This is a genomic window from Microbacterium sp. SYP-A9085 (assembly GCF_009649635.1).
GTDB lineage: Bacteria > Actinomycetota > Actinomycetes > Actinomycetales > Microbacteriaceae > Microbacterium.
In genome coordinates, this window is record NZ_WJII01000001.1 from 1 (window position 1) to 224,239 (window position 224,239).

Below are 224,239 nucleotides of genomic sequence, written 5' to 3' on the forward strand. Positions count from 1 at the left end.
CACGGTGAGCTGCCCGGCGACGATCTTCAACACCACGACACGATGCTTCGACATGCATCGCACTGTGACCTATGTCCCGACTCATCAGCGACCTATCACCTGTGACCTATGTCGTGAACCTAGACACCCCATCCTCCGCTCTTGTTCTGAGCCGCGGCACAGACGACATCTGAGTCGCGGCATGGCGACTTTCATGAACGAGACCCCGGCCGTCGGCCAGGCTCTCGCTGTGTGTCGAGGTCACCTCAGGGGTGCGCGGGGATCAACTCGGCGAGCAGCCGCTCGACGCGACTGCGGATCTCGTCGCGGATCGGCCGGACGACCTCAATCGGCTGGCCCGCCGGGTCGTCAAGCACCCAGTCCTCGTAGCGCTTGCCGGGGAAGATCGGGCAGGCATCGCCGCATCCCATCGTGATCACGACGTCCGATTCGCGGACGGCGTCCACCGTCAGGATCGTGGGCGTGTTCCCGGCGATGTCGATGCCCTCCTCGGCCATGGCCTGGATCGCGACGGGGTTGATCGCGTCCTTGGGCTCGGAGCCCGCGGAGAGCACCTCGACGCGGTCGCCGGCGAGTGCACGCAGGAAGCCGGCGGCCATCTGCGAGCGCCCGGCATTATGCACGCAGACGAACAGGACGGTGGGCTTGTCGGTCATTCGTGGAGTCCCTTCGAGTCAGAGCGGGGATGTCAGGCGCGGGGCGAGCTTGTCGATCCGGCCGGAGATCTCGGCGAACGCGGCGTCGAATGCGGCATCCGACCCGTCGCGGACCGGGTCGGGGATCGACCAGTGCACCTGCCCCGGCTCGGCCATCTCTTCGTGTGCGGTGTCGCACACGGTCACGATGAAGTCGTCGGCCTGGATCACCTCGTCGAGGCGGCGCGGCCGGGCGACGGCGAGTGTGAGGTTATGCCGCTGCGCGGCCGCGATCGCACCAGGTTCGATCCGCTCTGCGGGATGGGTCCCGGCCGACGCGGCCGGGATGTTGCTCGCCTCATGCCAGAGCGCGGCGGCGAGTTGGGATCGAGCGGAGTTGCCGGTGCAGACGAAGACGACCCGGCGCGCCGCCATCCGGGGGGCGGGGAGCAGGTCATCGAACGCGGCGTCACCGAGCCGGACGTAGGTGCGGCGCCGGTCGGCCTCAGACCGCGCACGCAGCGCCATCCCCTCGCGCTCGAGCACCGCGAGATGATGCGCGAGCAGGCTCGACGAGATCCCGAGCTGTCCCTGCAGTTCGAGCGGGGAGACGTCCCCGACCGTCAAGAGGTCGACGATGCGCAGACGCACGGGGTCGGCGAGGGCCGCGTACCGGCTGACCCGCCCATCGAGGCTCATTCGCTCATCACTCATTGACTCAATCTTGACTCAGCTATCGGATGTCGTCAAGGATGGAGGCGATGAACACCACACCGCTCTGGCGCGCCGTCGCCGCCGAGTTCCTCGGGACGGGACTCCTGGTCGCCGTCGTCGTCGGCTCGGGGATCGCCGCGCAACGCCTCTCCCCTGCCGATGCCGGACTCCAGCTCCTCGAGAACTCGACCGCCACCGCGTTCGGCCTAGCCGTGCTGATCCTCATCTTCCAGACCGTCTCGGGGTCGCACTTCAATCCGGTCGTGACGCTCGCCGATCGCGCGCTTGGTGCGGAGTCGCGAGCGATCGGGATCGTCACGTTCATCGCCGCCCAGATCCTCGGCGGCATAGGGGGCGCCATCCTCGCGAACCTGATGTTCGCCGTCCCGACCACGCTCTCCACGAAGGACCGACTCTCCGTGGGGCAGCTGCTTGGGGAGGTCGTCGCGACCGCGGGGCTACTGCTGCTGATCTTCGCGCTGGTGCGCACGCAGCGGACAGGTCTTGTCGGGCCCGCGGTCGGCGCATACATCGGAGCGGCCTACTGGTTCACCTCGTCGACGTCCTTCGCGAACCCGGCCGTGACGATCGGCCGCGTCTTCACCGATACCTTCGCCGGCATCGCCCCGCTGTCTGCGCTCGCGTATCTGGGTGCACAGCTCGTCGGGGCGGCGGTGGGCGTCGGACTCGTCCTCGCGTTCTTCCCAGCGGCGAGGAAGGCATTCGCCTGACGCGAGGCCCTCGAGCGGACCGGGTGGCCGGCATCGACCAGGCAATTTCGTCCGATCTTGCAGCCACGTCGCGCGACCGACGAGACTTGCCACAAAGGGATCGCCACCCTGGCGGCAACGGAAGAGGGAGTCAGCATGGCGGGCAGCGGAACCGAGTCGGATCCCTGGGTTCTGCGTACGCCGCCGGGGAGCTCGGAATACACGATGTACCGGGACGGCGACCAGATCGTCTGCATGGTGGGCAGCACACGCCTGACTTACCAGGCGCGCGCCATCGACGATCTTCACGAGTGGCTGCGTCAGCAGGGCGGCTGGGTGCTGCTCGGGGCGGCCGACGAGCAGAAGCCGGCGACCGAGGGCACCGTCGAAGCCTGGGGGCGTTCCGAGTCCAACCCCGTGGGTGGCTGGTACGGAACGCGGAAGGGGTACCGGGGACGGTTCGGGATGTATCTCCCACCGCTGCTGGAGGAGCTCGGCATGGTCGAGCTCGAGCACAATCCTCGGAACAACCGGGTGCGGGCCCTTGCTCAGGCGTAGGACCCGCTGAACGCCGGCCTCACCATCCGCTTCGCGTGGGCGTGTGGCCGTCGCGCGCATCGTCGGGCATCGCCATCTCGGCGCGCACGCCGAGCAGCCGCAGCGGACGGTCGGGCTCGATCTTCTCGACGAGCTTCATCGTCTCCGCGAGGACGGTGTCTCGGTCGAACGTCGCCGGGATCCTGTGCACGAGGGTCTTCGTCGAGAACGGCGCATAGCGCACCTTCAGGCCCACGCCGACCACCGGTCGCCCTTCGGCTGCGATATCCTCGAGCACTTGCGCGACGAGATCGCGGGCGGCCTGTTCGATCTCGGCGCGCTTGACGAGATCCTGCTGGAACGTGGTCTCCCGGCCGTGCCCGCGGGCCACCCACGGGGTGTCGTCCACCACCGACGAACCGTCGCCGCGGGCCAACTGGCGGTACCAGAGCCCCATCCTCGGCCCGAACTCCGCGATCAGCACGGCCTCGTCCGCGTGCGCGAGCTGCGCGACGGTGAGGATGTCGTGCGCGGCAAGCCGCTTCGAGATCTTCGACCCGACGCCCCACAGCTCCATCGTCGGCCGATCTCCCATCACCCCCAGCCAGTTCACCTCGGTGAGGCGGAACGTTCCTCGTGGCTTGCCGAAGCCGGTCGCGTTCTTGGCACGGACGAGGGTGTCGCCGATGCCGACGCTGCAGTGCAGGCGCGTCCGCGCGAGCACGGCCGCCTGCACGTGCCGCGCATACGCTTCCGGATCCTCGGTGCGCACTCCGAGGAAGGCCTCGTCCCACCCGAGCACCTGCACGATGGCGCCGGGCTGCTCGCGAAGGGTCGCCATGACCTCCGCGGATGCGGCGGTGTAGGCCGGAGCGTCGACGGGCAGGATGACGGCGTCCGGCGCCTTTCGCGCGGCGATGCGCAGCGGCATCCCCGACCCCACCCCGAACTCGCGTGCCTCGTACGACGCTGTCGAGACCACGGCCCGTTCGGTGGGATCCCCTCGGCCGCCGACGATCACCGGCTTGCCCGCGAGCTCGGGCCTGCGCAGCACCTCGACGGCCGCGATGAACTGGTCGAGATCGACATGCAGCACCCACGCGGGTGCGTGACCGGTCATGGGTCCAGTCTGACGGACCGCTAGATTCAGCACCATGACGCTCGACGACGGCCGCGACGAAAAGAGGATGCGACTGCGATACCCGGGCACGTGCCGGATCTGCGGCGCTGTGTTGCGCGCCGGCAGCGAGGCGGTTTACGAGCGCAACACAAAGACGGTGCGCTGCGTCGAATGTCCGTCGGCTGCACAGGAGTCGGCGGCCGACGACGCGGCAGCGAGCCCGGTGCCGGGCCCGCCGGAGGCGGACACCGCCGGGGCCTCCGCTCGTCGCGAGTACGAGCGTCGGGCGACGAGCCGCGAGCAGCGGGTCAGGACCGCACATCCGCGGATCGGCGGGCTCATCCTCGCGCTCTCTGACGAACCGCAGAGCACCCAGGCGTGGCAGCGGGGCGCAGTCGGCGAAGAGATCATGGCCAAACGGCTCAAGGACCTGCCCGATACCTGGCGCATGCTGCACGATCGGCGGATCCCCGGCTCGCACGCGAACATCGACCACATCGCCGTCGGGCCCACGGGAGTGTGGGTGATCGACGCGAAGCGGTACAAGGGCAAGCGTCCGGCGCTGCACCTCGAAGGCGGGATCATCCGCCCCCGCGTCGAGTCGCTGCGGATCGGCGGCCGGGATGGCACTCGGCTCGTCGCGGGCGTACAGGGTCAGGTGAAGAAGGTCGCGTCCGCGTTGGATGCCACGGCGCCGGCCATCACCATCACCGGCGTGCTCTGCTTCGTCGAGGCCGACTGGCCGCTCATCGGCGGATCGTTCACCGTGAACGGCATCCACGTGGTGTGGCCTCGGCTGCTCATCACGCGCATGATCCAAGCCCCCGACACGCCGATCGACGTGGCGGCGACCCACGCCCGCCTGGCTTCGCACTTTCCATCGGCATGATCCCGGGATAATGGCCGGATGAGCACGATCAAGACCCATCCGACCACCGCGGACGTGACGGCGTTCCTCGAGGCCGCGACGCCGCGGCGGCGACGCGAGGACGGCATCGCCCTGGCCCGCATCTTCACCGAGGTCACCGGCGTAGAGCCGGTGCTCTGGGGCCCGTCGATCGTCGGCTACGGCAGCTACCGGTACGTGTCGCCGTCCGACCCGAAGCGGCAGGGCGACTGGCCGAAGGCCGGGTTCTCGCCGCGCAAGGCGCAGCTGTCGCTGTACGGACTGAAGGATCTGCCCGACGGGGTCGTCCTGCTGCCGTCGCTCGGCACCTACACCGAGGGCGCCGGCTGCGTCTACGTGAAGACGCTCGACGACATCGACCTCGACATCCTGCGCAAGCTCATCGCCATCGCGTGGACGCGCGGCGACGATCCCGTGCCCTGACCCCGGTTCGGGGCGGATTCCTGCAGAATCGACCGCAGGATGCCGCCCCAAACGCAGGAACGCGCCCCAAACCAGGGCTGGCCGGCGCGATCAGCCCTGCGCGTCGGCCTTGCGGCTGCCCGCCTCGAGCACGTCGCCGGTGGGCAGCTCCTTGTGCCCGCCGAACTGCAGTCGCATTGCCGACAGCAGCTGGTTCGCGTACTGGTCCTCGTCGCGCGAGGCGAAGCGCTCGAACAGGGATGCCGCGAGCACCGGCGCGGGGACCCCGACATCCACCGCGGCCTTGACGGTCCACCGTCCCTCACCGGAGTCCGAGACGCGGCCGGCGAGCCCGGTCAGCTCGTGGTTGTCCTCGAGCGCGGCCGCCGTCAGATCCAGCAGCCACGACGAGATCACCGAACCGCGCCGCCACAGCTCGGCCACCTTCGGGGTGTCGATCGTGAACTTGTAGAACTCCGGCTCCTCCAGCGGCGCTATCTCGGCGGAATGCTCGGCCTCGCGGGTGCCGGCATCCGCGTTCTTGAGGATGTTCAGCCCCTCGGCGAGCGCCGCCATCACGCCGTACTCGATGCCGTTGTGCACCATCTTCACGAAGTGCCCGGCACCGCTGGGCCCGCAATGCAGGTATCCCTGCTCCTCGGGGGCGAACCTCCCCGATCGGCCGGGGGTGCGCTCGATGTCGCCGGGTCCGGGCGCGATGGTGCGGAAGATCGGCTCCAGGCGCGCCACCGCGTCATCCGGCCCCCCGATCATCAGGCAGTATCCGCGCTCGAGCCCGAACACGCCGCCGGACGTGCCCGCGTCGATGTAGTCGATACCGCGCTTCTCCAGTGCCGCGGCGCGCCGCACGTCGTCGCGGTAGTTGGAATTTCCGCCGTCGATGATGGCATCCCCCTGGGCGAACGCGTCGGCGAGCTCGTCGACGACCTTCCCGGTAATGGATGCCGGGACCATGACCCACGCGGCCCGCGGCGCCTGCAGCCTGGCGGCCAGGTCGGCCATGCTGTCGGCTGCGGTCGCGCCCTCGTCCACGAGCGCCTTCACCGCGTCGGGGTTCGTGTCGAAGACCACGCATTCGTGTCCGTCGCGCATCAGCCGGCGCACGATGTTGGCGCCCATCCGTCCGAGGCCGATCATTCCCAGTTGCATATGCTCTCCCGTGGCGACTCGTCCGTTCGCGTACCGTCGGCAGTCTAGGCCCGCCGCCCCTGCGAGCCCGGGGCGTTGACAGACGGGAGCTATCCCAGGGGTATTCCCAGCCACTGGGCGAGATCGTCGATCTCGGCGCGGACCATGTCCATCTCCTCGGGCTCGAAGGGGATCAGCTCGTGCACGGCGTTGACGTGCAGCACCCCCTCCTTCTTGTCGATCTCGGCATCCAGCAGCCCGACGAAACGGTCGCCCATGAGGATCGGATGCGCGAAGTAGCCGTAGACGCGCTGCGCCTTCGGCTTGAACTGCTCGAGGACGTAGTCGAAGTCGAACACTTCACGCAGCCGCGGACGGTCGAACAGCATCCCGTCGTACGGGTTGAGGAACGCGACACGGCCGTCCACCTCCTCGTCCACCCGCGCGAGCGCCTCGGGGTCGACGCGCCACTTCCACTTCGACCCCTCGACCCGCGCCGGCTCCCCGGCCTCGCGCACGGGAGTCCACGGCGAGTTCTGCTTCGCGATGCCGGCCGCCTGCAGGCGGCGCTCCGCCAGCATGCGCACCGCCTCGTCCTCCGGGTACTCCGGCAGACTCTGCGGGAACACGCGCTCGGCGATGTCCCACACACGGGTGCGCCCGGAGCGGCCGGCCACGGCAACGACACCCTGCCGCGCGAGCACCTCGAGCATCCGCGGCACCTGGTTCGGCCCGTACCAGCCGTCCGCGGAGTCGGCCACGACGGCGGCGGTGTCGGGGATGCCGTCGGCGGTCATCGGACCTTCCGCCCGCAGCCGGGCGAGGACGTCCTTCCGGAATGCGTCGTTGGCCTCGAGCCACTGCCGTGTCTTCTCGTGCCGGGGCCCCCGCCGCATCGCCGGCAGCATCAGCGGCAGCAGGCTCGTCGGGCGGAACGTGCCGTCGTACTCGAACAGCAGGCGGTCGTCCTCGACGCTCTTGTGCAGCTGCCCGGGCTCGTACGACCAGCCGATCCGGGTCCACAGCGTCGTGTGCTCGCACGGCGCTATCACCGCCGTCGGGTCGATCTTGATGTAGCCGAGCTGCTCGGCCACCTCGACGACATCCCCGGGCCGGTCGGCGTCCAGCAGCTGGGCGCGCACGACGATGCGCCGCGCCTGGTCGCGGGTCAGCTCATGCACCACCCGCCCGACAGTACCGTGCGCCGGCGACACCGGAAAGAACCGGCGCCGCCGGCGCGGGGACGGGATGCCGAGCTCAGCCCTTGGAGACCGTGACGCTGACGGGCGTGGGGTTGGCGAAAAGGTCGAATACCGGGCAGTTCGCGTCGACGGCCGCGCGCAGCTGCTCGTACCGCTCCAGCGACTCGGGCCCGGTGAGCTGCACGTGCAGCCGGATGTCGCCGAACCCGGGCCGGACTTCGGGGTCCTTGCCGAGCAGCCGCGCCGCGTCGAGGTCGCCCTCGGCGCGGACGCGGATGTCGTCCACCTGGATGCCGAGGACCTGCGCGTACAGCCGGTACACCACGACCTGACAGCCGATCAGTGCGCCGAGGGCGTATTCGACCGGGCTGGCCGCGTCGTCGTCGCCGGCGAGGGCGGCGGGCTCGTCGATGAAGAACTCGTGGCGCCCTGCGGTCACGCGGGTGGCGACGGCGCCTTCGGCGACGCCCTCCACCCGGTAGGTCAGGTGCGCGGACGTGCGGTCGGCGTCGATGCGCGCGCCCCAGTCGCCGCCCGCGGCGATCAGGCGTTCGGCGCGCTCGGCGGCGGTGATGTCGGTGTCGGTGAGGGTGGGTGAGAGTGAGGTCATGTCCGGGACGGTACTGGGACGCTCAGGACCGTGTCACGCGGCCTCGACACACGCGGTCACCGACCGACACACGCGGTCACCGCGCGACCTACGCGGTCACCGACCGACATCCGGTGTCACACGACGGCGGGTGCGAGGTCCTTCATCGACTCCAGCGTGACGTCCACGCGCGGGGGCAGCACGGCCGGGTGCGTGCCCGCCATCTCCTCGATGACGCGGACCACCTGGCAGCTGTAGCCGAACTCGTTGTCGTACCAGACGTAGACGATGACGTTGTCGTCGTCCGCGATAGTGGCCAGGCCGTCGACGATGCCGGCGCGGTGCGAGCCGACGAAGTCCGTGGAGACCACTTCGGGCGACTCGATGTAGTCCACCTGCTGGCGCAGCTTCGAGTGCAGCGACACCGCGCGCAGGTAGCCGTTCAGCTCGTCGCGGGCGGCGGGGCGCTGCAGCGTGAGGCTCAGGATCGCGAGCGACACGTCGGGGGTGGGGACGCGGATAGCGCTGCCGGTGAGCTTGCCGGCCAGCTGCGGCAGCGCCTTGGCGACGGCCTTCGCGGCGCCGGTCTCGGTGATCACCATGTTCAGCGCCGCAGAGCGTCCGCGGCGGCTGCCCTTGTGGAAGTTGTCGATGAGGTTCTGGTCGTTCGTGTACGAGTGCACGGTCTCGACGTGCCCGCGGACTATCCCGTAGGCTTCATCGATCGCCGCGAGCACCGGCGTGATGGCGTTCGTCGTGCAGGATGCCGCGGACAGCACGCGGTCGGTCGCAGCGATGTCGCCGTGGTTGATCCCGTGCACGATGTTCTTCACGTCGCCCTTGCCGGGTGCGGTCAGCAGCACGCGCGCGACGCCCTTCGAGCGCAGGTGCTGCTCGAGACCCTCGCGGTCGCGCCAGCGGCCGGTGTTGTCGACGACGATCGCGTTGTGGATGCCATACGCGGTGTAGTCGACGGTGGCGGGGTCGTTCGAGTAGATCACCTGGATCAGCGTGCCGTTGGCGAGGATCGTGTTGTTCTCGGTGTCCACGGTGAGCGTGCCCGCGAACGGGCCGTGCACGGAGTCGCGCCGCAGCAGGCTCGCGCGCTTCACGAGGTCGTCCTCACTGCCCTGCCGGACGACGATGGCGCGCAGCCGCAGCCCCGACTCGCTGCCGGCGTGCGAGATGAGCAGCCGTGCCAGCAGACGCCCGATCCGGCCGAAGCCGTACAGCACGACATCCTTCGGCTCCGGCTCTCCGTCGTCCTCCACGAGGATCTCGGCCACCTCGCCGCGCAGGAACTCGACGAGGTCGCCGCCCTGCCCGCGTGCGACGTACGCGGCGTGCAGCCGCGCGATGTCCAGCGACGCGGGCCCCGGGTGCAGCGCGGTGAGCGCCTCGAGCACGGCCGTCGAGGCATCCAGGCTCAGCTCGTCGGCACCGGCCTGCCGGGCGAACTTGTGCGCCTTGATGAGGTCGATCGAGTTGAGCCCGATCAGGCGCCGGCCGTGGATGGAGGTCACCACCCCGCGATTGCGGTACAGGCCGCCCACGAGCGGGATCAGGCGCTCGGCCTGCTCCTCGCGGGCGATCCAGGTGCGGCGGTGGATGTCGACCGGGCTGTTCACGGCGCTCCTTCGTGTGCCGTACCGGACGTCTCGGGCCGACGGCATCGTTGCGGGTTCCAGGCACGCCGATGCGTGCGGAACAAGGGGATCACCGGCCATTCTACCCGGGCCGCAACTGGGTACCCGCCCTGAGAGAATGGGGGGATGTCGCGCATCGCCTGGTCCTTCGTCGCCGACGCGGCCCTCGTCGTCGTGTTCGCCGTCGTCGGCCGTGCGAGCCACCACGAGACAGTGGACCTGCCGGGCCTGGCGAGCACGGCCTGGCCGTTCCTCGCCGGGCTGGCGATCGGGTGGCTGGTCACCCTCGCCTGGCGCGCGCCCACCCGGCCGTGGCGCACGGGCCTGGGCGTCTGGGCGGTGACCCTGGTGGCCGGGATGCTGCTGCGCGCGGCCGTCGGGCAGGGGACGGCACTGCCGTTCGTCATCGTCGCGGCGGCGTTCCTCCTGGTCGCACTGGTGGGCTGGCGGCTGATCGCGACGGTCGTCGGCCGGCGGCGCGCGCGCGGCGCGCCGGCCGACAGCATCCATTCACCGGAATAGGCCAACGGGGCGTACGGTTGCAACCACCATGCAGCGATTCGGAACCCTCTCGTTCGGGCACTACGGACCCCTCGGCGGCGGGCGCCAGCTCACGGCCGCCGACTCGATGCTGCAGGCCATCGACCTCGCCCAGGGGATGGACGAGCTGGGCGTGGACGGCACGTACTTCCGCGTCCATCACTTCGCGCGACAGCAGTCCTCGCCGATGCCGCTGATGGCGGCCATAGCGGCGCGGACGCAGCGGATAGAGGTGGGCACCGGCGTCATCGACATGCGGTACGAGAACCCGCTGCACCTCGCCGAGGAGGCCGCGGCGCTCGACCTGATCAGCGGCGGCCGGCTCGCGCTCGGGGTGAGCCGCGGGTCACCCGAGACCGTGGTGCGCGGGTACGAGGTGTTCGGGTACACCGGATCGACCGATCCGCGCGCCGCCGATATCGCCCGCGACCATTTCGCGCTGTTCATGCGCGCCGTGGACGGCGAGGGGCTCGCCGAGCGCGACGCGTCCAGCCCGTTCGGGGGCGGAACGGGGATGCAGCGGGTCGAGCCGTACTCGCCGACGCTGCGCTCGCACGTGTGGTGGGGCGCCGGGTCCCGCGAGACCGCCCAGTGGGCGGGACGGGTCGGGGTGAACCTGATGTCGTCGACGCTGCTCACGGAGGATCGCGGCATCCCGTTCGACCAGTTGCAGGCCGAGCAGCTGGAGGCGTTCCACGCCGCGTGGCATGAGGCGGGGCACGCGGGCACGCCGCGCACGTCGGTGAGCCGGTCGGTGTTCCCGCTCGTGACGGCGGAGGACCACCTCTACTTCGGGCACAGCCGGGAGGGCGAGGGCGTCGGCTACATCGACGGGTTCCGCTCGACGTTCGGCCGCACGTACGCGGCGGAGCCGGACGTGCTCGTCGAGCAGCTGACGCAGGATGCCGCGGTGCAGGCCGCCGACACGCTGATGCTCACGATCCCGAGCCAGCTCGGCGTGGAGTTCAACCTGCGGATTGTGGAGTCGTTCGCCAAGCACGTGGCGCCCGCCCTCGGCTGGACCCCCACGACGGAGCGCTCCCTTCCTGCGTGAGGTGACGCGTTCGGCGGGAATTCTCTCGCTCTAAGCCGCCATTCGCGTCCCCTCACGCCGGGGCGGGATGTCTCAGGCCGACGCGGCCTGGGCGCGGAGGCGGCGCCGCAGGTCATCGAGGTGCTCGATCACGATGCGGCGCAGCGCGTGCGGAGCGTCGGCCCGGGCGGTGAGCCACCCCTGCGCCGCGCGCACGTCGGGATGCGTGTGCTCGTCGCCGTCGGCGAGCTCGGTGTCGGACGGGAAAAGGCCCGCGACCACGCGGGTCGCCTGCCCCTGGCTCTGCGCGGTCCACACGTCCTCGATGCGCCGCCAGTACTCCGCGCCGTGCCCGGCGCCCGCACCGGTCGGGTCCACAGCGAGGCCGTCGATCGTCGCCTGCAGGTGGTCGTTGGAGAGCACCGCACCGGCGGCATCCCGCCCGGTGTAGGCGGCCTCGCGCGCGGCATCCTTCACCTCTGCGTCCGGACGGGCAGCCAGCGCGCGGGTCAGTCCGGTTGCCGACACCGCCGTCGGAGCGTGCTCGTGCGCGGCGCGCAGCGCATCTGCGTCCACGCGCCCGTGCGCGCTGAGCACGACCAGGGCGCCCCACGTGAGCTCCTCGCCGAGCGCGACGTCCGCATCATCCAGCCAGGAGCGCACGACATCGAGCAGCGGCGCCACCGGGTCCTGAAGGTCCCCGAGCGTCGCGAACAAAGTCCGCAGCAGCACGGTGCGCCGGTCCGAGGGCGCTGGGTCGTCGACGACGGCATCGACGAGGAACGTGGCCCAGCGCGACAGCAGCCGCTGCCGCTGGGCGGCGGTCGTGTACGACGCGAGCCCCGCGGATGCCTGCAGCAGCACCTGCGCGAGCACTCCGGAGTCCTCGATGAGGTGCTGGTTCGCGACGACACCGTCGGCGAAGCGCTCCACGGGCAGTTCGGCGTCGCGCACCATGTTCCACGCCCCGGCGAGTGCGGTCGCGCGCGCGAGCTCGTCGTCGAGACCGGCATCCAGCACGACCTGCAGGGAGTGCGGATCCTGCACGACCTTGGCGTACGTGAGATCGCCGTCGTTCGGCAGAAGCACACGGTCCGCGGGGGTGCCGACAAGCTCCGGCAGCGGCGTCGCGGCGCCCTCCACGCGCACCGGGTGCGCGGTCTCGAACCGTGCCGGGCCGTCGCCGTCCGGCGCGTACACGCCGATCCGGGCGACGTGCGGCCGCAGCACCTCCTCGCCGGTGCGCGGGTCGACGCCGTCCTGGTGCAGCACCGCAGCTGCGATTGTCCCGTCCGCCACCGTCGTCTCGATCCGCAGCCGGTTCACTCCGGCCGTCGTCAGCCACGCCTGCGCCCAGCCGCGCATGTCGCGGCCGGACGCCTCATGCAGGGCGCCCAGGAAGTCGTCGAGCGTCGTGTTTCCCCACGCGTGCTGCGCGAAGTACGCGCGGGCTGCGGCGAGGAACGTGTCCGGTCCGACGAACGCCGAGAGCTGCTTGAGCACGGACGCGCCCTTCGCGTACGTGATCCCGTCGAAGTTCTGATCGGCCGCCTCGAGGTCGACGATGTCCGCGACGATCGGGTGGGTCGTGGGGTACTGGTCCTGCCGGTATGCCCACGCCTTGCGCCGTGACGCGAACGTCGTCCACGCCGTCGTGAAGTCGGTCGCCTCGTCGACGGCCAGAGTGCCCACATAGTCCGCGAACGACTCCTTGAGCCACAGGTCGTCCCACCAGGTCATCGTCACGAGGTCGCCGAACCACATGTGGCACATCTCGTGCAGGATCGTGTTCGCCCGCTGCTCGTGCTGCGCCTGCGTGGCCGGCGAGGTGAACACGTACCGCTCGGTGAAAGTGACCAGTCCCGGGTTCTCCATCGCGCCGAGGTTGTACTCCGGCACGAACACCTGGTCGTACTTGCCCCACGGGTAGGCGACGTCGAAGTGTCGGTGGAACCAGTCCAGCCCGCGCTTGGTGATCTCGAACACCGCGTCGGGATCCATGCTGTCGGCCAGCGACGCGCGGGTCGCGATGCCGAGGGGGATCGCGACCTCGACACCGGATGCCGTGCGCCCGGCGTACTGGTCGTGCCACTGCGTGTAGGGCCCGGCCAGGAACGTCGTGATGTACGTCGACATCGGCTCGGTCACCGCGAACACCCGGGTGCTCGTGCCGTCGCCGGCGGGATGGTGCGACTGGAGCGCCCCGTTCGCGGCGACATGCCAGGAGTCGTCGGCCGTGATCGTCACCCGGAACCGCGCCTTCAGATCGGGCTGGTCGAAGCACGGATAGATCCGGCGGCAGTCCACGGGCTCGTTCTGCGAGTACAGGTACGTCGCCCCGTCAGCCGGGTCGACGAACCGGTGGACACCTTCCCCCGACCGCGAGTAGATCGACTCCGACGCTATGACGACCTCGTTGTGCGCGGCGAGCGGGCCGAGCACGATGCGGGCACCGTCGACGGCGGCGGCGACATCCTGCTCCACCCCGTTCAGGACGATGGATGCCACGTGGGCGCCGAGGTAGTCGAGGAACGTGGACGCCCCGGGCTCCGCATCGAAGCTCACCCGGGTGCGCACCGGGTAGGTGTCGACGGCGGTATCCGCGGCACGCGAGAAGTCGACGTCGACGGTGTAGTCGTGCGTGCGCACGGTGCGGGCGCGGGCGGCCGCCTCGTCACGGGTGAGGTTCTCGTTGTCGGGACGGGGAATGTCGGTCATTCCCCCAGTCAATCACCGTGCGAAAAGAGGAGAGAACACTCATCTTTCCGAGCCGCTCGCTCTCTTTCGCGCGCTTTCAGGCGGGTCTAATGTGACGCACGGCGGATTGCCATTTGCAGACCGAAAGCGAGTCGAAGATGATGCGTCCACGCCGCCTGGCGGCCGTTTCTGTCACCGCCGCACTGACCCTGGCCCTGAGCGCGGTGGGTGCCGTCTCGGCCCAGGCGCTCTCCCCGGGGCACTCCCCCACGTCGTCCGCGTCGCAGACGCTCACCCCGCGCACGCACTTCACGATGGCCGCGGACGGGTCGAGCGGTCTCACCCAGGGCGGCGAGGGCATCCCGAACATCGACATCGTGAAGAAGACGATAGCGACCTATTATGGCGACCCGGGGACCGGCATCGCGAACAAGACCGCCTCGCCGTACATCTCCGAGATGGACCGCATCGTCGCGGCCCTGAAGAAGCGGCTGCCCCACTACCTCGCGCAGTCGCGGCGCTCCGGCAAAACCCCCGCGATCGTCGTGGACACCGACGACACGATGCTGTTCACGTACGACATGGAAGTCGGCGACATGCACTTCGTGTTCGATCCCGCCGAGCAGAACGCGTGGGTGCAGGATCAGCGGTTCCCGGCGACCCCGGGCATGGTCGACCTGGTCACCACCGCCCGCGCGCTGGGCTTCGCGGTGATCGGGATCACCGGTCGCAGCGACGCGCAGAAGGCGGCATCCATCCAGAACGTCACGAACGTGGGATACCCGGGCTTCACCGCCGCGAACTACTACACGAAGTGGCCCACCGGCGCGCAGCCGTCCTACATCGCGTGCGTGACGACGTCATGCACCACAGTCGAGTTCAAGGCCGGCACGCGCCGGCACCTGGAGCAGGACCTCGGCTACGACATCGCGGTGAACATCGGCGACCAGTGGTCGGACCTGCAGGGCGGCTACGCCGACCACGTGCAGAAGCTGCCGAACCCGACGTACTACCTGCCCTCCCCCGACCTGCCGGGCCTGCACGAGCCGCGCCTCGCGCCGCGCACGCACTTCACGATGGCCGCGGACGGGTCGAGCGGCGCGACGCAGGGCGGCGAAGGCATCCCGAACATCGACGTCGTGAAGAAGACGATCGCCGCCTATTACGGCGACCCGGGGACGGGGATCGCGAGCACGACGGCCTCGCCGTACATCAGCGAGTTGCGCACGCTGCTGCGCCACCGGCTGCCGGCGATCGCCGCGCAGTGCCGCAACGCCGACCGCCGTCACGAGAACCCGGCGGTCATCCTCGACGCCGACGACACCACGCTGTGGACGTACGACATGGAGGTGGCCGACATGCACTTCGTGTTCAACCCCGCCGAGCAGGATGTCTGGGTGCAGGCCGAGCGGTTCCCGGCGACGCCCGGGATGGTCAGCGCCACGGCGATGCTGCAGCGGGCCGGGTGCACGCTGATCGGGCTCACCGGCCGCAACGACGGGCAGAAGGCCGCGACGCTCGGCAACCTCGCGAAGGTCGGCTACACCGGGCTCACCGCCGCGAATTACTACACGAAGTGGACCGGCGTCGGCACCTCGCAGCAGCCGTCGTACATCACGTGCGCGACGGCGAAGTGCACGACGATCGAGTACAAGTCCCAGACGCGGGCGCACGTGGAGAGCGCGCCCGGCGGCGGATACCGGATCGTCGCGAACTTCGGCGACCAGTTCAGTGACCTGATCGGCGGGTACGCCGACCGCGTCGTGAAGCTGCCGAACCCGACGTATTACCTGCCCTAGGGGAATGGGGACGGATGCCGCGGGCCGGCCGGCTCGCGGCATCCGTCATGCCCGGGCGGCGACTGCCGACATCGCTCAACTCGCAGGAAAACCTGCGTCCCGGCCCGCCGGACCCGGCGTGTCGTGCGGCCGCGCACAGAATCTCCTGCGACCTGGACACGGCCGCGCCCGGCCGCGTCAGGCGTAGAAGCCGTCGCGCAGGTGGATGCCGTGCTCGACCCACATCTTCAGCGCGGCGAGCATGCCGGTCCAGCCTTCGCAGTTGCCGAACGCGCTGCGGGCGCCGTCCGGCGAGACCTGCCACGACGACTCGGTGATCGTGACGAGCGTGCGCGCACCGTCGTCGATCGACTCGAACTCGAACGTGGCGGTGGTCGTGCCGTCGGCGGCGGTCGTCGCGGTCCCGCCCCAGCGGATCACAATCCGGGTCGGCGACTGCGCCTCCACCACCTCGACCGGGAACCGGCCCGGGTAGTCGTGGAAGTCCCACGTCACCTCGTTCCCGGGTTCGAGTCGCCCGCGTGCACCGGCGGTCGTGAAGTAGTGCGACAGCTGCTCGGGATCGGCCACGGCGTCGTACACCTCGGCGATCGGGCGCGCGACACGTCCCGACACGGTGAACGTCAGCTCGCTCAGTTCGGTAGACATGTTGTATTTTTACAACATGTCTACCGCATCGCGCAAGACCCCGGTCGACGACAATCGCGTGTTCAAGGCGCTGGCGTCGCCCGTGCGTCGGCGCATCCTGGACGCGCTGAAGGCGGAGCCGCGGACGACCGGCGCCGTCTGCGACCTGTTCGCCGAGCTCGATCGCACCACGGTGCTGCAGCATCTGCGGGTGCTCGAGGCGGCCGAGCTGGTCACCGGGCGGCGTGTCGGGCGCGAGCGGCATCTGTCGCTCGCGCCGCTGCCGATCAAGCGCATCCACGACCGCTGGATCGACGGGTACACCCGCGCGGCCGTCGAACTGCTCGCGCGGCTCGACGAAGGGTGAGCGTCATCCACTACCGCAGCGGCAGCGGGCCGAGGGCCGCCTCGACGTCGCGCGCGGCGGCGAGCGCCGCGGCTTCGCCGTGCATCGGTCCGATCAGCTGTACCGCGGTGGGCAGGCTGTCGCCGCCGAGCCCGGTGGGTACGGTGACGGCGGGAAGGCCGAGGAAGTTGACGGCGACCGTGAGCCGGAGCGCGCGCCAGGCGGCATCCGCCTCCTGCTGTCCGCCGAGATCGAAGTCCGGCCGCGGCAGCGGATCGGTGAAGACCGGCCCGAGCACGACGGGGTGCTCGACCTGCAGGCGGCGCCACTCGGCCTCGACCACCGCACGACGAGCCCACGCCCGCGCGTAGTCCGCGGCGGAGTCGAACGGCCGCGCAGCGGCGGTGCTGTCGCGCAGGAACCGGGTCGCGGACCGGCCCAGCGGCATCGGCAGCCGCGACGGGTCGAGGCTCCACAGCATGTCGGTGCAGGCGAGCTGCCGCCACAGGACCGCCGCCTCCTCGAGCAGTGGGAGCTCGGCATCCACGAGAACCCAACCCGCGGTTCGCAGGGCGGCAGCGGCGCGGTTGATGCCAGCCGCGACATCCGGGGCGACACCCCACCCCAGCGGATCGCGGACGACGATCGCGCGCCGCGGGCCATCGTAGCCGGACACCGGCGCGAGATCCTCGGAGACGGGGTCGTCGGCATCCCACCCCGCGATGATGTCGAGGGTCCGCTCGAGGTCGTCGACGCGGCGGGCGAGGACTCCGCTGGAGGCGAAGCGCTGCAGCGTGAGCGCGGGGCCCGGGTCACGCACGGCGCCGCGAGGCACGCGGCCGGTCGAGGGCCGCAGCCCGCAGATGCCGAGAGCGGCGGCGGGAAGGCGGATCGATCCGCCGAAGTCATTGCCGAGGCCGAGAGCGCTCATCCCGGTCGCCACCGCGACGGCGTCGCCGCCGCTGGAGCCGAACGTTGTGCGGCTCGGGTTCCAGGGGTTGACGGTGCGGCCGAACAGGTCGTTGTCGGTGTCCCACCGCATCCCGAAATCCGGCATGTTGCCGCGGCCGATCGGGATCGCGCCGGCGGCGCGTATCCGGGCCACGACCGTCGCGTCGCGGTCGGGCACCGCGTCCGCGAGGCCCCGCCATCCCTCTGTCGTCGCGGACCAGCTGAGGTCGATGTTCTCCTTGACCGAGATCGGCACGCCGCCGAGCGGCCCGGGGTCGCCGCCGGCCGCGATAGTGCGGTCGACGTCGTCCGCGGCCCGCCGCGCCCGGTCGGCGAACACGACGGGGAGGGCGTTCAGCCCCGCGTTGAGCGCGTCGATGCGCGCGAGGTGCGCGTCGACGACCTCTGCCGCCGACGCCCGGCGAGCGCGGATGTCGGCGGCCAGGGCGAACGCGCCGGGCAGGGGGGATGTCGTGCTCATCGCCTCCATCACAGCACAGCGCGAGGCCGTGCACGGCGGCGTGATGGTCCGCCCACCGGTTCAGTCGTCACGAAACGCGGGTTCGGGAGCATCTGGGTCGCACTTCGCGACGACCGAACGGGATGGTGGAATGCCTGGACTCGATTCAGTCGTCACGAAACGCGACATCGCGGGCGCCCAAGTCGCACTTTGCGACGACCGAACATGTACATCGACGACCGAACCGCGGGTGAGAGGGATGCTGCGACTCAGCGCGCGGCGGGGTCGAGCGCGGCGGAGTCGAGCGGCGCCGGCTGCGCGATCCGCACCCGGTCCGTCCGCGTGTAGACGTTCATCGTGGTGCCGCGGACGAAACCGACGAGGGTGATGCCGGATGCTTCGGCGAGGTCGACCGCGAGCGACGACGGCGCCGACACGGCCGACAGCATCGGGATGCCTGCCATGGCGGCCTTCTGCACAAGCTCGAAGCTGGCCCGGCCCGACACCTGCAGCACCGTGCCGCGTGCGGGGAGCCGGTCGTTCAACACCGCCCAGCCGACGACCTTGTCGACGGCGTTGTGCCGTCCGACATCCTCGCGCAGCACCAGCATCCGCCCCGTCTGCGCATCGAACAGCGCGGCGGCGTGCAGTCCTCCGGTCTTCTCGAACACGTCCTGGTGGGCGCGCAGCGCGTCCGGCAGCGACGAGATGAACGCGGCATCCACCGCCATCGGGTCGGCGGCCGCGTCGAACGACGACGTGAGCGACACCTGGTCGATCGAGGCGACGCCGCAGACTCCGCAGGCGCTCGTGGTGACCGAACGGCGGGCGCGCGCCGCGTCCGGCGGCGGTGTCCCCGGTGCAAGGGTGACGTCGAGCACGTTGTAGGTGTTGCCGTCGGTCTGTGCCAGCAGCGGGCGCGGCCCGGTCTCGACGATGCGGCCGCCGGTCCCGGGGCCGCCGCAGTGGATCGCAGACCCGAACTGCTCGGAACGGGTGATGACGCCCTCGGCCACGAGATAACCCGCGGCGAGCTCGACATCGTGCCCCGGCGTGCGCATCGTGACGGTGAGCGCCTCGCCGCCGATCCGGATCTCCAGCGGCTCCTCGACCGCGAGCGTGTCGGAGCGCCGCGCTGTGTGGTCGCCGTCGTCCGTGCCGACGGTGACGCGCAGAATCGGCTTGTGCACGGTGATGCGTCCCACGTCGCCTCCTTCGCACCTCAGGCCGTGGATCGTCGACGATCCCTTCCTCTCGAGGGTACTCGCGGGGGCGGCCGGCGGCGCCGTGCCGTCCATCGTGTGGAAACGGGCGGTGCGCGCCGGTAGCGTCGAAGGATGGTCCTCTCGGTGCGGCCGGCGACGGATGCCGATGCCCGCGCTATCGCCACGATCCGTGTCCGCTCGTGGAAGGCGGCATACGCGGGACTCATCCCGGACGTGCTGCTCGAGCACCTGGATGCTGAGTACGAGGCCGAGCGCCGTGCGCAGCACTGGGCCGAACATCACGCCGATCCGCGCAGTGCGGAGTTCATCGCGTTGCGCGACGGGCTGGCCGTCGGGTGGGCGTCCGCCGGACCGTGCCGCGACGACGACGGTCCCACCCGCGGCGAGCTGTATGCGCTGTACGTCCTGCCCGACCACTGGTCGACGGGGGCGGGGCACGCCCTGATCACGCAGGCCGAGGAGAGCCTGCGGGGGTCGGGCTTCCGCGTCGCGTCGCTGTGGGTACTCGACGGGAATGACAGAGCAGCGCGGTTCTATGAGCGGCACGGATGGCGCGAGGACGGCACCGTCAAGGACGACGAGCGGATCGTGCGCAACACCGGGGTCCCTGCACTGCGCGAGCGGCGCCGCGTCCGCGATCTCGACGAGGCGGGGCGCGAGTAGATCCCGGCGTCCCGGGTCGTGTGCGCTGTGGACTTCCGCACGTGCGCCACACTTCGACATCCGCGCCCGTTCACCGGCTGCGGGATCGCACGCGCTGCACTTTCCGACATCCGCGCCAGCGAATCCCTGGCGCGGACGCGGAATCGTGCAGCGCGAGCGCGGAGCGACTGCCACGCACGGCATCGCGCGCAACGAATCCGCATCCGCGCTACTCCGCGACATCCGCGCCTCTTCTGGCAGGCCGCGGATCGCACGCGCTGCACTTTTCGACATCCGCGCCAGCGAATTCGTGACGCGAACGCGGATTCGTGCAGCGCGAACGCGGAGCGACTGCCACGCACGGCATCGCGCGCCACGAATCCGCATCCGCGCTACTCCGCGACATCCGCGCCTCTTCTGGCAGGCCGCGGATCGCACGCGCTGCACTTTTCGACATCCGCGCCAGCGAATTCGTGACGCGAACGCGGATTCGTGCAGCGCGAACGCGGAATCGTGCAGCGCGAACGCGGAATCGTGCAGCGCGAACGCGGAATCGTGCACCGCGAACGCGGAGGACCGCCGCGCGCGCGGCGCGACCGCCGGATGCCGCGCCTCAGCCGCCGATGTAGGACATCTCGACGTGCTCGGCGGGCGCCGTCGCCTGGGCGCGCAGCTCCGAGTATCGGTCGTCGCGCACCGCCCACAGGCCGGCCAGAGCGTCGCGGACCGCGTCGTCGTCCGCGCCCGAGCGCAACAGCGCCCGCAGGTCGTGGCCGCGCGCCGCGAACAGGCACGTGAACAGCTTCCCGTCGGCCGAGATCCGCGCGCGCGTGCACGCTCCGCAGAACGGCGCGGTCACGCTCGAGATGGCGCCGACCTCGCCGGCCCCGTCGAGGTACCGCCAGCGCGTCGCCGTCTCGCCCGGGTAGGCGGGCGGCACCGGCTCAAGCGGATGTACGGCACAGATCCGCTCGATCACCTCGGCCGAAGGGACGACCTCGGCGAGGTTCCAGCCGTTCGTGGTTCCGACATCCATGAACTCGATGAACCGCACCGTGACACCGGTGCCGCGGAAATGCTCCGCCACCGAGAGGATGTCGTGGTCGTTCACGCCGCGCTTGACGACGGTGTTGACCTTGACCGGTAGACCCTGCTCGCGGGCGACGCGGATGCCGTCGAGGACCCGATCGACGGGGAAGTCGATGTCGTTCATGGCCCGGAAGGTGGCGTCGTCCAGCGAATCCAGCGACACCGTGACGCGGCTCAAACCCGCTGCCCGCAGCGCGGGCGCCTTGTGCGCGAGCGCGGAGCCGTTCGTGGTCAGGGCTATATCCAGCGGCGTCCCGTCCGGGGTGGGCAGGGCCGCCAGCATCCGGACCAGCTCCTCGAGGTCGCGGCGCAGCAGCGGCTCGCCGCCGGTGAGCCGGAGCTTGCGCACGCCGAGCTCGATGCCGGCGCGCGCGACGCGGGTGATCTCCTCGAATGTGAGCAGCAGCTCCCTCGGCAGGAACGCGTAGTCGCGCCCGAAGATCTCCTTCGGCATGCAGTACACGCAGCGGAAATTGCACCGGTCGGTCACCGAGATGCGCAGATCCTGGAGTGCACGACCACGCGTATCGCGCACGGGACGCCCCGGGTCGGGGATGCGCACAGGGACGCTGCGCCGTCCCGTGGTGCGCACCCGGCCGGGCGCGGGTGCGAGCGACCCGTCGGGCAGCGTGCTCGTCACCGGTGTCCCTCCTAGATCGACTGGCGGTATCCGAAGAACTCGTGGTCCTGGTTATATCCACCGTAGCCGCCGCCCAGGGCGGTGAAGTCCTCCACGAACTCGATGCCGCGGATCCACTTGACCAGCTTGAACCCGAGCTGCACCTCGTTGCGCAGACGCAGCGGAGCACCGTGGCCGTAGGAGAGCGGCTCGTCGTTCATGTCGTACGCCAGCATCGTGAGCGGATAGTTCATCTGCTCGATGGGATGCGCGTCATAGTACGTGCCGCCGTCGGGCCCGTCGCCCAAGGAGTAGAAGACGACCCACTTCGCCTTCGGGTCGGGCTGGACGAGCTCGAGGATCGTCGACATCGACACGCCCGCCCACTTCGCCACTCCCGACCATCCCTGGATGCAGAAGTGCTGGGTGATCTGCTCGTGGTGCGGAAGCTCCCGCAGCTCGGCGATGCCGAGTTCGACCGGGTTGGCCACGAGTCCCCCGATCCTCAGCCGGTAGTCGGCGAAGTTGTTCTCGAACAGGGCGCGGTACTCGTCCGTCTCGGGGTACTTGCCGTTGTGCCACAGGTACGGCGAGATGTCCTTCTCGGTGTACTGACCGGGTTTCGCGTCCACGTGCTCGAACAGGCGCTGCGCGGGCCCGATCAGGGCGTACCCGACGCGCTGGATGAGCCGGGGCTTGCGCAGGGTCAACGGCGACGCGCCCACCCAGCCGACGATGACCACCACCATCGACGCCGCGAAGATCCAGAAGCCGACCCAGGTTCCGTCGTTGCGGCCCGCGTACATGTGGTTGAGGTTGTGCAGGGCGCCGGTCGTGAACACGAGCGTGACGTGCACCACGATGAACAGGAGGAACCAGCACAGCACCAGGAAATGCAGCGAGCGGGCGACTTGGATGCTGAACCGCGAACTGATCCAGCGCATGCGTGTGGACAGGGCCGGCGACATCCCCAGACCGGTGATCACGGCCAGCGGAGCGGCGATGAAGATCGTGATGAAGTAGGCCAGCAGCTGGAGGCTGTTGTATGCGTACCAGCCGTTCTCCAGCGGCCAGTCGAGGGACGCGTACTGGATCGCGACGGACAGCGCGTTGGGGAAGACGTCCCAGCTCGTGGGCACCAGTCGCGTCCAGTGTCCGGTCACGAACAGGAGGATGACGAACACCAGGCCGTTCAGCAGCCAGAGGGTGTCGACGCCGAGGTGCCACCAGCGCGCCAGACCGATGGAGTGCCGGAGCCCCGGAAGGCCGATCCAGCCCGGCACGTTGACGGAGTCCTGCTTCGCGGTCCACAGCGGGTCCTCCGGAACCGGCTTCTGGAAGCGGAACCACTCACGTCCTGGGGTGGAATGCCGTGTCCAGTACAGCCGCGGGTGGTCGGTGAGGATCTGCACGCCCGACCGGATGATGAAGATCATCAGGAACAGGTTGAGGAAGTGCTGCCAGCTCACCCACGCCGGGAAGCCGGCGAACGCCGCGGCATCGGGGCGCAGCACCGTTCCCGGGTAGCGAGCGATGAAGTCCTTCACGCCGGGCAACTCGCGCAGGCCCTGCGCGATCGCGATCATCGCAACCAGCGCGACGAACCCCAGGGGGATCAGCCACAGCAGGTTGAACCACTTGTCGCGCCCCACGCGCAGGTGCGGCGCGGTGCCCCGCGCATCCGGGACCGAGCCCGCCCAGGTGCGCGGATCGATGGTGTCCTCGGGCTGCTTCAGCCGTAGCCGGAATTCGCGGACCGTGTCCGGTGTGATTGCCGGATCGGCGGGCGCGGGAAGGTCCGATCGACCGGTGGGGTCAGGGGTCGGCGCGAGCTCGTTGCTGTCCACGCTCTCAGGTTAGGGGGCGTCCCCGGGTTTCCACAACGTTTCTCCAGCGCACCGTGATGATCGCACCCCGCGTCACCCCGGCGTCGGGCGGCATCCGCAGCTCGACGTCCTCGCCGGCGCGGGTGCGCGCACGCACGACGACGTGACCGTCCGCCACCTGCACGCCGTCGACCCGCGCGGACCAGCCCTCCCGGCCGGGCAGCGTCGCCGCCACCGCCGCCACGAACACGGTGGCCGGGGCATCCAGCACCGCCCGCACGTCGCCCTGCTGCGTGATCCGACCCCCCTCCAGCACGACGAGCCGTCCGGCGAGGGACTCCGCGTCCACGGCATCGTGCGTGGCGACGAGCGCGGTCGTCCCGGTCTCGCTCAGCTGAGCGCGCAGCAGGCTGCGGATGCCGGCGGCTGTCTCCGGGTCGAGGGAGGTGAGCGGCTCGTCCAGCAGGAGCAGGCGCGGCGCGGTGGCGAGCGCCCGCGCGAGCGCCACCCGCTGCTGCTGCCCGCCGGACAGCTGCGCAGGCCGGCGGTCGCCCATCCCGACCAGCCCCACCCGTTCCAGCCAGACGTCTGCCTCCGCCCGGGCGACCGCGCGTGCGGTGCCCCGGGCCCGTGGCCCGAATGCTATGTTCTCGCGGGCCGACAAATGCGGGAACAGTCGCGGCTCCTGCCCGAGCAGCACGATCCCGCGCCGCTGCGGGGCGACGCGGGGGCCGGATGCCGCATCCACCGTGCGCTCGTCGAGGAACACCTGCCCCGCCGTCAGCGGCACGAACCCGGCGATCGCGTCGAACAGCGTGGACTTGCCGGCTCCGGACGGCCCCATCACCGCGACGATCTCCCCCGCACCCGCCTGCAGTTCCACGTCGAGCGCGTACGCGCCGCGCTGCACGCGGACGCGGGCGTCGAGGGCCGCCCCGGTCATCGCACGCCCCCGGCAACCGGGCCGGCGCTCGGTCGCCACGCCCGCACGAGCAGCAGCACGAGGACCGCGGTGACCAGCAGCAGCAGCGACAGTGCGACCGCCGACCCCTGCGTGACGCCCGCGCCGTTGAACGCTGTATAGATCGCGAGCGGCATGGTCTGCGTGGTGCCCGGTGCGTTCCCCGCGAACAGCGCCGTGGCGCCGAACTCGCCGATCGCCCGCGCGAAGCACAGGATGACGCCGGACAGCAGCCCCGGCGCCGCCAGCGGCAGCGTCACCCGCCGCAGGATCGTCCAGCGCCCGGCTCCGAGCGCGGCGGCGGTCCGCTCGTAGTCCACGCCGGACGTGCGCAGCGACCCCTCCAGGGCCAGCACGAGGAACGGCAGCGCCACGAACGTCTGCGCGAGGATGACGGCGGTCGTGGTGAACGGGATCTGCCACCCGGTGCCGGCGAGCCAGCCGGCGCGGCCGAACAAGAACAGCAGCGCGAGGCCGCCCACCATCGGCGGGAGCACGAGCGGCACCGTGACGAGGGCGCGCAGCACGGAGGCCAGCCGGGCACCGGCGCGGGCGATCAGCAGTGCCAGCGGCACTCCGACCAGCACGCACAGCGCCGTCGCGACCAGGCCCGTCGTCACCGAGAGCCGCAGCGCGTCCAGCGCCTCGGTCGAGGTGATGTCCGCCCACAGCGTCGACCACTGCACTCGTCCGACGAGCGCGGCCAGCGGCAGCACCAGGAACGCGAGGCCGACCACGGCCGGGATGGCGAGGATCGGCGGTGCATACCCGCGGCGGATCACGGCGCCCCGAATCCGAACGAGGCGAGGATCCGCCGGCCGTCCGCGCCGGTGACGAAGTCGACGAACGCGCGCGCCGCGGCGGGGTTCGGCGCATCGTCGAGCACGACGATCGGGTAGGAGTTGACGACTGCGCCGGCGCCCTCCGGCACGATGGTCTCCACCTGGTCGGTCGCGGTGGCGGCATCCGTTCTGTACACGAGGCCCGCGTCGGCCTCGCCGGTGCGCACCTTGGTGAGGACCGCGGTGACGTTCTGCTCCTGGCTGGCGGGCGTCACCGTCACGCCGGCGTTGTGCAGCAGGGTCCGGGATGCCGCGCCGCACGGCGCCTCGGGCGCGCACAGCACCGTCGTCACGCCGTGCTTGGCGAGGTCGGCGAGGCCGCGGATGCGGGCGGGGTTGCCCTTCGGCACGACGATCACGAGCGTGTTGCGGGCGAAGACGACGGGGTGAGATGCCAGGCCGGGTCCGGTGACTCGCTCCATGTTCTTCTGGTCGGCGGACGCGTACACGTCGACGTTCGCGCCGGCGAGGATCTGCGTGGCGAGGGTGCTCGAGCCGTCATAGCTTGCGGTGACGTGCACGTACGGGTGCCCGGCGGTGAACTCCGCGATGGCCGTGTCGAACGCGCCCTTCAGCGACGCAGCGGCCGAGACGGCGACGTCCCCGCCGATCCCGGCGGCGGACCGGCTCGGCGCGCCGGCGCCGGCGCCCGCGCAGCCGGCGAGGACGAGGGCGAGGGATGCCGCGGCGAGGACGGCCGTGCCGCGCAGGTGCGTGCGGAGCATGGCGTCAGGTCCGCGGTGTCTCGACGATGACGGTGGTGGCCTTGACCACGGCGACCGCCAGCGAGCCGACCTCGAGGCCGAGTTCGCGCACGGCCTCGGCCGTCATCAGCGACACGACCCGGTGGGGGCCCGCCTGGATGTCGACCTGGGCGGCGACCCCGTCGACGGTGACGGCCGTGACGAGCCCGGTGAAGCGGTTGCGGGCGCTGGAGAGGACGTCGGTGGGGTCGGCCGCCGCCGTGGAGAGCTCGACGGCGCGGCGTGCGAGCGCGTCGCCGGGGATCTCGGCCGGCGACGCGTCGGTGACCGGAAGCAGACCCTGCTCCACCCAGCGGCGGATCGTGTCGTCGCTGACCCCGAGCAGACGCCCGGCCTGCGAAATCTTGTAGCTTGCGGACATCCGGTCACAATATCACCGCATCTGCGGGTATCGCCGTGATTTCCTCCGCGTGGATGCTGCCGGCGTCGGCGTGACGCGGCCCGAGCCGCTGTGCATGCGCGTGGGTACGCTGAAGACATGCCGCTGCCGCTGGTCGATCCCGCCCCCGCGCTGAGCGACGCCGAGCAGGCGCGCACCGCGCGCCACCAGCGACTGGCCGGTCTCGGACCCGTCGGACAGCGCCGGATCGCCGCCGCGCGCGTGGGCGTGATCGGCGCGGGCGGGCTGGGATCGCCGGTCGTGCTCGCGCTCGCCGCCGCCGGCGTCGGGGAGCTCGTCGTGTTCGACGACGACGACGTCGACGCGTCGAACCTGCAGCGCCAGGTGATCCACCGCCGACAGGACGTGGGGCGGCCGAAGACCGACAGTGCCGAGCGCGTGGCATCCGACCTCTCCGCGACGCGGGTGCGCGCCGTGCGCACTCGCCTGACGCAAGAGAACGCCGCGGGGCTCCTGGACAGCGTGGACCTCGTGCTGGACGGCACGGACTCGTTCGAGAGCCGCGAGATAGTGGCCGCCGCGTGTGAACGGCTCGGCCTGCCGCTGGTGTGGGGGACGGTGCAGGAGTTCGCCGGCATGGTAACGGTGTTCTGGACCGACCCGCCGACCGGATACGCGCCGGTTCGGCTGCACGACCTGTACCCCGCCGGCAGCGAGGCGCCCGCATGCTCCGCGGTGGGGGTGTTCGGCCCGCTGTGCCTGCAGGTGGGCTCGCTGATGGCCGCCGAAGCGCTCAAGCTCATCACCGGGATCGGGCGTCCGCTGATCGGCCGTGTCGCGCTGATCGACGCGCTGGCGGGCACGCAGCGCGAGGCGCCGCTGCGGGGGGTGGACGCCGCGCCGGCGCAGACGCCCGCGCCGCCACGGCCGGTTCCCGAGGTCGACGAGCCGGGCGACGCGGTGGTGATCGACGTGCGCGAGGCGTATGAACTGGAGGCGGGCACCGTGCCGGGCGCGCGGCACCGCCCGCTGGACGCGCTGCTGGCCGACGTCGACGCCATCACGCGGGAGGTCGCCGGCGCGCCGGTGGTGGTCGTGTGCCAGGTGGGTGCGCGGGCGCAGGTGGCGGCGCGCGCGCTGCGCTCAGCGGGAGTTACGGCATCCGTGCTCCGTGGGGGCATGGACGGATGGACCAGCAGACGGGGGACGCAGGCGTGATCACGGTCGAGCAGCACAGAGAGCGGGTTCTCGCGGCGGTGCGGCCGCTGGAGTCGGCGACGATGCCCGTGGATGCCGCCCTCGGCCGGGTGCTGCGCGCGCCGGTGCGATCCGCGGTCGATCTGCCGCTGTTCGACAACTCCGCGATGGACGGGTTCGCCGTGCTGTTCGCGGATGTCGCGGGCGCGTCCGCCGAGTCCCCGGTCGTGCTGGATGTCGTCGCCGACCTGCCCGCCGGGACGTCGCGCAACCCCGTGCTGGCCCCCGGGCAGGCCGCCCGGATCATGACGGGCGCGCCCTTCCCGTCGGCGGCCGACACCGTCGTGCCGTTCGAAGACACCGCGGGCGGGCTCGCAGATTCCCTGCGCCGCGTGACCGTCGTGGCCGCGCCGCGCGCGCAGGGCGCGCACATCCGTCCCCGCGCGGAGGAGTGCCGTGCCGGGGACGAGATCCTGCCCGCCGGCACGCGGCTCGGCGGGCGCCAGCTGGCGGCGGCGGCCGCCGCGGGTGTCACCGAGGTGACGGTGTCGCGGATGCCGCGGGTCGCGGTGATCTCCACCGGCGACGAGTTGCAGCCCCCCGGGGCGCCCTTGCGGCACGGCCAGATCCCCGAGTCGAACAGCGCGCTGCTGGCGGGCCTGTGCGGCGAGAACGGGGCGGAGGTGGTGCTGCGCACGTGGGTCGGCGACGACGGTGACGGGCTGCGCGCGGCGCTGGCGGACGCGACCGCCCTCGGTGCGGATGTCGTGATCACGTCCGGCGGGGTCAGTGCCGGAGCATACGAGGTGGTCAAGAACGCGGCCCCGATGCGGTTCGACAAGGTGGCGATGCAGCCGGGAAAGCCACAGGGGTTCGGCGACGGGACGCCGCTGATGTTCGGTCTGCCCGGCAATCCGGTGAGCGTCGCGGTATCGTTCGAGGTATTCGTGCGGCCGGCGCTGCTGGCGATGCAGGGCGCGATGGTGTTGGACCGGCTGATCCTGCCGATGCGCGTGCACGAGGCATGGCGAACCCCCGCCGGGCGCCGCCAGTACCGGCCCGTCGTGATCGAGCGCGACGGGGTCCGTCCGGCGTCGTCGGGCGGCTCACACCTGGCCGCGAGCCTCGGACGCGCCGACGCGTACGCTATCGTCCCCGTCGAGGTCGACTCGGTCGCCGTGGGCGACATCGTGGATGTCATGCTGGTCTCATGAGCTTCACCCATCTGGACGCCGCGGGCCACGCCCGCATGGTGGATGTCACCGAGAAGCAGCCCACCGTGCGCGCGGCGACGGCACGGGGATTCGTACGCTGCGCGCCGGCGGTCGTCGCGGCGCTGCGCGACGGGTCCGTCCCGAAGGGGGACGTGCTCGCCGTGGCGCGGATCGCCGGAATCGCCGCCGCCAAGCGCACGCCGGAGCTGCTGCCGCTGGCCCATGTCATCGGCGTGCACGGCGCCGTGGTCGACCTCACCATCGTCGACGAGGGCGTGCAGATCGAGGCGACCGTACGCACGGCCGACCGCACCGGCGTGGAGATGGAGGCCCTCACCGCCGTCTCGGTGGCCGCGCTGACCGTCGTCGACATGGTGAAGGGCATGGACAAGTCCACGTCGATCGGCGACGTGCGGTTGATTGCGAAGACCGGCGGCAAGTCCGGCTCGTGGTCGCGGCCAGACGAGCCCGCCCACCCGTGACCGGTTCCGCCGCCACGTTCGGCGCGATCCTCCTCGCCGGCGGCCGCGCGTCGCGGATGGGCGGCATCGACAAACCCGGCCTCCTCGTCGACGGCGTGAGCCTGCTCGACCGCGCCATCGCCGCCGCGCGCGCGATCGGCGCGGATCCGCTCGTCGCCGTCGGTCCCCCGACGGCCGCCGACGCGTCCGTGCACTGGGTGCGCGAGGATCCGCCGTTCACCGGTCCCGCGGCCGCGATCGTCGCAGCGCTCACCGCGATGCCGGCGGCCCCCGGCCCGACCTGGACGCTGGTTCTGGCATGCGATCTCCCTCACGTGGACGCCGCCGTCCTGCAACTTGTGGACGACATCCTGCTCCTGCCCTCCGACGTCGACGGGGCGTGCCTGGCCGACGCGTCCAGCCGCCCGCAGTGGCTCACCGCGGTGTACCGGACCGCGGTGTTGCGGCGGGCCGCGGCATCCATCCCCGACGAGGGACGGGATCAGTCGATGCGCGCCCTGCTGGCCGATCTGGCGATAGCGGCGCTGCCGGACCGGACCGACAGCACCGGTGACATCGACACGTGGGAGGATTACAGCAGGTTCACGAAGGAGTCCCCATGAGCGAGCACCTGCCCCCGGAAGCACTGGACCGTTGGGCCGAGGCCCTGCGCGAGCGGTTCGATCTCGCCCCCGAGGACGTGCCGATCTCGCTGATCCTTACGCTGGCGAAGGATGTCGCGAACAGCGTGGCGCGCCCCGCAGCCCCGTTCAGCGCGTTCGTGGCCGGCCTTGTTGCCGGGCGCGCCGGCGGCACCCCCGAGCAGGTGCGCGAAACCGCCGCGGCCGTCTCGGAGCTCGCCGGCACCTGGGAGGCGTGATGGCCCTCGTCCGGTTCTTCGCGGCCGCGGAGGAGGCCGCCGGTGCCACCCAGCTCACCATCGCCGCACCGCACCTGGCGGCGCTGCGCGAGACGCTGCGCGCCCGGCACCCCGCGCTGGCCACGATCCTGCCGAAGTGCGCGGTGCTCGTGGACGGCGCCCGCCTCGACGACGCCGCGCCGCTGCCGGACCAGGCCGTGGTCGACGTGCTGCCGCCCTTCGCCGGCGGCTGATCCACGCCGCGCGACCCGCATCGCGCATCGCCGTGACCGCGAGAGTGCATCTGGCGGACGAGGGAGCGGTAACTTCCCACCCTCTCGTCCGCCAGATGCACTCTCGCGGACGCGGGCGGGGCAGACCGCGCCGGGCCGGATCAGCCGCCCAGGCCCTTCCAGGTGGTGGAGCCGTCGGCCTCGATCTGGCGCTTCCAGATCGGCAGACTGTGCTTGATCGCCTCGATCAGGGCCCGGCTGACTTCGTAGGCCTCGCCGCGGTGAGCCGCGGCGACCGCGACGATCACGGCGGCGTCGCCGACCTCGAGCCGGCCGATCCGGTGGCTGGCCGCGACGATCGCACCGGTGTCGCCGATCGCCGCGACGGCGAGTGCGTGCAGCGCCTTCTCGGCGTCGGGATGCGATGTGTACTCCAGGGCGACCACGCCGGACGCGGCGTCCGGATCATGATCGCGCACGCGCCCCACGAACGTGATCTCGGCGCCCATCCGGGGATCCTCGACGGCCTGCAGGTGCGCCGCCAGATCCAGCGGCTCGGCGCTGATCCGCGCGAGCCGGACGGTCATCGGTGATCGTCTCCGTGCAGCTGTCCGAGCACGTGGGCGGCGACGCTGACGACCACCGGCATGCCGGCCTCGACGGCGGCCGGCGACCCGGGCAGGTTCACGACGAACGCGCCCTCGACGATCCCGGCGACCCCGCGCGAGAGCATGCCCGCGGGCTTCTCGGCGGTCGCACGGCGCCGCAGTTCCTCGGCGACGCCCGGGATCCGGCGCGTGAGCAGGCGCTGAGTGCCCTCGGGGGTCTCGTCCCGCGGCCCTACCCCGGTCCCGCCGGTGGTCACGATGATCCGGATGCCGTCGGTCAGCGCATCGCGGATCGCGGCCTCGACTTCGTCGGCGCCGTCCGGGATGATGACCGGGTCCTCGCAGACGAAGCCGGCTTCGCGCAACGCGGCGACCGCGATCGGTCCGCTCAGATCATCCCGCTCGCCTCGCGACGAGCGATCCGACACAGTGATGACGACTGCGGCATACGACATTGCTCCAGCCTATGCCGCGCGGCGTTCCAGCCGGACTATCACCGACTTCGACGTCGGCGTGCCGCTGACGTCGGCGACCGAGTCCAACGGCACCAGCACGTTCGTCTCCGGGAAGTATGCGGCCGCGTTCCCGCGGGGCGTGCTGTACGCGACCAGCCGGAACGCGTCGGCGCGGCGTTCCTGCACGTCCCCGTCCGGGGCGTGCCACTCCGAGACCAGGTCGACGATCTCGCCGTCGGTGAACCCGAGATCGCGGATGTCATCGGCATGCACGAACACGACGCGTCGCCCGCCCGTGATGCCGCGGTACCGGTCGTCCTTGCCGTAGATCGTGGTGTTGTACTGGTCGTGCGAGCGCAGCGTCTGCAGCAACAGCCGTCCCTCGGGGATGTGCGGGTACTCGAGCTCGTTGGCCGTGAACCGCGCCTTGCCGTCAGCCGTGTCGAAGCTGCGGGAGTCGCGCGGCCCGTTCGGCAGGTGCAGCGTGCCGCCCTTCGCGACGCGCTTCTCGTAGTCGTCGAACCCCGGCACCACGGCCTCGATGTGCGCGCGGATGAGGGCATAGTCGTGCTCGAGCGCGGCCCAGTCCGCCTGCGGGACGTTGCGCGCGCCATCCGCACCGCCGAACAGCCGATCGCTGAGCCGCGTCACGATGGCGACCTCGCTGAGCAGATCGTCGGACGGCGGCGCGAGGCGCCCGCGCGAGGCGTGCACCGCGCCCATCGAGTCCTCCACGGTGATCCGCTGGTCGCGGCCGCCGCGGCGGTCGCGGTCGGTGCGGCCGAGCGTGGGCAGGATGATGGCACGGCGCCCGGTGACGGCGTGCGACCGGTTCAGCTTCGTCGACACATGCACGATCAGCCCGCAGCGGCGCAGCCCGTCCTCGACGACGGCGGTGTCGGGCGTCGCCGACACGAAGTTGCCGCCCATGCCCATGAACACGCGCACCTTTCCGTCGCGCATGGCGCGGATGGCGTTGACCGTGTCGTAGCCGTGCTCGCGCGGCGCGCGGAACGCGAACTCGTCGTCCAGTGCGGCCAGGAACGCCTCGGCCGGCTTCTCGTAGATGCCGACGGTGCGGTCGCCCTGCACGTTGGAGTGGCCGCGCACCGGGCACACGCCGGCGCCGGGGCGCCCGATGTTGCCCTGCAGCAGCAGCACGTTCACGACATCGCGCAGCGTGGGCACGGAGTGCTTGTGCTGCGTGAGGCCCATCGCCCAGCAGACGATCGTGGACGGCGACTCGCGCACGGCCTCGCCGATCTCGTGCAGCTCGTCGACCGTGATCCCTGTGGCGGTCGCCAGCTCGTGCCAGTCGACGGCGGCGATCGCAGCCCGGTACGCGTCGAACCCGGAGGTGTGGGCGTCGATGAACGCGTGGTCGAGCACCCCGCCGTCGTGCTCCTCGGCTTCGAGCAGGTGCTTGCCGATCGCCTGGAACAGGGCCTGGTCGCCGCCGAGCCGGATCTGCACGAACCGGTCGGCGAGCGCCGTCCCGCCCAGGATCATGCCGCGCACTGTCTGCGGGTTCTCGAAGCGCATCAGCCCGGCCTCGGGCAGCGGGTTCACGGCGATGATCTTCGCGCCGCGCTGTTTGGCCTTCTCGAGCGCGCTGAGCATCCGCGGGTGGTTCGTGCCCGGGTTCTGCCCGGCGATGATCAGCAGGGACGCGTCGTGCATGTCCTCGATCGTCACGGTGCCCTTGCCGATGCCGATCGTCTCGCCGAGCGCCGATCCGGACGACTCGTGGCACATGTTCGAGCAGTCCGGGAGGTTGTTGGTCCCGACGCCGCGTACGAGCAGCTGGTACAGGAACGCCGCCTCGTTCGAGGTGCGTCCGGATGTGTAGAACACGGCCTCGTCGGGGTCGTCGATCTCGCGCAGCGCCTGCGCTATCACGTCGAGGGCGTCGTCCCACGAGATGGGCCGATAGTGCGTGGCCCCCTCGTCGAGGATCATCGGATGCGTCAACCGGCCCTGCTGGCCGAGCCACCAGTCGTCGTGCCCGGCGAGGTCGTCGACGGAGTGGGCGGCGAAGAACTCGGGCTCCACGCGCCGCAGCGTCGCCTCCTCGGCGACGGCCTTCGCGCCGTTCTCGCAGAACTCCGCGACGTGGCGGCGGTCGGTCTCCGGCCACGCGCAGCCGGGGCAGTCGTAACCGTGCTTCTGGTTCACCCGCAGCAGCGTGCGGGCGCTGCGCAGCACGCCCATCTGCTGCTGCGAGATCTGCAGGGCATGCAGGACGGCGGGCACGCCGACGGCCACGTTCTTGGGCGGCGCGACCCGCATCTTCGTCTCATCGATATCGTCCACTGGGGGCTTCGTCGCCATGCCGTCCAGGCTATCGTCCGGGCGAGAGGCACCCGAACCGCGTTCCATTCAGCGGATACGGCCGACCTGGGCGGCTCAGCGGCGCCGGCCGGTGCCGAAGATCCCGCGGATGACGCCGCCGATGATCGTCTGCGTCGCCTTCGAGTCGAGGATGTCGTCCAGCGGCGAGGCCGAGGACCGCCGCGGGGTGCGCGTGGTGGCCGAGGTTTTCCGCATCAAGCGGTCGTACTCGGCCTGAGCCTTCTTCGCGGCGGCGGCATCGGCCTTCTCGGCGGCGGCCTGCTGTTTGGCCTGCTCCGCGGCGGCGGCGGCCTTCGCGGCGGCGGCCTCGTCGGCGGCCGCGGCCTGCTGGGCGGCGTTCAGCTTCGCGGTGAGGATCTCCCGCGCGGACTCCGGGTCGATCGCCGTGCCGTACGCGGCCAGAAGCGGCGACGCCTTCACAGCCGCGACGATCTGCGGGGCGGCCGTGGGCGACATCAGGCCCTGCGGGGCGCGCAGCCGGGTCCACGCGACGGGCGTCGGCGCGCCCTTCTCGCTCATCACCGTCACGATGGCCTCACCGGTGCCCAGTTCCTGCAGCACCCGCTCGAGGTCGTAGCCGGACCGGGGGTATGTCCCGACCGTCGCCTTCAGCGCCTTCGCGTCGTCGGGGGTGAACGCGCGCAGCGCGTGCTGCACGCGCGAGCCGAGCTGCCCGAGCACGTCCGAGGGCACGTCCTTCGGGGTCTGCGTCACGAAGAACACGCCGACGCCCTTCGAGCGGATCAGGCGCACTGTCTGCGTGATCGAGGCCAGGAAGTCCTTCGAGGCGTCCCGGAACAGCAAGTGCGCCTCGTCGAAGAAGAACACGAGCTTCGGCTTGTCGGCATCCCCCACCTCGGGCAGGATCTCGAACAGCTCCGCCAGCAGGTACATCAGGAACGTCGAGAACAGTGCGGGCTTGTCGATCACGCCGGACACCTCGAGCAGGCTGACGATCCCGCGCCCGTCGGCCGTCGTGCGCAGGAAGTCCGCGACGTCGAACTCCGGTTCGCCGAAGAACACGTCGGCCCCGGCATCCGCGAACGTGATCAGCTCGCGCAGGATGACGCCGGCGGTCGCCGCCGACAGGCCGCCGATGCCCTTCAGCTCGTCCTTGCCCGCGTCGCTCGTGAGATATGTGAGCACGGCGCGCAGGTCGGACAGGTCGACGAGGGCGAGCCCGGCCTGGTCGGCGTAGTGGAAGACGAGGCCGAGGCTCGACTCCTGCGTCTGGTTCAGCCCCAACACCTTGCTCAGCAGCAGCGGCCCGAAGCCGGACACCGTCGCGCGCACCGGCACGCCGGTGCCGACGCCGCCGAGGGCGAAGAACTCGGTGGGCGAGGCGGCGGGCGTCCCGTCCTGGCCGATCGCCTGCGTGCGGGCCAGCAGCTTGTCATTCGGCTCCCCCGGTGTCGCCATGCCCGACAGGTCGCCCTTGATGTCGGCGGCGAACACCGGCACGCCGTTCGCGGCGAGCTGCTCCGCGAGCCCCTGCAGGGTGCGGGTCTTGCCGGTGCCGGTGGCCCCGGCGACGAGCCCGTGCCGGTTCAGCATGGCCAGCGGGATGCGGATCTGCGCGGCCGGAACCGGTTGCGTGTTCATCAGGGCGCCGAGCTCGAGCGCGGCCGCGTCGAACGCGTAGCCCGCGACCACGGCCTGCAACTGCGCGTCGTCCAGCGGCCCGGACGTGGACGCAGGGGCGGATGCCGCGGGTGCCGCCGCCGTGGCCGGCACAGACCCCGGCGCGGGCGGCGCATCGCCTCCGCCCCCGGCTCTCGCCTTCGCCGCCTGGGCCTCGGCGGCGGCGAGCGCGGCCTTCGCCTGCGCGGCTCGCAAGGCCGCGTCGGCGGCCTCCGATTCGGCGCGCAGTCGCGCAAGTTCGGCATCGGTGACGGCGGCATCGTCGGACGCGGTCATGCGCACAGCCTAGCCACGTGCTCCCCGCGGGGACATGGGGCACAATGGCGGCATGCTCGGGATCCGGCAGGCCGTCCGCCACGCTGTCGCGCCCCTCACCCAGACGGCCGCGTTCCGGCGCGTCGGCCGGCGGCTGATGCCGGTGCTGGAGTCCGGGTTTCGGGTCCTCAGCGGTGGGCGGATGCCGATCAGCGGCCTGCTCGTCCCGTCGCTGAGGCTGCGCACGGTGGGGGCGAAGTCGGGGCAGGTGCGGGATGCCGAACTGATGTACACGCCGGACGGCAGCGGGTGCGCGCTGGTCGCGGGGACGAACTTCGCCGGGGCGCGGCATCCGGCCTGGACCTCGAACCTGCTCGCACATCCCGACGCCGAGATCGTCGTGCGCGGCAGGCGCCTGGCCGTGGTGGCCGAGCTGATCGAGGCCGCGGACCGGGAGGCGGCGTGGCGCCGGATCGAGGCGCAGTGGCCGAACTACCGCTCGTATGAGCGGGAGTCCGGTCGCACGGTGCGGCTGTTCCGGCTGCGTCCGGTGCGCGAGCTCGGCCGGATCTGATCAGCCCTTCGTGGCCCCCGCGAGCAGTCCTCGCACGAAGAACCGCTGCAGCGCGAAGAACACGAGCAGCGGGACCACGATCGAGATGAACGTGCCCGCCGATTGCAGATACCATCGGTCGCCCCACGTGCCCGACAGCGAGTTCAGTGTCTGTGTCAACGGCAGCGACGCGCTCGGGGCGAAGATCGTCGCGACGAGCAGATCGTTCCACACCCACAGGAACTGGAAGATGGCGAACGAGGCTATCGCCGGCATCGCCAGCGGGATGATCATCCGGAAGAAGATCTGCCCGTGCCCGGCTCCGTCCACACGGGCCGCCTCGATGAGCTCATTCGGGATCTCGGCGATGAAGTTGTGCAGCAGGAAGATCGCCAGCGGCATCGCGAAGATCGCGTGCGCTATCCATACCGTCGCGAAGCTGTGGTCCACGTCGCGCAGCGAGAATCCCGGGAAGATCCCGACACCCGCGATCGTCAGCCCCCGTGAGAAGAGGCTCAGCAGCGGCACCAGCGCCATCTGGATCGGCACAATCTGCAGCGCGAACACGAACACGAACAGCACGCCCCGTCCCTTGAACGGGATCCACGCGAACGCGTACGCCGCGAGTGCGGCGATCGAGATGGGGATGAGCGTGGCCGGGATCGCTATCGCCAGCGAGTTCAGGAACGACTCGCCCAGGGTCAGCGCCGTCCCGCCCGACGTCAGCGCGTCGAAGTAATTCTGCAGCGTGAACGCCGGATTGACGAAGACCGTCCACCAGCCGGTGGTGTTGGAGTCGGCGCCGGGGCGGAACGACGTCACGAACAGGCCGAACGTCGGGATCGTCCAGAAGATCGCGATGATCACCGCGGCCAGGGTCGCCCCGCGCGAGGTGAGCTTGCGCCTCGCGTCCCGCTCCTCGCGGCGCGGGGCGCGCCCCACCGTGCGTGCCGCCCGCGTGTCGACGGGCGCGTCGACGTCGATCGTGGCCATCAGCGGATCTCCTTCTGCTTGCGCATCTGCAGCACGTTGTAGATGATCAGCGGCAGAACGAACAGGAACAGCACGACCGCCAGCGCGGACGAGTGCCCGTAGCTCTGGAACCGCTGCTGCTGGTTGACCATCTCGAAGCCGAGCACCGAGGTGTTCGCGCGGCCGCCGGTCATCACCGCGACGATGTCGTACACCTTCAGCGCCGCGATGGTGATCGTAGTGAGCACGACGATCAACGCGCTGCGGATACCGGGAACCGTGACGTTGAAGAACCGCTGCAGCGCGTTCGCGCCGTCCAGCTGCGCGGCCTCGTGCTGGTCGGCGGGCACCGCCTTGATCGACGCCGACAGGATCACCATCGCGAACCCGGTCTGACTCCAGATGAACACCGTGAGCAGGCAGATGGTGTTCAGCAGCGGCTGCGCATCGAGCCAGCCGACGGGCTCGCCGCCGAACCAGGTGACGATCGCGTTGAGCAGTCCCACCTGCTGGCCCTGCCGGTAGTCGTACACGAACTTCCAGATGATGCCCGCGCCGACGAACGAGATCGCCACCGGCATGAACACCCACAGCTTCAGGATCTTCTCGCCGCGCGCCCGGTCGACGAACGCCGCGTAGACGAGGCCTATTCCGGTCGCGACGATCGGGGCTATCAGCGCCCAGATGACGGTGTTGATCACGGACCAGAACCCGTACGGGTTGGTGAACGTCCAGACGTAGTTGTCGAACCCGACGAAGTTCGCGCCGGTCTTGTCGAAGAACGACTGGACGAGCGTCGATATCGCCGGATACACGAGTCCGGTCAGCAGCAGGATCGCCGCAGGGGCGAGGAAGACGATGAGCTGGAAGACGTACCCGGCGCCGCCCCGCGCCCGGTAGTCCGCGAAGAACAGGACCACGCCGGCCAGCAGCGCGATCCCGACGACGTAGACCACGGAGTTCTGATACGGCCGCAGCACCATGAACGCGATGACCGGGATGACGAAGCAGGCCGCCGCGCGCAGCCAGAAATAACCGGGTCCCGGCCGCGGAGCGTACTCGATCAGCAGCAGGATCACGCCGACGATGATGGCGAAGATCACGACCACGATGGGGATCTGCAGCAGCGGATGCAGCCCGCCGATCCAGACGAAGAAGCTGTTCAGCGAGAATCCGAGCGTCGTCGGGGCGGCGCCCTCGCTCGGTCCTCCCATCAGCATGAACAGGAACGCCGCCACGGCGAAGACCGCGGCGACGAGGATGATGATGCCGGTGACTGTGCGCGACAGCCGTCGCGGTACTGCCCTCTGCTCGGTGACGGTCGCCATTGTCCTGCCTTTCTGAGCATCCCGTCCGGGGAAGGCGGGGCGGGGCGGCTGCCCGTCCAGGCAGCCGCCCCGCCGCCGTCGGGACTAGTTCTGGTAGCCGGCTTGGATGGCGGTGAGCACGTCCTTCGTCGGCATCCCGTCGATCCAGCTGACCATGCCCTTCCAGAACGAGCCCGAGCCCACTGTCGCCGGCATCAGGTCGGACGCGTCGAACCGGAAGACCGTGTTCTTGTCCTGCACGAGCTTCATGGCCTCCTGCAGGAACTGGCTGGACGCGAGCGTCGGGTCGGCGCCGCTGTTGGCGGAGATGACGCCGCCGAGCTTGACGCGGGCGTTCGCGAAGTCCGGGGTCGTCATGTACTCCTGGACCTTCTGCACGGCCGGCTCGTTCGAGAACGCCGCGACGAACTCGCCGCCGCCCTCGATCGAGGGGGCATCCCCCTCGTTGATGCTCGGCAGCACGAACGCGTACACGTCGCCGTCGGGGGCCACGGTGGGCGTCTTGCCGTCCTTCGTCTTGGCCTCCAGGAAGTTCGCGGACAGGAACGACGCCTGGTGGGTCAGCGCGCAGGTGCCGTCGGCGACCTTCGCCGCGACGTCGCCGAACGCGGTCGGGTTGATGCTCTTCACATTGCCGAAGCCGGCGTTCACGTAGTCGGGGTTCAGCAGGATCTGGCCGACCGCGTCGAACGCCTTCTTGATCTGCGGATCCGTGAACTTCACGTCACCCGCGACCCACTGGTCGTACACGTCGGGGCCGGACTGGCGCAGCACCAGGTCCTCGACCCAGTCCGTCCCGGGCCAGCCGGAGGCGGCATCCGAGAAGAAGCCCGCACACCACGGCGGCTTGCCGGTCTTCGAGCGGATCGTGTTCGTGAGGTCGATCAGGCCCTGCCACGAGGTCGGGACTTTGACGCCCCACTTCGTGAAGTCGGCCGGGGAGTACCAGACGTACCCCTTGACGTTGGCGAGCATCGGCGCCGCGTAGAACGTGCCGTCGGCCGAGCCGTAGGACTTCCAATCGGCGGACCAGTACTTGTCGACATTGTCGGAGACGGTCTGTGACGGCTTGACGACCTGGCCTGTTCCGATCAGGGTCTGCAGCAGGCCGGGCTGCGGCACTATCGCGATGTCGGGGGCGGAGCCTCCGTTGACCTTCGTGACGATGTTGCCCTCGAAGCTCTTGTCGCCGGTGTAGACGACCTTGATGCCGGTGTCCTTCGTGAACTGGTCGAACGTCTTGTTCAGGGCGTCGGCTTCGCCGCCCGTGATGCCACCGGCGATGTTCACGGTCTTGCCGGACAGATCGCTGCTGCCGTTGCCTCCGCCGCCCGCTGTTTCGGCGCAGCCGGAGAGCACGATCCCCGCGACACCGAGCAGTGCAAGCGGGAGTATCACCGACCGTCGACTGGACATTTTCATGTGGTCCTCCTCGTTCAGGTGCAGGACGCACACGCCGCAAGTTCCCCATCGGCGCAAGCGCTTACAGTGAAACGTACAGTCGGCTCAGACGCATATCAACAGGTCGGCGTAACGGGTTGATAACTGGTGGGAGCGTTCCCACGACCGGGTGCCACGACGCGTTTTTCCGGCAGTCGTGCGACGGCACCCGACGCGCGGTCAGGGGGTCAGCTGGGGCACCGTGCGGGGACGGACGACCAGCCACAGCGCGACCAGTCCCAGGATCGAGCATCCGATCATCACGACCGCCATCGTCGTGGCGGTGATGCCCGCCTCATGGGCGATAAGGCCGACGATCGGCGAAATCAGACCGGCCACGGCGTTGTTGGAGAACCCGATCAGGGATGCCGCGGTGCCGGCGGCCTTGCCGTGGCGATCCAGCGACAGAACCTGCACGCACGGGAACGTGAACCCGCACGCCGTCATGAACACGAACAGCGGGATGACGGTTCCCCACAGCCCCGCGCCGAGCTGGTCGCACACGGCGATCGCGGCGCTGGCGAGCACGAGGACGGCGGTCGAGAACGCGAGCACCCACTGCGGGCCGAATCGGGCGGCCAGCCGCGCGGCGATCTGCACGCCGATCACCAGGCCGACCGAGTTGGCGGCGAACAGGAGCCCGTACTCCTGCGCGTTGAAGCCGTACGACTCCTGGAACAGGAAGGACGAGCTCGACAGGTAGGAGAACAGTCCGCTGAAGGTCATGGCGCCGATCAGGAGCACGCCGATGAAGATGCGGTCGCGGAGGACGCCGGCGTAGCGCTGCAGGACGGTGGTGGACCCGCGGTCCCGGCGCCGGGCTCTGGGCAGGGTCTCGGGCAGCACGAACACGGCGCAGACGAGCATCACGACGCCGTACCCGGCGAGGACCGCGAAAATGCCGCGCCAGTCGATGACCGACAGCAGTGCGGAGCCGATCAGCGGCGCAATCACCGGGGCGGCTCCGGTCACCAGCGCGAGCCGGCTGAGCATCACGACGAGCCGGCGCCCGCCGAACAGATCGCGGACCATCGCCATGGCCACCACGCCGCCCGCGGCGGCGCCGATGCCCTGGACGACCCGCGCCGCCCCGAGCAGCTCGAGCGTGGGCGCGATGGCGGCGGCCACGCTCGCGAGCACGTGCAGGCACGTGACGATCAGCAGCGGGATGCGGCGGCCGAACTTGTCGCTGAGCGGGCCGACGATCAGCTGGCCCAGGCCGAACCCGATCATCGTGCCGGTGAGAGTGAGCTGGACGGCGGCGGCAGTGGTCTGGAAGTTCTGCTCGAGGACCGGGAAGGCGGGCAGGTACAGGTCCACGGTGAACGGGCCGAGGGCGGTGAGAGCGCCCAGCAGCACGATGTAGACGACGCGGCGCGCGGTGGAGATGGCATCGCCGGGGTGCAGCATGACCGGCGCTGTGGCCGGGTCCGTGCCGATCGTGCGGATCGCTGCGGTGGCGGAGGGCAGCCGGATCGAGCCGGTCGCGGTGCGGATAGATCCGGTCGCGGTGCGCGACTCGCCGGGACCGAGCGCGGTCTCGTCCGAGCGTGCGTCTGGCGGGGTGTCGTCGGCGGGGACGGTGGGGTGGGGCGCGGTGTCGGTGGTCACGTGACTTCCGGTCGAGGGCTGCCTCGAATCGATTCGAGGGGTCTATCCTACTCGGCGCGAGGGTCCCGACCGTGTCGTGACACCGCCTGCGCGGCGGGATGCGCGAAGGCCCCGGGCGCAGTGCCCGGGGCCTTCGCGGAAGAAGCTGTGCTTACTTCAGGGTGACGGTCGCGCCGGCCTCTTCGAGAGCGGCCTTCGCCTTGTCGGCGGCGTCCTTGTTGGCGCCCTCCAGGACGGCCTTGGGGGCACCGTCGACGACGGCCTTCGCGTCGCCGAGGCCGAGCGAGGTGAGCTCGCGGACGACCTTGATGACCTGGATCTTCTTGTCGCCGACCGACTCGAGGATGACGTCGAACGAGTCCTTCTCCTCGGCCTCTTCGGCGGGGGCGCCACCGGCGGGGGCGCCGGCAGCGGCGACCGCGACCGGAGCGGCGGCGGTGACGTCGAACGTCTCCTCGAACGCCTTGACGAACTCGCTGAGCTCGATGAGCGTGAGCTCCTTGAAGGCGTCGAGCAGCTCCTCAGTGCTGAGCTTTGCCATGATGATTCTCCTTGATTGGGGTTGTGCTACGCCGGGGCCCGATCTCAGGCCGCGGACTCCTGCTTCTCGCGCAGCGCGTCGACCGTGCGAACGGCCTTCGACGGAAGCGCAGTGAAGACGAACGCCGCCTTGGTCATCGTGGCCTTCATCGCACCGGCGAGCTTCGCCAGCAGGACTTCACGGCTCTCGAGATCGGCGAGCTTGTTCACCTCGTCGGGCGACAAGGGGGCACCGTCGAAGTAGCCGCCCTTGATCACCAGAAGAGGGTGTGCCTTGGCGAAGGCGCGCAGACCCTTCGCGACGGTGACCGGGTCACCGTGCACGAAGGCGATGGCCGACGGGCCCTTGAGCTCGTCATCCAGCGCCGAGATCCCCGCCTTGTTGGCGGCGATCTTGGTCAGCGTGTTCTTCACCACGGCGTACTCCGCGTCCTGACGGATGCTGTTGCGGAGCTCCTTGAGCTCGGCAACCGTCAGACCGCGGTACTCAGTGAGCAGAACGGCAGTCGAGTCAGCGAAGTTCTTCGTGAGCTCGGCGACCGCCTGGTCCTTCTGCGCCATGGCCACTCCTTGTCTGTGTTCCACGTCCCGCGATGGCGGGTCGTGGCGTCGGATCCCCGGCCGCACGCAAACAAAAACGCTCCGGCGCAAGCGCACGGAGCGAGAGAATCGTTCGGTGTCACCTGCGCGGGCCCCTGCTGTGCAGTGCTTCGATCCGTGCGCTTGCGCGTGCGGATGACCGGCGGTCTTCGGCATCCATGAGTCTACGGGATGCCGCGGGCCCGGCAAAATCGCGGAGTCCGCCGCCGTGCGGCGTGCCCGCCGCAGTAGATCGCTGTTGACACGCCGAGACCCGTGCCAGGCTGCCGGCGCGGCGGGCACGATCTCCGACGCTCGGCACATCCAGAAGAGGCCGCGGCGTCGTAGCGAGCGTCAGCCGGCCTCGATGCCGAGCTCGCGCGCGGCGCGGGAGATCTCCGCGGCGAGGTCGGCATCCTTCCGAGTGAGCCCACCGGCGTCGTGCGAGACGAGGTGCACGCGCACGCGCGGGTACGTGACCTCCACGTCGGGGTGGTGGTTCATCCCCTCCGCGAGCGCCGCGATCGACGCGAAAAGCCGCGCGCCGGTCGCGAAGTCGCCGGTGCGGAACTGCACCGCGGCGCCGTCGCCGTCGGGCTGCCAATCCGCCACATCACCCGACGCGCGGAACTGATCGAAGCTGATGGTGTCCATGTGCTCGACCATGCCACGATCCGGCCCGCGCGCAACCCCTCCCCGCGACCGCGTGGCAGGTGGGCGGCGCCCCTCGCCGGGGCTACCCTCGAGGGGTGACCCCCGATCTGGCCGAGCGCATCGTCGCGGACTCCCGCGACCGGGTCGCCTGGCTGCGTGCGCGATCGCGCGGGATCACCGCGACGGATGTCGCCGCCCTCACCAGCGAACGCGCCATCTCGCGCGCGGCGCTGACCAAGCTGCGCGGCAGCGGGTTCACCGGCAACGCATATACCGACCATGGCCGCCGCCGCGAGCCCGCGATCGCCGCCTGGATCGCCGCGACCCATGGCATCCAGCCCTCCAGCGCGCTGTTCCGCGCGGTCGTCGAGCCGCGGCACCTTGCGACGCCCGATGGACTGATGCAGGATGCCGCCGGCCGCATCACGCTCGCGGAGATCAAGACCACGAACAAGTCCTGGCGATCGATCCCGCGCTCATACCTGCGGCAGGTGTGGTGGCAGCAGCACGTCATCGGCGCCGAGCGGACCCTCGTCGCATGGGAGCAGCACGACGGATTCGTGCCCGTCGGCGACGAGCCGCGCTGCGCGTGGGTCGACCGCGACGAGGCCGAGATAGCACGGCTCGTCCGACTCGCCACCACGCTGATCGACGAGCTGCACCGACGGACGCATCCGGCGCCGGCTCGCGAGGCATACCGGGCGCTGGCACTCGCCGACTGAGCGGAACAGTTGACACTGATCAACCGTTCGCTATATCGTTGACACTTCTCAACGGTTGACTCAGCTCAACCGATCGCGCGCGTCGCGAGTGCCCCATTCCCTCTGAAAGAGCCGCATGTCGATCACCCCCTCCCCGGCCATGACCCACCGACAGGTGCTGGAAGCCCTGTCCGGCCTGATCCTGGGCATGTTCGTGTCGATGCTCGCCTCGACCGTCGTCTCCAGTTCGCTCCCCGTGATCGTGCACGACCTGAACGGCGACCAGACCGCGTTCACGTGGGTGGTCACCGCCACGCTGCTGACCACGGCCATCTCCACGCCGATCTGGGGCAAGCTGGCCGACCTCGTCGACCGCAAGCTGCTGTTCCAGCTCGCGATCGTCCTGTTCGTGCTGGCGACCGCCGCCGCGGGCTTCTCGCAGAACCCCGGGATGCTCATATCGTTCCGCGCGGTCCAGGGCCTCGGCGCGGGCGGCCTCGCCGCCCTCAGCCAGGTCATCATGGCCGACATCCTCAGCCCACGCGAGCGCGGCAAGTACATGGGGCTGTTCGGCGCCGTGATGGCGGTGTCCACGGTCGGCGGCCCGCTGCTCGGCGGGGTCATCACGGACGCCTGGGGCTGGCGCTGGAACTTCTACGTCGCGCTCCCGGTCGCGATCCTCGCGCTGATCATCGTGCAGAAGACGCTGCACCTGTCCCCCGCCGTGCGCCGCAAGGTCAGCATCGACTACATAGGAATAGTGCTGCTGGCGGCGGCATCCTCGCTGCTGCTGATCTGGGTCTCGATCGCCGGCACCGCCTCCGGGTTCCCGTGGAACAGCTGGCAGACCTACCTCATGGTCGGCGGCGCGATCCTGGCCACGGTCCTTTTCATCGTCGTCGAGCTGCGCTCCGCGGAGCCGCTGGTCCCGCTGTCGCTGTTCCGCAACCGGACGTTCACACTGTCCGTCGTGGCATCGATAGCGACCGGGCTCGCGATGTTCGGTGCCTCCGTGTTCCTCAGCCAGTACATGCAGCTTGCGCGCGGCGCGACACCCACGCAGGCCGGACTCATGACGATCCCGATGATCGCCGGCCTCCTCGTGGCATCCGTCGTCATCGGCATGCTGATCTCGCGGTACGGCCACTGGAAGCCCTACCTCGTGCTGGGCGGGGTGCTCCTGGTCGCCGGCTCCTACACGCTGTCGACGATCCACTACGACACCAACTTCGCCGTCGTCTCGCTGTACATGTTCCTGCTCGGCGCGGGCGTCGGGATGACGATGCAGAACCTCGTCCTGATCGTGCAGAACACGTGCAAGCCCCACGAGCTGGGCGTCGCCAGCTCGGGCGTCACGTTCTTCCGGAGCCTGGGCGGCACGATCGGCGTCTCGGTGATGGGCGCCGCGCTCGCCTCGAAGCTCGTCGCGCTGTTCGTCGACCGGCAGGCGGATGTCGCGAAGGCCATCGCGGGTCTCGGCGACAAGGCGCAGTTCTGGGGCCAGCAGCTGGCCAGCGGCACGATGCCCGAGGTCTCCACAATGCCGCACGCACTGCGCGTCATCGTGGAGGACATCTACGCCCAGGCCATCTCGCACTCGTTCCTGATCGCCGTCCCGTTCGCGGTCGTGAGCCTGGCCGCGATCCTGTTCATCCCGAACACGCCGCTGACCCGGATGACGAACTCGGAGCGGGCACGGGCGAGCGAAGCGGACCTGGCGACGGTGTCTGTGCCGGAGGGCATGGACGTGCTCGCGGCCACCGGCAGCATCCCCGTTCCCGGCGATGCGGGACGGGACGATCGATGAACGCCCGCGTCGCCCCGATCCCGGGGCCGGATGCCGCGGCGCCGGCGGACGGGCGCCGCGAAGCGGTGCGGCAGCTGGAGAGCGCTTTCTCGCTGCTGTTCACCCAACTGCGCCGCGCGTACGCGCAGGCGGCACAGGCGGTGAGCCCGGGGATGCTGCCGGGAACGTTCAAGGTGCTCACCGTGATCGACCACATCGGCCCGGTCAGCGCGTCGACGCTGGCCGAGCGGATGGAGCAGGACAAGGGGCTGATCAGCCGCGCCGTCACCGAGCTCGAGGGTCTCGGGCTCATCGAGCGCACGCCGGACCCCGCCGACGGCCGGATCCGCCTCATCACGCTGTCGCCGTTCGGGCACGAGCGGTACGACGCCGTGCGCTTTCCCTTCGTCGACCGGCTCGAGAGCGCGATGGACGAATGGCCGCTCGCCTCGATCGAACGCCTCACCGGCCTCCTCGAGGCGCTGGCATCCGGGGTCACGCCTGCCGAGTGAGTCGGCCCGCGTCGTCGTGTGACGTCGTGTGACCGGCCGCCGGATTCGGGTTCCGGCACCGGAATAGTGTCGAAAACCGTGACAGACATCGACACGAAGACCCCGCTGCTGGTCCGCACCGCGCAGGACGTGCGCGCGCTGCTGGCCGAGCGCGGCGGGCAGGGCACCCGCACGCGAGCGATCATCCTGCTGGCACTTGGCGGCATCTTCATGGACGCGTACGACTTCTCCTCGATAGCGTTCGGGATCACCGCGATCAAGCAGCAGTTCGGCCTCGACGCTTTCACGACCGGCTTCGTGAACGCGGCGATCATGGTCGGCGCGGTCGTCGGGGCACTTGTGGGCGGCGTGCTGGTCGACCGGTTCGGCCGCTACAAGCTGTTCATGGCCGACATGGTGTTCTTCGTGGTCGCCGCGCTCGGCTGCGCGTTCGCGCCGAACGAGTGGGTGCTCGTAGCGTTCCGCTTCGTGATGGGGATCGGCGTCGGACTCGACCTGCCGGTCGCAATGGCGTTCCTCGCGGAGTTCTCGAAGCTGACCGGCTCCGGCAGCCGCGCGCAGCGGGTGAACGCGTGGTCGCCGGCATGGTACATCGCCACCGGGTTCGGATACCTGGTCGTCCTGGTCGTGTTCCTGCTGCTGCCGTACGAGCAGCACGCCATCCTCTGGCGCGTCGTCGTGGGGTTCGGCGCCGTGCCCGCCCTGATTGTGCTCATCGTGCGCCGCCGCTACCTGGCCGAGTCGCCGCACTGGCTCGCCGAGCAGGGCGATCTGCGCGGCGCGGTCGACGTGATGCGCAGCCACTACGGGCTCGACGTGCAGCTCGCCCCCGGCGCGCAGGCCCCCTCCCGCGCCGCCCGCACCGGGCACTGGCGCAACATCGGCGAGCTGTTCTCGCGCCGCTACCGCCTGCGCACCCTCGCCGCGCTCAGCGTCTCGGTGTTCTCGACGATCGGCTACAACGCCGTCGCGTACGGGACGCCGCTGATCATCTCGCTGCTGTTCCTGCAGAGCGAGATGGTGACGATTGTGTCGGCGCTCGTGATAAACCTCGTGTTCGGCGCGGTGGGCGGCATCGTCAGCGTCACCAGCGTCAACCGCGCCGGTGCACGCCGGCTCACCCTGATCGGCTTCGCCGTGCAGGCGGCATCCCTGTTCGTCCTGGCCGCCGTGGGCGTGCCGAGCGGGGCGCTCGTGATCGTCGCCCTGGCGATGCTCGCCGCGTTCGTCTTCGCGCAGGCGTTCGGGCCGGGCGCCAACCTCATGAGCTACGCCACGCTGTCGTACCCGACCCGGCTGCGCGGGGTCGGCGTCGGGTTCAACCAGGCCGTGCAGCGCAGCTTCTCGATCCTGTCGCTGCTGCTGTTCCCGGTGCTCGCGGCGGCGGTGTCGACGAACGTGTTCTGGATCCTCGCGCTCGCGCCCCTGATCGGCGCGATAGCGATAGCGCTCGTGAAATGGGATCCCACCGGCAAGGACGTGGATCAGGAGGATGCCGCGGCCTGACACGGCTCGAGCACGCGACGGGCCTCGCCCACGATCTCGTCGGCGATCAGCTCCAGCAGCGGCGAGCGCAGGTTCCACTGCTGCCAGTACAGCGGCACGTCGACCGGGCCCCCACCAAGCGGCACGAGCGTGCCGCCGTGCAGGCCCGCCGCCGACTGGAACCGCGGCAGCAGGCCCCATCCCATCCCTAGCTGGACGGCGCGGGCGAAATCGCTCGACGCCGGCACGTAGTGACGCGGCGGCGCGGCATCCACTCCCTGCCGGTGCAGCCATACCGACTGCAGGTCGTCGCGGCGGTCGAAGTCCACGAGCGGCGCGGCCGCCAGCGCGGCGGCGGTGGGGCCTTCCGACAGCCACGTCGCAACGTACTCCGGGGTGGCGACGGCCTCGTAGCGCATGGTCCCCAGCGGCACCACGCGGCAGCCGGCGACCGGCTGCGCCCGCGACGTGACAGCGCCGAGCACCGTGCCGGATTCGAGCAGGCCCGCGGTGAAGTCCTGGTCGTCGCGGTGGAGGTCGAAGACGAGGGGATGATGTCGGCTCACCCGCGCGAGGGGCGCGAGGAACCAGGTGGCGAGCGAGTCGGCGTTCACGGCGAGGGCGACGCTCATCCGCACCGCACCGCGCGCGCCGATCTCGCCGAGCGCATCCTGCTCGAGCAGCGCGAGCTGCCGCGCGTAGCGCACGACGGCGGCGCCGGCATCCGTCGCACGGGCAGGCTTCGCGCGCACGAGGACGACCTGCCCGAGCCGCTCCTCCAGCGCCTTGATCCGCTGGCTGACGGCGGACGGCGTCACGTGCAGCCGGCGGGCCGCAGCATCCAGCGTCCCCTCGTCGACGACGACAGCGAGGGTCTCGGCCAGTTCGAACGGGATGCGCATCGTAAGCAATGCTAATTCTCGGTCAGGATGATGAGTTGGACTTCCGATCCGAGTCCGGCGTAGCGTCGAGGAGTGCTCACCTCCGCTCTCGCCGGGCTCGGCCTCGGCCTGTCGCTGATCGTCGCGATCGGGGCGCAGAACCTCTTCGTGCTGCGCCAGGGGCTGCGCCGCGAGCACGTGCTGGTGGTCGCGGTGATCTGCACCGTGTCGGATGTCGTGCTCATCCTGCTCGGTGTGTCCGGGGTGGGGCTGGCGCTGCAAGCGCTGCCGTGGCTCGTGACGATGGTGCGCTGGGTGGGCGCGGCGTTCCTGCTGGGGTACGGGGTGCTCGCGTTCCGGCGAGCGCTGCGGCCGACGGGCGAAGCGATGCGGATCGCCGAGGGCGAGGTCGCCGGCGGCGAACCCGGTGACACCGCGGTCGCGGTCCGGACCGCGGCGGCGCCGACCGTGCTCGCGTGTCTCGCGCTGACGTGGCTGAACCCGCATGTCTACCTCGATACCGTGTTCCTGCTCGGCTCGGTGGCCAGCACGCACGGTGCCGACCGCTGGTGGTTCGCGCTCGGTGCGGCGCTCGCGAGCACGCTGTGGTTCTTCGCACTGGCATTCGGGGCGCGGCTGCTGGGGCGGTGGCTGTCGACGGCGCGCGCCTGGCGCATCCTGGACGTCGTGATCGGGACGATCATGGTGGTCCTGGCCGCGCACCTGGCGTTCTCCGGCTGATGGGTCGCGGGCGCCGGACCCGCGCGCCACGATGGAGGGCATGCGACGCGTGCACGTGGTGGTCACCGGGGACGTGCAGGGCGTCGGCTACCGGTACACGATGCGGCTCGAGGCGCGCGCCGTCGGCGCCGCGGGCTGGGTCCGCAACCGCCGGGACGGCAGCGTGGAGGCCGAGATCGAGGGCACCGCCGAGCAGGTCGACGCACTGCTGGCGTGGATGGCGCAGGGTCCACCGGGCGCGTCCGTCGCGGACGCCCGTGTCACGGAGCTGCACCCCACCGGGGCCACCGGGTTCGAGGTGCGCCCGACGGGGTGAGCGGGATGCCGCGGCCGTCCCTCACGGGTTCATTGCTATGTACTTCTCCTCGAGGTAGTCGAGGATCCCCTCCGAGCCGCCCTCGCGGCCGATGCCGCTCTCCTTGGTACCGCCGAACGGGGCCGCGGGGTCGCTGAGCACCCCCCGGTTGACGGCCACCATGCCCGTGTCCAGGCGCAACGCGACGCGCAGGGCGTCGTGCTCGGGGCCGAGCACGTACGCGACGAGGCCGAACTCCGTGTCGTTGGCCATCCGCACCGCGTCGTCGACATCGTCGTACGCGACGACGGCGGTCACGGGGCCGAAGATCTCCCGGCGGGTGATCGTCGAGCCGTGCGTGACGCCGTCCAGCAGTGTCGGCGCGTAGAACGCACCCGGAGGAAGAGCCGCACCCCCGACGACCACGCGCGCTCCCTCATCCACCGCGGTGCTCACGAGGGCTGCGACCTTGTCGCGCTCGACCTCGGAGACCAGCGCACCGAGTTGATTCTCGCGTTCCAGTCCTGCCCCGGTGCGTACGGCGGACAGTTCGTCGGCCATGCGGCGCACGAACGCGTCGTGCAGGCTCGCATGGACGTAGAAGCGGTTCGCGGCCGTGCAGGCGGAGCCGCCATTGCGCATCTTCGCCTGGAGGGCGGCGCTCACCGCGTCGTCGAGGTCCGCACCGGGCAGCACTATCACGGGGGCGTTGCCGCCCAGTTCCATCGACGTGTCCACAATCGAGTCCGCGCAGGCGTGCAGCAGTTCCCGACCCACCTCGGTGGACCCCGTGAACGACAGCTTCCGCACGGCGGGGTCGGCGATCATCCCGGCCACGAGCGGGCCGGTGGGAACCGGGGTGACCAGGTTCACCACTCCGGCCGGCGCGCCGACGCGGTCCAGGACGCCGACGATGTAGGCGGCGGTCAGCGGTGTCTCCCGCGCGGGCTTGAGTACGGTGGTGCAGCCGGCGGCCAGCGCCGGGCCGAGCTTGCGCGTGGCCATGGCGGCGGGGAAGTTCCACGGAGTGATCAGCAGGGCCACGCCGATAGCGTGCCGGGAGACGACGATGCGTTTGTCGCCGGCCGGCGAGAGGCGGAAGTCCCCGGGGATCCGCACGGCCTCCTCGGCGAACCACCGCAGGAACTCGGTGGCGTAGTCCGCCTCCGCGAGCGCGTCGGCCCACGCCTTCCCGTTCTCGCGCACGATGATCTCGGCGAGCGTCTCACGCTCCGCGCGCAGCGTGTGGAATGCCCGGTACAGCAGCTCCGAGCGCTCGCGCGGCGATGTCTGCGACCATGCGGGAAACGCCCGCTCCGCGGCGCGCACGGCCGCCTCGCAGTCGCTCGCCGTGGCCGCCGGAAAGCGCGCTATCGTCTCACCGGTCGCGGGGTCCAGCACCGGGAAGTCGCCGGCGTCCCCACCGTCTCGCCATTGGCCGTCGATGAACAGTCGCGCCTGGAGCGCAGAGGATGCCGATGTCATGCGTTGTCTTCCGGTCGTGGGGATGAGGCCGGCGGTGACGCGGCCAACAGGGTGCGGTCCCCGGCCAGCGCGGCGTCCACGATGGCCCCGACGATGGTCTCGTCGGCGGGAACCGGGGCGATGCCGACGAGCCGCCGGGCCTGCAGCGACAGCCGGATGATCCGGTCGCGTTCCGGCGCGATGTCGCCGAGCTCGGCCAGCGAGCGCGGCAGTCCGATCCGCGCGCACAGGTCGGCTATGGCATCCACGGCCGCCTGGGCCCTGCTCTGCACGTCCCCGTCGGACGCGACGCCCAATGCGGAACCGAGACGGGCCAGCCGGTCGGGGATGGCGGGCACGCACGCCTGCAGGACGTAGGGCAGCAGCGTTCCGGTTCCGAGCCCGTGCGGCGTGTGGGTGAGGGCACCCACCGGGTACTGGATCGCATGACTCAGGTGCGTGCCGGCCGAACCGAACGCCATGCCGGCCAGCAGGCTCGCACGGGCCATGTCCTCGCGCGCCTGCCGATCGGCGGGATCCTCCAGCGCCCGGGGCAGTGCGCGGAAGATCAGGGCGGCCGCCTCCAGCGACAGCGTGTCCGTGAGGATGTCGCGGCCGACGAACACGGGCAGATCCGATTGGGCGCCGACATCGAGCGGGGCCGCGGTGAAGGACTCCACAGCGTGCACGAACGCGTCGATGCCGGCATGGGCGGTCACCGACGGCGGGGCGCCGATCGTCAGCTCGGGATCCACGACCGCGATCGCCGGAATGAGGCGGGGACTGGAGATCCCGACCTTGACCTCGCGCGAGCCGTCCGAGACAACGGCGACGGGGGTGACCTCGCTTCCGGTGCCCGCGGTCGTCGGCACCGCGATCAGCGGAACGACGGGGCCGGGCACCTGGTTCTCCCCGTAATAGCGCGAGGCGGGTCCCGGGTGTGAGATCAGGAGGGCCACCAGCTTGGCGGCATCCAGCGCACTCCCGCCGCCCACGCCGACGATCACATCCGGTGCGAATGCCCGGACGCGCTCGGCACAGGCGCTGACCGCATCCACGGGCAGCTCCGGGGGGACGTCCGTCACCACGAGCGTCTGAGCGCCGTGCTCGCCGGTGGTTGCGAGGATCTGCGCGAAAGCATCGGTCTGCGCGAGGAAGGGATCCACGACGAACGCCACGCGCGTTCCGTAGCACGCCGCCAGCGCTGGGACCGCGTGCCGCGTGCCCCAGCCGAAGCGGATCTCTCCGGGAAGCCGGAGGAGTCCGAAACCGCTCATGCGCTGTGCCCCGCTTCCGCTCGGGCGGAATCGGCCGTCTCGGCCAGCTCCGTCACGGCCGTCCACACGTCGTCGATGACGTCGAAACCCGATTGCACCGTCCGTGCTCGCGCTTCGCGCGACCGGTCGCCCGGCACGAATACGCGCCCGCCGTCACGGCCGCTGGCCCGGATGAGGTCCAGATACGCGGCCAGCTCGGGCGAGCCGGCCGGCTGCCCGAACGCCTCGATCCGGATCGCGGCGATGACGTCGCCCTTGGACACCTCGTGTGTGTCGTCGAGCGTGCCGCGCACCTCCGGGCCGTACGCGGTCCCGGTCAACGCGCCCACTATCGCGCCCAGTGTGAGGCCCAGCGCGAATCCCTTCGGGCCCCCGAACGGGGAGATGGCACCCCGCGTCGCGGCGTCTGCATCGATCGTCGACGCCCCGTGCGCGTCGACGGCCCATCCGGACGGCAACGGCATCCCGCGCTCTGCGAAGTCGAGGATCTTGCCCGCCGAGACCGCACCGGTGGACATGTCCAAGATGAGGTCCCCCGCGGGAGAGGGGACGACCGCACCGATCGGGTTGGTGCCCACCAGCGGGCCCACCCCGCCCCACGGGTGCACAAGCCCCTCGGTGGACGAGAATACGAGACCGATGCAGCCGGCCCGGCCGATCCGTTCGACATACGGCGCGAGCATCCCGAGATGATGCGTGCGGTGCAGCGCAGCGACGGCGACGCCGGTGCGCATCGAGCGCTCCAGGAGCTCGTCGATCGCGGAATACGCCACCACCGGACCGAAGCCGAGATTGCCGTCGACGACGAGAGCGGCATCCGCTCTCCACGTGATCTCGGGTCGGGCGTCGGCCCGCAGCAGGCCGGCACGCATTCTGCCGGCAAGCGTCGGGATCCGACGAAGACCATGGGAGGGGTGGCCGCGCAGTTCCGCTTCCACAAGGTGCTCGGCCTGCAGTCTGGCCGGCGACGCGCCCGCCCCCGCGCCGACCAGTGCGGCCGTCGCAGTCTCGACGGCGGTCGCGGCGTACACATGTCGTGTGCGCGTGTCCGAGCCCATGGATCTCCCTTCCGCACCCCGCACCCGCGATCGCCGCGGTGGGGCCCGGCCATTCTGTCCACACGGCGGCGACGGATCGAAGCGGGGGTTCCGGCATGCAGGACGGCGCCGCGCATGCGTACGGCGTCCGCCCATCCGCGTGGGCCATAATGATCGACGACCCGAAAGGATCACGCGCGATGTCCGATCCCGAACAGCGCGAGGGCGAATCCTCGCTGGCACGCGGCCTCAGCCTGCTCGAGCTCTTCTCGCCAGACGAGATCGAGCTGTCGATCAGCGAGATGGCCCGGCGCAGCGGCATGCCCAAGTCGACGACGCACCGTCTGGTCGGCGACCTCTTGCGGTGGGGCGCGCTGGAGAAGGGCCGTGCGGGGGTGCGGCTCGGGGTCCGCCTGTTCGAACTGGGCCATCTCGTCCCCGATCACAGCCGGCTGCGCGAGCTCGCGATCCCGTTTGCCCACTCCCTCGGGGCCATCACCAACCTGACCTCGAACCTGGCCGTGCGCGAGGGCAGCGAGATCATCTACATCGAGAAGATCAACAGCCGGGACCTCCGCGTGCCGCACTCGCGGATCGGGGGCCGCCTGCCAATGCACTGCACCGCCCTCGGCAAGGCGATCCTCTCCTATAGCGGGGCCGCCTTCGTGGACACGGTGCTCGAGGGTCCGCTCACGGCCCTGACATCCAAGACGATCACCGATCCCGACGCCCTCCGCCGCGAACTGGCGGGTGTGCGTCAGTCGCGCGTCGCCTACGACTTCGAAGAGTCGCAGCCAGGGCTGTTCTGCGTGGCTGCCCCGATCTTCGCGCGCACCGGCCGGGTCGTGGGAGCCCTGTCCGTCACCGGGGCGACCTCACGCGATCAGGCGCGCAGCTTCTCCGGGGTCGTCCTCGCCTCCGCGCAGGCGCTCTCCCACGCACTGGGCGCGCCCGGTGCCGGTCGCATCTGACGCGTCCGCGCGCGAACCGATCCCGCACAGCGGGACATGGACTTGGCTCGGGCCTCCCGATCCGGCGACGATGGCAGGATGGCGACACAGCTCATCCAGTCCGTGACGATCCGCAAGCTCCAGTGGGAGGCACGCGGCAGACGTCAGGAGGCGGGGTTCTACCCGACGGCGTATGACGGCGGCGTGACGCCGCAGACCGGCTTCGTGCTGGAGATCCGCACCGACGCCGGCATCGTCGGCGAGTACACGTGGACCACCGGGATCAACGGGCATGCCGCCGATCACATCCGGTCGGTGGCGCCCTGGCTGATCGGGCAGAACGCGCTGGAGCGGGAGAGGATCTGGAACGAGCTGCGCCGGGTTTGGCGCAAGTACGACCAGCTTGGTCTCGGGCCGCTCGACTGTGCACTCTGGGATGCTGCCGGCAAGACGTACGGCGCTCCGCTGTGGGAGCTGCTCGGCGGGTATCGCACGCGGCTTCCCGCCTATGCGTCGACCCTTTTCGGAGACGACGCTGGCATAGGACCGCTCGGCACGCCGGCGAAGTATGCGGAGTTCGCGAAGCACTGCGTCTCGCTCGGATACCGAGCGATCAAGATCCACGGCTGGAACGACGGCGACATCCGCCGCGAGATCGACCTCGTCTTCGCGGTGCGCGAGGCCGTGGGGCCGGATGTCGCGCTCATGCTGGACCCCTCGGGCGCCTATCGGACGTTCGGGGACATCCTCAGTGTGGGCCGGGCGCTCGACGAGGCGCACTTCTACTGGTACGAGGACCCGGGCATGGAAGGCGGCACGTCGGCGTTCGCGTACCGCAAGCTGCGTGAGATGCTGGCGACTCCGTTCCTGCAGGGTGAGCACATCCGCGGGCTGCAGGCGCACATGGACAACGTCCTGGACGGCGGCACCGACTTCATGCGCGCGGACGCGGGCCTGGACGGCGGGGTCACCGGGGTGCTGAAGATCGCCCACGCCGCGGAATCCCTCGGCATCGACGTTGAACTGCATGCGACGAGCCCGGTCCACCGCCATCTGATGTCGTCACTGCGCAACTCCAATCTCTACGAGATGGGTCTGGTGGCGCCGAGCCTCGACGCTATAACGCCCCCGTTCTTCGCCGAGTACGCGGACAGGCTCGACGAGATCGACGCGGACGGCACCGTCGGCGTGCCGGACGGACCCGGCCTGGGCACGCCCCTGGACCAGGAGTGGATCGCCGCGCACGAAGTCGACGTGTTCGTCGCGGACTGAGATTCGTCGCGGACTGAGAGCCGCGCGGTCCGCTCGAGCGGCAGGTTTTCGCTGACGCTGCAGGGATTTCCTGGCGCGTCAGCGAAAACCTGCCGCGTCAGCGAATTCCTGCCGCGTCACGACCGGAATGCTACGCGCGACGCACGCGGGGCCAGGGCGATCCGGTCTCGCCCGGGAACTGCGCGGCCAGGCGCCCCTCGTCCACGCTCACCCCGAGGCCCGGATCGTCGCCGAGTCGCGCGCGGCCGTCGGCCACGGTCACTCCTCCGGATATCACGTCCGTGCGGAACGGGTTGACCGGCGTCGGGTCCGCTTCGAAGAAGTCCTGTGACCCGACGGCGGACATCGCGGTCAGCGTCGCCGCGTGGTTGAGGGCGGTGTGCGAGATGTGCGGCACGAAGCGGATGCCGTGCGCCTGCGCTATGTGCGCGACCCGGACCGCCTCGGTGATCCCGCCGACGCGGCTGACGTCGGGCTGCGCCACCTGGATCGCGCCGGAGGAGATCCAGTCGGCGAACGCATCCGCGCCGAAGATGTTCTCCCCCGCGGCCAGCGGGACGCGCCGCAGCGCGGCCAGTGCACGGTACTGTGCGGGACGGCCGGGGGGATACGGCTCTTCGAGCCACTGTGCACCCGTGTCGGCGAGGACCCCCGCCAGCCGCGTGATGTCGTAGTTGAGCCCCAGGTTCGCATCCGTCATCAGCTGGAAGTCGTCGCCGAGGGCGTCGCGCGCGGCGACCAGTCGTGACGCGTCGGCGGCGAAGCCGTCGCCCACCCGCACCTTCGCGGCCGCGTATCCGCGTGCCGCGAGCGCGCTCAAGTCGTCCACGAGCAGCTGCGGCGTGGAGTACCCGAGCGTGAAGCCGCCCGCGTAGGCGGGCGCATCGGGCCGCGTCCCGCCCAGCAGCCGCCACGACGGGACACCCGAGGACTTGCCGTACGCATCCCACATCGCGATGTCGATGCCGCTGAGGGCGAAGACGAAGCCGCCCATTCCGCTGCCGAGCAGGAAGCGCTCCCGCGTCTCCTCGCGCACGCCCAGCACGTCGTGCGCGGCACGCCCCAGGACGACGTCCTGCATCGTGGTGTTCACGATCTCCGCGACCGCCGACCCCGCATGCCCGTGGAACGCCTCACCGTAGCCGACGGTGCCGTCGGCAAGCTCGACGCGCACGAGCACGAAGTCGCGCCGCAGGATGCTGCCGGTGCCTATCTCCCGCGGGCGGTCACCGAAGCGCCAGGTGTGTACGTGTGCGGTCAGCGCGACGATCTCGGATGTCATGGTCGTCCTCTCACACCGGGACTGCCGGCGGGTGCGCACGGATCGCGTCCTCGTTCACCTCGCAGCCCCACCCCGGGGCCGTCGACAGCACCAGCTCCCCGTTCTCGATCACCGGAGGCGTGACGAGCTCGTCGCGCCATGGCACGCCGTCCACATCCACCTCGAGGATCGAGAAGTTGGACAGCGCTGCCCCGAACTGCGCGCTCATGTGCGTCATGAGATGGCTCATCGGGTTGTGCGGCGACACATTGAGGTCGTATCCCGCGGCCAGGTCGGCGATCCGCTTCGACTCCGGCATCCCGTTCCAGGCGACATCCACCATGACGATGTCCATTGCGCGCCGGTCGAAGAAGCGGCGGTACTCGCGGACGCCGGACAGCGCCTCGCCCGAGACGATCTTAAGTCGCCCGTTGCCGCGTGCGGCCAGCAGCTGCTCGGGGTCATGCGTGTCGGCCTCGAGCCACGTGAGCGGGGTCTGCGCAAGGCGTCGGGCAAGCCGCCCGATGGCCTCGCCCTTCACGCACCAGACGGTGTCCAGGAGGATCTGCACGCCGTCTCCGGCGCCGGCATGGAAGGCGTCGATGAGGTCGACGACGCCCTCGATCGTGCTGTCCTCCAACTCGAGCGACGTCTCCCCCAGCCCGCTCCACAGCGGCAGGTACAGCCGGGCCGCGCCATCCTCGAACAGGATGACGTTCGTCTTCAGCGCACGGAATCCTCGCTCGCGCACCTCGGCGCCCAGATCGCTGATCTCCTCCAGCGACGCGATCGGCGCACGCACGCCGGCCTGCGCCATCCGGATCCGTCCGAGGCCGCAGTGCGACCAGTAGACGGGCAGGCGATCGCGCAGCACGCCGCCCAGGAGTGCGGCCACCGGCACACCCATTGCCTTCGCGCGGATGTCGAGGCTCGCGTTCAGGATGGCGCCGACGGCACGGCGGTTCAGTCCCTCCGCCGCCTCGTGGGTCGCCGAGAAAAGGACGGCCTCGAGGCGGTTCGTGTTCAGGGCGTCCAGGCCCACGACGAGCTTCGCGTAGCGGGCGATGACCTCGGCGCTGCCGCGGGACGAGTAGGCGCCGTCCGTGAACTCGGCCCAGCCCACGATGCCCTCGTCGGTGGTGAGCTTCAGGTACGCCCAGACCCGTGTTCCCGCTGCCGCATGGAGCACGTCGGCGCCGGTGATGCGCACCGGCACGTCAGGCCTGCGCCCTGACGAAGTGGACGTCGCGGGCGCGCACGCCCACCGGCACCGTGGCCCCTTCCGTGACGGGTGTGTCGATGGGGACTTCGGCGCGGACGATACCGGAGGGCAGTCGCAGCGTGACGTCGAGGTGGCGCCCGAGGAACATGAGGCGCTCCACGACGGCATCCCAGCGATTCTCGAGCATGGCCGCGTCGGGACCGACGACGACGTTCTCCGAGCGGAACACCGCCAGGACGTCCGTGCCCTCGCCGCGGTACGGGTCTTCGGTGGTCACCGTGAGGCCGGCCGCCTGTGCGCGGGTCTTTTCGCCGGTGAGGCTCCCCCGGATGAGGTTCGCCCGGCCGATGAACGTCGCGGCGAACTCGGATGCCGGACGCCGGTAGATCTCGCGGGGGACGTCCAGCTGTTCGATCTGCCCGTCGCGCATCAGCACGACGCGGTCGGACATCGACATCGCCTCGGTCTGATCGTGGGTGACGTACACGCTGGTGATGCCGACGGTGCGCTGCAGCTGCAGCAGCTCGACGCGCATCTGCTCGCGCAGGCCGGCATCCAGGTTCGACAGCGGCTCGTCGAACAGGAGGATCTTCGGTCGGGTGACGATGGCGCGGGCGAGGGCGACGCGCTGCTGCTGCCCACCGGAGAGCTCGGTGCCGTAGCGCTTGGCGTACGGGGCAAGGCCGACCAGCTCGAGCACCTCCTCGACGCGAGCGGCGATCTCGGACTTCGAGCTGCCCTTCAATCCGTACCCGACGTTCTTGGCGACCGTCATGTGCGGCCACACCGCGTACGACTGGAACACCATGTTGATGCCGCGCTTCTCGGGCTGAACGTGCTTTCCCGGTCCGGCGACGACGGCGCCATCGATCGCAATCGTGCCGCCCGACGCCGGCTCGAGGCCGGCGATGCAGCGCAGCGTGGTCGTCTTGCCGCATCCGGAAGGGCCCAGGAGCGTCAGGAACTCGCCCGGTTGGATCGCGAACGAGATGCCCTTGACGGCCTCCGTTTCGCCGTACTTGATGCGCAGGTCGGTGACTTCGAGGGCGGCGCCCCGGTTCCTGCGGGTGGACGCGGTCGACGGGTCTGCGGTGGTCTGACTCACGGGTGGATCCTTCTCTGCTACAGGTTGGAGGAGTCGAGCTTCGCGCGGAGCACGACACGGGCGAACAGGATGCCCACGGCCATCACGACGGTGAGGAACAGTCCGACCACGGCGGCCTGCTGCAGCGATCCCTGCTCGACGTAGTTCCAGGCCAGCACCGACAGCGGCCGGGACTTCGGTCCGGACAGGATGACGGCCTCGTTGACCTCGCGCGTCGCGAACACGAACAGGAGCGTCCACGCCGACAGGAGGGAGGGACGCAGCAGCGGGAACGTCACGGTGAACAGCATCCTCAGCTTGCTCGCCCCATTCATCCGCGCCGCCTCCTCGAGGGAGCGGTCGATCTGGATGAGACCGGCGCTCGCGAAGCGGGCCCCGTGCGGCATGTAGGCGCCGATCAGCGCTATCGTCACCACGAACACGGTGGCGTACACGGGGGTGCGCACGTACAGCCACAGCACGCCGGTGGCGAACACGATGCCGGGGACGGCGATCGGGAACGTCCCGAGGTAGTCGATGAGCGCGCCCAGGCGCCCCCGCTCGCGGACCACGACGTACGCCACGCCGAGCCCGATGAGCACGACCACTGTCGGCACGACGATGCCGAGCACCAGCGTGTTTCCGAACGCGGTGGCGACATCCGGCCGTGTCCAGACCTGGGTGATGCCGCTCAGCGACAGCTTGATGTTCCGCAGGTCGGTGATGGCGAACGGGGTGAGGCTCATCAGGATGAGGGTGAGGTAGGGCAGGACCGCGGCGAGCAGCGCGTACACCGCGAAGAAGGCCGCGGCCACCCAGCGGCCCACCGGCAGCGCGACCGCCCGGGGGCGGGTGGCTCGGGCGCTGAGCGTGACGTAACGGTTCGCGTTGCGCACGGACCGCCGGTACAGGTACACGCCGACGAGCGTGAACCAGAACAGGAGGGTGCCCAGCGCCGCGGCGGTGGGCGGATTCGACGGGAACACCGTCATCGCCCGGTAGACCTCGACGGCCAGCGGGGAGAACGACGTGTTCAGTCCCAGCACGGCGGGGATCACGAACACGCCGGTGGCGAGGACCGCCACGAAGAAGAACGACGCCACGATGGCGGGGCGCATCATCGGCAGCGTCACGCGCATGGCGGTGGCGAACGTGCCGCGCCCGTTCATGCTGCTGGCCTCCTCGAGCGAGGGGTCCATATTGCGCAGCGCGGAGGAGATGAACAGGTACGCGTAAGGGACGTAGAACAGCAGCATCACGAACACGACACCGGGCAGCGTCATGATGTTCACGAGGACGGTGTCGTCGTCCAGCCCCAGCATCCAGCGCAGGTTGACGTTGATGATGCCCGAGTTGGGCGCAGCCAGCAGCAGCCAGGCGAGCGCGCCCACGAACGGCGACAGGAACAGCGGCAGGATGAGGCCGAATTCCCAGAGGCGGCGCAGCGGGACGGCGACGCGCGTGAGGAACCACGCCGCGATGCCACCGAAGACGACGGACAGCGCCGCCGTGGCGATGGCCATGCCCAGTGTGCCCAGCAGCGACCCGTAGAAATCGCCGCTGAAGTACACGCGGAACACGGCGTCCCACGAGAAGTGGTTGTTCGGCAGTCCGGGCGCCTCGCTCTGCACCGCGCCGACGAACACCATGAGCACGGGCCCCGCCACCAGTCCCAGCAGCAGCAGGAGGATGACGATGGCCAGGGCGGATGGCGCGCGCAGCCGCGTGCGGCGGGCACCGCCCGGGGGCAGCGCGACGATTTCCGTCGCGCTGCCCCCGGGCTCACCCGGAGCGACGCCCGGTCGGTCCAGCAGTGTCATCCGTTGTACCCGAACACGCCGTTCCACTTCTTCAGGAAGTCGCCCTTCGCGTCGGATGCCTTCAGGAACGCGTCGTCGTTGATGAAGTCGAACCACACCTTGGCCGTGTCCGGTGCGGTGTACCAGTCCTGGCTCATGATGTCGCGCTCGTCCTTGACCTTGGAGTTCACGGGCGCGGTGCCGGTGATCTGGGTGTAGAGCTGGTTAGCTTCGACCGAGGTCGCCCACTCCATGAACAGCTTGGCGGCGTTCGGATGCGGTGCGCTCTTGACGATCGCGTCCGAGAAGTATCCGCCGACGGTCGGGGCGGGGTAGACGAACTGGATCGGCGCGCCCTGCGCGACGTAGGAGAACTCGAGCGAGTCGGTGATGCCGACGGCGATCGAGACCTCGCCCTGGACGAGGCTCTGCACGAGCGTCGCCGAGCTCTGGATGAGCGGCTTGTTCGCCGCCACCGCCTTCAGCGCGTCCCAGCCGTACGTGCCGGCGCCGTCGCCCTCGGACCAGCCGTAGTACAGCGCGGCGATCTGCTGCGAGGACTGCGGCATGTTCACGCCGACCTTGCCCTTGAACTTCGGGTCGGCAGCGGCCTTGAGCGGGTCGGCCTGGATCTTCGCGATGTCCTCGGCCGAGACCTTCGACGTGTTGTAGGCGATCGTCTGGAAGTACCCGTTCTGCAGCGGGTAGTAGTAGCCGGCCTTCGACTGCTCGGCCGGGTAGTTTCCGGCGTCGGCGGGCGTGTACTCGGTGATGTACCCGGCCGTGACCATCTTCTCCATCGACACGCGGTCGGCGATGCTGAAGATGTCGGCCTGCGCCTGTCCGGCCGCCTGCTCCTGCTGGAAGCGCTGCGCGAGCTCGCTGCCGGGCATGCGCAGGACGTTGACCGGGATGCCGTACTCGTCGGTGAACCCCTGGGTCCACTTCTGCAGTGAGGTCTCGTTCGCGTCGCCGTAGAACGTCAGCTCGCCCTCGGCCTTGGCGGCCGCGATCAGCGCGGCCATCGGGTCGGATCCGGTCTTCTGGTCGGTCGGGGCGGTGTCGGCGGCGCAGCCCGCGGCTGCCCACAGTACGGCGGCGCCCAGGGCGAGGGTCGCAACCTTGCGGAAGTTGTTCACAACAGCTCCTTTGCCATTCATCTCGGTGCTCGGGTGGTGAGTACGCTCCGCCAGGCGGATCCGGAGCGGGGGCCAGTGGAGAGTCCCTCTATTCCACGGATGTGGCGCGCGACGGGCAACGACCCGTCCCGCATAGGGGAACGTTCGGCATCGAATGGCGCGGCGGTCAGAACCCTTCCGGCAGTCGAGGCGCGTACGGCGCCTCCAGACGCGCAAGCTCGTCGTCCGACAGCGTCAGCTCCGTCGCGGCCAGCGCGTCCTCGAGATGACCGGGCCGGGTGGCGCCCACGATGGGCGCCGACACCGCGGGCTGCGCCATCACCCAGGCCAGAGCGACCTGCGCACGCGAGATCCCCCGCTCGGCGGCGATCTCGCCCACCGCCTGAACGACGGCCTGGTCGGCGGCCTCCTGCTGGTGGTAGAGCGTCTTGCCGTACTCGTCGGTCTCGGTCCGCGCCGTCTGCACGCCCCATTCGCGTGCCAGCCGGCCGCGTGCGAGCGGGCTCCACGGGATCACGCCGACGCCCTGATCCACGCACAGCGGATGCATCTCCCGCTCCTCCTCCCGCATCAGGAGGCTGTACTGGTCCTGCATCGAGACGAATCGCGTCCATCCGCCGAGGTCTGCCGCGTGCTGCAGTTTCGCGAACTCCCACGCGTACATCGAGGATGCGCCGAGGTACCGGACCTTGCCGGAGCGCACGACGTCGTCGAGGGCCTGCATGATCTCCTCCATCGGCACCTGCCGGTCCAGGCGATGGATCTGATAGAGGTCGATGTAGTCGGTGCCGAGTCGCCGCAGGGAGGCGTCGACCTGCGCGAGGATGGCCGCGCGCGAAAGCCCGCTGTCCTTGGGGCCCGGGCCCATCCGCATCGCGACCTTCGTCGCGATGACGACCTGGTCGCGGGAGGAGAACTCGCGCAGCAGGGTGCCGGTGATCTCCTCGCTGGAGCCCAGCGAGTACACGTTCGCGGTGTCGAACGTGGTGACACCGGCTTCGATGGCCCGGCGGAAGAAGGGCCGTGCCTGGTCGATGCCCATCGACCACTCGTGGCTTCCCGTGTGCGGGTCCCCGTAGCTCATGCAGCCGAGGATGATCTTCGAGATGCGCAGGCCGGAGCCGCCCAGTCGCGTGTAGTCCATGCGTCCACGATCCCACGGGCGCTGCGCAGACGGAAAACGTGGGGACGCCAACGGGGTTCCGCCCGCAGGCGGAACCCCGTTGTGAGTGTGCAGCTCAGATGGCGTTGACGTCCAGCGGGATGCCGGGGCCGAACGTGGTCGACACCGCGCCCTTCTGGATGTAGCGGCCCTTCGAGCTGGCCGGCTTCAGGCGCACGATCTCCTCGAGCGCCGTCTTCAGGTTCTCGTCGAGCTGCTCGGCCGTGAACGAGGCCTTGCCGACGATGAAGTGCACGTTGGCGTGCTTGTCGACGCGGAACTCGATCTTGCCGCCCTTGATCTCCTCCACGGCCTTGGCCGGGTTGGGGGTGACCGTGCCGGTCTTCGGGTTCGGCATCAGGCCGCGCGGGCCCAGCACCTTGCCGAGACGGCCGACCTGGCCCATGAGCTCGGGGGTTGCCACGGCCGAGTCGAAGTCGGTCCAGCCGGCGGCCACCTTCTCGATCAGCTCAGAGCCACCGACCTCGTCCGCACCGGCGGCGATGGCGGCCTCAGCGGCCGGGCCGGTCGCGAACACGATGACGCGCGCGGTCTTGCCGGTGCCGTGCGGGAGGATGACGGTGCCGCGCACCATCTGGTCCGCCTTGCGCGGGTCGACCGACAGCTTGAGGGCGACCTCGACGGTCGAGTCGAACTTCTTCGACCCGGTCTGCTTGGCGAGCGCCACAGCCTCGGTGGGGGTGAAGAAGGTGTCCGCCGCGATCTTGTCGGAAGCGGCGCGGTAAGCCTTGGACTTGGTAGCCATGTTCGTTCTCCCCTCAGCCCTCGACCGTGATGCCCATGGAACGCGCGGTGCCGGCGATGATCTTCGCCGCGGCCTCCAGGTCGTTCGCGTTGAGGTCGGGCTGCTTGGTCTCGGCGATCTGACGCACCTGCTCCTGCGTGAGCTTGCCGACCTTGTCGGTGTGCGGGGTCTTCGAACCCTTCGCCACGCCGGCGGCCTTCTTGATCAGCTCGGCGGCCGGGGGCGTCTTCAAGATGAAGGTGAAGCTGCGGTCCTCGTAGACGGTGATCTCCACGGGGATGACGTTGCCGCGCTGCGACTCCGTCGCGGCGTTGTACGCCTTGCAGAACTCCATGATGTTCACGCCATGCTGACCGAGCGCGGGCCCGATCGGCGGCGCCGGGTTTGCGGCGCCGGCCTTGATCTGAAGCTTGATCAGGCCGGTCACCTTCTTCTTCGGTGCCATTCCTGTTTCCTTTCAGCGAATCGGATGCCATGCGGCATCCGCTCTCCCGCAGGCCCGGCGGTTCCGGGGTGCGGTGTCTGTCAGACGCGTCTTGCGCGTCAGAGCATCTTGGTGACCTGGTCGAACGACAGCTCGACCGGGGTCTCCCGCTCGAACAGCGAGACGAGGACCGTGAGCTTGCCGCTCTCGGGCTTGATCTCGCTGATGGTGCCGGGAAGACCCGCGAACGAGCCCTCCTTGATCGTGATGGTCTCGCCGACCTCGAAGTCGACCTCGGCGGGGATGACGCGGGCGGAGGCCGGGGCGCCCTTCGCGGAGCCGCCCTTCGCGGTGGCGACCTCCTTGACCTCGACGAGCGACTTCAGCATCGTGAAGGCCTCCTCGAAGCGCAGCGGCGTCGGGTTGTGCGCGTTGCCGACGAACCCGGTCACGCCGGGTGTGTGGCGCACCACCGACCAGGTGTCCTCGTTGAGTTCCATGCGCACGAGCACGTAGCCCGGGATCCGGACGCGCGTGACCATCTTGCGCTGCCCGTTCTTGATCTCCACGACGTCCTCCATCGGGACCTCGACCTGGTAAATGTCCTCCTCCACCTCCAGCGTCGACTTGCGCTGTTCGATGTTGGCCTTCACCTTGCGCTCGAACCCGGCGTACGAGTGGATCACGTACCACTTGCCCGGCTGCGACCGCAGCTCGGTGCGAAACGCGTCGTACGGGTCCTCGTCCGCGGCGTCCTCGTCGACGGCGTCCTCGTCGAGGACGAGCCGGTCCTCGTCGCCGTTCACGTCGGGACCCTCGTAGGGGGTGACGTCGGCGGCGGCCTCGGCGGCGCGCTCTGCGGCCTCGTCGGCCGCGTCGTCGGTCAGGACCTCCGCCGCGGCCTCGGCCTCGGCGGTGGCGTCGATGTGCAGTGCGTCGTTCACGATCGCATCCGCCTCCGGATCTTCGATGTCGTATGTCTCTTCGTCCACGTCGCTCTCTTCGTCCTCGACGTGCAGCGCGCGGTGCTCCGCAGCCTCGACCGACCGCTCCTCGGCCTCGAGCACGCCGCCCTCCTGGGCCTCGTCGGCCTCGCTGGACTGCTCGGCGGCGGTGGCCCAATCGGCATCGTCGGGGAATCTGTCAGACACTTGGTTCTCTTCCGTTCGTATGGACCGGTGCGCGCGCGTCAGACGCGCGTCACGCTCCCGGTGAGCCGAACACCCACGCCGTCATCCAGGAGAACAGCACGTCCAACCCGTAGACGATCGCCATCACCACGACCACGAACACGATCGAGACGATCGTGTACCTGATCAGCTCCTGCCGGTTCGGGACGGCGACCTTGCGCATTTCGGCGAAGACCTGGCGGATGAAGATGGCGATGCGCTGGAAGAAGCCGGCCTTCTTCTCACGCGTCCGGTCGCTCGCGGCGACGATCTCGCCGTTCGGCTCGTCCTGGACCATCGACCCCACCTGAAATCGTCTTCTGTGAATCAGCATGCGCTGACGCGCAGGGCGGACAGGAATCGAACCTGCAACCTGCGGTTTTGGAGACCGCTGCTCTGCCAATTGAGCTACCGCCCTAGAGGCCGCACCGGCCCCGGGACGCCCGCACTCCTGCGCCGCGTCCGATGATCTGGGGAACGTGCCCCTTGCCCGCGGGCACAGCGAAAGAATGCAGACAAGACTGCTTCTCCAGTGTAGAGCATGCCCTCCGCGGTCGCGAACCGGGCGGGATGCCTGCGCTCAGTAGGGCTGGATGCCGTAGCGATCCGGCTCGGGGGCACGGGTGAACGCGCGGCCCGACACCGCGGTGGGCGTCACGCGCACGTAGTTGTACTTCAGCGTCGGGATCCACGGCGCGAGCCCCAGCGTGTCGGCGCGCGCCACGTCGGCGCTCGACTCCAGCCGGCTCGCCCGACCGCGCACGACGACGCTCCAGGCGTCGGTATCGGTGTGGTCGTCCACCTCGAAGAGCACACGATCGTCGACGGTGAGTTCGAACAGCTTGCTGCCCTCCGCGGTGCGGAACAGGATCGACTGCTCGTCCACGACGAAGTTGACCGGGAAGATGTCGATGGCGTCCCCGACCCTGGTCACGATGCGTCCGAGCTGCTGCCCGCCCAGACGCTCCCAGCACGCGCTCTCGTCGAGCGCGACCACGCCGCCCGTCTCGTCCATGCCCCCATCTTCGCACGCGGGACGCCGTCACGGGCGGCCCGGTGCGCGGCGTCGGCCGGGTCCGGCGACGCGCGGCTACGCCCCGATGCGGACCAGCTTCTTGTTCACGAACTCGTCGGCCGCCAGCAGCCCCAGCTCCCGCGAGGTGCCGCTGCGCTTGACCCCGCCGAACGGCAGCTCCGGGCTGTCGGCGAGGACGAGGTTCACGTACACCATGCCGGCCTGGATGGCATCGGCCACCCGCTGCGCCTGCGCGGCGTCGGTCGTGAACACGTACGAGCCCAGACCGAACGACGTGTCGTTCGCGAGCCGCACCGCGGCATCCTCGTCCGTCACCCGGTACACGACGGCGGCGGGGCCGAACAGCTCCTCGCGGTAGACGTCCATCTCCGGCGTGACGTCGGCCAGCACGGTCGGGGCGAAGAACGTGCCCTCCCGGGTGCCGCCGGCCAGCACCGTCGCGCCCTGCGCGACGGCCGTGTCGATCTGCTGCTGCAGCCGCGCCGCGGCCGCCTCCGACGACAGCGGCCCGAGGATGGTGTCCTCCGAGGTGGGGTCGGATGCCGCCACCGCGGCCATCGCCGCGGTGAACCGCGAGACGAAGTCGTCGTACAGGTCGTCGACGACGATGAAGCGCTTGGCGCCGTTGCAGGACTGGCCGTTGTTGTCCAGCCGCGCGTCCACGGCGGCCTGCACGGTGGCGTCCAGGTCGTCGGTGGACAGCAGGATGAACGGGTCGGATCCGCCGAGCTCCAGCGCGACCTTCTTCAGATGGCGTCCCGCGACCTCGGCGACGGCGGCGCCGGCGCGCTCGGAGCCGGTGACCGACACGCCCTGCACGCGCGGGTCGGCGATCGTCGCGGCGGCCTGCTCGTTCGTCAGGTACACGTTGACGTAGGCGCCGTCCGGAAGGCCGGCCTCCTCGTAGATGCGCTCCAGCAGCGCCGCGGACTCGGGGCACTGCGGGGCGTGCTTGAGCAGGATGGTGTTGCCCAGCACGAGGTTCGGCGCCGCGAATCGGGCCACCTGGTAGGCGGGGAAGTTCCACGGCATGATCCCCAGGAGCACGCCCAGCGGTGCACGGCGCACGACGGCGCTGCCCTCGCCGAGGATGTCGATCGGGCGGTCGGCGGTGACCTGCTCGGCGTGGTCGGCGTAGAACTCGATGATGTCGGCGGCGAAGTCGACCTCGCCGAGCGCGGCGGCGATCGGCTTGCCCATCTCGCGGACGATGATCGCGGCGAGTTCGTCGCGTCGCGCACGGTGCCCGTCGGCGATCCGCCGCACGACCGCCGCACGGTCGGCGACGGATGTGCGCGACCAGGTGCCGAACGCCGCCGCCGCGGCGGCGATGGCATCCTGGGCCTGCGCGTCGGTGAAAGTGTCGTAGGTGGCCACGGTCTGCCCGGTGGCGGGGTTGACGACGGCGTAGTCGGTCATCTCCGGTCCTCTTCTCAATCGACGGGGATCAGCGTGTACTTCGTGGACAGATATTCGTGGATGCCCTCGAGACCGCCCTCGCGGCCCATCCCGGACTGCTTGACGCCGCCGAAGGGAGCGGCCGCGTTCGAGACGACGCCCACGTTCAGACCCATCATGCCCGTCTCGAGCCGGTCGATCATCCGGTGCCCGCGCGCGAGGCTCTCCGTGAACACGTAGGAGACCAGGCCGAATTCGGTCGCGTTCGCGAGGCGGACGGCCTCGTCCTCGTCATGGAACGGGGCTATCGCCAGGACCGGGCCGAAGATCTCCTCGCGGAGGATGTCGGCTCCGGCCGGAACGTCGCTGATGACGGTGGGCTCGAAGAACGTGCCCTCGGACGCGACGGCCGCGCCGCCCGTGCGCACGGTGGCGCCGCGGGTCACGGCGTCGTCCACCAGTGCGCGTGCCTTGGCGACGGCATCCTCGTCGATGAGCGGGCCGATCGTGACGCCGTCGTCGGTGCCGCGGCCGATGGTCATCTCCTGCACGCGCGCGGTGACGCGGTCCGCGAACTCGGCCGCGATCGACTCGTGCACGATGAACCGGTTGGCGGCGGTGCACGCCTGCCCGATGTTGCGGAACTTCGCGATCATCGCGCCGTCGACGGCCTTGTCCAGGTCGGCGTCCTCGAACACGACGAACGGCGCGTTCCCGCCCAGCTCCATCGACACGCGCAGGATGCCGTCGGCGGCCTGGGCGATGAGCTTGCGGCCGACCTCGGTGGACCCGGTGAACGACAGCTTGCGCAGCCGCGGGTCGGCGATGATCGGGCCGGCGACCTTGCCGGACGTGGTGGTGGACACGACGTTGACAACACCGGCGGGCAGGCCCGCCTCCGCCAGCAGCGCGGCGAAGAACAGGGTCGTCAGCGGGGTGAGCGCGGCGGGCTTGACGACCACGGTGCAGCCGGCGGCCAGGGCCGGTGCGATCTTGCGCGTGGCCATCGCGAACGGGAAGTTCCACGGCGTGATGAAGAACGACGGACCGACCGGGCGCTGCGAGACGACCATGCGGCCCGTCCCCTCGGGGTTCAGCCCGTACCGGCCGTTGATGCGCACCGCCTCCTCGCTGAACCAGCGCAGGAACTCGGCTCCGTAGACGACCTCGCCGCGTGACTCGGCGAGGGGCTTGCCCATCTCCAGCGTCATCAGCAGCGCAAGGTCCTCCTTGTGCTGCTGGACCAGCTCGAACGCGCGGCGCAGGATATCGCTGCGCGTGCGCGGCGCGGTGGCCGCCCAGTCGTCCTGTGCCGCCACCGCGGCGTCCAGGGCACGGATGCCGTCGGCCGGTGAGCCGTCGGCGATCGAGCGGATGACGGCGTTCGTGCTGGGGTCGTGCACGTCGAACGTCGCGCCGCCCTCGGCATCCACCCATTCGCCGCCGATGAACAGACCGGTGGGGACGCGGTCCAGCAGTTCGGCTTCCTGTTGCGCGGTCATGTGCACTCCTTGGGGATCAGTCAGTGGGCGGCGAGCGCGGACGCGACCACGTCCAGGCCCTCGTTCAGCAGGTCATCGCCGATCGACAGCGGCGGCAGGAAGCGGATCACGTTGCCGTACGTGCCGCAGGTGAGGACGACGACGCCCTCGGCGATGCACTGCTTCGCTATCGCGGAGGTCAGCGCGGCATCCGGCTCCCCCGTCGTCGGGTCGACGAACTCGGCGGCGACCATGGCGCCGCGGCCGCGGACCTCCCCGACCCGCGGGTCGGCCGCCTGCAGCGCGTGCAGCCGCTCCTGCAGGATGACGCCGATAGCGCGGGCCCGCTCGATCAGTCCGTCGTTCTCGAACACCTCGATCGCGGCGACGGCGGCCGCGCACGCGACGGGGTTGCCGCCATACGTGCCGCCCAGGCCCCCCGCGTGCGCGGCGTCCATGATCTCGGCGCGACCGGTGACCGCCGCCAGCGGCAGGCCGCCGGCGATGCCCTTGGCGGTCGTGATCAGGTCGGGCACGATGCCGAACACCTCCGAGGCGAACATGGCGCCGGTGCGGGCGAACCCGGTCTGCACCTCGTCGGCGATGAACACCACATCATTCGCGTGGCACCAGTCCAAGAGGGCGGGCAGGAATCCGTCGGCCGGCACGATGAAGCCGCCCTCACCCTGGATCGGCTCGATGATGATGGCGGCGAGGTTCTCGGCGCCGATCTGCTTCGTCATCATCGCTATTGCCCGCTTCGCCGCCTCGGGCCCGGTGAGGCCGTCGTGGAAGGGGTACGACATCGGGGCGCGGTAGACCTCCGACGCGAACGGGCCGAACCCGCTCTTGTACGGCATCGCCTTCGCGGTCAGCGCCATTGTGAGGTTCGTGCGGCCGTGGTAGCCGTGGTCGAACGCGACGACGGCCTGCTTGCGCGTGTACTTGCGCGCGATCTTCACGGCGTTCTCGACGGCCTCGGCCCCGGAATTGAACAGGGCGCTCTTCTTTGCGAACGCGCCGGGTGTGATCCGGTTCAAGGCCTCGGCGACGGCCACGTACGACTCGTAGGGGGACACCATGAAGCACGTGTGCGTGAACTGCGCGACCTGCTGCTGGACGGCCTCGACGACCTTGGGGTGCGCGTTGCCGACGGAGGTGACGGCGATGCCGCTGCCGAGGTCGATCAGGGAGTTGCCGTCCGCGTCGAGGATCACGCCGCCGCCGGCGGCGACCGCGGCGATCGGGGCCGTGTGCCCGACGCCCGCCGCGACGGCGGCCGCCTTGCGCTCCAGCAGCTCCTGGGACCGGGGGCCGGGGATGGCGGTGACGAGGCGTCGCTCCTGGGGAAGGGAGGGTCCGCCGACGGGGGTGATGACAGCCGCGTTGCTCATACTCGCGAGCGTAGGCGCGCGAGCGCACGCGGTGCACTCGCCGTCGAGTACATTCTTCCCGCGCTGATGTACATTGCGTACAGGAAGGAGCGCCGATGGAGCAGACCGACACGACGACGGTGCGTGCCCTGCTGGGGCGGCGGGATCTGCATCTGCGACTCGCGCTGGACGAGGATGACCTGGACCCGGCGGCACTGCAGCGCGCGGTGCGGTGGGTGCACAGTTCGGACCTCGCCGATCCCACGCCGTTCCTGTCGGACGATCTCGTGCTGATGACGACCGGAACGCAGTTCCCGGACTCCGCGGATGCCGCCGTGTTCGAGGCGTACGTGCGCAGGCTCGGGGAGCGCGGCGTGTGCGCGCTCGGCTTCGGAACCGACGTGGTGCGCGCCGGCATCCCGGACCTGCTGGTGCAGGCGTGCCGGGCGCAGCGGATGCCGTTGTTCGAGGTGCCGTACCGGACGCCGTTCCTCGCGATAGCGCGGGCGCACGCGGAGGCGATAGCGGCGCAGGCGTATGCGCGGCGCAGCTGGGCGCTCGCCGCGCAGCGCGCGATAGCGCTCGCGGCGCTGCGCCCGGACGGGCTGACCGCGACGCTGGCCGAGCTGGCGCGTCAGCTGGATGCCTGGGTGGGGCTGTTCGATGCCGCCGGCGCCCTCGCCCGCGAGCATCCGGTGGGAGCATTGGACGCCGCGACGACCCGGGCGCTGGGCGACGAGGTCGCGACGGTGCTCGGCCGGGGCGCGCGCGCCGGGTCGGCGCTGCGGATCGGCGCAACGCGGTTCACGCTGCAGACGCTGGGACGCGGCGGGCATCTGCGCGGGGTCATAGCGATCGCGGCCGGCGACCTCGACCAGGAGGGGCGCGGCGTCGTGACGTCCGTCATCGCAATGGCGGGGCTGGCCCTCGAGCAGAACGAGGGGCTGGCGCGGGCCCGGTCGCTGCTGCGGGCGGGGACGCTGCAGTCGCTGCTGTCGGACGATCCGACCCTGGCCCGGCGGGTCGCGCGGGACATGTGGGGCGGGCTGCCGACGGCGCCGGTGCTGGTGGCGATGACGGATGCCGGTGGCGAAGCCGTCACGGAGTGGCTCGAGCTGCGCGCGCACGAGCGCCCCGGCCGGCTGTTCTTCGGCCGGGACGAGGAGGGCCTGGCGATCGTCGTGCCGGCGCGCCCGGAGTCGGCCGTGGAGGACCTCGCCGCACTCGCCGACCGGTTCGGGGTGCGGATCGGCGTGTCCGAGCCCGCGGGCTACGCGGAGTTCTCGCGGGCGGCGGGCCAGGCGGCCGTCGCGCTGCGACGCGGGGCGGGGCCGGTGTCGCGGTTCGCGGAGGTGGCCTCGTCGGGGGTGCTGTCGGCCCTGGACACCGAGGCGGGCCGCGCGCTGGCGCGCTCCGCGATAGCGCCGCTGGTGGAGCACGACCAGGCCGAGGGCACGACGCTGGTGGACGCCGTGCGGACGTGGCTGGAGCACGACGCCCGCATCGACGCGGCCGCCGATGCCCTCGGCATCCACCGCCACACCATGCGCGCGCGCATCGGCCTCGCCCAGCAGCTGCTGGGCGTGGACCTGGGCGGCTTCGCCGCCCGTGCCGAGCTGTGGGCGGCGCTGCGCACGCTCGGATGAGGTGAGGGCGGGCCTACCGGGGGCCCGAGAACGCCGTGATCGATCGATGCCGACATCGACCGTGGGCTCGAAAGCCCGAGTTCGAGCAGAACCCTGCGGATAGCAACCACCCGCGCGCCACGCGCTCCTTCTCCAGAGGGCCGTACCGAGTGCCCGCAACGGCTTTGACAAGACTGTGACCGATGACTAGTGTTCACTTGTGAACTAACATCCACCAGCGTGCAAGTGCCCGCACTCGTGCGACCGGCGAAGGAGTATACGCAGATGCCGCTTTTCCCCGGCGTGAAAGAAGGACGCGTCGCTGTCGACGACGTCGATGTGCCGTATTACGACAGCGGCACGATCGCGCACCATGCCGAGCCGGTGCTGCTTGTGCACGGCACCGCGGGCAACGCCGCGACGAGCTTTTCAACGATCTTTCCGCTGTTCGCCATGCAGCGTCGGGTGGTGGCCCTCGATCTGCAGGTGCCCCTCGGCGATGGGCCGGTCACCGTCGAGGGATATGCCCGGCAGGTCGTGGCCGTCGCGTCGGGTCTGGAAGGGGCGACCGGCGTCCACCTCGTGGGGCACTCGCTCGGCGCAGTGGTCGCTGCGGCCGCGGCCGCGGAGCTCGGGAGCCGCATCCTCACGGTGACGCTGGTCTCCGGATGGATGAAGACGAATCGGAGTCAGCTTCTACGCAACACGGCGTGGGACGCGCTCGCTCGCAGCGGGCTGCCACAGATCGCGGAGTTCACCGTCTTCACCGGCTACAGCCCCGGCTACCTCGATTCACTGCCGCAGGCCGACTTCGACGCATGGATCGAGCGAGCCCGCGGCATCTGGACCGACCCGGCACTCCCCCGGATCATGGACCTGAACCGCCGCGTCGACATCACAGCGTCCGTCAGCAGGATCACGGCGCCGTCGCTCGTGATCGCCTGCAAGCAGGATGTCATGGTGCCGCCACTGCACAGCAAGCAGCTGTTCGGAGCGATCGAGAACGCTCGGTACAGCGAGATCGACGGCGGCCACGCCATCGTGCAGGAACGCCCCGTCGAGCTCTACTTCATGATCGACGAGTTCATCAACGATGTGAACGCGACGTCCGCCGGAGAAGTGCTTCGCGCCGGGGAGACCGACATCCTGCGCGCACGGTGAGGCCCGCAGTGCCATCAAGGAAGAACAAGGAGAGCAGACAATGAGCCAAGAGACGAAGGACACGTCGCCGCGGAGTCTTCCCGAACCCACGCGTGTGGCGACGCTGATCGTCGGCAGCGGCTTCGCCGGCATTGCCATGGGTCGCCAGCTCCTCGTCGATGGCGACGACGACTTCCTCATCCTCGAACGCGCCTCTGGCATCGGCGGCACCTGGCGGGACAACATCTACCCGGGATGCGCGTGCGATGTCCCCTCGCACCTCTACTCGTATTCCTTCGCGCTGAACCCAGAGTGGTCTCGGGTGCATGCGACGCAACCGGAGATCCTGGCCTACATGGAGCGCGTGGCCGAAGAGTCCGGTGTCATCGGCCATGTCCGTCTGAACGCCGACGTCCTGGCGGCCGCATGGGATGACGACGCCGAGGAGTGGCTCGTCGACACCACACGCGGTCGTTTCGTCGCCCGCAACCTCATCACGGCATCGGGCCATCTGTCCGATCCGAAGCTGCCGGAGCTCGAAGGTCTCGCCACGTTCCGCGGCGAACTGTTCCACTCCGCGCGCTGGAATCCCGACGCCGACTTCAAGGGCAAGCGGATCGGCGTCGTGGGCACCGGCGCGTCCGCAGTGCAGATTGTGCCCGAGATCGCGAAGGTGGCGTCGCAGCTGACCGTCTTCCAGCGGTCCGCCCCGTGGATCCGGCCCCGGGCGGAACGCGAATACACGGTTGCCGAGCGCCGGATGTTCGCCCGCGCCCCGGAGACCCTCCTCCAAATCCGAGCCGATATGTACTGGGGGGCGGAAGCACTGTTCCTCGAGAAGCGACTCGATCTGTCGCTCATCGATACCGCAGAGCAGACGGCGCTCGCGCACCTGGCCGATCAGATCCACGATCCGGAGCTCCTCGAGAAGCTGACGCCGGACTATCGCTTCGGCTGCAAGCGCACCCTGAGAAGCAACGACTATTACCCCGCCTTCCTCCGCCCCAACGTTTCTCTGGTCACGGACGCAATCACGCGGGTGACGGAGGTGGGGTTGACCACCATGGACGGCTCGCTGCACGAGCTCGACGTCATCATCTTCGCGACCGGCTTCGAGGCTGCCGACATGCCTATCGCGCACCGAATCCGCGGGCGCGGCGGTGAGCTCCTCGCCGATCACTGGAGTGGTGGCGAGCAGGCACTGGCCGGGCTCAGCGTTCACGGGTTCCCCAACATGTTCGTCCTGAACGGACCGAACTCGAGCATCGTGGCCTCGATCATCTTCATGATCGAGTGTCAGGTCTCGTATGCATCCGGCGCCCTCCGATACGCCCGGGAACATGGCGTGCGGTGGATGGAAGCGACCCAGGAGGCGGAGGACGCGTTCGGCGCAGACATCGACCGGCGTGCCGAGTCGACTGTGTGGCTGAAGGGGGACTGCGACAACTGGTACGTGGACGAGCGCAGCGGCCGACTGACCGCGTTGTGGCCTGACTTCGCCCGGCGGTTTCTGATCGAGAATTCCCATTTCTCCCCGCACGGCTACGAGGTGTCCCACCGCTCCGTCGAACGGGTCTGACGCATGCGTATCATGGGCGCGGCGAGCCCGGGCGGGCCCGAGGTTCTGCGGCCGTTCGAGGCGCCTGAACCGCACGCCGGCCCGGGGGAGATCCGGGTCCGGGTACACTTCGCGAGCGTCAACCCGGCCGACCTCAGCGTCCGGTCGGGAGCGGGGCGGGGCGCGGGCATCATCGCCGAGAGGACGCCGCCGCAGATCCCGGGCATGGAGGCCGCCGGCATCGTGGACGAGGTCGGCCCGGGAGCAGATCGCTTCGCCGAGGGCGACGAGGCCATGGTGATCGTCCTGCCCAGCAGACCCGCCGGCGGTGCATACGCCGAGTTCGTCGCCGTACCCACCGCTTCTGCCGCCCACGTTCCGCGAGGCGTTCCCCTCTCCCGCGCGGCGACGATTCCAATGAACGGGCTGACCGCCTGGCGGGCGCTCGACCTCCTCGCGCTGGCTCCGGGCGAGAGCCTCCTGGTCACGGGGGCCGCCGGGGCTCTCGGCGGATACGTGCTGCAGTTGGCGCGCGACCGCGGCATCCTCCCGATCGCGGTGGCCGAAGACCGCGACGCCGGCCGGCTGCGGACCCTCGGCGCCCACGCGGTCATCGGACGCCACGATCTTCACGCTCGCCTGCGTGCTATCGCGCCGCGCGGTGTGGACGGGGTCATCGACGGCGCCGTGATGAATGAGCACGTCCTCCCGTTCGTGCGCGACGGCGGGGCGATGGCGTCGGTGCGCCGGTGGGACGCGACCGCGCCGCGCGGCATCCGCCTGCTCGAGGTCCGAGTTTCGGACTACGCACACCGCACCGATCTGCTTGATACGCTTCGCGGCCGTGCGGAGGATGGCCTGCTCGTTCCGTGCGAAGCCGAGGAGGTGCCGGCTGAGGACGCCGCAGACGCCCATCGCCGGATGGAGACCGGCGGTGTCCGGGGCAGGCTGGTGCTCGCGTTCTGATCCGCAGCGGCCTCACGGGCTCTCCCCCAGCTCGACCGCCGCCGGTACAATCTGCAAGGACCTCTGGAGGAACATGACACGCGCAACCCTCACGCCGCCGCCGCGTGCCACCACCGAAGAGGCCGAACGGCTGGGGCTGAGCACGACGGTGCTGCCCAACGCCATCGATCGGGATGAGCACACCCCCGCGATCGTGAACCTCCTCGCGAACACCTTGACCTGGGGCCAGTCGAAGGTCTTCCGTCAGCTTTTCGGTCTCGGGACCAACGAATGGCGGGTCCTGAGCGCGCTCACCAAGTATCCGGGGGCCACGGCGAGCCAGTTGTGCGCGGTCTCTGCGATGAACAAGTCCGTGGTCTCCAAGGCGGTCGGGGTGCTGTTGGATCGGGGCCTGATCGGTCAGCTGGAGGGCACGCGACGCTCGCAATATCTCTACCTGACGCACGACGGCGTGCTCATGCATGACGAAATGGCCACGGTCGCGCTGGAGATGCAGGCCATCGTGCACAGCACTCTCACTCCCGAGGAGATCGTCCAGGTGAACAAGCTCATGCTGAAGATGCTCTCGTCAACCTCCCGACTGCACAGCTACGAGCAGAATCGCGAAGCGGAGAGCAGCCGTTCAAGCGCCTAGGGCGCCGGGACGGTGACGTGCTCATCCGCCGGCGAGCAGTCGGCGCGGTTGGTCCAGTTCGTGTGCTTCGCCTCCTGGATCAGCTGGTATATCCGTGTGCGATGCGCGGTGAAGCGCGGGTCCGACCGCGTCGTGAGTTGATCGCGCACGTCGGGGAGGTCGATTTCCACCTCCGCGAGCATGAAGGTGGGCGCGGAAGACAGCACGAGCACGCGCTGTGCGAGGTAGACCGACTCGTCGATGTCGTGGGTGACGAAGAGCACCGTGATATCGAACCTGCTCCAAAGGTCACGGACCAGATCCTCCAGATCGGCCCGCGTCTGCGCATCGACCGCGGCAAACGGTTCGTCCATAATGAGCAGCCGAGGCTCGTACGCGATCGCGCGCGCGATGGCCACACGCTGCTGCATTCCCCCCGAAAGCTGCCAGGGATACGCCGCGGCCGAAGATGCCAGACCCACAGCCTCGAGCGCCTCGGACACGAGTGCGCTGCGGCGGGAGCGGCCGAGCTTCTTCTCGAGCAAGGGGAACTCGACGTTCTGGGCGACGGTCATCCACGGATACAGGCTGCGACCGTACTCCTGGAAGACGACGGCCATATCCTTCGGGGGGCCGTCGATCGCGACGCCGTCGAGCTCGATGTCGCCAGACGTCGCCGTCAACAGGCCCGCCACGCATCTCAGGAAGGTCGTCTTACCCGCCCCCGAGGGCCCCACGATGCAGACCAGCTCACCGCTCTTCACGCGAAAACTCAGGTCTCCGATCGCGTGCACAGCGGCCGAGCCGCTTCCATACACCTTGCGCAGCGATGAGACCTTGAGGATGTCCGGGTTCTTCGACATGGTTATCTCTCCGTTTCCTGCATGCCGTAGAACCACGGCAGGACCATGTGACGCTCGACGATGCGGAAGATCAGGTTCAGAACGATCCCCATGACGCCGAGGATGAGCATCCCGGTCCACATCTCCGGTATCGCGAACGTGTTCTGGAACTGGATGATGTTGAACCCAATGCCGTTGCTCGCTGCGAACATCTCGCTGATGACCGACATGATGATGCCGATCGACAGCGCTTGCCTGGCCCCGGCGACGATCTTGGGTGTCGCGGCCGGAAGGATGACGCGACCGGTGACGCGCCACCGCGACACGCGGTATGTCCGCGCCGTGTCGCGCTGCACCTCGTCGACACCCCGCACGCCTTCGATGCCGTTGAGAAGCACGGCCCAGAAGCAACCCCAGAAGATCACGATGACCTTCATGAGGTCGCCGATACCGGCGAAGATGATCATGATCGGGACGAGGGTGGTGGGGGGCACCGCACGCAGGAGGTCGCGCACCGGCTCGAGCAAGAGGTTCAGCCGGCGCGAGAGCCCGATCGCAATGCTCAGCGGGATGCCGATCCCCAGAGCCGCGAGATACCCGATGCTCAGGCGGAGCAGGGTCGGCACCACATCTCCGAGCATCCTGTCGTGGAACCAGGTCTCGGGGAACACGAGCGCGATTGTGATCGGCGACGGCCAGAACGAATTTGGCGCGACCGACGCCACCACGATCCAGACGAGGATGAGCGCCACCGGGACGGCGAGGGCGACGGCGAGCCGCCGGAGCAGGATCAGAGGCTGCACGGTCACATCACCTCGCCACGGATCGAGGCATGCCAGAACATCGACTTGTTCTCCAGGTAGCGCGAGCCCAGCCCGACCAGCACGCCCAGCAGGGCGGCGATCCACACGAGCGAGTACATCGTTGAGAAGGCGCCGGACTGCGACGCAACAGTGATCAGCTTCCCGAGGCCGGGAGACCCGATCACGAGCTCTCCGGTGATCTCCAGAAGCAGAGCGATCGTGGCGGACAGCCGAATGCCGACGAAAAGATAGGAGAGGATGCCCGGCCAGATGACCCGTCGCAGGATCCGGAGAGTGCCGATGCGATAGGTCCGTGCGGTATCGGTGGCCACCGTGTCGATCGCCTGCACGCCGTAGATCACCTGGATGAGGATCGGCCAGAGGCTGGCGTAGACCACAATCACGAGAGTTGCCGCGCCGGTGGTCCCGAACAGGAGCACCGCGAGCGGAATGAGCGCCACGGAAGGGATGGGCCTGAGGAACTCGATCGTCGATGTCAGAAGCGTGTGCAGCACAGGGACGGTCGCGATCAGCACTCCCAGCACGGTTCCCGCGACGATCGCGATCAGCAGGCCCGTAAGCCAGCCGACTATCGTCGATCCCATCGCAGCCCAGAAATCCAGCGTGCTCACCAGTCGCGTGCTCTCGTCGAGGACGACGGACAACGGCGGGAAGTAGCGGGCGTCCGCGATGCCGAGTGCCGGCAGCAACTCCAGGAGGGCTCCCAGAGCGAGCAGCCCGGCCAGCCCGAGGACCAACGGCTCGAGTCGCGCGTACCGAAAGCGGGGCGTGCTCCCGTGGGTCAGGGTAAGTAACACAGCATCCTCCCAGATGCTCCTCGCGCTCCGACTCGTCGCCAGACGCGTCCGTTGCCATCCCGGCGTACGGGTGGGGTCCGGGCTCGGTGCGCCGGGAGAGTTCGGGTCTCACGGCACGATGAAGGCACCGCCATGGACGGCGGCGTGCTCCGGAGCAGGGTCCGTGCGGTCCTGCCCCGGAGGACCGCTTCGCTACGGCATGACCGGGGCGATGAGTTTCTCGATGGACTCCGCGTTCTTGATCGCGCCGACGCTCATGACATCCTTCCCGTAGTGCCGGATGCCGGCCGCCTGGCCTTCCCACTTGTCCTTCGAGATGGCCATCTCCTTGAGCACGGCGGGCTCGATCTTCGTGATCGATCCCGCGGCCGCACGGAAGGCCTCCGGGTGCTCCGCGTTGTGTGCATATGCCTTGCGCAGGCCGTTGAGGAACTTCTCCACGAGCGCCGGCTTGTCGTCCAGGGTCTTCTGCATCACGTAGAACGCACTCGTGCAGATGTCCGGGTTCCACGCGTTCGGCGTGCTCTCCACGATCTTGAACCCGCCCTGCTGAAGCGCCGAGGTGAGGAACGGCTCGGGAATCGTCACGGCGTCCACCTGCTTCATCTCCAACGACTGAAGCATGTTCGGGATGGGGATCTCGACGTACTGGACCGTGGCCACATCCACGCCCCGCTTGCTGAGCAGAACGTCGTTCTGCACTTGGTGCGGGCCATTGATGGCATTGACCGCGAGCTTCTTGCCGCCGAGGTCCGCGCCGGAATTCACGGGGCTGTCGGCGCGCGCCAGAATCGCCGAGAGGTCATGACCGGCCACGCCGGTGCTGCAACTGGTAGTGGCAATCGCGCGGAGCTGGATGCCCTTGTCGACGGCCTGCAGGCCCGTGAGCAGTCCACCCCAGATCACGTCGTACTGGCCGTTGAGAAGAGCTGGGACGAGGGCCGCGGAGCCTCCCGCGTAGCCGAGCTCGACATCCAGCCCGGCCTCCTTGAAGAAGCCGCGCTCCTGGCCGACGACGATGTGGGCGAGGACGTCTACCGGGACGCCTCCGACCTTCACCGGGACGATGGCCTCCTTGGCGCCGGAGTCCACAGGGCCCGAGCCCGCCGCGGCGCATCCCGCAGTGGCGGCGACCAGCGCGATCGCCGCGGCAACCACGACTCCCCTTGACCGCATGGTTTGGATGAACTTCATTGGTGCTCCAATTCCTGTGCTTGTGTTTCGTCCGTCGGACTCACCGACCGAGCCTGTTCATGACGTCCTGCGCACGCGTGATGTGTCGCCACCACGGTTGCTCGGGCGGTGTGGGTTCCTCCACGTTGCCCGGCCTCGAGCCCGTCCCCCACTGCGTATTGGGATGCCGGTCCGACCCGCGAGTACCTCTGGTGTGGACGTCGATCTTCTGCCGTGCATCGCTGCACACGAACAGTCTCAACTACGTCTGTTCACTTGTCAACTCTGACTCGATCGTCACTCCGCGGACTCGCCGCGCCGGTCCCGCGGCGGCGAGTCGCACACCACGCCAACCCGCGGACGGGAAGGTGGGAGATGTGAGGGCCCGCCGTCACTCCGGCGCGTGCGCCTCCAGGAACTCGTACATGTCCGTCGTGTCCACCCCGGGGAACGCCCCGGTGGGCAACGTCGCCAGCAGAGTCCGGGGCGTCTTCACGTTCGGCCACGCGTTATCGCGCCAGGCCTCCTCGAGGCCGGCGGGCGCGCGCCTGCAGCACACCTCGGTGGCGTGCTTGGACACCGCGCGATGGGGCGTGTCCCGCCCTAGGAACCACTTCGTGTCGTCGAAGCGGACGCCCACGCTCACCGAGTGCGCGCCTTCGCTGGAGGTCTGGACGCGCGCCGTGCACCAGTACGTCCCGGCGCTGGTGTCGGTGTACTGGTAGTACGGATTGAAGTGGTCGTCGACGTCGAACACGACGCGGCTGGTCCACGTGCGGCAGCACAACTGCCCCTCGATAGCGCCCAGCCGGTCGGCGGGGAAGTCGACATCGTCGTTCTCGTAGGCCTTCGTGATGGTGCCCGACTCGTGCACCTTCAGGAAGTGGACCCGGATACCGAGGTGCCGCGTGGCCAGGTTCGTGAACCGGTGCGCGGCCGTCTCGTACGACACCGAGTACGCGTCGCGGAGATCCTCGATCGAGATCGCGCGGTCCTTCTTGGCATCCTGCAGGAACGGCACCGCGTGACCCTCCGGGATCAGCAGCGCCCCGGTCAGATAGTTCGTCTCCACGCGCTGCCGCAGGAACTGGGCATAGCCGGTGGGCTCGCCATGTCCGAGGATCCGGCTGCACAGCGCCTGCAGCACCGCCGTGCGCGGGTCGCCCTTCGCGGTGAGCCGGTTGGACAGGTACAGCCGCCCGTTCTTGAGATCCGCGACGCTGCGGGTGGTCTGCGGGAGATCGGCGACGTAGTGCAGCGTGAAGCCGAGGTACGCGGCGATGTCCGACGCGGTGCGCTGCGTCAGCGGCCCGCCCGGGTGATTCACCGCCGTCAGGATGCGGCGCGCCTGCTCCTCCAGATCGGGGAAGTAGTTGTCCTGGGTGCGCATCAGCCGCCGCAGCGCCAGATTCGCCCGACGCGCCTCCTCCGGCGTCGCCGCCCGCTCATCCTTGAGCCGCTCGATCTCTCCGTGCAGTGACAGCAGCGCATCCAGCACGTCATCCGGGATCGACCGGGGAATCCGGAACGGCGAGATCCCCAGGGTCCGGAACGTCTGACCCCGCATCGCCCGCTCCAATGCCACTTCGCGCTGCGCCCGTTCATCCAGAGGCTCGGATGCCAACAGGGCCTCGAGCGTCGTGCTGAGGGCCCGGGCGATCGCCTGCAGCAGCGTGAGCTTCGGTTCGCGCCGCCCGTTCTCGATCATCGACAGCTGGCTCGGCGCGCGCCCCACCGCGGCCGCGAGCTCCTCGAGCCGCAGACCCTGCGCCGCGCGCACCTGGCGGATGCGGCGTCCGATCGTCAGTGCGTCCACCGTCTCATCGTCACCCGCGGCCACCGCCGTTTCCCGGTCCATTGCATCGTGCATCTCGCGATGGTCTCACAGAAACAGAAGTTCCCGATAATTTCTCCCCAGATCTGGTCGTAGAGCGGGTTGAAGTTCCCGCAGAGTTGTCCCACACGGCCCGTCCCGACACGAAGGAGCACACCATGACCATCTCCCCCAGCACCGGTCCCCTCCGCGTGGGCGACCAGGTCCAGACCGCCGCCGAGCTTCAGGAAGCCTGGGACGCGGACCCGCGGTGGGACGGCATCCGTCGCACCTACACCGCCGAGGACGTCGTCCGCCTGCGCGGCACCGTCCGCGAGGAGAGCACGCTCGCGCGCCGCGGAGCGGAGAACCTGTGGAACCTGATCCACACGCAGGATTACGTCCGCGCGCTGGGCGCCTACACCGGCGGCCAGGCCGTCCAGCAGGTGCGTGCCGGACTGAAGGCGATCTACCTGTCTGGCTGGCAGGTCGCCGCCGACGCCAACCTCGCCGGTCAGACCTACCCGGACCAGTCGCTGTACCCCGCCAACTCGGTCCCCCAGGTCGTGCGCCGCATCAACAACGCGCTGCTGCGGCAGGACCAGCTCGAGCACGCCGAGGGCGCCGTCACCCAGGACTGGCTGGCCCCGATCGTCGCGGATGCCGAGGCCGGCTTCGGCGGACCGCTGAACGCGTACGAGCTGGCCCATGCCATGATCCAGGCCGGCGCCGCCGGCATCCACTGGGAGGACCAGCTCGCCAGCGAGAAGAAGTGCGGCCACCTCGGAGGGAAGGTGCTCGTCCCGACCCAGCAGCACATCCGCACTCTGAACGCCGCCCGACTGGCCGCGGATGTCGCGGGCGTGCCGACGGTCATGATCGCCCGCACGGACGCCCTCGCCGCAGACCTGATCACGAGCGACGTGGACGACCGCGACCGCCCGTTCCTCACCGGCGAGCGCACCGCCGAGGGCTTCCACCGGGTGCGTCCCGGCATCGATCCGGTGATCGCCCGCGGCCTCGCGTTCGCCCCGCACGCGGACCTGCTCTGGGTCGAGACCGGAGAGCCGGATGTCGACCTCGCCCGCGAGTTCGCGAACGCGATCCACGCCGAGTTCCCGGGCAAGAAGCTCGCCTACAACTGCTCGCCGAGCTTCAACTGGAAGCGGTATCTGGACGACGCTCAGATAGCCACGTTCCAGGCCGAGCTGGCCGAGCTGGGCTACGCGTTCCAGTTCATCACGCTGGCAGGCTTCCACGCCCTGAACCATTCGATGTTCGACCTCGCCCGCGGGTATGCGCAGCGCGCCATGAGCGCCTACGTCGACCTGCAAGAAGCGGAATTCGCCGCCGAAGCCGACGGGTACACCGCCACGCGCCACCAGCGCGAGGCGGGCACCGGCTACTTCGACGCGGTCTCACAGGCGCTCAACCCCGACAGCGCCACACTCGCGCTCGCCGGCTCCACCGAGGCCGCCCAGTTCCACTAGACCGACCGGGGCACACCGACACCACGACAAGGACCGATCATGAGCATCACCACGACGGGCGCCCCGCCCACGACGAACCCCATCCCCACCATGACGCACACACCGCAGATCGACGTCACCGGTCCGACCCGCGACCGATACGAGACGATCCTCACCCCCGAGGCGCTGTCATTCCTGTCCGCGCTGCACGACCGCTTCGGCGGGCGGCGCCATGACCGGCTTGCCGAGCGGATGCGCCGCCGGTTCGAGATCGGCAGCGGGCACGACCCGCAGTTCCGCGCCGACACCGCCCACATCCGCGAGGACCCGCACTGGCGGGTGGCCGGCACCGCGCCGGGCCTGGAGGACCGCCGCGTGGAGATCACCGGGCCCACCGACCCGAAGATGACGATCAACGCGCTGAACTCCGGTGCCTGGGTATGGCTGGCCGACCAGGAGGACGCGACGAGCCCGACGTGGCGCAACGTGATCGAGGGCCAGCTCTCGCTGTTCGACGCGATCCGCGGATGCCTTCAGTACACGAGCCCGGACGGCAGGGCGTACCGCGTCACCGCCGAGCGCACCCCGACGATAGTGATGCGACCTAGGGGCTGGCATCTGTCCGAGGAGCACATCCGCGTCACCGACCGCGCGGGACGCCGGATGGCGGCATCCGGGTCCCTGGTGGACTTCGGGCTGTACTTCTTCCACAACGCGGCCGCGCTGATCGCCGGCGGCACCGGGCCGTACTTCTACCTGCCGAAGCTCGAGAGCGCGGAGGAGGCGACGCTGTGGGACGATGTGTTCGCCTTCAGCGAGCGGTACCTCGGCATCCCGCACGGCACGATCCGTGCCACCGTGCTGATCGAGACGCTGCCGGCGGCGTTCGAGATGGAGGAGATCCTGTTCGCGCTGCGCGACCACTGCGCGGGCCTGAACGCGGGTCGCTGGGACTACATCTTCTCGATCATCAAGAATTATCGCGGCCGCGGCCCCCGGTTCGTGCTCCCCGATCGCAGCGAGGTCACGATGACGGTGCCCTTCATGCGCGCGTACACGGAGTTGCTCGTGAAGACGTGCCACCGCCGCGGGGCGTTCGCGATCGGCGGGATGAGCGCGTTCATCCCGAACCGGCACGACCCGGAGGTGACCGCGCAGGCGCTGCAGAAAGTCACCGCCGACAAGGAGCGCGAAGCCGGCGACGGGTTCGACGGCACCTGGGTGGCGCACCCCGACCTGATCCCCGCCGCGCAGGCCGCGTTCGACGCGGTGCTCGGCGACCGGCCGCACCAGATCGACCGGCAGCGCGACGACGTCGACGTGTCGGCGGCGCAGCTGATCGACCTGCGCGTCGGCCGTCCGATCACCGAGGCCGGCGTGCAGGGCAACGTGTCGGTCGCCATCCGCTACATCGAGGCCTGGCTGCGCGGGACCGGTGCCGTCGCCATCGACAATCTGATGGAGGATGCCGCGACCGCCGAGATCTCGCGCTCCCAGATCTGGCAGTGGATCCACCAGGATTGCGTGACCGCCGAGGGCACGGCGATCACCCGCGAGTGGGTGTCGCAGCTCGTGGACGAGGCGCTCGCTTCGGTCCCGCGGTTCGACGGCGACCGGTTCGAGGATGCCGTGGAGGTGTTCCGCGAGGTCGCGCTGCGCGAGGAGTTCCCGGCGTTTCTCACCCAGGGCGCGTACGCGCGGTTCCTCGTCGAGGAGTGAAGCCGGGGCGCGACTTCCCGTCCCGTGGTGTCGCTTCGTGGCAGCGATGCGGCATCGCGGGACGGGGATTTGGATGTCTGTGGTCGCCGGGCGAGCGCGCTAGCCGCCCAGCAGCGCGAGGAGCGCGGCGGGGGCGACGTAGGCGCGGTGGGCGCGGTCGATGAGGCGCCGGCATCCGTCGAGCTCGACGATCACCGTCGCGCCGTCGGCCGCGGCGCGCGGGACGAGGACGACGTAGCGGGATGCCGCGTTGCTGCAGGCCGCCGGCGCAGCCAGGGCACCCGCGGCATCCCGGAGCGCCGCGACCGCCCTCGCATCGAGCGCCGTCGAACCCGCGAACACGGGCGAGGACACCGCCGCGTCCGGAGCATCGGATGCCGGCAGGTCAGCCTCGTAGCGGCACAGCGTGATCTGCTCGCCGTCGGGCAGGTCGGGTACGGCGCCGGCGGAATGTCCGAGCCGCACGAGCGGGCTCGCCGTCGTCGGGCAGCCGTCGCGGCGCGCGGCGGCCGAGTCCACCAGCTGGGCGGGTTCGAAGTGCTCGTCGACGACGGTGAGCGCATCCAACGCGGCGAACACGGCGTCGGTGCGCGGCATCCCGCAACCGGTTGCCGGGTACGCCGCGTGCACGAACCGGCCGCCGGCGTCCCCGAGCCACAGCAGCGGACCGGCGAACCCGATCGCAGGACACGCGCCGCCGAATGCCGGCTCGTCCGGCTCGGCCAACGCCGCCAGCAGCGGCCCCAGGTCGCCCTCGTAGCGGGTCAGCCGGGACCCCGACCAGGTGCCCTGCGCATCGTCCTGCATCGCGTACGGGTCGCAGAGGTAGGCCGCGACGGGCGCGAACGCGGCAGGGACCGCCCCCGCCGGTGTTCCGGGATCCGGGACCCCGCACCCGAACGCCTCCACCGGCGTCGCGTCGGGACGCGGCGTCACCGCGCCGGGCACACCGGCACAGCCGGCCAGCAGCAGGACGAACACGCCGATCAGGCTCGCCGCGAGTCTGCGCATGCCTCTCCTCCGCACGGTTGCCAGGAGTGTAGCCCGCCGCGCGCGTGCGGCCTGCTTTCGTCACCGAATCGTTCTCAGGCCCCTGGCGCCCGGCCGCCCGGGATCAGGCGATCTCGCCCGCCGCGACTGTCTCGGCGAGCATGTGCACGCGCGGCAGGTGATGCGCGCCGTAGAAGTCCGCGGCCGTCAGGCGCGCGGCATCCTCCGCCGACGCCTCGTCGTGGGCAAGCACCGCGACGACGGCGAGCGCGTGCATCCAGCCGCCGGCGAGCGTGCCCAGGAGCATGAGGTACGGCACGCTCACCGCGAACGGGTCCCGGGGCGCCGTGAATTCGAGCAGTGCCGAGGTGGCGCGGCGGGATGCCGCGACCGCCCGGGTGAGCCGCTCGGCGGTGCGCTGCGCGATCGGGTGATCGCCCAGTTGCGCGATGGTCTGCTCGATCCGGCCGAACAGCTCCTCGGCCAGCGCGCCGCCGTCGCGAACGATCTTGCGGCCGACGAGGTCGTTGGACTGGATCGCCGTGGTGCCCTCGTAGATCGGCATGATCCGGGCGTCGCGATAGTGCTGCGCGACGCCGGTCTCCTCGATGAATCCCATGCCGCCGTGCACCTGGATCGCGTCGGAGGTCACCGTCACGGCATCCTCGGTCGTCCATCCCTTCAGGATCGGGACGAAGAACTCGGCGAGGCCGTCGCCCCGGTCGAACAGGTCGGCGGTGTACACGCCGAGCGCGCGCATAGCGAAGATCGAGCTCGACATCGACAGCAGCAGCCGGCGCACGTCGGGGTGCTCGGCGATCGGCGCGTCGGCGGGCCGGCCGACGACGGCGCCCTGTCGGCGCTGCGCGGCGTACGCGGCGGCCTGCTGGTACGCGCGGTCGGCGATGCCCGTCGCCTGGAACCCCATCCCGGTGCGGGCGGAGTTCATCATCACGAACATGCCGGCCAGTCCCCCGCCGACCTCGCCGACGAGGTACCCGGTGGCATCCTCGTACGACAGCACGCACGTGGGGCTGCCGTGGATGCCCAGCTTGTGCTCGATCGCCACCGTGGTGATCGCGTTGCGCGCGCCGAGCGTGCCGTCGGGGTTGACGAGGAGCCGCGGCGCGACGAACAGCGACAGCCCCTTCGCGCCCGCCGGTGCATCCGGCGTCCGCGCGAGGACCAGGTGCACGATGTTCTCCGCGATGTCGTGGTCGCCCCAGGTGATGAAGATCTTCTGTCCGCGGATTGCCCACGTGCCGTCGCGGCGGGGCGTCGCCGTCGTGCGGATAGCGCCCAGGTCGGTGCCGGCATCCGGCTCGGTGAGGTTCATCGTGCCGGTCCACCGGCCCTGAACGAGCTTCGTGAGGAACGTCTCGCGGATCTCGTCGGATGCCGCGGCATCCAGTGCGTGGATCTGCCCGGCGGTGAGCAGCCAGCACAGCGCGAACGCGGCGTTCGAGGCGTTCCAGATCTCGCCGAGCCCGGCGCGGACGCTGCCGGGCAGGCCGTCTCCCCCGGCGGAGACCGGCGCCTCGGCGGTGATCCAGCCCGCCTCCACCATCGCGCCGTACGCCTGAGCGTACCCGTCCGGCAGCCGCACATCGCCGTCGACCAGCCGCGCGCCGACCCGGTCGCCCACGGTCTGCAGCGGTGCGAGCACCGAGGCGGCGAACGCGCCGGCCGCGCCGACGATCTCGGTGGCGTCGGTGGCGGTGAGCGCGCCGTCGGTCGCCCGGGCGGGCAGGTCGAGGCCGAACGCCTCCCGGTACAGGAACGCGTAATCGGCGACGGGCGGGATGTAGGACGATTCGGCGGCCATCGGGTTCTCCTCACGCGTTGGGACTGAGAACCATTCTACGCGATACTCAGTGTCAATGACGGGGCCGACGGCGCCGGAACCGCCGCACTGCGGTGACCGCGCGCGGGATACCCTGAAGGGGTGACCGAACGCGCACCCCTGTCCCGCAAACTGTCCGCGATCGCCGAGTCGGCGACTCTCAAGGTCGACGCGAAGGCGAAGGCCCTGAAGGCCCAGGGCAAGCCCGTCATCTCGTACGCCGCCGGCGAGCCGGACTTCGCCACGCCGCAGTTCGTCGTGGATGCCGCGGCCGAGGCCCTGCGCGACCAGAAGAACTTCCGCTACACGCCGGCGGCCGGCCTGCCCGAACTGCGGCAGGCGATCGCCGCGAAGACGCTGCGCGACTCGGGCCTTGACGTGGACCCGGCCCAGGTCATCGTGACCAACGGCGGCAAGCAGGCCGTGTACCAGGCATTCCAGGCGATCGTGAACCCCGGCGACGAAGTGCTGCTGCCGGCGCCGTACTGGACCACCTACCCCGAGGCGATCCGGCTCGCCGACGGCACGCCGGTCGAGGTGTTCGCCGGCGCCGACCAGGACTACAAGGTCACCGTCGACCAGCTCGAGGCCGCCCGCACCACCAAGACCACGGCGCTCGTGTTCGTGTCGCCCTCGAACCCCACCGGTTCGGTGTACACGCCCGAGGAGACCGCCGCTATCGGCCGGTGGGCACTCGAGCACGGGATCTGGGTCATCTCCGACGAGATCTACCAGAACCTCGTCTACGACGGCGTGAAGGCCACCTCGATCGTGGAGGCGGTCCCGGATGTCGCGGGCCAGACGATCCTCGTCAACGGCGTCGCCAAGACGTACGCGATGACCGGGTGGCGCCTGGGGTGGATGGTCGGGCCTCGCGACGCCATCGGCCTGGCCGCGAACCTGCAGTCGCACCTGTGCAGCAATGTCAACAACATCGCGCAGCGGGCCGCCATCGCCGCGCTGAACGGGCCGCAGGACGAGGCGGAGGGGTTCCGCCAGGCGTTCGACCGGCGGCGCCGGCTCGTCGTTGCGGAGCTGTCGAAGATCGACGGCGTCACTGTGCCCACCCCGCACGGCGCCTTCTATGTCTACCCCGACGTGCGGGAACTGCTCGGCCGCACCTGGGCCGGGCACACGCCCACCACATCGCTGGAGCTGGCCGATCTCATCCTGGACCGCGCCGAGGTCGCCGTCGTGCCCGGTGAGGCGTTCGGGCCGAGCGGCTATCTGCGGCTGTCGTACGCGCTCGGGGACGACCAGCTGTTGGAGGGCGTGCGGCGCCTCCAGCGCCTGTTCGCGTAGCGCGGCCGCAGCTCCTGCTCTTACTGTCGCGGCATCCCGCGTCCGGTACACGCTCGAACCCGCGGCATCCGCTGTCCGGCTCGCAGGACAAACCTGTGCCGGCCCGCCGCGTCCCCGGCGTGTCGCGGATGCTGCGCCGCATCGTCCTGCGACCTGAACACGCCACGCGACACGACACGACCGGCGGGCGAGCGTTCCCGTGCGCACGAACCGGGGCCGCGCCCTTGACGGATCGCCGCCGGTGCTGGATAGTGTTCAGAACATCAATGGCACTGGATGCCATTGAAGCGTCGGACACGGCGCGAGGCCGCTTCAGAGAGGATGTCGCCATGGACACCACCACCACGCAGACGGACGCCGCCGAGGTCGAGGCCGAGTCGCTCGTCGAAGAGGTCTCGATCGACGGCATGTGCGGCGTCTACTGAGCCGACATCCATGTCCGAGCTCACTCTGGAGAGCTCGCTGCGCCTGCACCCCCGCGTCTCCGTGCGGCCCGAGCCGTTCGGCGCGCTGCTGTACCACTTCGGCACGCGTCAGCTCTCCTTCCTGAAATCCCCCCAACTGCTGGCCGTCGTCGAGCAGATGACCGCGGCATCCACCGTGGACCAGGCCCTGCACGCCGCCGGCGTGCCCGAGGCCGACTTCCCCCAGTACCTGCGCGCACTGCAGACCCTGTGCGCATCGGACATGCTCGTCGAGGAGGCCGCATGACCCTCATCGCCCCGCCGCCGAGGCCTATGCGCCTTGTCGACCACTTCGAGACCGGGCTGAACTCGCCGATCTGCCTCACGTGGGAGCTGACGTACGCATGCAACCTGTCGTGCGTGCACTGCCTGTCCGCATCCGGGCGACGCGATCCGCGGGAGCTGAGCACCGAGGAGTGCAAGGCCGTGATCGACGAGCTGCAGCGGATGAAGGTGTTCTACGTGAACATCGGCGGCGGCGAGCCGACGGTGCGGGCCGACTTCTGGGAGATCGTCGACTACGCCACCAGCCACGACGTCGGCGTGAAGTTCTCCACGAACGGCGTGCGCATCACCGACGAGATCGCTGCCCGGCTCGCGCAGAACGACTACGTCGACATCCAGATCTCGCTCGACGGCGCCACCGCGGAGGTCAACGACGCCATCCGCGGGCCGGGCTCGTTCGACCTTGCGATCCGCGCCCTGGAGCGGCTCTTTTCGGCCGGGATGACGCGGCTGAAGCTGTCCGTGGTGTGCACGCGCACGAACATCGGCCAGCTCGACGAGTTCAAGGCCATCGCCGACCGCTACGGCGCGCAGCTGCGCCTGACCCGGCTGCGGCCGGCCGGGCGCGGCGCCGACGTGTGGAACGAGCTGCACCCGACCCAGGATCAGCAGCGCGAGCTCTACGAGTGGCTGGTGCGGCACGCCGACGAAGTGCTCACCGGCGACTCGTTCTTCCATCTGTCCGCGCTCGGCGAATCTCTGCCCGGGCTGAACCTGTGCGGCGCGGGCCGCGTGGTCTGCCTGATCGACCCGATCGGCGACGTGTACGCCTGCCCGTTCGCGATCCACGAGGAGTTCCTCGCGGGGTCGATCCGCGACGGCGGGTTCGGCACGGTATGGCGCGACTCCGCCCTGTTCGCGAAGCTGCGCGCCCCACAGTCCGGCGGCGCATGCCGCAGCTGCCAGTTCTTCGACACATGCAAGGGCGGATGCATGGCGGCGAAGTTCTTCACCGGCCTGCCGCTGGACGGCCCCGACCCGGAGTGCGTGCGCGGCTTCGGCGAAGAGGCGCTCGCCCGCACCGACCGCACGCGTCCGAAGCCGAGCGTGGACCGCTCGCACCGGACCTCCCCGCCGCGGCCCCGCGGCGGGTCGCGGCCGGTGCCCGTGACGCTGCAGCGGATGCGGCCGGCCGCCCCGCCCGTGTCGGCGTGCGAGGAGAGCCCCGTCGCCGAGTACATCGCCGGCCTGAAGGGAACACACTGACGTGGCACGGAATGCCTGGTTCGAGACCGTCGCCGAGGCCCAGCGACGTGCGCAGCGGCGCCTCCCGGCGTCGGTCTACTCCGCGCTGCTCGCGGGATCCGAGAAGGGCGTCACCTACGCCGACAACACCGCCGCCTTCAGCGAGCTCGGGATGTCGCCGCACGTGGCCGGGCTCCCCGCGCAGCGGGACCTGACCACAACGGTCCTCGGCGTCGACCAGTCCTTCCCGGTCGTGATAAGCCCCACCGGCGTCCAGGCGGTCGACCCCGACGGCGAGGTCGCCGTGGCCCGCGCGGCGGCGGCCCGCGGCATAGCGATGTCGCTGAGCTCGTTCGCGAGCAAGTCCGTCGAGGAGGTGGCCGCCGCCGGCGCCCCGCTGCACTACCAGGTGTACTGGCAGGGCGGTCGCGACATCATCGCGAAGCGCCTCGAGCGCGCCCGCGCCGCCGGCGCGAGGGCGATCATCCTCACCCTGGACTGGTCGTTCTCGCACGGCCGCGACTGGGGGAGCCCGCACATCCCCGAGCGCGTGTCGCTGAAGACGCTGCTCGGCTACGTGCCCACCGCCATCGCGCGGCCCGGCTGGGCGCTCCGGTTCGTGCGGCGCGGCATCCCGGACCTGTCCGTCCCGAACCTCGTCGTCGGCGACGAGCCGGCCCCGACGTTCTTCGGCGCGTACGGCGAGTGGATGTCGACGCCGCCGCCCACGTGGGAGGACCTCGCATGGGTGCGTGGCCTGTGGGACGGCCCGATGATGCTGAAGGGCATCTCGCGCCTCGATGACGCCCGCCGGGCGGTGGATGTCGGGATGACCGCTATCTCGGTGTCGAACCACGGCGGCAACAACCTCGACTCCACGCCCGCGTCGATCCGGCTGCTGCCGGACATCGCCGCGGCCGTGGGCGACGAGGTCGAGGTGCTCCTGGACGGCGGGATCCGCCGCGGCGGGGATGTCGCGAAGGCGCTCGCGCTGGGCGCGAAGGCCGTGCTGATCGGCCGCGCGTACCTGTGGGGGCTGGCGGCGAACGGCCAGGCGGGTGTGGAGAACGTGCTCGACATCCTGCGCGGTGGCCTCGACTCCGCGCTGTACGGCCTCGGCCGCGGGAGCGTCCACGATCTGCGGCCGGAGGACCTGTGGATCCCGCCCGGGTTCACCCGGCGGCTCGGCGTTCCGCGCACGGAGGACGTCCCCGCGGTGTCCGCCTAGCGCGGGTTCACTCCGCGGCCATCAGCTCGGCGATCCGCTCGCCGATCAGGACCGCCGCGAGCGCCGTGCCGCGCGAGGGGACGTGCGGCAGCAGGGACGCGTCCGCGATCCGCAGATTCTCGGTGTCGTGGACGCGTCCGTGCGCGTCGGCGACGGCGTCCGGGTCCTCCGCGGCCCCCATCCGCGCAGTGCCGCACGAGTGCAGCGCAGTGCCCAGCGGCCCCGGCTCGGGTGCCACCCACGCGACGAGGTCGGCCATCTCGCTCGAGCGGAGGATGCCGTCGGCGGCCCGGACCGCGGCGCGCAGCGCGGCGCGCTCGATGTCGTGCGACAGGTAGCCGTACCGCACCATGGACGCGGGGCCGAGCGTCACCGCGCCGCGCGACAGCGGCTCGGCGAGGGTGACCCGCAGGTCGAGCGCGCCGGTCGCGGTCGCGTCGCCGGTGAGAATCGCCGCCGTCGGCAGCACCGCGAGGAGCATCTCGACACCGAGCCCGGCCACGGTCCCCGCGGGCGCGTTCCACGCCGCGGTCCACGCCGCGCCGAGCGCGGGCGGCGTGCCCCGCAGCCGCCACGACACGTCGATCGCGGCGTGGTCGGAGAGGTTGCGGCCCACGCCGCGGCGCGCGAGGACGTGCGCGGCCGCGGGATCGCAGGCGGCGGCATCCCCCACTCCGGATCGCAGCAGCAGCCGCGGCGTCTCAATGGCGCCTGCGCACAGCACGACCTCGTCTGCGGCCACGAACTCGTGGATGCCGTCGACCACGACGTCGACGCCCACCGCGCGGCGCCCCTGGAAGCGGATGCGCTGCGCGGTCGCGCCGGGCCGGACCTCCACGGACGCCGCGGCCAGCAGCGGCGCGTAGGCGCGGTCGACGCTCCACCGGTCCGCGCCGACCGCGTTGCGCGGGACGAGCCCGACTCCGGAAGGCCCGCCGCCGTTCTTGTCCGCCTCGCGGACCGCGCCGGCGGCGACGACGGCCGCGAGGAACGCACGGGTGAGCGGGTCGTCGGCGCCGGTGCGCTGCACGGGGACGGGGCCGCTGCGCCCGTGCACGGGTGCGTCCGGGAAATCGCGGTCGGACTCGAGCCGCCGCAGCGCGGGAAGGCACGCCTCGTACGACCACGGCGCGCCGGCTGTCGCCGCCCAGGAGGCGAAGTCGTCGGGGTGCGGACGCTGGAACACGGCACCGTTGACCGCCGTGCTGCCGCCCGGCATCCGCCCCCGGGCGATGCGCCACGGACGGCCGGGCACGAGCTCGGCGTCGTACGTCCACGTCGAGGGCAGGTCGGGCATTCCCCCGCGGACGGTCCATGCCGCGTCCGGCATGTGCGCCGTGCCGGCCTCGAGGAGCACGACGTGGTCCCCCTGGGCGCCCAGGCGCGCGGCGAGCGGGATGCCGGAGGCGCCCGCCCCGACGATGACGACGCGGCGGGAGGTCACCGGCGCGGCCCGCCGTCCCATGCGACGTCCGAGAACACTTCGCGCAGCCCGCGGAACGCGGCGTCGATCACGGCGAGCAGGTCGGCTTCGGGCGCCATCAGCCACTGCTCGTAGGCCGACAGCGAGATGCCCAGGCACGCCCAGGCCACCGCCTGCGGCAGCGCCTCGTGGGCGGGCACGCCGCGGCGGCGGGCGACGAAGTCGGCGATGACGGCGCGCCAGGCGGCGTAGCGGACCGTGGAGTGCGCGACGAGACCGGGGGTGCCGAGCAGGATCTGCATGCGATGCCGGTGGCGGTCCCGTTCGTCGGCAGGCACGTCGTTGAAGCGGTGCACGGCGTCGCGGATCGCCTCGATCATCGGCTGGTCGTCCGGGGCCGCAGCCAGGCGGGCGCGGAACTCGTCCAGCAGCGCGCCGAAGTCGCCCCAGGCGAGGTCGTTCTTCGAGGGGAAGTACCGGAAGAACGTGCGGCGCCCGATACCGGCGGCGGCGGCGACATCCTCCACCGTGACCGCGTCGAATCCGCGGGCGATGAAGAGGTCCAGTCCGATCCGGGCGAGCTCGGCCCGCGTCGTCGAGGGCGCGCGGCCGCGGCGCGTGCCGATGGCGTACGGAGCGGACACCGTCGTCCCTTCTGTCTGTGCGGGATGCCGCGACCGGCCGGCTCTGGCACCGGATGGCCGGGATGTGGCACCGGATGCCAGTAAGCTACCCCGCAACGACCCCCGACGGCCACCTCGGACGACGACAGGACACCGATGCACCAGGATCCGGCACTGGCGGATGCGCCGTGGCCCACGATCCCGGAGGGCCTCACGGTGCTGATCCCGGTGGGCTCGACCGAGCAGCACGGCCCGCACCTGCCCCTCGACGTCGACACCGTGATCGCCGTCGCCGTCAGCACCGCCGCCGCGGATCGGTGCGGGCCGTCGGTGCGGGTGGCCCCGGCCGTGGCGTTCGGGGCGAGCGGGGAGCACCAGCACTTCCCCGGAACGATCTCGATCGGCACCGAGGCGCTCGCACACACCCTGACCGAGCTGGGCCGCTCGGTGCGCACGTGGGCGGCCCGGGTCGTGTTCGTCAACGGCCACGGCGGCAATATCGAGGCGCTGGAGCGGGCCGTCGCGGTGCTGACGGCAGAGGGCGCGGATGTCGGGTGGCTGCCGTGCCGCCACGGCGACGCGCACGCCGGCCGGCCGGAGACGAGCCTGATGCTCCACCTCGCGCCGCACCGGGTCGATATGTCGGCCGCGGCGCCCGGCGAGACGGCGTCGATGTCCGACCTGATGCCGCGGCTGCGCGCGTCCGGAGTCCGGGCGGTGTCGCCGAACGGCATCCTCGGCGATCCGCGCCAGGCGTCGGCGGCGGAGGGCGCGGCGCTGCTCGCGCGCATGACCGGCGAAGTGGCCGCCGCGATCGTGGCCGGGGCGGCACGCGCCGGGTCACTGCCAGGCGCCGACGGGGCGAACGCATGACCGGCGTGCCGGCCGGGACCGTGCTCAGGCTGGGCACCGACGTGTGGCGATACGCGGACGGCCGGATCCTCGTGGGCGGCGCCCCCACGCGGGTGATGCGGCTGCGTCCCGCGGCGGCCCGACTCGTCGCGGACGGCACGCTGACGGCATCCGACCCCGCGTCCGCACGGCTCGCGGACCGACTGCTGGACGCCGGCATCGCGCATCCCGACCCGGACACCCTGCCGCGGATCCCGCTGGGCGACCTCACGGTCGTCGTCCCCGTGCACGGCCGGCCGACAGAGCTGGAGCGGCTGCTGGCAGGTCTCCGCGAGCTCAGCGTGCTCGTCGTGGACGACGGCACGCCGGAGCCGGTCGCATCCGCCCTCCGTGCCGTCGTCGCGGCGGGGGGCGCGCGGCTGTTGCGCACCGAACGCAACGCGGGGCCGGCGAGCGCGCGCAACCACGGGCTGCGTCACGTGCAGACGCCGTTCGTCGCGTTCGTCGACTCGGATGTGGTGCTCGACGTCGAGGCATTGGCGCGGATGCTGCGCCACTTCGCCGATCCCGGGCTCGCCCTCGTGGGCCCGCGGATCGTCGGCACCGGCCCGGGCCGCACGTGGGTGGAGCGGTACGAGAACGCCCGGTCCTCCGTGGACCTGGGGCGCCGAGCGGCGCTCGTGCGCCCCCGGTCCCCGGTCGCGTGGATCTCCAGCACCTGCCTGGTCGCGCGCGTCGACGCGCTGGAGGGTGGGTTCACCGACGGGATGCGCGTCGCGGAGGACGTCGACCTCGTCTGGCGCCTGGACGAGGCCGGATGGCGGGTGCGGTACGACCCGGCCGTCACGGTCGCACACGAGCATCGGCGCGACATGCGTCGGTGGTTCGGCCGCAAGTTCTTCTACGGCACCGGTGCTGCGGCGCTGGCCGACCGGCATCCTGCCGCTATCCCGCCGGCGATCCTGCGTCCGTGGTCCGCCGTGGTCGTGGTCGCCCTGTGCAGCGTGCGCTGGTGGTCGATCCCCGTGGCGGGCGCGGTCGCCGCCGGCGCCGCGTGGCGGCTCGGGCGGCGACTGGGCACCGGAGCCGACGCGCGCGTCCTGCCGTGGCGGCTCGTGGGCGGCGGGGTGCTGTCGGCGCTGACACAGGTGTCCGCGCTGGCCCTGCGGCACTGGTGGCCGGTCGGGGCGGCGGCCGCCGTCGTGTCGCGACGGGCACGGTGGCTCATCGGCGTCGCGGCGCTCGTCGACGGCGTCATCGAGCACCGGCGGCTGCGCGCGGACCTGGATCTGCCGCGGTTCATCCTCGCGCGGCGGCTGGACGACATGGCGTACGGTGCGGGCGTGTGGTGGGGGTGCCTGCGGCGCGGGAGTTTCCGTGCGCTGCGCATCGAGCTGCGCCCGCCACGCCGGTAGCGGCGGGTCAGAGTTCGACGTTCACCAGGACCGGCTCCGGCTGCAGCAGCAGGCCGAACTCGCTGTGCACGCGGCTGCGGATGAACCGGGCCAGCTCCGCGATCTCGGCCGCGGACGCGCCGCCCCGGTTCGTGAGGGCGAGGGCGTGCTTCGTGGACAGCCCCGCGCGTGAGCGCGGCATCCGGAACCCCTTCCCGAACCCGGAGTGCTCGATCAGCCACGCCGAGCTGACCTTGACGCCCGGCTCGGGCGGGGTCGCCACGGGTGCGACGCCCACGTACTCCTCGAGGGGGATGATCCGCACAGGGTCCCGGTCCGGCGCGACCGGCCACCGCGGGCACTGTGCGGGAAGGGTGCGGGCGACGGATGCCGAGACCACCGCGTTCTGGAAGAACGAGCCGGCGCTGTAGGTGTCCGGGTCGGCGTCGTCGAGCACCATCCCCTTTCCCGCGCGCACGGCGATGATCCGCCGCCGGATTTCGGCCAGCGTGATGGGCTCGTCGGGCTCGAGCGCCAGGGCGGTGCGCAGTTGCGCGCCCGGTACCGGGAGCGCGGCGTCGCCCTGCACGCGCAGTTCGAGCGTGAGCGACACGATCACGGCGGAGCGCTGCGGCTCGGAGCCGTAGTGGTGCTTGAGCACGGAGGTGCGGAAGCCCAGGCCGAGCTCGGCCGCGGGGACCGTGCTGATCTGGCCGGTGTCCTCGTCGAGCAGTTCCACCTCGGCGAGTGTCTGGATGATCTCCTGCCCGTACGCGCCGATGTTCTGCACGGGGGCGGCGCCGGCGGTGCCCGGGATGCCCGACAGCGCCTCGATGCCGGCGAGGCCCCTGCCCACGGCGTACGCGACGACGCCGTCCCAGCTGTGCCCGGCCTGCACGCGCAGCCGAACGTACCCGTCGCGGGCGCCGTCGACGTCGTCGATGCCGGTCGTGAGGATCCGCACGACGGTGCCCTCGAACGGCTCGTCGCCCACGAGCAGGTTCGATCCGCCGCCGAGGACGAACCAGTCGTCGCCGTCGTCCCAGACTCGGTGCAGCGCGTCGACGAGCTCCGCGGTGGTGCGTGCGTCCATCATCCGCGCCGGTGCGGCGCCGGTGCGCAGGGTCGTCAGCCGCGACAGCGGCACGGAGGGCACCTCGGGCATGTCAGTGGAGCCGCACCCGCACCTGGGCCTTGCCGAGCACCGTGGTGTCGGCGTGCGTGACGGTGAGGTCGATGCGCGCCGTCTCGTCGTCGAGGACGCCGACCTTCGCGACGACCGTGACATCGGCCCCGGTCTCCGCGTCGACGAGGACCGGCCGGGTGAACCGGACGCCGTACTCGAGGATGCGTCCGGCGTCGCCGAGCCAGGCGACGACGACCGAGGAGGCCAGGCCCATCGTCAGCATCCCGTGCGCGAGGACCCCGGGCAGTCCGACGCGGGCGGCGACGTCGTCGCGGTAGTGGATGGGGTTGAAGTCGCCCGAGGCGCCCGCGTAACGGACGAGCGATTCGCGGTCGAGGTGGACGGTGCGCTCGGCGACGACATCGCCGACGGAGAGCCCGGTCATTCGTCGCCCCCGATCAGGAGAATGGATGTCGCGGTGACGACGTGCGCGCCCGCGGCATCCGTGATCTCGGCCTCGCTCGTGACCATCGCGCCGGCGCCGACCGCGCGCACGCCGGTGATCGACAGCTGCGCGACGAGCTCGTCGCCGGCCACGATCGGGCGGGTGTAGCGGAAGCGCTGCTCGGCGTGGATGGTGCGCTCCAGCGCGATGCCCGCGTCGGGCTCGGCGAGGAGCTGCTGCAGCGTGAGGTCCTGGATCACCATCGCGAAGGTGGGCGGGGCGACCACGTCGGCATAGCCGAGAGCGCGGGCGGCGGCGGGGTCGGTGTGCTGCGGATCGGTGGCGAACACGGCGCGCGCGAACTCGCGCACCTTCTCGCGTCCGACCAGGTACGGCGCGGTCGGCGCGAACGCGCGACCGACGAGATCGGGGTTCACTGGCACCCGGCCATCCTACCGGGCGGGCGGTCCGGGCCGTCCGGGGCGGCGTCTCCTGGCGGCTACCGCCCGCGTCCGGGAATGTCGCACAACCGGCGGCATCCCTCGAACATCCAGAGCTTCTGTAACACGTACGACGAGACGTCACACAACACGCGGCTTCAGAGCCCCCGCACCCGCAGCTTCTGCGACACGGTCGGCGGGATGTCATAGAACTTGCGGCCTTAGAGCCCCGGCACCCGCATCTTCTGAGACACGCACGCGGAGTCGGTCAGGCGCGCGACCCGCGGCCCCCGCGGACGGCCTTCAGCGCCATCTGCACGGCGATGAACACGACGAAGGCGGCGAACAGGATGTTGCCGAGCATCGGATCGATCAGCGCCGCGAGCCATGCGCCCAGCGCAGTGGTCGTGCACGCGGAGACGCCGATCAGCGCCGCGGCCACCATGTCGACGTTGCCGCGGCGGAGGTTCCCGACGGTGCCCGACAGGGCCGTGGGGATCATCATCAGCAGCGACGTGCCCTTCGCGATGAGGTCGCTCGCGCCGAAGCCCAGCATCAGCGCCGGCACGATGATGATGCCGCCGCCCACGCCCAGAAGCCCCGAGAGGATGCCGGTGACGAGGCCCGTCCCGATGAGGGCCAGCACGCTCAGCACCGTCAGCTCGATCTGCGCGTCACGTGACGGGACCACGAGGAACAGGCCGACGATCACCACGACGAGGAACCCGACGAACGCCCACCGCAGCGCCGTCACCGGCAGCCGCGCGAGCAGCCACGTGCCCAGCTGCGCCCCGACGACCGCCGCGGCGGCGAGGATGAGCGCCGGGATCCACGCCACCGCGTCGTGCACCGCGTACGAGATCACGCCGACCGCGGCGATCGGCACTATCGCCGCGAGCGAGGTACCGGCCGCGCGGCGGTGCTCGAACCCGGCGAGGATCGTCAGCATCGGGACGATGACGGTGCCGCCGCCGACGCCGAACAGCCCGGACAGGAGTCCGGACCCCAGGCCGATCGCGATGAACAGCAGGACCGATCGGGGGGTGCGGTCACTGGTGCTCATCGAGCATCGAGCCTACCGTTGCGGCTGGGTGCACGTGACCTGGGCGGCCGTGGTGCCCGAAATGCCGGCGGGCAGGTCGACAGCGCCGAGATCGGCCGGGGCTGTGGCGGTCGGTCCGGGCGTCCCGGTGGGGCTGGGGGTCGCGCCGACCTCGCCGGTCACTTCGACGCCGCTACCCGAACTGGCCTTGCCGGTCAGACGCAGGGGCTTGTTCTCCTTGAGTGCGGTGAACAGCACCTCGGCCTGACTGCGCACCGGCAGCACCCGGTTGTCGTTGGCCGCATCGTACTGCGTCGGGTACTGCAGGAACACGATGTCCTTGTACGGCACGGACTTCATCGCCATCGCTATCTGCACCATCCGGGTCGGGTTGGCGAGGTTCTGGTCCAGCACCAGCTGCTTCTCGGACACCTGCTGCACGGCCGTGGTCGCCAGACTGAACAGCTTCGTCGGGTCGGACAGCACCCCGCCGGACTGCAGCTTGCGCACGAGCGACGACATGAACTGCTGCTGGTTCGAGATGCGGCCGAGGTCGGACCCGTCGCCGATGCCGTGGCGGATGCGCAGGAACTGCAGCGCCTGCGCGCCGACGAGGGTGTGCTCGCCCTTCTTCAGGTGCAGTCCGGTGTTGCGGTCGTTGATGTCGCCGGCCACGCACACGTCGACGCCGCCGATGGCATCGGACATGTGGATGACGCCGGTCCAGCGGATCGCGGCGGCGAACTGGATGTCCACCCCGGTCAGCTCCTGGATCGTGAGGGCCGTGCACGCCAGGCCCCCATAGCTGTACGAGACGTTCAGCATCTGCGCGCTCATCGCCGAGTAGCGGCCGCCACCGGGCGCCGGACACGATGGGATCGGCACGATCATGTCGCGCGGGAACGACACCACGGTCACCCGGCGCGGGTTGTCGCCGATGTGGACGAGCATCGTGACGTCGTTGCGCTCGCCGCCGTCGTCGTGCCGGCAGCGCGGGAACAGCTTCAGATCCTGCCCCTGGCAGGAGTCGGTGCCCACCAGCAGCAGGTTCACGCCGCCCTCGATCTCGCCGATCGACGGCGGGAGGGGCTTGGCGGACTCGAGCGTGACCGCGTTGTCGGCCACCGTGCTGGCGGTGCTCCACAGCGCGAAGGCGGCCGTGCCCGCCAGGCCCAGGACGACCACGCCCAGCACGACGCCGACGATGGTGGCGATCTGCGCGATCGGGCGCGGCGACCGGAGGTGCCCGTGGCGCGCGAGGGGGGCGCTCCCGGTCTTCCGGCTCATGCTGCGTCCTCTCCGGCCAGTGCCCCGCATCGAACACGGGATGCCGCGCTGTGATCCGCCCCTCGCGGGCATCGAGATTCTACGGCGTGACCCTTCGCGCGGACCCAGGCCGCTCCCAGAATCCGCGTCAGGCGTGGGTTGTGCGCTCGTACCGGCGCACGTGCTCGGACACCCCCGCGAACCGGAACGGCCCCGGCGTCTCGACGGCGGTGGCGTAGTCCTCGCCGGCGACGGCGTCGACATCCTGGTGCAGCCGACGGTACCGAGGGAACCCGATCGGTGCGCGGTCGTCGAGCGCGCGGGCGTCCGCGTCCACACGCAGCACGGCCCGGTAGCCCGGCTGCACGACCCCGGTGAAGAACTCGGACACGCTGCCGGACCCGTAGCTGAAGAAGCCGATGCGACGGCCGGCGAGGTCGGCGTCGTCGTGCTCGAGCAGCGACAGCAGGCCCACGTAGATCGACGCCGTGTAGCTGTTGCCGGTGCGGCGGTTCATCTCCAGGCTCGCGTCGAGCTGCGCGCGTCGCGCCTCGCGATCGAGGCCCGCCCCGGCGATCGTCACGAGCCGGTCGTGCGCCTTGACCGCCATCTTCGTGAACGGCTGGTGGTAGCAGAACCGGTCGATCTGATCGAACCCGACCCCGCCGCGGTCGCGGTACTCCGACCACGCGCCCTCGAGCGAGCGCAGGTAGGCGGCGAGGGAGAACTTGCCGTCCACGAGCGCGGTGGACAGGTAGTTGGGCCGCCAGAAGTCGGCGATGTCGTCGGTGTACAGGCCCGTGACCGGCTCGATCTCGACGAGCGCGGGGTCGGCGGTGACCAGGAACGCGACCGCGGCGGCGCCCTGCGTGGGCTCTCCGCTGGAGTCCAGTGCGTACCGGGCGACGTCGCTGGCGATCACGAGCACCTTCTCGCGCGGATCCCGCGCCACGATCCCGAGCGCGAACTGGAGCGCCGCGGTCGCGGAGTAGCACGCCTGCTTGAGCTCCACGACCCGGCAATTCTCGCCCATGCCGAGCAGGGAATGCACGAACACACCGGCGGACTTGGACTGGTCGATCCCGGACTCGGTGGCGAACAGGAGAGTGCGGATGCCGTCGGCCCCGTGCCGCTCGAGGATCTGCGCGGCGGCCTGGGCGCCCATCGTGACGATGTCCTCGTCCGCGGCCGGGACGCTCATCTCGGTCTGGCCGATGCCGATGTAGTACTTGTTCGCATCCACGCCGTTGTGCTCGGCGAGCGCGCCCAGGTCGAGCACCTGGTGGGCGGTCGCGAACGCGAGGTCGTGGATGCCGACGCGCAGGGCGGAACCCGTCATCGCGCCTTCCTCTCGATCGTCAGGTGGGCGGCCATCAGCTCGCCCGGGTTGGTCTGCGCGGCCATCAGCGACAGCTCGCCGCACAGCACGGTCGCCGCGCACAGCACTGCCAGGCGCCGTGCGTTCTCGCCGGGCGCGCGGTCATCGGCGACGCAGTCCAGCCGCGCGAGATTCTCGCCGACGAACGGCAGGTCCTTGCCGTTGCCGACGGTGCCGACGATGAGGTTCGGCAGCGTGCAGGAGAAGTACAGGTCGCCGCCCCGCACCTCGGCGTGCGTGATGCCCTGCGACCCTTCGACGATGTTCGCGGCATCCTGCCCGGTGGCCAGGTAGAACGCGAGCAGCATGTTCGCGTAGTGCGCGTTCGCGCTGCGCAGGCCCCCTGCGGTGATGGTGCCGATGAGGTTCTTGCGCACGTTCAGCTCGGCGATCGCCTCCGGGCTGGTGTGCAGCCGCCGGGTGACCACCTCGCGCGGGATGAGCAGCTCGGTGACGATGTTCTTGCCGCGGCCGAGAATGCCGTTGACGGCGGTGGCCTTCTTGTCGGAGCAGTAGTTGCCCGAGATCGACCCGTACCGCAGCCCGGGGACCGTGGACAGGATGTGGTCCATCAGCCGATCGCTGGCCAGGGTCACCATGTTGTGGCCCGAGGCATCCCCGGTCGTCAGCTCGAACCGGACGAACAGCAGGTTTCCGACGATCTGGTGGTGGATGTCGACGAGCCGGGCGAATCTGCTGGCGCCGGCGACGACCTGCTGCAGCTCGTCACGGCGGGCGTTCAGGGCCTGCATCGCCGCGACCGCGGTGCCGGCGTCGTCGGCCTCGAACAGGACCGACCGCGCCATCCGCTCGTCCACGAGGGTCGCGACGATCCCGCGCTCGGTGAGCGTGGAGACCTTCGCGCCGCGGCCCACCGAGGGCCACAGCGGCGTCTCGTAGGTGGCCAGCGGCACCTCCTGCAGCCCGGTCATCACGTTGCCGGAGACGGAGATGGGCCCGACCCACTTCAGCGGGACCGGTGCGGTGTGGATCGTGTCGTCCCTCATCGGTACTTCCTCGTCTGGGCGCTGCGCGCGCTGTAGGCGGCCGCGTCGATGCCTCGCAGCGCGCAGAACTCCCGCACGTCGCCGCGCAGCAGCAGGTCGGTCGTGGTCAGCGCCGCGGGCGCGGATGCCCCGAGCAGCGCGTGCAGCTGCGCGAGCTGCTCGAGCCAGGCCCGGATGAGTCCGATCAGGGCGTCCTCGCCACCGCGGAGCACGGCCTGCAGGAACACGCCGGACACCCCGACGGCGCGGGCGCCGAGCGCGAGCGCGCGCATCACATCCAGTGGGGTGCGCACCCCGCCGGAGGCCAGCAGCACCGGCATCCGGACGCCGTCGGCGGGCGTCGCGGCATCCAGGAGGCAGCACGCGGCGGACTGCCCCCAGCCGGCCATGAACGCATAGTCCGCGACCGCGCGCCGCGAGTTCTCGATGCGCGCGAAGTCGGTGCCGCCGGATCCGCTGACGTCGGCCAGGCGCACACCGAGGTCGGCCAGCAGCGCGAGGGTCGGCCGGCTCAGGCCGAAGCCGACCTCCTTGACGACGACGGGCACGTCGACGGCCCGGACGATCGCCTCGATCGCGGCCGGCCAGGCGGAGAACCCCCGGCTGCCCTCGGGCATGACGGTCTCCTGCACGCTGTTGACGTGCAGCTGCAGCGCGTCGGCCCCGAGCAGGTCGACGGCGCGGCGGGCGTCGTCGGGGTCGGCGTCCGCGCTGAGGTTCGCCATCACGAAGCCGTCCGGGTTCTCGTCGCGCAGCACGCGGAACGAGGGGATCGTGTCGGGTTCGCGCAGGGCGATGCTCATCGACCCGGAGGCTATCGCGACACCGGTCTCGCGGGCGGCGACAGCGAGGGCCCGGTTTATCTCGCCGGTGCGGGCGCTGCCGCCGGTCATGCCGTTGATGTAGAGCGGGGCGATCCAGCCGGCGTCGGCGACATCCGTGGCCAGGCTCACGCCGGCACGGTCGATGCCGGCCAGCGCATGGTGGACGAAGTGGATGTCGTCGAAGTCGTTGCGCGGCGGTCGGTCGGCCTGCTGTGCGGCGGCGAGGTCGACGTGCTGGTCTTTGCGTTGGCTACTCATGGATGGTCCCGTTCGTCTCCTGGACGTGCAGGTCCAGGTGACGGATGTCGTTCAGCTCCCACTCTGTCAGCATCCGGTGGATGTCGGCGTCGGGCGGGGCCAGGACGATGCCGCAGTCGCCGCCGCCGGCGCCGGACGACTTGGCCGCGGCGCCCGCAGCGTCGGCGATCTCGCACAGCGCGGTCAGGGCCGGCGTCTCGATCTGCAGCCCGGCATGGCGGGCGAGGTCGCCGAGGGCCGCGCGCGCGCGGCGGATGGCGGTCAGGGTGGCGTCGGCATCCTGGCCCTGCAGCGCGGCGATCAGCTGCTGCACGGCGGCGCGGCTGTCGGTGAGGAACTCACGGTAGCGGCTGTCGCCGGCGGACTTGCGGTGCTGCACGCTGCCGACCAGTCGCTCGGTGGAGGCGGGCTGGCCGGTCCACCCCACGAGCAGGCGGAGCCCCGCCGGCGCGGGCAGCCGCCGCACCGACAGACCAGGCCACGGCCGGTCCAGGAGCGTCTGCACCCCGGTGGACGCGAGCTCGCCGCGCAGCTGCTCGCGGTCGGGGGCGCTGTAGGCAATCCACCCGCCGAACGTTGAGGCCGCGACATCCCCGCCGGACGCGGACGGCGACACCTGGATTGTCGCGAGCAGCGCGAGCCGGAACAGCGCCAGCGGGTCCAGGTTCAGACCGTACAGCCGGTCCAGGGCGCGCACGGTCGCGACGGTCACGGCTGCGGACGAGCCGAGCCCGAACTTGCGGCCGGACACGTCGTCGAGGCGGCTGGAGATGCGGATGTCGCAGAACAGGGGCGGGATGCCGCGCTCGGCGGCGAGCTGCTCGACGACGCCGATCGCCGACAGTACGTAGTCGTACGGGGCGTGGTCCTGGTCGAGCACGACGACCCCGTCGTCGCGGCTCCACAGCAGCGGCGCACGACCGTACTGGGCGGATGCGATGGTGCCGTGCCCGTCGGCGGGCTCGACCTCGACGGCGATGTGCCGGTCGACGGCCACCAGGACGGACGGCTCCCCCGGCTCGACGACGGCGTACTCCCCCGCGATGAACAGCTTTCCGGGCGCCTGCTCGCGGATCATGCCGACGCCTCCACGAGGTGGGCGCCGGGACCCGCATGCGCGGCGATGAGCCGGCCGGTGGCGATGTCGGCGGTCAGGGCGTCGCGGACGATGTCGACGTCCGCGGCCGCGCACACGAACACGACGTTGGGTCCGGCGTCGGCGGTGGCGTATGCCTCGAGCCCGTGTGCGCGCAGCCGCGCGGCGGCATCGAACAGGGCCACGCTCGTCGGGGCGAGGTAGCGGATCGGCGGCCGCGAGCCCATGATCGCGGCGTGCATGCGCAGCGCGTTCGACTCGGTGAGCTCGCCGATCCCGGCGACGTCACCGGCGGCGAACGCCGCCTGCATCGCGACGAGGTCGGCGGCGGCCGCGCGCTCCCACGCGTCGGCGTACGGGGAGGTCTCGCGGGTGCGGCGCATGGCCTCGCGGCTGGAGACGGCCTTGGCGCCGGCATCCACCACGGCGATCACCATGCCCAGGTCGGGACCGGCGATCGGCTCCGCGAACGAGGTCGCGTCGTCGGTGCCGGCGTGCCAGATCGCAGTGCCGCCGATGATCGACCGGCAGGCCGAGCCGGAGCCGCGGCGGGCGAGGCGGCTGAGCGCACGCTCGTCGAGGGCGAGGCCGTACGCGTCGGCGGCCGCGACCGCGAGCGCCGCGAATCCCGACGCGGACGATGCGAGCCCCGCGCCGGTGGGGACGGAGTTGCGGGTGTCGACCCGGGCGCGGTGGGACGAGCCGGCGAGAGCGCGGACGAGGTCGAGGAACGCGGTGATCCGGGCCGCGGCGGTGCCGGTGGCCGGCACTCCGTCGAAGAGGATCTCGTCGGCGTCGGCGGACCCGTCGAGGTCGACGACGGTGGTGGTGGGGAAGACGTCGAGCGTGAGCGACAGGCTGCCGGTGGCGGGGATGATGAGGGCGTCGTCGCGCTTTCCCCAGTATTTGACGAGGGCGATGTTGGGATGGGCGACGGCGGTGCTCATGCGGTGATGTCTCCGGGGCGCAGCGTCCAGGTGCGCTCGGCACCCTGCTCGCGCATCGCGGCGGCGACGGCATCCGCCTCGGCCGGGGTGCCGGACAGGGCGAGCACGCAGCCGCCGCGGCCGCCGCCGGTGAGCTTCGCGCCGAGGGCGCCCGCAGACAGGGCCGCGGCGACCAGACGGTCCAGCAGCGGGCTGCTCACGGTGAGCTCGCGCAGCAGGTCGTGCGTGTCGGTCATCCGCTGCCCGAGGCGGGCGCGTTCGTCGGCGGCGAGGTCGTCTGCCGCGCGTTCGGTGTGCTCCTGGATCCGAGCGAGGATGCCGGCGACCCGGGCCGGTTCGGCGGCCTTCAGCGCGGCGACGGCGGTGACGGCCTCGCGGGTGCGGCCGTGCTCCCCGGTGTCGGCGATCACGAAGACGCCGTCGAACGCGGACGGCAGCGCCCGCATCCGGCCGGCGCGGAACCACAGCGGCGCGTCGGCGACGACCGACCGCGCGTCAAGTCCACTCGGGGTGCCGTGCGCCACGCGCTCGGCGGCCTGGGTGAGCTCGAACAGCTCCTGCGCGCCGAGCTCCGCCCCGTAGTGGCCGGCGATCGCGGCGGCGATCGCGGCGGCGACGGCGGCGCTGGAGCCGAGGCCCCGCTCGGCCGGGATCTCGCCGTCGATGCGGACCGCCAGTCCACTCCCGTGCCGGCCCGGCGTGGCATCCTTCCCGAGGAACCGGAGCGTCTCGGTGAGAGCGGTGACCGGCGCGGCGAGCAGGTCGGGGGCGGCGGCCACGGGCCCCCGATACAGCACCGAGTCGATCCACAGCGGCCGGTCGGTGGCGGTGACGGATGCCGTGAGAGTGAGGCTGTGCACGGGCAGCGCTATCGCGGGTGCACCGTGCACGACGGCGTGCTCGCCCAGGAGGATCACCTTGGCATGCGCGGTGGCGGTGCCGGCGGGCGCCTTCCCCGCGGTGCGGCGGGTCCCCGGGTCCCAGAGGCGACCTGTCACGCCGGCCATGTGTCTCCTGGGGTGTCGGGAAGCGGGATGCCGCGGCGGGGCGCGGGCGTGCGGCGCACGCGGCGGGTCTGGCCGTCCATCCTCGCGGGTGCGCCGTTGCGCACGCCATCCGTCGATTTTATCCGCAGTGGGCCGGGCGCTGGCTGGGACCGAGCCGAACGCGGGGCTACTGTGGCGACATGACGGGTTACCAGGTTCTCGAGATCGGTGCGCCGGAGCGCTGGCGCGACTACTACGGCGGGTTCAGTGCGGCCTCTTCGCGCGACGGCCGGCGCGTGGTCGACCACGAGCTGACGATGCAATACATCGGGATGACGGCGAACGCGTACGAGCCCGGCGAATCCGTCGACTACTGGCACCGGCACGACCGGATCGAGGAGCTGTACGTGTTCCTGGCCGGGAAAGGCCAGATGGGGCTGGACGACGAGGTCGTGGACGTCGCCGCCGGCACCGTCGTGCGCGTGGGCCAGGGGGTGTGGCGCTCGTGGCGGTGCGTTCCCGACAGCCCGACCCAGCTGCGCTGGCTGTGCATCCGCGCGGGCGACGAGCAGCTGCCGCACCTGCCCGACGACGGCATGCGCGACACCGCGCGCCCGATGCTCTGGGACTGACGACTTCGCGTCACGAGCGGTCGGCGGGACCTCCGGCGAGGAACCGCTGCACGAGCTCGTCCGGCAGCGGCGCGCTCTTGAGCCCTCGTTCGTCGTCATGCACCGTCCACACCCGGGTCTCGAACCCCTCAACGCAGACGACATCCCCGCGCCGGAGGGTGTGCCGGATGTCGAAGCTGCGCTGCTTCACCTCGGCGATCTCGCTCGTGATGGCGACGTCGTCCCCGTACCGGCACGGGGCGCGGAACGAGGCACGGGTCTCGACGAGCGGGCAGCCGAGGGCGCCGAAGCGCGCGAGCATTTCCTGCTTGGGCCAGCCGGCAGCCTCGTACAGCATCGCCGTGCCGTGGTCGAACCAGCGGAAGAACTGCGGGTTGAAGACGATGCCGGCGGGGTCGCAGTCGCCCCATTCCACCCGCCGGGTCAGCGTGTTCGCGAGCATTCAGCCCTTGCCTCTCTCGTCGAAGACGCGCTTGGCCTTCATCTCGGCCTTGGGCAGCGTCCCCGGCGCGACGATCTCGACGGTGCAGCGCACCTCGCAGCGAGACCGGATCTCCGACTCGAGCGCGGCGGCGGCGGCCGAATCGGTGTGCTCGGCCACGACGGTCATCACGTCCAGTCCGTCCGGGCGCGTGCTGAGCCGGATCTGGAACTCGTCGCCGGCGTCCGGCAGCGCGCGCACGGCCTCCTCGATCTGCACGGGGAAGAACTTGATGCCGCGCAGGTTGATGAGGTCGTCTGCGCGGCCGGTCAGACATCCCATGCCGCGGACGTGGTTGCGTCCGCATGCGCACGGCTCGTGCGACAGGCGCGTGTAGTCCCCGACGAGGAAGCGCAGCTGCGGGGAGCTCTCGGAGTCGAGGCTGCTGCACACCGTCACGCCACGTTCGCCCTCCGCCACCGGCTGCAGCGTGTCGGGGTCGACGGTCTCCCACACCTGGATGTCCTCCATCAGGTGGATGAACGTCTCGTCGCCGGTCTGCGACTCGGGGCAGGAGTATCCGCCGCAGTGCGGGGACACCTCGGTGCAGCCGTAGAACTCGACGGTCTGCGCGCCCCACAGCCCCTGGATCCGCTCGAGCGTGCCGGGGATGCCGGAGAACGGCTCACCGCCCTGCACTATCCACTTGATCGAGCTGGCGGCGGGATCCAGTCCCATATCCTGCATCGTGCGGGCCAGGTACAGCGCGTACGACGGCGTGCACACGAGCACCTGCGGGGTGAACCGGTCGATGATGCCGGCCCGGGCCTTGGCATCCAGTCCGCCGCCGGGGATCACCGGCAGGCCCATCTTCGCGAGCGCGTACTGCACGCCCCAGGCGAACACGTGCGGCCCGAAGCCGACCATGGGGAACGCGGCATCCCCGGTGCGCAGCCCGCCCGAGTGCAGGGCGCGGGCGTTGGCCTGCTCCCAGTGCCGGCGGTCGTAGTGGGTGTAGCGGAACACCCGGGGCACGCCGGTGGATCCGGATGACGAGAACAGCATCCATCCGCGGTCGTGCCACTGCTCCGGACCGCACGTCGAATACGTGCCGTATGGCGGGTGGGCAAGGGCGTCCGCCATCATCTCCTGCTTCGTGACGACGGGCCAGTTCGCGAGCATCGAGTCCACGGACGACACGTCGGTGGGCGCGACCCCGAGCCGGTCGAACCGGGCGCGGTAGAACGCGCTGTTCTCGTACAGGAACGGCGCGAGCACGGCGATCTTCTCGTCCTGCACCTCGCGGATCCGCTCGCGCGACCAGGTGTCCTTCGCGGACCAGTAGTCGGCCGAGTGCGGCCGCTCGCGGTCCTCGTGGTACTTGTCCAGCACCGTCATCCACTCGGCGCGCGTCTGCTCTGCTCTGGTCCCTGCTGCCGTCATCGTGTCCTCCTCGACACCGGATCTCGTGCTCGCTCCGCTGTGGGCGTTTCGTCTGTCGACCCCGTGAGCTATAGTGAGTTCTAATTCAGAACTTACCACAGGAGGGCTCATGGGCGAGCAGAATCTTCAGGCGATGATGGACGGCGAGACCAGCATCGTCGACCGCTTCTACCGCAACCACCCGAAGACGGCGCTGAACATCTTCGGGGTGATGATGCCGGTGGACGCCGTGCGCGCGGAGTTCACGACGTGGCGCGATGAGCAGCAGTCGTGGCGCAAGGGCGTCGCCCTGCACGACCAGAGCTACCACATGCACAATCTGCGGGTGCGCGGCAAGGACGCCCTGGCGCTGTTCTCGCACCTGGGAGTGAACTCGTTCGCCACGTTCCGCCCGGGGGCGGCGAAGCAGTTCGTGGCGTGCTCCCCGGAGGGGTACGTGATCGGCGACGCGATCCTGTACTACCTGGACGATGAGGACTTCCTGCTCGTGGGCAACCCCGCCTCGACGGACTGGGTCCAATACCATGCCGAGACCGGCGACTTCGACGTGCAGGCGGACCTCGATCCGGTGTGGGCGCTGAACAAGGACAAGCGCCGCCTCGTCTACCGCTACCAGGTGGAGGGTCCGAACGCTTACACACTGCTGGAGGAGCTGAACGGCGGTCCGCTGCCGGAGATCAAGTTCTTCCGCTCGGCGACGATCTCAATCGCGGGCCACGAGGTGCACGCCATGCGGCACAGCATGGGCGGCGTGCCGGGCCTGGAGCTGTCCGGTCCGTGGGACGAGCGCCGCGATGTCAAGACCGCGCTCGTGCAGGCCGGCAAGAAGCACGGCCTGCGGCAGATCGGGTCGCTGGGCTACTTCAGCACCGTGATCGAGTCGGGCTGGTGGGCAGTGCCCTTCTCGGCCGTCTACACAAGCCCACAACTGCGCGGGTACCGCGAGTGGCTGAGCGATCGCAGCGCGTCGGCGCGGATGTCGCTCGGCGGCAGCTTCTACTCCCCCGACCCCGAGGACTACTACGCCACCCCGTGGGACCTCAACTACGGCCACATCGTGAAGTTCGACCACGATTTCATCGGCCGCGCCGCCCTCGAGAAGCTGGCCGACCAGCCGCACCGCAAGAAGGTCACCCTGCTGTGGCATCCGGACGACTTCGTGCAGGTGTTCCAGCGGCTCGTGCAGGACGGACCCACCGCCTTGCACATCGACCTGCCGGTGGCGGCGACCGGCCGCCTCCACTACGACAAGGTGCTGGACGGCGACGGCAACCACGTCGGATTCGGCACGTATCCTGCGTACAGCTACAACGAGCGGGCGATGATGTCGCTCGGGTCGATCGACGAGGCGCTGGCGGTGCCGGGCACGGAGCTCACCCTGATCTGGGGCGAGGACGGCGGCGGCACCCGCAGCGGCGGGATCGTCGAACCGCACGAACAGATCAGCATCCGGGTCACTGTGGCCCCGAGCCCGATCAGCGACACTGCCCGCGAGTACCGGGCGAGGTCGACGGCCGAGCTCACCGGTGAGCCGATGGCCTGAGGGGCGGATCATGCCGCAAGCACCGACGATCACCTCCGTCCAGCGCACCGGGTCCCTGCTCCAGCAGGGGGCGGCGTCGCTCGTGCTGCGCGAAGCGTTCTTCCGGGTGCGCCGGTTCGACGACTTCCAGCGGGTGCTGGAGATCTCGCGGTCGGTGCTCGCGCGGACGCTGAAGGCACTCGTCGCCGACGGCATCCTGGAACGCCGGCTGTACCAGAGCCGTCCCGACCGCTATGAGTACGTGCTCACCCCTGCCGGGCGTGCGCTGTATCCCGTGTTCCTCGCGATGAAGGACTGGGGCGACACGTGGCTGGGCGGCGACGGGACCGACGTCGTGCTCACGCACCGCACATGCGGGAACATCTGCCGGCCGGCGATGCGCTGCGACCGGTGCGGCGAGGTGATCTCGGCGACGGACATGACGTACGAGGTCCGCGAGCGGGGCGAGGCGGACGCCGCGGCGACGTAGCGCCGAGCGAGACAGCACCGGATCAGCGATCGGGCACGGGCCGTTCGTCGCCGGCGTCCGCCGCGAGCCGGGAGCCCACACGCCGGGAGGCGCGGAACGCCCACCACGCGAGCGGGTGGTGGCTCCCCTTGCGGTAGACCCGGTGCGGCAGGTGCACGTCCACCGGCAGGGGGTACCCGGCCGCGACGCGCAGGCTCGGCAGGATCACGGCGGCGGCGGCCGCGTAGCCGAGGTCGGACGGGTGCAGGCGGTCGTGCGCGGAGAACATGTCCTCGGGCTCGCGCCGGAACAGCGGTCCGAGGGTGTCCGCGAGGGACACCGAGCGACCGCCGGCGCGGAGCACGACGATGGCCTGCCCCGTGGCGAGCACGCGGCTGTACCAGTGCGCGAAGAACCGCAGCGGTTGCGTGAACGGGTGGATGGTGCCGAGATCCGGGCAGGTCGCGACGACGACGCGGGTGCCGTCGTGACGGAGCTTGCCCACCACCGCCGACAGCGACCACAGCGCGTCGGTCAGGCGCTTGAGGTGCATCACGTCGTTGGCGCCGATCACGATGACCACGACATCCGGCACCCCGGCGGTGCGCAGCTTCGCGAGCTGAGGGACCAGCGCGACGGACTCCGCGCCGATGTCGGCGACGTTCGTGAGCACCACGGAGCGGCCGGATGCTTCGACGAGACCCTTCGCGAGGAGGACGCCCGGGGTGCTGTCGGGGTCTTCCGACCCGTAGCCGACCGCGAGCGAGTCGCCCATCATCCCGAACGCTATCGGAGGTCTCTCGTCGTCGCCGAACCGGCCGGTGCGCACGGGAAGCGATTCGTCGCGGGTGGGCAGGAGCCGCGCACGGGCGAGGACTCCCTCCGCCGTCGTGACGACCACGAGCGCCGTGACGAAGCCGACGATGGCGCCGAGAGCGGATCCGACGGCGCGCAGCAGCCGCAGGCCGCGAGACGGCGGCATCCGTCGCTCACTGCCTCGTGCGCCCATTGCCGCTCCCGAGGCCAGGCTATTCCTTCGCGCCCGCGTGTGGCACGCGGTGTCTACGGAGCGAACCGGCGCTGCAGGTCGGCGTAGCCGAGCGCGCCGTCGAGGAAGCCGAGGGTGCCGGACTCGCGCAGCTCGCGGCCCGCCCGTTCGAGCGCGCTGAACGCGGCGCGGGCGAGACTGCCGCCCACGCTGACGCGCGTGACACCGAGGGCGAACAGCGTCGGCGCGGACAGGACGTTCGCGGTGAGCCCGGCGACGACGTTCAACGGTGCCGGGATCTCGGCGGCGAGCCGCCGGATCGTGTCCTCGTCGTTGACACCGGGCACGAAGATGCAGTCGGCGCCCGCGTCGAGGTAGTGGCGCGCCCGCCGGATCGTCTCGGCGAACGGGTCGCCGTCGGTGCCGACGAAGTAGGCGTCGGTGCGCGCGTTCAGCACGAACGTGCCGCGCGGCGCGGCGGCGCGGGCGGCGGCGATCCGGGCGGCGGCGTCGTCGATGGGGAGCAGGCCGCCGTGGATCGTGTCTTCGAGGTTGGCGCCGGCGACGCCGATCTCGGCGGCGCGGTGCACGGTGCGGCCGACGGCGTCGGGCGTGTCACCGTAGCCTGCCTCGAGGTCGGCGGTCACCGGGACGTGCACGGCGGCGACGATGTCGGCGACCCGTGCGAGCATCGTCTCCGCCTCGATGGTGCCGCCGTCGGCGATGCCGCATGCCCAGGCGATGCCCGCGCTCGTGGTGGCGATCGCGGGGAAGCCGAGCTGCTCGAGGATCCGCGCGGATCCCGCATCCCAGGCGTTCGGGAGCACGAACCCGGGGCCGGAGTGCTGCGCGAGGAAGGCCGTGGCGCGGTCCGTGGACACCGGTCAGCCCTTGAGCGCGGAGAGGACGTTGCCGGCGGGGTCACGGAACCAGGCGATGTCCGGCCCCCGCCCGTTGCCGCGGGCGATGCCCTTCTCGTCCGTCCCGAAGTCGGGGTCGCGGTATATCTTCGTGACGACGCCGCGGGCGTTCAGGTCGTCGACGGCGGCCTCGACGTCGTCCACGGCGAAGTTCAGGACCGTGAACCCGGCGGGTTCGTGGTCGGGCTTCGCGTAGACGAACACGTGCGCGCCGGAGCCGAGGGTGAGGTCGAGGGCTCCCATCGCGTTCTGCGCGATGTCGAGCCCGAGTGTGTCGCGGTAGAAGGTCTCCGCCGTGGCGATGTCGTCGACGCTGAAGCCGCTGAAGGCGTTGCGGGGTGTGAAGCCTGTCATGGCTCAAGCATCGGCCGTCCGCGACGCGGCGTCCAGGCCGGTTCCGCACGGGGTGAGCAGGGCGTCGGCGAGGTCCGGCGTGATGCCGGGGACCTGATCGATGGGAACAGCGAGGGCGAGCAGGGCTCGGCTGAAGTAGTTGCGGACGGCGGCGGCGAGCGTGATGTCGACGATCTGGCGGTCGCTGAAGCCGACCTCGCGCAGCGCCCGGGTGTCGTCGTCGGTCATCGCGGCGGGGTCCGTGGAGAGGCGTTCCGCGTAGGTCATGACGGCGATGTCGGCGTCGGAGAGCCCTGCGTCCTCGTAGTCGCGTCCGACGCGGGCCAGCTGCTCCTCCCCCATGCCGCCGGCGCGGAGCATCTTCCGTCCGTGGGCAAGGAGGCAGTGTGGGGACGGGATGGCGCGGGCGGCGCCGAGGGTGGCGAGCTCGAAGGTGCGGATCCCGATGGAGGGGACGACCGCGCGCATGAGGGCCTGGAACGCGGCGTGGGCGTCGGGGTTGATGGCCATCGCCTGGGTGTACTGGTAGACGAACCCGTCGGCGTTCAGGTCGTCGGCGTACATCTGGGCGGCATGTCCTTCGACCTCGTCCGCTGTGGGCGGATGGACGATCATGACTCCTCCAAGGGTCCGGGCGCGGTCGGTGCCGGATGAGGCGTCGGCGGACGCGAGGAATGCGGCCGGGATCGGCCGGCACTCTCAGTGTGAACCTTCGCCGTTGGCGAGTCGATACTCGGTCGCGCGCCGTCACGCGTCGGTCACGGTATTTCGACGGCGGGTAATGTGGAGACACCGGGAGAGGTACTTCCTCTTCACCCGACCCGGTCATGCTGATTCAGCAGCGCTGCCCCGCGCACGGCTCGTTGGTGACGGGTGCGTGGGGCGGCGCGGGCCTGTCCGCCATGCGGGTGGGCAAGGCCCCGCTGACAGAAGAACGAAGCGCCCCCGCTCAAGCATCCCCCGACGCGAGCGGGGGCGCTTCTCGGCGCCCCGGTAAGGGACGACGATAACAGCGCCGGGGGCCCCTGCAACTCACCCCGGAAGGTGAAAGGTGGGTTTCGTTGTGCCTGGGGCCCGACGAAGACATGACAAAACCCCCGGGTGGAGCCGGGGGTTCTGCGTAGCAGGAGCGGGGCTTGAACCCGCGACCTCACGATTATGAGTCGTGCGCTCTCACCAACTGAGCTACCCTGCCGCGAGGCATCCCGAACCTTGTCCGTGATGCGTGCGAGCCCCGAGTCAGGATTGAACTGACGACCCCTTCCTTACCATGGAAGTGCTCTGCCACTGAGCTATCGGGGCGTGCCCGGACGTCCGGGCAACCAGATCAGAATATCAGAGCGGCCAACGATTCCCGAACCGTGACGGCTGTGCTCAGCACTGGTTGTGTGCCCGCAGCCACGGGAGCGGGTCGATCGGCGTGACGCCGTCCTGCCGGATCTCGAAGTGCGTGTGCGCACCGAACGAGAAGCCGGTGTTTCCAGTCCGGCCGAGGTACTGGCCCACGGTGACCTTCTGCCCGGCGCGCACCTGAAGCGACCCGTACTGCATGTGCCCGTACAGGCTGGCCCAGTGCTGGCCGTTGATCTCGTGGTCGATGACAACGGCCACGCCGTACCCCTGGTAGCCCTGCTGCGCGACCCGGACGGTGCCGTCGGCGATCGCCTGCACGTGCGCACCCGATCCCGGCGTGAAGTCGACACCGGTGTGGAACTCACCCGGTCGCCAGCCGAACCCGTACGTGATCGGCACGCCGACCGCGAACGGCCACTGCACCGCGCACGCGGGGTTGTTCGTGAAGAAGCTGCTCGTCGCGTGCGAGATGCCCGTGGTGCCCGCCATCTCGGACAGCGTCGCGGTCGTGTAGTTCGCCGACCGGTCGAGCTCGGTGCCGGTGGAGGCGTCTTGCGGCGCCACATACGCCTGGATTTCGCCGCTGCCGGCAGGTGCGACATCCCCCGCGGGGTGCACGTGCGACGTACCCGCGAGCTTCGTGTCGGGCGACGCCACCGCATCGGCGGGCAGCGTCATGCCGACGGTGAGCAGCCCCACGGCCACGATCGCGCCGACGGATGCCGACGCCGTCGCCATCCGCTTGATCGAGGTCTGCCCGGCGCGCCGACGCCCGGTGGTGCGCTTCTTCTTCGTCGGCGTCGCGGTGTCCGCGGGGACGTCCTCGGTGTCGGCCGCTTCGGCCTCGACGGCGGCATCCGGCTGCACCGTCGTCTCGCCGGTGAACGAGAACAGGCGTACCGCGGCCTCGAACTCGTCGACGGCCGGCGCCGTCTTCACCGGCGCGGTGGCGGTGGGGATCGGCGCTGTCAGCGCGGCCGGCTCGACGGGCGGCGCGCTCAGGAAGGCGGGCTCGACGGACGGCACGACGGGCCCCGCCGGCGTGACGACGGAGGTCTCGCGCAGCGCCATCCACTCGGCGACGGTCGGAGAGACCGGCTCGACGACGGTGGCGGCGCTCAGCCGCCGTGCGCGGCGCGGGTGAATGGATGCCGACGGGGATGCCGTCGGCGCCGCTTCCACGGTCGACGCCACCTGAGGCGACGGAGCGATGTCCTGGCCGGCGCCGGCCGTGGTGGTCAGCGGCTCCTCCGCCGGCATGGGCGATGTCTGCGGACGCCGGCGTGCGCGACGCCGCGTCATCGGCTCCGGTCGTGCCGGCGGCGTGGATGCCGCGGGCTCCGAGACCTCGACGAGTTCGACGGATACGGGCTTCGGCGCCGTGGTGCTCGCCGGCGCCTCTTCCACCAGGACGTCGGGGGCCGTGGATGCCTCAACCGACGCGACGACCGACGTATCGGCAACCGACGTATCGGCGACCGACGCGGGAGCCGTCTGGACCGACTCGTCTGCGGGTGCATCCGTCGCGGCGGTCAACACGGCGGCAGCCGGAAGGGACCACACCGTCGTCGCGGATTCACGCTGCGCGGCAAGCCGACGGGCCTCCGCCCGCGTCATCACGGAATGCGCCTTCGCCGCGGCCACCTCGACCTTGTCCTTCGCGTCGACATCCGCCGCCTGGGCAGGCGCGGATGAGGTGCGGGCGGAGCGCCGCGTGCGCGCGGGTTCAGCCATAGACGCGTCAAAGGGCAAGGGGCATGCTCTCGGATCGGGTCGCTCAGAGGGGCAACGGTCGGACGTCAGAATCTGATCACTTGCGCCATGCGGGGGTTCGGCGAAAGTAACGAATGGGTAAACACTACCTCGATAGGGCTGGGAATGCCATGTACTCAGCCGATATATCGTCAGCGGCCGCCGATCGCGGCATCCAGCGCCGCGAACAGCTCTGGACCGGCCGCGATCGTGAGGTTTTTCCCCGGCCGGCCCCCGGGGATTCCGCCCACGCGCCCGCCGGCCTCCTCGACGAGCAGGGCGCCCGCCGCGTGGTCCCAGGGGTTGAGTCCGCGCTCGAAGTACCCGTCGAGCCGGCCGGCCGCGACGTAGGCGAGATCCAGGGCCGCGGAGCCGATGCGCCGCAGGTCGCGGGCCAGCGGCATCGCGCGCTCCACGCGGGCCAGGTCGCCGGCGTGCGTGGCCGGGTCGTAGCCGAACCCGGTCGCCAGCAGCGCGCCGACGTCGACCGGCATCGGGTTCACCTGCAGTCGGGTCGGGCCGGCCGCGGTATGCACCCACGCTCCCCCGCCGCGGACGGCCGTGAACAGCTCGTCGATGGCGGCGCCGTAGACGGCGGCGGCGAGCGCGGTCCAGGTCGTCGGATCCGGCGGACCCTCGACGGCGGCGATGCTGACGGCGTACGCCGGGATACCGTACGCATAGTTGACGGTGCCGTCGATCGGGTCGACGACCCACGTGATGCCGGAGGTTCCGACATCCGCCCCCGACTCCTCGCCGAGGAACCCGTCGCCCGGGCGCGCGTCCGCGAGCCGGCGACGGATCAGCGCCTCGACCTCACGGTCGGCCGCTGTCACGATGTCGGCCACGCCGGACTTCGTCGCCGCGATGTGCACGCCTTCGGCGCGGCGCCTACGGGCGAGTGCGCCGGCTTCGCGGGCGATGCCGGCGGCCAGCTGGGCGAGATCGTCGGAGAGAGCCATCCCTCCACGCTAGCCCGACAGCAGATACCGACGACCGAATCCCCGGATGCGGCCGTCGACGATCGTCATCGCTGCGGGGGCGCAGGCGGCGGCGGGAACCCTTCGTACCCCGGCGCGGCGGGCGGTTGCGTCCCGCCGGGGGTCGACGGCTGCGGGGCGTCCGCAGCCGGCGCCGGGGCGGGATGCTGCGGTGCTGCGTTCTGCTCGTGCGCCGGCGGGAGCGGCGCCGGCCAGTCCGGTGCCGGCCACGACGGGGCAGGCCACGCGGCCTGCGCCGGCTCGGGCGCGACCGCGGGAGCCGGCTCGGGCGCCGCCCATGCCTGCTGGGCCGGAAGCGCCTGCGGCGCGGTGGGGCGACCGGTGTAATACGCGTTCCAGTCAGGCTGCCCGTCGGCGAGCACCGGCAGCGGCGTCACCCCGTCCGCGTAGGTCGGCCATCCGCCGGCCTGGGCCTGCGCGCGCGGCGCGCGGGGCGCGAACAGCGCGTTCACGAGGGGGATCAGCGCGGTGCCCACCGCAGCGAGGATCGCGACAGCGACGGTGAGCCGCCAGTACAGGTCGTGGAAACGGACGAACTCACGCAGCACGAGCGGGGCGACCAGCATGATCACCAGGAGCCCGACGAGCACGATCGTGGTCCAGGCCACGATGCTGGTGAACACCGTGCTGTACCGCGCCCACGCCTTGACGAACAGGCGCACGTGCAGCACGGCCAGCTGCAGGATGAGCACGATCAGCAGGAACGACGTGAACCGCCCCGCGCCCCCGCCGAACGACTCCGATAGGGCGCGCAGCGGCAACCAGATCATGACGGCGCCGATCAGCAGCGTCACGATCCACACCCCCATGCTGGTCAGCGCGAACCACACCGGGCGGCGCGGTGCGAGGTACGTGTCCATCAGGGCCACGCCGGCGAACGCCACCATCAGCACGATCGTCAGGAACGCGCGCGGCACGATGCCGTTCGCCGTGCCCACCAGCACCATCACGACGCAGACGACCGCGGCGGCGATCAGGGCACCGATGGCGACCCAGATCGCCGCACGGAGGATCTTCGAGTTCGCGGCATCCGCTCGCGGAGGCGTCGCACTGGGCACGGTCATGGATGTCCTCTCGTCGGCGGGCGCGGACCCGCCTCCCCATCCTGACACGACGGCCGCACGCTCGTCAGGATGTCCGGGCGGCCCCTTTCCGATGAGCTCGCTATGGAAACGGCGAGGATGCCGGAATCTTGGCCTGATCTCAGAATCCGCCGTCGACCATGGGGACATGACCTCCACGACCCCTCGTGTCGCGACCGGCGCGGCCGCGGGGACCGCCGTGCCGGGCGGTCGGCATCCCCAGGCCTGGAATGCCGTCGCCACCATCGTGATCTGGCTCACCAGCCTGTTCGTCGTCGCCCTGTGGGTCTCGGGCGCGGGCATCCAGTCGCTGTTCGCGATGAACGCCGAGACGCTGAACACGATCGGCCGCCTCACCGGTCTGGTCTCGGCGAACCTGTTGCTGTACCAAGTTCTGCTGATGGCGCGCGTCCCGCTGTTCGAGCGCGGGTTCGGACGCGACGCGATGATCCGTCTGCACCGCCTGGCGGGATTCTGGTCGTTCTGGCTCCTGATGCTGCACATCGTGTTCCTCGTCGCGGGATACGCCGCACAGGCGGGGATGAATCCGCTGGCGCAGGCGTGGCAGTTCGTGTGGGCCTACCCGGGGATGCTGCTGGCCACGGCCGGAACAGCACTGATGATCCTCGTGGTGGTGACCTCGATGCGGCGGTCACGACGACGGCTGCGGTACGAGTCCTGGCATCTGCTGCACCTGTACGGGTATCTGGGCGTCGGGCTCGCGATCCCGCACATGCTGTGGACCGGCGCCGACTTCATCACGCACCCCGCCGCGGCCGCGTACTGGTGGGCGCTGTGGGCCCTGGCCGCCGCTTGCGTGCTCGTCTTCCGTCTGGCAGCCCCGCTGTGGCGCTCGCTGCGCCACGACATCCGGGTGGCCTCGGTCACCCCGGACGGTCAGCGCGGCGTCGTCGTGCGGATGCGCGGACGAGGCCTGCACCGGCTGCACGCCCGTGCCGGCCAGTACTTCGTGTGGCGCTTCCTCGACGGTGCGGGGTGGAGCGCCGGCCACCCGTTCTCACTCGCGGCCGCTCCCGACGGCGACGAGTTCGTCATCGCCGCACGGCTGGTGGGCGACGGGTCGCAGCGGCTGACGCGACTGTCGCCGGGGACGCGCGTGCTCGTCGAGGGCCCGTACGGGCACATGACCGGCGAGCGACGTACCGGCGGCAAGCTGTTGATGCTCGCCGCCGGCGCGGGCATCGCACCCCTGGTCGCCTTGCTGGAATCCGAGCCGTACCGTCCCGGCGACGCGGTGCTCGTGACCCGCGACCGGGACGAGCTCGATCGCATGCGCGCCACAGAGATCGACCGGCTCACGCTCACACGCGGAGTGCGGCACGTCACGCTGAACGGGCCGCGCGGAGATGAGCCCCGGTGGTTCCCGGCAAGGTATGCCGCCTGGGACGGCGCGGAGCTGATCCGCCGCATCGCGCCGGACCTGGACGAATGCGACGTGTATGTGTGCGGGCCGGCCGCTTGGATGGCGGCCGTGCGTGCCGACCTGGCGCGTGCCGGCGTCCCCGCCGAGCGCATCCACAGCGAAGCGTTCGCGGTGTGAAGAGAAGGGGCAGACCATGAAGAAGATCGTCTACGGCGCACTCGCCACACTGAGCGGGCTCGTGCTCCTGTTCAGCTACCGGACCTCGCTCGGCGAAAACCTGGTGCCCACCCCGACGACAGGCGCCCCCGGCGGGGCCGCGACCGCGCCAACCGGGCCGACGGATGCGACGACCGGCGGCGCCTCGTCGGCAGGTGCCGGCGGTTCGAGCACGGCGGGCACTTCGCTGCAGGACGGCACCTACACCGGCGGCGTGGCGCAGACCCCTTACGGTGCGGTGCAGGTGCGGGTCACGGTCTCGGGCGGCCGGCTCACCGCGGTCGATGTGCCCCAATACCCGAACGGGACACCCCGGGACGCGCAGATCAATCAGTATGCGGTCCCGCAGCTGGTCTCTGAGACGACGTCGGCGCAGAACGCACAGATCGACATGGTTTCGGGGGCGACCTTCACCAGTGAGGGCTACCTGCAGTCGCTACAGTCCGCGCTCGACCAGGCGGCGCCGTGACCGCCGCGTGGGCCCGGCGGGTCTGGGTCGAGAACCTGATGGGCACCACCGTCAGCATCCACGTCATCGGCACCGCCGACGACACCACGCGTGATGCGGTAGCGGCGAGCATCGAGGAGCTGCGCGACCTCGAGCGCGTGTTCTCGCCGTTCCTGCCCGACTCCGACGTCAGCCGCATCCGGCGGGGTGAGGCCGCGATCGCGTCGGCCGATCCTCGGATCGCGCAGGTGGCGCAAGGCTGCGTTGAGGCCGCCCAGGCGACCGGCGGCCTCTTCGACGCCTGGTGGCAGGGCTGGTTCGATCCGACCGGTTACGTGAAGGGGTGGGCCGTGGACGCCGTTGCCCGTCGGCACCTTGCACCGCTGATCCGACGTCCGGGAATCGTCGCCATCGGCATCGGCGCGGGCGGGGATCTGCGGCTGCACACCGCGCCGGGCGCCGACTGGACCTGGCACATCGGGATTGCCGACCCCGAGCGGCCCGGCGCGGTCCTGGCAACGGTGGACGTGCGCGAGGGCGCGGTGGCGACGTCCGGGACGGCGGAGCGCGGAGCCCACATCGTTGACCCGCGCACCGGCGCGCCTGCCACCGCCGTGCGCAGCGCGACGGTCGTGGCTCCTGACCTTGTGACGGCGGATGTCTGGGCGACCGCCGCTGTCGTCGCCGGCGACCTGGGCTGGATCGGCCGCGCGCCGTCCACGACGGGGATGCTCGTGCGCGACGACGGATCGACACGGCGGTGGACCCGCGGCGTCGAGATTTCCCTCGCAGCGGCGTCCTGACCTACGCCGTCGGCAGAGTGAGCAGGAACACCGTGCCCGCCGGTGAGGTCGACTCGATCCGCACGCTGCCCGAGTACCGTGTGACCGCCTCGCGCACGAGCGCGAGGCCGAGCCCGAAGCCGCGCCGGCGCCCGGATTCTCCGGCGCGGGCGAAGCGCTCGAAGATGCGCACGGCGTCCTCCGGGGCGATGCCGGGGCCGGCATCGGCGACGCGGATCTCGACCGTGGACCCTGTTGAGATGGCCCTCACTGTCACCGTGGAGCCGGCCGGCGCGTGTCCGATCGCGTTGTCAATGAGCGCGACGCACAGCCGGGTCAGGGTGACCGCGGGCATCCGCGCGGTGATTCCGTCGTCGCTGCTCCAGTGGAGGGCGACCCCACTCTCCTCGGCAAGCGGCTCCATCGTCTGCTGCGCGGTCCGCAGGCAGTCCGCGACATCCGCCCGCCCGTCCTCGGCGCTGCCGCCCTCCGCCGTCAGCAACATGTCGGCGAGGACGTCGTCGAGCATCGCGGCGTCGCGGCGCAACTCGACGACCGTGGCGTCGACCGGCTGCCGACGGGTGAGACGCCGCTGCAGGATCTGGATGCGGCTGGTCAGCGCGGTGAGGGGTGTGCGCAGCTCGTGGCCGGCGTCCGAGACGAACTCGCGCTGCAGCCGCAGGGCGTCGGAGAGCGGGGCGACCGCCCATCGCGCGGCGAGCCAGGCCACAGCGCCCAGGACGAGGACGCCGACGATCCCGAGCACGATCACCCATGGCAGGACGCGATCGACGTCGACGACGATGTGGTCGACGTCTTGCGGGCTGGTCACCGACCCGTGCGGGCGGTCAGGGCGGGCCGTGGACAGGATGATGACGACGAGGATCACCACGCCGGCGGCGACGACGATCGCGGATGCCGCTCCCACCAGCATCCCCACACGCAGCGCGGAGCGCTGCACGCGCCGCCGGTCGGCATCCTGGCTCATGATGGTGACCCGGCACGGTATCCGCGGCCGCGGACGGTCTCGATGATTTCGGGCGCAGTCTTGCGGCGGATGTAGTGAACGTATGTGTCTACGGAGCTGAGCGCATCGTCCGACGCGAATACCGCGTGCATGAGCTCGTCGCGGGAGAAGACGTGGTCCGGGCTCTCCGTGAGGACCCTCAGCATCCGCGTCTCCGTCGCCGTCAGGGCCACCCGTTCGCCATACGGGCCGTAGATGAGCGCGGACTCGGGGACGAAGCTCCATTCGCCGATCACTCGGCGGTGGCCCTGTGCGCGATGGCCGCGGATGAGGGCGCGCAGCCGTGCGAGGAGCTCGTCGAAGTCGAACGGTTTCACGAGATAGTCATTGGCACCGGCATCCAGCCCATCCACCCGGTCTGCCACCGTACCCAGCGCGGTCAGCATCAGCACGGGTGTGGTGATCCGCGCGGTGCGGATCGCGTCCACAAGCTCGGCGCCGCTCAGCCCGGGAAGGCGCCGATCGATCACGAACACGTCGAAGCGGTCGCCGAGCGCCCGCTGGAGCGCGGTACGGCCGTCGACGACATGTTCGACGTCGTAGATCTCGGACAGCACCGCGACGGTCATCTCCGCGATCGTACGGTCGTCCTCGACATAGAGCAGCCGTGGCCGCCGCCCTGTCCGCTCACCCGACACTGCGCCTCCCCGTTCCGGTGATTCAAGCAGACGCGCGCCACGATGTCGTCACGAGGCGACGGGCGTTCCCGCCAGCATGTCCTTCACCATGGGGACGACCTTCTCGCCGTACAACGTGATCGACCGCAGCTGGTCGGCGTGCTGCACGGGCTGGTCGTACTTGAGGTCGAACCTGTCGACCTTCAGGGTGCGCAGGGTGCGGGCGAGCTTGGCGGCGACCGTCTCCGGGGAGCCGACGTAGAAGGAGCCTGTGTCGATCTCGCGGTCGAAATCGCCGGGCGAGGGCGTCGGCCACCCGCGTTCGCGGCCCATCCGCTCGCGCATCGCGAACCAACCGTCACGGACGAGCGCGCGCGCCTGCTCGTCGGTGTTGGCCACCAGCCCCGGAGAGTGCACGGCGACCGGCCGGTGCGGTATCCCCAGCTCGTCCCGCGCGCGTTCGAACAGGTCGATGTAGGGGGCGAAGCGCGCCGGCGCGCCGCCGATGATGGCCAGGAACAGGCCGAATCCGTGGCGGGCCGTGCGCACCACCGATTCGGGGCTGCCGCCGACGCCGACCCAGGCGCGCAGGCCCTTGGATGTCGTGGGGTAGACCCGCTGGTCGGTCAGCGAGGCACGGGTGGTGCCCTCCCAGGTCACCGGCTCCTCCTTCAGGAGGGCGGCCAGCAGGCCGAGCTTCTCCTCGAAGAGGATCTCGTAGTCCCGCAGGTCGTAGCCGAACAGCGGGAAGGACTCGATGAACGAGCCGCGCCCGGCGACGATCTCGGCACGCCCGTTCGACACCGCGTCGAGGGTGGCGAACCGCTCGAACACGCGCACCGGGTCGTCGGAGCTCAGCACCGTCACCGCGGAGCCCAGCCGAATCCGCTCGGTGCGGGATGCTATCGCCGCCAGCACCATCTCGGGACTGGAGACGGCGAAGTCCGGCCGATGGTGCTCACCCACGCCGAAGAAGTCCAGCCCGAGCTGGTCGGCCACGACGGCATCCTCGACGAGGTCGCGGATGACCTGAGGGTGCGGCAGCGGGCGGCCCTGGACGTCGCTGGTCACTCCGCCGAACGTGTCCAGCCCGAATTCGATCTCGCTCACGCCCGCAACAACCCGGACCCAGCCGCCGACATTCCCTGGGACCCCATGGGTGCCTGCCCGACGCGCAACGGACGTTACATCGATTGCTGTCGCCCTTCGGATGCCGACGCGATCCGTGCCGCCCGCCGCCGCCTGTGCAGTCGGTATTCGCGAACCGTGAGGACGACGATGAAGATGTCGAACAGGGTCAGCAGGAGCAGGCCGACGCTGAACTGGGCGATCAGCACGAAGCCCTGATAGCCGATGAAGGCGACAAGGAATCCGATGAGCCACGGATACGCCCAGAGCTTGCCCCGCAGGACCGCGACGACGAGGACGACCTTCACGATTCCATGGGCGAGCAGGTACACCGCCCCGAAGACCGTGGCCGAGACGCCGAGAGAGCTGGTGTAGTCGATCAGCCAGTTCGCGATCAGGTCGTGCGGATCCTCGCTGAGTTCATGGCGGGTCAGGGCGCGCACGAGAGCACTGATCTGCGCCGGTGTGATGAGCAGGAGTGCGATCCCGCCCACCAGTTCCACGACGCCGTCGAGGCCCTTCAAGATCAGGCCGATGAAGAAGGTCCGGTCCAGGAGCTTGTGCGCACCGTCGATCCTCATGTGACGGAGGTTACACACGGTGGGGCGGCGAGTGGGAAGACGGGTGCCCGGCAGCCGGCAACCCTCCATTTTTTGTGCGGCGTCACGAACGCACCGACATCCTTGAGAACAGCGGAATATCGGGACTCAAACAATTGCGGTTCCGGTGGGATTTGGACTATTCAGGTCTGTTCGAGAACCCGTCTTTGGTCTCGCAGCAGTAGAACTTGCTCTCCTCGTGCGGCACTCCATGCCGATCTCGCCGTAGAGTCAGTGCTTGAACCAATCAACATACTCGGCGGCGGTGATCAGCAATGTCATTGCCCCGGCTCCCTTTACCATCCCTCCAGAAAGGCATTCACGTGCGCAAATCCCTCGTAGGCAGCTTCGCCACGGTTCTCGCGGCCGGCGCCCTCGCGCTCGGCGCGGCCCTCCCTGCTCAGGCGGCGTCGCCAGGAGAGATGACTGTCTCCACTGCCAAGGTCGCTTCGGGCGGAAGCATCACCGTCAGTGGGACCGGCTGTGTGGCGAATGGTAAGCCTGCGTCAGTCGACGTGGGAGTCTCCGGCGGGCAGTGGGGCGATTACCTCGCGACAGCCACACCCAAGGCCGACGGAACGTGGAGCACTACGGCGAGCCTGAGCAAGTACGATGACGGCCCGCTGGCGATCGTCGCGACGTGCGACGTGTACACGAGCAGTTTCCGCTACGACGCGAAGAGCATCTTCCTCGGCGACTCTTCGAAGTGGTACGACACAAAGTCGGTATTCTCCAAGGCGCAGCTCGACGCGTTCTTCGCCAAGGCGAAGAGCGACGCTGGCCTCGCTCTGAGCACCTCGACGGTGAAGCCCGGCGAATCTCTGACCGTGAGTGTGCCGGATGACGCCGGTTATTTCGGTGGCGAGTCGGTTGAAGTGTGGGCTCACTCGACCCCTGTTCTGCTCGGCACCCTGACGGCGGCAGCCAACGGTTCTGTCTCGGGCACCGTCGCAATCCCCTCGACGCTTCCGGCCGGAAGCCACACTGTTTATCTCATCGGCGTGATGAGCGGCACGAGCACGTCTGTCCCGCTCGCCGTGAGCGGAAGCGTGCCTGGTGCCGCGACTGATCTCGTCGCGGAAGCATCGCCCAACAGTGGGCTGTTCATCGCCGGTATCGCAGCGGGCGTTGCAGGCCTCGGCCTGCTCGCAGCAGCCGGCGTGCAGTTTGCCCGTCGTCGCCGTGAGCAGCCCAGCCTCTAAAGGGCTCGTCGCCGGGGGCGTCGCGCTCGTCCTCGTCTCGGCAGTTCTCTTCGGCCTCGCCGCCCTCACCCAGGGCGGTGAGGCCGAAGCCGCGCCGCCCGTGATGCCGACGACGACCCCAACCCTTCCCCCGACCGAGCCGACCCCGCGTGACGTGCCCGCCGCCGCTCCCACTCGACTGACGATTCCGTCGATCGGCGTCGATGCCCCCGTGAGTTTGTACACCGTCGCACAGGCGGAGGCCGGCAGCGATGGAGTGACGGGGCGAAGCTGCATCGACGGCGGCGTCATCACGTGTATCGATCCACCCGATGGCACCACGGTTTCGTGGCAGAAGGCCGCTGTCGGCGGCATAGCCTTTGGTGCAGAGCCGGGCACCGATTCTGACGGAACGGTCTACCTCTTCGGGCACAGCTCGGCTGCGCCGGGCACCGTTTTTGATTCCCTCTACAAGCTAAAAACCGGCGCCTCGGCGCTCGTCACGACATCCGCGGGAGTGCTCACGTACGACGTCGAGCGCGTCGTGAAGCCGGAGAAGGGCGACTACACGTCGACGCCCGAGGCGATCGACCAGGTTCCGGGCCGTCTTCTACTGATCAGCTGCTACCACGGCCCCGGAGCCAAGACAGTGAACGGTGGCTACTCAACTCAGAACGTCGTGGCAGTGCTGCAGTTGCGAGGCGGGACACCGAACACCGGGCAGTGATGACCAACACCGCAATCGTGGGCCGGCGCGGCCGAAGGCGTAAGGCCCTCGCCAGTGCCGGGTGCGCAGTTCTCGCCTTATTCCTCGCAGTATGCGTCGCGATTCCAGTCGACTACTTTGTCCTCAATTCCCGCATCAACCGTATGGACTTCCCGCTGTCCGACGGGCCGGGCGAGACGTGGGTCATCATCGGATCCGACTCCCGCGACGATCTTCCTGATGGCCGCAACGTCTATGGCACAACCGCTGATACCCCTGGGCAACGAGCCGACGTCATTCTCGTCGTTCACAAGCAGGCCGGAAAGACCAGCGTGCTCTCCCTCCCCCGCGACCTCGTCACCTACAACGCTGACACCCACGGGCTGGAGCGGCTCGCTCTGAGCTGGCACAACGGGCCAGCCGAGTTCGGGAGCAGCCTCTGCGACTCGCTCGGCGTGAACGTGTCACATCTGGTCGTCGTTTCGATGGCGGGTTTCGCATCGATCGTCGACGCCGTCGGAGGGGTTGAGGTAACCACCCAGCATCCCGTCATAGACCTCAAGGCCGGTCTCGCACTTCCCCACGCAGGCCGCCAGCTGCTCGACGGAGAGACAGCCCTCGCGCTCGTTCGATCGCGCCACCCGGTTCAGAAGATCAACGGGACCTGGAGAGAGTCATCCATCAACGCCGGGGCGTCCGACCGGACCGAGTGGGCCGGAAGGATCTTCGCCGCGACGATGCGCAAGGCCAAGTCGCAGATCGTCAATCCACTCGCCACCCAGAGACTCGCGCTGGCAGTCACCGACCACATCACGACGGACCGCGACACCTCGCTGGCAGACCTGATCCGGGCTTGGCCGGATTCCGCGACTGTTGTCGATGTTCCCGCTCAGTCGACCTCTGGCGTGCTTCCGGTGCAGATCAATCAGGAGACCGTGGAGACTCTGGAAACTGCCGGGTTCAAGCGGGGACAGTGCCAGCGAAATCGCTGAGACTCGCGCCCGTCACCCAGTAGCATCCTCGGCAGCTCACGGCAGAACAAGCAGCTGGTGGGTGGCTTCGAGACCACGGCGGGTTCTGACACCGTCCCTGAGCATGCTCCCGAGCACAGACACCCTATCCTGGAACGACGAATCCCCCCGGTTTCCTCGGGGGGATTCGTTTTCGGGCCATTTCCCTGGATTCCCTTCGCGAGAACCCTGTACAACCTTTGGTGGCGAGTGAGGGATTCGAACCCCCGAAGTCGTAGACAGCTGATTTACAGTCAGATCCCTTTGGCCGCTTGGGTAACTCGCCAGGTGCGGCCTCCACCCGGCTTGTGCAGTCGATCGGAGGCGCGATCAACAATGTTACCCGGTCGGCGGCCGTGCCACGTACGTACGTGGCGAGCGCAGTGGTCGGGATTCCACGGGATGCCGCCATGCGGCGTGAAATCACGTCCACTCCGTGGGCGATGTCGCGCCGTCTCGTCGCGGCGCTCCTCGCTGAGCGGGCTGGTCGAGACGCCGACGGTGGCGTCACGTGCCGAGGCGGTCCAGCTCCATCGCCTCGAGGCTCTCGGGCAGCCGTAGCAGTGCGCCCTCGAACCGCACCGTGGCCGCGGCGACCCGCATGGCGCGCTCCAGCGCGTCCTCCCACGCCGCCGCATCCGCGGGACCATCCTGCACGATCGAGGCCACGATCGACGCGAGCACGGCGTCCCCCGCTCCCATCGTGTCCACGACATCGCCCGGCAACGACACCACCGGCATTGTGACCTGAACGCCGTCGGCATCCAGCACCACCCCGGCGGCACCGGCGGTCGCCAGCACGGTCTCCGCACCTGCGGCGACCAGCTGCCCCCGCAGCGTGTCGACGGACGTCGAATACAGCAGCCGCGCGTCGTCCTCCCCCACCTTCACGAGCCGACAGCGCGGCACGAGCGACCGGAAGCCCCGGACGAACTCGGCACGGTCGCGCAGCATCCCGGCGCGCGGATTCGGGTCGATCGCGAGCGGGCCCCCGCCCACCGCGTCGGCGAGGGCCTGCACCTGAGCGGGGTCGTCGAACGGGAAGCAACTGACCACCGTGAGCGGCGCGGCGGTGATCGCGGCGCGCTCGGCGTCGCCGAAGACGATGTGACGTGCACGCGCGGCCTCGTTGAACTCATACACCGGCTCGCCGCCGGTGCGCGTCGACACCGCACGAGAGGAGCCCCGCGGCGACGTGGTCTGCAACAGCTCGACGCCGTAGTCGTGCAGGTACGCGCGGATGTGGTCCCCGGCCTCGTCATCGCCGACCATCGCGATCAGCGTCGCAGGCACGCCGAGCCGCACGAGCCCCACCGCGACGTTCAGCGCCGCACCGCCTACGAGTTCCTTGACGGAGGCGCCGTCGTGCAGCTCGTCGATCAGCGCGTCGCCGATCACGACCACACGGGGCTCGGCATCCAGTTCCATGCCGGTCAGTCTAGAGAGCGCCTCGGACGGGATGTCGCGACGTCGCCGATACGCCGTGAACGCGGGCTGGATAGACTCGGGGTATGGCCGACTCATCCTTCGACATCGTCTCCAAGGTGGATCATCAGGAGGCGGACAACGCCCTGAACCAGGCACGCAAAGAGGTCGAGCAGCGCTACGACTTCAAGGGCACCGGCGCGTCGATCGAGTGGAGCGGCGAGCAGATCCTGATCAAGGCGAGCACCGAGGAGCGTGCGAAGGCCGTCCTGGATGTCTTCCAGTCGAAGCTGATCAAGCGCGGCATCTCGCTGAAGAGCCTGGAGACCGGCGATCCGGTGCCCAGCGGCAAGGAGTGCCGCATCTCCGCGAGCCTGAAGGACGGCATCTCGCAGGAGAACGCGAAGAAGATCAGCAAGCTGATCCGCGACGAAGCGCCGCGCTCGGTGAAGTCGCAGATCCAGGGCGACGAACTGCGCGTGCAGTCCAAGAGCCGCGACGACCTGCAGGAGGTCATCCGCCTACTCAAGGCCGCCGACCTCGACGTGGACCTGCAGTTCATCAACTACCGGTAAGGCGGCTGGATGACCCGGGGACCGCGTCGACCTCTGCAGGGGCCGGCTCACGGATGAGGCGGAGACCGCCGGGCGAGTTCGCCGTGTAGGCCAGAGCTTCCAGCCACGCCCGATTCAGGGCGATCGACCAGGTCCCTTGGTACGTGAACGCGATCGCCGCAGCCGGATTCATCCACACCGTGGTGCGTCCGCCCTCCCGTCTGGGATCGTTCGACCACGTGAACAGGAAGGCCTCCCGCCGCCGGAGCTTGTCGGAGATGACGACCTGCACATGCATCAGCAGGCGATCCTCGATGTCGGCCTTGACGGTTCCTTCGTACGTGAATTGGCCCAAGGTGGAGCCTCCTCGAGACTCCCGCTCTGGTCGGCGTCGAATGCGGTCGAGAAGCGGAGGTGGTTGCTCGTACCGCTGACGTCAGGATTCATATCCCATGGCCACGCTACTGCATGGCCATTCCCCGCGACGTGTCACGCAAGCAGCGCGGATCGCAGGAACCGGTAGAGGAGGTCGGCGTAGTCCTGCGGCATCCAGCCGGCGCGGTCGACGAACGCCGGGTAGAGCTCGGCGGTCGCGAACATGAGGATGTCGCGCGCCTGCTCTGCAGAAAGGCCCGGGCGCAGGTGACCGCCGTCGACGAGATACGCAGCGTTGTGGGTCATCCGCGCGGCGCGTGCGGCCTCGATCCGCTCGAGGAGCCGGGCCGCCGGCGGGTCGGTGACTGCCGCCGTGCGCACGAGCTGGTGCACCGGGGCAGCGAGCGCGGCTACCTCGACGGCCATCCGGCTCCAGTGGCGCAGGATGTCCTCGGGGCTCGCGGCATCCCTCGCCCCCTCGTCGGACCGCGACTCGGCCGGGCGATCTCCCTCCCCCGCGAGCGCAGCATTCCAGATGGCTTCGACAAGGCCTGCGCGACTGCCGAACGCCTTATAGATGGTCGCCGGGGCGACGCCGGCGTCCGCGGCGATCTCGGCGATGGTCGTCGCGTGGTAACCCTCTGCGAGGAACCGCATCCGCGCCGCGTCGATGATGCGGGTGCGCCGGTCCTCGGCGGCCGCCCGACGCCCGCTCGCGTCATATCGTCGCTTGACTTCCCGCGTCGTCACGCGCACCATCGTAATCAATATAGATTCCTGTATCCAATACGGGAGGTCGCGATGGACGATGTCATCGACCGGATCTGCGCGGCGACGAACGCGCACGATCTGGATGCGCTCGTGGACTGCTTCGCCGACGACTACCGCCTCCGGATGCCCGTGCACCCTGGCCGCGATTTCCGCGGCAGTACGCAGGTGCGCACGAACTGGGCGCAGATCTTCGCCGGGGTGCCCGACGTCCGCGCCGAGGTCGTCTCACGAGCAAGCGACGGCCCGATGCGGTGGACCGAATGGCGGATGTGGGGCACCCGCCGCGATGGGGCGTCGCACGACATGCGGGGCGTGGCGATCTTCGAGGTCGCGCACGTCGACGGCCGCGAGCGGGCGCGGGCATGCCGCTTCTACCTCGAGCAGGTCGACGACGGCCGCGACACCGTCGACGAAGACATCCGCCGCCGGGTCGGGCCGTGATCACCGTCGTCGGCGGGACCGGGCGGCTGGGGCGGCTGGTCGCCGCGCAGCTCATGGACCTGGGCAACGAGGTCCGGATCGTCGCGCGTCATGCCGGTGACCTGCCCGCGGGGGCGGAGTTCGTCGCCGCGGACATGCGGGATGCGTCGACCATCGCGCCGGCGCTGCGCGGTTCGGCCACGGTGATCTCCGCGATCAACGGACTCGATCCGGCCGGCGGCCAGTCTCCCGCCGAGGTCGATCGCGATGGGAACCTCCGCCTCATCGCCGCCGCGCGCGACACCGGCGCACACGTCGTGCTCATGTCGATCATCGGCGCCCGCACGGACAGTCCCATCGAGATAGCGCGAATGAAGGCAGTCGCCGAGCAGGCGCTCCGCGACGCGCACGGGCTCGAGTGGACGATCGTCCGCGCGGCGCTATTCGCCGAGCTCTGGCGTGACCTCCTGCGTCAGACCGCGGGACGCTCGGGACGGCCGATCGTGTTCGGTCGCGGCGAGAACCCCATCAACGTCGTCTCGGTCGCGGATGTCGCGCAGGCCGTCGCCCGGGCAGCCGTCGATCCCTCCCTCCGCGGTCGGGTCATCGACGTGGGCGGGCCGCGGAACGTCACGATGAACGAGCTCGCGGCATGGGCGACGGGCTCCGCCAAGCCGCGGCACGTTTCGCGCGGGATGCTACGGGTCGGCGCCGTCGCGGCGACGCCGGTGCGACCCGCGATCGCCCGGCTCATGCGGCAGGCGCTCGCCATGGATACGGCAGACCTGACGTTCGATCCCTCCTTCGCGCACACCGAGTATCCATGGCTCGCCAGCCGCGACATCGTCGGCTCACCCGGCTGACGGCGGAGTGGTGGTGTCGGACGTCGCCGATCTGCCGGCGGCGTGCGACAGCTCATGGCGCTCGCCTGCGCTCACCGTCGGCTCCTCCGGCTCGGGAACGAGGTGCAGTCCCATCGGCGAGTTCGCCGCATAGGCCAGCGCCTCCAGCCAGCGGCGGTTCAGCACAGCCGGCCGCATCGTGGTGTACGTGAATGCGATGGACGCGCCCGGATGCATCCAGACGGCGATCCGTCCGCCGCCGATGTCGGCATCCTCCCGCCACGTGAAGAGGAAGCACTCGTGTCGGCGCAGCTTGCCCGCGATCACCGTCTGCAGATGCAGCAGGATCCGGTCCTCGAACTCCGCCTTGACGCTTCCCTCGTAGGTGAATCTCCCCATGATGGGGCTCCCCAGTACTCCCGCCCGACCGACGCAACCTCAGTCCGGAGGCGGGGGCCCAAGCCCGCACAGCTGGACCCTACTGCGACCGACTCTGGACCCCGCTCCGCTCCCCAGGATCCGCCTCTTCTCGTCGATGCGCAAGACCGTGGCGCACCCACGCCGAGGGTGTATCGGGACGACGCAGGATGAGGCACCCGTCGTCGAATTCACTGAATATCTGTTTTCTGTCCCCCATACGGTGGACAAAACGGCGCTATGCCCGGTAGCGTAGGTGCCACTCGAAGCACTGGGGCGAGCATCACACGGGGTCTTGATATCGACCGACGACTGGGGAATCGGATCCGAGCAGACACCGGTGGTTGTGATGCGCGAGAGCAGAAAGGGAGGGGTGCCGCGAGCAATCGTCTTGGGGATCGAAGACTCGCGGCACCCACAGCGGTTGTCTCACCGAACGGCAGTCCCGTCTGGGGAACGGGCACACCGCCGAGCTGGGGACTCAACGTGCCGTCGACTCGAGCAACCGCTTCAACCGTAGTTGGCCGACGTGGCCGTGTCGAGGCGCATGCCCGGCGCGTCGGACCGTGCCGCCCGCGGCATCCCGCTACTCGCCGCGGGAAACCCGCACCATCACGTCGCGCGGGACGACCTTGATGCGGGCGCGCTCGTGGGGCTCGCCCAGCGCAATCTCGTGCGCATCGAGCCGGTGCCAGCCGTCCAGGTCGGTCCACTGCACGCCGCGCGCGGCCAGCAGCGCCGGGATCGCGGCGTCCTCGGGGTGGGAGGGATGCCACCAGGAGGCCTGGTCGTTGATCAGGTGCCGCACCGTTTCCATCGCGTCGGACTTGGTGTGGCCGATCAGGCCGACCGGCCCGCGCTTGACCCAGCCGGTCGTGTAGACCCCGGCCACCCGGTCGTTCGAGTTCTTCTGCAGAACCTGGCCCTCCCGGTTCGGGAGGATGCCGTGCCGCTTGTCGAACGGGATGCCCGGAAGCGGCGTGCCGAAGTAGCCGATAGCGCGGTACAGGCCCTGGATCGGCACCTCGCGCAGTTCGCCGGTGCCCACCACGCCCCCCTGGCCGTCGGGCCGGGTCCGCTCGTACACGAATCCGCTGATGCGGCCCGCGGCATCCCGTTTCACCTCGACGGGCTTCGCGTAGAAGTGCAGGTGCAGGCGGCGGGATGCCGCTCCCACCCCGTCGCGCTTGCGCCACGACTGCAGGATGCGGTCGATCACCATGACCTGCTTGTTGCTGGCCACCGCCTGCTTCGACGCCTCGTCGTAGTCGAAGTCCTCGTCGTACAGCACCATGTCCACGTCGCGCAGCTCGCCGAGCTCGCGCAGTTCGAGCGGGGTGAACTTCACCTGCGCAGGGCCGCGGCGGCCGAAGATGTGCACGTCGGTGACCTGCGACGCAGCCAGCCCGTCGTGCACGTTCGGCGGGATTTCGGTGGGCACCAGATCCTCGACGTGCTTGGCGAGCATGCGGGCGACATCCAGCGCCACGTTGCCGTTGCCGACGACGGCGACCGACGGCGTGTCCAGGGGCCACTGGCGGGGAACGTCGGGGTGCCCGTCGTACCAGCTGACGTACTCGGCCGCGCCGTACGAGCCGGGCCCGTCGATGCCGGGGATCTCCAGGGGCGCGTCGCGGACGGCGCCGGTGGCGAAGATGGCGGCGTTGTAGTGCTCGCGCAGATCGTCGAGTGTGATGTCGGTGCCGTATTCGACATTGCCGAACAGGCGGATGTCGCCGCGGTCGAGCACGTCGCGCAGGGCCGTGATGATGCCCTTGATGCGCGGGTGGTCGGGTGCCACGCCGTAGCGGACGAGCCCATACGGCGCCGGCAGCTTCTCGAACAGGTCGATCGAGACGTCGAACTTGCGCTCCGCCTTCAGCAGGTTGTCGGCGGCGTAGATGCCGGCTGGGCCGGCGCCGATGATGGCAAGCCTGAGCTTGGTCATATGGTCCTTCGGGTTGGGGAGCGGTCAGCTGCTGCGGTCGGCGACCGCGACCGCGAAGCGGGTGAGCGCCTCGCGCACGTCGCCGGCGGGCAGCGCCTCCAGCGCCGCGATCGCCTCCTGCGACCAGTCGCGGGCGAGCCGCCGGGTCTGCGCGGTGGCGGGATGGTCGCGCAGCGCGGCGAGAGCGTCGTCGAGGACGGCGGGGTCGGCGCCGGCGGCGATCTCATCGACGCCCGCGTCGATGCGCTCGTGGAGGGCGGCGGAGGCGGCATCCTCGCCCCGTCCGAGGAGCAGGTACGGCATCGTCGGCACGCCGGCGCGCAGGTCGGTGCCCGGGACCTTGCCGGTCTCGCCGGGGTCGTCGGACAGGTCGATGACGTCGTCGAGCAGCTGGAATGCGACGCCGGCCTTCTCGCCGAACACCACGAGCGGCTGCTCGTACTCTGTCGGCCCGCCGCTGAACAGGCATCCCGCCTGTGCGGCTGCGGCGATCAGCGACCCGGTCTTGTCGGAGAGGACCTGCAGGTAGAACGCCACCGGGTCGTCGCCGGACTGCGGGCCGATCGTCTCATGCATCTGGCCGAGGACCAGACGCTCGAACGTGTCGGCCTGCAACTGGATGGCCCGTTCGCCGTTGCGGGCCATGATCTGGCTGGCGCGCGAGAACAACAGGTCGCCGGCGAGGATCGCTATGTTGTTCCCCCACACCGAGTGCGCCGACGGGACGCCGCGACGCACGTCCGCGTCATCCATCACGTCGTCGTGGTACAGCGAGCCGAGGTGGGTGAGCTCGAGCGCCATCGCTGCGTCGATCACCGCGTCCGTGACACCGTTGCCCAGCTGACTGGTCAGCAGCACGAGCATCGGGCGGACCCGCTTTCCGCCGGCCTCGTACAGGTAGCGGATCGTCGTGTCCACGAGCGGATCGGTCATCCGCAGCTCGGCCGCGAGGCTCTCTTCGACGCGCGCGAGACCGTCTTCGACGATGCGCGTGAGCTTGCGGGACCTGGCGCCGGCGAAGACCCGTTCGGTGAGGCCGAGGCGGCGCGCCGCGCGCGAGCCCGGCACGGATGGGCTCGGAGTCACATGTTCCAGCCTACCCGGCCGCGCTCACGCCGCCGCACGCGTGACCGAGGGTTGAGTCAGGACGCTGCGGGCCGGGGCTTGGTCGCGCGGTGCAGGGCAACGATGCCGAACGAGAGGTCGCGGTGCGCGACCTGGCTCCAGCCGGCCTCGCGGATCCAGGCGGCCAGCGTCCGCTGGTCGGGCCAGTCCCGGATCGACTCGTTGAGGTAGTCGTACGCGTCGGCGTTCGTACTGACCAGGCGCGCTGCCACCGGCAGCACACGGTTGTTGTAGAACGTGTAGAGGCCCCCGAACAGTCGCGAGCGCGGGTGCGAGAACTCGCAGATGACGAGCCGCCCGCCGGGCTTGGCCACGCGGAGCATCTCGCTCAGCGCCTTCTTCGGATCGTTCACGTTGCGCAGTCCGAACGAGATGGTGACGGCATCGAAAGCGTCATCGGCGAACGGCAGGGCCGTGGCATCCGCCTGCTCGAACGTGAGGTTCGCGACATCCGCGTGCCGGCGACGGCCCTCGGCGATCATGCCCTGCGAGAAGTCGGCGGCCACGACCTCGGCGCCGCGGCGGGCGAGCGAAACCGAGCTGGCGCCGGTGCCGGCGGCGATGTCGAGGATGCGCTGCCCGGGGCGCGGGGCGACCGCGCGGGTGACGGCGACGCGCCACAGGCGGTCGTTGCCCAGGCTCAGCACGGCGTTCGTGCGGTCGTAGCCGGCGGCGACCTGGTCGAACATGCCGCTCACGCGCTGCGGATCCTTGCCGAGGTCGGCGCGGTTGGGCTCGGTGCTCACTTCTCGAGTCTAGGCCGCACGCTCTGTGCGGCGAGGCGGCCGAGCCAGCGCTGGGCGGTCTCGTCGTCGAACGGCGGGGTGGATGCCGTCACCCGGCGCTTCAGGTCCGCGGCGAGTCGCTCGAGCTGGTCGACGACCTCGGCGGGGTAGCCGTACTGTGCGCGGTGCTGCGCCCATTCGTCCTCGTCGTCGATGTAGATGCCGCGCTCGTCGTCGCAGCGGACGACATCCAGGTCCATGTCGATCGCCGTCGGCTCGGCGCCGGTCCAGGACAGCTCCCACGCCACGTCGATGTAGATGCGCACGTGACGCGGATGCGCGTCGCCATAGCACGTCGCGGCCCAGGTCCCGGCCGGCGGGAGCAGCGTGACGTTGGGCGACTCCGCGACGAACTCGCGGCCGGGACGGCGGCTGCGCCATCCCGTGGGCTGGCCGACCCAGTCGCCCCACGCGTCGGCGCCGAGGTACACGCAGTCGTGCGCCCAGTGCGCGCCGCCGTCCCACTTGCGCCAGCGGAAGACGAGCGGCGTGCCCGGGGCGGGCCGCGGAGCGTGGTGCGGATGCGGGGCGTCGTGCGGATGCGGGGCGTCGTGCGGATGCGGGGCGTCGCTCACGGGGCGAGTCTAGGCCTGGCCGGCCCCGCGGAGGGGGTGCCGGGCCGTTGGCATGGGGGTCGCGGCGGCGGCCGCGCCGGGCGCCGTAGGCTGGGATCGTGACCGGTTCCGCTCCCCTGCGTCTGCTCGTGCGCACCAGCGAGATCGATCCGTCGGGCGACCTCGTCCAGCACGCGGATCCGCACCGTCCACTGGTATGGCTGCGCCGTGGCGAGGGCATGGTGGGTGCCGGCGAGGTGGCGCGGCTGGACGTGAACGCGTCGGCGCACGAGCCGCGCGCGCTCGCGCTGTCGCGCGCGTGGGCGCAGTTGTGCGCGGATGCGACGGTGGAGGATGCCGTGGGACTGCCCGGCACCGGGATGATCGGCTTCGGCGCGCTGACGTTCGACGAGCGCTCCGCCGCCTCGAGCTCGATAGTCGTGCCCGCCCGCGTGATCGGCCGCCGCGACGGGCGCGCCTGGCTCACCAGCATCCGGCTCCACGATGGCGACGAGCACCGTCCCGACCCCGTGCCGTTCGGGCCGTTCTGGTCGGCGACGGTCGGTCCGGGGGCGCTGGATGCCGACGGGTACCAGGCCGCGGTGCGCGGGGCGCTCGCGGCGATCCGGGACGGCGAGGTCGGCAAGGTGGTCGTGGCCCGTGACCTCGTGGGAACGGTTCCGGAGGGCGCCGATCTGCGGCGGCTCGTGCACGCGCTCGCCGGCGGCTACCCCGACACCTGGACGTATGCCGTCGACGGCATCGTGGGTGCGAGCCCGGAGACGCTCGTCACCGTGAGCCGCGGCCGCGTCACGGCCCGGGTGCTGGCCGGCACTCGTCCCCGCGGCGCGGACGCCGTCGAGGATGCCGCTGCGGCGAGCGCGCTCGCGGCGAGCGCGAAGGACCTCGACGAGCACGGGTATGCGGTCCACAGCGTGACATCCGCGCTGGGCCCGCACGTGTCGCACCTGACCGCCGACGCGCATCCGTTCACGCTCGAGCTGCCGAACGTGTGGCATCTCGCGACAGATGTCGCCGGGACGCTGACGGACGGCTCCACCTCGCTGGACCTGATCCGCGCGCTGCATCCGACGGCGGCGGTCGCGGGCACGCCGACGGATGCCGCGATCGAGGTGATCCGCCGGCTCGAGCCGTTCGACCGCGGCCGGTACGCGGGTCCCGTCGGCTGGATCGACGCCCATGGCGACGGCGAATGGGCGATAGCGCTGCGCGGCGCGCAGTTCGGCGCGCACGCGGTCGGCGGCCTGATCCCGGTGACAGCGCATGCGGGCGCCGGCATCGTCGCCGGCAGCGACCCGGAGTCGGAGCTGCTGGAGACCCGCGTCAAATTCCGCCCCATCGTCGACGCGCTGGCCTGACGCGCCGCGGGCCGTCCGGAGCGCTGCGGCCCGCCGTCCGGAGCGCTGCGGGCCCGCCGGCCGCGGCATCCCGCCCGCCAGCGGCATCCCGCCTCCGCCGCGTCTCTGTCCGCGAGAGTACAACTGACGGCCGAGGGTGCGGGAAAAACCCATACCCTCGTCCACCAGCTGCACTTTCGCGGGAAGAGGTTCGCACAAGGTTCGTTGTGCAATGAGTCTTGCGGGGTTAGAATCCGGGTATGGACGAGACGCGCGGGATCCACGTCGCCGATCCCTCCGCGCTGCGGGCGCTGGCCAATCCGCTGCGGCTGCAGATCCTCGGATCGCTGCGCACCGAAGGCGCCCAGTCCGTCGGAGCGCTCGGCGGCAGACTCGGCGCCGCACCGGGCTCGATCAGCTACCACCTGGGCACGCTCGCGCGGCACGGCTTCGTCGAGGAGGCGCCGGAGTTGGCCCGCGACGGCCGAGAGCGGTGGTGGCGCGCGACGGCCGACACCACGACGTTCACCCCGGCCGAACTGCAGCACGACCCTGCGCAGCGCGACGCCGCGCACGCGATGCGGCAGACGTTCGTCCAGCTGTACGCCGCCGATCAGCTCGCGTACCTCGAGACCGAGTCGACCCTGGATGACGACTGGATCGCGGCCGCGACGATGGGCGACGACATGCCGTGGCTGACCGCGTCGGAACTGCGCGAGCTCAGCGACGAACTCGTGGCGCTCGCGGCTCGCTGGCACGCCCGCAGCGACCGCGACCGGCCGGATGCCGCGCCCGTGCGCGTCATCTACTCCGCGTTCCGACGGCCATGACCACCCCGAGTACCGCCATCCGCCGCCGCGTTCCGCTCTCGGCGCTGCTCGCCGCCGACGGCGTCTCCCGCGCCGGCAATGCGATCACGACGGTGGCGGTGCCGCTGATTGCACTGCAGCTGGCCGGCACGCCGCTCGCGACGGCAGCCGCGGGGATCGCCGCCACGCTTCCGCTGGTGATCGGCGGGGTGCTGGGCGGCGCGGCCGTCGACCTGCTGGGTTTCCGCCGGGCCAGCATCATCGCGGATGCCGCCAGCGGCATTACGGTTCTCGCGATCCCGGTCCTCGCGGCCGTCGGAGCCCTGCCGCTCTGGGCCCTCCTCGCGCTCGTGTTCGCGTCGAACCTGCTGGACGCCCCCGGCTCGGCCGCCCGGATGAGCCAGATCCCCGAGCTGGCCGAGCTCGCCGGCATCCCCCTCCCCCGTGCTGCGGCGGCGCAGGCCACGGTGTCGCGCACGGCGACGATGCTCGGGGCGGCCGCCGCCGGCCTCCTCGTCGCGCTGGCCGGCCCCGCGCCGGCGATGCTCGTCAACGCGGCGGCCTTCGCCGTCGCGATAGCGCTCACCGTCGCGTTCGTGCCGGTGATGCGGCTGACCGAGGGCCAGTGGCACGACGACGAGCCTCGGGATGCCGCGGGCTGGCGGGGGCTGACCGCCGGCATCCGGTTCGTGCTGCGCACCCCGCTGGTGCGCGCAGTCGTGGCGATGGTGGTGATCACGAACGCCATCGACACCGCCGGGCTCACGGTGCTCAAGCCGCTGTATGCGACCGAGCTCGGTCACGGCGGCGCGGAGCTCGGCGTGATGATCGCGTGCTTCGCGGGGGGCGCGCTCGCGGGCGCGGCGCTGTACGGCATCATCGGCGACCGGGTCCCGCGGCACGCGCTGTACGTGATCCTGTTCCTGCTCGCCGGCGTGCCGCCGTATCTGACGCTGGCGCTCGCACCGCCCTTCCCCGTCGTCGCGGTGGTGCTGGCGCTGGCCGGCGTCGCGGCGGGGCCGTTGAACCCGCTGATCGACTCGGCGCTGTACCGGCTGATCCCCGCCGGGGTCCGCGCCCGAGTGCTCGGCGGGATCACGGCGGGCGTGACCGCCGCGATGCCGCTCGGGAGCCTCGTCGCCGGCCTCGGGGTCGACGCGTTCGGCCTCACGGCGACGCTCATCGCCGCCGCCGCGCTCTACCTCGTGACGATCCTGGCGACCGGGTTCGGCCGCCGCTGGCGCGGGTTCTGACGCACGAGCGCCGCCCGACGCCCCCGCGTCGGCGCCCGCTCGACCCGGTGCCTTCATCGGCGAAAGTGCTTCTGACGGACGAGGATGCGGTAACTTACCGCTCCTTCGTCCGTCAGATGCACTCTCGCGGTCCTGGGGCCTTGCGCGCGGGGCGCGCAGGGCGCGTCAGGTCGCGAGGAGGCGGGCGCGCTCGGCGGGGACGTCGAACGTCGCGGCGGGCCACTGCGGGTCGATGTCGGCCAGCGCGCCCAGCAGCAGCGCCTGTACGGCCAGCCGCGCGTACCACTTGCGGTTCGCGGGCACGACGTACCAGGGCGCGGCATCCGTCGAGGTCCGCTCGAACACGGTCTGGTACGCGTCCATGTACGCGGACCACCGCATCCGCTCGTCGATGTCGCCAGGATTGAACTTCCAGTGCTTGTCGGGCCGGTCCAGCCGCTCCACGAGCCGGTCGCGCTGCTCCTGCGCGGAGATGTGCAGCATCACCTTGACGAGCCGGATGCCGCGGCCGACCAGCTCCGACTCGAACGCGTTGATCGCCCCGTACCGGCGCTCGATCTCGTCCGGCGGCGCGAGCTCCCGCACGCGGCCGATCAGAACGTCTTCGTAATGCGAGCGATCGAAAACGCCGATCACGCCGGGATCCGGAACGCGCGCGCGGATCCGCCACAGGAAGTCATGTGCGAGCTCCTTGTCGGTCGGCTTCTTGAACGCCGCGAGGTCGACCCCCTGCGGGTCCACCGACCCCACGACGTGCCGGATGATCCCGCCCTTGCCCGCGGTGTCCATCGCCTGCAAGACCAGCAGCACCGCGGCATCCGTCGCCTGCGCGCGACTGGCCGCGTACAGGCGCTCCTGCAGGTCGCTCAACTCGTCCGCGCCGGCCACGAGGTTGTCGATGGAATCCTTCTTGCGGCGCCGGTACCCGGGGGTCTCCTCCGCGTCGACGCGGTCCAGACGGAACCCGGGACCGACCCGCAGCAGCGTCGCGACGTCCCCGGTCCAGTGCTTCTGACGCTTCGAGGCCATGCGTCCATCCTGGTGGCAGGGCCCTCAGCGGTCCAGGGGCACCTCGATGATCCGCCGGGGTGCGCCGCCCGCGGTGAGGGCCTGATCCAGGGCGGCGCGGGTGCTGACGCGCTGATGCTCCCACCCGTACGCGTCGGCGAGCTCGCCGATCCGCACCGCGTGCGGCGTGTACAGCACTCGCCGCATCGCCGTCTCGTCGGCGATGGATGCCACTTCCAGCCCATCGAAGATGGTGCCGCCGCCGTCGTTGCCGACGATGATCTGCATGCGCGGGGTGGGCTCGTCGTCCGGCAGCAGCAGCGCGCCGACGTCGTGCAGCAGCGCGAGGTCGCCCAGCAGCACCCGGGTCACCCCGGCGGTGCCCCCGGCCTGGCTGGCGACGGCGATGCCGGTCGCGGTGGCGACAGTGCCGTCGATGCCGGCCAGTCCGCGGTTCGCGTGCACCGGCACCTTCTTGCCGTGCACGATGGCATCGGCGACCCGCACCAGGCGCGACGATCCGAACACCAGCCGGTCGTGCGGCCACGTCGCGCGCCACACGGCATCCACGAGCACCTCGCGCGTGACGGGGGCGCGCAGCGCGCGCACCTCAGCGGCGAGGGCGCCCAGGTGCTCGCGCGGGACGGCGGAGGCAAGCCCGGCCGCGTCCGGTGCCGGCGGGGCGACGTCCACGGCGTGCGGCTGGGACGCGCGCATCCATGCCGCGAGCCACTCGTGGTCGGGGGCGTCGCCGTCGACGGCGACGGATGCCACGGGCGCGGTGGCGCCGTTCAGGTTCAGCCGCTCCCCCGGTCCGTCCACGGCGATGATCTGCAGGTCGCGGCGCGACAGCAGCGCGACGACCTCGCGGGACAGGGTGGGATGTCCGAACACGACCGCGCGCTGGACGCGCCCGCCGAGGTCCGCGTCGCGCAGCAGGGCGCGGTAGCCGTGCACGAGCCGGCGGCCGAAGCGGGCGCCGCTGACGACCTCGGCCACGAGCGGCCAGCCGCCGTCGTGCGCGAGCTGCTCGGCGTCCGGGCCCGCATCCGCGCCGGCGACGACGATGGTGCGCGGGCCGCGGGGCAGGACGGCGTGCGGCGCTCCCCTCCCGATCGCGGCACCCATCGTCCCGGTCGCACCGCTCCTGGTCTCGTCGCGCTCGCCCAGCGACCGGCGGTCGCGGGGTCCGTGCAGGCGTGCCGTCTCGCTCACAGAACGGCCGTCGTCGTCGCGGGCAGCGGCCGCGCTCCGAGCCCTGTCGAGGTCGTCGGCCACGGCCGCCTCGCGCAGGGACCGGGGATCGAGCGGGCCGGACAGGGGCTCGCGGTACGGCAGGTTCAGGTGCACCGGGCCGCACGGTCCGGCGGCGCCGAGCGCGGCATCCATCGCCGCGTCCGCCACCGTCCGCACCGCGGCCGACGCAGCGCCGGTGCCGTCGGGATCGAGCGCATCCGGGACGGGGAGGTCGCACTGCCAGCGCACATGGTCCCCGAACATCCCGGGCTGGCGGGTGGCCTGATTCGCACCGACACCCCGGAGCTCGGGCGGGCGGTCGGCGGTCAGCAGCAGCAGCGGCACGCCGGCGTGGTCGGCCTCCAGAGCCGCGGGCAGGAGGTTCGCAGTGGCGGTGCCGGACGTGCAGACCACGGCGGCGGGCATCCGCGTCTCGCGCCCGATGCCGAGGGCGGTGAACCCGGCGACGCGTTCGTCGATGCGCACGTGCAGCGCGACAAGACCCTGCCGCTCCAGCTCGGCGGCCACGAGGGCGAGCGCCTGCGAGCGCGATCCGGGACTCACGACGATGTGGCGAACGCCGCGGGCGACGAACCGGGCGAGGAGGGCGGCCGCGGCATCCGTGGCGGCCGACCCCGGGAGCGCGTTCGTGTGCGCGGGATGGCCGTCGCCAGAGGTGTCCTCAGTGGCCACGACGCGGGCCGGAGGGCGGATCGTCGTCGTCGTCGAGCTTGGCCAGCTCCTGCTCCAGCTGCCGGATCCGCTCGTCCTGATCGGCGCGCGAACGGTGATCGGGGCGCGACGACCGGTGCGGCGTGCCGATCCGGCGCAGGAACTCGGGGTCGTCGTCGGGGGCCACGACGCGGTCAGCGCGCCCGCTGATGCGCCCGACGGTGAACCAGAGGATGCCGCCGAGGACCGGGAACACGATGACGATGGCGACCCACATGCCCTTGCTCACGCCACGGTGCCGGCCGAGTGGCTGCACCGCGCAGTCCACCACACTGAAGACCCAGAAGACCACCGCCACCAGGGCGAGGATCAGGAGCAGCCGAGCCATGCTCTCATCCTAAGCCGGAAGGCCTGAGCGGGAGCCGAGCCTTCGTCCAGGCGTCCTGCGTAGGATGGCGGGGTGAAGACCCGCTCCGTCGTCGTGTACTCGGTGCTGCGCCTGCTGGCGTTCCTGGTGCCGCTGGGAATCATGATGCTGTTCCCGATCTTCCGCGAGATGTACTGGCTCGCGCTGATCTTCGCGACCCTGATCGGGCTGTCCCTGTCGATCATCTTCCTGCGTCGCCCGCTGGACGATGTCGCCCAGGGGCTGGCCGTGCGTCGCGCCGCACGGACCGTCCCGACAGCCGCGGAGAAGGACGCCGACATCGAGGATGCCGCGAACGCGGCACTGCGCCACGAGGAGCGGCCTCGCCCGGACGCGCCCTCCCCGCTCTGATCAGCCGACGTACGCCCACATCAGCAGCGCCCCGTACGCGACCGCCGTCAGCGACGTCACGCCGAGTGCGACGACGAGCTCGCGCGGGTCGCCGTACAGCCACACGATGAGCAGGGCCGGGATGCCGCCCAGCAGCGCCAGCAGCACCAGCCACGCGATCGGGTAGAACACGGCGATCAGGGCGGCCAGAGCGAATGCGAGCAGAAGGCAGATCGTGAAAAGGATCTGGGACACGCGTCGGCCGATCAGCACGGACAGCGTCTTCTTGCCTGCCGTACGATCCTGCTCGATGTCGCGGAGGTTGTTGGCCACGAGCACCGCGACCGCGAGCAGCCCGGCGCCGACGCCGCCCAGCCACGCCTCCTGCGGGGCCGACTGCACCTGGATCCAGGTCGTGCCGACGGTGGCGACGAGCCCGAAGAACACGAACACGAACAGCTCGCCGAGCGCGTGGTAGCCGTACGGGCGCCTGCCGCCGGTGTAGAACCACGCCGCGAGGATGCAGGCGGCGCCGACCGCCAGCATCCACCACTGCTGCGTGCGGATCACGAGCGCGAGGCCCACGAGCCCGGCGAGCGCGAAGAACGCGAGCGCGACCACGAGCACCGTGCGCGCCTTGACCCTGCGGGAGGCCGTCAGCCGCGCGGGACCGTGCCGCACGTCGTCGGTGCCCCGCACGCCGTCCGAGTAGTCGTTCGCGTAGTTCACGCCGATCTGCAGGAGCACGGCCACCAGCAGGCATCCGAGCGCCAGCACCCAGTGGAACCGGATGTCGATGACGTGCGCGGCGCCGGTGCCGATGAGCACGGGCGCTATCGCCAGCGGCAGCGTGCGCAGGCGCGCGGCGCCGATCCAGTCGCGGGCGGTCGGCTTCGGGATGCGCCGGGCCGGCGTCCGGCCGGGCCTGCCTGCGGGGTTCGACCGGGGCGGGGTGCGCGTCTTGCGTGAGGAGGCTGCCACGACTGCATTGTAGGGGTGCCCCACCGGCACCCGGTCAGCGCTGTGCGAGCACGGCGCGCCGGATCCCGGCGCGGTCGGGCTTGCCGCTGCGCAGGGTCGGCAGCTGCTCGACGAGCACGAGCCGCGCCGGTCGCGCGTGCGGTCCGAGCCGGGCGGCGACGGCCTGCCGAGCGGCCTGGAGTTGTGGAGCGTCCGCCGCGCTCGACGGCGCGGATTCGGCGGCGCCTGTCCGGGCGACCACGATGACGGATGCCTCGCCCCAGCGCTCGTCGGGAACCGCGACCACGACCGCGCCGGCCAGACCCGGGACATCCCGCACTATCCGCTCCACCCGGTCCAGCGAGATGTTGACGCCGCCGGAGACGATGACGTTGTCGATGCGGCCGTGAATGCGCAGGATGCCGTCCTCGATCGTGCCGGCGTCGCCGGTGCGATACCAGCGGACGCCGTCGGCGTCGCGCACGAACGTCCGCTCGGTGAGGGCGGCGTCGTCCAGATACCCGTCGGCGAGCACGGGGCCGGCGAGCCGGACCTCGCCGTCCACGACGCGCATCCGGACGCCCTCCAGCGGCGCGCCGTCGTACACGCAGCCCCCGCACGTCTCGGTGGCGCCGTACGTGCGCACGATGCGGGCGCCGGCATCCTCCGCCCGCTGTCGCACGGTCGCCGGCAGCGCCTGCCCGCCGACGAGGATCGCCGCGAAGCCGCGCAGCGCGTCGCCCACCGCCCGGTCGCCGCCGTCGGCGGCGTCCAGCAGCCGGGCCAGCTGTGCGGGCACGAGCGATGTGTACGAGCCGGGCGGCATGGCGCGCGCGGCGGCGGCGAAAGCGGCCGGGTCGAAGTGCCCCTCCAGCAGCACGGGCTCGTGGCCGGCCAGGAGCGAGCGGCTGAGCACCTGCAGACCCGCGACGTATCCGGCCGGCAGCGTGAGCAGCCACGGGCCGTGGCCCACCCGGGCCGCGGTCGCGGCAGCGCTGGCAAGCAGCGCGGCGCGGCCGAGCACGACGGCCTTCGGGATGCCCGTGGAGCCGGACGTCGTGATCACGGCGGCGGTGCCGTCGGGGACCGCGCGCGGCGCGGCATCCGTCATCCCGAGCCCGAGCGCGGGACCGGTGCCGTCCAGAATCCCGCGCAGCGCGCGCAGCACCGCCGCGCCCTCGGCGGGGACAGGGGCGAGCCGCATCAGAACTGCCAGGGGTACGGCGACCAGTCCGGATCGCGCTTGGCCAGGAACGCGTCGCGTCCCTCGACGGCCTCGTCGGTGCCGTACGCGAGGCGGGTCGCCTCGCCGGCGAACACCTGCTGGCCGACCATCCCGTCGTCGACGGCGTTGAACGCGAACTTCAGCATCCGGATCGCGGTCGGCGACTTCGTGAGGATCGTGCGGGCCATCGCAATCGCCTCGCGCTCGAGGTCGGCGTGCGCGACGACGCGGTTGACGGCGCCCATCTCGTACGCGCGCTGCGCGGAGTACTCCTCGGCGAGGAAGAACACCTCACGGGCGAACTTCTGCCCGATCTGCCGCGCGAAGTACGCCGAGCCGTAGCCGGCATCGAACGAGCCGACGTCGGCGTCGGTCTGCTTGAACCGGCCGTGCTCGCGGCTGGCAATTGTGAGGTCGCACACCACATGCAGGGAGTGCCCGCCGCCGGCCGCCCATCCGGGGACCACGGCGATGACGACCTTCGGCATGAACCGGATCAGGCGCTGCACCTCGAGGATGTGCAGGCGCCCGGCGCGCGCGGGGTCGTGCACGGCCGCCTCGTCGTCGGAGTACTTGTACCCGTCGCGCCCGCGGATGCGCTGGTCGCCGCCCGAGCAGAACGCCCAGCCGCCGTCCTTCGGGCTCGGCCCGTTGCCGGTGAGCAGCACGACGCCGATCCGCGGATCCTGCCGGGCTATGTCCAGGGCCGTGTACAGCTCGTCGACGGTGCGTGGGCGGAACGCGTTGCGCACCTCGGGCCGGTCGAACGCTATCCGGGCGATGCGGCCGTCGCGGGAGACGTGCGCCGTGATGTCGGTGTAGGCGGCGGCGCCGCCGTCGGGGCCGGGCGCCGGCATCCACTGTGCGGGGTCGAACAGCTCGGAAACGCTCACGGCACCAGCGTACGCGGGGACGCGGCGTCGCCCATCGATGCGAGACTGGAAGAGGATGCCGCCGACCGGCGACATCCGGAAGGCAGGCATGAGGATCACCCGGTCGTCGGACTGGCGCAGCGCGCTCCCCTTCGAGACGCCGATGATCGCCGATTCCGTGATGCCGGGCGATCCGGCGCGCTGCACCACGTGCGGTGTCGGCGCCGATCCGCTGCCGCGCACCGCGCTGTGGGCGGTGAAGCACCGTCATCCGCACGACCCGGCCGGCACGGTGCGCCTGTACTGCGCGGAGCACACGCCGCGCACCGCGGCTCCCGCGCCGGTGGCGAGCCCGTCCCGCACGGCGGGCGCGACGCGCGCGCCGCGGCCGCAGGCCGAGCGTCCCGTCCGTCAGCCGGCGCGCAAGGTCGTCGAGAGGCCCGCGCTGATCTGCCCGGACTGCTTCGTCGAGGTGCCTGCGACGGGGGTCTGCGGCATGTGCGGGCAGCGCGTGGCCTGACGCCTAGCGGTTCTTCGCGTCGCGCCAGGCCAGCCAGCGCGTGACGACGTCATAGTCGTAGTCGGGACCCGCCATCGCCAGGGTGAAAAGGCGCACGCCCGCGGCGTGCAGGGCGTCGGCATCCCGCTCGTCCCGTCGGTGCAGCTCGTTCGAGACCACGAGGTCCGCGACATCCCGCCCCTCCTTCTGCGCCCACCGCTCGATCACGTCGAGCTTGTGCGCGAGCCCGTCGGCGGGGACGAAGCTGTGCCATATGTCGGCGTGCCGGGCGACCAGGCGCAGCGTCTTCTGCTCGCCCTTGCCGCCGATCATGACCGGGATGCGACGGGTCGGCGGCGGGTTCAGCTTCGCCCACCGCGCCTCGATGCGCCGCAGTCCCTCAGCGAGCGCGTCCAGCCGGGTGCCCGGCGTGCCGAACTCGTACCCGTACTCGTCGTAGTCGCGCTCGAACCAGCCGGCGCCGGTGCCGAAGATGAACCGGCCGCCGGAGATGTGGTCGAGGGTCCGCGCCATGTCGGCCTGCAGGTCGGCATTGCGGTATCCGTTGCAGTTGACGAGCGTGCCGAACTCGACGCGGGATGTCTGCTCGGCCCACGCGCCGAGCATCGTCCAGGCCTCGAAGTGGGTGCCGTCGGGGTCGCCGTACAGCGGGAAGAAGTGGTCCCAGTTGAACAGGATGTCCACGCCCGCATCTTCGAGGCGGCGCACGGCACCGCGCAGATCGGCGTAGCGGACGTGTTCGGGGCGGAGCTGGACGCCCAGCCGCACGGGAGTGTCGAGGAGCATCGTCTCAGCCTACGAGGGTGTTCGCCTCACCCGCGGGCGCGGTGCGCCTTGAGGAACGCGTCGATGATGCTCCACAGCGCGATGCCGGCGATGAAGAACCAGCACAGGATCGTGAGGATGCGGTGCACTCCTGCCGGGTCGTCGTCGATCACGGCCTCGAAGAACGCCGGGTTCAGCAGGTGCCCGCTGTTGTACGCCAACGTGCCGACGGCCAGCAGTGCGAAGACCGTGTTCGCGATCGCGGTGCGCATCGTCCAGCGGCCCTGCACGTGCACGACGACCGACAGCATGGCGACCAGGGCCATGATCGCGAACAGGATGACGACGGCCGTGGGCCACAGCGCCGGATTCACCAGCGACACGCGATGCTCCGGCACGAAGCCGAGCCACAGGTCCCACAGCACGGCACCGGCCAGCACCCCCATCATGACGATGCTCGCGACCATGTCCGCGAACGTCGCGCCGCTCGCCTTGGGCTCGGGGAGCTTGTCGGGCGTCCACGGTTCGCTCGTCATCGTCTCGCGGCCCGAGCGCTCCAGGATCACGAACACCAGCGTGGTCCAGAACGCCACATGCAGGCCCGCAGTCATCATCGTGACGCAGACCGAGCCGATGATCGATCCGGCCGGCGCGCCGGCGATGATCTGCGCCAGGGCCACACCGGCGCCCGCGAACGGGATCACGATCCACAGCAGCACCTTGAGCAGCCGCCACCAATCGAGGTAGTAGCGCGGGCCGATCAGGTGCAGGTCGCGGCCCGTGTAGCCGGCGGCAAGCTTCTCGGGGTCGCCGAGTCCGGTGAGCACGGCACGGCCGGCGGCGTCGGGCTTCTCGCCCGCGTCGACACGCGCGTCGATCTGATCGGCGATCGATGTGCGCAGCTCGGCGGATAGGTCTGCGCGCTGCTTTTCGGGCACGGTGCGCATCGCGGCGTCGACGTAGCGGTCGGTGAGGGTTGCGGCATCCATGTCAGTTCTCCTCGGGGAGTGCGGCGATCGCATGTGCGATCGCACGGAAGTCGGTCGTGAGCGTGGCGGCGAGCGCGGTTCCGGCAGCGCTCGTGCGATAGAACTTGCGCGGCCGGGTCTCGTCGGTGTTCCACTCGCTGGTCAGATACCCCTGCTTCTCGAGTCGTCGCAGCAGCGGATACAGCGTGTTGGCGTCGGTCGCGAACCCGCGACGGTCGAGCTCCTCCAGCAGCCCGTACCCGTAACCGGGTTCGGTCAGCAGCCGCAGGCATGCCAGCACGACCGTGCCGCGCCGCAGCTCCTGAAGATGCGTCTCGAGGATCTCATTCTCACTCACATCCCACACGGTACTGTGTGACACACACTATTGTCAATCGCCTCCTTTGATGTCTCGCTATCTCGATGCAGGCGCCCGCCGCGGTGCGGGCCAAGATGGGAGCGTGAGGATGCCGGAGCTCGACGAGCTGCTCGCGCAGGCTCGGGTCGTCGCCCTGCCGATGGTCACGCGGTTCCGTGGGGTCACGGTGCGCGAGGCCGTGCTGCTGCGCGGGTCCGAGGGGTGGACGGAGTTCTCCCCGTTCCCCGAGTACGGCGACGCCGAGGCCGCCACGTGGCTCGCCGCGGCGATCGACTTCGGGTGGAACGAGCAGCCGCCCCCCGTGCGCGACGCCATCCCGGTCAATGCCACCGTCCCGGCGGTCGCCGTCGGCGCCGTGCCCGCCGTGCTGGCCCGCTACGACGGATGCCGCACAGCGAAGGTCAAGGTCGCCGAGCGCGGCCAGAGTCTGGCCGAGGACGTCGCGCGCGTGCAGGCGGTGCGTGCCGCGATGGGACCGGAGGGCCGCGTGCGCATCGACGCGAACGGCGGCTGGAACGTCGACGAGGCCGAGCGCGCCATCCACGCCCTCGCCGACGCCGACCTGGAGTACGTCGAGCAGCCGTGCGCGACCGTCGACGAGCTCGCCGAGCTGCGGGCGCGCATCCGCCGCTGGGACGTCCCGATCGCCGCCGACGAGAGCGTGCGCAAGGCCACGGACCCGCTGGCCGTGGCCCGCGCGGGCGCGGCCGACATCCTGATCGTCAAGGCGCAGCCGCTGGGCGGAGCGCGCCGCGCGCTCGAGATCGTCGCGCAGGCGGGCCTGCCCGCGGTCGTCTCCAGCGCCCTGGACACCTCGATCGGCCTCGGCATGGGCGTGACCCTCGCCGCCGCGCTGCCCATGCTCGACCACGACTGCGGCCTGGGCACGGCATCCCTGTTCACGGCGGATGTCACGACCCCTCCGCTGCGTCCCGCCGGCGGGATGCTGCCGGTGGGCCGGGTCGCACCGGACCCCGCACGGCTCGACGAGCTCGCCGCCGCCCCCGACCGCACCGCGTGGTGGCTCGCGCGGCTCGCGCGCTGCTACGCACTGCTGCCCGGCTGAGCCGCGGCGTCCTCGGCCCGCCATCCTCGGCCCGCGATCGGCCCATCATCCTCGGCCCAGGCGAGGGGATCGGCCGACGCGAGGGCTCTTTCGCGCGGATCCGTCCTCGCCTCGGCCATTCTCCTCGGCTCGGCCGAGGGCAGGCGCCGCGTCGACCCTCGGCCGAGCCGAGGAGTCAGCGACCTGCGGCCGGGCCGGTGAAGCCCTCGACCACGGCGGCCGCGAGCTCCTGCGTGCGCGTGCTGATGAGGTCGCGGGCCGCGGCGTCGTCCAGGCCCGCGATGACCGCCGCCACCGACGTGTTCTCCCACAGCTCGAGCATCGTCTGCGCGAAACCTAACGCCGGCATCCGCAGCGTCAGCCCGTAGCTGGACACCAGGTCGTTCACGAGGTCCGCGACGCGTCGCGTCATCCCCTCGCCCCACTGGCGGTACGCCGCCGCCATCCGCTCGTCGCGCATGGCGCGGATGCGGATCTCGCTCATCAGCAGCACGCCCTGTCGCGTGTCCAGTGACGCGTCCACCAGGTTCTGCACGACCTCGGCGGGCGTCGCCGGCTCCCCCTCGCCCCCCGTGACGCGCTTGACGCGCTCCGTGATCGTGGCGAGTTTGCGGTCGGACACCGTCGTCATCAGCTCGAGGAACAGCTCGTCCTTCGACTCGAAGTTCGAGTAGAAGGCGCCGCGCGTGAACCCTGCGCGCTCGCAGACGGCCTCGACGGATGCCGCGTCCAGGCCCACATCGGCAAAGACGTCGAATGCGGCGTCGAGCAGGCGCACCCGCGTGTTCTCGCGGCTGCGGGTCCCACTGGCGGCGTCGGTCACGGCATCCCTCGATTCACATTCAGTATCCAGCCTCGGCGTTCGCGTCGGGATTACGATACACGAACGTATCCGATACACTCCTGTATTGGATACGAAGACGTATCGGAATCCCGTCGCATCACTTCCGGAGGCCTCGTGTCCACTCTCCTCGCCGCGTTGGGCCGCTGGTCGTACCGCCACCCGTGGCGGGTGCTCGTCAGCTGGCTCCTCCTGCTGGCTCTCGCCGGCGGCGGCGTTGCGCTGTTCGCGCAGGGCACGGACAACTCGTTCTCGATCTCCGGCACCGAATCGCAGGCGGGCCTGGAGCAGCTTTCACGCACGTTCCCGCAGGTCTCCGGCACCAGCGCGCAGGCGGTGGTCGTCGCCCCGGACGGGCAGAAGGTGGATGCCGCTCCCTTCACGCAGAAGATCCACACCACGATCGCCGAGATCGAGAAGCTGCCGGGCGTGCTGGGCGTGAGCGACCCGTTCTCGACGCAGATCGACGGCCTGATCTCCGACGACGGATCCGCCGCGATCATCCGGATGCAGTTCTCCGGGCAGGTCACCGACGTCAGCGCCGACACGAAGGCGAGCCTCGAGCACGTCGTCGACGGGCTGCGCACCGCGCTGCCCGCCGGCTCGCAGGTTGACCTCGGCGGCGACCTGTTCGCCACGTCGCTGCCGGCGCTCTCCCCGATCGAGGCCGTGGGTCTCGTGATAGCGCTGCTGGTGCTGATCGTCACGTTCCGGTCGTTCCTCGTGGCCGGGATGCCGCTGCTGACCGCGCTGCTGGGCGTCGGCCTGTCGATGGCCCTGATCTTCGTGGCCACCGCTTTCGCGTCGATCTCGTCGACGACCCCACTGCTGGCGCTCATGCTGGGGCTCGCGGTCGGCATCGACTACGCGCTGTTCATCATCTCCCGGCATCAGGACCAGGTCAGATCGGGCATGGACCCCGAGGAGTCGACCGCGCGCGCGACCGGGACGGCGGGATCCGCCGTGGTGTTCGCCGGCGTCACCGTGCTGATCGCGCTGATCGGGCTCGGATTCGCGAACATCCCGTTCCTGACGACGATGGGCATCGCCGCCGCCGTCGCGGTCGCCATCGCGGTGATGGTCGCGCTCACGCTGACGCCCGCGTTCCTCGGCTTCACGAAGGGCCGCGTGGCCGGGTGGGCGCGCCGCTCCCGCAAGGCCCAGGCCGAGCGGGGCGAAGGGCGCGCCCGGCGGGGCCTCGCCGGCCGGTGGGTCGGCCTGGTCACGACGCATCCGATCGTCACCACCGTCGCGGTGGTGCTGGGCCTGGGCATGCTTGCGATCCCCGCGACGAGCCTCGCGCTCGCCCTCCCCAACGCCGGGATGCTGCCGAAGGACAGCGACGCGCGCCAGTCGTACGACCTCGTGAGCGAGCACTTCGGCCCCGGGTTCAACGGACCGCTCATCATGACCGGGACGATAGTGACCAGCAACGACCCGCTGACCCTGATGAAGGACATCGGCGCCGACATCGAAAAGCTCCCGGGCGTGCAGAGCGTGGCCCTGGCCACCCCCAACGGAGCCGCGGACACCGGCATCGTCCAGGTCATCCCCACCACGGCCCCCGACGACCCCGCGACCGCGGACCTGGTGCGCGAACTGCGCGCGCAGCACGACCGCATCCTCGACGAGTACGGCGTCGACCTGAAGGTCACCGGCTTCACGGCCGTCGCCATCGACATCTCCGACCGGCTCGGCGGGGCGCTGCTGCCGTTCGGGGTCTTCGTGGTCGGGCTCTCGCTCGTCCTCCTGACGATAGTGTTCCGCTCGATCTGGGTGCCCCTGAAGGCCACCGCCGGATACCTGCTGTCGGTCGCGGCGGCGTTCGGCGTCGTCTCGCTCGTGTTCGTGCACGGCGTCGGCGCCGACCTGCTGAACGTCACGAAGGTCGGCCCGATCATCAGCTTCATGCCGATCGTGCTGATGGGCGTGCTGTTCGGCCTCGCCATGGACTATGAGGTGTTCCTCGTGTCGCGCATGCGCGAGGACTACGTGCACGGCCGCCGGCGCCGCGCCGGCAGCCGCGATCGGCAGCTCGCCGTCGACGCCGTCCGCACCGGGTACATCGCCTCCGCGCGCGTGGTCACCGCCGCCGCCGTCATCATGTTCGCCGTGTTCGCCGCGTTCGTTCCCGAGGGCGACTCGAGCCTGAAGCCGATAGCGCTGGGCCTGGCCGCCGGCATCGCCATCGACGCGTTCGTGGTGCGGATGACGCTGGTGCCCGCCGTGATGGCCCTTCTCGGCGCGAAGGCATGGTGGATGCCGCGATGGCTCGACCGGGTGCTCCCGCACTTCGACATCGAGGGTGAGGCGGTCGAGCGCGAGATCTCGCTCGCCGACTGGCCCGAGCCGCGCACGACCGCGGCGGCCGTCGCCGACGGGCTGAGCCTGGCCGACCACGACGGCATCACCCTCTACCAGGACGTCGTGTTCCGTGTCGAGCCGGGCGGGTCGCTGCTGCTGGCCGGCGCGGATCCGCGCGCGACGCGCGCCCTCGCACTGACCGTGGCGGGTCGCGTCGCCCCCACGTCCGGGCGCCTGAAGGTCGGCGGCCACCTGCTGCCGGAGCGCGCGCTGTGGGTGCGCGCGCACGCGGGCGTGGCGCTCCTCGGCGGCAGCGCCGACGCCGCGGCCGACGTGCGGAGTGCGCTGCGGCGCCGCACGCGCCTTCTGGTGGTCGACGGGCTGGATGCCGCGACCACCCCGGGTGCACGCGACCAGCTGACCGCGGCCCTGCGGGACGCGGCATCCGTCACCCCGGACCTCGTGGTCGTCGCCACCGCCGCCGACCCGGCCCGCGCGCGCCGCATCCTCGCCGAGGCCGGACGCGCCGGCGTCGACGTCATCGATCTCGCCGCCCCACGGCGCGCCCCCGTTCTTCCCGCTTCGTCCTCCGAGGTGACAGCATGAGAATGCCCATCGAACGCGCCCGTTCCCGCCGCCCGATCACGTGGGCGACCCTGGCCGGCGTCGTGCTGCTGCCGGTGCTCATCGGCGGCATCCTCACCGCCGCGCTCTACAACCCCGCCGAGCGGCTCGACGCCATGAGCGCCGCCATCGTCAACGCCGACCAGCCGGTCACCGTCGACGGCCGGACGGTGCCGCTGGGGCGTCAGCTGACCGCCGGTCTCGTGAAGGGCTCGGATGCCGTGCCCAGCAATCTGGACTGGACGATCTCGAACGCCCGGGACGCCAAGGCGGGCCTGGCCGATGGGACGTACCAGGCGGTCGTGACGATCCCGGAGGGCTTCTCCGCCGCGGCCGTCTCTCCCGGAAAGGAGCTTGCCGGGACCGATGTGCCCGCGCAGCAGGCGACGATCCACGTTCAGACGGCGCCGGATGCGCGGGTCATCGACGACGCCATCACCGCGCAGGTGACGCAGGCGGCGGCATCCGTCCTCGGCTCCTCGCTGTCGTCGACGACGCTGCAGAACGTGTTCGTGAGCTTCACGACGCTCGGCGACCAGCTCGGCACCGCCGCGGACGGCGCGGCGACGTGGGCCGACGGCGCCCGCACCACGGCCGACGGTGCCCGCAGCCTCGCCGACGGGGTGCGGCAGCTGTCCACCGGGGCGGGGAGCCTCGCCGAGGGCGCCGACGGCATCGCGTCCGGTGTCACGACACTGTCCGCCGGAGCGTCGGGATGGGCCGCGGGCGCGCACAAGGCCGCCGAGGGCCTCGGCACCTGGGCCGACGGCGCCCGCACCCTGGCGGGGACCACGACGCAGCTGGCCGGCAGCCTCTCGACGATCGCCGACGGCCTGTCCCAGACCCCGCAGATCCCGCAGCAGGTGGTGGATGCCGCGCACCGGCTGGCCGCGAACAAGGACACGGTGAGCGCGTCCATGACCGACCTGACTCAGAAGCTGGCCGCCGCGGCCGCCGACTGCAGCACCCAGGGCGGGTCGGCCCAGCTGTGCGCGACGCTCACCCAGCTCTCGACCGGCGCGCAGACCTCGCTGCCACAGGTGACCGCGGTCGTCGACAACGCGGATGTCATGGCGCAGGCGGTGGACGGACTGAGCCGGCTGCCGCAGGCGGCGCGCGGGCTGTCGCAGATCTCCGGCGGCATGACGCAGGTGGCCGGCGGCATGACCGGCCTTGCCGGCGGGGCGACGGATGCCGCGGCCGGCGTCGCGAGGCTCGCCGGCGGCGCGTCATCGCTGTCCGGCGGCGCCGCGCGGGCCGCGGCGGGCGCCTCGCAGTGGGCGGGCGGCGCGCGCGCGTGGGCGGACGGCGCGGCAGCGTCCGCGGACGGCACCGGGACGCTCGCCGGCGGCACCGGCACACTCGCCGACGGCGCGGACGATATAGCGTCGGGGTTGCGCACCGCCTCTGACGCCCTGCCGTCGTTCACCGACCAGCAGGCGAAGAGCCTCGCCTCGGTTGTCGCCGACCCGGTGGCGGCGACGGGCCTCGGCGACAGCATGTTCGGTGCCGCGGCGATTCCGCTGCTGGCGATGCTCGCGCTGTGGTTCGGGGGGCTCGGATCGTTCGTGGCGCTGCAGGCGGTGTCCCGCCGGGCCCTGACATCCCGCCGCCCGTCGGCCCTGCTGGCCCTGCGCGCGCTCGCGCCGGCGGCCGCGATCGGCGCCGTCCAGGGACTGCTCGTGGCCGGCGTCGTGCAGCTCGCGGCATCCTACGACTGGGGCACCTGGGCCGTGTTCGCTGCCGTGTGCGCGGTCGCCGGCGTCGCTTTCGCGGCCGTGAACCAGGCGCTCGTGGCCGTGTTCGGCGGTGCCGGGCGATGGCTGGCGGCCGTCGTGGGCGTGCTCGCGGTCGCCACCGGGGTGGTCTCCACGGTGCCCGCGGCCCTCGTCGCCGTCGCCGCGGTGCTGCCGACCGCACCGGGACTGACCGCGGGCCTTGCCGTGCTGACCGGCTCCGCGGGCCTCGGCGCCGGGATCGCAGGGCTCGTGATCTGGGCGTTGCTCGCGTTCGCCGCGACGGTCGTGGCGGTCGTGCGACGGCGGACGACGAGCGTGAAGGCGCTGCTGCAGGACCTGCCGGCCGCGGCGTAGTCGTCAGTGGCGGGCGCGAGCGTGCCCGGGTGCGCCGGCCACGCGGCTCCAGTCGGTCGGGACCGGCCGGTAGCCGTCGCGGCGGAGCTCGACGACGGTCGCCACGATCCCCCAGATCGCGAGGGCTCCCAGAACGATGACGATGATCATGGCAGAAACACTACGATCGATGTAAACTAGCCACGAGTGGCAGAATGGACACTGTTCGATCGAATTCTGCCAATCCATGGAGAGGGAGCCGGGATGAAGACGGTCGCCTGCGTGATCGATGAGGGATTCGCGCCGTTCGAGTTCGGCGTCGTGTGCGAGGTGTTCGGCCTGGATCGCCGCGACGACGGCATCCCGGGCTTCGATTTCCATGTCGTCGCCCCCGATCCCGGTGCGGTGCGGTCGAAGCTGGGGTTCTCCGTCAACGTCGACGAGGATCTCTCGTTCGCCTACACCGCGGACCTCGTGATCTTCTGCCCACCGCTGCGCGAGTCGTGGGCGCACATCGACCCCCGGCTCGTCGACCTGGCACGGGATGTCGTCGCCCGCGGCGCCTGGACCATGAGCGTGTGCACCGGGGCGTTCATCCTGGCCGCCGCCGGGGTGCTGGACGGTCGCCGCGCGACGACGCACTGGATGTACGCGCGGGACCTCGCCGCGATGTATCCCCTGATCGACGTCGACCCGGACGTGCTGTTCGTGCAGGACGGCCGGATCATCACGAGCGCCGGCACGGCGGCCGGGATCGACGCGTGCCTGCACCTGTTGCGCATCGAGCTGGGTGCCGAGCTGACGAACCGCATCGCGAAGCGCATGGTGGTGCCGCCGCAGCGCGACGGCGGGCAGGCGCAGTACATCGATCGCCCGCTGCCGGACACCGGGGGCGACGCGCTCACCGAGGTCGCGGCCTGGGCACTGGACAACCTAGGCGACGAACTGCCCGTCGACGATCTCGCGCGGCGCGCGCACATGTCGCCGCGCACTTTCGCGCGGCGGTTCCGTGCCGAGTTCGGCGCGTCGCCGGCATCCTGGCTCACCCGTCAGCGCGTGATACAGGCGCAGCGGATGCTGGAGACCACCGACCTGGGCCTGGAGCGGATCGCGGCGGAGTGCGGGTTCGGCTCCGCCGCGGTGCTGCGGCAGAACTTCGCGCGGGTCCTCGACACGACGCCGACCGCGTATCGCGCGCGGTTCACGTGCCGGGTGCCCGTGACGGCGTGACGGCACGCCGCCCCGATTCTGGGCCGCATTCCTGCACGAACGCCCGCACAGATCCGCCCCGACCGCAGACATCCGCCCCAAACGCGCGAAGGGGACGGCCCGGGGAGAAGGGCGACGCGTCAGTTGGTCAGGCCGCTGTACGCGTGCAGGCCCTTGAAGAACACGTTGACGACGGCGAAGTTGAACAGCACCGCGGTGAAGCCGATGATCGACAGCCACGCCGACCGGGTGCCGCGCCAGCCGCGCGTCGCGCGGGCATGGATGTACCCGGCGTACAGCACCCAAATCACGAACGTCCAGACTTCCTTCGTGTCGAAGCCCCAGAACCGGCCCCACGCGTCGTTCGCCCAGATGGATCCGGCGATCAGCGTGAACGTCCAGAAGATGAATCCGACGATCGCGAACCGGTAGGCCAGCGACTCGAGCGTGTCCGAGCTCGGCAGCGTGCGCAGGAATCCCCAGCCCCGCACCGGCGCACCGTCGGCCGTGAGCACCTTCCGCTCATGCCGCGACTGCAGCAGCTGCAGCAGGGACAGCCCGAACGTCAGCGCGAAGAACGCCGTCGCGAGCGAGGCGACGAACACGTGGATGACGAGCCACGGCGACTTCAGCGGGTCGGCCAGCGGCGCCACCTGCACGTAGAACGCGAAGATGGAACCGCCCAGCAGCAGCACCACGAGCCCCGTGATCAGGGCGCCGAGGAACCGCAGATCGTACCGGAACAGCACCGCGAGGAACACGGCGACCACGAGCATGGTGCCGGTCAGCGCGAACTCGTACATGTTCGCCCACGGCACCCGCCCGGCCGCGACGCCGCGCAGCACGTCGGCGCCGATGTGGAAAAGGAACGCCAGCCAGGTCAGCGACGTCCCGATGCGCGCGAACACCGGCCGCACGCGCTGCGACGGCGCGACCACGAGCGACGCGGAGCCTCCCGCGCGCACGCCGGCCACGGCGTCGCCCCCGCCCGCGGCCACGAGTTCGCGATCGCGCACGGCGGCGGCATCCTTCGCGTCCAGCGCTTGAGAGGAGCGGCGCGCGAGGTCGATCGTGTAGAAGATGAACGCGAGCGCGTAGATGGCCACGGCCGTCCAGACGAGCAGCACGGAGACCTGGTCGAGCGAAGGCATGGGGTCAGTCTACGCTCGGGCTCGTCACGGCCGGCTGGACGCCGGACGAGGCCTCGAGGGCGTCGCCGTGCTTCTGCGCGAGGGCGTCGACGGCCCCGCCGAGGGTTGGGTCCTCGCCGCGGGCCAGCCCCGCGTACTCGAGCGTCAGCACCGTGCCGTCGGCGCGCGCCTTCACCCACATCCGGCGGCGCGGGACGAACAGGGCCAGCATCAGGCTCACCAGCGCCAGCGCCGCAAATCCCAGCACCCACGGGCCGGACGCGTCGTGGTGGATCGACAGCGAGACGAACCGCTTCACGGACTGCGAGGAGTCCTTGGCCGGCTGCGGCGACGCGTCGTCGAACGTGATGCTGCCCAGGTGCGCCGGGAGGTCGGCGGTCTGCCCGGGCGCCAGCTCGATCGACGCGGTTCCCGTGGTCCTGCCGGTCAGCTGCGTCATCCCGGACGTGTCCAGCGCGTACACCGAGCGCGGGATGCCGTCGTTGATGCCGAGATCGCCCTCGTACACGTCGAGGGTCAGCACCGGGTTGACCAGCGCCGGGTAGGCGGACGTGAAGGCGCCGGACCTGTTCTCGAACTGCGTCGGGTAGAAGAACGCGACCATGCCCAGCTGCTTCGCGAGTCCGTCGGGCACCTTGATCACGCCGAGGGACGTCATGTTGTTGTCCTGCGGCAGGAACGGGATGCTGTCGTGGAACACGACCTGACCTGCGGGGTTGCGCACCGTGACGGTGGGGGCGTATCCGTTGCCCATCAGGTAGACGCGCTCGCCCGCTATCGACAGCGGGTGGTTCACGAGGATCCTGTCGTCGACGGCCTTGTGCCCGGGGAGGGTCGTGGTCAGGTGCGCGACGAAGTCGCCGGCCTGACCGGAGGTCTGGTACGTGACGTCGAAGCGGTCCAGCCGCATCGTGTACGGGATCAGCGCATCCGGATCGACGAACCGGCCGGGGTTGAACGACGAGTAGTCGGTGCCCACCGAGTTCACGAACGTCGTGCCCTGCACAATCACGCGCTGGCCCGTGTACGTGAAGCCGCCGCCGACGCCGACGGCGATCAGCACGCCGAGCAGGGCGATGTGGAACAGCAGGTTGCCGGTCTCGCGCAGGTAGCCGCGCTCGGCGGACACCGAGAACGCACCCCGCCCGTCGTACCGCTGCACGCGGTAACCGCCGGCGCGCAGCTGCGCTGTCGCGACGTCGATGGCACGGGATGCCGCGGCCTCGCCGTCCGCGCCGGGGGCCAGTTCCACGAGCGACGAGCGGTGGTCGGCGAGACGGGACAGCCGGGCCGGGGTGCGCGGCGGTCGGGCGCGCAGCGCCTTCAGGTGGTGCTTGACGCGCGGGATCACGCAGCCGATCAGGGAGATGAACAGGAGGATGTAGATCGCCGAGAACCACGCGGACGTGTACACGTCGAACAGCTGCAGCTTGTCCAGCACCGGCGCCATGGACGGGTTGTCCTGGAAGTACTTCGTGACACCGTTGGGGTCGGCCGAGCGCTGCGGCACTATCGAGCCGGGGACGGCGGCGATGGCCAGCAGCAGCAGCAGCACGAGCGCCGTGCGCATACTCGTCAGCTGGCGCCAGCCCCAGCGCAGCCAGCCGACGACCCCGAGCCGGGGCGAGACGATCTCGGCCGTGCCGTCGACGTGGTCGCTCGGGCGCAGCGGGTCGGCCGCGGCATCCGCCGCCTCGTCCGTCACCTCGTCCGTCGAGTCAGAGCGCGGGCGTGACACCGGCGATCACCCCCTGCAGCTGGACCATGAGCACTCCCCACACCCCGGTGACCATGAGCACGCCGAGGACGATCAGCACGGCGCCGCCGACGAGATTGACGGCGCGGATGTGGCGGCGCAGGAACGCCACCGAACGGGTCGCCCAGCCGAAGCCGAGCGCTATCAGCAGGAACGGGATGCCGAGGCCCAGCGAGTACGCGAGGCCCAGCACGGCGCCGCGGGACGCGGAGGCGCCGTTCAGGGACATGTTCATGATGACGGCCAGCGTCGGGCCGATGCAGGGGGCCCAGCCGACCCCGAGCGCGAGGCCCAGCAGCGGTGCGCCGGCAAGGCCCAGTCCGCCGCGGACCTGCGGCTTGAACGTGCGCTGCGCGACGCCGAACACGCCCACGAAGACGAGGCCGAGGAGGATGATCACGGCGCCCATGATGCGGGTGATCGGGTCCTTGTACCGCAGGAAGAACAGGCCGACCGAGCCGCTGAGGACGTTCATCGCCATGAACACGACGGTGAACCCGGCGATGAACAGGACCACGCCCAGCACCAGGCGGCCGCGGGCCGGGGCATCCGCGGCATCCCGACGGGGGGCGACCGCGCCGCCGATGAACCCCAGGTATCCGGGCACGAGCGGGAGCACGCACGGGGACAGGAACGAGACGAGACCGGCCAGCACTGCGATCGGGATGGCGACCCACAGCGCCCCGCCGGCGACGAGGTCGATCACGATTCGCCCAGGGCGGTCTTGATGAGGGATGTCAGGATCGAGGCATCCGGCAGTGCGCCGACGATCCGGGCGGTGGGCCGGCCGTCCTTGCCGAGCACGACGGTCGAGGGGGTGGCGCTCAACGGCACGATGCTGGCGAACGCGGCGGTCACCGCCTTCGTGTCGACGTCGATCACGCTCGGGTACGTGACGTCGAACTCCGTCGCGAAGCTGCGCGCCGTGGCCGCCTGGTTGTACGTGTTCACGCCGAGGAACGCGACATCCTGCCCCGCGAACTGCTGATACGCCTTCTCCAGCAGCGGCGCCTCCTGGCGGCACGGCGCGCATTCGGCGTACCAGAAGTTGACGACGGTGACCTTGCCCGCGTAGTCGGTGCTGGAGACCGCGGCGCCGTCGTCGAGAGTGCCGGAGAAGTCCACCGCCGCCGGCCGGTCGCCGGGCGGGTACTCCTTCCACTGGAAGTCGCCCGAGATGTAGCCCTTGTCGTTGCCGGCGCGGTACTGCTGCGCGAGGTCGTCGTTCGCGCCGGAGCACGCGGTGAGCGAGGCGGCGAGGATCACGGCGGCGGCGAAGGCCGATGCGACCTTCAGGGCGTTGCGCATTACACGGCTCCCACATCGATGGATCCCGCGGCGGTCGCGGGTTCGGCATATCCCACTTCGACCCAGCGGTCGCCGTCGCGCTCGAAGCTGGTCACACTGGACAGCGCGCAGCGGCGGCGGCGGGGATCATGGCGGGCGGGCAGCCCGGCGATGTGCAGGTGGGCGACCCAGATCGGCAGCTGGTGGGAGACGATCACGGCGTCCCCCGCCTCGGTGCGGGTCCAGGCATCCCGCATCGCCGCCTCCATGCGCGCGATGACCTCGGCGTACGGCTCGCCCCAGCTCGGCAGGGCGGGGCGGCGCAGGTGCCGCCAGTTCAGCGGATTGACCAGGGCGCGCTTCATGCGGCGGCCCTCGAACACGTTCGTGGGCTCGATGACGCGCTCGTCGATGACCGGTTCGATGCCGAACAGCTCGGCGAACGGCTCTGCGGACTCTCGCGCGCGCTCCAGCGGTGAGGAGACCACCGCGGCGATGGGGCGGCTCAGGCCGCGGATGTACTCGGCGGCTTCGCGCGCCATCCGTCGACCGGAGGCGCTGAGCCGGTACCCGGGGAGTCGCCCGTAGAGCACGCGGCGGGGGTTGTGGACCTCCCCATGGCGCACGAGGTGGAGGCGATCGGCGGGCACCCGCCAATTGTACGGTGACCCCGCTTCAGAGGGCGCTGAGAGCGCCCCTCGCTCCCCGAGCCCCTTCCCCGCGAGGCATCCCCCAAATCCGCGAGGCATCCCTTAGATCCGCGAGGCATCCCCCAAATCCGCGAAGTTCGGGGCTGCCTCGCGAAGTTCGGGGCTGCCTCGCGAAGTTCGGGGCTGCCTCGCGAGAGGCGGGGTCAGGGGGCGATTGTGCGGGCGAGGAGTTCGGTCAGCAGGCGCTCGGCCACGGGATGCGGCAGCGCCTCGATCAGCGCCATCAGCGGCGCCATCGCATCCGGAAGCGCGCCGCCCGCGCCCAGGCCGATCCCCGCGAGCACGGCGGCCGCGGCATCCGAGTCCAGGCGCTCCGGCAGCTGCGCGGGCAGCGCGCCGAGCGCTTGCGCCGGATCCACCGCCGGCACACCCCGCACCGCGTCGGCCGCGGCGACGAGCGCGGCCACGAGCTCGTCGAGCACCGTCTCGGTCACCGGCGTCACGGTGAGATGCGTGGTATGCGGAAGACGGATGCCGTCGGCCTGCGTGAGTCCGGGCTGCTGCTGCAGCACCCACCCGGCGCCGCGCACCCGGTCGGCCCAGTGGTGCGGGTCGACGCGACGCTCCGGTGGCACGGACTCGTCCGTCGCCACCGCGAGCAGCGGACCGGTCGGCACCCCGACCACCCGCAGCCCCTCGATCCCGGCGACCGCCGCCCGCAGCGCCGCCGTCGCGCGCGCCGCCCGCGCCGCAAGCTGCGCGAACCCGTCCGCTCCGAGCGCACGGATGATCGCCCACGCCGCGGCCAGCGCTCCGGCCGACTTCGAGCCCAGCAGCGTCGGATTCACGACCGGGTACCCGGGCCAGTCGGTCGTCGCGAAGTACTGCGCACGGTGCCGGTCCCGCCCGCGGTGCAGCAGCACGCTCACGCCCTTCGGCGCATAGCCGTACTTGTGCAGATCCGCTGACAGGCTCGTGACGCCCGGCACGGCGAGGTCCCACGCGGGCACCCGGTCCGGCCAGAACGGCAGGATCCAGCCGCCGATGCACGCGTCCACATGGCACGCGATGCCCGCGGCCGCGCACGCGACGGCGACATCCGCGACCGGATCCATCGCGGCGAACGGGTACGAGGGCGCCGAGACGACCACCAGCGCCACGTCCGGCCCGAGCCGGTCGACGACCGCGGCCGCGTCGAGCGTGCCGGTCGCGGGCGAGACCGGCACCGCGTCGAACGCGAGATCGAACAGCTCCGCCGCCTTCCGGAACGCCGCGTGCGCGGTGACCGGGGCCACGATGCGTGCGACACCGGTTCCGCCGCCCGCGCGCCACAGGTCGCGGGCGGTCTTCACCGCCAGCAGGCACGACTCGGTGCCGCCGCTGGTGACCGAGCCCGCGACATCCTCATCCCCGCCCAGGATGTCGCGGGCGAACGCGACGACATCCCGCTCCAGCGCCGCCACCGACGTGAACGTCGTGGGGTCCAGGCCGTTGACCGCCTGCATCCGCCGCGCCGCCTGCGCGGCGAGCTCGTCGAGCTCGGGCATCCCCGCGTCGTAGACATAGGAGAGCACGCGCCCGCCGTGCGTGGGCGCGTCGCGGGCCCGCAGAGCGTCGAGTTCGCCGAGGATCGCCGCGTCGTCAAGGTCCACGCGTCCACCCTATGGGCGGGTCCGCCGCGCTGAGGTGGCACGAATGGCGGGAATCACCACGGGAATTCCGACCATTCGCGCCACCTCACCACAGGTGACCGGGAAAAACGCCGGCGGGGGTGGCCCCGTAGACTTGACCCTCGTGACTGAACGCGTCCTCGTGAACCAGCTGTCCGCCCGTGCCGATGGCCCTGTGTCGGTGTCCGGGTGGGTGGAGACCGTCCGCGACCAGAAGAAGGTGCAGTTCGTCATCCTGCGCGACGAGACCGGCGCCGTGCAGCTGGTGAACCCGGCGACCCGTCCGGCCGAGGACGGCGGCGAGCAGGATGCCGCGGCCCTGGCGCTCACCGACACCATCTCGAACCTCGCGCACGGCTCGTTCCTGACCGTCACCGGCGCGCTCAAGCACGACGAGCGGGTCAAGCTCGGCGGTCTCGAGATAAAGATCGAGGGACTGGATGTCGCCGCCGCCGCCCTCCCCGAGACGCCGATCGCCACCGACTCGAGCATGGACAAGCGGATGGACTGGCGGTTCCTGGATCTCCGCCAGCGCCGCAACAACCTGATCTTCCGGGTGTCCACGACCCTCGAGCACGCGATGCGCCAGTATTGGATCGACCGCGACTACATCGAGATCCACACCCCCAAGCTCATGTCGAGCCCGTCCGAGTCGAACGCGGAGCTGTTCAGCCTCGGCTACTTCGAGGACAAGACGGCCTACCTGGCGCAGAGCCCGCAGCACTACAAGCAGATGGCGCAGGCGGCCGGCTTCGGCAAGGTGTTCGAGATCGGCGACGTGTTCCGCGCCGACCCGAGCTTCACGAGCCGCCACGCGACCGAGTTCACGAGCGTGGACGCCGAGATCAGCTGGATCGATTCGCACGAGGATGTCGCGGCGATGCAGGAGGAGCTGCTGGCCGCCGCGATCCAGGCCGTGAAGGACAAGCACGGCGACGAGATCGCCGAGCTGTTCGGCATCGACGTGGTGGTCCCGACACTGCCGTTCCCGCGCATCCCGCTGACGGAGGCGCACCGGATCGTCGCCGAGCGCGGCTACGAGATCCCCCGCACGGACGGCGACCTCGACCCGGAGGGCGAGCGGCAGATCTCGGCTCATGTCGCCGAGGCGTACGGCCACGAGTTCGTGTTCATCACCGATTACCACGCCGAGATCCGGCCGTTCTACCACATGATCGACCCGGCCACCGGGCTCACCCGCAGCTATGACCTGCTGTTCAAGGGCGTCGAGATCACGACCGGCGCCCAGCGCGAGCACCGCATCGACGTGCTCGAGCGGCAGGCGCTTGACAAGGGTCTCAAGCTCGAGGGCCTCGCGCACTACCTGGACTTCTTCCGCTACGGCGTGCCCCCGCACGGCGGGTTCGGGATGGGCCTTGCCCGCGTGCTGATGCTGCTACTGGGCGAGTCGTCGATCCGCGAAGTCACGTTCCTGTTCCGCGGCCCGACGCGCCTCGCGCCGTAAGGCGCCCCGGCCTCAGAGCTGGAAGTCGACGGCGACGCGGTCGGAGACGACGCTGCGCACGTAGGCGACGACGGCCTGATGGTCCGGATGCACCGCGTAGGCATCCAGCGCGGCCGCGTCCGCGAAATCGACGACGAGGGCGACATCCCAGTTGCCCTCGATCACGTTCGGTCCGGCGGTCAGCGCGCCGATCGTGGGCACGACACCCACGAGCGCGTGCAGCCGGTCGGCGATCTCGCGCGCCTGTGCGGCGCGGGTGCCGGCGTCCTCGGCCGCGAGCTTCCACGCGACCACGTGCCGCAGCGTCACCGGGTCACCGCCGCCGCGTCCAGGAGTGCCTCGTGCAGGCGATCCGGCGCGACCCGCCAGTGCGCGTGCAGGCGGCCGTCGATGAGGACCACGGGGATCTTCTCCCACCACTGCGCGTACAGCTCCGCGTCGTCGGCGATCGACCGCTCGACGACGTCGACGTGCTCGGCCACCCGCTCCGGGAGGCCGGCGATGACCTGCTCGACGACGCCGTGGGCGACGTCGCACAGATGGCAGTCGGGCTTGCCGATGAGGGTGAGTGTGGTCACAGAACCCATCCTACGGGGGCCCGGGATGCCGCCGGCCGGCGCGCGATCACCCAGCGGCAGACCGCTGCGTCAGTACTCGATCTTGTATCCGCCCGCGACCCATTCGCCGGTGCCGCCGTCGACGTTCGTGGCGTCGTAGCCGCGCGCGGTGAGTGCCTCGACCACGCGGGCCGAACGCGCACCGGCGTGGCAGATCACATGGAACGGTTCATCGGGGAGGGCATCGAGGTGCTCGCCGAGGGTCGACATCGGCAGGCTCACGGCACCCGGCACATGGCCCGCCGCGTACTCGTCGGGCTCCCGCACGTCGATGAGCGGGATGCCGGTGGAGCGGTGCAGCTCGTGGATCGTGATCGACTTCATGCTGTCCCTTCAGTGACACGAAGCGCCCGTCCGCACGGACAGGCGCTCGGTGTCGGGCCGCTTACTTCTTGTTGCGGCGCTGGTGGCGAGTCTTGCGAAGCAGCTTACGGTGCTTCTTCTTCGCCATGCGCTTGCGGCGCTTCTTGATGACAGAACCCACGGAAAACCTCACTATGTCAGGGGTCTGGACGCGGGTGTCCGCGCCCGGGAACGGGCAGATGAAAGGAAAATGCCTCGGATCAGTCTAGCCGACGTCGGCGATCGGCCGATGCATGGCATCGGCCACCGCGGACTCCGGCACACGATAGCTGCGTCCGAACCGCACCGCCGGAAGCTCACCGGCATGCACGAGCCGGTACACGGTCATCTTGGAGACGCGCATCAACTCAGCGACCTCCGCGACCGTGAGAAATCGCACGTCGGGCAACTCTGCCATTCCTCTCACCCTTCCCCAGCATGGTTCTGGTACCCCCAGAATGCTGAGGCACACTCTATGGTGTCAGAGCGCGTCATGTAAACCCATGAGACTCCTGTGACGTATGCTACCGGTTTTGGTCACCGGGCGGCGAGCTCGTCGACCAGCTGCAGCAGCGCCTGCGCGTGCCGCGCCGGCTGCCGCTCCCTGGCATACCCGAGCGCCGCCGCACCCGCCGTGCGCAGCCGGTCGGGCTCGCGCACGAGCTGGATGAGCGTGGCCGCCAGGCTCACGGCATCCGGCGCCGTGCTGGCCAGCGCCGCCCGGCCGAACTCCTCGGCGAGCACCGGGTCGGTCACGATGGCGGGGCGTCCCCGCGTGAAAGCCTCCAGCGCGATCATCGGCTGATTGTCGAAGCCGAGCGACGTGATCAGCACGGCGTGCGATGCGGCGATCAGCTGGGCGACCCGGTCCCCCGTCACCCGGCCGTGGAAGACGACGTCCTGCTGTGCGCGCCCGGCGCCGCCGGCGACATCCAGGCGGATCCGACCGGGGCCGACCGCGGCGCCCGCTATCCGCACGGCCTCCAGGGCGACCTCCAGTCGCTTCTCCGGCGCGAACCGGGCCGCCCACACGAGCGTGAGCGGCTCCGGCGCCGGCGGCGGGGCGGGCTGCAGCGGCTCGGAGACGTTCGAGAACGGGCGGGCACCGGCCACGCCCGCCTCGCGCAGCGCCTGCGCTTGATGGACCGAGGGCGAGAGCACCGCATCCGCGCGCAGGGCGACGCGCAGCGTCATCCCGCGCAGGGCGTTGTTGATCGGCGTGCTGCCGCTGTACCGGGGCGTGGCGGGGATACCGGTCAGCCCCCGGTGGAACCAGCGCACGGCGGGGGCCAGCGGCGACAGCGCGGGCGAGGCGCGCCAGAAGAACGTGTGCACCACATGCAGCACCGGCAGCCCGCGGTCGGCGCCGGCGGCCAGCGCGGCGGCGGCGAGCGCGAACTCCGAGTGCACGACGAGCGCGGCAACGTGGTGCGCGTCGATCAGCGCCGTGAGCGTGTCGGCCAGGCGCGCGGCGGACCCGAGGAGCGGCAGCTCCAGGCCCGGCAGGGTGCCATGCACGACGGGCGCGACCGGGACGATGTTCGCCGTCCCGGTGAGCACGTCGGCGTCCGGGGCGACGACGACCACGGTCCACCCCTGCGCGGCCAGGCTCCGGGCCTGCCGCAGGAACGCGGTCTGCGCACCCCCGAGATAGCGCAGCGAGTAGTCGCACAGCAGCATCACGGCGGGCTCGCCGTGCGAAACGGGATCGGTCATATCGTCGGGCAGCGGAGGATCAGCGCCCCGGCAGCTTCCTCAGGGCGCTCTCCAGAGCGTGCTTCGCGGATGCCGCGGCCCGGCCGACCACTTCCGCGGCGTAGGCCGCGGTCTCCGGCAGCACCACGGCGGCGTCCTCGCCGGCCTGGTCCAGGAACGGCAGGATCCAGTCGTCGACCTCGTCCAGCGGCCCGGTCTGCAGGCGGTAGTACCGGTGCTGGCCCTCTTCGCGCACGGTGACCAGCCCGGCTTCGCGCAGCACCTTCAGGTGCTTGGAGACGGTGGGCTGGCTGACCCCCAGATCGATCACTATCTGGGACACGCTGGTGCCGTCGTGACCGGCGGCGGACCGGTCCAGCAGAAGTCGCAGGATGTCGCGACGGGTGCCGTCCGCGATCACGTCGAAGATGTCCGCCATGCCCTTAGGTTAGCCGGGCCCCCGGCTGAGTACCATGACACAGGTGTCATCACATCCGGACGGCACCCGCCGCTCCACGCCGATCGTGCGCGCACTGCTCGCCCTTCCCCGTGCCAGCTGGGAGGTTCTGCGCGACCTCACCACGGTGTCCCCCGCCCGGTTCGCGGTCGGCGTCTACCTGGTGCTCATCACGCTGTTCACCGTCCTGCTCTCGCTGCCGGCGGCATCCGCCACCGGCCAGCGCACACCGTTCGCCGACGCCCTTTTCACGGCGATCTCGACGGTGTGCGTCACGGGCCTGTCGACCGTGGACATGGGCACGCATTGGTCGGCGTTCGGCCGGATCGTCATCTACGTCGGCGTGAACGTCGGGGCCCTCGGCGTGCTCACGCTGGCGTCGATCCTGGGCCTGGTGATCTCCAAGCGCCTGGGCCTGCGCGCCAAGCTCATCGCCGCCGGTGACACCAACCCGCTGCGCATGCACGGCGGTCCCGTCAACGAGGGCCAGACCGTCCGGCTCGGCGAGGTCGGCTCGCTGCTGGCCACGGTGGCGCTGTCCACGCTGATCATCGAGGCCGCCCTCGCGGTGCTGATGTACCCGTCGCTGCTGGTGGGCGGCGTGGATCCGCTGCGGGCGCTGTGGGAGGCGCCGTACTACTCGGCGATGGCGTTCACGAACACGGGGTTCGCCCCGAACCCGGACGGCCTGGAGCCGTTCCAGCACGACTACTTCTTCCTCACCATGATGATGATCGGAGTGTTCCTCGGCTCGATCGGGTTCCCCGTGATCTACACGCTTGCGCGTCACCGCTGGCACGTGCGGCAGTGGTCGCTGCACGCGAAGCTGACGATCATCACGACAGTCCTGCTGTTCGTCGTCGGCGCCGCGGTGTTCCTGGCGCTCGAGTTCGACAACCCGAAGACGTTCGGTGACCGCGACGCGTGGGACACGGTGTACCAGTCGTTCTTCCTGTCCGCGATGACCCGGTCTGGCGGGTTCTCCACCGTCGACGTCAGCAGCCTGCACGGCTCGTCGCTGATCGTGGGCTCGATGCTGATGTTCGTCGGCGGCGGCTCGGCATCGACCGCCGGAGGCATCAAGGTGACGACGCTGGCGGTGCTGGCGCTGGCGGTGTGGAGCGAGGCGCGGGGACGCCCGTCGGTGCAGGCGTTCGGCCGCCGCATCCCCAGCGATGTGCAGCGGGTGGCGCTGTCGGTCGTCGCGTGGGGGGCCACCCTGGTGGCCGTCTCCACGGTGACGATCGCGCAGATGACGAAGGCGCCGGTGGCCGACGTGCTGTTTGACGTGATCTCCGCGTTCGCGACCGTCGGCCTGTCCTCGGGGCTCACCGAAGCCATGCCCGATCCGGCCAAGTACGTGATGGCGGGCACGATGCTGATGGGCCGCGTTGGTACAGTGACACTCGCGGCGGCGGTCGCCGCGACCTCACGCACGCAGCTGTACTCGCTGCCGGTGGAAAGGCCGATCGTTGGTTGAGCAGATCCGAGGCGACGCGCCGGTCCTGGTGATCGGACTCGGCCGGTTCGGCGCCGCGTGCGCCGGCGAACTGGACCGGCTGGACCGGGACGTGCTGGCGATCGACGAGAACCTCGAGCTCGTCCAGAAGTGGAGCGAGCGCGTCACGCACGCCGTGCAGGCCGACGCCCGCAACCTCGACGCCCTCAAGCAGATCGGCGCGCAGGACTTCCAGGTCGCAGTTGTGGCCACCGGCTCGTCGATCGAGTCGTCGGTGCTGATCACCGCGAACCTCGTCGACCTGAAGGTGCCGCAGATCTGGGCGAAGGCGGTGTCGCAGTCGCACGGCAAGATCCTCGCCCGAGTGGGGGCGAACCACGTCGTGTACCCGGAGCGGGAGGCCGGCGAGCGGGTCGCGCACCTGGTGAGCGGGCGGATGCTGGATTTCATCCGGTTCGACGACGACTTCGTGCTCGCCAAGATGTACCCGCCGAAGTACATCCGCGGCATCGGCCTGAACCAATCCGGGGTGCGCACGAAGTTCAACGTCACTGTGGTGGGGGTGAAGACTCCCGGCAAGCCGTTCCGCTACGCCGAGGCCGACACCGTGGTCACCAACCACGACCTCATCATCGTGTCCGGCACGAACTCCGACATCGAGAGGTTCGCGTCGCTGGAACGCTGACGGCGCGGATGTCGCAGGCCCGGTGCAGGCTGGGCTCATGGATAGCACAGTGGGGCAGGATGCGGCGATCGGCCGCTGGATGGCCGGGTACGAGCGGGCGTGGGCGTCCAGCGACCCGGGCGACATCCGGGCGCTGTTCACGGACGACGCCGAATACCGCACCGCGCCGTGGCGGGAGCCGTGGCGCGGGGCGGACGCTATCGTGCAGGGCTGGGTGGAGCGCCGCGACGAGCCGGGCACGTATCGCTTCGAGTGGGAGCTGCTGGATTCCGCGCCGCCGCGGCATTACGTGCGCGGATGGACGACGTACCTGGAGGACGGTGAGCCCGCGCACCGGTACAGCAACCTCTGGATCGTCAAATTGACCGACGACGGGCGCGCACGTGCATTCACCGAGTGGTGGATGAACGAGGCGTCGACGTCCTGATTCTCAGGCGCCGGCGGCAAGCTCCCGCGCCCGCTCGAGCGCGGCATCCGTTGCCCGGGCGAAAACGTCGTCCAGGTGCGCGGCCTGCAGGACCGCGATCGCGCGCTCCGTCGTGCCCTTGGGGCTCGTGACGCGTCGGCGCAGCTCGGCGGGGTCCTCGCCGGACGCCGCGAGGAGGGCGGTCGCGCCGATGAACGTCTCCTCGACCATCGTCCGCGCCTCGTCGCGAGTGAAGCCCTGGCCGACGGCGGCCGCCGTGAGCTCCTCGATCAGGAGGTAGACGTAGGCGGGCCCCGAGCCGGAGATCGTCGACAGCGCGTCGATCTTCTCCTCCGGCACGTCGATCACCGTGCCCACGGTCGAGAACAGCTCGCGCACCAGCGCGACATCCGCGTCGGTGGCGGCACTGCCGGCGGCGAGCCCGGTCACGCCCTTGCCGACCAGCGCCGGGGTGTTCGGCATCGACCGGATCACCGGGACGCCCGCCCCGAGGATCTGCTCGAACGTGGCGATCGGCACCCCCGCGGCGATGCTGACCACGATCGTGCCCGGCCGGATCACCGGTGCTATCTCGCGCAGCAGATCCGGGACCATGGCCGGCTTGACGCCGATCAGGACGATGGATGCCGCGGCCGCGGCATCCGTGTTCCCCGACGGCTCCTCGTCTAGCGACACACTGCGCACGCCGCTGACCTGGCGGAAGGCGGTGGCCTTCGCCGCCGACCGGTTCGTCACCGCGAGTCCGGTGGCCTTCCCCGAGCCGACCAGGCCGTGCAGGATCGCGCCGCCCATGGAGCCGGCGCCGAGGATCGCGATGGGAGGGAGCATGCGGCTCATCCTACGGCGAGCAGGCGCGGTTATAGTCGGAGCAGGAGCGCTGAGGAGGCCGACCCATGACCGTTTTCGACGGCATCGTCGCACGCATCGTGGAGACCTCGCGGCTGGCGGTGAACATCCTCGAGCGCAGCGCCGACGACCCGCGCACGCCCGACGAGCGCACCGTGGTGTTCGTGCACGGCAACGTGTCCTCGGCGCTGTTCTGGCAGGAGATCATGCAGGACCTGCCGGGCGACATCCGCGCCATCGCCGTCGACCTGCGCGGATTCGGCGACACCGAGAGCCTGCCGGTGGACGCCACGCGCGGACTGCGGGACTTCTCGGACGACCTGCACGCGACCCTCGAGGCGCTGCACCTGGGCGCGGTGCACCTGGTGGGCTGGTCGATGGGCGGCGGCGTCGTGATGCAGTACGCGCTGGACCATCCGGTGCGCAGCCTCACCCTGCAGGCCCCGGTCTCCCCGTACGGCTTCGGCGGGACGCGACGGGACGGGTCCCGGCTCACCGAGGACGACGCCGGCTGCGGCGGAGGCGGGGCCAACCCCGACTTCGTGGAGCGCCTGACCGCCCACGACACCAGCGACGAGGCGCCCACGTCGCCGCGCAGCGTGTTCCGCTCGTCGTATGTCTCGGGCGACTACGTCACCGCGCAGGAGGACGTCTGGGTCGAGTCCATGCTGAGCACCTCCACCGCGGAGGGCAACTACCCGGGCGACAGCGTCGACAGCGAGAACTGGCCGGGATTCGCCGCCGGGAGATCCGGCGTGCTGAACACGATGGCGCCGCGGCACTTCTCGGTCGCCGGCATCGTCGACCTCGCCGTCAAGCCGCCGATCCTCTGGGTGCACGGCACCGCTGACGCGATAGTGTCGGACGCGTCGTTCTTCGACCTGAACCAGCTCGGCACGGCCGGGATCATCCCCGGCTGGCCCGGAGAGGATGTCGCGCCCGCGCAGCCGATGGTCAGCCAGACCCGCGACGTGCTGGACGCGTACCGTGCCGCCGGCGGCGAGGTCACCGAGCTCGAACTGGACGGCGTGGGGCACGCGCCACACCTGGAGCGCCCGGGCGTGTTCCGCCATGCTCTGCTGCAGGCCATCGGCTACATCGCTCCGCAGCACGATCCCGCCCCGCCCACCGAGACGATCATCCTGAAGTCCGAGGACTGACGCCGCGGCGCGGCATCCCGCGTCCGGTTCTCGTCGGTCCGTCCCTAGACTCGAGCCCATGAGTGCTACCGGCGGCGGCAAGGCGATCCTCGCGGCGTTCCTCGCGAACCTGGGCATCGCGGTGGCCAAGTTCGTCGCGTGGTTCTTCTCCGGCTCGGCGTCGATGCTGGCCGAAGGCATCCACTCGGTCGCCGACAGCGGCAACCAACTGCTGCTGATGCTCGGCGGGCGCCGCGCGCGCCGAGAGGCCGACCACGAGCATCCGTTCGGGTACGGCCGCGAACGGTACGTGTACGCGTTCGTCGTCGCGATCATCCTCTTCTCGGTGGGTGGGCTGTTCTCCCTCTTCGAGGGGATCGGGAAGATCACCGACCCGCACGAGCTGAACAACGTGTGGCTGGCCGTGCTCGTGCTCGTGATAGCGATCGTCCTCGAGTCGTTCTCGCTGCGCACCGCGGTCCGCGAGTCCAGGCCGCACAAGCAGAAGGACGAATCGTGGTTCGCGTTCATCCGCCATGCGAAGGCGCCGGAGCTGCCGGTCGTGCTGCTGGAGGATGTCGCGGCCCTGACCGGTCTCGTGTTCGCCCTGCTCGGGGTCGGCCTGGCGTGGTTGACGGGGAATCCGCTGTTCGACGCGATCGGCACGCTCATGATCGGGACGCTGCTGATCCTCGTCGCGATCACGCTCGGCGTGGAGACGAAGAGCCTGCTGGTGGGCGAGGGCGCGAAGCCGGCCGACCTGAGGCGCATCGTCGACGCGGTCGAAGCCGGCCCCGACGTGGAGCGGGTCATCCACCTGCGCACCCTGTACCTCGGGCCGGACGAGCTGCTGGTGGCCGCCAAGCTCGCGTTCCGGGCCGACAGGCCGCTGTCGACGGTGGCCGCGGACATCGACGTCGTCGAGCGCAGCATCCGCGCCGCGGTGCCGATCGCGCGCGTCATCTACCTGGAGCCGGACGTCTACCGGCCGGCCGCCGATCCCGCCCCGCCCACCGAGGCGTTCATTCTGAAGTCGGAGGACTGATGGAGTTCTGCGCGTTCACCGAGCCGCAGCAGGGGTTCGCGTACGACGACCAGCGCGCACACGCGGTGGCAGCGGAGCGGCTCGGCTTCGACGCCTGGTTCCGCAGCGACCACTACATGCGCATGGGCAAGGGCGATCCGCTGCCCGGGCCCACCGACGCATGGACCACGCTGGCGGGACTCGCCGTGCAGACCTCGCGCATCCGGCTGGGCACGCTCGTCTCGTCGGCGACGCACCGTCATCCCGGCATCCTGGCGATCCAGGTCGCGCAGGTTGATGCCATGAGCGGCGGCCGTGTCGAATTCGGCCTCGGCACGGGGTGGTTCGCGGCGGAGCACCGGGCGTACGGCATCCCGTTCCCGGCGAAGCGGTTCGGGATGCTGGAGGAGCAGCTCGAGGTCATCACCGGCCTGTGGGCCGCGGACGGGCCGTACTCGTTCGCGGGCGCGCACTACACGCTCGTGGACGCCCCTGCGCTGCCCAAGCCCGTGCAGGATCGCGTGCCGGTCATCGTCGGCGGGGGCGGCCCCCGGCGCACACCCGCCATAGCGGCCCGGTTCGCGACCGAGTTCAACATAGGGTTTCAGCCCGAGGACGTCATCGCGGAGAAGTTCGCCGGCGTGCGGAGTGCGTGCGAGCGGGCCGGCCGCGATCCGGGGACGCTGAAGCTCTCCGTCGCGCTGCCGACGCTGGTCGGCGCCGACGAGGCCGAGCTGTCGCGCCGGGCGGCCGCGATCGGCCGGAACCCCGCCGCCGTTCGCGGCGACGACGTGATCGCCGGCCTGCCGGACGAGATCGTCGAGAAGGTGGTGCGGTTGCGGGACCTCGGCGCACAGCGCGTCTACTTCCAGCTCATGGATCTGCGCGACCTCGACCACCTGGAGCTGCTGGGTGGGGTCGTGCTTCCGCGGCTGCGGGCCCTGTAGTCGCGGTGGCCCCCGCGCGCGCAGCGCAGCGCCTACCGACGCGCGTCTACCGGCGAGCGTCGAAGAACGCCCGCAGCAGCGCTGACGCCTCGTCCGCGCGCACGCCGCCGACGACCTCGGCGCGATACGGCAGCCGGCGGTCGCGGAGAACGTCGTACATCGACCCGGCCGCGCCGGCCTTGTCATCCCACGCCCCGAACACGACGCGCGCTATGCGCGCCTGCAGAATCGCGCCCGCGCACATCACGCACGGCTCGAGCGTGACCACGAGCGTGTGCCCCTCGAGGTTCCAGGTGCCGAGGGATGCCGCGGCCTGACGCAGCGCGACGATCTCGGCGTGCGCGGTGGGGTCGCCGGTCTCCTCGCGGAGATTGCGGCCCTCGCCCACCGGCCGGCCGGCGGCATCCAGCACCACCGCTCCCACGGGGACGTCGGCGCCCCGAGCCGCCTGTGCGGCCAGGGCGAGGGCGCGGTCCATCGCAGCGTCGACGTGCACATCTCGAGGGTACGGGCCCGCCCGGTAATCTGGGACCATGCGCGTGCACATCGCCGACCATCCCCTGATCACCCACAAACTCACGGTGCTGCGCGACGAGCGCACCCCGTCGCCGGTGTTCCGCCAGCTCACCGAGGAGCTCGTCACGCTCCTCGCGTACGAGGCCACGCGCGGCGTCCGGGTCGCCCCGGTCCAGATCCAGACCCCGGTGGCCGCAGCGACCGGCGTCCGCATCGAGGAGCCGCGGCCCCTCGTGGTGCCGATCCTGCGGGCCGGGCTCGGGATGCTGGAGGGAATGGTCAAGCTGCTGCCGACCGCCGAAGTCGGCTTCCTCGGCATGGTGCGCGACGAGCAGACGCTGCTGCCGACCACGTATGCGGAACGCCTGCCCACCGACCTCAGCGACCGGCAGTGCTTCGTGCTCGACCCGATGCTCGCCACCGGCGGATCACTGGGCGCGGCGATCGACTTCCTGTTCCAGCGCGGCGCGCAGGACATCACCGCCATCTGCCTGCTGGGCACCCCCGAGGGCATCGCCCGGATCGACCAGCAGGTCGGCGACCGGGACGTCACCCTGGTCCTGGGCGCGCGCGACGAGCGGCTCAACGAGCGCGGCTACATCGTGCCGGGGCTCGGCGACGCCGGCGACCGGCTCTACGGGACGGTCTGACCGGGTCTGCAGGCTCGGGCGGCTCAGGACGGCGAACGGCGGCCGGTCTCCTGCTCCCAGAACTCCAGCTGCTGGGTGAGCGCCTTGGCGAGCTCGAACACCTGCTCGGGAGGGATCCGGATGCGGCTGACGACGCGGGCCGGGACCACGGCCACGCGCTCGCCGGTGTCGGCGTTCGTGTCCTCCCGTGGAGGCTGCGCGAGCGTCACGAAATCCATCACGAAGACCGTCGGCGTGTGCCAGACGTTCGCGAAGTCGGCGTAGCTTCCGGCGATGTTCTCGGGCGGCAGATCGATCTCGAACTGCTGCGGCAGGTCCTCGGCCATGCGACGAGTCTAGGTGGCGGATTCGCGGCACACACCGGAGGTGACGGCACGGCCCACGGGCGCCGGGTCTGCGACGCCCCGCGCGGTGTGTGGCAGAACACGCGGCTTTGCGAGGCGACATCCCGCACCTTGTGCGACGCGGTCTTCGGCGGGTCGCAGAACATGCGGCGTGAGGGCCCGGCACCCCGCACCGTGTGCGACGCCTTGGCGGTGCGTCTCCGAACATGCGGCTTCGCGGCGCTGCATCCCGCACCGTGTTTGACACGTTCGGCAGCGGCGCCGGCGCGTGTGTTCTGCGACACGCTCCCCAGCCGGTCTCAGAAGATGCGGCCTGACGTGGCCACATCCAGCAGGTTGTAGGACGCGTAGGGCGGGATGTCGCAGAAGGTGCGGCTACGCGGCCGGACATCCCACATCTTCTGCGACACGTTCCAGCAGAGCGCCGTCGCGCCACTGTACGACGCCATCGATGGTGTGTCTCCGAACCTGCGGCTTTCAGCGGTGACATCCCCACAACAAGAGCGACACGCTCCCGAGTCGGTCCCAGAAAATGCGCCTTTAAGGCGTAGCATCCCGCACCTTATGCGACACGGTCTTCAGCGGGTCGCAGAACATGCGATCTGAGGGCACGGCATCCCGCACCTTGTGCGACACGGTCTTCAGCGGGCCGCAGAACATGCGGCGTGAGGACCCGGCACCCCGCACCTTGTGCGACACATGGCAGCCCAGACGCCGCCGCGTGGGTTACTCCACGCCGACCAGACGGGCGAACGCGCTCAGGCGCGCGACGCCGTCCGGCGTTCGCGGGAGGTCATCGAGCAGGCCGGGGGCATAGACGAGGAATGCGGCCACCTTCGCCCGCGAGATGGCGACGTTCAGCCGGTTCTGCAGCAGCAGGAACTCGAGGCCGCGCGGCGCATCCTTCCCGCTGGACGCCGCGAGCGAGACGATCGACACGACCGCCTCCTGCCCCTGGAACCGGTCCACGGTGCCGACCGGAATATCTGCGAACCCCGCCTCGGCGAGCGCCTGCTCGACCATGACCTGCTGCGCGTTGTACGGCGTCACGACGATGATGTCGGCCTGCGTCAAGGGCCGCGGCTGACGCGCCTGCTCGCCGTCGGCGTCCACCCAGGCGCGGCCCAGCAGATCGCGGACGATCCGCACCACCTCGGCCGCCTCCTCGGGCGACTGCGTCGCGTTGCCGTGATGCCGGACCGCCACGGGATGCACGCCGGGCGCGACCCCGTCGAGCCGGCGCAGCGCGGCACACGGATGCGACGCCAGCTCCCCGTCGTAGGACAGCAGCGAGACCGCCCGGGCGACGTCGGGATGCATGCGCCACGACCGGTCGAGGAAGTGCCCGAGCTCAGGCGGAATGACGGATGCTCCGTCCATGACCCAGCCGAGGGCGGAGGCATCCACCGGCTCCGGATGGATGCCCTGGCTCACCTGTGGCAGCTGCTGCGGATCGCCCAGCAGCAGCAGACGATCGGATGCCGTTGCCACCGCTATCGTCGAGGCCAGCGAGAACTGACCGGCCTCGTCGATCACGAGCAGGTCCAGCGACCGGCGCGGCACCCGCCCCGGATGGCTGAAGTCCCACGCCGTGCCGCCCACGACGAACCCGGTCTCGGCGTGCTCTTCCGTGTACCGGGCGAGCCCGTTCTTCGGGAACACCGTGAAGGACACGTCACCGTCCGCTCCGGCCTTGCGCGCCTTGCCGACCTGCGCCGCGGGGACCCCGGCATCCACGACCTGATCGAGCATGTGCTCGACGACAGCGTGCGACTGCGCGACCACCCCGACCTTCCAGTGATGCTCGCGCACGAGGGCCGCGATCACGTGCGAGCCGATGTAGGTCTTGCCGGTGCCCGGCGGGCCCTGGACGGATAGGTGGCTGCGATCCAGGTCGAGGAGTGCAGCGGTGATGGCGCCGATGTGGTCCTCGGCGCGTCCCCCGGGCAGCGCACCGGATCGGGTGCGGGGCGGACGTCGGCGCAGGATGTCGGTGGCCGGGTCTGCCGGAAGGGCCGGCGCCGCTGCGATCAGCGCGTCCGCCCATTCCTCGATCGCTGTCTGCTGGTTTCCCGCGCGCGGTGGCGCCGCGGGCGCCAGGGCGACGGGCAGTTCCGACCACGTCTGGCCGTCCATGGCCGTCTCGGCGACCACCGCGCCGTCGTCGAGGACCTCGAGGACCTCGACCTCCCGCGCCACGTGCACCCATCGCGTCATCGACGGGACCGAGAACGGTGCCGGCGTCTCGTAGAGGGCGAACGGGCGGGATCCCTCGGTCAGCCGGGTGCCCGGCGCCACCTCGCCGCGCAGTCGCACGATGCGGCGGATCGAGCGCGGACCTGGCTCCCACTGCTCGACCACGCCGCTGCCCGCGGCATCCACCACCACCACGTCGCGGGTGTCTTCCCACACCGACAGCGGCTCCCGCAGCCGCAGGAAGTGCATGGCCCAGAACGCCTTCGCCTCGCGCGGATAGTAGTCGATGGCCGCCGCGCCCAGGCGCAGCGCCTCGACATCCGCCTCGGTTCCCCCGGCCGCCTCGGCCGCGTCGGCGAGGGCACGCAGCTGCTCCGCCTGGGGCTTGGCCTCGTACGCGACCTCGACGGACTCGATGTCCCGCGAGGGCCGCAGCCCGCTCTCCCGGGCACGCTCGACGAGCCAGTCGCGCAGCCGGCGGGTGGAGACGCAGTCGTAGCGGTTGTAGTCGGCCAGATCGTCGAGCACGGTCTGGGCCGCGACTTCCCGACCCTCGGCGGCGAGGGCCCGCGCCTCCACATACTTGACGATGGAGTCGTCGCCGCGCTGTACGTCGCTCGTGCGGACCTCGGCGCCCATGTATAGAGGCTCGAGCTTCTTGATCGAGTACGAGCGAGACCCCACCTTCAGCGCCCGCCGCACGATCGGGTACAGATCCACGAACACGCCGTCGCGCAGCAGCGCGTCGACCTCGGCCTCGCGCACGCCGTGCCGCGCGGCCATCGCGAGCAGGTGCGTGGGCTCGTACGGCGCGTAATGGTAGATGTGCATGTCGGGATGCTCTCGCCGCACCGCCTGCACGATGTCGAGGAAGCGCTCCAGCGCCACCTTCTCCTCCGCGAAACTGTGCGCCCACAGGGCGGAATACTCCTCGCGGATGTCGACCCACCCGAACAGGTAGTCGATACCCCAGTCGCGGGCAAGCCCCTCGGTGTACAGCGGGTCACCCTCGAAGTCGAAGAACAGGTCGCCCAGGTCGGGGCGCGGAAGTGCGCCCAGCCCCTTGGGGAAGACGACCTGATACACCGGAACGGCAGGGGATGCCGACGGTTCGTGAAGTCCGGGGATGCCGGCGGGGCTCTCCAGCTGCAGGCGCGCCTGTGTCCGCAGCATCCCGAACGTCTCGCCGCTCATCCGCGCGGGCGGGGTGGATGCTGCTGCCAGGGCGTCGATCGTGAGGATGCCGGCATCCCGCAATCGCTCGCGCTGGACCGGGCGCATCCCGGCCACCAGCAGCAGGTCGCGGAACGCGACGACCTCCTGATCGCACGTGGCGCAGCGCCCGCAGGCGACCACGCCCAGTTCGCCGCGCCCGTCGCCCCAGGCGATCGCGGGGTGGGTGGAACCCTGCGCAAGGTCGCGGTCGGCGACGAGCGCACGGAGGCGATCGCGACGCAGCCGGAACACGGGCATCAGGTCGTCCACGGCGTGCGTGCTCATTGTGCCGTCGCCGAGGAGCAGCTCCACCCGATCCGCCCGCGGAATGCCGAGCCGATCGAGCTGGTCGGCGTATGCCGCCAGCTGCATGAGTGCGGTGACGCGCGCGTGGCGGGCGAGCTTGGAGTCCTGCACGACCCACCGACCGTCATCGTCGCGCAGCAGGAAGTCGGCGAATCCGACGAACTCCTCGGTCGCGAACGCGGCCTGGTAGACGACGCGGGTGGCGGGATCGCGCAGCGCGCGTTCCGTGTCGCGGACAGCATCCGCCAACCCGGCGGCGTCGGAGGACCGCGTCTCGGCGATCTCGATGACGCCGTCGCCGAGGTGGTTTCGGTAGGCATCCAGCACCCGGCGCTCATGCGCGGTGCCGAGGCGTCCGGCGCGCTCGAGTGTCGCATCCTCGGGATCGGCGACGGCCGGAACGCGGCCGGCCTTCGCGTCGATCGCCCGCAGCCAGGCGAACTCGCACTCGGCTGCCGCCTTCAGGTCGCTCGCGCTCCAGACGATCCGGCCCTCGTCTTCGATATACCGCACGCCTCTCCCTTCCGCCTCGACCATACCGACGGCATCCGACAGCCCCGAGCCGGGACCGCCCGCGGACGGCAGCGCGGGGCATCCGACATCCCGTCACGCGCATGCCAGTGCCGTTCGCGCTGCACCGTTCCGCGTTCGCGCCACGCAATCGCTGGCGCGGATGCCGAAAAGTGCAGCGCGTGCGCAACGACGAGCGCAGCGCGAGCAGAACGACGACGCAGCGCACGCTGCCGCACGACGAGCGCAGCGCGAGCAGAACGACGAGCACAGCGCGCGCTACAGCACGAGGAACGCCGCGCGCACCCAATGCGGAGCCGAGCGCCACGCACCACGACCGCGCACGCCGGGTGCCAGACTGGCACCATGAGCCTGCCCTTCGACAGCGCGTACCGGCACGGGTTCGCGCGCATCGCGGCCTGCACGATCCCCATCGCCCTGGCCGACCCGCAGACCAACGTCGACGCGATCCTGGCCACCGCCCGCGAGTGCCACGACGACGCGGTGGCGGTGGCGGTGTTCCCCGAGCTGTGCCTGTCCGGCTACTCGATCGAGGACCTCGTGATGCAGGACGCGGTCCTGGATGCTGTGGAGCACGAGCTCGAGCGCCTGGCCGCGGCATCCTCCGACCTTTTCCCGATCCTCGTCGTCGGCGCCCCGCTGCGCCATGGCAGCCGGCTGTACAACTGCGCTGTCGTCATCCACGGCGGCGACATCATCGGCGTCGCCCCCAAGGCGCATCTGCCCACCTACCGCGAGTTCTACGAGCGCCGGTGGTTCGCGCCGGGCCGGCCGTGGTCGGGCGACCCGATCCGGATCGGCGGGCACACCGTCGCGTTCGGCACCGACCTGCTGTTCGAGGTGCAGGACGTGCCCGGGCTCGTGCTGCACGCGGAAGTGTGCGAGGACGTATGGGTTCCCGTCCCGCCGTCGTCGCACGCGGCGCTGGCGGGCGCCACGGTGCTCGTGAATCTCTCCGGAAGCCCCATCACGGTCGCCCGCGCCGAGGACCGCAAGACGCTGTGCCGCTCACAGTCGCTGCGCTGCCTCGCCGCGTACGCGTACGCCGCCGCCGGCCCCGGCGAGTCCACGAACGATGTGTCGTGGGACGGGCAGACCCTGATCTTCGAGGCCGGCGATCTGCTGGCGCAGACGGAGCGGTTCCCCGACGGCCCGCGCCGCTCGACCGCCGACGTCGACCTCGACCGGCTGCGCCAGGACCGGCTGCGCCAGGGCACGTTCGATGACAACCGCGCCACCGCCGGGGGCCCCGAGCCGATGTGCATCCCGGTGGTCCTGAACCCGCCGGCCGCCGACATCGGCCTGCGGCGCCCGCTGGACCGGTTCCCGTTCGTCCCGGACGATCCGGCCCGGCTCGCCCTGGACTGCTACGAGGCGTTCAACATCCAGGTGTCCGGCCTGACTCGGCGGATGGATGCCATCGGCCGGCCGAAGCCCGTGATCGGCGTTTCCGGGGGCCTCGACTCCACGCATGCGCTGCTGGTGATCGCCCGCGCGATGGACCGGATGGATCGGCCGCGCAGCGACATCCTCGCGTTCACGATGCCCGGGTTTGCCACCAGCGACCACACCCGCGGCAATGCCGTCGCCCTCGCCGAGGCGATCGGCGCGACGATCGAGACGCTCGACATCCGGCCCGCGGCGATGGAGCTGCTCACGAAGATGGGCCACCCGTTCGCCGCCGGCGAGCCGGTGCACGATGTCACGTTCGAGAACGTGCAGGCGGGGCTGCGCACCGACTACCTGTTCCGGCTGGCGAACCAGCGCGGCGGATTCGTCGTCGGCACGTCCGACCTGTCCGAGATAGCGCTGGGCTGGTCGACGTACGGGGTCGGCGACCAGATGAGCCACTACGCGGTGAACGCCGGCGTCCCCAAGACACTGATCCAGCACCTGATCCGCTGGGTCATCGCGACCGGCGCAGACGAGGGGTGGGTGGATGCCGCGGCGGCCCGCGTGCTGCAGTCGGTGTTGGACACCGAGATAAGCCCGGAGCTGGTACCGGCCGGCCAGGACGGCAGGATCCAGTCCACCGAGGACCGGATCGGCCCGTACGCGCTGCACGATTTCGCGCTCTTCCATATCCTGCGCTTCGGTTTCCGCCCGTCGAAGATCGCGTTCCTCGCACAGCATGCGTGGGAGGACAAGGATGCCGGGGCGTGGCCGCCCGGGTTCCCCGAGCCCGATCGGTACGGTTACGACCTGCCGACGATCGCGCGGTGGCTGCAGGTGTTCCTGCAGCGGTTCTTCGGGTTCGCGCAGTTCAAGCGCACGGCGATCCCGAACGGGCCGAAGGTGTCTCCCGCCGGGTCGCTGTCGCCGCGCGGCGACTGGCGTGCGCCGTCGGACGGGAACGCCCGCGTGTGGCTTGCCGAGCTGACAGCGGCGCTGCCCGACCTCGTGGAGTGAGTCGACTCAGTCGGTGGCGGGGGTGCCGTACGCCATCGTGACGAGGAAGCCGCCGCGCGACAGGTCGGCGAGCCGGTACTCGGCTCGGCGCTCCGGTGTCCACGCCTTCGCGAACGGCGGGTCCAGGCGCACTTGCTCCGGGCGGATGCTCACCCCGCGCGGATCGGCCTGGCGCACGGCCTGCACGCGGGACCAGTGCAGCACCAGCTGCTCGTTGCTGGCCCGCTCCCACAGGCTGTCGCCCCACAGGTGCGAATGGTCGCGGATCTCGCGCAGGCTCACCTCGTCGGCCTGGTGGTCGCGGATGTCGAGGCCGACCAGCAGCCCGGGATCGGAGAGCGCCACGACCGACGCCGTGCGGTAACTCGCGGTACGGATGTCGACGGGGACGTCGCGTCCGTCGACGACGGCAACGAGCTGCGGGTGGTGGCCGAACTGCTTCGGAACCTCGCGGTCGATGTTCACGAACGCGGCATCGATCTCCAGGCGCTCGGCGAGCATCTGCTTCGCGAGTTTGCGGATGCGCTCGCCCGGCTCGGACCCCGGCGCCCACCCCAGGCGGGCCTCGATGCCCGTGGGGGTGTCCAGTCTCGTCGATTCCATGTCGCCCTCCCGTGCCGATCGATTCCTCCATCATGGCGCGTCGCCGCCAAGCCGTGGGCAGTCACGCCGTCAACCCGCTGTGTGATTCCCACGAGGATGCGAGGATGGGCTCATGGCGCGACGTGCGACGATCGTCGGGAGCGGGCCGAACGGCCTGGCCGCCGCCGTCACCCTCGCCCGGGCGGGGTACGCGGTGCGGGTGGTCGAAGCGTCCGACACCGCCGGAGGCGGAATCCGCACGCTCCCCCTGACCGAGCCGGGATACCGGCACGACGTGTGCTCGGCGGTGCATCCGGCCGCACTCAGCTCGGCGTTCTTCCGCGCGTTCGGGCTCGACCGCATCGACTGGCTGGTGCCGGAGGCGTCTTTCGCCCACCCGCTGGACGGCGGTCGCGCCGCGATGGCATGGCGCGACCTGGAGCGCACCGCGGCGGAGCTCGGCGACGACGGCAGGGCATGGCGGCGGGTGGTGCGCCCCCTGAACCGGCACGTCGACGCAGTGGCCGAGGTCATCGGCGACCAGCTGCTGCGGATCCCCCCGCACCCCGTCACGGCAACCCGGTTCGCGCTGCGGATGGCTCAGCTGGGCACCGTGGCCGGACAGCGGATGCTGCGCACGTTCCGCACCGAAGAAGGCGCCGCCCTGTTCACCGGCGTCGTCGCGCACGCCAACGCCGCCCTGCCGTCGCTGGCGGCCACGGCGTCCGCGCTCTACCTGCTCGCACACGCGCACTCCACCGGATGGGCGCTGCCGCGCGGCGGTTCCGACGCCATCGCGAGCGCCCTCATCGCGGACCTCCAGGCGCACGGCGGCGCGGTGGACACCAACCACCGGGTGGCCAACCTGACGACGCTGGACTGGGGGGATGCCGCCGCCGGCGATCTGCTGCTGCTGGACGCCTCTCCGCGACTCGCGCTGACGCTGCCGGACGTGCCGGACCGCTACGCCCGGGCGATCCGCCGGTATCGCTACGGGCCGGCGGCCGCGAAGGTCGATTTCGCGCTGGACGGCCCGGTGCCGTGGACCCACCCCGAGGTGGCAGCAGCGCCCACGGTGCATGTGGGCGGTGCGCGTGCGGAGATCGAGGCGTCGGAGAACGCCGTGGCGGCCGGCCGGATCGTCGACCGACCGTACGTGCTCGTGGTCCAGCCCGGCGTCCTGGACGACTCCCGGGCACCGATCGGGCACCAGACGCTGTGGGCGTATATCCACGTCCCGTCCGGATCGGACCTGGATCCCACCGAGACGGTCACCCGCCAGGTGGAGCGCTTCGCGCCCGGGTTCCGGGACCGGATCGTGGCATCCCGCGCCATGACCGCCGCACAGCGGCAGGCCTTCAATCCCGCGGATGTCGGCGGGGACATCCTGGGCGGATCGTTCACTCTCGCGCAGGCGCTGCGGCGTCCGGTGCTATCGCGGACGCCGTGGCGCACCCCCCTGCGGGGCGTGTACCTCGCGTCCGCGTCGACCCCGCCCGGCCCCGGCGTGCACGGCATGCCGGGCTGGCTCGCGGCGCAGCAGGCGCTGCGCGACGCGGGCACCCCGGTCGAACTGGGCGACCTGTTCGAGTGATCACATGGACGGCTTCGCCGCAGTGGATTTCGGCTTCGCCCGGGAGGTGTTGCAGAGGGGCATCGCCCTCCTGTACGTGGTGGCGTTCGTCTCCACGCTGAACCAGTTCCCCGCGCTGCTGGGCGAGCGCGGACTGCTGCCCGCACCACGGCTGCTGGCCTGGGCGCGCTCCTCGAAGCGGGCGTCGCGAGTGCTGCGCCCGACGCTGTTCCGACGGGTGCGCTACACCGACACGCGCCTGCGCGTGCTGTGCGGGGCCGGCATCCTCGTCGGCGCGGCCCTCGCGATCGGCGTGCCGCAGCTCGGGCCGCCGTGGGTGCCGATGCTGTGCTTCCTCGCCCTGTGGCTGGGCTACATGTCGGTCGTGTCGATCGGACAGACGTTCTACGGCTTCGGCTGGGAGATGCTGCTGCTGGAGGCGGGGTTCCTCGCGGCGTTCCTCGGATCGCGGGACCAGCCGACCGCGACCGTGGTGATCGTCCTGTTCTGGTGGCTGGTGTTCCGCCTCGAGTTCGGCGCCGGGATGATCAAGATCCGCGGCGGGCGGGAGTGGCGCGACCTCACCGCGCTGATGTACCACCACGAGACGCAGCCGATGCCGGGGCCGCTCAGCCGGCAGGCGCATCTGCTGCCGGCGTGGTTTCACCGGCTCGAGGTGCTCGGCAACCACTTCTCGCAGCTGGTCGTGCCGTGGTTCCTGTTCGCCCCGGTCCTCGGGCTCTGGATCGACTCGCCGGTGCCCGCGATAGTGGGCGCGGTCGCGGCATCCGTCATCATCGCGACGCAGCTCTGGCTCGTGGCCACCGGGAACTTCGCGTGGCTCAACTGGGCGACGATAGTGCTGGCGTTCTCGGGGTTCGGCATCCCCGCCGCCGCGATGGGTGTGCCGGCCGAGCTTCCCGCGTACTGGATCGCCGCGACGGCGGCGGTGTTCTTGCTGTATGCCGTCCTGAGCTGGTGGCCGGCACGGAACCTGCTCGCGCACCGGCAGCTGATGAACGCGAGCTTCAACCGGTGGCAGCTTGCTAACGCGTACGGGGCGTTCGGAACGGTGACCCGTCAGCGCATCGAGTACGTGATCGAGGGGACGCGGGATGCCGACCCGGATGCCGCGGGATGGACGGAGTACGTGTTCAAGGGCAAGCCGGGGCCGCTGCGCCGGCTGCCGCCGCAGGTCGCGCCGTACCACCTGCGGCTGGACTGGCTGATGTGGTTCCTGCCGCTCGGCCGTTCGCTGGACGACTGGTTCCAGGCGCTGCTGATCCGGCTGCTCGAGGCCGACCGGCCCACGCTGCGGCTGCTCGCCGGTGACCCGTTCGGCGGCGCGGCCCCCACCTGGGTGCGCGTGGTCGCGTATCGCTACCGTTTCGCGACGCATGCGCAGCACCGCGAGACCGGGAGGCGCTGGGTGCGCGATCGGCGGCAGATCCTGGTCCGGCCGGTGTCCCTCAGCTCATTCTGAGAATGTCCTCATGAATCGCCCAGGAAGTGGCTAGGCTTCTCGGACACCTAGACACGTCCCGGAGGACACATCTTGAGCACTCCCGAGAACGCCTCGCCGCCCGCACCGCCCGCGCCCGACGCTCCCGCGACCGTCCCGTACCCCGCCGACACCGCGCCCGCGGCGGCGCCTGCCGAGCCCGCGTACGGCGACCCGTACGGGGGCGCACCGCAGCCCGTGCAGCCGGACGCCCGGCGTCCGAAGACGCTGGCCCTGGTGGCGATGATCCTCGCGATCGCGGGCTCCGTGCTCGCCCTCGTCGGATTCGTCCCGTTCATCGGTCTGGTCTTCTCGATCCTCGCCGGCGTGATGCTGCTGGCGGCGTTCGTGCTGTCGATCGTGGCGCTGGCCAGCCGGAAGCAGGGCGGCAAGGGGTTCGGGGTGGCAGGCCTCGTGGTCTCGATCGTCGGCGGCATCATCGCGGTGGTCGCCATTGCCGTCTCGGCATTCTGGATCGCCCTGGCCGCGGGGGTGGCCGCGGCGCCCACCGACCGGGCCGCCGCACCCTCGGTGTCCGTGAGCGATTCGGTACAGCCCTCGGATGAGCCGACCGACGGAGCCGGCGATACGGATGCCGCCGACGAGGCCGCGTTCGTCGCCGACGTGCGACCGAAGATCGGCGCCCTGCTGCGGGAGATCCAGCCCGGTGCCACCGACGAGATGCTCACCGCGGTGTACTCGGATGACACCCTGGTGATGCTCGGCAACCTGACTCTGGCCGCCTACCAGGCGACGGGCAAGGACGGCATGGCGACCGAGGCGAAGAGCATCACGGATGCGAGCGGCGGCGCCATCACGCCGGATCAGGCCGATCGCTTCGTGCAGGCCCTTCTGGATTCGGCGCAGAAGCACCTGGCCGGATAGCGTTCACGCCGGGTCGAGCACGCCCTGACGCACCGTGCTCGGCCCGTGCGCGGCGGCCTCGACGATCAGCTGCGCGGGCAGCTGCTCCTTCATCGCCTCGACGTGGCTGATCACGCCGACCGTGCGGCCGCCCTGGCGCAGCTCGTCGAGCGTGCGCATCGCCAGCTCCAGCGTCTCCGGGTCGAGTGACCCGAACCCCTCATCGACGAACAGGGTGTCCAGCCGGATCCCGCCGGCGCGGGCGGTGACGACTTCGGCAAGGCCCAGGGCAAGAGCCAGCGACGCCAGGAACGTCTCGCCGCCGGAGAGGGACTGCGCCGGGCGGGCCTGGCCGGTGAACGCGTCGACGACCTCGAGCCCCAGCCCGCTGGCGCTGTTGCGCGCCGCGAGCGCATCCGTGTGCCGCAGCCGGTAGCGACCGGACGACATCTCGTCGAGCCGGAGGTTCGCCGCATCCACTATCTGCTCGAGCTCGCCGGCGAGCACGAACGTCTCCAGGTCCATCTTGCGGTCGTTGCGCCCGGCGACCGCGTGCGCGACGCCGGCGATGAGGCGATGCTCCCGCTCCAGCTCGGCGATCGCCGCGTGCGCGTCCCGGGCACGCGTGATCAGGTTCGTCAGCGCACCGACGGCCTGCTCCGCGGACGCGACCGCCGTCGCCGCCGCGTCGGCCTGCTCGCGAGCATCGGCCAGTGCCGCTGCGCTGTCCGCGAGCGGTGGCGGCGGGTCGGCGGCCCCGGCCAGTTCGATCTCGAGGTCCATCAGTCGTGCGCGCTGCATGCCGAGGGCAGTGTCGTGCTCGGTGACGACGCCGTCGAGCCGGTCGCGTTCAGCCGCGTCGCGCAGCGCCTCCCGTGTCGCGGCCGCGTCGGGGAACTCGGATGCGGCGATCCGGCGGTCCCGGTCCGTCTCGGCCGCGTGCGCGGATGTCTCGGCGGCGGTGCGGACGCCGACGGCATCGCGCAGCGCCGCCGCGATGGTCCGCCGGTGGATGCCGTCGGCGATCCGGTCGGCCACGCTGGGGAAGTCTCCGCGGGCGTCGGTCACGGCCGCCGCGGCCGCGGCGACGCGCTCGGTCAGCGCCGCGATCTCCTCCTGCGCGGCGGCCAGCTCGGTGCGCAGGCCGGCGAGTTCGCCAGCAGTGCGGGCGTCATCCTCGCCGAGGCGCGTGCGGTCGAGCTCGAGCGCGTCCCGCGCACGGACGGCCTCGTCCACGATGTCCCGGCGCTGCACGGCGTCGTCGTGCGCGCGGCGCGCGGCATCGACGTCCATGCCCGCCGCGCGGCCGGCGGCGTCGGCGTGCGCGGTGCGGGCGGCGGCGACGTCGGTGCCGGCATCGCGGGCGCGCCGCTGGGCGGCATCCCTCGTCGCCTCCGCGGCGTCCAGCTCGGCGTCGGTGACGGGCGTGTCGGCGCGCGGGGCGGGGTGCGGGTGCTCGGTCGCCCCGCACACCGCGCACGGCGCGCCGTCCACGAGGGCGGCGGACAGCTCGCCGGCGCGCTCCTCGACGCGGCGGCGCAGCAGTGCCGTATACGTCGCGGACGCCGCCTGCGCCTCCTCCTCCGCGGACAGTCGGTGCTTTTCCGCGGCGTGCAGCGCGTCCGCGCGGGAGCGCGCGTCCTCGGCGGCGGCCAGTCGGGCGGCGCTCTCGTCCACGACGCGGCGGACGTCGACGGCGGTGGCGGCGATCTCGGTCTGTGCGCGCAGGGCGTCGTCCAGCGCGGTGCGGCGGCTCGGAAGCGCGGCGCGCTCGGTTTCGAGCGCGTCGATGCGTGCGAGCGCCGCCGCGGCACTGCGCTCGAACGCCGTCAGCGTGGCCTGCAGCTCGGCGTGCGCCTGCTCGTGCGCGAGCGCCGTCTGCCACACGGCGAGGCCGCCGGTGAGCTCGTCGATGATGTCGCCCAGCGCGGCGTCGTCGGTGGCCTCGCCGCCGACCAGCGTCCATGCAGACCGGGCCTCAACCTCCCGCGCCGTGTGCCGGGTGACGTCGGCCAGCGCCGCATCGGCCGCTTCCAGAGGCGCCCGCAGCCCTTCGGCGCGGCGGGCCTCGCGCAGCGTCCGGCGTGCAGCCACGACCTCCTCCGACCGCGCTTCCAGGTCCGCGAGCGCACGGCGCGCGGCATCCCGATCGGCGATCCGCTCATGCAGGCGCTGCAGTGCGTGGTGCGCGGACACGGCCGCGTCCCTGGCCGTGAACGCGTCGGTCCGGGCGGCGGTGAGCACCTCGAGACGGTATCCGCCGCGCTCGAGGCACCGGTCCAGGAGCGTGAGCCGGTCGGCGACGCCGCCGCCGCTCTCGCCCTCGCCGGTGAACCCGTGGTCGGCGGCCAGGTGCGCGGCTTCGTCGAGCACAGTCTCCACGGCGCGGAGCCGGTCGGCGACGGCGGCCTCGGCATCCTTCCGCCGCTGCTCGAGCGCAGCCTCGTAGTCCTGGTAGCGCCGCGACCCGAAGAGGGTGCGCAGCAACGCCTGCCGTTCGTCGTTCCGGGCCAGCAGGAACTGGGCGAACCTGTTCTGCGCGAGCAGGATCACCTGCTGGAACTGCTCGCGATTGAGTCCGAGGATCTCGCCGAGCAGCTCGGCCGCCTCCCGGGGCTTGGCGGCTCGGGCGACCCACTCGCCGTCGACGAGCTCTTCGACGAGCGCCCGATGGTCCTCGGTCGTGGTGCCGGTGCCGTTCTTCTTCACGCGCTCGTACTCGGGTGAGCGGGTCACCCGCCACCGTGTCTGCGCGACCGTGAACTCCAGACGCACCTCGGTGCGGTCCTCGGGCCCGCAGTGGTCGCTGCGCAGCCGCTTCGCGCCGCCGTCGTAGCGGGGGACGCCGCCGTACAGGGCGAATCCGACACCGTCCAGGACGCTCGACTTGCCGGCGCCGGTGCGTCCCGCGATGAGGAAGATGCCGTCGTCGTCGAACGTGTCGAAATCGACGACCTGCCGGTCCAGGAACGGGCCGAACCCCTCGATTTCCAACCGGTGCAGCTTCACGCCGACACCTCCACGGCCACGCGCTCGTCGAGCACGTCGCGGATCAGGGCGGCCTCGGCAGGGTCGGCGCCCTCGCCGTTGCGGACATGCGTGAGGAAGGCATCGACCAGCTCGGTGTCGCTGCGGGCGGCCTGCACGCGCGATGCGAACGACCGGGTGTCGGCCGGCGCGGTGCGCGCGGGCACGTGGCGCACTTCGGCGCAGTAGGGGAAACGCCGCTGCAGGCGCCGCATCGGGTCGACCTGGGCGACGGTGTCGGTGTAGCGGGCGCTGACCCACGCGTCCTCGGCATCGGCGAACCGCTCGTCGGCCAGCAGCTCGTCGAGCGTGCCGGTCAGCACCCGCAGCGGGCGGGGCACCGGCAGGGTCGCCCACCGGGCGTCGGCGACGCCGGCGGCATCCAGGTCGACGATCCACGCTCCGCGCGGCTTGTCACGCTCCCCGAAGCTGTAGTGCAGCGGGGCGCCGGCGTAGCGGACCCGGTCACTGAGCACGGTGCGGCCGTGGATGTGGCCGAGCGCGCAGTAGTCGGGCCCGTCGAACACCGCCAGTGGGACGACGTCGAGTCCGCCTTGCTGGATGTCGCGCTCGAGGTGCGGCGTCGCCTCGACCCCGGCGGCGAAGCAGTGGGCGGCGACGACGTAGCGCCCGCCGCGGGCGGTGGCGTCGGCGCGGACGAGGCCCATCGCGTGCGCCAGGGCCTGCGCCTGCGTCCGCACGCCGGGCCATTGCCGGCGAACGAGGGCGGGCTCCAGGTACGGGATGCCGTAGAAGTGCACGGGCCCGTGCTCGTCGTCGATCGTGACCGGGGTTGCGACCGCCGCGGGATCCGTGAGGATGCGCACCCCGTCACGCAGCAGCGCCGCCTGGAAGCCGAGCCGAGCCGCCGAGTCGTGGTTGCCGCTGGTGACCACCACGTGCGCACCGGTGTCGCGCAGCCCCGCGAGCGTCTCGGTGAGCACCGTGTAGCAGTCCGCTGCGGGGGCGGCGGAGTCGAACACGTCGCCGGCGACGACGACGACGTCGACGGATTCGCTGCGCACCGTGGCGACGAGGGCCTCGAGCACGCCGCGCAGCGCCGACAGCGTCGGGGTGCCGTGGAAGGTGCGCCCGATGTGCCAGTCCGACGTGTGCAGGATCCGCATGGCACCCACGCTACGGGCGCCCTCGGACATCGCGTCCGCGGCTGGCCGGGCACGGCATCCTGCGCCGGGAGTGTCGGACCCCCGGCGTAGCTTCGTGATCACGAGGAGAAGAGGAAGCAGATGTACGAGGTCTACGTGGCCGAGGTGCTGTCTCGGTCTCAGGAAGAAGCGATCACGCGCGCGCTCGAGCGCCGTCGCGTGGCGATTCAGCGCGTGGCGGTCGCGGCGGCGCCGGTGCCCGCGCGGGTTGCGCGCATCGTCCGCCACGCGCGGCCGGTGGCACTGTGCGTGGGCTGCCCGACGTGACTGTGCGTGGGCTGCCCGGAATGACGTCCTGACCCGCCCACCCGCGCGCGGGGAGCGCGTCAGGACGTCGCGGAGTTCGCGGTGTCGCCGCGCAGGATTCCCGCGCGCTCGGGATGCGCGGTGAACCAGTCGGCGACGTACCAGCAGACGGGAGCGACGGTGCGGTCGCCGCGCGACTCGAGGTCGGCCACGGCGCGGTCGACCAGCTCGCCGGCATAGCCGCTGCCACGGAACGGCGGCGCCGTGTACGCCCGGGTAAGGGCGACGGTGCTGCCGTCGTCGCGGTAGTCGAGCACGCTCACGAGATCCTCACCGCGGTGCAGCGTGTACCGCGATGCCTCGGGCTGGTGCGCGAAGACGAGCTCACTCATCCCGTCAGGCTAGCCCCCCGGGACAGGGCCGGGGCCCTTCCCGGCGGGTGATCCTCGCGTGTCGCAGCGGACGCGCGATCGGGCGCCGACGCGTCGCGTGACGTGGTCGCACCGCGCGGGACCGAGTGTCACGCTGGCAGAAACGCCGTCGCATACGAGGCAACTGAGCAATCTGTAACATTCCGACGCACATGCGCCGCGACATCCGTGCGATTTGACGCGCAGGGACGCATTCCGACATAATCAGCCCATGACCCACAACGCGCGTTCTCTGTCCGCCTGGGAGGCGAACGGGACTGCCGGCACAATGATGCCGGCTCGCGTTGTCATGTGTTGTCGAATGTGCCGCTGAATCGGTAATCCCCGCCGGGCTCGCCCACGCCGCCTTCCCACCCCGGAGGCCGTGGTGCCATCAGCCCCCGTGCACGTCGGCGCACTCCGCGCAAGGACGCCTCGCACCCGGCCCTTCGCGGGCCGCTATCGCAGCACAGTCGTACCCGGGACACCGCCTGCTCTCTGCCCCGGGTCCTTCCACCAAGGACGTCACCCATGTCGAACACCGCCCTCCTCGAGCGCCCCACCACCAGCAGCAGCACCCGCCCGACCCTGCGTCTGGTCACCGATCATCCGGCGCCGGCCCCGGCGCCCACGGCCCCGCCGCGCCACCTTCCCGCCGGCACCACGCCGCGCGGTTTCGCCCTCTATGTCGGCGTCGACGAGGGGAAGGCCGCAGCATCCGGGATCTCCCTCGGCACTATCGTCGACGCGCTGCGCCGGACCCTCGCCGACATCGCCCCCGACGCCGAGACGTACGCCACGGTCGCCCTTGCGCCGGTGGGTGCGGGCGGCCGCGACGTGGATGTCGTCCGCCTCGCGCTGCACGAGCCGAGCGCGGTGGCCCGTACGAAGCCGGAACCCGAGATCGAGGACGAGCCCACCACCGGCGGGGTCGTCGTGGACATCTCGCGCAAGCGCGTCGTGATCGACGGCGACTCCGCGGCCCTCACGTTCAAAGAGTTCGAGCTGCTGCAGTACCTGGTGCTGCGGGAGGGCCGCACGATCGAGCGCACCGAGCTGGTGTCGTCGCTGTGGCAGACGCACGAGAAGGACGCTCCCGGCGAACGCACGATCGATGTGCACGTGCGCCGGCTGCGCGCGAAGCTCGGCCGCTATGAGGATGTCGTGCGCACCGTCCGCGGCGTCGGGTACCGGTTCGACCGGCACGCGGACGTCGCTATCCGTTACGGACACGGCACGCCGTCACCCGACCGCTTCTGACCCGCCCTTCCCCCGACCCTCGCGAGGCAGCCCCCAAATCCGCGAGGCAGCCCCCAAATCCGCGAGACAGCCCCCAGTCCACGAGGTTCGCGTCGCTTTGGCTAAAGGATGCCTCGAGAAGTTCGGGGATGCCTCGGCAAGCTCGGGGATGCCTCAAGAAGTTCGGGGATGCCTCGGCAAGTTCAGGGATGCCTCGAGAAGTTCGGGGATGCCTCGGCACGTTCAGGGACGGCAAGTTCGGGTTCCCGCGGGCAGCAGCGGGCACTGTCGACGCCCGCGCGTAGGGTGGGTCCATGCATCCTGACCCGGCCGTCGCGCGTCGGCCCGTCCGCGGGCGCGAGGCGCCGGTGGATGCCGGGCGGCCGCACGAATCGGAGTATCGGCCGGGGCGTCCGCTCGAGCTGATGGCCACGGTCGGGATCCATCGACGCGGACCCCGCGACCCGACGATGACGGTGGCCGGCGGTGTGATCTGGCGCGTGTCGCGCACGCCGCTCGGGGTCGCCACCCTCGCGCTGCGCGAGACCTCCCCCGGTGTCGTGCGCGCCGCCGCCTGGGGCCCGGGAAGCGCCTGGGCGCTCGACCAGGTGCCGGCGCTGTGCGGCGGCGGCGATGACCCGTCGGGATTCGACGCGGCCGCGCATCCGCTCGTCGCGGACGCGCATCGCCGCCACCCGGGGCTGCGCCTGAGCCGCACCGACCTCGTGTTCGACGCGCTCGCGATCGCGGTGCTCGAGCAGAAGGTGACTGGGCTGCAGGCGTTCGGCGCCTGGCGCCGTCTCGTCACCTGGTTCGGCGAGCGCGCGCCCGGGCCCACGCCCGTCCCGATGTTCGCGCCCCCGACGATCGACGGATGGCGGGCGATCCCGTCCTGGGCATGGCACCGCGCGGGGGTCGAACCACCGCAGTCCCGCACGGTCGTCGCCGCCGCCCGGCGCGGCGCGTCGGTGGTGGCCGCCGTGGGAGCGGCATCGGATCGCGACGCACCGCTGACCGCAATGCCCGGCATCGGCGCCTGGACCGCCGCCGAAATCCGCATCCGCGCCTTCGGCGACCCGGATGCGGTGAGCGTCGGCGACTTCCACCTGGCCCACGAGGTGGGGTATGCGCTCACGGGCACGCGCACCGACGACGACGGGATGCTGCGGCTGCTGGCCGCCTGGCCGGGGCACCGGCAGCGGGTCATCCGGCTGATCCGGATCAGCGGCGCCCGGGAACCGCGCCGCGGCCCCCGAGTGCACCCCGAGGACCACCGCAACAGGTGACCGGCAGGTTGCGGATGTCGGAGGCCGGCGCCACACTCGCGAGATGTGGAATCCCTCGTCCGAGGAGTTGATCGTCGGCGGCGCGTCCGCGTGGCGGGCATGGCTCGACGCTCATGAAGCCGCGTCGGACGGCGTGTGGCTCGTGATCGCGAAGAAGGGGACGACCGATCCGACGACGCTGACGTACGCGCAGGCACTCGACGAGGCGCTGTGCAGCGGATGGATCGACGGGCCGAAGCGGTCCCGCGACGCCGCCACATTTCTGCAGCGGTTCACTCCCCGCCGCCAGCGCTCGATGTGGTCGGAGCGCAACGTCGGGCACATCGCCCGGCTGGAGGCCGAAGGACGGCTGCGGCCCCGCGGGCGCGACGAGGTGGAGCGGGCGAAGGCGGACGGACGGTGGGACCGTGCATACGCGGGCTCGGCGACGGCACAGCCGCCGGCCGACCTGCTGCGGGCCCTCGATACGACGCCCGGCGGACGGGAGGCGTTCGACGCGCTCAGCCGCGCCGAGCGGTATTCGATCCTGCATCCCCTGATGACGGCGCCGTCGCCCGCCGCGTTCGACGCCCGGCTTCGCCGCGCCCTCGACCGACTCGGCCGCGGGCCGGATGACGCCGCCGCTGGGTAGCCTGGAGTCATGACATCCCCCGGACCCGGCCGGCGCAGCGGCATCCCGTGGCTCATCGGCACGGTCGTGCTGCTCGGCCTCGGAGTGCTGGTCGGGATGATCCTCGGCAACGCGTGGTTCGGGGTGCTGCTGGCGGTGATCGTGTCCATCGGGTGGTTCATCGCCTACGCGTCGTGGCGCGGCAAGGCCCCGCATCTGCACGACGATGACGACGACGGAGCCCGCCTGTAGGCAGATCCGGCGTCACATCTCCTCGTGCGTGTCCGGGTCGCCGTCCCACAGCCGACCGCGCTCGAGCCCGGACAGCGCCGCAACCTCGTCGTCGGTGAGAGTGAAGCCGAACACGTCGGCGTTCTCGCGCTGCCGTGCCGGGTGCGCGGACTTCGGAATCGGCGTCGTCGACAGCTGCACGTGCCACCGCAGGACGGCTTGCGTGGGGCTGACGTCGTGGGCGGCGGCGACATCCCGCACCGTCTGCTCGGCGAGCAGATCGCTGCGCCGCGCCAGCGGGCTCCAGCTCTCCGTGCGGATGCCGTGCGCGGCATGGAACGCACGCAGCGCCCGCTGCGGGAAGTACGGGTGCAGTTCGACCTGGTTCACCGCGGGGACTGCACCGGTCTCCTCGACGACCCGGGTGAGCATCGCCTCGGTGAAGTTCGACACGCCGATCGACCGGACGAGGCCCTCCTCGCGCAGCCGGACCATCGCGCGCCACGTGTCGAGGTACCGGCCGGTGCTCGGGTTCGGCCAGTGGATGAGGTACAGGTCGATGCGATCCAGACCCAGCCGGTCCAGCGACCCGCGGGCGCTGGCGATCGTCTCATCGAACCCGTGGTCGCGCCCGGGCACCTTCGTCGCGACGAGGATGTCGTCACGGTCCACGTCGCTGCGGCGCACGGCCTCGCCGACCTCCGCCTCGTTCTCGTAGTTCACGGCGCTGTCCAGCAGACGATACCCGCCATCGATCGCGGCGGTGATCGCCGCGACGCCCTCATCGCCGCGGAGCTTGTAGGTGCCGAATCCCAGCTCCGGGAAAGCGGTGCCGTCATTCAGCGTGACAGTCGGGATAGCGTGCATGTCACCATCCTCCCCCGGACCGGCCGCCCTGTCCGCAGGTTGCCCACCACGGTAGCCTCACCCCATGCGCGCGACGTCTCCCGAGGCGGTCCCCAGGTGAGGCTGTGGTCATTCCATCCCCGCTACCTCGACCGGCAGGGCCTGACGGCATGCTGGCGGGAGAGCCTGCTCGCGCAGGCCGTCGTCATGGACCCGGAGCGGGGCTACTCGCGGCATCCTCAGCTGGAGCGGTTTCGCGACCAGCCCGACCCGCTGGCGGCGGTCGGGGCGTACCTGTCCGGCGTCGCCGACGACGCGGACCACCGGGGCTACCGGTTCGACCGCTCCCGCATCCGCCGACCGAGCGCGCCGCACGCGACGATGCGGGTCACCAGCGGGCAGCTCGAGTACGAGTGGTCGCGGCTGCGCACCCGGATGTCGGTGCGCAGCCCCGCGGTGTGGATCCAGTGGGATGCCGTGGCACTGCCCGACCCGCACCCGCTGTTCGAGGTCGTCGCCGGACCGATAGCCCCGTGGGAGCGCACGAAGGACCCGTGACCGAGGCCCGGCAAGGCCACCGGGGAATGCCCCGTCGCATCCTGCGTTTACCCGGACATGAGCACAGTGGGAATCATCGGGGCAGGACACATCGGCAGCACCCTCGCCACCGGGCTCGTCGCCCGGGGCTACGACGTCGTGATCGCGAACTCGCGCGGACCGGAGACGCTCGCCGACCTGGTCGAGGCTCTCGGCGGGCGGGCTCGTGCGGCGACGGCGGCCGAGGCCGCGGATGCCGCGGAGTGGGCCATCGTCACGATCCCGCTGAAGGGACTCGACGATGTCCCGGTCGAGCCGTTCGCGGGCAAGATCGTGCTGGACACGTGCAACTACTACTGGGAGCGCGACGGCCGCATCGCCGCGCTGGACGCGAAGCAGACCACGACATCCCAGCTCGTGCAGCAGCATCTGGCCGGTGCGACCGTCGTGAAGGCGTTCAACCACATCCGGTCCGACGAGATCCTCACCGACGGCACCCCCGCCGGCACCGCGGACCGCCGCGCGCTCGCCACATCCGGCGACGACCCCGACGCCGTCGCGTTCGTGACGGCGCTGTACGACGACTTCGGGTACGACACGGTGAACATCGGCTCGCTCTCGGACAGCTGGCGCGTCGAGCGGGACCAGCCCGCGTACGTCGTGCGGCAGAACGCCGAGCAGCTGCGCGCGAACCTCGCCCGCGCCCAGCGCTGAGTACTCCGTCAGCGGGCTTCGGCCGATACGACGGAGCGTGATCGTTCCGCCCGTTCGATGTCGGCGAGCGCCCTGTGCTTCGCGTTCGTCAGGTGTCGCCCGATCGCCCTGGCAGCCTCATCGGCATCGCCCGCCTCGATCGCGGAATACACCGCTTCGTGCTCCGAGCAGGCGGCCCGTGCGTGGGATACGCCGGACTTGCCGATGATGCGGAACCTCTGCAGCTGCCCCCCCAGCGAACGGTAGGCCTTGGCGATGAACGGGTTACCGCCCTGGTCGGCAATCAGCCCATGAAACATCTCGTCGGCGACCCAGCACTCCCGAAGCGTCTCTCCGTCTGCCCTGTGACCCGCGTTCTGCATGACGGATATAGTCTCGGCGAGCTGGGAAAGGAATCCGGCGGACGAGCGCTGCGTGGCACCGCGCGCCATTGCGGGTTCCAGCAGAAGACGCGCATCCATGAGTTGCGAGATCTCATCGGCTTCGAGGAGCCGTGCCACGACATAGCCGCGCTGAGAGTGCCGCTCGATGAAACCCGTGTGTTCGAGCCGGGCCAGAGCCTCCCGAATCGGCGTCGGGCTCACATCGAGCTCTCGCGACAGCAGATGAAGCTTGAGGCGTTCCCCCGGCAGCCGCACTCCGCTCATGAACTGGGCGGACAGTGCGTCATAGACGCGGTCGGCGATTGCCACTCGCGTCGACTCTTCATCAGCACTCATCAGGCGTCCCGTTTGCGTCGCTGGAACCAGACTTTGAATATATACATTTTATCGCGATCCCGATCACCAGGTTCCCCCGGCGTAGTCGGGATCCGTGAACCTTCCCCCTTGGTGCGCCGAACTGAACGGCGCCGTCCCGTCGAATTCCGCGGCGAACTCGTCGGCGCTGTCCTGCGGCGTGAAACCGAGTTCGCGCGCCGAACGATCGGACCAGAACGTTCGGGAGTTGTCGGAGACGCCGTACACCACACGATATCGATCGGGGATGTCGGCCGTCAGGGCCGCTTCGAACAGGGCGATGCTGTCTCGCACCGACAGCCACGTTCGCAGCTGGTCGGAATTCTCGGGCTGCTGACGGCACACGCCGATGCGGATGCACACGACCTCGAGCCCCCATTTGTCGGCATAGAGGCGCCCCAGTGCCTCACCGAACACCTTGCTCACGCCGTACAGGCTGTCCGGACGGACCGCACTGCTCTCGCAGACAAGGCTCTCAACCGGATGGAAGCCGGTCACATGGTGCGAACTGGCGTACACGAAACGTCGGACGCTCGCGCGCCGTGCGGCCTCGAGGACGTTGTACGTGCCCACGATATTGGCCTGCGATATCTCCTCAAAGGTCGATTCGTCGGCCTTGCCGCCGAGGTGCACGACGGCGTCGGCGCCCTTGGCCGCAGCGTCAAGGCGCACCGCATCCATGAGATCGCCGCGGACCAGACGCTCATTCCCCCGGAGTTCGGTCATATCCGATCGGGAGTAGAGCACCACCTCGTCGAACATCTCGGCAAGTCGGGGACGCATGGCCGCCGCCATCCGCCCGTTCGCTCCGGTGAGCAGAATCCTGCGCATGCCTGACCCGTCCTTCATTCCTTGTATCGACAATTCATCCTCATGCCGACTCTGCCCCGACTGTGCTCACCGGGCGAGAGTGAGATGCGCCTGCGCATAAACCGGGGCAAGTCGCATCGCGCGGAGATGACCGATGAATTCACTCGCCAGCTCCGGTTCTTCCGTTCCGGTCCCCACGGCCGCGGACAGCTCCACGTACGCGCCGAGCTCCGCGGGCAGGGAGCCGAGGATCTCCACTTCCGGCACGGTGGCGAGCTCGCTCACCTGCTGGATCGCCACCTCCGCCCGACCATCACGGACCGCTTCCGCCGTGAACCCCTTCGCGAGGATCACGGCTTTCGCCCGCACTGTTCCTTCCAGTCCCAGGTCCTCGAGCACTCGTTGAAAGATCGCCCCGCTCGCCCCGCTCGCCGAGTAGGCGATCGAGTCGGCGGCCCGGAGCAGGTCTCGCAGGTCCGAGACCGAGGCCAGGGAACGGCTGCGCAGAGTCGACGCGGCGGCAACCCCGATGTCCGAGCGGACGAGACTTCGCACGGAGCCAGCGCGCACCTCGCCCGCCCGCTCCATGTCGTGCAGGGCCGAGCTGACGCCGACGAAGACGTCCGGCCGTCCGCCGCGGCGCAAGAGGTCCCGCAGGACCGCCGTGGGCTCATAGACGCGCTCGAGGGAGATCCCGCCCCTGCCGAGGAACGACGGAATGAGGTCGTTCTCCAGGATGTCTCTCATCGCGAGACCGCTGTACACCGTGATCGTCTGCATGCCGTCATGCCTCCTGAGGCGGGTCGATGTGCGGATCAGAGAGTCGTGGCGCCGCTTGAGCGGGGACCGGCACGATGGGCCGCCCGTCCAGCAGCAGGCGAAGTCGGGCCGTGTGCTCCAGCTCCTCGAGCACGTCCAGCGCGTGGTCCAGATCGTCCCCCGCGACGATCGGGCCGTGGTTCCTCAGCAGCATGCAATGCGCCCGCGCCGCGACTCGCCCCGCGTGTGCCGCCAGTTCCGGTGCACCCGGCGGGTAGAAGGGGACGATCGGAAGAACTCCCACCCGCATCCGGTAGTACGCCGTCAGCGACGGCAGCGCGTCGTCCTCGTCGATGTCCCGCAGGCACGAGACCGCCGTCGACCACACCGAGTGCGTGTGGATGACGGCGTTGGCCCTGGGCCGAGCCCGGTACACCGCAGCGTGGAGAACGGCTTCTTTGGACGGGGTTCGGCCTGAGCGGCGAGTGCCGTTCAGATCGACGACAGCGAGATCCGCCGCGGTGAGCGTCCTCAAGCTGAGGCCGGTGGGGGTCACCACGACCAGCTCACCGACCCGCACCGACACGTTCCCGGTGCTCCCGTGCGTGAGACCTCGGTCGTGGAGGTAGCGAGCCGCCTCGACGACCCGCCGTGCCGCATCATCCAGCTGGTCGATCACCGCGCGCCCCATGCGCGGCCGGGATCGGTCGCTCTGACGAAGAGATCCGGCGCACCGAAGTTGCCGGACTTCAGCAGGAGTGCGAGCGGCCGCGGACCTGTCGCATACAGCCATGCAACGCCCTCATCGACGCGCTCGCCCACGATGCCACCGGCGATGCCGAGGCCGCGGACGACGGCGCCGGAGGTCTCACCCCCGGCGACGACGAAGCGATCCACACCACGGTCCCGGAGCCCCGCGGCGATGCGGGCCATCGACTGTTCGAACAGCTCCGAGACCCGAGCGGCACCGAACTGCTCGTGGACCCGTTCCAGCTCTTCGCTGTCCACCGAGGAGAAGAACAGCGGTGTGCTGCGCTCCGGCAGAGACGCGTACCAGCGCAGGGCATCGCCCGTCATCCTGTCGGCGGTCATCCCGGGCGCGGCGGCCAGTTGGAACGCGGGGAACCCCTGTTCGCGGAAGCGGGCGACCTGGCGGAGCGTGGATGCCGAGCAGCTTCCCGCGAACACGGCAGCATGTTCGCATGCCCGCCCGTCGAAGGTGCCGCCGCCCTGGGCTCCGGTGAAACGGCTGGTCCGCTGCATCCCGAGAGCGAACGCGAGGCCGGCGGCACCGGCGATCAGCGCGCTTGTGGACTGCGCCTCGGCGAGGGTGGCCAGATCGTCGTCGGTGGTGGCGTCGGCGACGACGAGCGCGTGCTCGTCACGGGGAAGCCTCTCGATCTGGGCGCGGACCGCGTCGACGCCCGCCCGCACCGTCTGGAGGGGAATCGCGTGCACGGGGAGCCGGCTCTGCGCCGCCAGCAGCCGGGGGACCAGAGAATCCGTCATGGGGTTCAGGGGATGCCGGGCCATGTGCGACTCCTCCAGCAGCACCCCATCCACGTACAGCCGTCCGGCGTCCACCGTGCGGCCGTGCCGGGGGGAGCTCGGAGTGGTCAGCACCACCCCTGCCTCGAGCCGGTCGGACAGCGCATCCAGAACCGGACCGATGTTTCCCGCGGGGGTGGAGTCGAACGTCGAGCAGTACTTGAAATAGATCTGATCCGCCCCGTGGTGCAGCAGATACGCGGCGGTCATCAGTGAGCAGTCGACCGCTTCAGATGCTGGCACGGAACGCGTCTTGAGCGCGACGACGATCGCGTCGCACTCCGGCAGTTGAGTCGGGGGATCTTCGAGGCCGAGCAGCAGCAGCGTACGCAGGCCGGCGGCCCGCAGGGCATCGGCCACATCGATGGCTCCGGTGTAGTCGTCGGCGATCACGCCGAGAGTCGGGCTCGACTCGGGTCGCACGATGTCGCGGTACAGCGTCGCGGCCGCGCTGACCGGTCCGGCGAACACCGGTCGCCCGAGTCGTTGTTCGAGCTGCTTCCTAGCAGGGGCGAGAGAGTACTGCGCGAGCACAACGGCATCCGGGTCCGCTGCCGAGGAACCCACCGCCGCCGCCAGATCGTCGACGAGAGCGGCGAGGTCACCCGCGGTCGCGCTCGCCTTCGCCCCGGCGGCGGTCACACCGCTGACGCGGATCGATCGTCCGCTCTCATCGGCCGCCTCGCGCAGCCTGTGGACGCTGTCGCGGAGAGCCTCCTCGAACGATGCGATGAGGAGGAGATGCCGCGCACCCGACCGGATCCCGTCGTCGAAGACGGCGTCATCGGGCGCAAGCACGGGGACAGCGCCCCGACGCTGCGCTGCGACCGCACCGTACAGCGAGCACGTCAAGAGCACGCCGTCGGCGCCGTGTCCGACAGCGACATCGATGAGGGACTCCATCCGGGACACGAGCGCGGGGTTGAGCCCGCCGCTCGCCTCGGCGTCCACCATGAGCCGGTCGTCGAGGATGTTCCAGATGTCGACTTCGCCGAAGGCCTCGGATACCGCGGCCTCGGCGGGGGGGATCGCCAGCGGTGTGGCACTGATCAAGGCGATCAGCGGCCTGTCGTGGCTCATACCCGGTCCCCTTCGATGGACGTCAGCCACTCGGCGTGCGCGCCGCGGGGTTTCGTGGCCGAATACTCGCATCCGATCCAGCCGCCGTACCCGATCTCCCGCAGCACACCGAAGACGTGGGGCCACGAGAGCTCGCCGGTACCCGGTTCGGTGCGGTCGGGAGCATCCGCGATCTGGACGTGGCGCAGCACGGGTGCGAGCTCCTTCAGCTTGACGCTGACCCCGCCTTCCTGCATCTGCGCGTGGAAGACGTCGAACAGCAGGCCCAACCGGTCCGACCCGATGGCGTCGATCACCGTGGCCGCCTGCGTCTGGGTCGTCAGGAGGAAGCCCGGGGAGCTCGTGTCGTTCTGCGGCTCGACCAGCAGCGAGATCTCGGTGTCCTTCGCGACATCCGCGGCCCACGCGATGTTGAGCAGAAACTCTGCCCACGCGCGATCGAAGGACACGCCCTCGGGCACGGTACCAGCGACGATGTGAAGCATCGGCACTCCGAGTCCTGTCGCATACTCCAGGCCGCGTTCCACGCCGTCCTTGAACTCGCCACGGCGTCGGGGGTCGCACGCTATCCCCGTCCGCATCTGCCCGTCCACGCTCGCCGGGGGCGTGTTGATCAACACCATCGCCACGCCTGCCGCCGCGACCATCCGTTCCAAGGACGCAACCGAGTACCCGTATGGGTTCGGGCACTCCACCGCACGGAAACCGGCGGCTGCGGCTGCGGCGAACCTTTCCGGCATCGGCAGATCGGTGAAGAGCCACTTCAAGTTGGCGGCGAACCGCAGCGGCGGCGGCTCCTGCGACGTGGTCGCGCGAACCGTGGTCGGCGTCATCGCTTCCTATCCGTTCACTCGGTTCACCGGCGCTCTTCCGGCGAAGAAGTCGATGACCTGCTGCGCGGCGCACGTCTCCATCCGCCGGCGCGCCTGCGCCGTCGCTCCGGCGATGTGAGCAGTGAGCAGGAGGTTCGGTGCCCGCAGCAGCGGATCTGAGGGGGCGATCGGCTCGCACTCGATCACATCGAGTGCGGCCCCGGCGATCTGCCCCGAATCAAGCGCCCGAACCAGATCATGCTCGTTCACGACTCCGCCGCGGGATGTGTTCACCAGGAATGCCGACTTCTTCATCCGCCGCAGCGCGTCGTGGCCGATGAGGTTCCTCGTGTCGTCCGTCAGGGCCAGATGCAACGACACGAAATCCGATTGTGCGAGCAGGTTATCGAGGGTCACGGACCGGACGCCTGCGTCCGCCATGACCTGCGCACTGACCCACGGGTCGTAGCCGATGACCGACATCCCGAGGGCGGCGGCGCTGCGTGCGACGGAACGGCCGATCTTGCCCACCCCGACGACTCCGAGCGTCGCGCCCGCGAGTTCGACGCCACTGCCCTGGTTCCACTCCGCACGTGCCGTCGCGGTGATGTTCGCCGGCAGATCCCGCGCCAGGCTGAGAAGCAGGCCGAGGGTCAGCTCCACCACAGACTGCTCGTTCGCGCCGGGCGTGTTGCACACGACGATCCCCTGCGCGCTGGCGGCGGCGAGATCGACGTTGTCATAGCCGGCCCCGGTGCGCGCCACGATCTGCAGTCCCTCGACGGACGTCAGATCGGCCGCGGTGAGCGGTTCTGTTCCGAGGATCAGGGCATCGGATCGCCGCACCTGCTCGCGGAGGGGGGTGCGTGTCCCTCGCCGCAGCACCTCCGAGGAGTATTGGACGTCGAATCCCGCGTCCAGGAGGAGCCGCTCGGCCGCGCCTCCGGCGTGGAGGTAGCCGGTGGTGACGGTGACGCGCCTACGATTCGATCGCATCTGAACTCCGAACTGACACAAGAGCGGGATCCCGGTCGTTGATGGCGATGACAAGCGGCTCCTCATCGCGGCGGTGGTGGAACTGCATCTGGGCGGTCTGGGCCCTCTCCCGTCGCCAGCCGTCCTCCGACAGGCTGCACAGGACGTCGTGGCCCGGGACCACGCGCGCCCCGGCGCCGGAGGCGATGTCGTTGATCCTCGTGATGCTGTCGGCGGCGACCTGCCTGTCCAGCGCAGAGTCGATCACTCGGGCACCGAGCTCTCGGACGTTCTTGGCCGCGTCCCCGACGAAAAGGAGGGGACCCCGGGTCGTTTCGGCCAGGAACGCGACGTGTCCCGGAGTGTGGCCCGGAACTTCGCACGCCCGGATGCCGGGAAGGATTTCGCCGTCGCCGTCGATGAGTCGCAGCGCGGATTCCGGCTCGCCGAGTGCCGCCAGCAGCGGCTGCGAGACGAACGGGACATCCATCGGCTGTCGACGCGCCCACGAGAACTCGGCCCGCCCGATCCATCGCCGTGCGCGAGGGAACATGCTGACGCATCCGACGTGATCCCAGTGGGAATGGGTCAGGAGAACATCGGTGACGTCTGCGGGGGCAAGCCCGTGCGCGGCGAGGCCGTGCACGATCAGTGGCACGTAGGACGGCGGCCCGGTGTCGACCAGCACGGCGCTGTCGCCGTCGTGGAGCAGCCACACGCTGCTCCATCCGAACGAGCCGTGCGTCGCCGTCTTGCCCGGGAAGCCGTCGACGATCGGATGAGCGTCATACATTCCTTTCCCCCTTTCCTGTCATCTCCTCGCGGGCGCGGCGGCAGCGCGTCCGTGCAGCCACGCGGGTTTCACGCGTGTCCGGCATCGGCCCCGTCCGGCGTACGGAGGCCAGGCGGCGCGACGATGAGTTCGCCGCCCTGCATCACGAGACTCGGAGCCCGCAGCAGCGTGATGTCCTCCAGCGGATCGCCCGGGACGGCGATGATGTCGGCGAGCTTGCCCGGCTCGATCGTCCCGACCAGATGGTCGGTGCGCATCACCTGGGCGCCGGAGCGCGTGCCGGCGGTGATCGCCTCTCCCGCCGACATCCCCCAGCGCGTGGCGAGTTCGAATTCGAGCGCCATGGCTCCTTGCGGATGCGTTGGCCAGCCGATGTTGTCGCTGCCGAGCGCGTATTTGACACCCGCGGCGAGACCCCTCGCGAAATCGGTGCTGATCGCCTCGACGTGGCGCGCGAAAGCCTCCTTCTTCCACGCGGGATAGCCGAACTCGTCGGCGGCGGCGTGATGCAGGTAAGGGTGCGACAGAGTGGTCACGACCCAGTTGCCGGCCTCCGCGATGCGCTCGCGGGTGGCGTCCGTGATGCCGAAACCGTGCTCGATGATGTCGACCCCTCCGTCGAGGGCGAGCTGCACCTGGCGATCCCCGATGCAATGCGCGCTGACCTGCAGGCCGTTCAGGTGCGCCTCATCGGTGACCGCTCGGATCTCCGCGAGCGTGAACCCCGGTGACTCGTTGTAGGGATCTTCGCCCCAGGGACGGAAGCGATCGCCCAGCGCACCCTTCGACACGCCGATCTTGATCACGGTGGCGCCCTGGCGGATCCGGGTCCGGACCATCTTGCGGCACTCGTCCGGTCCGTCGGCGATGATGCCCTGCTGCTCGATCCAGGCGAGCGGCACGTTGAAGTGATCCCACGTGCCGGCCGTGGAACAGATGAAGTCTCCCGAGACCTCGAGACGAGGCCCAGAGATCATCCCCTCCCGCAGCACGCGACGCACGTCGGGGCCGACGGCGGAGCCCAGGCAGCGGGCCGAGGTGATGCCGGCCTCGAGCATCCGCCGGGCTTCGCCCGCGGCACGCAGCGCTCGATAGGAGAGGGACTCGAAGCGCATCGTGTTCGAGACGTCGCTGGGCACGCCGAAGAAGTGCATGTGGGCGTCGATCATTCCGGGGACGAGGGTCCCGTCGCCGAGGTCGACGACAGCCGCATCCTCGGCGAGCGCCGGATCATGCCGGGAGCCGACGGCGACGATCTTCTCACCCTCCACGCGTACCGCGACGTCTGACCTCACCCCCCCATTGCCGTCGACGAGCCCGGCGGCTCGCAGCACCCAGCTGCGTGCGCTGCCGGGTTCGGGAGGAAGCTGACTCATCGCTCACCGCCCAGGACGGCGGTGGCCTCGATCTCCACGAGCCATTCGCGATTGCCGAGCCCGCCCGCGACGATGGCGGTTGTGGCCGGATACGGCGCGGGGAGGACTCGCTTGCGAACCTCCATGACCGCGGGCAGGTCGGAGCGATCCGTGATGTAGACCACGATCCGGCAGACATCCGCGAGTGTGCCGCCGGCGGCCTCCACGAGGGCCTTGATGTTTCCGAGGACCTTTTCCGTCTGGGCGGTGATGTCACCGGGGGCGACGGTCGTCCCGTCCTCCGCCTGCGGCGTCTGCCCCGAGATGTGGAGCATCCGACCGACCGGCGTGAGGGTGGACTGGGACATGGGTGCGGGTGTGTCGAAGACCCCTGCGGCCTTGACGGCGGAGTACGGCATGGTGGGAACCTTTCATCGTCGATGAACCCTTAATTTATATTATCTTATGTGTCGGGATTGCGGTCAATCCTCGCCTGATGACCCGAGATAGAGCTCGGCGACGCGCGGATCCGCCAGCAACTCGCTGCCCGTGCCCGTGTGGGCGTTCGTGCCCTCGGCCAGGACGTAGGCCCGATCGCAGATCTCCAGTGCGCGCCGGGCGTTCTGCTCGACCATCATGATCGCCACGCCCGCCCCCTGAATCTCCTTGATGCTCTGGAACAGCTCTTCCTGCCTGTGCGGCGACAGCCCGGCCGACGGCTCGTCCAGAAGCAGGACGCGCGGCTCCATCATGAGCGCGCGTGCCATCGCCAGGGACTGCCGCTCACCGCCCGACAGCGAATCGGCCATCTGACCCCCGCGACCCTGAAGTGCGGGAAACAGCGCCTCGACGAACGCGACCCGCTCTGCCCAGCGCCTGCGCGCGAGATAGAGGCCCATCCTCAGGTTCTCGTGGACCGTCAGCCGGCCGAACACATTCGCGTACTGCGGAACGATGCCGATCCCACGACGGACCAGTTCGTGCGCCGCGAGGCCGCGGATGTCGGACCCGAGCAGCGTCACGGCGCCGCTGCGCACCGGCAGCATCCCGAACGCCGCCTTCAAGAGTGTGGATTTCCCGGCTCCGTTGGGGCCGATGAGCGTCACGAGCTCACCCTCCCGCAGGTCGACGCTCAGCCCGCGCAGGATGTCGAGATCTGGAGAGTACCCGGCCGTCAGATCGGCGATCTCCAGCACTTTCGGGGCGTGGCCGCGGTCGTGCGCACCCGGCAATCCGGACAGCGAGTGCGCGGCGTCGCTGGATCGGCCCAGGTACGCATCGATCACGCGTTCGTCCCGGAGCACCTCCTCGGGGGTCCCCTGCATGATGAGCCGACCGCGATCCATGCACATGACGTGATCGCTGACCCGGGCGATCGAGAGCATGTCGTGCTCGATGATCACGATCGTCATGCCCCGGTCGCGCAGCTGCCGGAGGCGCTCCATGATGAAGTCGCGCAGAACCGGATTGACGCCGGCCAGCGGCTCGTCCAGCAGGAGCACCCTCGGCTCCGCCATCAGGGCTCGAGCGATCTCCAGCAGACGACGTTGCCCCCCGCTGAGCACTGCGGCCTTCTCCCCGGCAAGGTGGTCGAGCCTGAACTCGCGGAGGAGCTCATGCGCTCGCGTCTCCAGGCTCCGGTTCTGCCTCCGCCACAGCCACGAAAGCAGGGCTGCGCCGATCTTCTCGCCGATCTGGCCGGCCGGTGAGACGAGCATGTTCTGCAGGACCGTCATCTCCAGCAGCGGCCGGGTGGCCTGGAATGTCCGGATCATGCCGGTGCGGGCAATGGCGTGTGCACGCTTGTTGCTGACGTCTGTCTCGTGAACACTCCACACGCCCGCGTCCGCACGGTCGAAGCCGCTGAGCAGATTGAAGAGGGTCGATTTGCCCGCGCCGTTCGGCCCGATGAGCCCGGTCACGATGCCCCCGCGGATCTCCAGTCGCTCGATGTCGACCGCGGTGATCCCGCCGATCCGACGGATCAGCCCCGAGCCGGCCACCGCGATGTCGATGGGCTGCACTCCGGTGACGCTCATGCTCGCCTCCCGATCGTTCCGAGAATTCCGCGAGGCAGGAAGGCCACCAGTGCGAGCAGGCCCAGTCCCACCAGGACGAACCGGAACACGCCGACGTCCGCGTCCCCGATGATGTCGGACGATATGGCCCCCGATTCGACGCCCGAACGCAGGATGCTGTCGAACGCCGAGAGCACGAGCCAGAACACGACGGCTCCGAGCGCGGGGCCCCATGTCCGCCCGACCCCGCCGAGCATGAGCGCCGCATAGGCGAAGAACGTGACCTCCGGCATGAAGGCCTCCGTGCTGACCGCCTGCTGACTCAGCGCCAGGACCACGCCGGCGGCGGAGCCGAACAGTCCTCCGATCAGCAGACTCTGCAGCTTCAGGCCGAAGACGTTCTTGCCGACGGATCTGGCCACGTACTCGTCCTCGCGCACGGAGATGATCACCCGTCCCCACGGGCTGCGCATCAGACCGAAGACAATGACGGTGCCCATGAGCACGAGCCCCCACGCCCAGGCCATCACCCACAGCGTGGACTCGTCCCAGCGCAGCACGCCGACGCCGTAGTATCCCCGCGGAATCGGATTGAGCGCGTAGAAGGCGTCGGCGAAGCGCTGGATGCCGTTCACACCCTTGGTGACCGGTGCCGCGATATCGGATCGGAAGAACAGTCTGAGGATCTCCGCCGCGGCGATCGTGCAGATCGCGAGATAGTCGCCTCGCAGGCGCAGGGTGGGAATTCCCAGCATGAGCGAGAACACGATCGACAGGATCACCGCGACCAGCAAGCCCGCCCAGATCGGGCCCCCGAAGGCCACCGTGACGGCGACGCCATAGGCTCCGAGCATCATGTAGCCGGCCTGCCCGAAATTGATGAGCCCGGTGTAGCCGTAGTGGACATTCAGGCCGATCGCGGCGAGCGCGTACGCAGCCGCGCCGGGACCGACGGCATTGCGCAGCGCATCGGCGAGGATCTCCCAGACGCTCATGTCAACCCACGCGTACCTTTCGGCCGAACAGACCCTGGGGTCGCAGGAGGAGAGCCAGGATCAGGACGAGCATCGCCACGGCGTTCTTCAGCTGGCTGGGCAGGAACAGCGTGCTGACCTGGGTCACCACTCCGATCAGGATGCCCCCGGCCATCGCCCCGTAGGCGCTTCCGATGCCGCCCACGATGACGGCTGCGAACATCAACAAGAGCAGGAGGAATCCGCCGTTCCAGCTCACTTGCTCGGACATGCCATGGAAGATTCCCCCTAGGGCAGCGAGCGCACCGCCGATCACCCACACGGCGATGTAGACGAATCTCGTGGAGATTCCGCTGGCCTCGGCGAGCGGACCGTTGTCGGCGACGGCGCGCACAGCCCGGCCGAGTGTCGTCAGCTGCAGCATCACGGCGACCCCCACCAGCGCCGCCACCGCCAACGCCATCATCACCAGATCGCGCGGGGCGACCGACAATCCCCCGATCTGGATCCGCTCCTGAACCTGGTAGGCCAGGAAGGGGCGCGGCCGGCTTCCGACGAAGTAGAGGATCGCGTTACGGCCGAACATGTCCAGCCCGATCGTGGCCACCAGGAGGGAGAGATGGGGTAGGTTCGCGCGTCGCATGGGTCCGAAGATCGCGACTTCTGCGAAGCCCGCGACGATCCCACCCAGACACACCGCGATCAGCGCCGCCAGATACAGATTGAGGCGCGGACCACCGTCCATCGTGTTGAGGTACAGCGCCATCACGGCGCCGAACGTCACAAGGCTTCCATGCGCGAAGTTGACCAGGCCCGTCGTGCTGAAGATGAGCGAGAGCCCGATCGCGGCGAGCGCAATCACCAGCCCCAGCCGCAGTCCGTCCACGAGACCCTGCAGCAGGGGTCCGACGCCCGCCACGGCCATGCCCGCCACCAAGACCGCGACGACGATCCCACCGGCGACCGCGAGGCTGCGCGGCCTCATCCGGGAGTCCGTCCGCGTCGCGGGCTTGGTGGCGGCGGGAGTCAGCTGCCCGAGGTGCACGTGCCATCCTCACAGCGGAACTCGCCGTCCAGCTGCACCTGGGAGGCGCCGTCCATCGTCCACGTGGCGAATCGGGCCACGGTCGGGTCGCCCGCGTCGCTCAGGTTCTTGGGACCGGAGGGCCCGACATAGCGGATGTCTTTGCCGGCCTTCAACGCTGCAACGCAATCGGCGTAGCTGTTGCACTCGTCGCCTCCGCGCGTGACGTCCGCGACAAAGTCCTTCACGATCGACGGGTCGACCGAATCGGCAGCGGTGGCGGCCAGCGCGGTGATGATCGCGCAGTCGTACTGCTCGGCGGCGAACAGGGCTTGCTTGAGGCCCGCGTTGGCCGCCAGGATCCGGTCGTTGAACCCGGCGTCGAAGGTCTTCGGGTTCGTGACGCCCTTGACCCCCTTCAGGACCGCCTTGTTGCCGGGGTCCACCGATTCCCACAGCACGTTGGAGGCGAGCTGGTTGACGCCGTACAGCTGCACGCCGTTGTCGACCGTGAGGCGGTTCTCCACCATGGTCTGGACGAACTCGCCCATCTCCGCATAGCCGATCAGTGCCACCGCGTCGACCTTGGCGTCGCGGATCTTCCCCACCTCGGCTTCGAAGCTCGTTGTGAGCGGGTCGTAGATGACGCGTGCCGCGACGGCGTCGCCCAGGTTCTCCTCCAACTGGTCGACCAGGCCCTGCCCGAACGCGTCGCCGCGGCCGATGACCGCCACTCGTTCGGCGCCGTTGTCGCGCATCAGCGAGGCGAGCGCGATCGACTGCAGCAGGTTCGAGGTGGCGGTGCGGTAGTGGAAGCCTTCGTCGGGGTAGTCGGTGAACTCCAGCGCTGTGTCCGCGCCGCTGCACATCAGGGTGCGCGAGGACACGACCTTGTCGAGGAGCGAGAGCGAGACGGCCGACTGACCGGTGCCCATGATCGCCATGACACCACGGCTGAGGAGCCGGTCGACCGCCTGCGCGGCGACCGTGGGGTCGCTCGCGGTGTCGCCGCCGACGACCTCGACCTTGTTTCCGAGGATGCCGCCGGCTTCGTTGATGTCCTTCACCGCCATCCGGGTGGATGCCACCAGGGAGCCTCCCAGGACCGCGACCGACCCGGTCTCAGGCATCAGGTAGCCGAACTTGACGGCTTCCCCGCCGCCCGGCGTGTTCGTCGCCGTACATGCGGTCAGGGTCAGAGCCGCCAGGAGGGCGGCTGCAGGTAGGAGCTTCGAGTTCATGACCTTCCTCATCTCATCGTTGAAACAGGTGTCAGGCCGCCGATGGCGGTCTTATGGGAGGCTGGATCTATTTATTTATATATATTTATCTATACGTCGATGGTCCCGCGAACCCGCGCCGGCGCCGGCACGGCGTGCGGCTACTCGGGGTCGATCCCGTGCAGCCGCAGCTGCTCGAGAAGCCACTCGCGTGGCTCCAGCACCGGATGCCGAACCCATTCCGCGTCCTGCCGGATCTGTACGCCCGAGCTGGTGCAGTGGAAGGCGTTGGCCGCGGCGACGACGTCGTCGGGGCAGTTGCTGAGCGCCACCAGCAGATCCATTTCGGCGCGGAACTCGATGAAGTCCCCCGGCTTGGTGACCGGCTCCTTCACGAGGAACCCGCCCGCATCCACGTCGTACGGGTAGTTCTGGAAGATGTCGAACGAGTCGGGGATGTCTTCGGGCGGGATGCCATAGGGGGAAACCGCTGCAGCGAGCTGCTCGAAGCAGCCATCGCGCACCCCGGCGCCGTGCGCCGCGTAGAAGAAGGCATTGCACATGCGATGGTGAACCCCATGCGTGCCGATGGGGTCGGCCGTCTCCGTGAGGATCGTCATGAGCGGACGGCACAGTCCCGACATCACCCAGTCCCCCTGCTGGACCGTCATGCGGGGACGAAACGCCCGGCCGGGCTCGGGGAAGTATCGCGTGCGCGAATACGATGTGGAGAGCTTCTCGCGCAGGTTGTGCAGATTCCACACGGCCATGTCCACCACCTGCTGGCCCTCGAGATCCGTGATCCGGAGGACCTGGCCTTGGTGCAGCTCCACCGTCATCGCAGACTTCGGCGAGAGCACGCGGTCTTCGACGATGGCCCCGGTCATCAGAGCACCGCCGACAGGAACGCGCGGGTGCGGTCGTGCACCGGCGCTTCGATGACCTGGCTCGGAGGGCCGGACTCGACGACCGAACCGCCGTCCATGAAGACCACGACATCGGCGACTTCGCGGGCGAATCCCATTTCGTGGGTCACCACGAGCATCGTCATCCCGTCCGCGGCAAGATCCTTCATGACGGCCAGCACATCGCCGACCAGTTCCGGGTCGAGGGCGCTGGTGGGCTCGTCGAAGAGCATGAGGCGCGGCTCCATCGCCAAGGCCCGGGCGATCGCCACTCGCTGCTGCTGGCCGCCGGAGAGCTGCTTCGGATATGCCTTCAGCTTGTCGCCCAGGCCTACTCGCTCCAGGAGCTGTACAGCGCGCGCTACCGACGCCTTCCGCGCCCGGCCCCGCACCGTGACAGGCCCGACCGTGAGATTCTCCAACACCGTCATGTGCGGAAACAGGTTGAAGTGCTGGAACACCATCCCGATGTCCGAGCGATCACGGCAGATCTCGGCTTCGGAGGACTCGTAGAGCTTTCCCCGGCGATGACGGTACCCCACGAGCTGACCGTGGACGGTGAGCGTTCCGCCCGATACCGACTCGAGGTGGTTGATGCACCGCAGGAAGGTGCTCTTGCCGGAGCCGGAAGGACCGAGCAGACACATGACCTGCCCTTCCAACAGGTCGAGATCGATTCCCTTCAGCACCTCGACGGCGCCGTAGCTCTTTCGTACACCGCGTGCCGAGACGATCGTGGCGGTCATGCCGGCCTCCCCTGACGTGGACGGGCGTGGAATGTGAAGGCCGTCCGCAGAAGTCGACCCACGACGGACGGGCGCGGACCCTGCCCAGAGCCGCGTCCGAAATGGCGCTCGATGAAGAACTGCCCGATGGTCAGCACCGTGGTGACCACCAGATACCAGATCGTCGCAACAATCAGCATCGGGATGGTCTCGAACGTACGCGCGTAGATGAGCTGCACAGAGTTCAGCAGCTCGGGCAGCCCTATCACGCTGACGAGCGACGAGAACTTCAGCATCCCGATCGTCTCATTGCCGGTCGGCGGGATGATCATGCGCATGGCCTGGGGAAGGACGATCTTCCGCATCAGCACGGACCGCCTCATCCCCAACGACTGTGCCGCCTCGAACTGACCCCTATCGACGGAGAGGATGCCGGCACGCACGATCTCCGCCATGTACGCCGACTCATACAGTGCGAGGCCGAGGATCGCGGCGACGAATGTCGGAATGACCGTGTTCGCGTCCAGGGTGAAGAACGTCGGTCCGATGAACGGGATCCCGATCGAGATCACGGGGAACAGCGCCGATATGAAGTTCCAGAACAGCAGTTGCACGAGAAGCGGAGTGCCGCGGAACAGCCACACGAACGCTCCGGCGACGCCCCGCAGCACGATGCTCTGTGAGAGCCGCATCAGCGCCAGCACGATGCCGAGGACGATGGCGATCGTCATCGCGATGGCCGTCAGCTCCAGAGTCCGAACCAGCCCGCTGAGCACCGCACCGGAGAAGAGATACTCACCGACGACGTCCCACTGATAGCGAGGATTGGTGATGAATCCCTCGACGAGCATGCCGACGAGCACGAGCACGACCGCGATGCCGATCCAGCGGCCGGGATGCCGGCGGGGCACGACCCTCATACCCTCCGTGTCGGCCGGGGCGGGATCCCACCGCCCCGGTCCGGCACCCGACGAGGACCGCCGATCGATGATCGCCACCATCACTTCCCGGCGTTGATCGTCGCCGACTCGATCGCAAGCGAGTCCATCTTCCACTGAGCGAGGATGGAGGCGTAGGTTCCGTCATCCATCATGCTCTGAAGCGACGCCTGCAACGCCTGGGCGAGGCCGGTGCCCTTCATCATGCCGAGCGCGACGGGGTGCGGATCGAGCGGCTCATCTTGGGTCAACGCGAGCTTCTCCGGGCTCTCGGACACGGCATATGCCGCGCTGATCGTCTCGGTGAGCACCACGTCAGCACGATTGCTCGTCAGCGCCAGAACCGCTTCGTTGCCGCTGCCGTACGTGATGACCTCGAAAGGCTTCTCGCCGTCGGCCTTGCACGCGTCGTTCAATGAGGGTGCCACGGTCGTCTCCTGCTGCGAACCGAGCTGCACGGCGACGCGGATGCCGCACAGATCGTCGATCGACAGGGACAGGGGGTTGCCCTTGGGCACGATGATCGACGTGCCGGATTGGAAGAGATCAACGAAGTCGAAGATCTCCTGGCGCTTGGCCGTGTCGTTGAACGCGCTGAGGTGGTACTTGCCCGCCTGGATGCCCGGGATGATGGCATCGAAGGCGGACGGCTGCACATCGGCGTCGATCCCGGCTCGGGCGAAGACCTCCATGCCCAGGTCGAACTCGACCCCGGTCATCTTCCCGGACGCGTCCTGATAGGACAGGGGCGGATACGTTGCGTCGAGCACGTAGACGACCTGGGAGAACTTGTCGGGAACCTTCTCGGCGATCGCGGGTATCGCCGAACCGTTGGGACTCTCACTCGTCGCTGAGCCGGGGCCGGCAGCGGCACATCCCTGTAGTGCCAGGCCGACGGCGGCCAAGGACGCGATGACGATGGCGGACGTGCGGTGTGTGGGCGGGTACATCACTACTGCCTCCTCGTTGAGGTAATCGGTCGTGAAGAGGACCCAGTTGCTGTCCCCGTCTCATCAATAATCTATATTATCTTCTCTCCCGTCAAGTCCCATCGACATTGGACTGCGTGATGCGATCAGAAGGGTGCATGCGGTGCGCGACCGGATGCGCGCGTTCGCCGACCGGGTGCGCGCGTTCGCCGACCGGGTGCGCAACAGCCGGGTGGGCCGGCGTCAGCGGCGCGACGGCGCTGGACAAGGTCGCAGCCCGCCTACGTCGTGCGGCAGAACGCCGAGCAGCTGCGCGCGAACCTGGCCCGCGCCCAGCGCTGAGGGTCAGGCTGTGGCCGCCTGAACGATGGCGGCAACGTTCGCGCCGTGCATCAGCCCCGATGTGACGCTGCCCAGCACTGCGGCCCGCAGCACCGGCTGGGAGCGGGTCGCCATCACCACGAGGACATCGCTGCGGCCCTTCAGGTGGTTCACAAGGGCGTCCACCGGGTCACCGTGCAGGACCTCCCACTCCACCTCGACGCCATACCGCTCGGCGATGGCCTTCGCCCGAGAGCGCACGTATGAGTCCTCGGTGACGTCGATCCCCGACGTGTCGAGGTGGCGCAGATCCAGCACCTGCACCACCTGCAGGGTGGCCCCGAGGGCGCGCGCCCACTCGGCCGCCTCCCCGGACATCGACTCCGACCGGGGCGTGCCGTCCACCGGAAGCAGCACGGTCGTGACGGGACCGAGATCTGCCGGAACCCTGCCCTTGGGGCGGTAGACCAGCACCGGGTCGTGGCTTGCCTGCACGTACTCGCGCGCCACACTGCCCAGCATCGCCGTGCCGATCCCGCCGCGCCCGCGTGCGGTGATGGCCGCGAGCGACCCGGGCACGCGGTCGACCTCGCCCATGATGGCGTTGCTGACCGAGCCTCGTGCAACGACCGCGCGGCCTTCCGCGCCGTGGCGACGCGCCAGCTCGTGCACGTACTCCTCGGCGGCGACCATGTCACCCGTGCGCTCGGCGATCCGCACGAACGAGAGCGCGGCAGCGATCTGCTCGGCGATGCGCGCGGCGCGGGGGATCACCTCTTCGGCGAATTCGGACCCATCCAGTGCCACCACAATCCGCGTGTACATCGTCAGCCCCCTTGCCGCCACCCACAATCTAAAGCACCCCCACCCCGCGCCGCCAGGGAACCGGTGGAGCCCTCGCGCTCCCGCCCGCCGGGCACGGCGTTTGTCAGGGCATGCCCTGACGGCGCCCCGGCCCGCCAACTAGCGTGGGGAGCATGAGCGCTCCGATCGATCCCACCACCACGCCCGCCTGGGCCGAACTGCAGCAGCACAAGGCCACCGTCGAGCCGGATCTGCGCGGCTGGTTCGGGGCAGACCCCGATCGGGCGCGGCGCTTCACCCTGGAGGCCGCCGACCTGCACGTCGACCTGTCGAAGAACCTCGTCACCGACGACATCCTCGCCTCCCTCGTCCGCCTGGGCGAGCAGACCGGGGTCGCGCAGCGCTTCGCCCGGATGCTCGAGGGCGTGCACATCAACACGACCGAAGACCGCGCGGTGCTGCACACGGCGCTGCGCCGGCCCGCCGGCGGGCAGCCCGCGCTCACCGTGGACGGACAGGATGTCGATCACGACGTGCACGAGGTGCTGGCCCGGATGCGCGCGTTCGCCGACCGGGTGCGCACGGGCGCGTGGACCGGTGTCACCGGCGCGAAGGTCACGCACGTCGTCAACATCGGCATCGGCGGCTCCGACCTCGGCCCGGTCATGGTGTACGAGGCGCTGCGGCCCTACGCCGACGCGATCCAGGCCCGGTTCATCTCGAACATCGATCCCACCGACCTCGCGCAGACCACCGCGGACCTCGACCCGGCCACGACGCTGTTCATCGTGGCATCCAAGACGTTCACGACCCTGGAGACGCTGACGAACGCGCGGCTCGCGCGGGACTGGCTGTGGGCCGGGCTCCAGAAGGCCGGTGCGATCGACGACACCGACCAGGCGCGCGAGGATGCCGTCGCCCACCACTTCGTCGCGGTCTCCACGGCGCTGGACAAGGTCGCCGATTTCGGCATCGACCCCGACAATGCGTTCGGGTTCTGGGACTGGGTCGGCGGCCGCTACTCGGTCGACTCCGCGATCGGGCTCGCCCTTGCGGTGGCGTTCGGCCCGGACGTGTTCGAGGAGCTCCTGGCCGGGTTCCACGCTATCGACGCGCACACGGCATCCGCTCCCCTGGAGCGCAACGTGCCGATGCTGATGGGCCTCATGAATGTCTGGTACACGAACTTCCTCGGCGCCCAGACGCACGCGGTGCTCCCGTACGCGCAGCTGCTGCACCGATTCCCCGCGTATCTGCAGCAGCTGACGATGGAGTCCAACGGCAAGGGCGTGCGGTGGGACGGCAGCCCCGTCACCACCGACACCGGCGAGGTGTTCTGGGGCGAGCCGGGAACGAACGGGCAGCATGCGTTCTACCAGCTCATCCACCAGGGCACGCGCCTCATCCCGGCCGATTTCATCGCGTTCGCGAACCCCGCGTACCCGCTGCAGGACGGCGACCGGGACGTGCACGGCCTGCTCCTGGCGAACTTCCTCGCGCAGACGAAGGCGCTCGCGTTCGGCAAGACGGCCGAAGAAGTCGAGGCGGAGGGCACCACCGGCGCGCTCGTGGCCGCACGCACGTTCACCGGCAACCGGCCGACCACCTCCGTCTTCGCCCCGGCCCTCACCCCGCGGGTGCTCGGCGAGCTGATAGCCCTGTACGAGCACATCACGTTCACCGAGGGCACCGTGTGGGGCATCAACTCGTTCGACCAGTGGGGCGTCGAGCTCGGCAAGCAGCTCGCGCTGCAGATAGCCCCGGCGATCGAGGGGGATGCCGACGCCGTCGCCGCGCAGGACCCGTCGACCCGCGCGCTGCTGGACTACTACCGCGCCCACCGCAGCTAACGCCCGCGTCGCGGCACCATCCCCGCGCGCGGCGCACGGATGCGGCAGGCTGGTGAGGTGATCCCGACACCGTCATCCTCCGCCGCCGGCGGCCGGCATCCCTGGGCGCGGATCGCGGCTTGGCTGATCGACTGGGTCGTGATCATCGCCTGGGCCGGTGTGGTGGCCGCGGTCGCGATCCCGCTGTATCTCACCGGTGTCCTCGGGGCGCTGCCGATCTGGGCCGCGAATCTGCTCTCGGCGGCGGTGCTCGTCGTCCCCGTCACGCTGGCGCTGGCGTGGGGGGAATCCCGCGGGGCAACGCTCGGCAAGCGCGTCATGCGCCTGCGCGTCGCCGAAGAGGACCACGTGCGGATCGGATACCCGCGTGCCGTCGCCCGCAACGCGCTGAAGATCGCGGCGCCCTGGCTGGTCGGCCACGCCGCCGTCTATGCGATCGTCGCGACCTCGGCGGCGGGCGAGCCCCCGGCGTGGGTGTGGGTGCTCACCGGCGTGGCCTACCTGCTGCCGATCGTGTGGATCGTCACCCTGTTCGTCGGCTCCGGCCGCCCGCCGTACGATCGGGTGACGCGGACGCAAGTGAGTCCCGCCCCCGGTCGCTAGCCCGGATCAGTCCTTGCGGATCAGCGTGAGCAGCATCTTCGACGGCTCCAGCGCGTGCACCGCATGCGGGATGCCGGCGTCGAGGTGGATGACGCCACCCGGCCGCAGGTCCGTCGTGACGCCCTCGGCGGTGAACGTCAGATGCCCCGCAAGCGCCTGCACGAGGATCGGGCCGGGGGCCCGGTGCTCGGTGAGCGCCGTCCCGGTGTCGAAGGCGAACACCACCACCCGTGCCCCGTCGCCGGAGAGCACCATCTGGGAGGTGCGCGCCCCCGGCTCCACCGTCACCAGTGCATCCGCGTTCTCGATCGTGGTCATTCCCATATGACCATCCTGGCCCGGTGCGGGACTGAGAGGGTCACGTGTGCCGGCCCGCGCGGCCGTGAGAAAAATGTCACGAAAAGATAACGCCAGCACTAGCGGTCGTTACCTTCTCGTTATATAGTGATCGCACGGTAGTTGTTTTGCTGTGGCAGCTGCCGGCATGTGATTGCAGGACACTCTTGGTGCAAGGGAAAAGGGCCGGTCGGGAGCCTCTCCGACCGGCCCTCGCTCTTGCCTGACGTCCGGGGGGCTGCCGCGAGGCGGTCAGACGCCGCCGCCCCCGCCCCCTCCGCCTCCGCCGCCGGCAGATCCGCCGCCGCCGGAGCCGCCGGACGTGGATGACGAGGATGCCGCGGCCGACGACAGCGAGCCCACCGCGGACGCGAACGCAGCCGCGTTGAAGCCCGCCGTGCCCGCGTACCAGGCGGGTGCGGATCCGGGCGGGTACATCGCGGCGAGCCGGTCTGCCCACTGCTTCTCCTGCCCGAACACCACCGCGTACGGCAGCAGCCGCTCGTAGAGCCGGATGAGCTGACGCGAATCGCGCGGGTCGATGCGCACCCGCTCGGCGCCGCGGGGCGACTGCAGCATCCGGATGCGGTCGGCCTCGGCCCACTCGATGAAGACCTTCAGCCCCTCGAGGTGGTCGCGCACCTCCGCACCGGCCGCGGTCAGCGGATGCCGCGCCACGAGGATCAGCACGGCGACGAACGCGAGCGCGCCGAGCACCATGACCGCCACGGGGAGTGCCGGGCTGACGAACGCCGACAGCGCGAGGATGCCGGCGATGAGCGTCACCGCGAACGACACCGCACCCAGCAGGACAGGCAGCGCGCGCACTCGGCCGGGGATCCGGCGCCGCAGGCCCCGGGCGACCAGCTCCCGCGTCGCCCAGCGCAGCATCCTCTGCCCGGCACTCGCGAACCGCGAGCTGCTGGCGCCGAACGTGAACACCGCACCGGGCGCAGCCCCGCTGCCGAACAGGCCGCGCAGCAGCATCCGTCCGTCCTCGTCGACGGCCTTGGCGGGATCGACGAGCTCGGCCTGCATCCGGGCCGCGCCGAACAGCCGGCGCTGCCCCTCCAGGATCCGGATGCTGCCGCCCACCGCCTGCTCGAGCACCTCGGCCGGGATCGCCTTCGACGTCGCACCGCGCATCACCGCGGCGGTCAGCGCATCGATCCCCGCCGGCGGTGTGTACTCGGCGATGATCGTCGGCCGGCCCGGGGCATCCCGGAGCCGGCGCAGCCGGGTGACGATAGCGACGATCACTGCCGCGAGCGCGCCGAGCCCGCCGGCGCCCTGCACCCACCCCCACGGGGACGCGAGGTAGGACGGGTCGAACGGCACGAATGTGCCGCGAGCGAATCCGACGGCGATCGTCATCGTCTGGTGCGGACCCAGCCCCGGCGCGGACGCGGTCACGACGCGCGCCCCGTCCGGCCCGGCGGTCGCGGAGACATCGCACCTGTCGGTGGCACCCTGCTGGCCCCGGTAGCACGCCTGCGACCCGGTGAGCGCGGGCGCCAGGTCCACGGGAACGTGGAGGGTCGCGGTGACCGTGCCGAACGGCTGCCGCCAGTCCACCCCGTTCACGTCCCAGTAGAACTCGTCGGCGTCGGTGTCCCCGAACGCCCATGTGACATGGCGCAGCGTGTAGGTGAACACGTACGTCTGCGCGCCGTGCACGAAGCCGTCGGCGCGCGAGGTGATCGTCACGGCGCCGTCGTCGTGATCGACCTCGGCGGCGCGTGGGCGGCCGTCCGCGTCCGTCACCGAGACGAGGTGCACGTCCAGGGGCTGCCCGTTGTACGAGTCCGGGATGGTGCGGCGCATCCCGCGGTTCTGGTCCGCGTCCGGGAACACGGCGGTGAACGTCTCCACCACCCGCAGGGTGCTGGACCCGTCCGCGTCGCGGCCGATCGTGTAGTCGACGTCCAAACTCTGGAACGTGAAATCGTCGATGTCCCCGGCGACCGGACCCGCCCCGCTCGCGTGGGACGGTGCCGCGACGGCCTCGGTAACGGGAAGGACGGATGCCGTCGCCACGACGACAAGGAGCAGCAGGGCACGCACGAGGTTCCGCATCCCCGACAGCCTATGCGGACGGATACGCTGGAGCGATGACCGACCGCCGCCTGGCCGTGGCCGCTTGGGAGAGTATGTTCCGGGCGCAGCACGAGATCTTCGACCGCATCAGCGGCGACTTCGACGACGTGTTCCTCGCCCAGGCCGAGTACGACGTGCTGCTGACGGTGATGCGCTCGGCGGGGAAGACCGCCCGGCTGCGGGATGTCACGTCCAACATGCTGATCAGCCAGCCGAGCGTGTCGCGGCTCGTGGATCGGATGGTCGCCCGCGACCTGCTCAGCAAGTGCGCGGACCCACAGGACGGGCGCGGATCGCTCGTGCGGGCCACGCCCGAGGGCGCGTCACGGTTCCGCGCCCTGGCCACCGCGCACGCCCGGTCGATCGCGGCCGAGATGGCCGCGCTGGACGACGACGAACTCGCGCAGCTCGCGCACCTGACCGACAAGCTGCGCCGCGCCAGCGCGAACTGAGGGTCAGCGGGTGCGGCGCCGCAGCGTCAGCGACGCAAGGATGAGGCATCCCACCGTGAACGCGAGCACTATCAGCAACGGGCGCCAGACGTCCCACTCCGCGTCACCGCCGGTGACCGCGTTGATCGCGTCGACCGCGTAGCTCAGCGGCAGCCAGTCCGAGATCGCGTGGAGCACGTCCGGCATCTGGTCGCGCGGCACGAACAGACCGCCGAGGATGATCTGCGGGAACACCAGCAGCGGCATGAACTGCACGGCCTGGAACTCGGTGCGTGCGAACGCGCTGGCCAGGAGCCCGAGTGCGGTGCCGGCGAGCGCGTCGACGATCGCGACGAGCCCCAGCTGCCAGTTCGTCCCCTCGACCGTGAGGCCGCACACGACGACCGCGAAAACGACCGTGATCACGGCCTGCAGAACCGCCATCAG

Annotated in this window: 224 protein-coding genes and 4 tRNA genes (1 of these 228 cut by a window edge); 81 read left to right on the forward strand and 147 right to left on the reverse strand. The window is 70.6% G+C overall.

Annotation, left to right across the window (positions count from 1 at the left end):
* Window positions 1-245: 245 nt before the first annotated feature.
* A complete protein-coding gene (locus tag GH740_RS00005; RefSeq protein ID WP_153744101.1) occupies window positions 246-656 on the reverse strand; it encodes an arsenate reductase ArsC in 411 nt (136 codons plus the stop codon).
* An 18-nt stretch (window positions 657-674) separates the two neighbouring features.
* Window positions 675-1,349 carry an ArsR family transcriptional regulator gene (locus tag GH740_RS00010; RefSeq protein ID WP_153744102.1) on the reverse strand — a complete coding sequence of 225 codons (675 nt, stop codon included), beginning with the start codon at window positions 1,347-1,349 and terminating at the stop codon, window positions 675-677.
* 38 nt (window positions 1,350-1,387) lie between these two features.
* On the opposite strand from GH740_RS00010, the gene GH740_RS00015 reads away from it, so the two are divergent.
* Window positions 1,388-2,080 (forward strand): aquaporin, encoded by a 693-nt coding sequence (locus tag GH740_RS00015; protein ID WP_216644896.1) that lies wholly within the window; start codon window positions 1,388-1,390, stop codon window positions 2,078-2,080.
* Between the two features lie 135 nt (window positions 2,081-2,215).
* On the forward strand, window positions 2,216-2,617 hold the full coding sequence (locus GH740_RS00020) for a DUF6855 family protein (protein ID WP_153744104.1): 402 nt from the start codon (window positions 2,216-2,218) through the stop codon (window positions 2,615-2,617).
* A 19-nt stretch (window positions 2,618-2,636) separates the two neighbouring features.
* Here GH740_RS00020 and GH740_RS00025 read toward each other — a convergent pair whose 3' ends face one another.
* Entirely contained in the window at window positions 2,637-3,716 is a 1,080-nt protein-coding gene (locus GH740_RS00025) for a DNA polymerase IV (protein WP_153744105.1), read from the reverse strand.
* Window positions 3,717-3,750: 34 nt separating this feature from the next.
* Between GH740_RS00025 and GH740_RS00030 the strand changes: the two genes are divergently transcribed.
* Both GH740_RS00030 and GH740_RS00035 read left to right on the forward strand, forming a co-directional pair.
* Window positions 3,751-4,605: a nuclease-related domain-containing protein gene (locus GH740_RS00030; RefSeq protein WP_153744106.1), complete on the forward strand. Its 855-nt coding sequence runs from the start codon at window positions 3,751-3,753 to the stop codon at window positions 4,603-4,605.
* An 18-nt stretch (window positions 4,606-4,623) separates the two neighbouring features.
* Window positions 4,624-5,046 (forward strand): DUF1801 domain-containing protein, encoded by a 423-nt coding sequence (locus GH740_RS00035; RefSeq protein ID WP_153744107.1) that lies wholly within the window; start codon window positions 4,624-4,626, stop codon window positions 5,044-5,046.
* 90 nt (window positions 5,047-5,136) lie between these two features.
* Here the strand turns inward: GH740_RS00035 and gnd are convergent, their stop codons facing one another.
* From gnd to GH740_RS00055, 4 genes are all read right to left on the reverse strand, one after another.
* Window positions 5,137-6,183, reverse strand: a complete 1,047-nt coding sequence (gnd, locus tag GH740_RS00040; protein ID WP_253941141.1) for a phosphogluconate dehydrogenase (NAD(+)-dependent, decarboxylating) — start codon at window positions 6,181-6,183, stop codon at window positions 5,137-5,139.
* A gap of 101 nt (window positions 6,184-6,284) precedes the next feature.
* A complete protein-coding gene (locus tag GH740_RS00045; protein ID WP_367640061.1) occupies window positions 6,285-7,358 on the reverse strand; it encodes a crosslink repair DNA glycosylase YcaQ family protein in 1,074 nt (357 codons plus the stop codon).
* 73 nt (window positions 7,359-7,431) lie between these two features.
* The gene (locus tag GH740_RS00050; RefSeq protein ID WP_153744109.1) at window positions 7,432-7,986 is read right to left on the reverse strand and encodes an OsmC family protein; all 555 of its coding nucleotides are present in this window, start codon (window positions 7,984-7,986) and stop codon (window positions 7,432-7,434) included.
* A gap of 116 nt (window positions 7,987-8,102) precedes the next feature.
* On the reverse strand, window positions 8,103-9,593 hold the full coding sequence (locus tag GH740_RS00055) for a glyceraldehyde-3-phosphate dehydrogenase (RefSeq protein ID WP_367640064.1): 1,491 nt from the start codon (window positions 9,591-9,593) through the stop codon (window positions 8,103-8,105).
* A 144-nt stretch (window positions 9,594-9,737) separates the two neighbouring features.
* Between GH740_RS00055 and GH740_RS00060 the strand changes: the two genes are divergently transcribed.
* Entirely contained in the window at window positions 9,738-10,133 is a 396-nt protein-coding gene (locus tag GH740_RS00060; protein WP_153744111.1) for a DUF3054 domain-containing protein, read from the forward strand.
* A gap of 28 nt (window positions 10,134-10,161) precedes the next feature.
* Complete coding sequence (locus tag GH740_RS00065) at window positions 10,162-11,205, forward strand: LLM class flavin-dependent oxidoreductase (protein ID WP_153744112.1); 1,044 nt, start codon at window positions 10,162-10,164, stop codon at window positions 11,203-11,205.
* 72 nt (window positions 11,206-11,277) lie between these two features.
* Here the strand turns inward: GH740_RS00065 and pepN are convergent, their stop codons facing one another.
* Window positions 11,278-13,902, reverse strand: coding sequence for an aminopeptidase N (gene pepN / locus GH740_RS00070; protein WP_153744113.1), 2,625 nt, complete (start codon window positions 13,900-13,902; stop codon window positions 11,278-11,280).
* A 137-nt stretch (window positions 13,903-14,039) separates the two neighbouring features.
* On the opposite strand from pepN, the gene GH740_RS00075 reads away from it, so the two are divergent.
* Entirely contained in the window at window positions 14,040-15,680 is a 1,641-nt protein-coding gene (locus GH740_RS00075) for an HAD family acid phosphatase (protein ID WP_153744114.1), read from the forward strand.
* A gap of 177 nt (window positions 15,681-15,857) precedes the next feature.
* Here GH740_RS00075 and GH740_RS00080 read toward each other — a convergent pair whose 3' ends face one another.
* Window positions 15,858-16,328 carry an SRPBCC domain-containing protein gene (locus GH740_RS00080; protein ID WP_153744115.1) on the reverse strand — a complete coding sequence of 157 codons (471 nt, stop codon included), beginning with the start codon at window positions 16,326-16,328 and terminating at the stop codon, window positions 15,858-15,860.
* Between the two features lie 16 nt (window positions 16,329-16,344).
* Here GH740_RS00080 and GH740_RS00085 point away from each other — a divergent pair, with 16 nt between their 5' ends.
* On the forward strand, window positions 16,345-16,674 hold the full coding sequence (locus GH740_RS00085; RefSeq protein ID WP_216644868.1) for a helix-turn-helix transcriptional regulator: 330 nt from the start codon (window positions 16,345-16,347) through the stop codon (window positions 16,672-16,674).
* Window positions 16,675-16,684: 10 nt separating this feature from the next.
* On the opposite strand, the gene GH740_RS00090 is transcribed toward GH740_RS00085, so the two are convergent.
* Both GH740_RS00090 and fdhD read right to left on the reverse strand, forming a co-directional pair.
* The gene (locus GH740_RS00090; protein WP_253941142.1) at window positions 16,685-18,085 is read right to left on the reverse strand and encodes an amidase; all 1,401 of its coding nucleotides are present in this window, start codon (window positions 18,083-18,085) and stop codon (window positions 16,685-16,687) included.
* A gap of 248 nt (window positions 18,086-18,333) precedes the next feature.
* Entirely contained in the window at window positions 18,334-19,269 is a 936-nt protein-coding gene (gene fdhD / locus GH740_RS00095; RefSeq protein ID WP_367640068.1) for a formate dehydrogenase accessory sulfurtransferase FdhD, read from the reverse strand.
* Window positions 19,270-19,401: 132 nt separating this feature from the next.
* Here fdhD and GH740_RS00100 point away from each other — a divergent pair, with 132 nt between their 5' ends.
* A complete protein-coding gene (locus GH740_RS00100; RefSeq protein WP_153744118.1) occupies window positions 19,402-19,953 on the forward strand; it encodes a GNAT family N-acetyltransferase in 552 nt (183 codons plus the stop codon).
* Between the two features lie 592 nt (window positions 19,954-20,545).
* On the opposite strand, the gene moaA is transcribed toward GH740_RS00100, so the two are convergent.
* The 6 genes from moaA to GH740_RS00130 form a co-directional block, all read right to left on the reverse strand.
* Window positions 20,546-21,556, reverse strand: coding sequence for a GTP 3',8-cyclase MoaA (gene moaA / locus GH740_RS00105; RefSeq protein ID WP_367640670.1), 1,011 nt, complete (start codon window positions 21,554-21,556; stop codon window positions 20,546-20,548).
* Window positions 21,557-21,672: 116 nt separating this feature from the next.
* Window positions 21,673-23,487 (reverse strand): molybdopterin-dependent oxidoreductase, encoded by a 1,815-nt coding sequence (locus GH740_RS00110; protein ID WP_216644869.1) that lies wholly within the window; start codon window positions 23,485-23,487, stop codon window positions 21,673-21,675.
* 4 nt (window positions 23,488-23,491) lie between these two features.
* The gene (locus GH740_RS00115; protein WP_153744119.1) at window positions 23,492-24,409 is read right to left on the reverse strand and encodes an ABC transporter ATP-binding protein; all 918 of its coding nucleotides are present in this window, start codon (window positions 24,407-24,409) and stop codon (window positions 23,492-23,494) included.
* Entirely contained in the window at window positions 24,406-25,209 is an 804-nt protein-coding gene (locus tag GH740_RS00120; protein WP_367640071.1) for an ABC transporter permease, read from the reverse strand. The genes GH740_RS00115 and GH740_RS00120 overlap by 4 nt, the downstream gene beginning before the upstream one ends.
* Window positions 25,206-25,994 carry a molybdate ABC transporter substrate-binding protein gene (gene modA / locus GH740_RS00125; RefSeq protein WP_153744120.1) on the reverse strand — a complete coding sequence of 263 codons (789 nt, stop codon included), beginning with the start codon at window positions 25,992-25,994 and terminating at the stop codon, window positions 25,206-25,208. Before modA ends, GH740_RS00120 begins: the two co-directional genes overlap by 4 nt.
* 4 nt (window positions 25,995-25,998) lie before the next feature.
* Window positions 25,999-26,394: a molybdopterin-binding protein gene (locus tag GH740_RS00130; RefSeq protein ID WP_153744121.1), complete on the reverse strand. Its 396-nt coding sequence runs from the start codon at window positions 26,392-26,394 to the stop codon at window positions 25,999-26,001.
* 117 nt (window positions 26,395-26,511) lie between these two features.
* Here GH740_RS00130 and GH740_RS00135 point away from each other — a divergent pair, with 117 nt between their 5' ends.
* The 6 genes from GH740_RS00135 to GH740_RS00160 are packed head-to-tail and all read left to right on the forward strand — an operon-like array spanning window position 26,512 to window position 30,358.
* Window positions 26,512-27,591, forward strand: a complete 1,080-nt coding sequence (locus GH740_RS00135) for a ThiF family adenylyltransferase (RefSeq protein ID WP_153744122.1) — start codon at window positions 26,512-26,514, stop codon at window positions 27,589-27,591.
* Window positions 27,561-28,784 carry a gephyrin-like molybdotransferase Glp gene (gene glp / locus GH740_RS00140; protein ID WP_153744123.1) on the forward strand — a complete coding sequence of 408 codons (1,224 nt, stop codon included), beginning with the start codon at window positions 27,561-27,563 and terminating at the stop codon, window positions 28,782-28,784. The genes GH740_RS00135 and glp overlap by 31 nt, the downstream gene beginning before the upstream one ends.
* Window positions 28,781-29,266, forward strand: a complete 486-nt coding sequence (gene moaC, locus GH740_RS00145) for a cyclic pyranopterin monophosphate synthase MoaC (RefSeq protein WP_153744124.1) — start codon at window positions 28,781-28,783, stop codon at window positions 29,264-29,266. The genes glp and moaC overlap by 4 nt, the downstream gene beginning before the upstream one ends.
* Window positions 29,263-29,868, forward strand: a complete 606-nt coding sequence (locus GH740_RS00150) for a molybdenum cofactor guanylyltransferase (protein WP_367640075.1) — start codon at window positions 29,263-29,265, stop codon at window positions 29,866-29,868. The genes moaC and GH740_RS00150 overlap by 4 nt, the downstream gene beginning before the upstream one ends.
* Complete coding sequence (locus tag GH740_RS00155) at window positions 29,865-30,125, forward strand: DUF6457 domain-containing protein (protein ID WP_153744125.1); 261 nt, start codon at window positions 29,865-29,867, stop codon at window positions 30,123-30,125. The genes GH740_RS00150 and GH740_RS00155 overlap by 4 nt, the downstream gene beginning before the upstream one ends.
* On the forward strand, window positions 30,125-30,358 hold the full coding sequence (locus GH740_RS00160; RefSeq protein WP_153744126.1) for a MoaD/ThiS family protein: 234 nt from the start codon (window positions 30,125-30,127) through the stop codon (window positions 30,356-30,358). Before GH740_RS00155 ends, GH740_RS00160 begins: the two co-directional genes overlap by 1 nt.
* Before the next feature lie 140 nt (window positions 30,359-30,498).
* Here the strand turns inward: GH740_RS00160 and GH740_RS00165 are convergent, their stop codons facing one another.
* The 4 genes from GH740_RS00165 to GH740_RS00180 form a co-directional block, all read right to left on the reverse strand.
* On the reverse strand, window positions 30,499-30,924 hold the full coding sequence (locus GH740_RS00165) for a molybdenum cofactor biosynthesis protein MoaE (protein WP_153744127.1): 426 nt from the start codon (window positions 30,922-30,924) through the stop codon (window positions 30,499-30,501).
* Window positions 30,921-31,400: a molybdenum cofactor biosynthesis protein B gene (locus GH740_RS00170; RefSeq protein WP_153744128.1), complete on the reverse strand. Its 480-nt coding sequence runs from the start codon at window positions 31,398-31,400 to the stop codon at window positions 30,921-30,923. The genes GH740_RS00165 and GH740_RS00170 overlap by 4 nt, the downstream gene beginning before the upstream one ends.
* A 9-nt stretch (window positions 31,401-31,409) precedes the next feature.
* Window positions 31,410-33,731, reverse strand: coding sequence for an FdhF/YdeP family oxidoreductase (locus tag GH740_RS00175; RefSeq protein WP_153744129.1), 2,322 nt, complete (start codon window positions 33,729-33,731; stop codon window positions 31,410-31,412).
* 75 nt (window positions 33,732-33,806) lie between these two features.
* Window positions 33,807-35,669: a helicase HerA-like domain-containing protein gene (locus GH740_RS00180; protein WP_153744130.1), complete on the reverse strand. Its 1,863-nt coding sequence runs from the start codon at window positions 35,667-35,669 to the stop codon at window positions 33,807-33,809.
* A 52-nt stretch (window positions 35,670-35,721) separates the two neighbouring features.
* Here GH740_RS00180 and GH740_RS00185 point away from each other — a divergent pair, with 52 nt between their 5' ends.
* The gene (locus tag GH740_RS00185; RefSeq protein ID WP_153744131.1) at window positions 35,722-36,222 is read left to right on the forward strand and encodes a nitroreductase family deazaflavin-dependent oxidoreductase; all 501 of its coding nucleotides are present in this window, start codon (window positions 35,722-35,724) and stop codon (window positions 36,220-36,222) included.
* Here the strand turns inward: GH740_RS00185 and GH740_RS00190 are convergent, their stop codons facing one another.
* The 7 genes from GH740_RS00190 to GH740_RS00220 form a co-directional block, all read right to left on the reverse strand.
* A complete protein-coding gene (locus GH740_RS00190; protein WP_153744132.1) occupies window positions 36,223-37,194 on the reverse strand; it encodes a carbohydrate ABC transporter permease in 972 nt (323 codons plus the stop codon).
* Window positions 37,194-38,501, reverse strand: coding sequence for a carbohydrate ABC transporter permease (locus GH740_RS00195; RefSeq protein ID WP_153744133.1), 1,308 nt, complete (start codon window positions 38,499-38,501; stop codon window positions 37,194-37,196). The genes GH740_RS00190 and GH740_RS00195 overlap by 1 nt, the downstream gene beginning before the upstream one ends.
* A gap of 84 nt (window positions 38,502-38,585) precedes the next feature.
* Entirely contained in the window at window positions 38,586-39,923 is a 1,338-nt protein-coding gene (locus GH740_RS00200) for an ABC transporter substrate-binding protein (protein ID WP_153744134.1), read from the reverse strand.
* Between the two features lie 198 nt (window positions 39,924-40,121).
* On the reverse strand, window positions 40,122-41,351 hold the full coding sequence (locus GH740_RS00205) for a multidrug effflux MFS transporter (protein WP_153744854.1): 1,230 nt from the start codon (window positions 41,349-41,351) through the stop codon (window positions 40,122-40,124).
* A 352-nt stretch (window positions 41,352-41,703) separates the two neighbouring features.
* Complete coding sequence (gene rplL, locus GH740_RS00210; protein WP_153744135.1) at window positions 41,704-42,093, reverse strand: 50S ribosomal protein L7/L12; 390 nt, start codon at window positions 42,091-42,093, stop codon at window positions 41,704-41,706.
* A gap of 44 nt (window positions 42,094-42,137) precedes the next feature.
* The gene (gene rplJ / locus GH740_RS00215) at window positions 42,138-42,653 is read right to left on the reverse strand and encodes a 50S ribosomal protein L10 (RefSeq protein ID WP_153744136.1); all 516 of its coding nucleotides are present in this window, start codon (window positions 42,651-42,653) and stop codon (window positions 42,138-42,140) included.
* A gap of 372 nt (window positions 42,654-43,025) precedes the next feature.
* Window positions 43,026-43,337 carry a 4a-hydroxytetrahydrobiopterin dehydratase gene (locus GH740_RS00220; RefSeq protein WP_253941143.1) on the reverse strand — a complete coding sequence of 104 codons (312 nt, stop codon included), beginning with the start codon at window positions 43,335-43,337 and terminating at the stop codon, window positions 43,026-43,028.
* Window positions 43,338-43,420: 83 nt separating this feature from the next.
* On the opposite strand from GH740_RS00220, the gene GH740_RS00225 reads away from it, so the two are divergent.
* From GH740_RS00225 to GH740_RS00240, 4 genes are all read left to right on the forward strand, one after another.
* Window positions 43,421-44,047, forward strand: coding sequence for a YqaJ viral recombinase family protein (locus GH740_RS00225; protein WP_367640082.1), 627 nt, complete (start codon window positions 43,421-43,423; stop codon window positions 44,045-44,047).
* 115 nt (window positions 44,048-44,162) lie between these two features.
* Window positions 44,163-45,833 (forward strand): MDR family MFS transporter, encoded by a 1,671-nt coding sequence (locus GH740_RS00230; protein ID WP_253941144.1) that lies wholly within the window; start codon window positions 44,163-44,165, stop codon window positions 45,831-45,833.
* Window positions 45,830-46,324, forward strand: a complete 495-nt coding sequence (locus tag GH740_RS00235) for a MarR family winged helix-turn-helix transcriptional regulator (protein WP_153744138.1) — start codon at window positions 45,830-45,832, stop codon at window positions 46,322-46,324. Before GH740_RS00230 ends, GH740_RS00235 begins: the two co-directional genes overlap by 4 nt.
* A gap of 78 nt (window positions 46,325-46,402) precedes the next feature.
* Window positions 46,403-47,830, forward strand: a complete 1,428-nt coding sequence (locus GH740_RS00240) for an MFS transporter (protein WP_367640085.1) — start codon at window positions 46,403-46,405, stop codon at window positions 47,828-47,830.
* Here GH740_RS00240 and GH740_RS00245 read toward each other — a convergent pair.
* Window positions 47,809-48,711: a LysR family transcriptional regulator ArgP gene (locus GH740_RS00245; protein ID WP_153744139.1), complete on the reverse strand. Its 903-nt coding sequence runs from the start codon at window positions 48,709-48,711 to the stop codon at window positions 47,809-47,811. The two genes, GH740_RS00240 and GH740_RS00245, sit on opposite strands and share 22 nt — an antisense overlap.
* A gap of 72 nt (window positions 48,712-48,783) precedes the next feature.
* Between GH740_RS00245 and GH740_RS00250 the strand changes: the two genes are divergently transcribed.
* Together GH740_RS00250 and GH740_RS00255 are read left to right on the forward strand one after the other, a co-directional pair.
* Window positions 48,784-49,431 carry a LysE/ArgO family amino acid transporter gene (locus tag GH740_RS00250; RefSeq protein WP_367640087.1) on the forward strand — a complete coding sequence of 216 codons (648 nt, stop codon included), beginning with the start codon at window positions 48,784-48,786 and terminating at the stop codon, window positions 49,429-49,431.
* Between the two features lie 40 nt (window positions 49,432-49,471).
* Window positions 49,472-49,747: an acylphosphatase gene (locus tag GH740_RS00255; protein ID WP_153744140.1), complete on the forward strand. Its 276-nt coding sequence runs from the start codon at window positions 49,472-49,474 to the stop codon at window positions 49,745-49,747.
* Between the two features lie 21 nt (window positions 49,748-49,768).
* Here GH740_RS00255 and GH740_RS00260 read toward each other — a convergent pair whose 3' ends face one another.
* From GH740_RS00260 to GH740_RS00270, 3 genes are read right to left on the reverse strand one after another with little or no spacing between them, the layout of a single operon-like run.
* On the reverse strand, window positions 49,769-51,211 hold the full coding sequence (locus GH740_RS00260; RefSeq protein WP_153744141.1) for an NAD-dependent succinate-semialdehyde dehydrogenase: 1,443 nt from the start codon (window positions 51,209-51,211) through the stop codon (window positions 49,769-49,771).
* Window positions 51,208-52,467, reverse strand: a complete 1,260-nt coding sequence (locus tag GH740_RS00265) for an iron-containing alcohol dehydrogenase (protein ID WP_153744142.1) — start codon at window positions 52,465-52,467, stop codon at window positions 51,208-51,210. The genes GH740_RS00260 and GH740_RS00265 overlap by 4 nt, the downstream gene beginning before the upstream one ends.
* Entirely contained in the window at window positions 52,464-53,525 is a 1,062-nt protein-coding gene (locus GH740_RS00270) for an Ldh family oxidoreductase (protein WP_172978222.1), read from the reverse strand. Before GH740_RS00270 ends, GH740_RS00265 begins: the two co-directional genes overlap by 4 nt.
* Before the next feature lie 179 nt (window positions 53,526-53,704).
* Here GH740_RS00270 and GH740_RS00275 point away from each other — a divergent pair, with 179 nt between their 5' ends.
* Window positions 53,705-54,475, forward strand: a complete 771-nt coding sequence (locus GH740_RS00275) for an IclR family transcriptional regulator (protein ID WP_172978223.1) — start codon at window positions 53,705-53,707, stop codon at window positions 54,473-54,475.
* Between the two features lie 78 nt (window positions 54,476-54,553).
* Entirely contained in the window at window positions 54,554-55,726 is a 1,173-nt protein-coding gene (locus GH740_RS00280; RefSeq protein ID WP_153744145.1) for an enolase C-terminal domain-like protein, read from the forward strand.
* Between the two features lie 130 nt (window positions 55,727-55,856).
* Here the strand turns inward: GH740_RS00280 and GH740_RS00285 are convergent, their stop codons facing one another.
* The 15 genes from GH740_RS00285 to gabT form a co-directional block, all read right to left on the reverse strand.
* Window positions 55,857-57,008 (reverse strand): mandelate racemase/muconate lactonizing enzyme family protein, encoded by a 1,152-nt coding sequence (locus GH740_RS00285; RefSeq protein WP_153744146.1) that lies wholly within the window; start codon window positions 57,006-57,008, stop codon window positions 55,857-55,859.
* 10 nt (window positions 57,009-57,018) lie between these two features.
* Window positions 57,019-58,203, reverse strand: a complete 1,185-nt coding sequence (locus GH740_RS00290; protein ID WP_153744147.1) for a mandelate racemase/muconate lactonizing enzyme family protein — start codon at window positions 58,201-58,203, stop codon at window positions 57,019-57,021.
* A 1-nt stretch (window position 58,204) separates the two neighbouring features.
* Complete coding sequence (locus tag GH740_RS00295) at window positions 58,205-59,314, reverse strand: ABC transporter ATP-binding protein (protein ID WP_153744148.1); 1,110 nt, start codon at window positions 59,312-59,314, stop codon at window positions 58,205-58,207.
* A gap of 17 nt (window positions 59,315-59,331) precedes the next feature.
* Window positions 59,332-61,113: an iron ABC transporter permease gene (locus GH740_RS00300; RefSeq protein ID WP_153744149.1), complete on the reverse strand. Its 1,782-nt coding sequence runs from the start codon at window positions 61,111-61,113 to the stop codon at window positions 59,332-59,334.
* The gene (locus GH740_RS00305; RefSeq protein ID WP_172978224.1) at window positions 61,110-62,231 is read right to left on the reverse strand and encodes an extracellular solute-binding protein; all 1,122 of its coding nucleotides are present in this window, start codon (window positions 62,229-62,231) and stop codon (window positions 61,110-61,112) included. Before GH740_RS00305 ends, GH740_RS00300 begins: the two co-directional genes overlap by 4 nt.
* A gap of 166 nt (window positions 62,232-62,397) precedes the next feature.
* The gene (locus GH740_RS00310; protein WP_153744151.1) at window positions 62,398-63,375 is read right to left on the reverse strand and encodes an aldo/keto reductase; all 978 of its coding nucleotides are present in this window, start codon (window positions 63,373-63,375) and stop codon (window positions 62,398-62,400) included.
* Window positions 63,376-63,469: 94 nt separating this feature from the next.
* The gene (rplA, locus tag GH740_RS00315; RefSeq protein ID WP_153744152.1) at window positions 63,470-64,159 is read right to left on the reverse strand and encodes a 50S ribosomal protein L1; all 690 of its coding nucleotides are present in this window, start codon (window positions 64,157-64,159) and stop codon (window positions 63,470-63,472) included.
* A 13-nt stretch (window positions 64,160-64,172) separates the two neighbouring features.
* Window positions 64,173-64,604 carry a 50S ribosomal protein L11 gene (gene rplK / locus GH740_RS00320; RefSeq protein WP_153744153.1) on the reverse strand — a complete coding sequence of 144 codons (432 nt, stop codon included), beginning with the start codon at window positions 64,602-64,604 and terminating at the stop codon, window positions 64,173-64,175.
* Window positions 64,605-64,702: 98 nt separating this feature from the next.
* Entirely contained in the window at window positions 64,703-65,734 is a 1,032-nt protein-coding gene (gene nusG / locus GH740_RS00325) for a transcription termination/antitermination protein NusG (RefSeq protein WP_367640095.1), read from the reverse strand.
* Between the two features lie 49 nt (window positions 65,735-65,783).
* Window positions 65,784-66,050 carry a preprotein translocase subunit SecE gene (secE, locus tag GH740_RS00330; protein WP_253941180.1) on the reverse strand — a complete coding sequence of 89 codons (267 nt, stop codon included), beginning with the start codon at window positions 66,048-66,050 and terminating at the stop codon, window positions 65,784-65,786.
* Between the two features lie 47 nt (window positions 66,051-66,097).
* Window positions 66,098-66,170, reverse strand: a tRNA-Trp gene (locus tag GH740_RS00335).
* Window positions 66,171-66,332: 162 nt separating this feature from the next.
* On the reverse strand, window positions 66,333-66,767 hold the full coding sequence (locus GH740_RS00340) for a pyridoxamine 5'-phosphate oxidase family protein (RefSeq protein WP_153744156.1): 435 nt from the start codon (window positions 66,765-66,767) through the stop codon (window positions 66,333-66,335).
* Window positions 66,768-66,842: 75 nt separating this feature from the next.
* Window positions 66,843-68,207: an NAD-dependent succinate-semialdehyde dehydrogenase gene (locus GH740_RS00345; protein ID WP_153744157.1), complete on the reverse strand. Its 1,365-nt coding sequence runs from the start codon at window positions 68,205-68,207 to the stop codon at window positions 66,843-66,845.
* A gap of 14 nt (window positions 68,208-68,221) precedes the next feature.
* On the reverse strand, window positions 68,222-69,688 hold the full coding sequence (locus tag GH740_RS00350; RefSeq protein WP_153744158.1) for an NAD-dependent succinate-semialdehyde dehydrogenase: 1,467 nt from the start codon (window positions 69,686-69,688) through the stop codon (window positions 68,222-68,224).
* A 20-nt stretch (window positions 69,689-69,708) separates the two neighbouring features.
* Window positions 69,709-71,061, reverse strand: a complete 1,353-nt coding sequence (gene gabT, locus GH740_RS00355; RefSeq protein WP_153744159.1) for a 4-aminobutyrate--2-oxoglutarate transaminase — start codon at window positions 71,059-71,061, stop codon at window positions 69,709-69,711.
* A 95-nt stretch (window positions 71,062-71,156) separates the two neighbouring features.
* On the opposite strand from gabT, the gene GH740_RS00360 reads away from it, so the two are divergent.
* The 5 genes from GH740_RS00360 (at window position 71,157) to GH740_RS00380 (ending at window position 76,963) form a co-directional block, all read left to right on the forward strand.
* Window positions 71,157-72,686 (forward strand): PucR family transcriptional regulator ligand-binding domain-containing protein, encoded by a 1,530-nt coding sequence (locus GH740_RS00360; RefSeq protein WP_153744160.1) that lies wholly within the window; start codon window positions 71,157-71,159, stop codon window positions 72,684-72,686.
* Between the two features lie 264 nt (window positions 72,687-72,950).
* Entirely contained in the window at window positions 72,951-73,826 is an 876-nt protein-coding gene (locus GH740_RS00365; protein ID WP_153744161.1) for an alpha/beta fold hydrolase, read from the forward strand.
* Between the two features lie 94 nt (window positions 73,827-73,920).
* Window positions 73,921-75,384 (forward strand): NAD(P)/FAD-dependent oxidoreductase, encoded by a 1,464-nt coding sequence (locus tag GH740_RS00370; RefSeq protein WP_216644870.1) that lies wholly within the window; start codon window positions 73,921-73,923, stop codon window positions 75,382-75,384.
* A gap of 3 nt (window positions 75,385-75,387) precedes the next feature.
* Window positions 75,388-76,329 (forward strand): NADP-dependent oxidoreductase, encoded by a 942-nt coding sequence (locus GH740_RS00375; protein WP_153744163.1) that lies wholly within the window; start codon window positions 75,388-75,390, stop codon window positions 76,327-76,329.
* Between the two features lie 73 nt (window positions 76,330-76,402).
* Window positions 76,403-76,963, forward strand: a complete 561-nt coding sequence (locus GH740_RS00380) for a MarR family winged helix-turn-helix transcriptional regulator (protein WP_172978226.1) — start codon at window positions 76,403-76,405, stop codon at window positions 76,961-76,963.
* Here the strand turns inward: GH740_RS00380 and GH740_RS00385 are convergent.
* The 5 genes from GH740_RS00385 to GH740_RS00405 form a co-directional block, all read right to left on the reverse strand.
* A complete protein-coding gene (locus GH740_RS00385) occupies window positions 76,960-77,805 on the reverse strand; it encodes an ABC transporter ATP-binding protein (protein WP_153744165.1) in 846 nt (281 codons plus the stop codon). The genes GH740_RS00380 and GH740_RS00385 overlap by 4 nt on opposite strands.
* Before the next feature lie 2 nt (window positions 77,806-77,807).
* Window positions 77,808-78,593 carry an ABC transporter permease gene (locus tag GH740_RS00390; RefSeq protein WP_216644871.1) on the reverse strand — a complete coding sequence of 262 codons (786 nt, stop codon included), beginning with the start codon at window positions 78,591-78,593 and terminating at the stop codon, window positions 77,808-77,810.
* Window positions 78,590-79,405: an ABC transporter permease gene (locus tag GH740_RS00395; protein WP_367640101.1), complete on the reverse strand. Its 816-nt coding sequence runs from the start codon at window positions 79,403-79,405 to the stop codon at window positions 78,590-78,592. The genes GH740_RS00390 and GH740_RS00395 overlap by 4 nt, the downstream gene beginning before the upstream one ends.
* A 192-nt stretch (window positions 79,406-79,597) precedes the next feature.
* On the reverse strand, window positions 79,598-80,563 hold the full coding sequence (locus tag GH740_RS00400; protein WP_172978227.1) for an ABC transporter substrate-binding protein: 966 nt from the start codon (window positions 80,561-80,563) through the stop codon (window positions 79,598-79,600).
* 406 nt (window positions 80,564-80,969) lie between these two features.
* Window positions 80,970-82,448 (reverse strand): helix-turn-helix transcriptional regulator, encoded by a 1,479-nt coding sequence (locus GH740_RS00405; RefSeq protein WP_253941146.1) that lies wholly within the window; start codon window positions 82,446-82,448, stop codon window positions 80,970-80,972.
* Between the two features lie 122 nt (window positions 82,449-82,570).
* Here GH740_RS00405 and aceA point away from each other — a divergent pair, with 122 nt between their 5' ends.
* Together aceA and aceB are read left to right on the forward strand one after the other, a co-directional pair.
* Window positions 82,571-83,881: an isocitrate lyase gene (gene aceA / locus GH740_RS00410; protein WP_153744167.1), complete on the forward strand. Its 1,311-nt coding sequence runs from the start codon at window positions 82,571-82,573 to the stop codon at window positions 83,879-83,881.
* 90 nt (window positions 83,882-83,971) lie between these two features.
* Complete coding sequence (aceB, locus tag GH740_RS00415) at window positions 83,972-85,579, forward strand: malate synthase A (RefSeq protein ID WP_153744862.1); 1,608 nt, start codon at window positions 83,972-83,974, stop codon at window positions 85,577-85,579.
* 99 nt (window positions 85,580-85,678) lie between these two features.
* Here the strand turns inward: aceB and GH740_RS00420 are convergent, their stop codons facing one another.
* Together GH740_RS00420 and GH740_RS00425 are read right to left on the reverse strand one after the other, a co-directional pair.
* Window positions 85,679-86,590 carry a hypothetical protein gene (locus GH740_RS00420; protein ID WP_153744168.1) on the reverse strand — a complete coding sequence of 304 codons (912 nt, stop codon included), beginning with the start codon at window positions 86,588-86,590 and terminating at the stop codon, window positions 85,679-85,681.
* Window positions 86,591-86,693: 103 nt separating this feature from the next.
* The gene (locus GH740_RS00425; protein WP_153744169.1) at window positions 86,694-88,394 is read right to left on the reverse strand and encodes an acyl-CoA dehydrogenase; all 1,701 of its coding nucleotides are present in this window, start codon (window positions 88,392-88,394) and stop codon (window positions 86,694-86,696) included.
* A 120-nt stretch (window positions 88,395-88,514) separates the two neighbouring features.
* On the opposite strand from GH740_RS00425, the gene GH740_RS00430 reads away from it, so the two are divergent.
* The 5 genes from GH740_RS00430 (at window position 88,515) to mftD (ending at window position 92,876) form a co-directional block, all read left to right on the forward strand.
* Window positions 88,515-89,714, forward strand: coding sequence for a pyridoxal phosphate-dependent aminotransferase (locus tag GH740_RS00430; protein WP_367640105.1), 1,200 nt, complete (start codon window positions 88,515-88,517; stop codon window positions 89,712-89,714).
* Window positions 89,715-90,043: 329 nt separating this feature from the next.
* Window positions 90,044-90,139 (forward strand): mycofactocin precursor MftA, encoded by a 96-nt coding sequence (mftA, locus tag GH740_RS00435; protein WP_153744170.1) that lies wholly within the window; start codon window positions 90,044-90,046, stop codon window positions 90,137-90,139.
* A gap of 10 nt (window positions 90,140-90,149) precedes the next feature.
* Window positions 90,150-90,425, forward strand: coding sequence for a mycofactocin biosynthesis chaperone MftB (gene mftB, locus GH740_RS00440; RefSeq protein ID WP_153744171.1), 276 nt, complete (start codon window positions 90,150-90,152; stop codon window positions 90,423-90,425).
* Entirely contained in the window at window positions 90,422-91,669 is a 1,248-nt protein-coding gene (gene mftC / locus GH740_RS00445; protein ID WP_172978229.1) for a mycofactocin radical SAM maturase, read from the forward strand. The genes mftB and mftC overlap by 4 nt, the downstream gene beginning before the upstream one ends.
* 1 nt (window position 91,670) lies before the next feature.
* Window positions 91,671-92,876 carry a pre-mycofactocin synthase MftD gene (mftD, locus tag GH740_RS00450; protein WP_367640108.1) on the forward strand — a complete coding sequence of 402 codons (1,206 nt, stop codon included), beginning with the start codon at window positions 91,671-91,673 and terminating at the stop codon, window positions 92,874-92,876.
* A gap of 7 nt (window positions 92,877-92,883) precedes the next feature.
* On the opposite strand, the gene GH740_RS00455 is transcribed toward mftD, so the two are convergent.
* Both GH740_RS00455 and mftR read right to left on the reverse strand, forming a co-directional pair.
* Window positions 92,884-94,341, reverse strand: a complete 1,458-nt coding sequence (locus GH740_RS00455; protein WP_153744172.1) for a GMC family oxidoreductase — start codon at window positions 94,339-94,341, stop codon at window positions 92,884-92,886.
* Window positions 94,317-94,943, reverse strand: a complete 627-nt coding sequence (gene mftR, locus GH740_RS00460) for a mycofactocin system transcriptional regulator (protein WP_216644872.1) — start codon at window positions 94,941-94,943, stop codon at window positions 94,317-94,319. The genes GH740_RS00455 and mftR overlap by 25 nt, the downstream gene beginning before the upstream one ends.
* A 135-nt stretch (window positions 94,944-95,078) precedes the next feature.
* Between mftR and mftE the strand changes: the two genes are divergently transcribed.
* Window positions 95,079-95,795: a mycofactocin biosynthesis peptidyl-dipeptidase MftE gene (gene mftE / locus GH740_RS00465; protein WP_153744173.1), complete on the forward strand. Its 717-nt coding sequence runs from the start codon at window positions 95,079-95,081 to the stop codon at window positions 95,793-95,795.
* Window positions 95,792-97,189: a mycofactocin biosynthesis glycosyltransferase MftF gene (mftF, locus tag GH740_RS00470; RefSeq protein ID WP_153744174.1), complete on the forward strand. Its 1,398-nt coding sequence runs from the start codon at window positions 95,792-95,794 to the stop codon at window positions 97,187-97,189. The genes mftE and mftF overlap by 4 nt, the downstream gene beginning before the upstream one ends.
* Before the next feature lie 7 nt (window positions 97,190-97,196).
* On the opposite strand, the gene GH740_RS00475 is transcribed toward mftF, so the two are convergent.
* The 11 genes from GH740_RS00475 to mvk all read right to left on the reverse strand — a co-directional run bounded on the left by GH740_RS00475 (window position 97,197) and on the right by mvk (window position 108,004).
* A complete protein-coding gene (locus GH740_RS00475; RefSeq protein ID WP_153744175.1) occupies window positions 97,197-98,333 on the reverse strand; it encodes a UDP-N-acetylmuramate dehydrogenase in 1,137 nt (378 codons plus the stop codon).
* Window position 98,334: 1 nt separating this feature from the next.
* Complete coding sequence (locus tag GH740_RS00480) at window positions 98,335-98,739, reverse strand: MaoC/PaaZ C-terminal domain-containing protein (protein WP_153744176.1); 405 nt, start codon at window positions 98,737-98,739, stop codon at window positions 98,335-98,337.
* Entirely contained in the window at window positions 98,736-99,182 is a 447-nt protein-coding gene (locus GH740_RS00485; RefSeq protein ID WP_367640112.1) for a MaoC family dehydratase N-terminal domain-containing protein, read from the reverse strand. The genes GH740_RS00480 and GH740_RS00485 overlap by 4 nt, the downstream gene beginning before the upstream one ends.
* Before the next feature lie 265 nt (window positions 99,183-99,447).
* On the reverse strand, window positions 99,448-100,242 hold the full coding sequence (locus GH740_RS00490; RefSeq protein WP_153744177.1) for a sulfite exporter TauE/SafE family protein: 795 nt from the start codon (window positions 100,240-100,242) through the stop codon (window positions 99,448-99,450).
* A 12-nt stretch (window positions 100,243-100,254) separates the two neighbouring features.
* The gene (locus tag GH740_RS00495; RefSeq protein ID WP_153744178.1) at window positions 100,255-101,508 is read right to left on the reverse strand and encodes an LCP family protein; all 1,254 of its coding nucleotides are present in this window, start codon (window positions 101,506-101,508) and stop codon (window positions 100,255-100,257) included.
* Window positions 101,509-101,635: 127 nt separating this feature from the next.
* The gene (locus GH740_RS00500) at window positions 101,636-102,826 is read right to left on the reverse strand and encodes a hydroxymethylglutaryl-CoA synthase (protein WP_153744179.1); all 1,191 of its coding nucleotides are present in this window, start codon (window positions 102,824-102,826) and stop codon (window positions 101,636-101,638) included.
* Window positions 102,823-103,872 carry a hydroxymethylglutaryl-CoA reductase gene (locus GH740_RS00505; protein WP_153744180.1) on the reverse strand — a complete coding sequence of 350 codons (1,050 nt, stop codon included), beginning with the start codon at window positions 103,870-103,872 and terminating at the stop codon, window positions 102,823-102,825. The genes GH740_RS00500 and GH740_RS00505 overlap by 4 nt, the downstream gene beginning before the upstream one ends.
* Window positions 103,869-104,954 carry a type 2 isopentenyl-diphosphate Delta-isomerase gene (gene fni, locus GH740_RS00510; RefSeq protein WP_153744181.1) on the reverse strand — a complete coding sequence of 362 codons (1,086 nt, stop codon included), beginning with the start codon at window positions 104,952-104,954 and terminating at the stop codon, window positions 103,869-103,871. The genes GH740_RS00505 and fni overlap by 4 nt, the downstream gene beginning before the upstream one ends.
* Window positions 104,947-106,032, reverse strand: a complete 1,086-nt coding sequence (locus GH740_RS00515; RefSeq protein WP_153744182.1) for a phosphomevalonate kinase — start codon at window positions 106,030-106,032, stop codon at window positions 104,947-104,949. The genes fni and GH740_RS00515 overlap by 8 nt, the downstream gene beginning before the upstream one ends.
* Entirely contained in the window at window positions 106,029-106,997 is a 969-nt protein-coding gene (gene mvaD, locus GH740_RS00520) for a diphosphomevalonate decarboxylase (protein ID WP_153744183.1), read from the reverse strand. The genes GH740_RS00515 and mvaD overlap by 4 nt, the downstream gene beginning before the upstream one ends.
* Complete coding sequence (gene mvk, locus GH740_RS00525; RefSeq protein WP_153744184.1) at window positions 106,994-108,004, reverse strand: mevalonate kinase; 1,011 nt, start codon at window positions 108,002-108,004, stop codon at window positions 106,994-106,996. The genes mvaD and mvk overlap by 4 nt, the downstream gene beginning before the upstream one ends.
* 179 nt (window positions 108,005-108,183) lie before the next feature.
* Between mvk and GH740_RS00530 the strand changes: the two genes are divergently transcribed.
* Window positions 108,184-108,615, forward strand: a complete 432-nt coding sequence (locus GH740_RS00530) for a cupin domain-containing protein (protein WP_153744185.1) — start codon at window positions 108,184-108,186, stop codon at window positions 108,613-108,615.
* Window positions 108,616-108,625: 10 nt separating this feature from the next.
* Here GH740_RS00530 and GH740_RS00535 read toward each other — a convergent pair whose 3' ends face one another.
* Window positions 108,626-109,057: a thioesterase family protein gene (locus tag GH740_RS00535; protein WP_153744186.1), complete on the reverse strand. Its 432-nt coding sequence runs from the start codon at window positions 109,055-109,057 to the stop codon at window positions 108,626-108,628.
* Window positions 109,058-110,479, reverse strand: a complete 1,422-nt coding sequence (locus GH740_RS00540) for a phenylacetate--CoA ligase family protein (RefSeq protein ID WP_172978230.1) — start codon at window positions 110,477-110,479, stop codon at window positions 109,058-109,060.
* Between the two features lie 109 nt (window positions 110,480-110,588).
* Here GH740_RS00540 and GH740_RS00545 point away from each other — a divergent pair, with 109 nt between their 5' ends.
* Window positions 110,589-112,022 (forward strand): aminomethyltransferase family protein, encoded by a 1,434-nt coding sequence (locus GH740_RS00545; protein ID WP_153744188.1) that lies wholly within the window; start codon window positions 110,589-110,591, stop codon window positions 112,020-112,022.
* A gap of 10 nt (window positions 112,023-112,032) precedes the next feature.
* Window positions 112,033-112,491, forward strand: coding sequence for a helix-turn-helix domain-containing protein (locus tag GH740_RS00550; protein ID WP_153744189.1), 459 nt, complete (start codon window positions 112,033-112,035; stop codon window positions 112,489-112,491).
* Between the two features lie 22 nt (window positions 112,492-112,513).
* Here the strand turns inward: GH740_RS00550 and GH740_RS00555 are convergent, their stop codons facing one another.
* The 9 genes from GH740_RS00555 to GH740_RS00595 form a co-directional block, all read right to left on the reverse strand.
* Window positions 112,514-113,452 carry an SGNH/GDSL hydrolase family protein gene (locus GH740_RS00555; protein ID WP_172978231.1) on the reverse strand — a complete coding sequence of 313 codons (939 nt, stop codon included), beginning with the start codon at window positions 113,450-113,452 and terminating at the stop codon, window positions 112,514-112,516.
* An 80-nt stretch (window positions 113,453-113,532) separates the two neighbouring features.
* On the reverse strand, window positions 113,533-114,339 hold the full coding sequence (locus GH740_RS00560) for an isocitrate lyase/phosphoenolpyruvate mutase family protein (RefSeq protein ID WP_216644873.1): 807 nt from the start codon (window positions 114,337-114,339) through the stop codon (window positions 113,533-113,535).
* A 3-nt stretch (window positions 114,340-114,342) separates the two neighbouring features.
* Complete coding sequence (locus tag GH740_RS00565; RefSeq protein WP_153744191.1) at window positions 114,343-114,732, reverse strand: VOC family protein; 390 nt, start codon at window positions 114,730-114,732, stop codon at window positions 114,343-114,345.
* Between the two features lie 3 nt (window positions 114,733-114,735).
* Complete coding sequence (locus GH740_RS00570; RefSeq protein ID WP_153744192.1) at window positions 114,736-115,347, reverse strand: carboxymuconolactone decarboxylase family protein; 612 nt, start codon at window positions 115,345-115,347, stop codon at window positions 114,736-114,738.
* Window positions 115,348-115,853: 506 nt separating this feature from the next.
* Window positions 115,854-115,927: transfer RNA gene (locus GH740_RS00575), tRNA-Met, on the reverse strand.
* Window positions 115,928-115,962: 35 nt separating this feature from the next.
* Window positions 115,963-116,034 (reverse strand) — tRNA-Thr (locus tag GH740_RS00580).
* Window positions 116,035-116,106: 72 nt separating this feature from the next.
* Window positions 116,107-117,819, reverse strand: coding sequence for a M23 family metallopeptidase (locus GH740_RS00585; RefSeq protein WP_153744193.1), 1,713 nt, complete (start codon window positions 117,817-117,819; stop codon window positions 116,107-116,109).
* A gap of 170 nt (window positions 117,820-117,989) precedes the next feature.
* Entirely contained in the window at window positions 117,990-118,799 is an 810-nt protein-coding gene (locus tag GH740_RS00590) for an inositol monophosphatase family protein (RefSeq protein WP_153744194.1), read from the reverse strand.
* 65 nt (window positions 118,800-118,864) lie between these two features.
* Complete coding sequence (locus tag GH740_RS00595) at window positions 118,865-119,902, reverse strand: hypothetical protein (RefSeq protein ID WP_153744195.1); 1,038 nt, start codon at window positions 119,900-119,902, stop codon at window positions 118,865-118,867.
* A gap of 166 nt (window positions 119,903-120,068) precedes the next feature.
* Here GH740_RS00595 and GH740_RS00600 point away from each other — a divergent pair, with 166 nt between their 5' ends.
* The 3 genes from GH740_RS00600 to GH740_RS00610 are packed head-to-tail and all read left to right on the forward strand — an operon-like array spanning window position 120,069 to window position 122,771.
* Window positions 120,069-121,481 (forward strand): ferredoxin reductase family protein, encoded by a 1,413-nt coding sequence (locus GH740_RS00600; RefSeq protein WP_153744196.1) that lies wholly within the window; start codon window positions 120,069-120,071, stop codon window positions 121,479-121,481.
* Window positions 121,482-121,497: 16 nt separating this feature from the next.
* Window positions 121,498-121,989, forward strand: a complete 492-nt coding sequence (locus GH740_RS00605; RefSeq protein ID WP_153744197.1) for an FMN-binding protein — start codon at window positions 121,498-121,500, stop codon at window positions 121,987-121,989.
* Entirely contained in the window at window positions 121,986-122,771 is a 786-nt protein-coding gene (locus tag GH740_RS00610) for an FAD:protein FMN transferase (RefSeq protein WP_367640121.1), read from the forward strand. Before GH740_RS00605 ends, GH740_RS00610 begins: the two co-directional genes overlap by 4 nt.
* Before the next feature lies 1 nt (window position 122,772).
* On the opposite strand, the gene GH740_RS00615 is transcribed toward GH740_RS00610, so the two are convergent.
* From GH740_RS00615 to GH740_RS00630, 4 genes are all read right to left on the reverse strand, one after another.
* A complete protein-coding gene (locus GH740_RS00615) occupies window positions 122,773-123,738 on the reverse strand; it encodes a sensor histidine kinase KdpD (protein WP_153744198.1) in 966 nt (321 codons plus the stop codon).
* On the reverse strand, window positions 123,735-124,415 hold the full coding sequence (locus GH740_RS00620) for a response regulator transcription factor (protein ID WP_367640123.1): 681 nt from the start codon (window positions 124,413-124,415) through the stop codon (window positions 123,735-123,737). The genes GH740_RS00615 and GH740_RS00620 overlap by 4 nt, the downstream gene beginning before the upstream one ends.
* A gap of 48 nt (window positions 124,416-124,463) precedes the next feature.
* Entirely contained in the window at window positions 124,464-125,504 is a 1,041-nt protein-coding gene (locus GH740_RS00625; protein WP_367640125.1) for an Atu2307/SP_0267 family LLM class monooxygenase, read from the reverse strand.
* Between the two features lie 74 nt (window positions 125,505-125,578).
* Window positions 125,579-126,103, reverse strand: coding sequence for a DUF2127 domain-containing protein (locus GH740_RS00630; protein ID WP_172978232.1), 525 nt, complete (start codon window positions 126,101-126,103; stop codon window positions 125,579-125,581).
* A 341-nt stretch (window positions 126,104-126,444) separates the two neighbouring features.
* Between GH740_RS00630 and GH740_RS00635 the strand changes: the two genes are divergently transcribed.
* Genes GH740_RS00635 through GH740_RS00645 form a run of 3 tightly spaced genes read left to right on the forward strand, consistent with a single transcriptional unit; the run spans window position 126,445 to window position 129,000 of the window.
* On the forward strand, window positions 126,445-127,323 hold the full coding sequence (locus GH740_RS00635) for a hypothetical protein (protein WP_153744201.1): 879 nt from the start codon (window positions 126,445-126,447) through the stop codon (window positions 127,321-127,323).
* A complete protein-coding gene (locus GH740_RS00640) occupies window positions 127,304-128,029 on the forward strand; it encodes a class F sortase (RefSeq protein ID WP_153744202.1) in 726 nt (241 codons plus the stop codon). Before GH740_RS00635 ends, GH740_RS00640 begins: the two co-directional genes overlap by 20 nt.
* Window positions 128,029-129,000, forward strand: a complete 972-nt coding sequence (locus tag GH740_RS00645; RefSeq protein ID WP_153744203.1) for an LCP family protein — start codon at window positions 128,029-128,031, stop codon at window positions 128,998-129,000. Before GH740_RS00640 ends, GH740_RS00645 begins: the two co-directional genes overlap by 1 nt.
* Window positions 129,001-129,219: 219 nt before the next feature.
* On the opposite strand, the gene GH740_RS00650 is transcribed toward GH740_RS00645, so the two are convergent.
* A tRNA-Tyr gene (locus GH740_RS00650) sits at window positions 129,220-129,304 on the reverse strand.
* 221 nt (window positions 129,305-129,525) lie between these two features.
* Window positions 129,526-130,542 (reverse strand): carbohydrate kinase family protein, encoded by a 1,017-nt coding sequence (locus GH740_RS00655; protein WP_253941148.1) that lies wholly within the window; start codon window positions 130,540-130,542, stop codon window positions 129,526-129,528.
* Between GH740_RS00655 and GH740_RS00660 the strand changes: the two genes are divergently transcribed.
* A complete protein-coding gene (locus tag GH740_RS00660) occupies window positions 130,530-131,018 on the forward strand; it encodes a YajQ family cyclic di-GMP-binding protein (RefSeq protein WP_153744204.1) in 489 nt (162 codons plus the stop codon). The two genes, GH740_RS00655 and GH740_RS00660, sit on opposite strands and share 13 nt — an antisense overlap.
* Here the strand turns inward: GH740_RS00660 and GH740_RS00665 are convergent.
* Together GH740_RS00665 and GH740_RS00670 are read right to left on the reverse strand one after the other, a co-directional pair.
* Window positions 131,005-131,352 carry an ATP-dependent DNA ligase gene (locus tag GH740_RS00665; protein ID WP_153744205.1) on the reverse strand — a complete coding sequence of 116 codons (348 nt, stop codon included), beginning with the start codon at window positions 131,350-131,352 and terminating at the stop codon, window positions 131,005-131,007. The two genes, GH740_RS00660 and GH740_RS00665, sit on opposite strands and share 14 nt — an antisense overlap.
* A 134-nt stretch (window positions 131,353-131,486) precedes the next feature.
* On the reverse strand, window positions 131,487-132,122 hold the full coding sequence (locus GH740_RS00670; RefSeq protein ID WP_172978233.1) for a TetR/AcrR family transcriptional regulator: 636 nt from the start codon (window positions 132,120-132,122) through the stop codon (window positions 131,487-131,489).
* 51 nt (window positions 132,123-132,173) lie between these two features.
* On the opposite strand from GH740_RS00670, the gene GH740_RS00675 reads away from it, so the two are divergent.
* Window positions 132,174-132,584 carry a nuclear transport factor 2 family protein gene (locus GH740_RS00675; protein ID WP_153744207.1) on the forward strand — a complete coding sequence of 137 codons (411 nt, stop codon included), beginning with the start codon at window positions 132,174-132,176 and terminating at the stop codon, window positions 132,582-132,584.
* Window positions 132,581-133,426 (forward strand): NAD(P)H-binding protein, encoded by an 846-nt coding sequence (locus GH740_RS00680; RefSeq protein ID WP_172978234.1) that lies wholly within the window; start codon window positions 132,581-132,583, stop codon window positions 133,424-133,426. The genes GH740_RS00675 and GH740_RS00680 overlap by 4 nt, the downstream gene beginning before the upstream one ends.
* On the opposite strand, the gene GH740_RS00685 is transcribed toward GH740_RS00680, so the two are convergent.
* From GH740_RS00685 to GH740_RS00705, 5 genes are all read right to left on the reverse strand, one after another.
* Window positions 133,415-133,804, reverse strand: coding sequence for an ATP-dependent DNA ligase (locus GH740_RS00685; protein WP_253941149.1), 390 nt, complete (start codon window positions 133,802-133,804; stop codon window positions 133,415-133,417). The two genes, GH740_RS00680 and GH740_RS00685, sit on opposite strands and share 12 nt — an antisense overlap.
* A 604-nt stretch (window positions 133,805-134,408) precedes the next feature.
* A complete protein-coding gene (locus GH740_RS00690; RefSeq protein WP_153744209.1) occupies window positions 134,409-135,770 on the reverse strand; it encodes an FAD-dependent oxidoreductase in 1,362 nt (453 codons plus the stop codon).
* 24 nt (window positions 135,771-135,794) lie between these two features.
* Window positions 135,795-136,856 (reverse strand): polyprenyl synthetase family protein, encoded by a 1,062-nt coding sequence (locus tag GH740_RS00695; RefSeq protein ID WP_367640129.1) that lies wholly within the window; start codon window positions 136,854-136,856, stop codon window positions 135,795-135,797.
* Between the two features lie 56 nt (window positions 136,857-136,912).
* The gene (locus GH740_RS00700) at window positions 136,913-137,641 is read right to left on the reverse strand and encodes a demethylmenaquinone methyltransferase (RefSeq protein ID WP_367640131.1); all 729 of its coding nucleotides are present in this window, start codon (window positions 137,639-137,641) and stop codon (window positions 136,913-136,915) included.
* Window positions 137,638-138,255, reverse strand: a complete 618-nt coding sequence (locus GH740_RS00705; RefSeq protein ID WP_367640133.1) for a DUF402 domain-containing protein — start codon at window positions 138,253-138,255, stop codon at window positions 137,638-137,640. The genes GH740_RS00700 and GH740_RS00705 overlap by 4 nt, the downstream gene beginning before the upstream one ends.
* A gap of 98 nt (window positions 138,256-138,353) precedes the next feature.
* Between GH740_RS00705 and GH740_RS00710 the strand changes: the two genes are divergently transcribed.
* From GH740_RS00710 to GH740_RS00720, 3 genes are all read left to right on the forward strand, one after another.
* Entirely contained in the window at window positions 138,354-139,613 is a 1,260-nt protein-coding gene (locus tag GH740_RS00710; protein ID WP_367640135.1) for an isochorismate synthase MenF, read from the forward strand.
* A gap of 239 nt (window positions 139,614-139,852) precedes the next feature.
* Complete coding sequence (locus GH740_RS00715; RefSeq protein WP_153744211.1) at window positions 139,853-140,422, forward strand: transcriptional regulator; 570 nt, start codon at window positions 139,853-139,855, stop codon at window positions 140,420-140,422.
* Window positions 140,419-141,654: an MFS transporter gene (locus tag GH740_RS00720; protein ID WP_153744212.1), complete on the forward strand. Its 1,236-nt coding sequence runs from the start codon at window positions 140,419-140,421 to the stop codon at window positions 141,652-141,654. The genes GH740_RS00715 and GH740_RS00720 overlap by 4 nt, the downstream gene beginning before the upstream one ends.
* A gap of 165 nt (window positions 141,655-141,819) precedes the next feature.
* On the opposite strand, the gene GH740_RS00725 is transcribed toward GH740_RS00720, so the two are convergent.
* Genes GH740_RS00725 through GH740_RS13960 form a run of 3 tightly spaced genes read right to left on the reverse strand, consistent with a single transcriptional unit; the run spans window position 141,820 to window position 144,958 of the window.
* Entirely contained in the window at window positions 141,820-142,683 is an 864-nt protein-coding gene (locus GH740_RS00725) for a PPK2 family polyphosphate kinase (protein ID WP_153744213.1), read from the reverse strand.
* Window positions 142,684-142,707: 24 nt separating this feature from the next.
* Window positions 142,708-144,591, reverse strand: a complete 1,884-nt coding sequence (gene menD / locus GH740_RS00730; RefSeq protein WP_367640138.1) for a 2-succinyl-5-enolpyruvyl-6-hydroxy-3-cyclohexene-1-carboxylic-acid synthase — start codon at window positions 144,589-144,591, stop codon at window positions 142,708-142,710.
* Entirely contained in the window at window positions 144,581-144,958 is a 378-nt protein-coding gene (locus GH740_RS13960; protein WP_153744215.1) for a PLD nuclease N-terminal domain-containing protein, read from the reverse strand. Before GH740_RS13960 ends, menD begins: the two co-directional genes overlap by 11 nt.
* 72 nt (window positions 144,959-145,030) lie before the next feature.
* Between GH740_RS13960 and GH740_RS00740 the strand changes: the two genes are divergently transcribed.
* On the forward strand, window positions 145,031-145,348 hold the full coding sequence (locus tag GH740_RS00740) for a DUF4229 domain-containing protein (protein ID WP_367640141.1): 318 nt from the start codon (window positions 145,031-145,033) through the stop codon (window positions 145,346-145,348).
* Here the strand turns inward: GH740_RS00740 and GH740_RS00745 are convergent, their stop codons facing one another.
* Genes GH740_RS00745 through GH740_RS00755 form a run of 3 tightly spaced genes read right to left on the reverse strand, consistent with a single transcriptional unit; the run spans window position 145,349 to window position 148,405 of the window.
* On the reverse strand, window positions 145,349-146,308 hold the full coding sequence (locus GH740_RS00745; RefSeq protein WP_367640143.1) for a 1,4-dihydroxy-2-naphthoate polyprenyltransferase: 960 nt from the start codon (window positions 146,306-146,308) through the stop codon (window positions 145,349-145,351).
* A 34-nt stretch (window positions 146,309-146,342) separates the two neighbouring features.
* Complete coding sequence (locus tag GH740_RS00750) at window positions 146,343-147,491, reverse strand: AMP-binding protein (protein ID WP_153744216.1); 1,149 nt, start codon at window positions 147,489-147,491, stop codon at window positions 146,343-146,345.
* Window positions 147,491-148,405, reverse strand: a complete 915-nt coding sequence (locus GH740_RS00755; protein ID WP_367640145.1) for a 1,4-dihydroxy-2-naphthoyl-CoA synthase — start codon at window positions 148,403-148,405, stop codon at window positions 147,491-147,493. The genes GH740_RS00750 and GH740_RS00755 overlap by 1 nt, the downstream gene beginning before the upstream one ends.
* Before the next feature lie 88 nt (window positions 148,406-148,493).
* Here GH740_RS00755 and GH740_RS00760 point away from each other — a divergent pair, with 88 nt between their 5' ends.
* Entirely contained in the window at window positions 148,494-148,904 is a 411-nt protein-coding gene (locus tag GH740_RS00760; protein ID WP_153744217.1) for a glucose-6-phosphate dehydrogenase, read from the forward strand.
* Between the two features lie 3 nt (window positions 148,905-148,907).
* Here the strand turns inward: GH740_RS00760 and GH740_RS00765 are convergent, their stop codons facing one another.
* Genes GH740_RS00765 through GH740_RS00775 form a run of 3 tightly spaced genes read right to left on the reverse strand, consistent with a single transcriptional unit; the run spans window position 148,908 to window position 150,995 of the window.
* The gene (locus GH740_RS00765) at window positions 148,908-149,690 is read right to left on the reverse strand and encodes an LLM class F420-dependent oxidoreductase (RefSeq protein WP_153744218.1); all 783 of its coding nucleotides are present in this window, start codon (window positions 149,688-149,690) and stop codon (window positions 148,908-148,910) included.
* Window positions 149,691-149,716: 26 nt separating this feature from the next.
* Window positions 149,717-150,658: a permease prefix domain 1-containing protein gene (locus tag GH740_RS00770; RefSeq protein WP_153744219.1), complete on the reverse strand. Its 942-nt coding sequence runs from the start codon at window positions 150,656-150,658 to the stop codon at window positions 149,717-149,719.
* 1 nt (window position 150,659) lies between these two features.
* On the reverse strand, window positions 150,660-150,995 hold the full coding sequence (locus GH740_RS00775; protein WP_367640148.1) for a PadR family transcriptional regulator: 336 nt from the start codon (window positions 150,993-150,995) through the stop codon (window positions 150,660-150,662).
* A 109-nt stretch (window positions 150,996-151,104) separates the two neighbouring features.
* On the opposite strand from GH740_RS00775, the gene GH740_RS00780 reads away from it, so the two are divergent.
* Window positions 151,105-152,082 (forward strand): o-succinylbenzoate synthase, encoded by a 978-nt coding sequence (locus GH740_RS00780; RefSeq protein ID WP_172978235.1) that lies wholly within the window; start codon window positions 151,105-151,107, stop codon window positions 152,080-152,082.
* A gap of 175 nt (window positions 152,083-152,257) precedes the next feature.
* Here the strand turns inward: GH740_RS00780 and GH740_RS00785 are convergent, their stop codons facing one another.
* Window positions 152,258-152,905 (reverse strand): TetR/AcrR family transcriptional regulator, encoded by a 648-nt coding sequence (locus tag GH740_RS00785; RefSeq protein WP_172978236.1) that lies wholly within the window; start codon window positions 152,903-152,905, stop codon window positions 152,258-152,260.
* Window positions 152,906-153,040: 135 nt separating this feature from the next.
* Between GH740_RS00785 and GH740_RS00790 the strand changes: the two genes are divergently transcribed.
* Together GH740_RS00790 and GH740_RS00795 are read left to right on the forward strand one after the other, a co-directional pair.
* Window positions 153,041-155,833, forward strand: a complete 2,793-nt coding sequence (locus GH740_RS00790) for an MMPL family transporter (RefSeq protein ID WP_367640150.1) — start codon at window positions 153,041-153,043, stop codon at window positions 155,831-155,833.
* Window positions 155,830-157,944 (forward strand): YhgE/Pip family protein, encoded by a 2,115-nt coding sequence (locus GH740_RS00795; RefSeq protein WP_153744222.1) that lies wholly within the window; start codon window positions 155,830-155,832, stop codon window positions 157,942-157,944. Before GH740_RS00790 ends, GH740_RS00795 begins: the two co-directional genes overlap by 4 nt.
* 3 nt (window positions 157,945-157,947) lie before the next feature.
* Here the strand turns inward: GH740_RS00795 and GH740_RS13825 are convergent, their stop codons facing one another.
* On the reverse strand, window positions 157,948-158,094 hold the full coding sequence (locus GH740_RS13825; protein WP_172978237.1) for a hypothetical protein: 147 nt from the start codon (window positions 158,092-158,094) through the stop codon (window positions 157,948-157,950).
* A gap of 93 nt (window positions 158,095-158,187) precedes the next feature.
* Between GH740_RS13825 and GH740_RS00800 the strand changes: the two genes are divergently transcribed.
* Complete coding sequence (locus GH740_RS00800) at window positions 158,188-159,153, forward strand: GlxA family transcriptional regulator (protein ID WP_153744223.1); 966 nt, start codon at window positions 158,188-158,190, stop codon at window positions 159,151-159,153.
* A gap of 119 nt (window positions 159,154-159,272) precedes the next feature.
* On the opposite strand, the gene ccsB is transcribed toward GH740_RS00800, so the two are convergent.
* From ccsB to GH740_RS00830, 6 genes are all read right to left on the reverse strand, one after another.
* Window positions 159,273-160,283 (reverse strand): c-type cytochrome biogenesis protein CcsB, encoded by a 1,011-nt coding sequence (gene ccsB, locus GH740_RS00805; protein WP_153744224.1) that lies wholly within the window; start codon window positions 160,281-160,283, stop codon window positions 159,273-159,275.
* A 4-nt stretch (window positions 160,284-160,287) separates the two neighbouring features.
* Window positions 160,288-161,988, reverse strand: a complete 1,701-nt coding sequence (locus tag GH740_RS00810) for a cytochrome c biogenesis protein ResB (RefSeq protein WP_367640153.1) — start codon at window positions 161,986-161,988, stop codon at window positions 160,288-160,290.
* A 13-nt stretch (window positions 161,989-162,001) separates the two neighbouring features.
* Window positions 162,002-162,745, reverse strand: a complete 744-nt coding sequence (locus tag GH740_RS00815) for a cytochrome c biogenesis CcdA family protein (protein ID WP_367640155.1) — start codon at window positions 162,743-162,745, stop codon at window positions 162,002-162,004.
* Window positions 162,742-163,347: a TlpA disulfide reductase family protein gene (locus GH740_RS00820; protein ID WP_153744225.1), complete on the reverse strand. Its 606-nt coding sequence runs from the start codon at window positions 163,345-163,347 to the stop codon at window positions 162,742-162,744. Before GH740_RS00820 ends, GH740_RS00815 begins: the two co-directional genes overlap by 4 nt.
* On the reverse strand, window positions 163,347-163,976 hold the full coding sequence (locus GH740_RS00825) for a histidine phosphatase family protein (protein WP_367640157.1): 630 nt from the start codon (window positions 163,974-163,976) through the stop codon (window positions 163,347-163,349). Before GH740_RS00825 ends, GH740_RS00820 begins: the two co-directional genes overlap by 1 nt.
* A 203-nt stretch (window positions 163,977-164,179) precedes the next feature.
* On the reverse strand, window positions 164,180-165,628 hold the full coding sequence (locus tag GH740_RS00830; RefSeq protein ID WP_367640159.1) for an aspartate aminotransferase family protein: 1,449 nt from the start codon (window positions 165,626-165,628) through the stop codon (window positions 164,180-164,182).
* 142 nt (window positions 165,629-165,770) lie between these two features.
* Between GH740_RS00830 and aspS the strand changes: the two genes are divergently transcribed.
* Window positions 165,771-167,111, forward strand: coding sequence for an aspartate--tRNA(Asn) ligase (aspS, locus tag GH740_RS00835; RefSeq protein WP_367640161.1), 1,341 nt, complete (start codon window positions 165,771-165,773; stop codon window positions 167,109-167,111).
* Between the two features lie 12 nt (window positions 167,112-167,123).
* Here the strand turns inward: aspS and GH740_RS00840 are convergent, their stop codons facing one another.
* The 7 genes from GH740_RS00840 to GH740_RS00870 all read right to left on the reverse strand — a co-directional run bounded on the left by GH740_RS00840 (window position 167,124) and on the right by GH740_RS00870 (window position 170,204).
* The gene (locus GH740_RS00840) at window positions 167,124-167,420 is read right to left on the reverse strand and encodes a Dabb family protein (protein WP_367640163.1); all 297 of its coding nucleotides are present in this window, start codon (window positions 167,418-167,420) and stop codon (window positions 167,124-167,126) included.
* Window positions 167,417-167,689: a glutaredoxin family protein gene (locus GH740_RS00845; protein ID WP_367640165.1), complete on the reverse strand. Its 273-nt coding sequence runs from the start codon at window positions 167,687-167,689 to the stop codon at window positions 167,417-167,419. The genes GH740_RS00840 and GH740_RS00845 overlap by 4 nt, the downstream gene beginning before the upstream one ends.
* A gap of 69 nt (window positions 167,690-167,758) precedes the next feature.
* Complete coding sequence (locus GH740_RS00850) at window positions 167,759-168,052, reverse strand: rhodanese-like domain-containing protein (RefSeq protein ID WP_153744229.1); 294 nt, start codon at window positions 168,050-168,052, stop codon at window positions 167,759-167,761.
* A gap of 61 nt (window positions 168,053-168,113) precedes the next feature.
* Complete coding sequence (locus GH740_RS00855; RefSeq protein ID WP_003792170.1) at window positions 168,114-168,212, reverse strand: AURKAIP1/COX24 domain-containing protein; 99 nt, start codon at window positions 168,210-168,212, stop codon at window positions 168,114-168,116.
* Between the two features lie 84 nt (window positions 168,213-168,296).
* Window positions 168,297-168,488 carry a helix-turn-helix domain-containing protein gene (locus GH740_RS00860; protein WP_153744230.1) on the reverse strand — a complete coding sequence of 64 codons (192 nt, stop codon included), beginning with the start codon at window positions 168,486-168,488 and terminating at the stop codon, window positions 168,297-168,299.
* Between the two features lie 119 nt (window positions 168,489-168,607).
* Window positions 168,608-169,786, reverse strand: a complete 1,179-nt coding sequence (locus GH740_RS00865) for a glycosyltransferase family 4 protein (protein WP_153744231.1) — start codon at window positions 169,784-169,786, stop codon at window positions 168,608-168,610.
* A 19-nt stretch (window positions 169,787-169,805) separates the two neighbouring features.
* Window positions 169,806-170,204, reverse strand: a complete 399-nt coding sequence (locus GH740_RS00870; RefSeq protein ID WP_153744232.1) for a helix-turn-helix transcriptional regulator — start codon at window positions 170,202-170,204, stop codon at window positions 169,806-169,808.
* Window positions 170,205-170,298: 94 nt separating this feature from the next.
* Here GH740_RS00870 and GH740_RS00875 point away from each other — a divergent pair, with 94 nt between their 5' ends.
* The 3 genes from GH740_RS00875 to GH740_RS00885 are packed head-to-tail and all read left to right on the forward strand — an operon-like array spanning window position 170,299 to window position 172,793.
* Window positions 170,299-171,702: a TrkH family potassium uptake protein gene (locus GH740_RS00875; RefSeq protein ID WP_253941188.1), complete on the forward strand. Its 1,404-nt coding sequence runs from the start codon at window positions 170,299-170,301 to the stop codon at window positions 171,700-171,702.
* Window positions 171,695-172,366 (forward strand): TrkA family potassium uptake protein, encoded by a 672-nt coding sequence (locus GH740_RS00880; RefSeq protein WP_153744234.1) that lies wholly within the window; start codon window positions 171,695-171,697, stop codon window positions 172,364-172,366. Before GH740_RS00875 ends, GH740_RS00880 begins: the two co-directional genes overlap by 8 nt.
* 37 nt (window positions 172,367-172,403) lie before the next feature.
* Complete coding sequence (locus tag GH740_RS00885) at window positions 172,404-172,793, forward strand: nuclear transport factor 2 family protein (RefSeq protein WP_153744235.1); 390 nt, start codon at window positions 172,404-172,406, stop codon at window positions 172,791-172,793.
* Between the two features lie 3 nt (window positions 172,794-172,796).
* On the opposite strand, the gene proC is transcribed toward GH740_RS00885, so the two are convergent.
* Entirely contained in the window at window positions 172,797-173,630 is an 834-nt protein-coding gene (proC, locus tag GH740_RS00890; RefSeq protein ID WP_153744236.1) for a pyrroline-5-carboxylate reductase, read from the reverse strand.
* Between the two features lie 56 nt (window positions 173,631-173,686).
* Between proC and GH740_RS00895 the strand changes: the two genes are divergently transcribed.
* From GH740_RS00895 to GH740_RS00905, 3 genes are read left to right on the forward strand one after another with little or no spacing between them, the layout of a single operon-like run.
* Entirely contained in the window at window positions 173,687-174,799 is a 1,113-nt protein-coding gene (locus tag GH740_RS00895; protein WP_153744237.1) for an alpha/beta fold hydrolase, read from the forward strand.
* A 58-nt stretch (window positions 174,800-174,857) separates the two neighbouring features.
* Window positions 174,858-175,823: a cation diffusion facilitator family transporter gene (locus GH740_RS00900; RefSeq protein WP_153744238.1), complete on the forward strand. Its 966-nt coding sequence runs from the start codon at window positions 174,858-174,860 to the stop codon at window positions 175,821-175,823.
* Window positions 175,823-176,749 carry an LLM class F420-dependent oxidoreductase gene (locus tag GH740_RS00905; protein WP_153744239.1) on the forward strand — a complete coding sequence of 309 codons (927 nt, stop codon included), beginning with the start codon at window positions 175,823-175,825 and terminating at the stop codon, window positions 176,747-176,749. Before GH740_RS00900 ends, GH740_RS00905 begins: the two co-directional genes overlap by 1 nt.
* A gap of 46 nt (window positions 176,750-176,795) precedes the next feature.
* On the opposite strand, the gene GH740_RS00910 is transcribed toward GH740_RS00905, so the two are convergent.
* On the reverse strand, window positions 176,796-177,227 hold the full coding sequence (locus GH740_RS00910; protein WP_153744881.1) for a nucleoside deaminase: 432 nt from the start codon (window positions 177,225-177,227) through the stop codon (window positions 176,796-176,798).
* Between the two features lie 55 nt (window positions 177,228-177,282).
* Here GH740_RS00910 and upp point away from each other — a divergent pair, with 55 nt between their 5' ends.
* Complete coding sequence (gene upp / locus GH740_RS00915) at window positions 177,283-177,915, forward strand: uracil phosphoribosyltransferase (protein ID WP_153744240.1); 633 nt, start codon at window positions 177,283-177,285, stop codon at window positions 177,913-177,915.
* A 23-nt stretch (window positions 177,916-177,938) separates the two neighbouring features.
* Here the strand turns inward: upp and GH740_RS00920 are convergent, their stop codons facing one another.
* The 3 genes from GH740_RS00920 to GH740_RS00930 form a co-directional block, all read right to left on the reverse strand.
* Window positions 177,939-178,241 carry a DUF3467 domain-containing protein gene (locus GH740_RS00920; protein ID WP_153744241.1) on the reverse strand — a complete coding sequence of 101 codons (303 nt, stop codon included), beginning with the start codon at window positions 178,239-178,241 and terminating at the stop codon, window positions 177,939-177,941.
* A gap of 317 nt (window positions 178,242-178,558) precedes the next feature.
* The gene (locus tag GH740_RS00925; RefSeq protein WP_153744242.1) at window positions 178,559-178,708 is read right to left on the reverse strand and encodes a hypothetical protein; all 150 of its coding nucleotides are present in this window, start codon (window positions 178,706-178,708) and stop codon (window positions 178,559-178,561) included.
* Window positions 178,709-178,985: 277 nt separating this feature from the next.
* The gene (locus GH740_RS00930; RefSeq protein WP_367640209.1) at window positions 178,986-182,489 is read right to left on the reverse strand and encodes a TM0106 family RecB-like putative nuclease; all 3,504 of its coding nucleotides are present in this window, start codon (window positions 182,487-182,489) and stop codon (window positions 178,986-178,988) included.
* 363 nt (window positions 182,490-182,852) lie between these two features.
* On the opposite strand from GH740_RS00930, the gene GH740_RS00935 reads away from it, so the two are divergent.
* Window positions 182,853-184,916: an NAD(+) synthase gene (locus GH740_RS00935; RefSeq protein ID WP_153744244.1), complete on the forward strand. Its 2,064-nt coding sequence runs from the start codon at window positions 182,853-182,855 to the stop codon at window positions 184,914-184,916.
* 6 nt (window positions 184,917-184,922) lie between these two features.
* Here GH740_RS00935 and GH740_RS00940 read toward each other — a convergent pair whose 3' ends face one another.
* Window positions 184,923-185,519: a hypothetical protein gene (locus tag GH740_RS00940; protein ID WP_153744245.1), complete on the reverse strand. Its 597-nt coding sequence runs from the start codon at window positions 185,517-185,519 to the stop codon at window positions 184,923-184,925.
* 112 nt (window positions 185,520-185,631) lie between these two features.
* On the opposite strand from GH740_RS00940, the gene GH740_RS00945 reads away from it, so the two are divergent.
* The 3 genes from GH740_RS00945 to GH740_RS00955 all read left to right on the forward strand — a co-directional run bounded on the left by GH740_RS00945 (window position 185,632) and on the right by GH740_RS00955 (window position 189,457).
* Window positions 185,632-187,092 carry an NAD(P)/FAD-dependent oxidoreductase gene (locus tag GH740_RS00945; RefSeq protein WP_153744246.1) on the forward strand — a complete coding sequence of 487 codons (1,461 nt, stop codon included), beginning with the start codon at window positions 185,632-185,634 and terminating at the stop codon, window positions 187,090-187,092.
* Window positions 187,093-187,096: 4 nt separating this feature from the next.
* Window positions 187,097-188,554 (forward strand): lipase maturation factor family protein, encoded by a 1,458-nt coding sequence (locus GH740_RS00950; protein WP_153744247.1) that lies wholly within the window; start codon window positions 187,097-187,099, stop codon window positions 188,552-188,554.
* 72 nt (window positions 188,555-188,626) lie between these two features.
* Window positions 188,627-189,457: a hypothetical protein gene (locus tag GH740_RS00955; protein WP_153744248.1), complete on the forward strand. Its 831-nt coding sequence runs from the start codon at window positions 188,627-188,629 to the stop codon at window positions 189,455-189,457.
* A 3-nt stretch (window positions 189,458-189,460) separates the two neighbouring features.
* Here GH740_RS00955 and GH740_RS00960 read toward each other — a convergent pair whose 3' ends face one another.
* The gene (locus tag GH740_RS00960) at window positions 189,461-192,445 is read right to left on the reverse strand and encodes an AAA family ATPase (protein ID WP_367640212.1); all 2,985 of its coding nucleotides are present in this window, start codon (window positions 192,443-192,445) and stop codon (window positions 189,461-189,463) included.
* Entirely contained in the window at window positions 192,442-193,590 is a 1,149-nt protein-coding gene (locus GH740_RS00965) for an exonuclease SbcCD subunit D C-terminal domain-containing protein (protein WP_153744249.1), read from the reverse strand. Before GH740_RS00965 ends, GH740_RS00960 begins: the two co-directional genes overlap by 4 nt.
* Before the next feature lie 120 nt (window positions 193,591-193,710).
* On the opposite strand from GH740_RS00965, the gene GH740_RS00970 reads away from it, so the two are divergent.
* The gene (locus tag GH740_RS00970; protein ID WP_153744250.1) at window positions 193,711-193,896 is read left to right on the forward strand and encodes a hypothetical protein; all 186 of its coding nucleotides are present in this window, start codon (window positions 193,711-193,713) and stop codon (window positions 193,894-193,896) included.
* Window positions 193,897-193,955: 59 nt separating this feature from the next.
* On the opposite strand, the gene GH740_RS00975 is transcribed toward GH740_RS00970, so the two are convergent.
* Window positions 193,956-194,267 carry a GNAT family N-acetyltransferase gene (locus tag GH740_RS00975; protein ID WP_153744251.1) on the reverse strand — a complete coding sequence of 104 codons (312 nt, stop codon included), beginning with the start codon at window positions 194,265-194,267 and terminating at the stop codon, window positions 193,956-193,958.
* 549 nt (window positions 194,268-194,816) lie between these two features.
* On the opposite strand from GH740_RS00975, the gene GH740_RS00980 reads away from it, so the two are divergent.
* The 4 genes from GH740_RS00980 (at window position 194,817) to GH740_RS00995 (ending at window position 197,672) form a co-directional block, all read left to right on the forward strand.
* Window positions 194,817-195,545 carry a winged helix-turn-helix domain-containing protein gene (locus GH740_RS00980; RefSeq protein ID WP_153744252.1) on the forward strand — a complete coding sequence of 243 codons (729 nt, stop codon included), beginning with the start codon at window positions 194,817-194,819 and terminating at the stop codon, window positions 195,543-195,545.
* Between the two features lie 293 nt (window positions 195,546-195,838).
* The gene (locus GH740_RS00985) at window positions 195,839-196,810 is read left to right on the forward strand and encodes a DNA-3-methyladenine glycosylase (protein WP_153744253.1); all 972 of its coding nucleotides are present in this window, start codon (window positions 195,839-195,841) and stop codon (window positions 196,808-196,810) included.
* Between the two features lie 43 nt (window positions 196,811-196,853).
* On the forward strand, window positions 196,854-197,441 hold the full coding sequence (locus GH740_RS00990; protein WP_153744254.1) for a YdeI family protein: 588 nt from the start codon (window positions 196,854-196,856) through the stop codon (window positions 197,439-197,441).
* 9 nt (window positions 197,442-197,450) lie between these two features.
* Window positions 197,451-197,672: a hypothetical protein gene (locus GH740_RS00995; protein WP_153744255.1), complete on the forward strand. Its 222-nt coding sequence runs from the start codon at window positions 197,451-197,453 to the stop codon at window positions 197,670-197,672.
* A 12-nt stretch (window positions 197,673-197,684) separates the two neighbouring features.
* On the opposite strand, the gene GH740_RS01000 is transcribed toward GH740_RS00995, so the two are convergent.
* A complete protein-coding gene (locus GH740_RS01000; RefSeq protein WP_153744256.1) occupies window positions 197,685-198,518 on the reverse strand; it encodes an aldo/keto reductase in 834 nt (277 codons plus the stop codon).
* A gap of 96 nt (window positions 198,519-198,614) precedes the next feature.
* Here GH740_RS01000 and GH740_RS01005 point away from each other — a divergent pair, with 96 nt between their 5' ends.
* A complete protein-coding gene (locus GH740_RS01005; RefSeq protein WP_367640216.1) occupies window positions 198,615-199,055 on the forward strand; it encodes a pyrimidine dimer DNA glycosylase/endonuclease V in 441 nt (146 codons plus the stop codon).
* A gap of 57 nt (window positions 199,056-199,112) precedes the next feature.
* Entirely contained in the window at window positions 199,113-199,748 is a 636-nt protein-coding gene (locus tag GH740_RS01010; RefSeq protein ID WP_153744258.1) for an NADPH-dependent F420 reductase, read from the forward strand.
* 8 nt (window positions 199,749-199,756) lie between these two features.
* Here GH740_RS01010 and GH740_RS01015 read toward each other — a convergent pair whose 3' ends face one another.
* The 19 genes from GH740_RS01015 to GH740_RS01105 all read right to left on the reverse strand — a co-directional run bounded on the left by GH740_RS01015 (window position 199,757) and on the right by GH740_RS01105 (window position 218,496).
* The gene (locus GH740_RS01015; RefSeq protein WP_153744259.1) at window positions 199,757-200,467 is read right to left on the reverse strand and encodes a GntR family transcriptional regulator; all 711 of its coding nucleotides are present in this window, start codon (window positions 200,465-200,467) and stop codon (window positions 199,757-199,759) included.
* Window positions 200,468-200,530: 63 nt separating this feature from the next.
* Window positions 200,531-201,334: an NAD(P)-dependent oxidoreductase gene (locus GH740_RS01020; RefSeq protein WP_253941151.1), complete on the reverse strand. Its 804-nt coding sequence runs from the start codon at window positions 201,332-201,334 to the stop codon at window positions 200,531-200,533.
* Window positions 201,335-201,382: 48 nt separating this feature from the next.
* Window positions 201,383-202,075 (reverse strand): substrate-binding domain-containing protein, encoded by a 693-nt coding sequence (locus tag GH740_RS01025; protein WP_153744260.1) that lies wholly within the window; start codon window positions 202,073-202,075, stop codon window positions 201,383-201,385.
* Between the two features lie 4 nt (window positions 202,076-202,079).
* Complete coding sequence (locus GH740_RS01030) at window positions 202,080-202,733, reverse strand: class II aldolase/adducin family protein (RefSeq protein ID WP_367640219.1); 654 nt, start codon at window positions 202,731-202,733, stop codon at window positions 202,080-202,082.
* Window positions 202,730-204,682 carry a 3-oxo-tetronate kinase gene (gene otnK / locus GH740_RS01035; RefSeq protein WP_216644874.1) on the reverse strand — a complete coding sequence of 651 codons (1,953 nt, stop codon included), beginning with the start codon at window positions 204,680-204,682 and terminating at the stop codon, window positions 202,730-202,732. Before otnK ends, GH740_RS01030 begins: the two co-directional genes overlap by 4 nt.
* A complete protein-coding gene (locus GH740_RS01040) occupies window positions 204,679-205,515 on the reverse strand; it encodes a hydroxypyruvate isomerase family protein (RefSeq protein WP_153744262.1) in 837 nt (278 codons plus the stop codon). Before GH740_RS01040 ends, otnK begins: the two co-directional genes overlap by 4 nt.
* Before the next feature lie 6 nt (window positions 205,516-205,521).
* Window positions 205,522-206,490, reverse strand: a complete 969-nt coding sequence (locus GH740_RS01045; protein WP_153744263.1) for a phosphoglycerate dehydrogenase — start codon at window positions 206,488-206,490, stop codon at window positions 205,522-205,524.
* The gene (locus GH740_RS01050; protein WP_153744264.1) at window positions 206,474-207,262 is read right to left on the reverse strand and encodes an N-acyl homoserine lactonase family protein; all 789 of its coding nucleotides are present in this window, start codon (window positions 207,260-207,262) and stop codon (window positions 206,474-206,476) included. Before GH740_RS01050 ends, GH740_RS01045 begins: the two co-directional genes overlap by 17 nt.
* 68 nt (window positions 207,263-207,330) lie before the next feature.
* The gene (locus tag GH740_RS01055) at window positions 207,331-208,638 is read right to left on the reverse strand and encodes an amidohydrolase family protein (RefSeq protein WP_153744265.1); all 1,308 of its coding nucleotides are present in this window, start codon (window positions 208,636-208,638) and stop codon (window positions 207,331-207,333) included.
* Window positions 208,635-209,036: a RidA family protein gene (locus GH740_RS01060; protein WP_153744266.1), complete on the reverse strand. Its 402-nt coding sequence runs from the start codon at window positions 209,034-209,036 to the stop codon at window positions 208,635-208,637. Before GH740_RS01060 ends, GH740_RS01055 begins: the two co-directional genes overlap by 4 nt.
* Window positions 209,037-209,099: 63 nt before the next feature.
* Window positions 209,100-210,656, reverse strand: coding sequence for an ATP-binding cassette domain-containing protein (locus tag GH740_RS14240; RefSeq protein WP_153744267.1), 1,557 nt, complete (start codon window positions 210,654-210,656; stop codon window positions 209,100-209,102).
* Window positions 210,653-211,630, reverse strand: a complete 978-nt coding sequence (locus GH740_RS01070) for a branched-chain amino acid ABC transporter permease (protein ID WP_153744268.1) — start codon at window positions 211,628-211,630, stop codon at window positions 210,653-210,655. Before GH740_RS01070 ends, GH740_RS14240 begins: the two co-directional genes overlap by 4 nt.
* A 1-nt stretch (window position 211,631) precedes the next feature.
* Window positions 211,632-212,654: a branched-chain amino acid ABC transporter permease gene (locus GH740_RS01075; RefSeq protein ID WP_153744269.1), complete on the reverse strand. Its 1,023-nt coding sequence runs from the start codon at window positions 212,652-212,654 to the stop codon at window positions 211,632-211,634.
* Complete coding sequence (locus tag GH740_RS01080; protein ID WP_172978239.1) at window positions 212,636-213,874, reverse strand: ABC transporter substrate-binding protein; 1,239 nt, start codon at window positions 213,872-213,874, stop codon at window positions 212,636-212,638. The genes GH740_RS01075 and GH740_RS01080 overlap by 19 nt, the downstream gene beginning before the upstream one ends.
* 140 nt (window positions 213,875-214,014) lie before the next feature.
* Window positions 214,015-214,740 carry an urea carboxylase-associated family protein gene (locus tag GH740_RS01085; protein WP_153744271.1) on the reverse strand — a complete coding sequence of 242 codons (726 nt, stop codon included), beginning with the start codon at window positions 214,738-214,740 and terminating at the stop codon, window positions 214,015-214,017.
* Complete coding sequence (locus tag GH740_RS01090) at window positions 214,740-215,504, reverse strand: amino acid ABC transporter ATP-binding protein (RefSeq protein WP_153744272.1); 765 nt, start codon at window positions 215,502-215,504, stop codon at window positions 214,740-214,742. The genes GH740_RS01085 and GH740_RS01090 overlap by 1 nt, the downstream gene beginning before the upstream one ends.
* Window positions 215,501-216,403: an amino acid ABC transporter permease gene (locus GH740_RS01095; protein ID WP_216644875.1), complete on the reverse strand. Its 903-nt coding sequence runs from the start codon at window positions 216,401-216,403 to the stop codon at window positions 215,501-215,503. Before GH740_RS01095 ends, GH740_RS01090 begins: the two co-directional genes overlap by 4 nt.
* 80 nt (window positions 216,404-216,483) lie before the next feature.
* Window positions 216,484-217,326 carry an ABC transporter substrate-binding protein gene (locus GH740_RS01100; protein ID WP_172978240.1) on the reverse strand — a complete coding sequence of 281 codons (843 nt, stop codon included), beginning with the start codon at window positions 217,324-217,326 and terminating at the stop codon, window positions 216,484-216,486.
* Between the two features lie 369 nt (window positions 217,327-217,695).
* Window positions 217,696-218,496 carry a universal stress protein gene (locus GH740_RS01105; RefSeq protein ID WP_153744275.1) on the reverse strand — a complete coding sequence of 267 codons (801 nt, stop codon included), beginning with the start codon at window positions 218,494-218,496 and terminating at the stop codon, window positions 217,696-217,698.
* A gap of 152 nt (window positions 218,497-218,648) precedes the next feature.
* Here GH740_RS01105 and pgi point away from each other — a divergent pair, with 152 nt between their 5' ends.
* Both pgi and GH740_RS01115 read left to right on the forward strand, forming a co-directional pair.
* Window positions 218,649-220,325, forward strand: coding sequence for a glucose-6-phosphate isomerase (gene pgi, locus GH740_RS01110; RefSeq protein WP_153744276.1), 1,677 nt, complete (start codon window positions 218,649-218,651; stop codon window positions 220,323-220,325).
* 57 nt (window positions 220,326-220,382) lie between these two features.
* Complete coding sequence (locus GH740_RS01115) at window positions 220,383-220,928, forward strand: RDD family protein (protein ID WP_367640225.1); 546 nt, start codon at window positions 220,383-220,385, stop codon at window positions 220,926-220,928.
* 6 nt (window positions 220,929-220,934) lie between these two features.
* On the opposite strand, the gene GH740_RS01120 is transcribed toward GH740_RS01115, so the two are convergent.
* Window positions 220,935-221,252, reverse strand: coding sequence for a cupin domain-containing protein (locus GH740_RS01120; protein ID WP_153744278.1), 318 nt, complete (start codon window positions 221,250-221,252; stop codon window positions 220,935-220,937).
* 264 nt (window positions 221,253-221,516) lie between these two features.
* Entirely contained in the window at window positions 221,517-223,340 is a 1,824-nt protein-coding gene (locus tag GH740_RS01125) for a DUF2207 domain-containing protein (RefSeq protein WP_153744279.1), read from the reverse strand.
* Between the two features lie 35 nt (window positions 223,341-223,375).
* Here GH740_RS01125 and GH740_RS01130 point away from each other — a divergent pair, with 35 nt between their 5' ends.
* Window positions 223,376-223,813 (forward strand): MarR family winged helix-turn-helix transcriptional regulator, encoded by a 438-nt coding sequence (locus GH740_RS01130; RefSeq protein ID WP_153744280.1) that lies wholly within the window; start codon window positions 223,376-223,378, stop codon window positions 223,811-223,813.
* A gap of 3 nt (window positions 223,814-223,816) precedes the next feature.
* Here the strand turns inward: GH740_RS01130 and GH740_RS01135 are convergent, their stop codons facing one another.
* Window positions 223,817-224,239, reverse strand: partial view of an ABC transporter permease gene (locus GH740_RS01135; RefSeq protein WP_153744281.1) — the 3' portion only. The gene runs 312 nt beyond the window's last position; 423 of the gene's 735 nt are visible here — the last part of the coding sequence; its start codon lies beyond the right edge, outside the window; the stop codon is at window positions 223,817-223,819.

Excerpts from the sequence above, each read along its gene's own strand:
- GH740_RS00005 (WP_153744101.1), bottom strand. The coding sequence starts at position 656 with ATGACCGACAAGCCCACCGTCCTGTTCGTCTGCGTGCATAATGCCGGG.
- GH740_RS00010 (WP_153744102.1), bottom strand. The coding sequence starts at position 1,349 with ATGAGTGATGAGCGAATGAGCCTCGATGGGCGGGTCAGCCGGTACGCG.
- GH740_RS00015 (WP_216644896.1), top strand. The coding sequence starts at position 1,388 with ATGGAGGCGATGAACACCACACCGCTCTGGCGCGCCGTCGCCGCCGAG.
- GH740_RS00020 (WP_153744104.1), top strand. The coding sequence starts at position 2,216 with ATGGCGGGCAGCGGAACCGAGTCGGATCCCTGGGTTCTGCGTACGCCG.
- GH740_RS00025 (WP_153744105.1), bottom strand. The coding sequence starts at position 3,716 with ATGACCGGTCACGCACCCGCGTGGGTGCTGCATGTCGATCTCGACCAG.
- GH740_RS00030 (WP_153744106.1), top strand. The coding sequence starts at position 3,751 with ATGACGCTCGACGACGGCCGCGACGAAAAGAGGATGCGACTGCGATAC.
- GH740_RS00035 (WP_153744107.1), top strand. The coding sequence starts at position 4,624 with ATGAGCACGATCAAGACCCATCCGACCACCGCGGACGTGACGGCGTTC.
- gnd (WP_253941141.1), bottom strand. The coding sequence starts at position 6,183 with ATGATCGGCCTCGGACGGATGGGCGCCAACATCGTGCGCCGGCTGATG.
- GH740_RS00050 (WP_153744109.1), bottom strand. The coding sequence starts at position 7,986 with ATGACCTCACTCTCACCCACCCTCACCGACACCGACATCACCGCCGCC.
- GH740_RS00060 (WP_153744111.1), top strand. The coding sequence starts at position 9,738 with ATGTCGCGCATCGCCTGGTCCTTCGTCGCCGACGCGGCCCTCGTCGTC.
- GH740_RS00065 (WP_153744112.1), top strand. The coding sequence starts at position 10,162 with ATGCAGCGATTCGGAACCCTCTCGTTCGGGCACTACGGACCCCTCGGC.
- pepN (WP_153744113.1), bottom strand. The coding sequence starts at position 13,902 with ATGACCGACATTCCCCGTCCCGACAACGAGAACCTCACCCGTGACGAG.
- GH740_RS00075 (WP_153744114.1), top strand. The coding sequence starts at position 14,040 with ATGATGCGTCCACGCCGCCTGGCGGCCGTTTCTGTCACCGCCGCACTG.
- GH740_RS00080 (WP_153744115.1), bottom strand. The coding sequence starts at position 16,328 with ATGTCTACCGAACTGAGCGAGCTGACGTTCACCGTGTCGGGACGTGTC.
- GH740_RS00085 (WP_216644868.1), top strand. The coding sequence starts at position 16,345 with ATGTCTACCGCATCGCGCAAGACCCCGGTCGACGACAATCGCGTGTTC.
- GH740_RS00090 (WP_253941142.1), bottom strand. The coding sequence starts at position 18,085 with ATGAGCACGACATCCCCCCTGCCCGGCGCGTTCGCCCTGGCCGCCGAC.
- GH740_RS00100 (WP_153744118.1), top strand. The coding sequence starts at position 19,402 with ATGGTCCTCTCGGTGCGGCCGGCGACGGATGCCGATGCCCGCGCTATC.
- GH740_RS00115 (WP_153744119.1), bottom strand. The coding sequence starts at position 24,409 with ATGACCGGGGCGGCCCTCGACGCCCGCGTCCGCGTGCAGCGCGGCGCG.
- modA (WP_153744120.1), bottom strand. The coding sequence starts at position 25,994 with ATGCTCCGCACGCACCTGCGCGGCACGGCCGTCCTCGCCGCGGCATCC.
- GH740_RS00130 (WP_153744121.1), bottom strand. The coding sequence starts at position 26,394 with ATGTCCGCAAGCTACAAGATTTCGCAGGCCGGGCGTCTGCTCGGGGTC.
- GH740_RS00135 (WP_153744122.1), top strand. The coding sequence starts at position 26,512 with ATGCCGCTGCCGCTGGTCGATCCCGCCCCCGCGCTGAGCGACGCCGAG.
- glp (WP_153744123.1), top strand. The coding sequence starts at position 27,561 with ATGGACCAGCAGACGGGGGACGCAGGCGTGATCACGGTCGAGCAGCAC.
- moaC (WP_153744124.1), top strand. The coding sequence starts at position 28,781 with ATGAGCTTCACCCATCTGGACGCCGCGGGCCACGCCCGCATGGTGGAT.
- GH740_RS00155 (WP_153744125.1), top strand. The coding sequence starts at position 29,865 with ATGAGCGAGCACCTGCCCCCGGAAGCACTGGACCGTTGGGCCGAGGCC.
- GH740_RS00160 (WP_153744126.1), top strand. The coding sequence starts at position 30,125 with ATGGCCCTCGTCCGGTTCTTCGCGGCCGCGGAGGAGGCCGCCGGTGCC.
- GH740_RS00165 (WP_153744127.1), bottom strand. The coding sequence starts at position 30,924 with ATGACCGTCCGGCTCGCGCGGATCAGCGCCGAGCCGCTGGATCTGGCG.
- GH740_RS00170 (WP_153744128.1), bottom strand. The coding sequence starts at position 31,400 with ATGTCGTATGCCGCAGTCGTCATCACTGTGTCGGATCGCTCGTCGCGA.
- GH740_RS00175 (WP_153744129.1), bottom strand. The coding sequence starts at position 33,731 with ATGGCGACGAAGCCCCCAGTGGACGATATCGATGAGACGAAGATGCGG.
- GH740_RS00180 (WP_153744130.1), bottom strand. The coding sequence starts at position 35,669 with ATGACCGCGTCCGACGATGCCGCCGTCACCGATGCCGAACTTGCGCGA.
- GH740_RS00185 (WP_153744131.1), top strand. The coding sequence starts at position 35,722 with ATGCTCGGGATCCGGCAGGCCGTCCGCCACGCTGTCGCGCCCCTCACC.
- GH740_RS00190 (WP_153744132.1), bottom strand. The coding sequence starts at position 37,194 with ATGGCCACGATCGACGTCGACGCGCCCGTCGACACGCGGGCGGCACGC.
- GH740_RS00195 (WP_153744133.1), bottom strand. The coding sequence starts at position 38,501 with ATGGCGACCGTCACCGAGCAGAGGGCAGTACCGCGACGGCTGTCGCGC.
- GH740_RS00200 (WP_153744134.1), bottom strand. The coding sequence starts at position 39,923 with ATGAAAATGTCCAGTCGACGGTCGGTGATACTCCCGCTTGCACTGCTC.
- GH740_RS00205 (WP_153744854.1), bottom strand. The coding sequence starts at position 41,351 with ATGCTGCACCCCGGCGATGCCATCTCCACCGCGCGCCGCGTCGTCTAC.
- rplL (WP_153744135.1), bottom strand. The coding sequence starts at position 42,093 with ATGGCAAAGCTCAGCACTGAGGAGCTGCTCGACGCCTTCAAGGAGCTC.
- rplJ (WP_153744136.1), bottom strand. The coding sequence starts at position 42,653 with ATGGCGCAGAAGGACCAGGCGGTCGCCGAGCTCACGAAGAACTTCGCT.
- GH740_RS00220 (WP_253941143.1), bottom strand. The coding sequence starts at position 43,337 with ATGGTCGAGCACATGGACACCATCAGCTTCGATCAGTTCCGCGCGTCG.
- GH740_RS00230 (WP_253941144.1), top strand. The coding sequence starts at position 44,163 with ATGTCGATCACCCCCTCCCCGGCCATGACCCACCGACAGGTGCTGGAA.
- GH740_RS00235 (WP_153744138.1), top strand. The coding sequence starts at position 45,830 with ATGAACGCCCGCGTCGCCCCGATCCCGGGGCCGGATGCCGCGGCGCCG.
- GH740_RS00245 (WP_153744139.1), bottom strand. The coding sequence starts at position 48,711 with ATGCGCATCCCGTTCGAACTGGCCGAGACCCTCGCTGTCGTCGTCGAC.
- GH740_RS00255 (WP_153744140.1), top strand. The coding sequence starts at position 49,472 with ATGCGACGCGTGCACGTGGTGGTCACCGGGGACGTGCAGGGCGTCGGC.
- GH740_RS00260 (WP_153744141.1), bottom strand. The coding sequence starts at position 51,211 with ATGACATCGGCATCCTCTGCGCTCCAGGCGCGACTGTTCATCGACGGC.
- GH740_RS00265 (WP_153744142.1), bottom strand. The coding sequence starts at position 52,467 with ATGAGCGGTTTCGGACTCCTCCGGCTTCCCGGAGAGATCCGCTTCGGC.
- GH740_RS00270 (WP_172978222.1), bottom strand. The coding sequence starts at position 53,525 with ATGGGCTCGGACACGCGCACACGACATGTGTACGCCGCGACCGCCGTC.
- GH740_RS00275 (WP_172978223.1), top strand. The coding sequence starts at position 53,705 with ATGTCCGATCCCGAACAGCGCGAGGGCGAATCCTCGCTGGCACGCGGC.
- GH740_RS00280 (WP_153744145.1), top strand. The coding sequence starts at position 54,554 with ATGGCGACACAGCTCATCCAGTCCGTGACGATCCGCAAGCTCCAGTGG.
- GH740_RS00285 (WP_153744146.1), bottom strand. The coding sequence starts at position 57,008 with ATGACATCCGAGATCGTCGCGCTGACCGCACACGTACACACCTGGCGC.
- GH740_RS00300 (WP_153744149.1), bottom strand. The coding sequence starts at position 61,113 with ATGACACTGCTGGACCGACCGGGCGTCGCTCCGGGTGAGCCCGGGGGC.
- GH740_RS00310 (WP_153744151.1), bottom strand. The coding sequence starts at position 63,375 with ATGGACTACACGCGACTGGGCGGCTCCGGCCTGCGCATCTCGAAGATC.
- rplA (WP_153744152.1), bottom strand. The coding sequence starts at position 64,159 with ATGGCTACCAAGTCCAAGGCTTACCGCGCCGCTTCCGACAAGATCGCG.
- rplK (WP_153744153.1), bottom strand. The coding sequence starts at position 64,604 with ATGGCACCGAAGAAGAAGGTGACCGGCCTGATCAAGCTTCAGATCAAG.
- secE (WP_253941180.1), bottom strand. The coding sequence starts at position 66,050 with ATGGTCCAGGACGAGCCGAACGGCGAGATCGTCGCCGCGAGCGACCGG.
- GH740_RS00340 (WP_153744156.1), bottom strand. The coding sequence starts at position 66,767 with ATGGACGAGACGGGCGGCGTGGTCGCGCTCGACGAGAGCGCGTGCTGG.
- GH740_RS00345 (WP_153744157.1), bottom strand. The coding sequence starts at position 68,207 with ATGACCGACTACGCCGTCGTCAACCCCGCCACCGGGCAGACCGTGGCC.
- GH740_RS00350 (WP_153744158.1), bottom strand. The coding sequence starts at position 69,688 with ATGACCGCGCAACAGGAAGCCGAACTGCTGGACCGCGTCCCCACCGGT.
- gabT (WP_153744159.1), bottom strand. The coding sequence starts at position 71,061 with ATGAGCAACGCGGCTGTCATCACCCCCGTCGGCGGACCCTCCCTTCCC.
- GH740_RS00360 (WP_153744160.1), top strand. The coding sequence starts at position 71,157 with ATGGAGCAGACCGACACGACGACGGTGCGTGCCCTGCTGGGGCGGCGG.
- GH740_RS00365 (WP_153744161.1), top strand. The coding sequence starts at position 72,951 with ATGCCGCTTTTCCCCGGCGTGAAAGAAGGACGCGTCGCTGTCGACGAC.
- GH740_RS00375 (WP_153744163.1), top strand. The coding sequence starts at position 75,388 with ATGCGTATCATGGGCGCGGCGAGCCCGGGCGGGCCCGAGGTTCTGCGG.
- GH740_RS00380 (WP_172978226.1), top strand. The coding sequence starts at position 76,403 with ATGACACGCGCAACCCTCACGCCGCCGCCGCGTGCCACCACCGAAGAG.
- GH740_RS00385 (WP_153744165.1), bottom strand. The coding sequence starts at position 77,805 with ATGTCGAAGAACCCGGACATCCTCAAGGTCTCATCGCTGCGCAAGGTG.
- GH740_RS00405 (WP_253941146.1), bottom strand. The coding sequence starts at position 82,448 with ATGCACGATGCAATGGACCGGGAAACGGCGGTGGCCGCGGGTGACGAT.
- aceA (WP_153744167.1), top strand. The coding sequence starts at position 82,571 with ATGACCATCTCCCCCAGCACCGGTCCCCTCCGCGTGGGCGACCAGGTC.
- aceB (WP_153744862.1), top strand. The coding sequence starts at position 83,972 with ATGACGCACACACCGCAGATCGACGTCACCGGTCCGACCCGCGACCGA.
- GH740_RS00420 (WP_153744168.1), bottom strand. The coding sequence starts at position 86,590 with ATGCGCAGACTCGCGGCGAGCCTGATCGGCGTGTTCGTCCTGCTGCTG.
- GH740_RS00425 (WP_153744169.1), bottom strand. The coding sequence starts at position 88,394 with ATGGCCGCCGAATCGTCCTACATCCCGCCCGTCGCCGATTACGCGTTC.
- mftA (WP_153744170.1), top strand. The coding sequence starts at position 90,044 with ATGGACACCACCACCACGCAGACGGACGCCGCCGAGGTCGAGGCCGAG.
- mftB (WP_153744171.1), top strand. The coding sequence starts at position 90,150 with ATGTCCGAGCTCACTCTGGAGAGCTCGCTGCGCCTGCACCCCCGCGTC.
- mftC (WP_172978229.1), top strand. The coding sequence starts at position 90,422 with ATGACCCTCATCGCCCCGCCGCCGAGGCCTATGCGCCTTGTCGACCAC.
- GH740_RS00455 (WP_153744172.1), bottom strand. The coding sequence starts at position 94,341 with ATGGGACGGCGGGCCGCGCCGGTGACCTCCCGCCGCGTCGTCATCGTC.
- mftE (WP_153744173.1), top strand. The coding sequence starts at position 95,079 with ATGCACCAGGATCCGGCACTGGCGGATGCGCCGTGGCCCACGATCCCG.
- mftF (WP_153744174.1), top strand. The coding sequence starts at position 95,792 with ATGACCGGCGTGCCGGCCGGGACCGTGCTCAGGCTGGGCACCGACGTG.
- GH740_RS00475 (WP_153744175.1), bottom strand. The coding sequence starts at position 98,333 with ATGCCCGAGGTGCCCTCCGTGCCGCTGTCGCGGCTGACGACCCTGCGC.
- GH740_RS00480 (WP_153744176.1), bottom strand. The coding sequence starts at position 98,739 with ATGACCGGGCTCTCCGTCGGCGATGTCGTCGCCGAGCGCACCGTCCAC.
- GH740_RS00490 (WP_153744177.1), bottom strand. The coding sequence starts at position 100,242 with ATGAGCACCAGTGACCGCACCCCCCGATCGGTCCTGCTGTTCATCGCG.
- GH740_RS00495 (WP_153744178.1), bottom strand. The coding sequence starts at position 101,508 with ATGAGCCGGAAGACCGGGAGCGCCCCCCTCGCGCGCCACGGGCACCTC.
- GH740_RS00500 (WP_153744179.1), bottom strand. The coding sequence starts at position 102,826 with ATGACGGGTTCCGCCCTGCGCGTCGGCATCCACGACCTCGCGTTCGCG.
- GH740_RS00505 (WP_153744180.1), bottom strand. The coding sequence starts at position 103,872 with ATGAGGGACGACACGATCCACACCGCACCGGTCCCGCTGAAGTGGGTC.
- fni (WP_153744181.1), bottom strand. The coding sequence starts at position 104,954 with ATGAGTAGCCAACGCAAAGACCAGCACGTCGACCTCGCCGCCGCACAG.
- GH740_RS00515 (WP_153744182.1), bottom strand. The coding sequence starts at position 106,032 with ATGATCCGCGAGCAGGCGCCCGGAAAGCTGTTCATCGCGGGGGAGTAC.
- mvaD (WP_153744183.1), bottom strand. The coding sequence starts at position 106,997 with ATGAGCACCGCCGTCGCCCATCCCAACATCGCCCTCGTCAAATACTGG.
- mvk (WP_153744184.1), bottom strand. The coding sequence starts at position 108,004 with ATGGCCGGCGTGACAGGTCGCCTCTGGGACCCGGGGACCCGCCGCACC.
- GH740_RS00530 (WP_153744185.1), top strand. The coding sequence starts at position 108,184 with ATGACGGGTTACCAGGTTCTCGAGATCGGTGCGCCGGAGCGCTGGCGC.
- GH740_RS00535 (WP_153744186.1), bottom strand. The coding sequence starts at position 109,057 with ATGCTCGCGAACACGCTGACCCGGCGGGTGGAATGGGGCGACTGCGAC.
- GH740_RS00540 (WP_172978230.1), bottom strand. The coding sequence starts at position 110,479 with ATGACGGCAGCAGGGACCAGAGCAGAGCAGACGCGCGCCGAGTGGATG.
- GH740_RS00545 (WP_153744188.1), top strand. The coding sequence starts at position 110,589 with ATGGGCGAGCAGAATCTTCAGGCGATGATGGACGGCGAGACCAGCATC.
- GH740_RS00550 (WP_153744189.1), top strand. The coding sequence starts at position 112,033 with ATGCCGCAAGCACCGACGATCACCTCCGTCCAGCGCACCGGGTCCCTG.
- GH740_RS00555 (WP_172978231.1), bottom strand. The coding sequence starts at position 113,452 with ATGCCGCCGTCTCGCGGCCTGCGGCTGCTGCGCGCCGTCGGATCCGCT.
- GH740_RS00565 (WP_153744191.1), bottom strand. The coding sequence starts at position 114,732 with ATGACAGGCTTCACACCCCGCAACGCCTTCAGCGGCTTCAGCGTCGAC.
- GH740_RS00570 (WP_153744192.1), bottom strand. The coding sequence starts at position 115,347 with ATGATCGTCCATCCGCCCACAGCGGACGAGGTCGAAGGACATGCCGCC.
- GH740_RS00585 (WP_153744193.1), bottom strand. The coding sequence starts at position 117,819 with ATGGCTGAACCCGCGCGCACGCGGCGCTCCGCCCGCACCTCATCCGCG.
- GH740_RS00590 (WP_153744194.1), bottom strand. The coding sequence starts at position 118,799 with ATGGCTCTCTCCGACGATCTCGCCCAGCTGGCCGCCGGCATCGCCCGC.
- GH740_RS00595 (WP_153744195.1), bottom strand. The coding sequence starts at position 119,902 with ATGACCGTGCCCAGTGCGACGCCTCCGCGAGCGGATGCCGCGAACTCG.
- GH740_RS00600 (WP_153744196.1), top strand. The coding sequence starts at position 120,069 with ATGACCTCCACGACCCCTCGTGTCGCGACCGGCGCGGCCGCGGGGACC.
- GH740_RS00605 (WP_153744197.1), top strand. The coding sequence starts at position 121,498 with ATGAAGAAGATCGTCTACGGCGCACTCGCCACACTGAGCGGGCTCGTG.
- GH740_RS00615 (WP_153744198.1), bottom strand. The coding sequence starts at position 123,738 with ATGAGCCAGGATGCCGACCGGCGGCGCGTGCAGCGCTCCGCGCTGCGT.
- GH740_RS00630 (WP_172978232.1), bottom strand. The coding sequence starts at position 126,103 with ATGAGGATCGACGGTGCGCACAAGCTCCTGGACCGGACCTTCTTCATC.
- GH740_RS00645 (WP_153744203.1), top strand. The coding sequence starts at position 128,029 with ATGACCAACACCGCAATCGTGGGCCGGCGCGGCCGAAGGCGTAAGGCC.
- GH740_RS00660 (WP_153744204.1), top strand. The coding sequence starts at position 130,530 with ATGGCCGACTCATCCTTCGACATCGTCTCCAAGGTGGATCATCAGGAG.
- GH740_RS00655 (WP_253941148.1), bottom strand. The coding sequence starts at position 130,542 with ATGAGTCGGCCATACCCCGAGTCTATCCAGCCCGCGTTCACGGCGTAT.
- GH740_RS00675 (WP_153744207.1), top strand. The coding sequence starts at position 132,174 with ATGGACGATGTCATCGACCGGATCTGCGCGGCGACGAACGCGCACGAT.
- GH740_RS00685 (WP_253941149.1), bottom strand. The coding sequence starts at position 133,804 with ATGGGGAGATTCACCTACGAGGGAAGCGTCAAGGCGGAGTTCGAGGAC.
- GH740_RS00690 (WP_153744209.1), bottom strand. The coding sequence starts at position 135,770 with ATGACCAAGCTCAGGCTTGCCATCATCGGCGCCGGCCCAGCCGGCATC.
- GH740_RS00715 (WP_153744211.1), top strand. The coding sequence starts at position 139,853 with ATGGACGAGACGCGCGGGATCCACGTCGCCGATCCCTCCGCGCTGCGG.
- GH740_RS00720 (WP_153744212.1), top strand. The coding sequence starts at position 140,419 with ATGACCACCCCGAGTACCGCCATCCGCCGCCGCGTTCCGCTCTCGGCG.
- GH740_RS00725 (WP_153744213.1), bottom strand. The coding sequence starts at position 142,683 with ATGGCCTCGAAGCGTCAGAAGCACTGGACCGGGGACGTCGCGACGCTG.
- GH740_RS13960 (WP_153744215.1), bottom strand. The coding sequence starts at position 144,958 with ATGGCTCGGCTGCTCCTGATCCTCGCCCTGGTGGCGGTGGTCTTCTGG.
- GH740_RS00750 (WP_153744216.1), bottom strand. The coding sequence starts at position 147,491 with ATGCGGCTCGCCCCTGTCCCCGCCGAGGGCGCGGCGGTGCTGCGCGCG.
- GH740_RS00760 (WP_153744217.1), top strand. The coding sequence starts at position 148,494 with ATGAGGATCACCCGGTCGTCGGACTGGCGCAGCGCGCTCCCCTTCGAG.
- GH740_RS00765 (WP_153744218.1), bottom strand. The coding sequence starts at position 149,690 with ATGCTCCTCGACACTCCCGTGCGGCTGGGCGTCCAGCTCCGCCCCGAA.
- GH740_RS00770 (WP_153744219.1), bottom strand. The coding sequence starts at position 150,658 with ATGGATGCCGCAACCCTCACCGACCGCTACGTCGACGCCGCGATGCGC.
- GH740_RS00780 (WP_172978235.1), top strand. The coding sequence starts at position 151,105 with ATGCCGGAGCTCGACGAGCTGCTCGCGCAGGCTCGGGTCGTCGCCCTG.
- GH740_RS00795 (WP_153744222.1), top strand. The coding sequence starts at position 155,830 with ATGAGAATGCCCATCGAACGCGCCCGTTCCCGCCGCCCGATCACGTGG.
- GH740_RS13825 (WP_172978237.1), bottom strand. The coding sequence starts at position 158,094 with ATGATCATCGTCATCGTTCTGGGAGCCCTCGCGATCTGGGGGATCGTG.
- GH740_RS00800 (WP_153744223.1), top strand. The coding sequence starts at position 158,188 with ATGAAGACGGTCGCCTGCGTGATCGATGAGGGATTCGCGCCGTTCGAG.
- ccsB (WP_153744224.1), bottom strand. The coding sequence starts at position 160,283 with ATGCCTTCGCTCGACCAGGTCTCCGTGCTGCTCGTCTGGACGGCCGTG.
- GH740_RS00820 (WP_153744225.1), bottom strand. The coding sequence starts at position 163,347 with ATGCGCAACGCCCTGAAGGTCGCATCGGCCTTCGCCGCCGCCGTGATC.
- GH740_RS00850 (WP_153744229.1), bottom strand. The coding sequence starts at position 168,052 with ATGAAGTCGATCACGATCCACGAGCTGCACCGCTCCACCGGCATCCCG.
- GH740_RS00860 (WP_153744230.1), bottom strand. The coding sequence starts at position 168,488 with ATGGCAGAGTTGCCCGACGTGCGATTTCTCACGGTCGCGGAGGTCGCT.
- GH740_RS00865 (WP_153744231.1), bottom strand. The coding sequence starts at position 169,786 with ATGACCGATCCCGTTTCGCACGGCGAGCCCGCCGTGATGCTGCTGTGC.
- GH740_RS00870 (WP_153744232.1), bottom strand. The coding sequence starts at position 170,204 with ATGGCGGACATCTTCGACGTGATCGCGGACGGCACCCGTCGCGACATC.
- GH740_RS00885 (WP_153744235.1), top strand. The coding sequence starts at position 172,404 with ATGGATAGCACAGTGGGGCAGGATGCGGCGATCGGCCGCTGGATGGCC.
- proC (WP_153744236.1), bottom strand. The coding sequence starts at position 173,630 with ATGAGCCGCATGCTCCCTCCCATCGCGATCCTCGGCGCCGGCTCCATG.
- GH740_RS00895 (WP_153744237.1), top strand. The coding sequence starts at position 173,687 with ATGACCGTTTTCGACGGCATCGTCGCACGCATCGTGGAGACCTCGCGG.
- GH740_RS00900 (WP_153744238.1), top strand. The coding sequence starts at position 174,858 with ATGAGTGCTACCGGCGGCGGCAAGGCGATCCTCGCGGCGTTCCTCGCG.
- GH740_RS00905 (WP_153744239.1), top strand. The coding sequence starts at position 175,823 with ATGGAGTTCTGCGCGTTCACCGAGCCGCAGCAGGGGTTCGCGTACGAC.
- GH740_RS00910 (WP_153744881.1), bottom strand. The coding sequence starts at position 177,227 with ATGGACCGCGCCCTCGCCCTGGCCGCACAGGCGGCTCGGGGCGCCGAC.
- upp (WP_153744240.1), top strand. The coding sequence starts at position 177,283 with ATGCGCGTGCACATCGCCGACCATCCCCTGATCACCCACAAACTCACG.
- GH740_RS00920 (WP_153744241.1), bottom strand. The coding sequence starts at position 178,241 with ATGGCCGAGGACCTGCCGCAGCAGTTCGAGATCGATCTGCCGCCCGAG.
- GH740_RS00925 (WP_153744242.1), bottom strand. The coding sequence starts at position 178,708 with ATGGCGTCGTACAGTGGCGCGACGGCGCTCTGCTGGAACGTGTCGCAG.
- GH740_RS00935 (WP_153744244.1), top strand. The coding sequence starts at position 182,853 with ATGAGCCTGCCCTTCGACAGCGCGTACCGGCACGGGTTCGCGCGCATC.
- GH740_RS00940 (WP_153744245.1), bottom strand. The coding sequence starts at position 185,519 with ATGGAATCGACGAGACTGGACACCCCCACGGGCATCGAGGCCCGCCTG.
- GH740_RS00945 (WP_153744246.1), top strand. The coding sequence starts at position 185,632 with ATGGCGCGACGTGCGACGATCGTCGGGAGCGGGCCGAACGGCCTGGCC.
- GH740_RS00950 (WP_153744247.1), top strand. The coding sequence starts at position 187,097 with ATGGACGGCTTCGCCGCAGTGGATTTCGGCTTCGCCCGGGAGGTGTTG.
- GH740_RS00965 (WP_153744249.1), bottom strand. The coding sequence starts at position 193,590 with ATGCGGATCCTGCACACGTCGGACTGGCACATCGGGCGCACCTTCCAC.
- GH740_RS00970 (WP_153744250.1), top strand. The coding sequence starts at position 193,711 with ATGTACGAGGTCTACGTGGCCGAGGTGCTGTCTCGGTCTCAGGAAGAA.
- GH740_RS00975 (WP_153744251.1), bottom strand. The coding sequence starts at position 194,267 with ATGAGTGAGCTCGTCTTCGCGCACCAGCCCGAGGCATCGCGGTACACG.
- GH740_RS00980 (WP_153744252.1), top strand. The coding sequence starts at position 194,817 with ATGTCGAACACCGCCCTCCTCGAGCGCCCCACCACCAGCAGCAGCACC.
- GH740_RS00985 (WP_153744253.1), top strand. The coding sequence starts at position 195,839 with ATGCATCCTGACCCGGCCGTCGCGCGTCGGCCCGTCCGCGGGCGCGAG.
- GH740_RS00990 (WP_153744254.1), top strand. The coding sequence starts at position 196,854 with ATGTGGAATCCCTCGTCCGAGGAGTTGATCGTCGGCGGCGCGTCCGCG.
- GH740_RS00995 (WP_153744255.1), top strand. The coding sequence starts at position 197,451 with ATGACATCCCCCGGACCCGGCCGGCGCAGCGGCATCCCGTGGCTCATC.
- GH740_RS01000 (WP_153744256.1), bottom strand. The coding sequence starts at position 198,518 with ATGCACGCTATCCCGACTGTCACGCTGAATGACGGCACCGCTTTCCCG.
- GH740_RS01010 (WP_153744258.1), top strand. The coding sequence starts at position 199,113 with ATGAGCACAGTGGGAATCATCGGGGCAGGACACATCGGCAGCACCCTC.
- GH740_RS01015 (WP_153744259.1), bottom strand. The coding sequence starts at position 200,467 with ATGAGTGCTGATGAAGAGTCGACGCGAGTGGCAATCGCCGACCGCGTC.
- GH740_RS01020 (WP_253941151.1), bottom strand. The coding sequence starts at position 201,334 with ATGAAGGACGGGTCAGGCATGCGCAGGATTCTGCTCACCGGAGCGAAC.
- GH740_RS01025 (WP_153744260.1), bottom strand. The coding sequence starts at position 202,075 with ATGCAGACGATCACGGTGTACAGCGGTCTCGCGATGAGAGACATCCTG.
- otnK (WP_216644874.1), bottom strand. The coding sequence starts at position 204,682 with ATGAGCCACGACAGGCCGCTGATCGCCTTGATCAGTGCCACACCGCTG.
- GH740_RS01040 (WP_153744262.1), bottom strand. The coding sequence starts at position 205,515 with ATGACGCCGACCACGGTTCGCGCGACCACGTCGCAGGAGCCGCCGCCG.
- GH740_RS01045 (WP_153744263.1), bottom strand. The coding sequence starts at position 206,490 with ATGCGATCGAATCGTAGGCGCGTCACCGTCACCACCGGCTACCTCCAC.
- GH740_RS01050 (WP_153744264.1), bottom strand. The coding sequence starts at position 207,262 with ATGTATGACGCTCATCCGATCGTCGACGGCTTCCCGGGCAAGACGGCG.
- GH740_RS01055 (WP_153744265.1), bottom strand. The coding sequence starts at position 208,638 with ATGAGTCAGCTTCCTCCCGAACCCGGCAGCGCACGCAGCTGGGTGCTG.
- GH740_RS01060 (WP_153744266.1), bottom strand. The coding sequence starts at position 209,036 with ATGCCGTACTCCGCCGTCAAGGCCGCAGGGGTCTTCGACACACCCGCA.
- GH740_RS14240 (WP_153744267.1), bottom strand. The coding sequence starts at position 210,656 with ATGAGCGTCACCGGAGTGCAGCCCATCGACATCGCGGTGGCCGGCTCG.
- GH740_RS01070 (WP_153744268.1), bottom strand. The coding sequence starts at position 211,630 with ATGAGCGTCTGGGAGATCCTCGCCGATGCGCTGCGCAATGCCGTCGGT.
- GH740_RS01080 (WP_172978239.1), bottom strand. The coding sequence starts at position 213,874 with ATGAACTCGAAGCTCCTACCTGCAGCCGCCCTCCTGGCGGCTCTGACC.
- GH740_RS01085 (WP_153744271.1), bottom strand. The coding sequence starts at position 214,740 with ATGACCGGGGCCATCGTCGAAGACCGCGTGCTCTCGCCGAAGTCTGCG.
- GH740_RS01090 (WP_153744272.1), bottom strand. The coding sequence starts at position 215,504 with ATGACCGCCACGATCGTCTCGGCACGCGGTGTACGAAAGAGCTACGGC.
- GH740_RS01095 (WP_216644875.1), bottom strand. The coding sequence starts at position 216,403 with ATGAGGGTCGTGCCCCGCCGGCATCCCGGCCGCTGGATCGGCATCGCG.
- GH740_RS01105 (WP_153744275.1), bottom strand. The coding sequence starts at position 218,496 with ATGTACACGCGGATTGTGGTGGCACTGGATGGGTCCGAATTCGCCGAA.
- pgi (WP_153744276.1), top strand. The coding sequence starts at position 218,649 with ATGAGCGCTCCGATCGATCCCACCACCACGCCCGCCTGGGCCGAACTG.
- GH740_RS01120 (WP_153744278.1), bottom strand. The coding sequence starts at position 221,252 with ATGGGAATGACCACGATCGAGAACGCGGATGCACTGGTGACGGTGGAG.
- GH740_RS01125 (WP_153744279.1), bottom strand. The coding sequence starts at position 223,340 with ATGCGGAACCTCGTGCGTGCCCTGCTGCTCCTTGTCGTCGTGGCGACG.
- GH740_RS01130 (WP_153744280.1), top strand. The coding sequence starts at position 223,376 with ATGACCGACCGCCGCCTGGCCGTGGCCGCTTGGGAGAGTATGTTCCGG.